The organism is Agromyces subbeticus DSM 16689 (assembly GCF_000421565.1).
GTDB classification, from domain to species: Bacteria; Actinomycetota; Actinomycetes; order Actinomycetales; family Microbacteriaceae; genus Agromyces; species Agromyces subbeticus.
Map to the genome: position 1 here is coordinate 170,471 of NZ_ATXG01000001.1, position 230,069 is coordinate 400,539.

Below are 230,069 nucleotides of genomic sequence, written 5' to 3' on the forward strand. Positions count from 1 at the left end.
GATTGGCGAGATCTGAGCCGGTGCGTTAGAGTTACGTGGTTGCCTGATTGCGAATGTCGCGCGGGCGACAGCCTATGCGCCCGTAGCTCAACGGATAGAGCATCTGACTACGGATCAGAAGGTTGGGGGTTCGAATCCCTCCGGGCGCACACTGGTTGAGACAGTAATCGAACGGCTCGCTTCGGCGGGCCGTTCGTGTTTTCGGCCGAGGCTGCCTCTTCGCGCGATCGCTCGCGCAGACGTTCCGGTGCTCGATCGCGCTATGAATCGGCTCGACGCGGGCCTATCATGAGCTGGGAAGCGGCTGAACGTCGCGGTCGGGATTCCATCAAGCGCGTGACGGCGGGGCCATGGGGCGGTTAGGCTCGCCTCACGTCTGATTTCCCGTCATCGAGAGTTCGGATAATGAGGGGTTCGTACGCCGGGTTCGATCTGGCATTGTTCTGCCGGGCGATCGTTCTGTCACAGCGCATGATTCGTTCCGGCTCGGCCGACCGTGGGGGGCACGTTCGGCCGTCGAGTGCGCGTTCGAGAGGGCCGGCCGCGCTCATGCGCCGGGTCTACGCGGTGCTCATCGCCGTGGCCGTGTCGATCGTGCTCTACCGGGCACTCGATCCCCGGGCAGCCTCTGCCGCTGAGCACCCGATCGATGCGATGTGGATGGTGCCGGCACTCCTCGGCGGAGCCGCTGTGGGTGTCTGCTTGATCGTGGCATCGGCATCGCGCGCGGGTCTCGCGGACATGGTGCGGCTCGGCCTGCCGACCTTGCGCGCGGAACCACGAGCGATCGCCAACGGCCTCGCCTGGGCGGCGGTCGCCGTGCTCGGAGTGCACTTCACCGCGGCCGCGTTCGACGGGCTGCCCGGCGGGCACCGACTGGCCGGAGTCGTGCTGGGGGCGGTGTTCGGCATCGGCACCTTCCGCCTGCACCGCCGCGCGATCGAGCACGAGGTGTACCGCACGTTCAACCTGGTGGCGATGCTGCTCGCCGCGGGGAGTATCGCGAGCATGAGCATCACCCCGACCGGGCAGTGGTGGACGCGCAACTTCAGCACCCTCGGCACCTCGAACGATCTCGCGGCAGCGTGCTTCAACGTCGCCATCATCGTGTCGGGCCTCGGCATCGCGGGGCTCTCGGGCTCGCTCACGCGCGCACTCGTCGGCGCGCGGTTCGGCCTGCGCCCCGGTGCGCGCGCGGTGATGCAGACGCTCATCGCGCTCGTCGGGGTGTGCCTCATGGGGGTTGGCGTCGTGCCGATCGACAGCGCCACCGACCTGCACAATGCCTTCGCCGTCGGAGCTGCCGCCGCCTTCGCGACGCTGTGCCTCGGTGTGCAGTTCTTCGCATCGCGCATGCCGCGGGCGTTCGTGTGCTTCTCCTACGGCTCGCTCGGGGTCGAAGTGGCCGCGATGGTCGCCTACGACGGCTTCGGCATCTTCAACCTGACGGTGTTCGAGATCGTGGCCTTCACGCTCGTCTTCGCGTGGCTCATCGCGCTGATCGTCGCGACCGCGACAGCGCATGGTCAGGATGAGCACGACGACGTCGCAGACCACGAACACAGCGCACGCCACGACCACGGCATGACGGATGTCGCGACGCGCACTCGAGGCATCCGTCGCCCCGGCTCGGAGCTCGGCTCGCGCCCACGCTCGGTGCGGCGCGTGTCGGCCTCGACGCGGGTGATCTGGAGTTCCGCTCGAAGATACCGACATCTCGAGCCCGAGGGAACGGCCCGTCGGCACTCGCCGCGACCGGCGATCGGCACGGTGCGTCGACGCCGCGGCAGTCGTCGATCACGGAGGGGCGTTCGGGCGGCGCGGGTAGAGTCACGCCATGGCCACCGACATCGTCGAAATCGTCCGCAACGATGACCGCAACCGCTACGAACTCTCGTTCGCCGGTGAACGCGCCGGATTCGCCCAGTACCGGCGGCACGACGGAGTGATCGTGTTCACCCACACCGTGGTGCTGCCCGAGTTCGAAGGACGCGGCCTCGGCAGCAAGCTCGCGAAGTTCGTGCTCGGCGACGCGGTCGCCCGAGGCGAGCGCATCGTGCCCGAGTGCCCCTTCATCGCCGCGTACCTGCGCCGGCATGAGGAGTACGAGGCATCCGTCGACTGGCCTTGAGGCCGAGGCGACTCGCCGGCGCACGCTCGCCCCCCGATCGGGGCAGTATCCGCATGTCAGACCGACGACTACGATGCGAGCAGACCCGTGTCGGACCCGACCGACCTTCTCGTGCTGCACCGGCGAGTCGCGTGATCGCGCCTGCGCGTGACCACCGGGAGAAGCTCGCCGAGTCCAGTTCGGGTCGCTCGGCGGGAGGGTCTCCACGGAGACCGCGGTGGGGCGGGAGGTAGGGTTCCCGTCCCGCCGTCAACCCATGCGCGGTGTCAGCTCGCGGACTCGTCTGATGGCGTGCGACTGACGTCGGGGCGCAGGCGATTGCAGAGGTCGGCGAGCGTCTGCAGCTCTGCTTCGGAGAGGGTGTCGCCGAACTGTCGGTTGATGGCGTCCATGTGCGAGATCGCCACCCGCCGGAAGAGTGCGAACCCCTCGTCGGTGATGGCGACGATCGTGCCGCGCCCGTCGCTCGGATCGTGGAGCTTCGTGATCAGGCCGCGTGCGGCGAGCCGATCGACGAGACGGCTCACGCTGGGCTGCGTGATGAGCACGTTGCGGTTCAGGTCTTTCAGTCGCAACCGGCGACCGGGTGCACGCGTGATGTTGAACAGCACGTCGTACTCGTTGAGCGAGATGACCTCGCTCGGAAACTCGGCCGCGAGTGCGCGCATGATCGTGACTTGGGCACGGAACAGCGACTCCCATGCGGCGACGGTGATCGCACGATCTGCCATGCCAGGCCCCTTCGTCGTGATTCGTTCCACAAGCAACTCGTGGACTCATCCAACAATAGGGAACTGCGGCGAGAAAGCGGGGGCCGAGAATCGGCTAACGGTCCGCTCGACCGACTGCCGGAATCGGTTGAGGGCCGGTCGTAGAGGCTGACGGCGCTGGGCGCTGCCCCTCGAGTGGCGGGACCGAGAATCGGTTGAGGGCCGGTCGTAGAGGCTGACGACCGGCCCTCTCCCTTGCACCAAGAGTGTCCTGCAATCACATTCCACGCCGCCTGCCACAGCAAACAGTCGGCGCACTTCCGAATATATAACGGATCGGTAACAGGCGCTAGTTATCGTTCTGTTATTTTTTGCTCAGGATGCCGCCGTGTCCGGTCTCACCTAGCTTTTCCAATTCTCACGAAACTTTTCCACTGTCTCATTTGGGCTTCCATGTCTCACGGAACTTTTCCAAAACGCGGCGCGGCGGGTGCGCCGCGGCGCTGTCCCTGGGACAGTGAACGTGTCAGGTTTACCGATACTCGGGGAGCGACAAGGAGGGCGAATGTACTCGTTCTTCACCTCGATCTGGAGTAGCGCTGACCATGACCGCCCAGCTTCGTAGAGCCCGTAGCGAGTCGCTCGGGTACTTCACCCAGATCATGTATCTCCACGATGGCGAGACGCACCGCATTGATGCGCGGGACGCTCAACACGTCGAGTTCGAGAACGCGGCACCGGTTCGATCGTTCCCGTCGTGGCGTGGCAAACGAAACTACTCGGGCTTTTACTGGACGGCGACGAATCGACGCCACGTCGGGTTCGAGTCGCTCACCGAGCGGACAGCGCTCATGCTCCTTGACCGGGACCCTCATATCATCGGCATTTCGAGCCAACCGATGTGGATCTGCTGGCCGAAGGATGGCGGGGCCGACTCACACGCACCCGACTTTTTCGTTCGCTATGACAATGGCGATGGTGCCGTGATCGATGTGCGTCCCGAGCACCTCATCGATGACCACAGTGCCGATGTCTTCGAACGCACCAATGACCTCTGCAAGCAGATGGGGTTCCAGTACCGACTGATCCCGGCGATGGATCCCATGCTCGTCAAGAACCTGCTCTTCCTCGCCAGATACAGAGCCGATGAGTACACAGCGACCACAGATCAACTCCGCGCGCTACGGCGCTTCAGTGCGCAGCCCATCAGCCTCCAAGAGATCGTGAGCCGACTCGGATCCAGCGACAGAGCGGCGGGCCTGGCGGCTGCGTACTCGCTGATTTGGCACGGAGCAATCGACATCGATTTGAGTAGGCCAGTTTCCCTTGCGACGCTCTGCCAGGTTGGCCATGCGGGGACGACGTCGTGAGGGTCCAGATTGGTGAGCATGTCGAGCTCGACGGCGAGAAACTCCGCGTCGTCTCAATCTCAGACCGGACCGTCCTTTTGCGTGATCCCAGCACCGGCCAAGCACAGGAAGTGCTCCTCGAGGAACTCAACCACCGCTCGATCATCAAACATCCAGCGCAACACGCAGACTCGGCCGTCGGCGATGATCTCGCCGGGCTGCAGCACCTCGATGCCGCCCGCCTCGCCGAGATCCAACTCTGGACAACCTGCCTCGACGAACTGGAGCTCCAACTCCGTATCGCTGACGCCGCCGGCACGTCACGCAGCGTCCCGTACCAACAGTGCATCAACACGATCGCTGCACACGGCCGGACCCTGACACGGCGCACGCTCTACAACAAACTCACAGCCTACCGCACTCTCGGCGCAGCAGGATTGGTCGACCGGCGACTGGTCAGCGGCGGGGCGGCGACTCGGAAGCGAACTGACCCACGAGTGATTGCGGCACTGGCTGAAGTGATTGATGCACAGAAGCACGAATCGACCGGTACAAAGACCCGCATCCTCGACCGTGCCCGGCGGCTGCTGGACGAGCGATTCGGTGACGGTGAGGTCCCGTTTCCCAGCCGTGCCACGTGCTTCCGAATCATCGACGAAATGGACCGCGGCCAATTCATAACAGGGTCGGCTCGGACACGCCACTCGCTCGCGAACCGCCCTGAACGCCCGTTCACACCCGTGGGTGCATCTCGACCCGGCGAGCAAGTCCAGATCGACAGCACGAAGCTCGATGTCCTTGTCCAACTGTCGGACGGATCACGCGTGCGACCGGAACTGACGATCATGCTCGACGTCGCGACCAGATCGATCGTCGCCGCCGTGGTGCGACCCATCGCCACGAAGAGCATCGATCTCGTGGTCGCTCTCGCGCGAACCCTCGTCCCATATGACCTTCGCCCCGGCGGACGTGTCGAGACTCGCGCCCTCGTCGCAGGCTCCCTCCCCGGTCACCCGCTACTCGGCGAAGAGGACCTAGACCACTACCGGCGCCAACTGCCATACATCTTCCCCGACACCATCACAACGGACCGCGGCCGGATCTTCGTCTCCGAGCACTTCCGCTACGCATGTCAGCGGCTTGGCATCTCACTGAACCTCTCCGCCCCGTACACCCCGACCGACAAGGCGAAGGTCGAGCGGGCATTCAAGTCGATCAACACCGGATTCACTCAGCACCTGACCGGCTACGTCGGAAGAGGCGTCGAATACCGCGGAACACAGGTCGACTCCGCCGGGGTGCTCTCCCTCCCGCAACTTCAAACCCTTCTCGACGAGTGGGTCATCGTCGAGTGGCAGAACCGTCCACACGACGGACTGCGCGACCCGCTCTTTCCGTCCGTGAAACTCTCACCCAACGAAATGGCCCGCGCCTATCGGCGCATCGCCCCAGAACTGCACATCCCCTTCGACACCGAGACTTACCTCAGCCTCATGCCCGTCGTCTGGCGCACAGTGCAGGCCTACGGCCTCACGATCGACCACCGAACCTACGACTCCGAGGCCCTCACCACGCTGCGCCGGATGAAGTCCCCCTACCCGGGCCAGGGCGGGAAGTGGCCGATCCACTACGACCCCTACAACGTCCAAACGGTGTGGCTCCCCGCGGACGACACCTGGCTGCCCCTCCAATGGGTCAACGCCAACGTCACCGGCCCCATGTCCAGCGACGTCTGGGCTGCGGCACGAACGCCAGGATTCCTGAACCGCGACAGCAACGAAGAAGCACGACGACTCGCGCACGTCAACGACATCCTCAGCCGTGGCGCCTCAGGCGATCGGCGCACGCGCCGCGCCGTCGCCAAAAGCAATGCGATCGCCAGCGACACCATGCGCCTGAACGAACACGGCAACCCGCCCCAACACGACACCGAACCACCGGCGGCCGAGCCACCCGGCCACGTTGCACCGGTCACCCCGATCACCCCCGCCCGATTCGGGCTCCTCGAGGACGACTAGACGGGCGACCGCATGAGCTCCCAGCCCAACCCACAACCCGCGTGGCCATTCTCCACAAAGGAGGGCTGGAAGAAATTCACCGACAGCCCCGCGCAGCGACCCAAGGTCCTCTCGCCCAAACAATTCGACGCACTCACCCAACATGAACGCGACACATACGAACGCACCCGGCTCACCTACATGCTCGAATCTGCAGTGATCCGCACACCGCAACTCGCGTCGATACTGAAAGCTGCCCGCGACCGGATCTACCTCAACGAGTTCAAACCCTACGCCCGCCACGGCCTGATCGTGACCGGAGAAGCGACCCTCGGAAAGACCACCACGGTGCTCCGCATCGGACGCGACCATGAACGACGCCGTCGCCGTCAACAGCACCCCGCAGGAATGCCTGGCATGATCCCGGTCGTGTACGTCACCGTTCCACCATCTTGCGGTTCGAAAGACATGCTCGTGCAGTTCGCCGACTTCTTCGGCCTGCCCCATGGGCACCGAATCTCAAAGACCGAGATCATGAGCACCGTCGCCGGCGTCATGACCCGGGTCAGAACAGAACTCGTGATCGTCGACGAAATCCACAACCTCGACCTCGGCCGGCAGCCCGCCGCCGAAGCCTCAGACGCGCTGAAACAGCTCTCCGAGAAATGCCCCGCCACGTTCATCTACTCCGGCATCAACCTCGACAAGAGCGGCCTGTTCTCCGGCATCCGCGGTCGGCAGATCGCCGACCGATTCCAAAGCCACCGAATGACCCCGTTCACACGCAACTCGCAACAGGGGCGCGCCGAATGGGACCAACTCCTCATCGACTTCGAAGACACGCTCAGCCTGATTCGGCAACGTCCGGGCGACATACTCACCTTCGCCGGCCCGCTGTTTGCCCGCAGCGGGGGCTCGATCGGAAAACTCGCCGATGCCCTTCATGGGTGCGCACTGACCGCCATCCGCACCGGCACCGAACGACTCACCCCCGCCGTACTCCGCGACCACGGCATCGTCCCGCCCTCCAAGCCCGCGCGAACACGGAAGAACACTGGGGCGGCATGAATGATGCAGACACTCCGTGAACTCCCCATCCGTATTCGCCCCCTGGAGGGCGAGACCGAAATCAGCTACCTCCACCGACTCGCCAATGCCAACGCTCTCAGCGAAGCCAACCTTTGGTCCCACCTCCGCGGGACAGACCCGTCCCTTCCCTTTAAGCCCACGGCAGGCAAGGCGCCGTACCTGCTTGAAGCCGTCGGCGGGCTCGAAGACGGATGGTTCCTCCGATCGCGGACCCGAAATCTCCTCCCGCGCCGCTGCCCACATGCGAACTGGAAGTTCAACACCTGTACCGTTTGTTGCCGCCCTCCCGCCGAACAACCTGCATGCCGACGGTGCGCCCACGGAGGCGACGCAGTCGTCCAACACCGGGCTGGACCGATCTGCACCAAACACCGGCAATGGCGATACAACGAACTCGACGTCAACATTGCCGCTGTCCCTGAGTATGTTCGAGCTGAACTCGCGCTCCGCAAGCACCTCACCACACGTGGCATCGGCCTCGAGACCGGGGAGCTGCAACTTGCCAGTCACCTGCTTCGTGACTGGGCAAAAGACGCGGGACTCCCGAGCCTCACCGAGCGGCGTACCGCCCTCACGGGCACGGGCACCCCGGAAGATCCAGCCGACTTCTTCTGGATCTTTCCAGAAGCAGTGCGAGTCACCGAGGTTCTCACCGACCCGCTGTTCCTGGCATACCTCCTCGATGATCGCTGGACCCGAGCCCACCAAGCCGAGTACCTCACCTCAGTCATCGCCATAGTCGTCGACAGCCAGTCGCCGGCTCACAGCCTGCCGGCAGCCGACACGATCATTCATCACGTCAACGAAGCAATCCGTGCCGCGCACGGGATGGTCGGCACCCGCCGCACCTCACGCGCCTGCACCATGCGACGCGCCCTCGTCGCCGCCGCGCGAACCCACCGAGCCTGCCTGCTCCGGCATCTCGACAGCAAGAACGTCCGACCGAATCCGCCGCCGCCCCGCTCCTCGCCCGCACCTCGCACCAGAGACTTCGCCGCGGCCGAACATCTCCCCGATCTCCCGCGCTAACCACGCCATTGACGCTGTCAGCCGTCTGCGAGGAACGCCTTCGCAGCTTGAATGACCGCAGCCTCAGCCTCCGCGGCGGGTCGATGCAGCAAGACCCAAGCCGGCGCGTGGTCGCCGAGCGAGGGGTTCATGCCCTGAAACCAGCTCGACGTCGTCGGACGGTCGAATCGTTCGCCGACCAATACGGCGGCCGCATGTGCCGATCTCAACCGGCGAACCACATCCGCCGACGCCGACTCGACAGCTTCGTCCTCTTCCGCCCAGCCGCGGACCGTCCGCGTCTCACGAACACCCCCGAGATAGGCAACGAGTCGCGCGCCGAGGATCGACCGGAGCTCTTCCACGACGCGAGAGAACGGCAGCGACGCCCCCGGCTCAGACGCAGAACCGCCTGAACGCCTCAACTCGGAGTCGTTCTCCACGGCACTATCGTGCGCGCTGCTCTCGCCCAACACAAGCAGCGACGGACCACCGCGACCGCCCACCCAGTTTCGAACGCCCTCGACGAGTGCATACCCACCGGTATATTTCGTGGTATATTTTTCGAATGATCCTAGATGCGTCAGCCGAGTCGATTGCCGAGTTTCTCGGCCAAGGCGTTCTGAGCGCGGTCGTCAACGCGCGCGATCTGAGTGCTGACGACTTCGAGCGGTGGCGACGCGAATCCGATGAGATCGCGACCGCATCGGCTCGAGGCATTGCCAACCGCATCAATGATCGATTCGTCCATCACATGATCACCGAACTTGACGGCAGAGATGACGTGGTGTTCAAGGAACGCGGAACAACCCGGCAATTCATCGTCAGGCAGCGGGTCGTGCTGCGCTGCAAACGCCACGACGTAAGCAACCGAATCGAGTCCTACCCGACCGCCGGTGCGATCGCACACTGGGGCGGATCGATCACGCTCGACGGGCTGTCCACCATCAACCTTGCCGCCGGATATAGATGGGACAAAGAGCTCAGGGAGATCGGCCCGGCCGTCCTCTCATATCGTCGAGGACTGCGCGCAAAAGCGCTCTGGACCGTCGAGCTCGGCCGGGACCAAACCGCGGCAGCCCCGATCAGCATCACACCGCCGGTCCGACCCGACATGCCAGCCATCGACCTGTTCGGATTCGGCACGGAACGCAAGGAGGAGGACGGACGATGAGCTGGAACGGCGACATGCTCCGTATGACTCGCCGGGCCTCGGGTATGACCCAGGAAGACGTGATCGCTGCCCTCGACGGCATGATCACCCAGGCAGCACTGTCTCGCTACGAGGCCTCACTGCGTGCACCTGAGTCCGACGCCATCGTCGACGCCCTGGCCCGCGCACTCGGTGTTACTGGCCGCTTCCTGCGCGCCGGAGAACGCACTTTCCCGATGGTCTCCTCAACCGCGCACATGCGCCGACAGAGCACCGTGAGCCCCCCGGTCTGGAAGGATCTCGAAGCCCGTCTCAACCTGCATCGACTGCACTGGTCAATGCTGGTCGACGACATCGACATCACTCCCCAGCTCCAGATCCCAACGTTCGACGACCCCAGCGAGATCGCACCGAACGCCGCAGCAATCTTCGTCCGCGAGAAATGGCGCATGCCCCTCGGTCCAGTCGAACACCTCGTTGGATGGCTCGAAGCAGCCGGCGCGATCGTGATCATCGAAGACTACGGAACCGAACGTGTCGACGGCATGTCGCAATGGATCGGCTCCTGGCCGGTGATCAGTCTCAATGAACGCGCACCAGCAGACCGGCGACGTCTCACGCTTGCCCATGAACTCGGACACCTCGTGCTGCACAACCAAACCCCATCCGTCGACGCAGAGGACGAAGCGAACGCGTTCGCCGCAGAATTCCTCATGCCCACAGTGGAAATCCGCCCCCTTCTCAAATCAGGAGGCTTCGCGCTCGGCCGACTCGCCGACCTCAAGCAGCAATGGGGTGTATCAATGCAAGCACTCTTCGAGCGCGCCTACCGGCTGGGACTCGCGACCGCCGAGGACCGGAAGCGTTTCTACCAAACCCTCAATGCCAGGCGATGGAAGAAGACCGAGCCCGGCTCCGAACTCATCCCGCTCGAAACCCCACGATTCCAAGCCCACCTCGTCGAATCACTCCTCGAACGCGGACTCACACGCACCGACGTCGCCCACATGGCCGGCTTCGCCGACTCGGAGTATGCGTCATCGATCCTGGCCGAGGCCAGTCCCGCACGCCGGCGCCTCACAATCGTCTGATCACTCCGGCGAGCCAGGACCCTGCGACCTCGAGACCAGCGCGCTATGAGCGGTTGCGGACGGTGCGGTAAGCGCGTCTCGGAGTCAGGGCCTTCGCACAGAATCTCATTCTCAAGGGTCGACTAGCTTTGTTCCTAGCCTGATTGAGGACGTGCCGACATCTGCATGCAGCAGGATCGGCCGCCGTAGTCTGAGTGACGAGAGAGGAAGCGATGACTCGTCCGGAACACCACGAGACTGCTTACTCTGCGGCCCAGCGGTATGCCAAGGGTGAGCTGACGCGAGATGAACTCGTCAACGAGCTCGTCTCGCGCCCATACGTTTCTGGATCTCGCACCGAAGGTGTCCACGACGATCTGCTCCCGAGCGTCACAGGATCGTTCGACGATGTGCTCGCAGCATACGACGACGGCCTGATCGATGACGAGATTTATGAGGCCGTCTATGAGATGCTCGAGGGCCGTTTGTGAGTGGGGCATGGTCTCCAAGTAGCTGTTTCTGTATGCGGAGTTCGCGATGCCTGCGTGGAGGCGCTGCCAAGGATCACGTCCTACATTCTTCACTGAACAAAGCAGATCGGAATTTCGCTCGTACAGGCGTCTAGCGGCAATCCGCCGACAACGTCACACAGCTTCGTCCGTCGAGTAGAACCGGCCTTCATTGCTGATGCGGACTCGAGCCTGCTTGAACGTCGACTCGCCGAGTTGGCGGAATTGCCAGTCGGCCACGTACGACGAGATCATCTCGCCAGCTGGATTCGCTCTGCTGATCGCGACGAGGCGCATCATCGTCATCATGATCAGCGAAATCAGATACTGCTCACGCTGCGAAGGCGGCTCGTCCTCCGGGTGTTTCGAAGAGGTGTATGCCCACCGAATCGCGGCAGCGACGCCGTTGGGTGAGTCCGCGATGGAAGACCAGTCGGCCCCCAGCTCCATCACGCAGCGATACGCGTAAGTGTTGAAAGTGCGTTGCGTGCCGCCGCGATAGCTCCAGGCTTCGTTGGGATGCACTGGGAGAAGCCGTCCGGCCATCTCAACTGCTATCCCGATGTTGACGAGGCGGTCGGAGATCGGGTGCTTGTCCCGACTCATCAGGTCAAGAAAACTCGCGAAAGCGCGGGTCCATGTCGGGTTGAGGGCATCGTTCCAGGCGGAGAAGTCCGCGGGTGTCAGCTGTCGTCCAAAGGCAATCAGTTTGGCCCAAGGATCGCTCCGGGAAAGCGGTGCAACATGCTCGGTGAGCGTGCGATGAGAGAGCAAAGTCACGAGAGGGGGGCTCTTGACGGTGATGTGCAGGGCTTGAATCCGCCCATCGTCGTCGGTCGCGGTTTCCATATCCGAGGCTCGAAGACCGGTGAGATCCGCAAGACCGTCGATCCGGCTCTGGAGCTCGGTCACCAAAAGCGGGTCGCTCACCGGAACATCTCGGTCTTGGAACACCACCTCCGCCGCAGTGAATGTACCCATCGTCACGTATGCACGCGGTTCAACCTTCACCAAGCTCGTGTTGTACAAACCGAGCCGAAGCTCCGTGCTGTAGAAGTTCAAGTTGGCGGGGATCGCGATGCGGTTGTGATCGAACCATGCTCGTTGTGCAGGGAAGTCGCCAAATGCCGACTGCGACATGAAGGCGACTTCGACCTGTGCGCCACGTCGCTCCGTAAAGATCAACGTCGCCGGAACGATTGAGCCCTTGACCTGGTCATGCAGAACACCGGTGTAGTGGCGGCCGAACTGAACCTCCTCGTGCGCCATCGCTCACCGCCTGATCTCGGCGACATGTTCAGCAATCGCCCCGAGCGCGTGCACCGCGTTCTTCAGCTGCGCATCTGTCGTGGAACCGATTGTTCGTGCACCCTTGGTCGGGGATGGTGTGAGCTTCGGATACTCACTCAAGTCGTAGCGAAGGCGGTCCTTGAACACACGAGACTCCCGGTCTCCGCCGGGCTCCCATCCATACTCAACGACCACTTCCGCGGCCTCCGGCGCACCCATGGCTCCCGAGGGTGAGGCATTCTCGTCTGCAGGCAGGCGCCAGAATACGCGTCGACGAGCCCCCGGCGCCAGATCGAAGCCGACGGCGAACAACCGCCCGAGCGCTGACCCAATTTCGTCGGATTCTGATTGTGGCCCGAATTCCTCATTGACGAGTCGCAGCCGCACATCGTACGCCGTGGCCTTTCCGAAGTTCTCGATCACCATGTCGAATGATGGCGCGCCACCAAGGCCCGGGAGGACATCCAAGCCAACATATGGACGCGTTTGATCCTCCGAGTCCTGCGCCTCCCGCTCCGAGGCCTGCCGCATCTGCTGTGCAGTCATGCGAACTTGCTTCAAAGTGAGAACAATCGCGATCAGTGCAACGATCACGCCGACGACCGTGGCAACCGCCTCAATCCAGATGGGCGCGATCTCCTCGAATTTGGCGTCAGCAGTCAACCACATGGGCTCACGCTATCGGGCTTCCCTCTTTCTACAGACCGAGGCGGTCATCAACACGCGACCTCCTGATCGCTTCGACACGGGAACCTCGAAGCCCTTCTCCACATGCGTGCCCCACAACGCGTCGAGGCATATACAGGAAGCCAAGGCGCCATTCACGAGGTCGCCGCAGGCGAAGACGCCTGCGAGATTCGTTCGGGTCGACGGATGCGCCACCAGCACGTAGCCGTCCATCGTCGAGTTCGACCTGGCCGGCGACGAGCTCGCTGCGCGGATCGTGGCCGATCGCGATGAAGAGCCCGGTCGCGTCGAGCGCGGCATCCTCACCGGTCGTCGTATCGCGCAGTCGAAGGCGCTCGAGGCCGTCGTCGCCTTCGATGGCGATCAAAGGCTCCCCCGGCGCACGCTTGTAAAGAGTCTATCGGGTTCATCCGGGACCCGAGTGAGTCAGGCGGTGTGCCTGCGTCTGTCGGCGCGCGGAAGGTGCCGAGGCCGTGATTGCGCCACGAGTGTGGGTGGGGCTCTGTCAGGATGAGGGCGTGGAGCACAGCACATCAGGGCCGGCTGGCCTGAAAGACATGCGGCGATCCAACGAGCTCGCAGTGCTTGAGGAGCTCTATCGGCAGTCACCCTCAACGAGAACGGCCCTTGCCGGAGCAATCGGCCTCACGAAACCGACCGTGTCGGCCGCACTGACCTCGCTGATTAGCGCTGGGCTCGTGGAGCAGGTGGCGTCGAGTGCGGCGGTCTCGAAGTATGGCGCCGAGCTGTTTCAGGCTGCCGGGCGGTCGTTGCCTGTGCTCGGTTTGGATGTCGGCACGCGGTACATCCGTGCCCAGCTCGCCGGCCTCGATGACCGACTCTTGGCGGAGGCGGCAGAGCCGGTCGGTGACCTCACGTTGAACGGGATCATCGTCACCATCCTTCGACTTCGCAAGGAAGTCTGCCGTGAAGCCGGGATCGACTTGCGGGACATCCAGGCGATCGGGATCGGCATCCCCGGTGTTGTTCACCCAGAAACGGGCCGCATCGAAATGGCTGGTGGGTTCGAGGGCTTGAACGGTTCTGCGCTCGGCGAGGAACTCAGTGAACTCCTTGGTGCGCGAGTGTTCGTCGAGAATGATGTGAACGCTGCTGCACTTGCCGAGCGGCGCTACGGTGCGTGCGTCGAGGAAGACGACTTCGCGATGATCTCGGTCGGGGCGGGCGTGGGAGCTGCCCTCGTTCTCAGTGGCCGCGTGCGTCGCGGCCGACGGGGTAGCGCCGGCGAACTCGACCTGCTGTTCAGTGAGAACTCACACGGACCCATCCTGGCCGACCCGAGCAGTGACGCAATGACCGCATACGCAGACTCGCTCTTACAGGCGGGCGGGCCGCTCGTGGCCGCCACGCGAGTCACCAGCCCGATTGAGCTTCCGGCCGTCTTCGCCGCTGCAGAGTCCGGCGACGCGTTCGCTCAGGCGATCGTAGACGAAACAGCACGCCGCATCGCAGTGTTGTGCTCCTGCCTGGTGGCAGTCGTCGATGTCGAAACGATCGTCCTCGTCGGAGGCATCGGCGCAGCGATAGAGCCGGGCCGCGCCGCTCTCGAGGGCCGTCTCGCCGAACTCGTGCCGTGGCCGACCGCGGTGATTCAGAGCACCCTTGGTCGCGCCGGAACAGTGCAGGGCGCCCGTTCCCTCGCCGTACACGGCGCGCGGCGCGAGATATTCGCAAGGAATCTCGGAAAGACTCTTTACACGTTTCCCTGAGTTGCCTACTCTCATCAGAGGGCACCGATGCGGCCGAGCGACTTGCTCAGCCGGAAGTTGCGTCGATGCCCCTGACGAGCACCGCGCAACCTTGGAGTTAGCACATGAAAATTGTCGTCGTCGGCGGCGGATCGACATACACCCCCGAACTCATCGACGGGTTCGCGCGCCTACGGGACAGACTGCCTCTCACTGAGATCGTCCTCGTGGATCCGAACCGCGAGCGGCGGCAACTCTTGGCCGCTGTATCGCAGCGGATGCTCTTGAGGCAGGGCCACGCAGCGGTCGTCACGGAGACCGACGATGTTGCTGGCGCATCCGAGGGGGCGGTTGCGGTACTGCTCCAGTTGCGGGTAGGTGGGCAGGAAACTCGCCAACGCGACGAGACCTGGCCGCTCGAGTGCGGCTGCCTCGGGCAGGAGACAACCGGAGCCGGCGGACTCGCGAAAGCACTCCGAACCGTGCCTGTCGTGCTCAACATTGCCGACCAGGTCCGTGCCGCAAACCCTGAGGCCTGGATCGTCGACTTCACGAACCCCGTCGGAATCGTCACCCGGGCACTCCTCAGCCACGGGCACAAGGCGATCGGCCTCTGCAATGTCGCCATCGGCTTGCAGCGGTACTTCGCCGGCCTGCTCGACGTTCAACCCGAGCGAATCGCCCTCGACCATGTTGGATTGAACCACCTCACCTGGGAACGCGGCGTTCGCCTCCTGGATGTCGATGAGGTCGTGGCCCCAACATCCGGAAGTGCGAAGCCTGGCAAGGATCTCTTGCCCTCGCTGCTCGAAACCCAAGGCGAGCTCATCGCGACTCGCATGCACCAGCCGGTTGAGCTGCTTCGACGCCTTGAAGCAATCCCGTCCTACTACCTGCGCTACTTCTACCAGCACGATGCTGTCGTCCAGGAGCAGCTGAACAGCCCAACTCGCGCGGAACAGGTCGCCGCGATGGAGGCCAAGCTGCTCGAGCTGTACGCAGATCCCGCAGTTGACACGAAACCCGAACTCCTCTCCAACCGTGGAGGCGAGTTCTATTCCGAAGCAGCAGTGCAGCTCGTGGCATCCCTCGTGTCCGACCGCGGCGACGTCCAGGTCGTAAACACGCTGAACCAAGGCACCCTGCCCTTCCTGCCCGACGACTTCGTCATCGAGACGCCCGCGATCATCGGTGCCGGCGGGGCACGCCCGCTCGCGCAAGCACCGATCGAGCCGCGCTTCGCCGGCTTGATCGGACACGTTGCGGCGTACGAGCAGCTCGCCCTCGAGGCAGCTTTGCACGGGGGCCGTCAACGCGTGGCTGACGCACTCCTGGCCCACCCGCTCGTCGGGCAGTGGGATCTGGCCAACGATCTCACCGACCGTCTTCTCGCCGAGAACGCCGCATTCCTGCCATGGACAGCATGACCACGCCAACCCACGACGCGGTGGTTGCGATCGATGGTGGCAATTCAAAGACCGACGTCGCCGTCGTCCGAATCGACGGCGAGGTGCTGAGCATCATCCGCTCGGGCGGCCACCGCCCGCACGCAAGCGGTGCGGACACCGCGGACGAAGAACTCCGCGCTGCCGTCAACGCTGCCGTCGCCGCAGCTGGACATCCGACGCTCCTCGGCATCGGTGCCTATGTGGCCAACGCGGACTTCCCCGTCGAAGAACGCCTCCTGCTGGAGCGAATCCTCGCCTGGAAGCTTGCCCCAGAGGTGCGGGTCGGCAACGACACACTGGCACTGCTCCGCTCCGGAGTGGCAGAACCCGTCGGTGTGGCCGTGGTCTGCGGCGCGGGAATCAACTGCGTCGGCCTCGGTCGGCGCGGCGAAGTGGCGAGGTTCCCGGCGATCGGGACCATCACTGGCGACTGGGGCGGAGGTTTCGACCTCGCGTTCGCCGCCATGTTCCACGCCACCCGGGCAGAAGACGGCCGCGGCTCGTGGACGCTGCTCAGCGAACTCATCGCACAGCACTTCGGGCACCCAACCGCACTCGGCGTCGCAGAAGCCGTACACCTCGGTGACATCGACCAAACACGCCTGCACGAGATCGTGCCGATCCTGTTCGATGCGGCAGCACTGGGCGACCGCATCGCCGGCGACATCGTCGAACGCCAAGCGCGAGAAGTCATCGCGATGGCGACGATCGCGTTGGACCGGGTCGGCCTGAACGACACCGACGCCGACGTGGTACTCGGCGGAGGGGTGCTCGCCGCCGACTACCCGATGCTCAGCGAAGCGGTCCGCAACGGCATCGCCGCAACCCATCCTCAAGCGAACGTCATCGTGCCCGAGCTGTCACCGCTGGCGGGTTCGATCCTGCTCTCCTTCGATGAACTCGCCTTGAACCCGGCGGACCGCTCGGCCGCCGAATCCCGAATCCGAACCTCATTGGCCCGCACGCAACGTCGCCACGAGCTCGGCATACCCACCGTTCCTTCATTCCAGCACTAAGAACCCAACGCAACACAACCCCACGAAAGGACCGAAGATGCTCCACAACAAAAGGCGTTTCCGCCTCATGGCCGCTGCAGGCCTCGCATCCGGGCTCGCCCTGCTCGCCTCCGGATGCACCCCGGCAAGCAGTGGCGCCGAAACCGAGAAGACGCTGACGGTCTTCGCCGGCGCGCAGACTCCGGTAGTCGCGAACTTCAACCCGTTCTCGCCCAACCCGCTCGCCGGTACCGTCGGTCTCGTCTACCAGCCCCTCTTCCACTTCAACCGGATGAGCTCGGAAGATCCGCACCCGCTGCTGGGCACGGACTATGCGTTCAGCGAGGACGGCCGGGAACTCACCGTCGAACTTCGCGACGACGTCACGTGGAGTGACGGGGAACCGCTGACGGTCGACGATGTCATCTTCTCCTTCACCTACGAACTCTCGAAGCCGCAGACGCTCACCGAGGCCGTCGCCGTTGACGAGAACACCGTCAAGCTGGTCTTCACCGACCCGCAGTTCGTGAATGTGGTCGGTCTGCTCGGCACAGCTCTGATCTACCCCAAACACATCTGGGAGAAGATCGAGGACCCCACCGCCGGCACCAACGAGGACCCGGTCGGCAGCGGCCCGTACCTGGTCGACGAACTCTCCGGCGGCGCGTACACCTTCGCAGCCAACGAAGACTACTGGGACGAGGACAAGCCGGCGCTCAAGGAGCTCCGCTTCCTCGCCATCGACGGAAACCAGGCCGCGGAAGACCTCATCGCAGCAGGTGAAATCGACTACACCTCGATCTTCACCCCGAACTACCAGTCGCTGGTCGACGGCGGAATGGGGTACATGGTGTTGCCCTCCGACCCGACCGTGCTCTACACCTGCGCCAACGCCGACCTCGGCTGCGTAGGCCCGCAGACGGACCCGGCGGTCCGCGAAGCGATCTACCTGGCGATCGACCGCACGACGATCACGGACAAGGCGTTCGTCGGCCTGACGACTCCCATGTCGCCGACGCTCGCGCTCCTCGGACGTGACGACATGTGGATCGGTGACGGGCAACCGCATGAAGCGCCTCAGGACCCCGACGCGGCCGCGGCCGGGAAAGTGCTCGAAGCTGCCGGCTACACCAAGAACGGTGACGGCATCTACGAGAAGGACGGAAAGCCCGTTGAACTGACGCTGAACTCCGTCGACGGGTGGACCGACTACAACAACACGGGCAAGTTGATCGAAGAGCAGGCGCTGGCTGCCGGAATCAAGATCACCGCCGGCACGTTCTCCTGGCAGGAGTTCTCCGACGGGCGTCAGACCGGGCAGTTCGAGTTGATCCTCGGCTACATGCAGACGACCCCGCTCGCCGACCCGTGGAAGATCTACAACGACTTCCTGACCACGGACTTCACCGGACCGGTCGGTGAACAGCTGGACCCGAGTCACTTCAACTTCACCCGCTACTCCAACCCGATCGTCGATGAGGCGGTCAGGGCCGCATCAGCGACCGACGATGCGAGCGTCAAGGCGGCAGCGTACGACCGGATCCAGACCGAGATCGTTCGAGACCTGCCCTACATCCCGGTCAACATCAACGCGGCACAGACGTTCTACAACGACACCGATTTCACCGGATGGCCGACCGAGGATGACCTCTACGCCTACCAGCAGGTCGGGTCGGTGCTGGACATGTCCTACATCCTGCAGAACCTCGCACCTGCTGGGAAGTAGCAGCCAGTGACGATTCGAGGAGGAGTTCAGATGGTGTTGGGGAGCAGTCGATGAAGTATTACGCCCGACGCATCGCGTTCTACGCGGTCACCCTGTGGGCGGCGTTGACCCTCAACTTCTTCATCCCCAGGATGATGCCCGGCGACCCGGCTGACATACTTCTTGCGAAGTTGGAGCGGGTCGGCCGGGACATCCCCCCAGGGGTGGAGCATTCCATCAGGCTCCTCCTCGGATCCGACACCGGAGAATCACTCTGGACCCAGTACGTCACGTACCTTCAACGCATCTTCAGCGGTGACCTCGGTGTCTCCGTCACCCAGTACCCGGTGAGCGTGTCCACACTGATCAGCGAATCCTTGCCATGGACTATCGGCCTGGTCGGGCTGGCCACGCTGATCTCCTTCATCATCGGCATCGCCGGTGGCATCTGGATCGGATGGAAACGCGGCACCTGGCTCGACGGTGTCATCCCCGCGTCGACGTTGCTCCAATCCGTGCCGTACTTCTGGCTCGCCCTGCTGCTCGTCTACTTCTTCTCAGTCCAGAACAGCTGGTTCCCCAGAATCCACGCCTACGGGCTTGAATTCACAGGCGGACCGGAGTGGTCGTGGGCGTTCGCGGGCTCCGTCATCTACTACGGCTTCCTGCCTGCGTTGACGATCGTGTTGTCATCGTTCGGCGGATGGCTGCTCGGCATGCGGAACATGATGGTCTCGACCCTGTCGGACGACTACGTCACGACCGCGGAAGCGAAAGGGTTGAAGAACTCACGGGTGCTGCTCACCTACGCAGCTCGGAACGCGATCCTCCCATCGATCGCCGGCTTCGGCATTTCCCTCGGCTTCGTGGTCGCCGGGTCGATCGTCATGGAGCAAGTCTTCTCCTACCCAGGGATCGGAAAGCTCCTCATCCAAGCCGTTCAGAACAACGACTACGCGCTGATGCAGGGAATCTTCCTCATCATCACGGTCACGGTTCTCGCGGCGAACTTCATCATGGACCTGGTGTACGGCTTCATCGACCCAAGGACGCGTCACAATGGATGAGAGTGTTCGCGAGCACGAGCTCGCCAAATCAACAGAATCGGCGTCTCCTCGAGATGACTTCGCCGTCGACGGCTTGCCGCTCGAGGAACAGCCCGCCACGGTCGCGTTCGCGAACACCGCGGCCGTCGCCGCCCGCGAAATCCCCGTGAAGCGGCGCATCCTCGCGAACCTGCCCCGTCGGTCGCCGAAGCTGATCGTCGGCCTGGTCCTCACCTTCGGCATCGTCCTGTTCGGGATCATCGGCCCGTTCTTCGTGCAAGACCCGAAGTTCTCGGGGAACCCGTCACTGCAGCCACCGAGCCCGGAACACCTGCTCGGGACGACACAGCTCGGGTACGACGTGCTCGCACAACTCGCGTACGGCGCCCGAGGCTCACTCATGGTCGGCTTGATTGCTGGCATCATCGCCGTCGTGCTCTCGCTCGCGTTCGGCATCGTCGCCGGCTACTTCGGAGGATGGACTGACGAGTTCCTCTCGCTCGTAACCAACATCATGCTGGTGATCCCCGGATTGCCGTTGATCATCGTGATCGCCAGTTATGTCCCATCCCGCACCCTGCTCCTCGTCGCCCTCGTGCTCGGTCTGACCGGGTGGGCAGGATCAGCCGTGGTCCTCCGCTCACAGGCGAAATCGCTGCGCAACCGTGACTACGTTGCTGCCGCCCGCGTCGCCGGCGAGAAGCCGGTGCGCATCATCCTCGTCGAGATCCTGCCCAACCTGCTGCCGTTGCTCGCCGCCCAGTTCCTGTTCGCGGTGATCCTCGGCATCCTCGGCGAAGCAGGGCTCTCCTACCTGGGACTCGGCCCGGTTGGATCCATCACCTGGGGCACGATGCTCAACGAAGCCCAGCTCGGAACAGCACTTTCAAGCGGCGCCTGGTGGTGGTTCATCCCACCCGGAGCGCTCATCGCCCTGCTCGGATGCGGGCTCTCGCTGATCAACTTCAGCATCGACGAGTACATCAACCCGAAACTGCGACTCGCACCCGCAGCCCAACGCAGCGTGCGAACGGCCCGGAAGGCCGGCCTTGAGGTCACGTCGAACCGCAACGTCAACGACGACGGCGTCATCATCGACGCCGAGAACGAGAACGAGAACGCGAAGAGGGTGGGCGAATGACCATGATCCCGAAGACCAGCCCCGGCCCGCTCACCAGCCCCGGACACGACCGCTACGTCGACGCACTCACCCCGGTCCTCACCGCCCGCAACGTTTCGATCGAGTACGAAGTCACCCCGCCGGTGCACGCCGTGAAGAACGTGTCGCTCACCCTGCACCGAGGCGAAATCCTCGGCCTGGCCGGAGAATCCGGTTGCGGCAAGACCACCTTCGCCTACGGACTGAACAAACTCCTGAAGCCGCCCGCACTCATGCGCGCCGGTGAAGTGATCTTCCACGACGAATCCGGGAAGGACATCGACGTCGTCTCCCTCGAAGGCGACAACCTGCGCGCATTCCGGTGGGACAAGATCTCCATGGTCTTCCAAGGTGCGATGAACTCACTGAACCCGGTGATCAGCGTCCGCTCGCAACTCTTCGACGTGCTGACAACTCACCGGCCGAACATGACGAAGAAGCAGAAGGTCGCCCGCAGCCGGGAACTGCTGACCCTCGTCGGTGTAGACCCGGACCGCGTGAACAGCTACGCCCACGAGCTCTCCGGCGGCATGCGCCAACGCGTGATGATCGCGATGGCACTCGCCTTGCAGCCGCAGGTCATGATCATGGATGAACCGACGACGGCCTTGGACGTCGTCGTCCAGCGCGGAATCCTCCGCGAAGTGATGCGACTCCGCGAGGAGTTCAACTTCGCCGTCATCTTCATCACCCATGACCTGCCGATGCTCCTGGAGATCAGTGACAGGATCGCGGTCATGCTGCGCGGCGAAATCGTGGAGCTCGATACCTCCGAGGCGATCTACACAAAGCCGCAACATCCCTACACGCAGAAGCTCCTGGCTTCCTTCCCGAGCCTGACCGGTGAACGGGGAGATTTCGTGCGTACCGGTGACCCAGCAGAAGGAAGGGGTTGAGCATGGGCTCACTCGAGGTTCGGAACCTGACCAAAGACTTCACGATCCGGAGCGGACTGAAACGCTCAAAGCTCCGTGCCGCGAACGACATCAACTTCGTCCTCGAACCTGGGAAGACCATCGCGATCGTCGGCGAGTCCGGCTCGGGCAAGTCCACGGTCGCCAGGATGATCGCGAAGCTCGAGCAGCCGACGTCTGGTGACATTCTGCTTGACGGCACCTCGAGCGCAACTCGGGGCCGCGCGCTCGTGGACTACCGCCATCAAGTGCAGATGGTGTTCCAGGACCCGTTCGCTTCGCTGAACCCGTTCCACACGGTCGAGCATCACTTGGAGCGGCCGCTGAAGCTTCACGGCGTCACCCGAGGGGCGCGTGAAACGAAGGAACAGACGTACGAGCTGCTCGAGCGCGTGAACCTCACCCCTGCGAACGTCTTCGCCGCCAAGAAGCCGCACGAGATGTCCGGCGGTCAACGCCAACGCGTCGCGATCGCACGCGCTCTCGCGCCTGGTGCACGGTTTCTGATCGCTGACGAACCCGTCTCGATGCTGGACGTGTCTATCCGGCTGTCGGTCCTGAATCTCCTCGCCCGACTGCAGCGCGAAGACAACCTCGGGGTGCTCTACATCACACACGACCTGGCCACCGCCCGGCACTTCAGCGACGAGATCATTGTGATGCTCCGCGGCAACATCGTCGAACGCGGGCCCTCCGACGAGGTCATCCTCAACCCGCGTCACGAATACACCGAGCTGCTTCTTGCCGCCGCACCGAACCCGAGCAACCACGGCAAGCTCCGCAGTGAAGTGCGCGCAGATCTCGCCTCGACAGGCCGTGGTTCACAGGACCCTCTCGCGCCGTCGGGGACATCTGTCCGCTGACGCGCTCCGCGCGCTGAACCTCTCAACATGCCGGTCACCGACACAGTGTCGCGCCGGGAAAGGACCAACCTGATGCTTCTTCCTCGCCCGTTTGCGAAAACGCTTCTCCCTCATGCCCTGGACGAGCGGGTGACCGGTTATCTCCTCGACAGCTCATCCGGGGTCGCAGCGCCGGACGAGTTGTCGCAGGTCGCGACCTGGTTGCAGTCCGCACTGCGTCCCGCCACCGGTCTGCTCCTGGACCGAGACGCCGGTGGCGCCATCGCCCTCCAAGTCGATGACCTGCTGGGCGACGACGCCTACCGTCTTCAGGTCAGTCCTGAGGGTGTCCGGATCGCCGGCGGTTCCGCGGCTGGTGTGTTCTACGGCTGCCAGAGCCTCCTCCAGCTGTTGCCGCCCGCCATCTTCCGCCGCTCCCGCGTCACGGGTGTCAGCTGGGAGCTCTCTGCCGTCGAGGTCGAGGATGCGCCACGATTCGGCTGGCGCGGAGCGATGCTCGACGTTGCACGGCACTTCATGCCCAAACACGACCTACTTCGATTCATCGACCTCATGGCGATGCACAAACTCAACATCCTGCATCTCCACCTCACCGACGACCAAGGCTGGCGCATCGAAATCAAACGGTACCCCTGGCTCACCGAGGTCGGCGCATGGAGGCTCGAATCGCAGGTCGGCGCCGACCCGAACGGACCCGGCGACGGCCGGCCACACGGGGGCTTCTACACCCAAGACGACATCCGCGAGATCGTTGCCTACGCCGCAGAACGATTCATCACCATCATCCCCGAGATCGAGTCACCCGGGCATGTACAGGCGGCACTCGCCGCATACCCCGAACTCGGCGTCACGGGCGCGGCACTCGACGTCTGGACCCGATGGGGCGTCAGCGAGAACGTCCTGAACGCAGAGGAATCCACCGTTGAGTTCTTCGCCAACGTCCTCGACGAAGTCATGGACCTCTTCCCGAGCCCCTTCATCGGAGTCGGCGGGGACGAATGCCCGAAGAACCAATGGCGCAACGACCGCCGAGTTCAGGCGCGGATCACCGAACTCGGGCTCACTGACGAGACTGCACTTCAAGCCTGGTTCATCGCCCGCCTCAACGAGCGACTCACGGCACGCGGACGCAGGCTCTTCGGTTGGGACGAGATCCTAGAAGGCGAACTCCCGGCCGATGCGGTCGTGGCGTCCTGGCGCGGCATGACCGGTGCAGCGGTCGCAGCCCGGCGCGGACACAACGTGGTCGCCTGCCCGGATAACACTGTCTACCTCGACTACCGCCAGTCACTCGCACCAGACGAACCGATCCCAGTCGCCATTCCCCTCACCGTCGAAGACGTCTACCAATTCCAACCCATCCCGGACGGGCTGACCGACGACGAAGCCGAACGAATCCTCGGCGGCCAGGCGAACGTCTGGACCGAACACATGGACTCACCGCGCACAATCGACTACTTCGTCTTCCCCCGGATCTGCGCGATCGCGGAAGTGCTCTGGTCGGGACCGAGTCACAATTTCGCCGACTTCGCGGAACGGCTGGACGAGCACCTCGCCCGTCTCGACGCCGTCGGTGTCGAGTATCGCCGCTCAACGGGCCCGCTCCCATGGCAACGTCGGCCCGGTATCACTGGGCGACCCCATACGCGCTAGGAACGCGAGGAACACGTCGCCGGACTCGTCAGAGACCTCAAATAGCGGGAACGGCCGCTCACGTTCGGCGTGCACAGAACGCCGGCCCACCAACCCCGTGGCGGAGCGGCATCCCGGTATGTGCAGCGCAGCCTTTTTTTCGACACTGCACACAACACAAGCAAGGAACCAGCATGGAAATCGTCATCGTCGATGATGCCGAGCAGGTCGCCCGTCATGCAGCCGACGCCGTTGTACGCGCGTTGCGTCGCAAACCCACGCTTGTGCTCGGACTCGCTACCGGCTCCTCCCCGGTCGCCGCATACGAGGAGCTCGCACGTCGCGTCCAAGCCGGAGAACTGGACTTCTCCGGCGTCCAAGGCTTCGCGCTCGACGAGTACGTCGGGCTCCGCGCGACTCACCCGGAAAGCTACGCAACAGTCATCGCTCGAGACGTCGTGGCGCCGCTCCACATGACGCCGTCACTGGTCCACGTGCCAGACGGCCGCGGGCAAGACCTGGACGCTGCCGCCCGCGACTTTGACGCCGCGATCGCCGCGAGCGGAGGCATCGACGTCCAGATCCTCGGCATCGGCGCCAACGGGCACATCGGGTTCAACGAGCCCGGCTCCTCACTACGTTCACGAACGCGGGTGAAGACCCTCGCGGCCCGCACGCGTGCCGACAACGCTCGATTCTTCGACAGCTTCGAAGACGTGCCCTTGCATTGCATCACTCAAGGGCTGGGCACCATCTCCGAGGCACGAGAACTGATCCTCGTCGCCCAAGGCGCGACGAAAGCCGCCGCGGTCGCCGCTGCGGCCGAGGGCCCTGTGACAGCGATGTGCCCCGCTTCCGTGCTGCAACTGCACCCGAGAGCGACGATGATCCTGGATGCGAAGGCAGCAGCAGATCTCGCACATCGTGACTACTATCTCCACGTGGCGGCCAACAAAGGGCGCGTGCAGGAGTACGCGGGACTGTCTGATTATCCACCGACCGGGTTGGAGTTGAGCGCGGCGCGTTAAGCCGAGAATGCCTGTCGAATCAGAGAAGATTGGGTTTGTCGCGAACTCAGTTCCACCGATTCGAGAAGCATCTCGTAGATGCAATTGAAGCACGCTCCGTCGGCCGTGTCAGCTTCATTCGATGACCCGAATCTCGTGTCGGCGGCGGGGCTGATCCCGATCGTGAGGCTGACCGAGGAAGCCGGGCTGCGGGACCTCGCGGATCGGTGGCTGAGCGTGTTCCGACCGACAAGGGCGCGAACGCCGGTCTGAAGGTCTCCTCGCTCGCGGGCGGGATGCGCAAGCTGTTCCACGCCTGCTGCGCGTCGTCGACGCCGGGTTCGTTCCTGCGGAAGTTCACGTTCGGGCATGTTCGTCAGCTCGACGCGATCGCGACCCGGTTCCTGTCCGGCCTTGCGGGGAACAGGCATGTCGTGTCGGGTATTGGTGAGCACGTGCTGGTCGATGTGGATGACACGATCATCGAGGTGCACGGGCACCAGAAGCAGGGCGCCGGATTCGGCTTCTCCGGAGTCCGCGGACTGAACGCCCTGCTGGCCACGGTGACTACGGCCACCAGCGCTCCGGTGATCGTGGCGCAACGGCTACGGAAAGGTGCTTGCGGGTCCTCGTGCGGCGCGGCCCGGCTGGTCGCCGACGCCCTCGCCACCGTCACCAGTCTGCACACCGCCGACGCGAAAGGTTCGGTGTTGCTCCGAGCTCTTTCGGAGTCGACTGCACCGCAGTCAGTCAGCGCCTATCCACTTGGGAGCGACGCATCCATCTGTTGCTTCGGGTTCAAAAGTCCTCAGCGTGAGGCGGGGCCGGTGGACCCACGAACGATGAGTTTCGACGGGATCGACAGTTGCACGGCCCCCGCGTTCTCTCCGCTTTCGAGGATCAGGTCGATCGCGCCGGAGCCCATCGCGGCAGCGGATAGTTCGACCGTCGTTAACTCGGGAGTCAGCATCCGCGAAAGTTCGATGTCACCGACCCCGATCACGGACAGCGAACTCGGGACTCGACCGACGCCCGCAGCCTTAACCATGGCCGCGGCGAGCAGGTCGTCGTCGCACATGACCGCCGAGAAGCCGGCGCCGAGGGCGAGCAGTCTCGCCCCAGCGCCGACCGCGTCGTCGAATTCCAGCGACGCACTGTGCTCGATCGCCACGACCTGTCCGCCGCGTGCCGCGACCTCCTGGCTGAACGCCTGCAGTCGCAGCCGGTAAGTCTCCCGCTCACTGCTCGCAGCGAGATAGGCGATCCGCGTGTGCCCCAAGTCAGCCAGGTGCCCGGCCGCCTGCTTCGCCCCCTCCGAGAAGTCGAACCGGATGCTCGTCGAGCCCTCGAGTTCGATGTCGGCGAGAACGACAGAGAATCCGGTGTCCGCGAGAATCCTGGCCTCCGGTTCGGTCGGCGCGTATGCGATCGCGCCCGCAAGCACCCCGCCGCGAAGCATCGACGACAGACTCGAGACCCACTTCTCGTCACTACCGCTATCGAGCAGGATCATCGAATATCCGAACGCGCGCGCCCGCCGCTCTGCGGCAACGAGAACAGACGAAAAGAAGGGCTGAGTCAACGTCGGCACCGCCAGAGCTAACGTGGGCGCCACTCCCGTGCGAAGCATCACGGCAGCATGATTCGGCGAGTACCCGAGCTCCGCAGCGGACTGCCTGATGCGCTCAGCGGTGGATGCCGAAACCCGGGTACCGGATTTGCCTGAGATCACCAGCGATACCGCCGATTGCGAGACACCAGCGTGGCGTGCAACGTCACCGCTCGTAACCGACCGTCGCCGAGAACTCACGTTTCCCCCTCATGTTGCTTCATCTCCGGCATTCAACGACTTTTGCGTTGGCCATTGACGAGTCTTACGTATGACTCTATCATCGACACAAGTCATTCGTATGACCTGATCCAATCCGTCTCCAACTCTCCACCCGAACGAGAAACGGTTCCAAGATGTCAAAGACGACAGCACGACGCGCGCTCCTCGCAGTTCTGGCCGGCGCAACGGCAGCCACGCTCGCCGCTTGCAGCTCCGGTGGCGGCGAAACCTCCTCCGGCCCAATCGTTTGGGTTGACGGTGGAGGCGCCTATCAGGAAGCCATGAAGCAGGGCATCCTCGATCCGTTCACGGAGGAGACCGGAACCGAGGTCACCATCGAGTCTGGCACCGACAATGCGAAGCTCCGTTCCATGGTCGACGCGAACCGCGTCGTCTGGGACGTCTACAACGGCGACAACACCTGGGGTACCAGCGCCGACGCCGATTATCTCGAGCCTCTCGACTACTCGGTGATCCCGCAGGGCGAGATCCTCGAGGGCTACTCCTCGGATTACCGCGTCGCGAACACGCTCTACAGCATCGTCCTCGCTTACAACACCGACGCGGTCACGACGTCGCCCACCGGCTGGGCGGACTTCTTCGACCTCGAGAAGTATCCCGGCAAGCGCGGAGTCATGGACTACTCGCTCGGCGGGATCTTCGAGATCGCGCTCCTCGCCGATGGCGTCGCGCCCGACGAGCTGTACCCGCTCGATATCCCTCGTGCCATCGCCAAGCTCGACACCATCAAGGACCAGCTGGTCTTCTGGCAGAGCGGTTCGGAGTCCGAGGAGATCGTCGGCAGCGGCGAAGTCTCCATGGTGATGACCTACAACGCCCGCGCCTACGACGCCAAGGTGAACCTGCAACTGCCCGTCGACTACACCTTTGATCAGCAGATCCTCGCCGCCTCCTACCTGTCGATTCCGAAGGGCACCAAGAACCTCGCGGCCGCACAGCAGTTGATCGCCTTCGCCGTGAGCGCCGAGCACAACGGCGCCCCGTCGGAGTTCATCCCGATCGCACCCTCGAACACGGAAGCCACCGTTGACCCGACGATGGAGCCCGACCTGCCCACGTCGCACCTCGACGGTTCGGCCAGCTTCGACGACGAATGGATCGCCCAGAACTCTGCCGACATCGACAGCGCCTACCAGGCCTGGCGCGCCCAGTAGTGACCGGGATTGGGGTCGGTCGCCACGGCCCACCCGAATCTCCCCGCTCCCTCTCCACCCCACCAGAAAGGCTCGAAAATGGTTACCGCGCGAGTTCGAGACGGACGGTCGGCTGCGAGCCCGCTTCTGGTGATGCCGCTGCTGACCCTCCTCGCGATCTTCTTCTTGATCCCGCTGGGTACTGTGGTCGTTCGCAGCTTCACCTATCCGGCTGACGCCGGTTTGGCCAATTACGTCCGTGTGCTCACCGATCCCGTCTCACTGCAGTATGCGGGGAACACTTTCCGTATGGCGCTGATCGTGACGGTGCTCGCGGTGATCATCGGCTACTTCTACGCGTATGCAATGTACAAGTCGCGACCCGGGTGGCGAATCTTCCTACTCTTCGCGGCCCTGCTCCCTTTCTGGACCAGCCTTCTTGTCCGCAGCTTCGCGTGGACGGTCATTCTCCGCGACACCGGTATCTTCAACCAGCTGCTAATCGGGCTTGGCCTCATCGACGAGCCGATCCCACTCCTTCGCACGTCTTTCGCGGTCACGGTCGGAATGACCCAGATCCTGCTGCCGTTCGTCATCCTCCCCTGCTGGGCCGCCATGGCGCGGGTCGATGCTGGCCTCCTGAGTGCGTCGCGCAGTCTCGGCGCTGGCCCCGTCGCCACCTTCTGGCGCGTCTTCGTGCCGCTCACCGCGCCGGGAGCGGCCGCGGGCGCCGTTCTCACCTTCATCCTCGCCGTGGGGTACTACATCACCCCGGTGCTCCTCGGCGGCCCCGCCGACCAGCCGATCGCTGTCCTGATCGAAAGCGCCGTTCAACAACGAGGCGACTGGGGAACCGCAGGTGCTCTAGCGACTCTCGTTCTGATCGCCGTGGTGCTCCTGCTCGCGGCAGGGTGGGGTCTGCTCGCGAGGGCGTTCCTGTCCCGAAAGGAGGCCTGATGACCAGGTCGATAGAGCAGACGGTGCAGCCCACGAAGTCGCTGTCCCACGGGGATCCTGAGCGATCGATGCCGAAAGGCCGGCGGGCCGGCTTCAGCCTCCGCTGGTGGTGGATCGTCCCGACCGTCCTCATCGTGGTTCTGCTGCTCCTTCCGTCCCTTGTGGTCATTCCCATGAGCTTCAGCCCGAGTGAGATCCTGACGTTCCCCCCGACGGGCTTCAGCATGAAGTGGTACGAGAACTTCATCGAGGACCCCCAATGGACCAAGGCCATCGGGAACAGCTTTGCGGTCGCGCTCGTCACGTCTGTCTTCGCTGCCCTGATCGGCACTCCAGCGGGAATCGCACTCGGATTCCGCAGGTGGCGCGGCCAGGGAATCGTGCTCGCACTCCTGGTCTCGCCGGTGATCGTCCCCCCGATGGTCATTGCCGTGGGAATGTACGTCACCTACGCACAGTTCGACCTCACCGGATTCTGGGGGCTCGTCGCCGCCCACACAATGCTCGTGACGCCGTTCGTCGTGGTCACCGTCATCGCATCGGTGTCCCAGATCAATCCTGCGGCGGCAGACGCCGCAAGGAGCCTGGGCGCTGCCCCGTTCACCGTCATCACCCGCATCCTGCTCCCCCTGGCACTGCCCGGCATCATCTCGGGCATGCTCTTCGCGTTCGTGACCTCGTGGGACGAAGTCGTCGTGGCCCTCTACCTCACCGACCCGGGGTTCAAGACACTCCCGGTCGTGATGTGGGACCAGCTGCGCGAGCGCGTCGACCCGACCGTCGCCGCCATCGCGACAATCCTGCTTCTTATAACCATCCTGATCATGATCGTCGTGCTGCTGCGCGGAAGGAGACGAAAAGTTGGCAATTGACGCCACATCGGTGACCCTGCGAAGCGTCACGAAATCATACGGACAGGCGATCGCCGTCGAAGGGATCGACCTGACGATCAACAGAGGCGAATTCGTCTCGATGCTCGGTCCCTCCGGGTCGGGCAAGACGACCACACTCAAGATGATCGCGGGCTTCGAAGCTCCGAACTCCGGTCAGATCACCTTCGACGGGGACGACGTCACCAACGTCGCACCCGAGAAGCGCAACATCGGGGTCGTGTTCCAGAACTACTCCCTGTTCCCCCACCTGACCGTGGGCCAGAACGTCGCATTCCCACTGAAGATGCGAAAGGTTCCGGCCGCGGAGCGGGCGAAGCGTGTCGCCGACGCGTTGGCGCTCGTCGAGCTAGCGGGGTACGAGCGTCGCAGGCCCGACTCGTTGTCGGGCGGTCAGCAACAGCGGGTCGCGATCGCACGCGCGCTCGTGTTCGAACCTTCATTGCTTGTCATGGATGAGCCGCTCGGAGCACTTGACCGCCGGCTGCGCGAGGTCATGCAGCTGGAGATCAAGGCACTGCACGAACGCCTCGGTGTGACCGTGATCTACGTCACGCACGACCAGGAAGAAGCACTGACCATGAGCGACCGCATCGTCGTGTTCAGCCAGGGTCGCGTCGAGCAGGTCGGCACCCCACGAGAGATCTACGACGAGCCGGCCACGGAGTTCGTCGCGGATTTCGTGGGAGAGTCGCTTGCGCTCACGGCCGCCTGGACGGGAACAGACGTCGTCGCCGAAAATGTCGGGGGGCTCAGCATCGCCGCCCCGGATCTTCCGACTGGCCCGGTGCGTGTCCTGTGGCGGCCGCACGCAATCAGTCTTGAACCGATCAGCGATGCGCACGAGATCCACGTGCGCGCCCGAGTGCTCACGAGCGGATATGCGGGCGGCGTGGTGCGGGCGCGCATCGCACTCCCCACGCACGACGAAGGCATCGTGTCGATCCCCGCCGTCGGCGGCGACTACACAACCGGCGCCTCGATCGACCTCTACCTCCGTGCCGACCGCGCGATCGTCGTCCCCACCGACGGGCGGGCAACCCCGTCGGACCTGGAGGCATCCCCTTCGGACATGGAGGCATCCCCGAACACACTCGAAGCCTTCGGAGCCGACCATGGATGAAACAACCATCGCCCGGCTCGTCGAGGCGGCGACGGCAACCCGTCAGAACGCCTACTCGCCCTACTCGCACCACTTGGTCGGGTCGGCCGTTCTCGATGCCGACGGTCACATCTTCAGCGGCTGCAACGTCGAGACGGTCACGCTGCAGCAGTCCATGCACGCCGAGCGGACGGCGGTCGCAGCCATGGTCGCTGGGGGAGGCCGACGAATCCTCGCGGTGACAGTGGTCGGACCCTACTCCGGCGTGCCTTGTGCCGAGTGCAGGCAAGTCATCTGGGAGTTCTGCGGGGGCGACCCCGAAGTCGTCGTCATCAGTGCCCCTCTCGATGAGCCCATCGAACTCTTGACCATCGGAAGCATCTACCCGCGGCCATACGGCCCCGAAACCAAAGGAATCAACCCCCGTGACTACTGAATCCAAGAACCTGACTCGCCTGGACTGGGTCATCCGCAACACCCGCCTTCTCGGGGCCATCGGCGACGAGTACGACGAGACGCAGCCCTTTGCCGGCATGCGCATCGCGACGGGTATCCACCTCGAACCGAAAACTGCCTCGCTGCTGCTGACCCTGCGTCGCGGCGGTGCGACAGTGACAGCGACCGGCAACCTGAACTCCACTCAGACCGAGACGACCGATTTCCTGTCGGCCAACGGCGTCACCATCGTGGGGCATCAGACGCAGGATGCGGACGTGCACCGTGGCTTCATTCGCGAACTAGTCGCCGGGCGACCCGATCTGATCCTCGACAATGGAGGCGAGCTCTTCAGCGCCTACCTGGAGACGCCGTACACAGGCCTTCTCGGCGGCACCGAAGAGACCACATCGGGCCGGATGCGTCTGATGCCGCTGCGTGATCAGCTCCAGCTCCCGATCTACGTCATCAACGACAGCCCGATCAAGCAGTTCGCCGAGAACCTCCATGCGGTGGGTCAGAGCGTCTTCGAGTCGTTCATGCGGATCACCAACCTCTCCACCAACGGCAAGCGCGTGACAGTCTTCGGGTACGGCGCCTGCGGACAGGGCGTGGCCGCGAACTTCCGTGCGGCCAACTCCCTCGTGACGGTGGTCGAGAGTGATCCCGTGCGTCGGCTCCAGGCTCTGTTGGACGGCTTCATCATCACCGACCGGGCAGAGGCAATCTCATCGGCCGATGCGATCGTGACGGTCACGGGTGCGCCTTCGATCGTCACCGCGGCTGATCTGCCGCTGTTCCGCGACGGAGTCATACTCTCGAACGCGGGCCACTTCCCGCGGGAGATCACCCCGGAGATCGAGACGTCGCCCGAGGTCGTCGGCGTCGAGACGTTCGACTCGGGAATGTCGGGGTTGCATCTCACCGACGGGCGCATCGTGAACCTCATCAACCACGGACACATGATGAACCTCTCGGGTCAGCGCCCCTTGGGCAACTCGATCGAGTCGATGGACATCGGTTTCGCGCTGCAGGCCCGCTCGCTGGAGTACATCGCGACCGGCTCGGGGCGCCCGACCGACAGTCTCGTGCCCGTGCCCCGTTCCATCGATGCGAGCGTGGCCAACGCGTTCGTGGCGCTTCGCACCGGCGCGGCGCCCGTCGAAGGAAAAGCCGAAGCCCTCACGATCGCCGGCTGACCCGGATGCCTGTGGTCATGCATCCGGGTGCGGGCGCACCGGTGGTCGTCGGGAGCGTTAACGTCGATCGAGTCACTCGAGTCGACAGATTTCCTTCGCCGGGAGAGACGATTATCGGCAGGGGCCCCACGGTCTTCGTCGGCGGGAAGGGTGCGAACCAGGCGGCCGCGATCGCTCAACTGATCGGTCGATGCACGTTTGTCGGTGCGATCGGAGACGACGCTGACGGCGCCCACGTGGTTCGGCAGCTCAAGTCAAAGGGTGTCGATACGGCGCACCTGAGAACCGACCGGCTGCTGCCTACGGGAAGTGCCAATATCACCGTGGACAGCAGCGGCGAGAACACGATCGTCATCCATCCTGGCGCCAACGCATCCGCGGTTCCATCCGGGCTCGCTGTGCCTGTGTCGTCGGTACTCGTGGTCTCCTTGGAGATCGGAGTCGAGGCGGCGCTGCGCGCAATTCGCGACGTGGCAGCGACGATCATCCTCAATGCTTCGCCCGCGCAACCCTTGCCCGCCGAGCTACTGGACCGGTCGGATGTGGTCATCGTGAACGAGACAGAACTCGCACTGATGCCCGAGGTGGCGCGGGCGGCCGCGCTCATCACCACCCTGGGTCCCCGTGGAGCCGACATCTCGCGGAACGGCACCGTTGTGGCCAACGTCGCCGCTCCGGTGCCGGCACGAATCGGCAATAGCGTCGGAGCGGGTGATGCATTCTGTGGTGCGGTTGCCGCGGCACTTACGGCGGGCATAGACCTCGTCTCTGCGGCGAGTCTCGCCTGCGCCGTCGGGTCCGCAGCGGTGGAGCAAGAAGACCCTCAGGCGATCCTCGAACCACTCTGGCACTATGCCGACGGCACGCTCGACCGCTCGGCCCCGGAAGAAACCCTGAACCTGAATCTGAACGCACGGAATGTGAACTGAATGGTCGCGGCGGCACCCAACACAACGCCGGTCTACTTCGACTGCGATACCGGGGTCGACGACAGTCTCGCTCTGGCCTACCTGCTCAGAACCGACGACGTGAGCATCGTCGGGATCGGAACTGTCAGCGGGAACGTGGCGGCGGCGGATGCTGCCACCAACACACTCCGGCTACTGGCTTTGGCCGGAGAGACTAATGTCCCGGTCGCGGTGGGCGCGCATCATCCGCTCACCGGCTCGTTCGGCGGTGGCGTTCCGCACGTGCATGGCGGGAACGGCATCGGGAACGTCGACCTGCCGCCCTCCGCGCGGGAGCCGATCTCGACCACCGCGGCCGGACTCCTAATCGAGCTGTCGAAGGAATTCGCGGGTTCGCTCGACATCATCGCTGTCGGGCCGCTCACCAATCTGGCGCTCGCGTTGCGAGAAGACCCGCTCCTGGTCGACAGAGTCCGGAGCGTCACGGTCATGGGAGGCGCCGCTCGTGTGCCGGGCAACATCTCTGCGGTCGCCGAGGCCAACATCGGTGCCGATCCCGAAGCTGCCGAACAAGTCATCAACGCCGGCTGGGACGTGACGCTGGTGCCGCTCGACGTGACGCTGGAAGACAAGTTTCTCGAGGGGGACCGCCAGTCGCTGCTCCACTCCGGAGACCCCTTCATCAGCGCGCTCGGCAGAATCCTGGACTTCTACTTCGACTTCCACGTGCCGATCTACGGTCACCGTGCGAGCGCGCTGCACGACGCGTTGGCAGCGGCGATCGCCACAGGCGGCATCGAAGCGACCAACTGCCCGGCGGTTCCAATAACTGTTGACACGAGCAACGGCCCAGGTCGCGGCCAGACGATCTGTGATCTTCGCGGCCAGCGATTCGGCCCGCTCGACGAGCCCGGCTCGCGCACTCGCGTCGTCTTGAGCACAAGTGGGCCATTCGCTCCGAGACTCTTGCGACGTCTTGGGGTGGGAACCTACACCTCTTGAGGACCGGCAGTGCAAATGACCCAAAGCCCAAAAGGCGTTGCGGACTCGCTCAGACATGCGCTGATCGAGCTGTGCGCACTGCTCCAGCACCCAGATGTCGGCGTGTGTGATCGTCGCATAGCCGCAGAAGGGCCGGGTTCTGCGACGCGACGGAAGTCGCGCAGCAGAACCCGACCCTAACCGAATGTCAGACTGAATCAGTCGGGCACGTTGTCACGGAACGCGACACCGGTCGAGCGCAGGGTGTTCACCTGCGACTGCACTTGAGACGGTGAAAGCGTCTCCCCTTCGGCGAAGTACACCCAGTCGACGAGCTGCTCGTAGCCGCGCGCCTGCGAGGTCGGCAGCACACCGTCGTTGATCAGCCAGTGGTTGAAGTCGATCGTCTGGTCGCTCTTCGGAAGGTTGGGTGCGTGGTGACGTCCGACCTCGACCCCGTCGATGTAGTAGACCGCCGAGGTGGCGTCGAGCGTAACCACGAGGTCATGCCAACCCGCGTAGCTGCGCGTCATCATGTCGTAGTCCTTCAACGCATCCCACGGCTCCGGACGGTAGGTCTCCCAGCTTGTGACGTAGAACGCCTGAGGTGCAGCCCACCCGCCGTTCGGCAGATACTCGAAGTCGAGCTCTCCGTACTCCGGGTCGTAGTCGTAACGCAGCGGGGTGATCGAGAAGAACGCCTGCACGACATGGTCACCGTCCGGTCCGTACATCGGCGCGTCGGAGAACTTCACCCGTGCGCCGTACGTTCCTTCCCGGAACTTCCGGTCGGCCGTCGTGATCTGAGCCTGCACGGTGTTCGCCGCCTGCCCCGAAGACGTGACATCCAGCTTGAGCACGCGCTGACCATCGCGATCTTGGAACGAGATGTTGTTCGGGCTCCAGCTCACGCCATCAAGGCCCGGCCCGCCGCCACCGGTTCGAAGCACCCAGCGATCATTGGTGAGCTGCGGATCATTCCTGCTCGAGTACGAGAAGTCGTCGAACATCACCGCGGACGGTTGAGGGTTCGGATTTCCGCCCCCGCCTCCGCACGCGCCGATGTCCTGCCAATGCGCCCCCGAGGTTCCAGGGACGACAGCTTCGCTGTACAGGGCGGCCTGGTAGTTGCGTTGCCCGTGGGTGACCTTCGTGTTCGCGTTGTACTGCACGTAGGCGGTCCACGGTGTGAAGCAGCCGGCGGGGATCACCGGAGCAGGGCTGCAGGCACCAAGGTTCTTCCACGGGAGTTGACCGGTTGGCGTAAGGCCTTGGCTCCACCATGCCGCCTCATAGTTCTTGCCGCCGTGCGAAACGTCCGCGCCGGCGGTGTACGCAAGAGAGCTCTCCCACGCTGGGCTGCATGGTGCTGCGGCCGCGCTTGCAGTCGCAGTCAATGGGATGGCTCCGAGCCCGAGGAGTAGAGCTGAAGCTATCGCCAGAAGCCGCGACTTCCAACGTTGAGTAGAACGGGGCGATGAAGTTGATTCTCGATGCACTTTCTTGCCTCTCCCTTGAAGTTGTTCCGAAGTGATCTCACTGACGGACAGAGCGCCCGCGAGGGCGAACTCATCAATGAGTCAGAGCACCGCCGATGACTCCAATACATCGAGGGGAATCTCTGGTACAGCGCCCTCGGGATGACACTAAGGGGATTTTGAGTAAACCGCAAAGACTCTTTCCGAGATTCTCGAGATCGGTTTGATGGCTTCGCCGGTGACGTCCGTCTAGGCTGCCGAAATTTGGACCCAGCTGACTTGTACGGCGCGTGAGATTGCTCATTCAGGGAGTGCCACCGTGGTGGTTTCAGCATCTCGAACCAGCTCGCTGCCGGCACGCATCCGCCCAATAATGCCCAAGTGCGCTCCGCTTCGATCGCCCCGCTGGGGTCTGACTTGCGCTGCCATATGCCACGATCCATCTCGATGTGTCGGCACTCGCCGTGCAGCTCAAACGCACGCTTCCACGCTGACACACCAAACATGTGCGCCCGAAGAAGCCGCCCAAATCTCCGCGAAAGAGTCTTTTCGATGCAGGTCGCCGGATTGTGCAATAGGTAGTTGCACCAATGCGTCATTGCGGCTTGCGTACTGGTGAAGCGATACGCCGGTACGAGCACGCAACCAACACGATCGCCGAAACCTGCACGGCGAGCAACATCGCTGAGAACAAGACGCCCGGAGCGAATACGCCAAGCGGCGAGAAATACAGCCCCGCCTGCGACAGTTGCGACCAAATCCCGAGCAACATCAGCGCCGGCATGCATCCCAGCCACCAGCGAACCCGGTACCCGGCGATCCAGCCTGCGGCGGTGAACCCCGAGATGATCCCAAGGAACCAAATGCTCGCCCCTGCCATTCCGTGCACCGCTGGGTCGTACCTGTCGTATTGGGACAACGCCGCAAGCGCCAAGCCGCCCCCGAATGCCAACACCGAGAGCAACAGAAGGATGACCGCAGCAGCACGGTGAGTGGCAGGGACTCGGTCCCAGCTGCGTGTTCTGGGCGTATCGGTTTGTTCTGCGCGCAGCGCACGTGTCACTCGGAGTGCTTCACGCCGACGCTGCGACCGATTCGAAAGCGCCACCGCGACGGACATCATCACCGCCAGAAACATGGCAAGTGACCAGGTAGCCATGAATGCCTCGCTCACCGAGACACCCAGGATCGTGAACGGCAACGCGATCGCAAGCAACGCATACACTCCCAGCCACATGCCTCGGAGCCGGTGCCGACGGTCACTGCCGGCCAGCAGCCGGTTGCCGCTTTCCTGTCCGATCGCCCGCCAGCGATCAGATGCAGATCGAAGACCGAGATGCTGCAGTACGAGCGCGGCCAGCTCGAGGCGTAGCACACTTCCACGCTTGAAGTACTGCGACGATCCGTGATCGAGCAACGCGTGCCCGCTGCCTGGCACTACTCGATACCGTGCGCGGTCGGGCAGCTCGGGGAACATCATGCGCCCGACCACGTCATGGCCGGTACTCCACTCCTGCCAGGTGAATCGCTTCCCGCCGATGTCGGCGATCGGCCTGATTTCCTCCTGGCCTCGAGTCCGGAACCACATCCCCCACCACGTGAGCGCGACACCTGCCGCGACGAGCAGAATGCCCGGCACTGAGGCGAGTAACGACGAGGCAACACCCGAGAATGTCGCGAGCTCGCCGAACTGCGCGCTCGTCCAGATTGTGGGCAGCGACCACGGAACAATCAATCCAGCGAATGCCGCCTGCATCCACGCGGTCAGAATCGGGACGCTCAGCACCAGCCCAGGCGAGCCCAACCACAAGAGTCCTGCCCAGATCAATGCTGCTGCCACCAACCCCGCGAAAACTGGCACAGCCAACCGCGGCGCCTGGAGACCCACGAGTGCGGTGATTGGCTTCAGTCCTGAGCCCACAGCGACGAGACGTTGAACCTTCGACGTCTTCTGCCCGCCGCCGCGGGCGAGCAGGTCATGGGCGAGATATCCGCCCTGCGAGTGGGCTACGATTGTCACCCCCGGCGCCAGCTGAGCTGCACGGTCAATCGACGCTGCAAGCACAGAGCGAATCGTCTCCCGCAGCACCGGGTCAGTGACGACCAAGCGCACATAGTTCGGAAGGTTGGAAGGGACCCATACAAGCCAAGCCGCCGCGGCGCCCACCAGCGCTACCAAGAGCGCAGCCGGCACCCACCAAGCGGTCCAATCGGCAAGCAGCCCCAACGCCCAACCGAGTCCCGTGATCGCGAGGATGATCACGCCGAGGCGCCACAACAATCCCGATGCCACGGCAGTTGTCGACCACAAATACCGGATCCACTCACGCCAAGACTTGGGATCGTACGAAATCAGCTCATGCGCACGCTGCTCTCTTTGCCCCGGGGCAAGCAGCAGCGGCAGCAGGAGCAGGAGCGTGCGAAACGCCCACCACAGCGGTGCGACCGACGGCGGCGACGACGCCCGGCTCACCTGCCCTGCCCACCACGACTCCAGCAGCAACACCCGCTTCGGTTCCTCGCCAGCAACCGAAAAGACGATCTCGGCTGCAGCGCCGGGCTCGTCGGGAAGCGATGCCCACTGCACCTGCTCCGGCCCGTAGACCTCACGAAGAGTCTCATATACAGGCCGACCCATGCCGTGCAATGTGGAAGCACGTTTGTGATTGCCGATTCCGTGCACAAACAGAAACGCGTGCTCATACCGCAGCGCGTGCGGCTCTTCGCGACTACGAGACACTCCCTGCTTGTGCTTCCGCGGGCGTCTACCCACCCTCGCCCACCCGCTTCGCGAGCAGCTTAGCCCCGGCCTGAACTCGACCAGCGCCGAACGGTTCCGCGATGAGGGTGCTCTTTGCGTGGCGCTCGGCACGCACAACGTGGTTCATCGTGACAGCCGCATGATGAGACCTTTGACAGGCAGGCGGCGCGTATCGAGCCACCACGCTGCATCGGTGACTTCACGCGCGGGAGTGAGCACCTCAAGTTCGAACTGACGCCCGTCGGATGGATAGCCCCCGCGAATCGCTCGAATACGCTGAAGACGGATCGTGGTTGCGGCCGCGATCTGCCGACTCGACCCGACGAGCAAGGGCAGGCGAAGAGACGCCGACTCATCGACGAGTTCAATGAGCGCATGCTCGAGAGTGGGATAGCCACCGTGAGTCACCTCATCGCCGGGAAGACTGTATCCCCATCGCTTGGAGCCTTCGTCATCGAGCACGCGCAGATCGCCGTGGCGACGATGATCGCCCATCACGTGCCAGCAGTCCTCGACCCGCCGATCTGGATGGACCACATAATTGCGCGCGCAACGCGAGAAATTGAACGGTTTGCGTTCGAGGTTCAAGGACATGCCTGCACGATAGATCGCGCCACGGACATCGATCATGCCGAAGGTCGCCCCAGCCTGACCACACATCGTGGCCACACTCGCCGAAGCTCTGGAAAGGATGTATGAGACAACCGAGCCAGGATCGGCGGGACTACCTTGGAAAAGTCCCTGACCAGAGCCGGATCATTGGCAATCTCATATGAGAACGGACACCGCCGGCTGCGTGACGGCCCCTTCGCGCCATCCGAATCGGGCGTGCCATCGCCGGAGCGGGCCGGGCGCCCACCAGTTCGCCGGGCCCGCCAACCGCATGAACGCGGGCAGGAGGATCCCCCTGATGATCGTGGCGTCGACGAGCACCGCCAGCGCCATTCCGATGCCCAGCTGTTGAAGGAACACCACCTCGCTGGTGGCGTAGACCGCGAACGACGCTGCCAGGATGAGGGCTGCTGCGCTCACGAGCGGTGCCGATTGTGCGATGCCGCGCGGCACCGAGCCGACGACATCGCCGGTGCGATCGAAGTCCTCCTTGATGCGGGAGAGGAGGAAGACCTCGTAGTCCATCGAGAGGCCGTACGCGATGCAGAACATGAGCAGCGGGATGCTCGGCTCGATCGTCCCGGTCGGAGTGAAGCCCAAGAGAGGCGCCAGCCCGCCATTCTGGAAGCCCCACACGAGCACGCCGAACATGACTGAGAGGGAGAGCAGGTTGAGGATGGACGCCTTGATGGGGGCGACCACGCTGCCCGTCATGAGGAAGAGCACGATGAACGTCACGAGCAGGATGAGTCCTCCGACGAGCGGCAGCCGCTCCACCACGCCCGCCCGGTAGTCCGCGAGCTCGGCGGGATACCCGCCGACCGAGGCATCCAGTGAACGGACCTCGGCGCGCACCTCCTCCACGAGTCCGACGGAGTCGGCAGCGAGCCGCTCCGTCGTCGGAAGCACTGCCAGCCAGGTGTCGTTCCCGTTACGGAAGCGGTCGGGGCCGAAGGGTCCAGCTTCTCCCACATGTTCACCGTTCTCGAACGCTCCGGCAACAGTCCACCCGCTGCACTCCGTCGATGCGGGAGAGCGTCATCGCTTGCTCCGCCACCTCGCGGTCGGTGATGCCGTCGGCCACCACGTAAAGCGCATCCGCATCCTCAGCGGCGAACTCGGCGCGCACCGTGTCGTACATCGAGCGAACGGGCTGGCTCGACGGCAGCAGGCGATCGTCGGGAGCGCCGAAGTTCGTTCCGAGCGCCGGCGCGCCGAGGAGGAGCAGCACGGCGAGGCCGGCCGCACCGGCGATCAGCGGTCGGCGCATCACGTGGGCGGCAACCCGGTACCAGCGGCTGCGCTCATCGACGGGGCGCTCGGGCGTGCGGCGGGCCGCGCCGGTGCCGAGGATCCGAAGGGCCGCCGGGAGCACGACGACCGATCCGAGGATCGCGGTGGCGACCACTGCGATGCCGGCGTAGGCGAACGAGGAGAGGAAGGGGAAGGGGAATACGAAGAGCACCGCGAGGGATGCCGCGACCGTGACGCCGCTGAATGCGATGGTTCGGCCGGCGGTGCGAACGGCGACCTGCACGGCCTCGGCGACGCCGCGTCCGGCAGTCAGTTCCTCCCGGAAGCGGTAGCTCATGAAGAGGCCGTAGTCGACTCCGAGCCCGATCCCCATGACGAGTGCGATGTTCGAGGCGAAGGTCGAGACATCCGTGAACGCGCTGACCGCCCGCAGGATCGCGAGGGTTCCGACCACCGAGAAGAGCCCGACCCCGAGCGTGAGGAGGGCCAGACGGAACCGTCGGTAGACCGCCCACAACAGCACGAGCACGAGCGGAAGGATGATGAGTTCCGCGCGCACGAAGTCGGTTCGCGCCTGCTCGGCGACGGCCCGGAAGACCTGGTCGCCGCCGCCGAGCTGCACGTGGACGGCCGGGGAGTCGATGGCCTCCACGATGTCGGACTCGATGCCGGGCAAGACGTCGCCGCGCACGTGATCGGCATCGCCCGGGACCCAGGCGAGCACGAGTGCGTGGCGCAGATCATCGCTCGCGAGCGAGTCGGGTGCGAGTTCGGACCAGTAGGACCACGCGTCTCCGACTCCCGGGTAGTTCGAGAGCTCGTCGGTCACCTGCTCGCCGATGCGGGTCGACTCGGCGTCGTTCACCGTTCCCTGTCGTGCGCTGATGAGAATGGCCACGTTAGGACTGCTCGTACCGAAGCGCGCACCCAGATCCTCTCTCGCCGCGACGGATTCCGATCCGGGCGCCTCGTAGCGATTGAGGGAGAGCGACTCCATCGCCCCCGCTGCGAGCGCGCCGAGCACGAGGAGGAGTACCGCCGATGCGGTGATGACGCGACGGGGAAAGCGGGTGACGAGACGAGCCAGCACGTGGGCACCTCACTAGAGTGTTTACGAGCAACTATTCGTGTTCCGTTGCATAATACGAGCGATTACTCGTGTTTGTCCACTCAGAACGAAGGGGCATGCCTGTGGCGGCCATCAATCCCGCACCGAAGCGGCAGGCGCGAGGAGAGGCGCGCATCGACCAGATCCTGCTGGCCGCTGCGAAGTCCTTCGGCGAGCAGGGGTACGAAGCGACGACGACGAACGGGATCGCCGCCAGGGCGGGGATCTCGCCGGGATCGTTGTACCAGTTCTTCACGAACAAGGACGACATCGCACACGCCCTCGCGACTCGGTACATGGAGCAGCTGAGCGACGTGCAGGCGGAGTCGTTCACCGTCCCCGAAGGCGTCGCTCTCGATCAGGTCGTCTCATCCGCCGTTGGGTCGATCGTCGACTTCAATCTGGCTCATCCGGGCTTCAAGGCGCTCTTCGCTCGGCCGGACATGCCCGAGTCGATGCGCGCGGCGGCGGCACCCGTCAACGAGCGCCTCCAGGAGCGGGTCCGGGACATGGTCGCCGCGCTCATTCCCGCTCTCGACGATCAGCGGCTGGATGTCACCGTCGTCGTCGTGCTCCATACCGTCAAGGGTCTGCTTCCGCCGATCGTGGCCGCGACCGAGTCAATGCGGTCGACCCTCGTCGGTGAATTGGAGCACTCCCTGACGGCCTACCTCCGATCGGTGGCGGCTACCGCGGGCTCGGCGTAGCAGGCGGTCGTCCACCCAGCCTCAGTACAGGTCGGGCGAGGGCGTCGACGCCTGGCGGATCGACACGTCGGCGTGACGGTCGAAGCGGTAGCCGACGCCGCGCACGGTGCGCACGATGTCCTGGTAGTGCGCGAGCTTGGAGCGCAGGCGACGCACGTGCACGTCGATCGTGCGCTCGCTCGGAGCCTCGTCGTCGGCATCCCACAGGTTGTCGATGAGCTCGTGGCGATCGATGGTGCGGCCCTCGCGCAGCACGAGGAACTGCAGCAGCTCGAACTCCTTGTAGGTGAGGCCCGCGGCCTCACCGTCGAGCAGCACTCGCTTGCGCGAGATGTCGATGATGACGCCGTTGGGGTGACGGTCGGCGTCGTCGCGGGTGCCGGCGCCCTCGCGCTGCTTGGCGAGCGCGGCCGGATCCTGCAGGGCGAGACGTACGACATCGACGTCGCGGCCGCCGGCGCCCTCGGGTGCCAGTGCCACGGCGGCGTAGGTCTCCGCCGAAGGAGCGACCTCGGCGGTGAGTGCGCGGAGTGCCTCGACGATGCGGTGCAGGGTCGTGCCGTCGGCGAGGGCCTTGGCCTCGTCGATGCCGACGTAGAGCACGAAGCCGCGCGCTTCGGTGCCCTCGGGCACCGCGCGAACCCGCGGAGCGCGGAGTTCGGCGTCGGCTGCCGTCTCAGTCGTCGGGGTGGCAGCGCGAGATGCGGCAGTGGGCACGGAGCGGAGCGGTGCGGCCGACGTCACGCGTGACGGAGCCGAAGGGGCGGCGGGCAGCGACGGTGCGGTGCGGGCCTGAACGGTGCGAACGGGAGCGGTTGCGAGTGCGAGAGACATGACGGGAATCCTTGTGTGGAGGGTGCAGCGACAGACCCCGGAAGCGGGGTTGGAGCGAATGGCCGATTCGGCCGGGAGAACCCCCGCGAGGCGGCGGGTTCAGAGGAGTCGGTGCCGATCGGGATGCGGATCGGCTGCGGGACTCGGCGGTCGGGTCGCGGTCAGCGGCACATTCGACAACACATGGGTGCACGTGCCGGCATCATCATGCCGGTCGTCCTGAGAGCGCCGGGGGCGGTCAGGTTGCGTGCGGTGTCAGTCATGAGCGCCAGTCAAACCGATACCCGAGCGTGTGTCAATTCATGACCATTGCGTGACGGGGTGTGACCTCGCATGAGGTGCTCGTTGCGATGCGGCATCCGGCAGGATCAGTCAGTGCGAGAGAGTGGATGCAAGATTCTGCGATGAAACGATGGATACAAGAATCTTCCGCGCTTGATTCGCGCTGCGGCGTGTCGGGGCTCGAAGATCCTTCGGTCGCGGATGTCGCGGCAGCGCTTATACCGTGCCGTAGAGGCGGTCGCCGGCGTCGCCGAGACCGGGCACGATGTAGCCGAGCTCGTTGAGTCGTTCGTCGACGGCGCCGAGCACGACGGTCACTTCTCCGCGACCCTGCATCGCCTGCTCGACCGCGGCGAGCCCCTCGGGCGCTGCGAGGATGCAGATCGCCGTGACATCCGTGGCCCCGCGCTTCAGCAGGAACTCGATCGCGGCGATGAGCGAGCCGCCCGTCGCGAGCATCGGGTCGAGCACGAAGCACTGCCGGTCGCTGAGGTCGTCGGGCAGGCGCTCGGCGTAGGTGGTCGGTTCGAGCGTCTCTTCATTGCGCGCCATACCGAGGAAGCCGACCTCGGCCGTGGGCACGAGCTTCGTCATGCCCTCGAGCATGCCGAGCCCGGCGCGGAGGATCGGCACGATGAGCGGCTTGGGGTCGGCGATGCGCACGCCCGTCGTCGGCGCCACCGGGGTGACGATGTCGACCGGCTCGACGCGCACGCCGCGGGTGCCCTCGTACGCGAGCAGGGTCATCAGCTCTTCGACCAGCGAGCGGAACACCGGTGACGGGGTCTTCTCGTCGCGGAGCACCGTCAGCTTGTGGGTGATGAGCGGGTGATCGGCAACGTGGACTCGCATGGGCTCGAGTCTACTGAGCGGCAGGGCCGGCGTCAGCGCCAGAAGACCGCCACGGCGACGTTCGCGATGGCGACGATGCCGGCGCCCCAGAGCACCGCGCGCAGCGGGGCGTCCGTGCGCTCGGCGCGCTTGATGGCGCGGCCGCGAACCATGCCGACGATCGCGAGGACGAGCACGACGAGTGCGAGCGCGAGTTTCACCACGGCCTTCGCGCGATCGATCTCGGTGCCGCCGATCTCGTTCACCGCGATCAGGGCGACGCCGGTGACGAGCTGCACGATCGACCCGACCAGCACGGGCGAGAAGTCGAAGCCCGAGCGCCGTGGCATCTGCAGGATGTAGGCGCCGATGATGGCGGCGAGCCCGACGAAGTGCACGACGAGCAGCACGAGGCGGGTGAGTTCGAGGGGGTCCATGTGCGATCTCCTGGGTGTTCGATGAGCCGGCGGCAAGCTGGCTCAAGGGGTTAGTAAGTGTTTACTCACCCCGATGCTACGATATCTGGAGACGGCTGTACAGGAGGCCCATGTCGACGCGAGACCGCATCCTCGATGCCGCCGCCCGAGTGATGACCGAGCGCGGCATCGCGGCCACCACGACGCGCGCGATCGCTGCCGCCGCCTCGTGCTCGGAGGCACTGCTGTACAAGCACTTCGCCGACAAGCAGCAGATCTTCCTCGCGGTGCTGCTCGAACGTATGCCGGGCGTCGGTGCAGCCGATGACCGTGCGACCGGGGTGCCGGTGGCAGGTGCGGCGGAGGTCACGACCGATGCCGAGCGACTCACCGAGCTGACCCGGCGCCTCTTCGACTTCTTCGTGCGCTCGTTCCCGATCTCGGTCTCGATCTTCGGCAGTCCTGAGCTGCTCGCCGAGCACCGCGACGCGATCCGCGCGCACGGCTACGGGCCCGAGGGCGCCATCGCGTTGGCGGCGGGTCAGCTTCGGCGCGACCAGCGATCAGGCGCATTCGCCGGGGGTGGTGACCTCGAGGCCGTCGCGTCGGTGCTCGTGGGCTTCGCGTTCCACCAGGCGTTCCTGGCGACCTTCGACGGACGCGACTCGCTGCCCGCCGAGGCCGTACAACGCGCCGTCGCCACCGTGCTGCCTGCGCTCGAGGCGGGTGACCGTGCCTGAGCTGTCACTGCACAGGGAATGGATGCGCCTCGCGCTCGCCGAAGCCGCGCAAGCGCCGGCGACCCGCGACGTGCCGGTCGGCGCCGTCGTCGTCGACGCGAACGGAACGGTCATCGCGTCGCGGCGCAACGAGCGCGAGCTCATCGGCGATCCCACGGCGCACGCCGAGCTGCTCGCGCTCCGTTCAGCGGCCGAGGTCACGGGCGACTGGCGCCTGACCGAGTGCACGCTCGTGGTCACGCTCGAGCCGTGCGTCATGTGCGCTGGGGCGATCCTCGCGGCGCGCGTTCCGACCGTCGTGTTCGGCGCGTGGGATGAGAAGGCCGGCGCCGCGGGTTCGCTCTACGACGTGCTGCGCGACCGCCGGCTCAACCACCGGGTCGAGGTGTTCGCGGGCGTCGAGGCGGATGCCGCGGCGCAGCTGCTGCTCGAGTTCTTCGACGACCCGCTGCGCCGCCCGTGAGGCTCGCACCCGGCTCAGAACCGGCTCGGGTCTGAGATCTCGCGCTGGAGTACCCGATGTGCGCCGGAGTACCTAGGCGCGCGTCACATCGGGTGCTCAGGCGCACATCGGGTACTCCAGCGGCGGCAGGAGAACAGGGGAGAGCGAGCGAGCGATCAGGCGATCGCGCGCTCGGCGCGAGCGGCGAGGCCGTCGAGGTACTCGCCGAGCAGGGCAGCGGATGCCGCTTGCGCACGCGGCCCGAACGACGCGCGCTCGGCGCGCAGCTGCTCGCGGCTGAGCCCGTAGTCGGGCAGCTCGTCACCCCACTCGCGCAGCCAGTCCTCATGGATCTCGTCGGTCACCTCGGGGTGGAACTGCACCGCGAGCAGCCAGTCGCCGCGCGCGAACGCCTGGTTCTCGTAGGCACCCGAGGACGCCAGTCGTTCGACGCCCGCCGGCAACTCGAAGGTGTCGCCGTGCCACTGCACGGTGGGCACCTCGGCGAAGTGCCGCACGGGCGAGCCGGCACCGACCTCGGTCGGCTCGACCGTCAGCCAGCCGACCTCTTTGCGCGGGCCGGCGAACACCTCGGCGCCGAGCGAGCTCGCGAGCAGTTGTGCGCCGAGGCAGACGCCGAAGACTGGGGCCTCGGCGGCGATGCGTTCGCGCAGCAGCTCGATCTCGTCGGCGAGGTACGGATAGCGGTCGGTCTCGTAGGCGCCCTCGTCGCCGCCGAGCACCACGACGAGGTCGGGAGCGAGGGCATCGAGCGCTGCGATATCCGTGGTCGGGGCGTCGACCGTGACGATCTCGTAGCCGTGCGCCTCGAGTGTCGGCCCGAGGTTGCCGAGGCCGATCGCCGAGTCGTGCCGCAGCACAAGCGCGGTGCGTGGGCGAGCGGTCACTCGAGGCCCTTGATGACGATCGCGTCGGTGGGCGGGGCCGCCTGGTTCGGCTCGAAGTAGACGTCGGGTTCGACGTAGATGACGCGTGCGGCCGGCACCGCCTCGCGGATGCGGTGCTCGATGGCGTTCGTCGCCGCCGACACCTCGAGCAGGCGCTGGTCGGCCGTGAAGCCGATCTTCGCCGCGACGAGCAGCTCGTCGGGGCCGAGGTAGAGGGTCTTCATGTGGATGATGCGCTCGGCCTCGGGGCCGGCGAGGATCGCCTGCTCGATGCGCGTCACGTCGTCGTCGTTGGCACCCTCGCCCACGAGCAGCGACTTCGTCTCGATGCCGAGCACGATCGCGACCACGATGAGCAGCGTGCCGATGAAGAGTGTGCCGATGGCGTCGAAGAGCGGGTTGCCGGTGATGATCGTGAGGCCCACGCCGATGAACGCGAAGACGAGGCCGAGCAGCGCCGCGATGTCTTCGAGCAGCACGACCGGCAGCTCGGGGGCCTTCGCCCGGCGCACGAACTGCACCCAGCTGAGCTTGCCGCGCACGTGGTTCGACTCCCTGACCGCGGTGCGCAGCGAGAAGGACTCGAGCACGATCGCGATCGACAGTACGAGGATCGGCAGCCACGGCACGTCGAGCTCGTGCGGGTGCTGCAGCTTGTCGATGCCCTCGTAGATCGAGAAGACGCCACCGACCGAGAACAGGATGATCGAGACGACGAAGGCGTAGACGTATCGCTCGCGGCCGTAGCCGAACGGGTGCTCCTTGTCGGCTGCTCGCTTCGCCTGGCGGCCGCCGAAGATGAGCAGCAGCTGGTTTCCGGCATCGGCGACCGAGTGCACGGCCTCGGCCAGCATCGACGAGGAGCCGGAGAAGGCCCACGCGATGAACTTGGTGATCGCGATGCCGGTGTTCGCGAGGAAGGCCGCGATGATTGCTTTGTTGCCGCCCGATGCGCTCATGCAGCAATCCTAAAGGGGCTTCAGCGCGCACGACACGTGCGTCGGGGCACAGCAATCGAGCCCGAACCTAGGATGGTCGCATGAGTGCCGACGCCCCCGTCCGACTGCCCGCGATCGCCTTTCTCGGGGCAGGTTCGATGGCCAGGGCGGTGCTCACCGGCCTGCTGCAGCCCGGCATCGCGATCGACGGCGGCATCCGCGCCACGAATCGCAGCGAAGCGAAGGCGGCCGAGCTCGCCGAACTGCCAGGGGTCACTTCCTACGCCACGGAGACGGATGCCGCGGCCAACCGCATCGCCGTCGCCGGCGCGAAGCTCGTGGTGGTTGCGGTCAAGCCCGCGATGGTGCCCGCCCTGCTCGAGGAGATCGCCGACGCCCTCGAACCCGGCGCGGTCGTCGTGAGCGTCGCGGCCGGCGTCACCGTGGCGACCTTCGAGTCACTGCTGCCGGAGTCGGTCGCGGTGATCCGCTCGATGCCCAATACCCCGGCGGTCGTCGGTCGAGCCGTCACCGGCGTCTCGGCGGGTACCCGATCGAGCGAGTCGGATCTCGCGCTCGCGGTGTCGCTCTTCGAGACGGTCGGCGAGGTGCTCGTCGTGCCCGAGGAGCAGATCGACGCGCTCTCGACGATCTCGGGATCGGGCCCGGCCTACGTCTTCTTCCTGATCGAGCAGCTCACCGCGGCCGCCGTCGACAAGGGCTTCACACCCGAGCAGGCCGCGGTCATGGTCGAGGGCACGTTCCGCGGCGCGAGCGAGCTGCTCGCGGCATCCGATGCCGGGCCTGCCGAGCTGCGCCGCCGGGTCACGAGCCCGAAGGGCACCACCGAGCGCGCGATCGTGGTGCTCGAACAGGCGTCGCTGAAGTCGGTCTTCGACCGCGCGACCGACGCGGCGCTCGCCCGTGCTCGCGAGCTCGCGGCCGGGGCATGAAGCCGGGCATGAGTCGCGACATGAACCCGGGCGCCGTCGAGCGCGCGCCGCTCGCCCTCGACGGCGAGCCCCGGTTCGCCTGGCGCGGCGTGATGCTCGATGTCGCGCGTCGCTTCCGGCCGATCCCCGAGCTCGAACGATTCGTCGACCTGCTCGCCGCCCACGGCGTCAACGTGCTGCAGCTGCACCTCACCGATGATCAGGGGTGGCGGTTCGAGGTGCGCGCCTACCCGCGGCTCACCGAGATCGGCAGGCACCGCAGCGCATCGCAACTCGGGCACGGGCAGGCGTCGACCCTCGACGGGGTGCCCCACGAGGGCTGGTACACGCAGCACGAGCTGCGCGGCCTCGTGCGATACGCGGCCGCCCGCGGCATCCGCATCGTTCCCGAGATCGACGTGCCCGGGCACGCGCGGGCGATTCTCGCCGCGTATCCCGAGTACGGCGTCGGGGGCGCAGCGGCGGTCGCCGAGCGGGTCACCGAGCCGTGGACGCGGTTCGGCATCGACGACGAGGTGCTGAACGTCGAGGAGTCGACCGTGGCGTTCGTCTGCGCGGTCTTCGACGAGTTGTGCGAGGTGTTCGACGGCGAGCTCGTCGGCATCGGCGGCGACGAGGCGCAGAAGACGCGATGGCGCGGCGACCCGCGAACGCAGCAGCTGCTCGTCGAGCGCGGGCTCGCCGACGAGGAGGAACTGCAGGCGTGGTTCCTCGGGCGCATCGCGGGGCATCTCGCCGCGCGAGGTCGCCGCGTGATCGGCTGGGACGAGATGCTCGAGGGGCGCGACCCGGCTCCAGACGCCGTCGTCGCGTCATGGCGCGGGCCGGTCGGCGCCGAACTCGGCGCCCGCCTCGGCCACGAGGTCGTGCTGTGCCCCGACCTCTGGACGTACTTCGACTACCGGCAGTCGGATGACCCGGCCGAGCCGATCCCGGTCGGCACGGTGCTCGCGCTCGAGGACGTCGCTGCGTTCGACCCGCTGCCGGCGTCGTCGTCGACCGCACTTCGCAAGCGCGTGATCGGCCTGCAGGCGAACGTCTGGACCGAGCACCTCGACACTCGCGACCGCCTCGACTACGCCGTGTTCCCGAGGCTCGGGGCGTTCGCCGAGATCGCCTGGAACGGCGGCCCGCTCGACTGGGCGTCGTTCGCCGAACGGCTTCCGGGCTATCTCGCGTGGCTCGATGAACAGGGCGTCGACTACCGGCCCCTCGACGGCCCGCGAGCCGAGCAGCAGCGCCCGGGCGTTCCGGGCGTGCCGCGCGACCGCGCCGCGCGCATCGCCGAGCTCGAGCGGTTGACGGCGTCGCTGCGGTCGGCGCCGGTCGTCGAGTAGCTCACACGGCTCAGGCCGGTCGTGCGCCCGTCAGGCGCGCTCGAGCAGCACCATCACCTCGAAGTGCGTCGTCTGCGGGAACATGTCGAACACCCGGCCGCGCACCGGTCGCAGCGACGGCATCGCCGCGAGGTCGCGAGCGAGCGAGGCGGCGTTGCAGCTCGAGTACAGCACGTGGCGAACCGCGGATGCCTCGAGCCATCCGCTGAGCTCACGACCGATGCCGCGCCGGGGCGGGTTCACGACCACGAGGTCAGGGGAGTCGTCGGCGCCGACCGCGAAGGCCGTGGCATCGCCTGCGGCGAACCGCACACGCGAGAGCGCGGCATCCGTTCGGCTCAGTTCGGCGCTCGCGACGGCCTCGACGCTCGTCTCGATGCCCGTGACGGATGCCGCGGCATCCGCGATGTGCAGGGCGAAGCCGCCGACGCCCGAGTAGAGGTCCCACGCCGAATCGGGTGCGAGCGCGCGCACCCAGTCGCGGGCCTCGACGTAGAGCGCCGCGGCGATCTCGGTGTTCGTCTGGAAGAAGCTCTGCGGGCGAAGGTGCATCGTGACGTCGTTCAGGCGCATCGGCAGGGTCGACGCCTCGGTGAAGACGATCTCGTGCTCGCCCTCGAGCACAGCCTTGTGCTCGGGCAGCACGTTCGCGGTGACGACGCGCGCGTTCGGCAGCTCGGCGAGGAGCCACGGCAGGTGCTTGCGGATGCGCCCGACCGGCTCGGTCGAGCGCACGACGAAGCGGATCATGAGCTCGCCGTCGGGGGACTCGGTGAGGATCAGGTGCTTCAGCTCGCCCGAGCGGCTCGGCACGTCGTAGGGCGTGAGGCCGGCGCGCGTGATGAACGCGGCGATCACGGGGAACGCCGCCCGGTGCCCGGGGGAGCAGATGCCGCACGCCTCGAGGTCGATGCCATGTCCGTCGGCGTCGAGGATGCCGATCGTCGGCGCCGCCGTCGTGCCGCCGATCACCATCTTCGCCTTGTTGCGGTAGCCGCCCTCGCGGCTCGCGACCGGCGACAGCCACTCGAGGCCGGCGTGCGCCTGCAGGAGGTCTTCGGCGTGCCGCTGCTTGTCGGCGAGCTGCCGCTCGTAGGGCTGCCCCATGAGCGAGCACGAGGAGCAGCGCCCGGCGTCGAAGTAGGAGCAGTACACGGGTTCCAGCGTAGGCGGGCGAGGGCGGGGCGCGGGCGGGGTGGCTACGGTGGTCGGGTGAGCGCGCGCGATGCACCACCCCATGAGTTCGGCACGCCCGTGCGGGTTCGTACGACGAAGTGGGACGGCAGCCCGCACTGGGAGTTCGACGGGCTGTGGCTCGGCGCCGACGAGCACGGCGACTGGGTCGGGTTTCCGCGAGGCACGTCGTTCGCGCGGCCAGGGCACGCCTTCACCGCGAGCTGGCGCTCGGTGTCGCTCTTTCCGCATGCCGGCTGGGCGGCCGGCTTCAATGCGCAGCATCCGCGCGGGCTCGGCGTCTACGTCGATCTCTCGACGGTTCCCGAATGGCGAACGGATGCCTCGGGCTGGATGGTCTCGTACGTCGACCTCGACCTCGATGTCGTGGAGCGCGCGGGGCAACCGGCCTTCATCGACGACGAAGACGAGTTCGCCGAGCACTCGGTGAGCCTCGGGTACCCGGCCGAGCTCGTGGCGCGCGTGCGAGCCGACGCCGAGGCAGTGCTCGAGGCGGTGCGGCGGCGTGAGGCGCCGTTCGACGGGGCGACGGCCGCGGGGTGGCTGGGGCGGCTGGGGTGAGTCGTCGATCGCTGATCGTCATGCCTGGCCTTCAGTCGCACGTCGTTCCGAGCGCTCGATCTCGATAGTTCTTTCGAACATACGTTCGATTTTGTGACTGATTTCCGCTAGACTGGAGACATGCCCGAAGCGAGCGCAGCCCTCTCAGATCTGAGAGTGGCGTGCGTGCTCGCCGACGAGATCTGGTCGGGCGCGCTGCTCAGGCCGTCGACCGATTCGGCTGGCGATGTCGCGGCGATGACCGGCGATGGGCTGGTTCGGGTGACCGAGTCGTTGGCCGAGTTGGCGCGTCGCGTGCAGGCCCTACAGGCGAAATGCGCTGCCGAGCTCGCGAGTCGCTCGCGCTCGGGCGGCGATGACGATGTCGCTCGCCGCCACGGATTCTCCTCGCCCGAGCGACTGATCGCATCGGTCACCGGCGGCCGGTTCAGCGAGGCCGCAAAACTCGTGGCGGTGGGCGAGGCGACCGCTCCGCGGGCTTCGTTCACGGGCGAGGCGCTGCCACCGCGGCATCCGCACCTGGCCGCTGGTCTCGAGTCCGGCTCGCTGTGCGTCGACGCGGCCGAGACGATCCGCCGATTCCTCGACGGGGTGGCGCTCCGTGCCGATCGGCAGCAATTGGGCGAGGCCGAGCTGCTGCTCGCCGAGCGTGCGCCGATGGTCGGGGTCGATGGGCTCACTCGGCTGATCAAGCAACTGCAGGCCCGACTCGATCCCGACGGTGTGAAGCCGCGAGAAGACGAGCTGCGGGCGAATCGCGGACTGCGCATCTGGGAGGACCGCGCCGGCATGATCCAGCTGCAGGGTGCGTTCGACCCGGCCAACGGCGCTCCGATCAAGCTCGCCGTCGAGGCACTCGTCAGCGCCGAGCTGCATCGGGCGCGCGACGCGAAGCGGGCGTTCGGCCCGGCGGCCAACGACGGGCGCGGCGCTTGGGCGAACGACGCCGAGGGGCTCTTCGGCGAGCAGCGCACGATCGCGCAGATGAACGCCGACGCCCTCGCAGACATCGCCCGCCTCTCACTCGGGGCGAAGCATGCGCCTGCCGCGCTTCGGCAGGCCACCGTGGTCGCACGCATCGATGCCGGGGCGCTGGCCGATGGTCGCGGGCATGGCACGATCGACGGCATCGACCAGCCGATCTCGGTCGCGACGGTGCGAGAGCTCGCAATGTCGGCCGGCATCAGTGCGCTGCTGCTCGACCACCGCACCGAACCGCTCGAGCTCGGCCGCGCGGCCCGACTCTTCACGTCCGCGCAGAAGCTGGCGCTCATCGAGCGCGACGGCGGCTGCGCCTGGCCGGCGTGCAATCGGCCCCCGTCGCACACGCAGGCGCACCACATCAGATGGTGGAAGCGGCATCGCGGGCGCACCGACCTCGACAACGGCATCATGCTGTGTTCCCACCATCACCATCGCGTCCACGACGACGGATGGGTCATCACCATCCGCGATTCGCAGTCGTGGTTCACACCACCTGCGCACCTCGATCCGCAGCAACGGCCGCGGCCGGGCAATCGGCGGCTGTTGCCGCCGAGGGCCGATGCCCCGGCGGTCGCTCAGGGCGCTGCGGCCTGAAGGGTTCGCTCGGTGGGACCCGCCGCCTGAAGGGTGCGCTCGGTGCGCGCTGCCTGAACGTGCAAGGTGCGCTGCCGACCGCGAGTATCGAACCGGGGTCGCGTTACGCTGCTTCGTCGCTACTCGACCGGCGCTACTCGACCGTCGCTACTCGACCGGCGCGATGGTCGTGCCCGGCTCGAAGCGGTAGCCCATGCCCGACTCGGTGAGGAAGAAGCGCGGCTCCGACGGGGTCGGCTCGAGCTTGCGGCGCAACTGGGCGACGTAGAGCCGCAGGTAGCCCGCGTCGTTGGCGTGGAACGGCCCCCACACCTCGCTCAGCAGCATCTGCCGGGTGAGCAGCTTGCCGGGATTCTTCAGAAACAACTCGAGCAGCCGCCACTCCGTCGGCGTGAGGCGAACGGAGGTCGCGCGCCCCGTGTCATCCGTCGCCCTGACGGTCTTCGCCGCCAGGTCGACGGTGAGCGCGCCGATCGCGAACGACGCGACACCCTCGTCGCCCGACGTCGACCGCGCGCGAGCGCGGATGCGGGCGAGCAGCTCGTCCATCGCGAAGGGCTTCGTCACGTAGTCATCGGCGCCGGCGTCGAGCGCGTCGACCTTCTCGGCCGAGTCGGTGCGGCCCGAGAGCACGAGAATGGGGATCTTCGACCACGCACGAACGGCGCGGATCACGTCGAGGCCATCGACGCGAGGCATGCCGAGATCGAGCAGGATCAGGTCGGGGTGCGCGTTCGCGGCGAGGTCGATCGCCTCGGCGCCGTCGCGTGCGGCGATCACGTCGTAGCCGCGCGCGGCGAGGGTGATGCGCAGCGCACGCTGCAACTGGTCGTCGTCGTCGGCGAGGAGGATCTTCATCGCGTCTCCTCACTGCTCAGGGCGGACGGCAGGGTGACCACCATCGTGAGGCCGCCACCGGGGGTGTCGTCGACCTCCAGTGTGCCGTTCATTCCCTCGACGAACCCCTTCGACAGGGCGAGTCCGAGACCGAGGCCCGTTTCGTTGTCGGTGTCGCCGAGCCGCTGGAACGGTGTGAACACCTCATCGCGGCGCTCGGCGGGGATGCCTGGACCGCGGTCGACGATCCGCAATTCGGTGCGCCTCTGGAACGTGCTCGCGGCGACGCGAACGCGCTCGCCGGGCGGGCTGTGCCGCACGGCGTTCGCGAGCAGATTCACGACGACCCGCTGCAGGAGCACACCGTCGGCGAGCACCGGTGCGAGCCCATCGGCCAGGTCGAGCTCGACCTCGCCGGGGCCGAGGGCGAGTTCGTCGAGCGCCGGGAAGACGACGTCGGCGACCTCGGTCGGGGCGAGGGTGACGGCGAGCGCGCCGGCCTGCACCCGGCTCACGTCGAGCAGGTTCGTGACGAGCTCGGCGAGCGCGTCGAGGCTCTCGGACGCGGTCGCGAGCAGTTCGTCGCGCTCGGCGGCCGGCAACTCGACCTCACGGGAGCGCAGTGCGCTCACCGCGGCGGATGCGGACGTGAGCGGCCGCCGCAAGTCGTGGCCGACCGCGGCGAGGAGCGCCGAGCGCACCTTGTCGGTCTCGGCGAGCTCGCCGGCCGCCGACGCCGCCGTGGCGAGGGCACCGTGCTCGATCGCCGCCTCGATCTGCGTGGCGATGACCTGCAGCAGACGGCGTTCGGATGCTGCGAGGTCCTGCCCGTGCAGCTCGAGCACGCCGCGCGAGCCGATCGGCACGTTCGTCACCCGGTCGTCACGCGCCGGCTCGCCGTCGGCGACGCGTGGTTCGCCGTCGATGAGAAGGCGCACGCCGGTGAGTCCGAACGCCTCGCGCGTGCGGGTGACCATCGCCTGCAGGGCGTCCTCGCCGCGCAACACGCTGCCGGCGAGGGTGGCGAGCAGTTGCGACTCGGCGGCGGCACGCCGGGCGACGCGGGTGCGCCGTGCCGCCTGGTCGACGACGTAGCTCACGAGCAGCGCGTTCGCGACGTAGAACACGAGCGCGAGGAACTGGCGGGGGTCGCTGATCGTGAGCGTGAACCTCGGCTCGACGAACAAGAAATTGAGGGTCAGGCCCGACAGCACCGCGGCGAAGAGGCCGGGCCAGATGCCGCCGATGAGGGCGACGACGATGACCAGCAGCTGATAGGCGAGCACGTCGCTGGTGATCGACGTCTCGGTGCGAAAGACCGTGAGCAGCCAGCTGAGCATCGGCCCCGCGGCGAGCGCGACGACGAATCCGGCGATGAGACGGGTGCGGCTGAGCGCCCCACCGAGCTTCGGCAGCGAGATGCCCGAACCGGCTGCCGCGTGGGTGACGATGTGCACATCGATGTCGCCCGACTCGCGGATGACGGTCGCACCGATGCCGGGGCTCGAGAACGCGGCGGCGAGCCGGGATCGGCGGCTGACGCCGATCACCAGCTGCGTGGCATCCGCTGATCTCGCGAACTCGACGAGCGCCTGGGGCACGTCTTCGCCGACGACCTGGTGGAAGGTGCCGCCGAGCTGTTCGACGAGGGTGCGCTGCGCATCGAGGGCGCCCGGATGCCTTGCCCGCATGCCGTCGGGATTCGTGACGTGTACCGCGATGAGCACTCCGCCAGACGAGCGGGAGGCGATGCGCGCGCCTCGGCGCAGCAGGGTCTCGCCCTCGGGGCCGCCGGTCAGGGCGACGACCACGCGCTCGCGAGCCTCCCACTTGCGGTCGATGCCGTGCTCGGCGCGATAGGCCTTCAGCGCGGAGTCGACCTCATCGGCGAGCCACAGCAGGGCGAGTTCGCGGAGGGCGGTGAGGTTGCCCAAGCGGAAGTAGTTGGAGAGTGCCGCATCGATGCGTTCGGCCGGATAGACGAGTCCGCCCGAGAGTCGATCGCGCAGCGCTTGCGGGGCGAGGTCCACGACCTCGATCTGGTCGGCCCCGCGCAGCACTCGGTCGGGGATCGTCTCGCGCTGCGGTACGCCGGTGATCTGCAGCACCACGTCGCCGAGCGATTCGATGTGCTGCGTGTTCACGGTCGAGATCACGTCGATGCCGGCGTCGAGCAGCTCGTCGACGTCTTGCCAGCGCTTGGCGTGGCGAGAGCCAGGGGCGTTCGTGTGCGCGAGTTCGTCGACGAGCGCGATCCGGGGCCTTCTCGCGAGCACCGCATCGAGGTCCAGCTCGGTGAGGGCCATGCCGCGGTGCGTCACGGTGTGGCGGGGAACGACCTCGAGGCCCTCGACCATCGAGGCCGTCGCGCGGCGCCCGTGGGTCTCCACGAACGCCACGACGACATCGTTGCCCTCAGCGGCGAGCCGCTTGCCCTCTTCGAGCATCGTGTAGGTCTTGCCGACGCCGGGGGCGGCGCCGAGCAGGACTCGAAGCCGCCCCTTCTTCATGCGTCTACTCCTTCAGATCGGCGAGTGGAGAGAACTCTCGCCGGCAGTGCTTCCGCTGCTTCATGCGTCTACTCCTCAGCCCAGCTCTGCGAGGGCGAGATTCAGCTGCAGCACGTTCACGGTCGGTTCGCCCAGGTACCCGAGATCCCGTGCCTGAATCCTAGACTCCACGAGTTCGGCGACCTCGGTTTCGGGCAGGCCGCGCTCGTCGGCGACGCGCGCCACCTGGAGGCGGGCGTACTCGGGGCTGATGTGCGGGTCGAGGCCCGAACCCGACGCCGTGACCGCATCGGCGGGCACGTCGTCAGCCGAGACGCCGTTGAATTCGGCGACCTGCGCCTTACGCTCCTCGATGGCAGCGATGAGGTCGGCATTCTCGGGGCCGTAGTTGCTGCCGCTCGAGGCGCCACCGTCGTAGCCGTCGCCGGCGGCGGACGGACGCGCCTGGAACCACTGGGGCAAGGGCTCGCCGTCGGCATCCGTGAACGACTGGCCGATCAGTGAGGAGCCCACGACCTCGTCGCCCGACTCGACGACCGAGCCGTTCGCCTGAGCCGGCAGCACGAGCTGCCCGATACCGGTGACGACGATCGTGTAGGCGATGCCGAGCACCGCGGTGAAGATGAGCATCGCGCGAACCGCCACCCAGTGGGTGCGGACCGCAGTGCGAGTGGAGCTCATGGTCGTGTTTCCTTTCCTGCCCGGGCCTAGAACCCGGGGATGAGGCTGACGACGAGGTCGATCAGCTTGATGCCGATGAACGGCGCGACGATGCCGCCGAGCCCGTAGACGAGCAGGTTGCGGCTGAGCACCGCCGATGCCCCGAGCGGCCGGTACTTCACACCGCGCAGTGCGAGCGGAATGAGCACCACGATCACGAGCGCGTTGAAGATGATCGCCGACAGCACCGCCGAGGCGGGCGAGTGCAGCTGCATGATGTTCAGCACGGCGAGCCCGGGGAAGACCCCCGCGAACATCGCCGGGATGATCGCGAAGTACTTCGCGATGTCGTTGGCGATCGAGAACGTCGTGAGGGCGCCGCGCGTGATGAGCAGTTGCTTGCCGATGCGCACGATGTCGATGAGCTTCGTCGGGTCGCTGTCGAGGTCGACCATGTTGCCGGCCTCCTTCGCGGCCGACGTGCCGGTGTTCATCGCGACGCCGACGTCGGCCTGCGCGAGCGCGGGGGCGTCGTTCGTGCCGTCGCCCGTCATCGCGACGAGGTTGCCGCCCGCCTGCTCGCGCTTGATGAGCTCGAGCTTGTCTTCGGGGGTGGCCTCGGCGAGGTAGTCGTCGACGCCGGCCTCGGCCGCGATCGCCTTCGCGGTGAGCGGGTTGTCGCCCGTGATCATGACCGTGCGGATGCCCATGGCCCGCAACTCGGCGAAGCGCTCGGCGAGGCCGTCCTTGACGATGTCCTTCAGGTGCACGACGCCGAGGATGCGCGCGGTGCCCGCGGTGCTGGTCGCCGTGCCGTCCTGCACCGCCACGACGAGCGGGGTGCCGCCGCTCATCGAGATCGCCTCGACTCGCTGGGCGAGGTCGTCGAGCACGCTCGATGCGATGCGTCCGGATGCCTCGGCCCACGCGATGACGGCCGAACCGGCGCCCTTGCGCACGACCGTGCCGTCGGCCAGGTCGATGCCCGACATTCGGGTCTGGGCGGTGAACGGCACGGCCTCGCCGACCGGCGCGCTCTCGAAGCGGATGCCGCGCTGCTCCGCCAGCTCGACGATCGACGAGCCCTCCGGCGTCGGGTCGGCGAGCGACGACAGCGCCGCCGCTCGCGCGAGCTCGGCCGCGTCGATGCCCGGCATCGGCACGAACTCGCTCGCCCGCCGGTTGCCGTAGGTGATGGTGCCCGTCTTGTCGAGCAGCAACGTCGTGACGTCGCCGGCAGCCTCGACCGCACGGCCGGACATCGCGAGCACGTTGCGCTGCACGAGCCGGTCCATGCCGGCGATGCCGATGGCCGAGAGCAGCGCGCCGATCGTCGTCGGAATGAGGCAGACGAGCAGTGCGACGAGCACCGGGATCGAGACCGTGGTCGCCGCATACGAGGCGATCGGGTTGAGCGTCAGCGCGACCACCACGAAGACGATCGAGAGGCTCGCGAGCAGGATGTTCAGCGCGATCTCGTTCGGCGTCTTCTGCCGCGCCGCGCCCTCGACGAGGGCGATCATGCGGTCGACGAAGGTCTCGCCGGGCTTGGAGGTGATGCGCACGACGATGCGGTCCGAGAGCACCCGGGTGCCGCCGGTGACGGCCGAGCGGTCGCCGCCAGACTCCCGCACCACAGGTGCCGATTCGCCGGTGATGGCCGACTCGTCGACCGAAGCGATGCCGTGCACGATGTCGCCGTCGCCCGGGATCAGCTCGCCCGCTGTCACCACGACGGTGTCGCCGAGGGTGAGGTCGGCCGAGGAGACGTCGCGGAGCGGGGTGCGTTCAGCTGCGGCATCCGTCGCCTCGTCGTAGCCGGCAGCGAGCCGCGCGGTCGTCGACGTGCGGGTCTGCCGCAGGCTGTCGGCCTGCGCCTTGCCGCGGCCCTCGGCGACCGACTCGGCGAGGTTCGCGAAGAGCACGGTGAGCCAGAGCCACACGGCGATGCCCCACGTGAAGCTCAGCGGAACCGCGGAGCCGCCAGACGAGTCGGGACCGCCGAGGAACGGCTCGGCGATCGCGAGCACCGTCGTGAGCGCGGCACCCACCTCGACGATGAACATGACCGGGTTGCGCCACATCTGGCGCGGGTCGAGCTTGCGGAACGCGCCGGGCACGGCAGCCAGCAGCTGCGCCGCGCCGAACGCGCCCTTCGGCGTCTGGTCGGCGGGTTCCGGACGCTGCGACGGCGACGCCGAGGCATCCGCTGCGCGCTGTTCGGTGGTGATGGTGGACATGTCAGTTCAGCCCTTCCGCCAGGGGACCCAGCGTGAGAACGGGGAAGTAGGTGAGAGCGGTCACGATGACCGTCACCCCGATGAGGAGGCCGACGAACTGCGGCCGATGGGTGGGCAGGGTGCCGGCGGTGGCGGGCACCCGGTCCTGCGCGGCGAGGCTGCCGGCGAGGGCGAGCACGAGCACGATCGGGATGAACCGGCCGAGCAGCATCGCGACGCCGAGCGCCGTGTTGAACCACGGCGTGTTCGCCGTGAGGCCCGCGAATGCCGAGCCGTTGTTGTTCGATGCGCTCGTGAAGGCGTAGAGCACCTCGCTCATGCCGTGGACGCCGGGGTTCCAGATCGAGGTCGCCTCGACATCCTCCCGGATGCCGGGGATCGCGAAGCTGAGCGCCGTGCCCGCGAGCACGAGCGTCGGCGTGACGAGGATGTAGAGGCTCGCGAGCTTGATCTCGCGCGGCCCGATCTTCTTGCCGAGGTACTCGGGCGTGCGGCCGACGAGCAGGCCCGCGATGAACACCGCGATGACCGCGAGCACGAGCATGCCGTAGAGACCCGAGCCGACGCCGCCGGGGGCGACCTCGCCGAGCATCATGTTGAGCATCGGCATCATGCCGCCCACCGCGGTGTAGGAGTCGTGCATCGAGTTCACGGCGCCCGTCGAGGTGAGCGTCGACGTCGTGCCGAAGAGCGTCGACCCGAAGATGCCGAAGCGCGCCTCCTTGCCCTCGAGTGCGCCGCCGGCGAGTTCGGGCGCGGTGCCGTTGCCGCCCGCTTCGAGCGCGCTGAGTGCGGTGAGCGAGAGCACGTAGAGCGTCGCCATGACGGCGAGGATCGCGTAGCCCTGCTTGTTCGAGCCGACCATCTTGCCGAACGTGCGCGGCAGTGCGAAGGGGATCGCGAGCATCAGCACGTTCTGGAAGAGGCTCGTCCACGCGGTCGGGTTCTCGAACGGGTGCGCCGAGTTCACGTTGAAGAAGCCGCCGCCGTTCGTGCCGAGGAGCTTGATCACCTCTTGCGAGGCGACCGGACCGCCCGGGAGGTTCTGCGGGTTGCCGGCGAGCGTCGTGATCTCGGTGAAGCCGTTGAAGTTCTGCACGACACCGCCGATGACGAGCACGATCGCGCCGATCACCGAGAGCGGCAGCAGCAGCCGGAACGAGCCGCGGAAGAGGTCGACCCAGAAGTTGCCGATCGTGCCCGAGCCGCGACGGGCGAAGCCGCGCACGAGGGCGATCGCCACGGCGATGCCGACGGCCGCCGAGACGAAGTTCTGCACGGCGAGGCCCGCGAGCTGCACGGTGTAGCCCATCGTGAGTTCGGGGGAGTACGACTGCCAGTTCGTGTTCGCCACGAACGAGGCGGCGGTGTTGAACGACAGGCCCTCGGGAACGGCGGGCAGGCCGAGCGAGTACGGCAGCACCGCCTGGGCGCGTTGGAGCACATACACGAACAACAGGCCGATGACCGAGAAAGCGAGCACGCCGCGGAGGTACGCGGGCCACGACTGCTCGGCGCGCGGGTCGACGCCGATGAGACGGTAGAGGCCGCGCTCGACCTTCCAGTCTCGGTCGCTCGAGTAGAGGCGCGCCATGTAGTCGCCGAGGGGGCGATAGAGCAGCGCGAGGATGAGGGCGAGGGTGGCCGCCTGAATGACGGCGAAGAGCACGTTCATCAGAACCGCTCAGGTTTGACGAGGGCGTACACGAGGTACACCACAGCGGCGACACCCAACGCGGCGGCGAGGAGTTCGAAGAAGATCACAGCTTCTCGACCCCCCTGGCGATGAGGCCGACGAGTACGAACACGGCGATGATGCCGAGAATGTAGACGACGTCGAGCACGAAGACTCCAGAATTCAAATGACGCGAGCCGCGAGCGCGGCGAGCGGGCAGCAGGGGCTGCATAGGAGATGCAACACCCGGGCGGATGCCGCGGCGCCGATCCTCACGGTTCCCTAACGGGCCACCCGTCGATCCGAATACGTCGCTCACAAGCCCCGTCGGCAGGGTGCCGGGAAACCGTCAAGGATCGCCTCCGAACCGTTCGGGATCCATTGGCGCGGGCGCCCTGGCGGCACGTGAGACGTAGACCTGAAGCATGACGACCATGCCGCCCATCGCTGCCCACCATCCGATCGCCGACGGGATCGACCTCGGTCGCTGGCCCCGGCACACCACCGTCACTGCCGACGATGTCGTGGTGTCGGGCGTCTCGTTGCTCCGCCTCGTCGAGGTCGATGGTCGCCTCGACGGGTGCGACGCGTGTTGGCGATCGAGGTCGGCGTCGACCCACGCGCCCAGGGATCCGTCGGGGAGCGGTTCGACCGCCTGTACGCGAGTGATGACGACTGATGAGAACTCAGACGCCGAGGGCATGCCGCCGGTACCGGGCACGACGGCGGCGGCGTCACGGATCCCGAATGGCTGTGACTCGCACATCAACGGGTTCCTCATGCCGCGCAAGAGCCGCGGCCCGCGGGGCGGTACCGTTGGCCCATGGGTGAGTGGGAGGTCGTCTCGGTGGTGGCCGAGGTGATCAGCTGGTTCGCGCTCGGAGCCGGGCTCGTCTGCCTCCTGCTGGCGCTCCTCATTCGCGTCGCCGACGGCCGGTGGCTCCGCACCGAGGCCGTCATCATCGACGGCGACGATGGTGGCAGCATCGTGCGATGGTTCGCCGAGGGCGGTTTCCATTCTCGAAGCCTCAGCCTCGAGGAACGGGCGCACGTGACGCACCCCGAAGAGGAGCTCGCGTATTACAAGCAGCGCGAACCCCACCGATTGCGGCTCCACGAACCGCCCGTAGGCCGACGAGTGATCCGCATCGTCGGCATGGTGCTGCTCGGAATCGCCGTGATCGCCATCATCCTCGGCTTCGTCCTGATGCTCGCGGGCTGACGGCTAGGAGAGGGCTCGAATAGCTCGGGCGTAGGTGCCGGGCGTGACGCCTGCGACCGCACGGAAGTCGCGATGGAGGTGCGCCTGATCGGTGTATCCGAGTTCAACCGCGAGCGTCGCGAGGTCGGGTGCGCCGGGGGAGGAGAGCACGCGAGCGACCTCCTGCAGGCGCACGAGGCGGGCCACGCGCTTCGGGCCGAGTCCGATGGTGCGCTGCAGGGCGCGCTGCACCGCGCGCTCGCTGACGCCGAGCCGCTCGGCGAGCGCCCCGCCTGCGCGCGTGCGGAGCCGCGCCGTCACGTCGTCGAGCACCCGGTTCGCCAGCCGCCCGTCATCGGCGAGCGCATGCTGCGCCAAGCGATCGGCGATCACCCGGTTCGCGGCGGCAGTTCGCCGATCGGCGCCGTCGACGGCGGCGATCTCCTCCAGCAGCGCGTGGAGTCGAGCGTCGAGTTCGAGCGTGACAGGCAGGGTCTGATCGATGAGCGAGACCGCACCCAGGTCGGTGAGGATTGCGAGCCCCGCGGGTCGCAACCGCATGGCGAAGACCTCACCGCGGCCGGCGATGCGACGTGACCAGACCGAGCTCTGCGCGCCCGTGATGACGAGGTCGGCCGGCACATCGCCGTGCTCGATCGACAGGGTGACGGCGGGCAATGTCACGATGCGCTGCTCGATCACCTCGTCGGTCGTAAGCTCCCACCTCACGTGCCAATAGCGGTCGACGACCTCGGCGATCGCCGGATCCGGATCGATCCAGCGAGCACCGTAGCGCTCGAGGTTCACGGGGTGCAGCACCCCGCTTCGCTCATCGGTGCGGATCGACCGGCCCGGCGTCGCGCGCTCATCGAGTGAGGTCACGCTTCCAGTCTGCTCGCCGGTCGGATTTGTACAAGATCCCCGAGCGGCGGAACGAGCACGATGTCGGCATGATCACTGCCTTGTCCACCATCAACTGGCTCGCGGTCGGGCTGGCGACGATCGCGTCGTTCGTGCTCGGCGCGCTCTGGTTCACCCCGCTGTTCGGTCGTCAATGGGACCGCTCGCTCGGGATCGAGCGCCGGAAGGGCGACCGGTACCCACTGCTGTACTACGTCGTGCCGCTCGTGAGCAGTCTCCTCATGGCGATCGCGACGGCCGTGCTGGTCGACGCGATCGGCATCGACGGCCTCGCGGATGCGGCCCTGCTCGGGCTCGTCGTCGGCGTCGGGTACTCGGCGGCGGTCACCGTGACCAACGCGGTGACACCGGTCACGCCGCATCCGCTCATGTTCGCCCTGATCACGGGCTCGTATCACGTCGTGGGTGCGGTCGCCTCGGCGATCATCATCGTCGCGATGCGCTGACGGGGCATCCGCTCGCGAGCTATTCGAGGGCCGCGAACCGCTCGATGTCTCCTTCGGTGCCCGAGACGATGATCAGGTCGTGGTTCGAGACCACGGTGTTCTCGGTCGCGTACGTGAACGGCTTGCCGGGGCTCTTCACGCCCACGACGGTGACCCGGTACTTCGAGCGCACACCCGACTCCGTGAGGTTCTTGCCGCGAATGGGCTTCGGCGGGTACATCTTCACGAGCGCGAAGTCATCGTCGAACTCGATGAAGTCGAGCATGCGGCCGCTCACGAGGTGCGCGGTGCGCTCGCCGGCCTCGCGCTCGGGGTAGATGACGTGGTTGGCGCCGATGCGCTGCAGGATCTTGCCGTGCGAGGCCGAGATCGCCTTCGCCCAGATCTGCGGGATCTTCAGGTCGACGAGGTTCGCCGTGATGAGTACGGATGCTTCGATCGACGACCCCACGGCGCACACCGCGATCGAGAAGTCCTGCGCGCCGATCTGGCGCAGGGCGTCGAGCGAGCGAGCGTCGGCGACGACGGCGTGCGTGACTCGCTCCGACCACTTCTGCACGAGCGCTTCGCTCTCGTCGACGGCGAGCACCTCGCGGCCGAGCCGGTCGAGCTGGCCCGCGGTCGCCGCACCGAATCGACCGAGGCCGATCACGAGCACCGGGGCGTCGTGCCTGATTCGATCAACCAACGATGGGCCTCTCTTCCGGGCGCTTGAACAACTGTCGGCGCTGGCTCGCCGCCAGGGCCGCGGCGAGTGTCACTGTACCAACCCGCCCCATGAACATCGTGGCCGCCATGATGTAGACGCCCTCTGGCGGCAACTCGGCGGTGAGCCCCGTGGAGAGGCCGCACGTGGCGAACGCCGAGATCACGTCGAAGAGCACGTAGTCGAACGGTTGCTTCGTGATCTGCAGCAGGGCGATCGAGGAGACCGCGACGATCGTGGCGCCCCAGAGCACGACGCTCACCGACAGGCGCAGCATGTCGCGCGGGATGCGCCGGCCGAACGCCTCCATCGAGGGCGCGCCGCGCGCCTCGGCGAACGCAGCGAGGAAGAGCACGGCGAGGGTCGTGACCTTGATGCCGCCCGCTGTGGAGGCGGAGCCGCCGCCGATGAACATGAGCATGTCGGAGACGAGCAGGCTCGAGCCGTTGAGGTCGTGCATGTCGATCGTGGCGAACCCGCCCGACCTCGTCATCATCGACATGAAGAACGACTGGAACACCGTGGGCCCGGCGTCGAGCTGGCCGTAGGTCTTGGGGTTGCCGTATTCGAGCAGCAGGAACATCGCGGCGCCCGCGACGAAGAGGATCGTCGTGGTCGTGAGCGTGAGCTTCACGTGCACGCTCCAGCGATGCGGATGCCGCCACGCCCGGGCCAGGGCGAAGATCACGGGGAAGCCGAGGCTGCCGAGGAACACGCCGAGCATGAGCAGCGACTGGAACCAGTAGTCGCCGACGAGCGGCTCGAGGCCGCCCGGGTTCGGGCTGAACCCCGTGTTCGTGAAGGCCATCGCCGAGTAGTAGAAGCTGTACCAGAACGAGTGCCAAGCGTCGTATCCGGCCGCGAGCATGCTCGGGATCATGCCGATCGCGATCGTCACTTCGATGACGAGTGCGCTGATCGCGACCGTCGCGAGCAGGCCGCCGACCTCGCCGAGGCGAACCGCCTGTCGCTCCGACACCGGACCGACATGGATGCGCGAGGGGTTCGAGTCGCTCGCGGCGATGAGCTTGGCCCGCAGGCCGAGCCGTCGCGAGATCACGAGGCCGAGGATGGAGGCGAGGGTCAGCACGCCGACGCCGCCGATGTTCACGCCGATGAAGACGAGGGTGTTGCCGAGCGGCGACCAGTGGGTCGCCATGTCGACGGTCGCGAGGCCGGTGACGCAGATGACCGAGACCGCGGTGAATACCGCGTCGTGGAGCGGCGTGATCTGCCGGTCGGCGCTCGCGATCGGCAGCGAGAAGAGCACCGTGAAGAGCACGATGAGCGCCGCGAAGATGAGGATGGCGAACCGTGACGGCGAGTGCTTCATGAGCGCGTCGACGGCGTCGCGCGCCTTGCCGAGCCACGACCGACGGTCGACTCGGCCGAGTCGCCGTATCGGCTGTGCGCGCATCGAGCCCCCTCTGTGCCTTCACCGGACGCGTGAGTCATGGTACTCCCCGCCGTGAATGACTAGCCTTGGGGCATGGCGGACATCTTCGATGTGGTGGCGGACTCGACTCGGCGCGACATCCTCGCCGTGCTCCTCGAGCGCGAGGGCGCGGTGCCCTCGTCGGGCGGCGAGATCAGCGTCTCCGAGATCGTGACCGCGCTCGGCGCGAGCCAGCCGACCGTCTCCAAGCACCTGAAGGTCTTGCGCGAGTCGGGTCTCGTAGCGGTGCGCGAAGAGGGGCAGCACCGGTACTACCGGCTCGACCGCACGCCGCTCGAGACGCTCGAAGACTGGCTGATTCCGTTCATGTCGACGGATGCCGCCGCCGACGCAGCCACGCTCGCGGGCGCCGCTGCGCACGACGAGGTGGCGCTGAACGAGGAGCAGTTCGCGTTCGCTTCAGCCATCGGCAAGGTCTTCGCCGACACGGCGCACCAGGTCACCGCAGTCGTCGTGCCGAAGAAGCGGCGCTGACCCTCACGCGAGCTCGGCTTCACAGCGGCGACGATCGCGTTCGATGTACCCGAAATTCACGAGGTGGTGTCGAATCGGGCCGGTCGAGTTCGTAGCAGGAGTGAAGCCGCCCACCGGGGGTGGCGCGAACCAGCGGGAGTATCACCATGAGCACCACCTTGACTGTCGACTTCTTCATGAGTCTCGATGGCTACGGCTCGGCCGAAGGCTGGCCCGGGTACTGGGGCAAGGAGGGCCCCGACATCCGAGCCGACCGGGTGCACACTTTCGAGCAGGACCAGGTCCTGGTCCTCGGCGCGACGACCTTCCGGCAGTTCCGCACGTTCGTCACGACGTTCGACGAGCCCTACTACGACCGCATGAACGAGATGCAGAAGATCGTGTTCTCCAGCACTCTCGAGGAGCCGCTCGGCTGGGAGAATTCGACGGTGATCGACGAGGATGCGGTGACCGCGATCGAGCGTCTGAAGCGCACCACAGACGTCCCGATGCGATCGCACGGCAGCGTCTCTCTGAACCGCGCACTGCTCGCCGCGGGCCTGGTGGATCGGCTCGAGGTCATCGTGTTCCCCGCGATCACGGGCAAGTCCGGCTATGCCTCGCTCTTCCACGACGGAGCGGAGTTCGACCTCGACCTCATCGAGTCGACCGTGCTCGACGGCCGCACGCTGAAGCTCGTCTACGAGCCGCACGTGCACGGTGAGATCCCCGAGGGCGTCGGCCCGCAGCTCCGGAAATAGCGAGAGGATCGGAGCATGCAGTACTTGATCAACGTCATCGACAGCCGAAGCAACTCGGGCACCGCCGAGGAGGCTGTGGCGATCGATGCATTCAACGAGAAGCTCCGCGCCGGCGGCCACTGGGTCTTCGCCGGGGGTCTGGCCGATCCCACCGTCTCGACCGTCATCGATGGCCGGGGTGAGGAGCCGATCTTCACGGATGGCCCGTTCGTCGAGGCCAAGGAGTGGGCTGCCGGCCTCTGGGTCATCGAGGCGCCGGATCTCGACGTGGCGCTGAAGCTGATGGCCGAGGGCTCGAAGGCGTGCAATCGCCGGCTCGAGGTCCGGCCGCTCCTGCCGGAGCGGTGAACGACGCACGGGATGCCCTGACCCGCGCCCACCGTGAGGAGTGGGCGCGGGTGGTGGCGACGCTCGCGAAGCGGTTCGGGAATCTCGACATCGCCGAGGAGGGGGCCGCGGAGGCCTTCGCGATCGCAGCAGAGCACTGGCCGGCCGACGGGGTCCCGCCGAATCCCGGCGCCTGGATCACCACGACGGCGACCCGCAAGGCGATCGACCGGATTCGGCGCGAGAGCACCCGCGACGCGCGACACAGGGAGGCGCAGCTCGTGTACGGCACCCAGCCCGAGCCGCTCGGTGCGATTGACGACGACCGGCTGCGGCTGATCTTCACCTGCTGCCATCCGGCACTCGCGATGGACGCGCGCGTCGCGCTGACGCTGCGGATGGTCGGCGGACTGAACGTGGCAGAGATCGCCAGCGCGTTCCTGGTGCAGGACACCACGATGGGCGCCCGCATCACCCGAGCCAAGGCGAAGATCGCGGCCGCCGGCATTCCGTACCGACTGCCCGCTGCGGAGGACCTGCCGCGCCGGGTGTCCGGCGTGCTGGCGGTGCTGTTCCTGATCTTCAACGAGGGATATCTCGCGTCCAGCCCCGACTCCGCGCCGGTGCGCGAGGAGCTGAGCGCTGAGGCCATTCGCCTCGCGAGGATGCTCCACCAGCTGCTGCCCGACGACGGTGAGACGACCGGGATGCTCGGGCTCATGCTGCTCACCGACGCGCGCCGGTCGGCCCGAGTGTCCTCGGACGGCGAGCTGGTGCCGCTGGCCGAGCAGGACAGGGGCCAGTGGGATGCGGTGCTCATCGCCGAGGGCCATGCGCTGGTGCGTGAGCGACTGGCCTCCGGGGTCACGCCAGGCCGCTACCAGCTGCTCGCGGCGATCAACGCCGTGCACACCGATGGCGATTCGCCCGATTGGACGCAGGTGGTCGCGCTGTACGACCAGCTGGTGAGGCTCGACGGTTCGCCGATCGTGCGCCTCAACCGCGCCATCGCGGTCGGTGAGCGCGATGGACCGGAGGCGGCGCTCGCGCTCACCGACGCGCTCGAGCCGGAGCTGCGCGGATACCACGCGTATCACGCCGCGCGCGCCGACCTGCTGCGACGGGTGGGCCGCACTGCGGCCGCTCGAGGGGCCTACGACGCCGCGATCATCCTCGCGGGCAACTCCGCCGAGATCGCGTACCTCACGCGGCGACGCGACGAGATGCGACGGGATTGAACCGGGAGTCGATCAACGCGCGAGTTCGAGCTTCACGGCACGGTCACGCGACGAGCGCGAGCACGAACGCGAGGCACGCCGCGGTCGAGGTGAGCGTGCGCACGTGGTTCCACGCGAGCCACCCCGGCCGAAAGGCCTGCCACGCGTCGGCGAGCGCCGCGGCATCCGTCTCGGGCACGGCGGCCAGGCGGTTGTTGCGCGGCACGTTCGCGCCGCCCGTGACGAAGACGACCCCCACCAGGTAGAGCGCTGCACCGGCGATCACCCACCACGTCGCACCGGCGGGCTGCCCCGTGAAGGCCATGACGAGCAGCACCACTGCGATGAGTGCCGTGCCGAAGATGGCGATCATGAACGGCGCCCGCACGGCGGTGACGTTGATGCCGCGCATGGCGCGTGCCGCCTCGGTGGCGCCGGCCCGATCGATGCCCTGCGTCACGAACGTGGAGAAGGCGAAGAACGCGCCGGCAACGATGCCGGTGCCGAGGATCGCGATGAAGAGCAGGATGTCGACGAGGGTCATTTGAGGAGTTTGCCGTACTCGGGTCGACGGGCTCAACTCCTCGGCACGCTCAGCGCAGCGGCTTGATCATCTCGAGTTCGAGCCCGCCGGGCGCGAGCTCGTACTCGCGGCTGCGACCGGTGTGCGTGAAGCCGAGCTTCTCGTAGAAGCGGATCGCACGGGGATTGTCTTCGTGCACCTCGAGGCGGAGCGTGTCGCCGAATCCGCGCGCCCAGTCTTCGACGGCGTCGAGCAGCATGCGCGAGACGCCGGCGGCCTCACCGCGGTGGTCAGCGGCGACGTAGACCCCCACGAGCAGTGGCCCCGACGTGGCATCCGGAATGTAGCCGCCCATCTGCCCGATCCAGCGGTCGCCGTCGATCGCCACGATCGAGGTCTGGCGCGGCGTCGTGCCGCGTGCACCGCGGAGTCGCCAGCCCTCCTCGTCGACGTCGAGCGCCGTGGCGAGGGTCTCGGCGTAGGCGAGCGGGTAGTCGCGCAGCATCTCGAGGCGGAGCGCCCGCACGGCCTGCCAGTCGGCCTCCGACGTGGTGCGGATGACGATGTCTCGATGCGGCATCCCTCGACGCTAACCCATTCGGCGAGTTCGGCTGCGCGGATCCGGTAGACTACCCCGAGGCTTTCTGGCCAACGGCCGCGGCACGCGCGACCGACTGATCTTTTCTGTGAGGTTCTGATGGGTTCCGTCATCAAGAAGCGCCGCAAGCGTATGGCGAAGAAGAAGCACCGCAAGCTGCTTCGCAAGACGCGCCACCAGCGTCGCAACAAGAAGTAGTCCTTCGGTACTACCGGCTGAGCGTCAGGCCCTTCGGCCTGGCGCTTTTCGCTGTGCTCGAGGGTCTCGATACGCGGCCTCCTCCGTCGGCCGCTACTCGACCAGCGGAATAGGCTGGAGGGGTGGCACGCGACATCCGACTCACCCTCATCGGCAAGCCCGGTTGCCATCTCTGCGACGACGCGAGGGCGGCCGTGCAGACCGTGCTGGCCGAGATCGAGGCGACGGATGCCGCGCCGCGCGTGATCTTCGACGAGCGCTCGATCCTCGACGACGACGAACTCCGCAACCGCTACGCCGAAGAGATCCCGGTCGTGCTCATCGACGACGTCGTGCACAACTACTGGCGCATCGACCCCGTGCGGTTGAAGAAGGCGCTGCTCGCCGGCTGAGCGACACCTCCTCGCCGCCTACCCGGAGCCCGCGCGGCGGTCAAGCCCGTTGCCGGCGCTCGTCGCCCGGTCTTGACTGATGGCATGAGCTCGTACTGGAAGGCCGGCGCGCCGAAGACCGGGGCGACCCTGCCCATCGATGACGCGATGCGGGCTCCGCTGCCCGCTGCACCCGTCGACGTGGCGGTCATCGGTGCCGGCATCACGGGGCTCTCGACCGCGCTCATGCTGCAGCGAGCCGGCCGCTCGGTGGTGATCGTCGAGGCGACCGAGGTCGCCGCCCTCGCCTCAGGCGCGAACACCGGCAAGGCGAGCGTGCTGCAGGGCGCTCGGCTGCAGCGCATCCGCCGCTCGCACTCGGCGAAGGTCACTCGCGCCTACGTCGAGGCGAATCTCGACGGCCAGGCGTGGATCGCCGAGTTCACCCGCGACCACGACGTGCCGGTCGCCATCGAACCGGCCTACAGCTACGCCCAGTCCGACGCCGGGCTCAAGACCGTGCTGGCCGAATTCGATGCCGCTCGCGAGGCCGGGCTTCCGGTCGAGATGGTCGAGCGGATGCCGGTGCAGTTCCCGTTCGCCGGAGCGGTCGCGCTCGAGGGCCAGCTCGCGCTCGACCCGTATCGGCTCATGCTCGCGCTCGCCCGCGAGTTCGTCGCCGACGGCGGCGTGCTCGTCACCGGCGTGCGGGTTCGCGACGTGCAGGCCTCCGACCCCGTTGTGCTCGAGACCGACCAGGGTCGCCTTCGCGCCCGCGACGTCGTGGTTGCGACGGCGACCCCAGTGCTCGATCGGGGGCTGTACTTCGCGAAGACGCGGCATTCGCGCTCGTACATCGCCTCCTTCCGCGTCGGCGACCCGCCGACGCCGGGCCTGTTCCTCTCGGTCGACCAGCCCACCCGCTCGCTGCGCACGGCGCCGCCGCATCCCGAGTCGGGCGCGGCGGGCCTGCAGCTCATTGTCAGCGGCAACGAGCATCCGGTCGGCCGGGTGTCGTCGGCGGCGGCCCGCGCCGACGACCTCGTTCGCTGGACACAGCGCCACTTTCCCGGCGCCGAGCTGACGCATCGCTGGTCGGCGCAGGACTATGAGTCGCTGAACCTCATTCCCTTCGCCGGGCGGATGCCGCGGGGCCGGCGCCGCATCTGGTTCGCCACGGGCTACGCGAAGTGGGGCCTCACGAACGGCGTCGCGGCGGCGATGCGCATCTCGGCCGAGATCCTCGGCGAGCCGTGGCGGGATCATCAGGCGTGGATGCAGGTGCTCGGCACTCGCATGACGGTGCCCGCCGACCTCGCGCGGGGCGTCTCGGAGAACGCCAAGGTCGCGGGCGATCTCGCAGCGGGCTGGGCGCGGGCCGAGGCGCATCCGACGCCCGTGCCGAAGCCGCCGGAAGGCACCGGCGTCGTGGGCTCGCGCCGGGGAGTGCCGGTCGGCGTCTCGACCGTCGACGGGGAGACGTGCGCGGTGCGCGCGATCTGCACGCACCTCGGCGGCGTCGTGCGGTGGAACGACGCCGAGCACACGTGGGACTGCCCCCTGCACGGCTCGCGCTTCGAGGCATCCGGCCGGCTGATCGAGGGGCCTGCGACGCGGGACCTGCCGTCGACCGCTCGACCCGACGGTCTGCGCTGAACGGTCGGCGCTGAACGCTGCCTGCGGCGTCGCGCGCCGCTCTTCCCCCGGCTTCGACTCCCGGGTTAGGTTGGGCACGGGGGCAACTGCGACGCCCCCGCACTGCGAACGAAGGGGAATCCCAAGTGGGAGAGTTCAAGGGCAAGATCGAACTGGACGTGCGCGACTCGGTGGGGGACTGGGACGCGTTCCTTCCTGACAAGGCTCCGCAGGGGGCGCCGAACGTGCTCGTCGTGCTCTACGACGACACCGGGCAGGCCGCGTGGTCGCCCTACGGCGGCCGCATCAACATGCCGACGATGGATCGGCTCGCTGCGGGCGGGCTGACCTACACCCAGTGGCACACCACGGCGCTCTGCTCGCCGACGCGCTCGACCTTTCTGACCGGCCGCAACCACCACCAGAACGGGTTCGCGACGATCTCGGAGTCGTCGACCGGGTTCCCGGGCTACAACTCCCACATCCCGCCGACGAACGCGACGATGGCGAACGTGCTGCGCGACGCCGGCTGGTCGACGTTCTGGGTCGGCAAGAACCACAACGTGCCGATCGACGAGTGGACGGCGGGAGCATCGAAGAAGAACTGGCCGCTCGCTCAGGGCTACGACCGCTTCTACGGCTTCATCGGCGGTGAGACGAACAACTGGTACCCCTCGCTCGCCGAAGACAACCACTACATCGACCAGCCGTACTTGCCCGAAGACGGCTACCACCTCTCGAAGGACCTCGCCGACCAGGCGCTGAAGATGATCCGCGACGTGAAGCAGACCGAGCCCGACAAGCCCTGGTACCTCTGGTTCTGCCCTGGGGCAAACCACGCGCCGCATCACGCGCCCGAGGAGTACATCGCCAAGTACAAGGGCAAGTTCGACGACGGCTACGAGGCGTACCGCGAGTGGGTGCTGCCGCGCATGATCGAGCGCGGCATCCTGCCCGAGGGCACCGACCTCACCGACGTGAACCCGATGCCCGACGGCACCTACACGCAGACCGACTACGTGCGCCCGTGGGCCGAGCTGAACGATGAGGAGAAGGCGATGTTCTGCCGGATGGCGGAGGTCTTCGCGGGGTTCTCGGAGTACACCGACGCCCAGGTCGGCCGCATCATCGACTACCTCGAGGAGTCGGGCCAGCTCGAGAACACCATCGTGCTGTACTGCGCCGACAACGGGGCATCCGGTGAGGGCAGCCCCAACGGTTCGGTCAACGAGGGCAAGATCTTCGGCGGCTACCCCGACTCGCTCGACGACAACCTGCGGCTCGTCGACAAGCTCGGCAGCCCTGACACGTACAACCACTACCCGACCGGCTGGGCGATGGCCTTCTCGACGCCGTATCGCATGTTCAAGCGCTACTCCTACCAGGGCGGCGTGTGCGATCCGCTCGTGATCCACTGGCCGGCGGGCTTCGCGGCCAAGGGCGAGGTGCGCAACCAGTACCACCACTCGACCGACATCGTGCCCACCATTCTCGAGGCGTGCGGCGTGGAGATGCCCGAGACCTATGCCGGCGTCGAACAGAACCCGCTCGCCGGGGTCTCGATGAAGTACTCCTTCGACGCTCCCGTCGACGGCCCGACGGAGAAAGAGACCCAGTACTACGAAATGCTCGGCAGCCGCGGCATCTGGCACAAGGGGTGGAAGGCCGTCACCGTGCACGGCCCGATGGCCGGCACGAGCGGCTTCGAGAACGACACCTGGCAGCTCTTCCACACCGATGTCGACCGGGCCGAGGCGCACGACCTCGCCGCGGAGCATCCCGAGAGGGTCGAGGCGTTGAAGGCGCTGTGGCTCGAGGAGGCGAAGGCGAACGACGTGCTGCCGCTGAACGACCTGCAGATCATCGGCAACCCGAAGGACTTCGAGACCTTCATCTCGATGGAGTTCCATCAGCCGGCTCCGCCGAGCGGGCAGTACATCTACTACCCGGGCACCTCCGAGGTTCCCGAGCGGTCGGCGGCGAACGTGCATGGCGTCTCGTACAAGATCCTGGCCGAGGTCGACTTCACCGGTGAGACGCAAGGCATCATCTTCGCGCACGGCTCACGGTTCGGCGGGCATGCGCTCTTCGTGAAAGACGGCGAGTTGAGCTACGCCTACAACTTCTTGGGCATCCCGCCCGAGAATCGCATCACGGCGCCGGCGCCGCTGAGCGGCCGGCACATCGTGGGCGTCGAGTTCACCAAGGAGCGCATGGGCGACTACCGCGAGGGCATCGGGCCGCTCAAGCTCTTCATCGACGAGCAGCAGGTCGGCGAGCAGGAGATCCGCACGGTGCTCGGGCACTTCTCGCTCTGCGGCGAGGGCCTCTGCATCGGCTACGACAGCGGCGATGCCGTCTCGAGTGCCTATGTCGGTTCGCGGTTCGAGTTCACGGGCGGTGAGATCAAGAAGGTCGTCTTCGACATAGCCGACGACGTGTACCTCGATCTCGAGGGTCACCTCGCGGCGGCGATGGCGCGCGACTGATGAGCGCGTCATCGATGCCCATGCCTTCGTGGGCCGATGGGCCCGCTCGTGACGCGATCATCGCGTTCGTCGAGCGGGTCACCAGCGGCCCCGAGGCCGTGCCCATCGAGGAGCGGATCGCCGTCTTCGACAACGACGGCACCCTCTGGACCGAGAAGCCGATGCCCACGCAGCTGCACTACATCGTCGAGCAGTGGCGTGCCCAGGCCGAGGCCGATCCGTCACTCGCCGACCGCCAGCCCTACCGGGCTGCCGTCACGGGCGACTACGCCTGGCTCGGCGGCGCCATCGACAAGCATTACGCGGGCGATGACAGCGATCTGCAGATCTTCATCGGCGCGCTCGTCGGCGTCACTGCCGGCATGAGCGTCGAAGACTATGCAGCGTCGGTTGGCGAGTTCTACGAGCGGGCGAAGCACCTGACGCTCGGCACCCCGTATGGCGATGCCGTGTACCGCCCGATGATCGAGCTGCTGCGGTACCTCGAGCAGCACGGGTTCACGGTGTACATCGTCTCCGGTGGCGAACGCGACTTCATGCGACCCATGACCCAGCAGTACTACGGGATCCCGCCCGAGCACGTGATCGGGTCTGCGCTCGGTCTCGCGTTCGACGCCGACTCGGGTGACGTGCGCTACACCGCCGGGCTCGATTTCCTCGACGACGGCCCCGAGAAGCCCGTGCGCATCTGGAGCCGCATCGGTCGGCGGCCGCTCCTCGCGGGCGGCAACTCGAACGGCGACCTGCCGATGCTCGAGTTCACCCGCGCCGGCGGCGGCCTCGCGCTGCTGATCCACCACGACGACGACACCGAGCGTGGCGACGTGCCCTACGACAAGGGCGCCGAGCACGCGCTCGCCGCGGCATCCGATCGGGGATTCACCGTCGTGAGCGTCAAGCGCGACTGGTCGACGGTCTTCCCCGAGAACTGACGCCGTGACGTCGACCGCCGCACCGCCCGCCCGCAGGTTCCGCCTCTTCCCGACCCTCGCGGGCTATCAGCGCGGATGGCTCGGGGCCGACGTGCTCGCGGGCCTCTCTGCCGGGGCTGTCGTGATCCCGCAGGCCATGGCGTACGCGACGATCGCGAACCTGCCGGTGGAGCTCGGGCTCTACACGTGCATGGTGCCGATGCTCGTGTACGCGATGCTCGGCGGCTCGCGGGCGATGAGCGTCTCGACGACGTCGACGATCGCGACGCTGACGGCGACCACTCTGGTCTCGGCGGGACTCGCGGCCGGCTCCGACGACCCCGTGCCCGACCTCATGGCGCTGACGCTGCTCGTCGGCGTGATCCTGCTCATCGCGCGGGTGGCGAAACTCGGCTCGCTCGTCGAGAACATCTCGCGGGCAACCATCGTCGGCGTGCAGATCGGGGTCGGTGCGACAGTCGCCGTCGGCCAGTTGCCGAAACTGCTCGGAGAGACGACGGATGTCTCGGCGCACGGGTTCATCCGATCGATCGCCGCGGCTGTCGAGGCGGTGCCGTCGGCGCACCTCGCGACGGTCGTGCTCTCGATCGGGTCGGTGGCGGGGCTGTTCCTCATGAAGCGATTCCTGCCGAAGGTGCCGGCGCCGCTCATCGTCGTCGCCGCCGGCATCCTGCTCGTCGCCTTCACCGGTCTCGACGAGGCCGGCCTCGAACTCATCGCACCGGTGCCGCAGGGGTTCCCGCCGATCGTGCTGCCGACGTTCGCCAATCTCGGCGCGATGCTGCCGGGTGCCGGAGCGATCGCCGTGATGGCGTTCCTCGAGTCCGCGGCGGTGGCGCGCGGCATCCGCAAGCCCGGCGAACCGCAGGTCGACAGCAATCAGGAACTGCTCGCGACCGGCGCAGCCAACGCCATCGGCTCGTTCTTCCAGGTGCTGCCCGCAGCCGGAGGGTTCTCGCAGAGCGCGGTGAACCAGGGCGCCGGAGCGCGCACCCAGCTCTCGTCGCTCGTCACCGTTGCCCTCGCGGTGCTCGTCGCGCTCTTCCTTGGACCGGTCATCAGCCTGCTGCCGCAGGCCACGCTCGCCTCGCTCGTGTTCGTCGCCGTCGTGGGACTGATCGACATCCCCTCGCTCGTGCGGTTCTGGCGCATCAGCCGCAACGACTTCTGGATCGCCGTCGCGACCGCCGTCGTCGGCCTCACCGCGGGCCTGCTGCTCGCGGTCGTGGTCGGCGTTGTCGTCACCCTCGTGGTCGTGCTGCGTGAACTGAACCGGCTGCGGGTCGAGGTCGGGGAGCCTGCTGGGGAGGCGGTCGGCCCGGTGCCTGGTGCGGCGGTCGGCTCAGCCGCCGGCGTGGTGCTGCCTGTGCGCCTGCTCGCCCCGCTCTACACGGCGAACGTGCTCGCGCACGAGAACGCGGTGCTCGACGCTGCGGCGGCGCATCCCGGCATCCGTGCCGTGGCGCTCGAGCTCAGTCGCCTCGACGTCGTGCCGATCACCGTGCTCGACACGCTCGCCGACCTCGATCGCGAGCTCGCCGCGCAGCACATCGAACTGCGGTGCGCCGCGGTGCCCGAGTCGGGAGCGGCGACGGCGCGGAAGGGCAGCTGGTTCACACGGCTCGAGCAGGAGGGACGGGTCTACCCGACCCTCGAGGCGGCTGTGCGGGCGCCGGTGAGGGCGGAGCCGGAGTAGCTCAGCAAGCGGTCTCGCCGCGTCAGCTCACGTCGCGCACGCAGCGGAAGCCGATGTGCGTCGTCGCCGTGTCGTCGGCCTGCGGCGACCGCGCCGATGGGCGGTACCGCAGGCAGTAGTCGGGCGAGCAGAGGTGCGATCCGCCCTTCAGCACGCGACGCGGAATGCGGGAGCCGGGCTCGGCGGATGCCGCGGCGAGCAGGTTCGGCCGCAGCTGCGCGTCGACCGCTTCGACGCCCGGCGGGTTGTGGCGAGACGTGTAGAAGTCGGTGGTCCACTCCCACACGTTGCCCGTGACGTCGAAGAGCTCGTAGCCGTTGGCCGCGAACGTCATGACGGGTGACGTGCCGACCCAGCCCTCGGCGCCGGTGTTGCGGTACGGGAACGAGCCCTGCCAGCGATTGACCATGAGCTCGCCGTCGGGGAACTCCTCGTCGCCCCACGCGAAGCGTGCGCCATCGAGCCCGCCGCGGGCGGCGAACTCGAACTCGGCCTCGGTGGGCAGGCGCTTGCCGGCCCATTCGGCGTACGCCGTGGCATCCGCGAAGCTCACCTGCACGACCGGGTGGTCGGCGCGCTCGGTGAGTGCATCGACGACAAGGCCATCGGGACGGGACGGCTCGGCGCCGAAGGGATGCCGCCAGCTCGCGCCTGCTCCCCAGCGCCACCACTGCCGCCACTCGCGCAGGTCGACCGGGCCGGCGGTCGGCGTGAACACGAGCCCGCCCGGGACGAGGTCGGCGGCGTCGACACCGGGGAAGTCGGCAGGGTCCAGTGGCCGCTCGGCTACGGTGACGTAGCCCGTGGCCTCGACGAACGCCGCGAACTGGGCGTTCGTGACGGGGTGCACGTCGATCTCGAACGGCCCGACCGTGCGTTCGTGCACGGGCGTCTCGTCGGCGTAGAACTCGGCCGACCCCATCTGGAACGTGCCGCCCGCGAGGCGGGCCATCGGCGTGGTCGCGATCTTCACCATCCGAGCCTACGGCCCGCATCGAGTTCTGCGTGAGGTGACGCAGATCTACCTTCCATGCCCATCCGAAGGTCGATTTGCGTCACTTCGGTCGGCGGCGACTCGTCCTCGGCAGGACGGACCAGCAGTCGGGCGTCCACAAACGGGCTCGCGCGGTTGGGGGCGAGCTTGCCGGCGAGCAAGGGTGGTCGGATGCCTCCCCGACAACAACTTCCCGATCACCTCGCAGCCCGGCCGTTCCGAGTACGCGATGCCGCCGCTTCGGGCATCGGTGAAGGACGACTCCGCGGCCCCGACCTGTCGAGACCGTTCCACGGCGTGCGGGCGAGTGCCGTCGAACCGCAGTCCCTGCTGTCGATGTGTGTTGCGTACTCTGCCCGAATGCGCGCGAGCGAGGTGTTCAGCCACGGAACGGCCGCGGAGTTGCACGGGCTCCCACTGCCGCGACGAATGCGTGGCCAACTGCACGTCGCAGCGTTCGTGCCGGAAGGGCTGCCGAGGGCCGCGGGAGTGCGCGGGCATCGTGCACAGCCCGGAGGCGTGCGGGTGGTTCGCCGGTTCGGGCTGTCGGTCGTCGACCCCGTCGATGCATGGTGCCAGCTCGCCGGTTCACTCACCGAGCGAGAACTCGTCGTCGCGGGTGATGCCCTGGTTCGGCGGCAGCAACCGCTCGCCACGCTCGAGGAGCTGGAGCGTGAAGTCAGGCGTCGTGCGGGTCGACGTGGCCAGCGACGGCTGGTCGGCGCGCTCGGGAGGATCCGGCCGCGCACCGACTCGCCGCAGGAGACGGAGCTGCGGCTCGACATCGTCGACTTCGGCCTGCCCGAGCCCGAGGTGAACGTGGAGATCTCCGATCACGACGGGCGGCGGATTGCGATCGCTGACCTCGCGTTCTCCGCCTATCGAGTCGCAGCTGAGTACGACGGTGAGCATCACCGCACCGATCGGCACCAATATGCCCGCGACGTTGATCGACTCGACGACGTCGTCCACGAGGGGTGGCGAATCGTGCGCTTCAACGCCTCCCACCGCGGCATCCTGCGCAGGCAACGTCTCGCGCGGCTGCGAGACGCCTTGATCGCATCTGGCTGGCGCCCGGATGTCTCGTGAGATGACGCGAATCGACCTTCCACACGTGCGGGAAGGTCGATTCGCGTCACTTCACCCGGGTGGGGGAAGAGGAGCTAGGGGAGCAGGCGCGTCGGGCCGCGGAAGAGGTAGGTCGTCTCGCGGATGGACTGCTCGCCGAGCATGAGCATCAGCACGCGGGCGAGGCCCATGCCGAAGCCGCCGTGCGGGGGCACGCCGTAACGGAAGAAGTCGAGGTAGAACTCGAGCTCTTCAGGCTCCATGCCCTTGTCGCGAGCCTGCTCGACGAGCACGTCGATGCGGTGCTCGCGCTGCGCGCCGGTCGAGATCTCGACGCCGTTGTAGATGAGGTCGTACGAGTTCGTGAGGCTCGAGTCGCCCTCGTGGCGCATGTGGTAGAACGGCCGGATGCTCGACGCGTAGTCGATGAGGAACACGAAGTCGTGCCCGAACGTCTCTTTGACGTAGGCCGAGATCTGGCGCTCGCCCTCGGGGTCCATGTCGTCGTCGGCGCGGGGGATCACGTAGCCGCGGTCGGCGACGATCTGCTTCGCCTCGGCGAGCGGGATGCGCGGGAACGGACGCGACGGCACCTGCAGTTCGATGCCGAACAGCTCGGCGATGTCGGCACCGTGCTTGGCGACGACGGCCTCGAAGCCGGCGACCATGAGCTCTTCGTGCAGCGCCATGACGTCTTCGTGCGAGTCGATCCAGCTGATCTCGGTGTCGACCGAGGTGAACTCGGTCGCGTGCCGCGAGGTGAACGAGGGGTCGGCGCGGAACGCGGGCCCGACCTCGAACACGCCGCCGAAGCCGGCCGCCTGCGCCATCTGCTTGAAGAACTGCGGGCTCTGCGCGAGGTACGCCTTGGTCTCGAAGTACTCGACCTCGAAGAGCTCTGCGCGAGACTCCGACGCCGAGGCCATGAGCTTCGGCGTGTGAATCTCGATGAGCCCCTTCTCGACCCACACGCCGCGAAGCGCGTGGAGGAAGGTGGTCTGGATGCGGAAGATGAGCGCCTGCTTCGGGTGACGCAGGTCGAGGAAGCGCCAGTCCATGCGCTTGTCGAGGCTCGAGTCGGCCGCGATCGGCGTCTCGGGGTTCGCGGCAGTGACGACGTCGAACTCGCGGATCTTCACCTCGAGGCCGCCGAGCTTGACGCGCTCGTCGTGCTTGAGCTCGCCGGTCACGGTGATGAACGAGCCGTGCGAGAGCGCCGAGATGGCCTCGGTCGTCGCGAGGCGAGCGGATGCCGCGACGTCCGTTGCATCTTCGACCTCGCGCGTCGCGGGGTTCACGAGCTGCACCGCGCCCGACTCATCGCGAAGGATGACGAACTGCACCTTCTTCTGATCACGCACCGTCTCGACCCATCCGGACACGGTGACGGGGCCGTCGGGGAGCGCGGCGAGGTTCTTGACGAGGGTGCGGGTGTTCACGATCGACCATCCTACCCGTGGGGGTTTCACCGGCCCGGCGCACGGCGGATTCAAAGGGAAGGCCTCTCTAGACTGGAAGCCGTGCCGGCCGAGCAGATCCATCTCGTGCGCCATGGCGAGGTGTTCAACCCCCAGGGCGTGCTCTACGGTCGGTTGCCCGGCTACGGGCTCTCCGATCTCGGTCGCCGCATGGCGCAGGCGGCCGCCGACGATCTCGTCGCCCGCGACCGTCCGGTGAGCGCCCTCATCTCTTCCCCGCTGCAGCGCACGCAGCAGTCGTCGGAGCCGGTCGCCGCGGCGTTCGCCCTCGAGCCGGCGCTCGAGGATCGGGTGATCGAGCCCGAGAACCGCTTCGAGGGCAGGCGCATGCGCGGCGTCGACGGTGCACTCCGCGACATCCGCAACTGGCCGCTGCTCATCAACCCGTGGGAGCCGAGCTGGGGCGAGCCGTTCCGTTCGATCGCCGATCGCATGCTCGCAGCCATCGACGATGCCTGGCAGGCCGCCGACGGCGGAGACGTCGTGATCGTCAGCCATCAGCTGCCGATCTGGATGGTGCACCGTCGACTCGCCGGCCTCTCGCTCTCGCACGACCCCCGCCGTCGCCGGTGCGCCCTCTCGAGCGTCACCACGCTCGAGCGCCGTGGTGCCCGGTTCGTCGAGGTCGGCTACGCGGATCCTGCGGCGGGGCTCGCCGCCGAAGCCACAGATGTAGGAGCAGTGTGATGCGCAAGCGGCGCTCGATGATGATGGCGGTGGCCGTGGCATCCGCCCTGCTGCTGGCGGGCTGCACGAGCGGCAACGACGACCTCGCCGACCAGTTCGCCGAGGGCAGCGGCAAGAACTACATCGCGGGCGACGGCACGATCACGGTCTACGACGCCTCCGACCGCGGCGAGCCGATCGAGTTCGCCGGCGAGACCGTCGAGGGCGAGTCCTTCGACTCGGCGGATGCCGCGGGCAAGGTGCAGGTCGTCAACTTCTGGTACGCGGGCTGCGCGCCGTGCCGGGTCGAGGCCCCCATCCTGCAGGAGGTCTACGACGGCATCGACGCCGACGACGTGAGCTTCACCGGCGTGAACGTGCGCGACCAGGCCGCCAACGCGGCCTCCTTCGAGAAGGACTACGGCATCAGCTTCCCGTCGGTGCTCGACGTCGCGAGCGGTGAAGCCCAGCTCGCGTTCGCCGGCCGGGTACCGCCCGCCGCGGTGCCGACGACGATCGTGCTCGACCAAGACGGCAAAGTGGCGGCTCGCGTGCTCGGCCAGCTGAAAGACGCGTCGATCCTCGAGACGATCATCGACGACCTCCTCGCCGAGCGGGCCTAGCGCATGGGCGCGGGCGAGATCGTGCTGAACGGGCAGCTGCTCGCGGCGATGCCGATCGCGCTCGCAGCGGGACTCGTCTCGTTCCTCTCTCCGTGCGTGCTGCCGCTCGTGCCGGGTTACCTCGGTTACCTCGGCGGGTTCACGGATGCCTCGGCCGACGCCGCCACCGAGCGCAAGAACCGGCGCCGCCTGCTGCTCGGGGTGCTGCTCTTCGTGGCCGGCTTCACCGTGGTGTTCGTGTCGTTCAACCTCGTCGCGGGCGTCGCCGGCGCGTGGCTGCTGCAGTACTCCGACCTCATCGTGCGCATCGCGGGCGTGCTGCTGATCGTCATGGGGCTCGTCTTCATCGGGCAGTTCACGTTCATGCAGCGCACGATCAAGCCGTCGTGGCGCCCGGCGACCGGACTCGCCGGGGCGCCCCTGCTCGGCATCGTCTTCGGCATCGGCTGGACGCCCTGCATCGGCCCGACCCTCGCCGTCGTGCTCGCCCTCAGCGCCGACTCCGCCTCTGCCGGCCGCGGCGTGCTGCTCGGCCTCGCCTACTGCGTCGGCCTCGGCATCCCGTTCCTGCTCGTCGCCGCCGGCTTCAGCTGGGTCACGGGCTCGCTCTCCTTCCTCCGCCGCCACATCCGTGCGATCAACATCGCGGGCGGCACGCTGCTGATCCTCATCGGCGTGCTCATGGTGTCGGGAATCTGGTCCATCTGGATGTACGAACTGCAGGCGGTGATCACGGGTTTTGTCCCCGCAATCTGACCCGGGTGCGCCCTCGCGGCCCGCCGACCACATCGACTCGGTCGAGCCGGATGCCGCCGAGGCATCCGTCACTGGGCCGAAGCTCGGCTTCGTCGGCTGGGTCCGCTTCGGCTGGCGTCAGCTCACGAGCATGCGCACCGCACTGCTGCTGTTGCTGCTGCTCGCGATCGCCGCGGTGCCCGGCTCGCTCGTGCCGCAGCGCTCGAGCGACCCCAACGGCGTCACCCAGTACTTCGACGACAACCCGAGGCTCGCGCCCATTCTCGACAGCGTGCAGATGTTCGACGTCTACACCTCGGCGTGGTTCTCGGCGATCTACCTGCTGCTGTTCGTCTCGCTCATCGGCTGCATCATCCCGCGCACGAAGCACCACTTCGAGGCGTTGCGGGCGCGGCCGCCGCGCACGCCCGTGCGGTTGTCGCGGCTCGCGGGGTTCACCGAACGCGAACTGCCGGTTTCGACAGGCTCGACCAGTGACGCAGCGGCCGAGGCATCGATCGACGCCGCCTCGAAGCAACTGCGGCAGGCGGGCTACCGCGTTGAGCGCTACGCCTTGCGCGGGGAGCCATCGGTCTCGGCCGAGCGCGGCTATCTGCGCGAGACCGGCAACCTCGTCTTCCACACGGCGCTGCTCGGCGTGCTCGTGGCCGTCGGCTTCGGCGGCGGCTTCGGCTTCTCGGGGCAGCGCGTGATCGTCGAGGGACAGACCTTCGTCAACACGCTCGCGGCATTCGACTCGTTCAATCCCGGCCGCTTCTTCAACGACACCCGACTGACGCCCTACCGGCTCTCGCTCGAGAACCTCGACGCCGTCTACGAGACCCGCAATCAAGACGCGATCGGCCAGCCCATCGACTTCACCGCGCACGTGACGGTGCAGGGGCAGCAGGGCGAGGCCGAGGAGCGCACCGTCAAGGTCAACGAGCCGCTCTACACGCACGGCACCGACGTCTACCTGCTCGGCAACGGCTACGCGCCGACGATCACGGTGAAGAACGCCGCGGGCGAGGTCGTGTTCACCGACGCGGTGCCGTTCCTGCCGCAAGACGCGAACCTCACCTCGATCGGCGTCGTGAAGGTGCCCGACGGCATGCCGGAGCAGCTCGGCATGGTCGGCTTCTTCTACCCGACGCAGAGCGAACTCACCACGGGCGCCTACACCTCGAGCTATCCCGACCTGATCCTGCCTGTGCTCACGCTCAACGTCTACGAGGGCGATCTCGGCATCGACGAGGGCACACCGACCTCGGTGTACACGCTCGATCCGTCGACCATGGAACAGCTCACGGGTGGCGACACGGGCGTCGACTCGATCGAGCTCAAGCCCGGCGAGACCGCCGAACTGCCGAACGGGCTCGGCACGGTCACGTTCGACGATGCGACCCCCGAGTCGTCGAGCACGGATGCCGCAGACGGCGACTACTCGCAGAGCGTGCCGCGCTTCGCGAGCTTCGACATCCACCACGACCCGACGCAGATCTGGGTGCTGATCTTCGCCGCGCTGATCCTCGGCGGCCTGCTCGTCTCGCTCTTCGTGCCGCGCCGTCGCATGTGGGTGAAGGCCGTGACGAAGCCCGACGGCCGGGTCGTGCTCGAGTACGCGGCACTCGCCCGCGGTGAGGACCCGGGCCTCGAAGAGGCAGTGACCTCGTTCGCCGACAAGCACGCCGGGCCGCGGCCATCGCCGGTCGAGTAGGCCCGCCAGGGCCGTATCGAGACCTCGCGACAGGTCTCGATACGCTCGCTGGCGCTCGCTACTCGACCGGCGGGAACACACACTTCGACGTAAGGTAGAACAGTGCAGTTGACGCTCGACGAGATCTCCATCCTCTGCGTGTACTCGGCCATGGTCGTCTACGCGATCGCCTTCATCGCGTTCTCGATCGACCTCGCCAAGCGCTCGGCGGCTGCCACAGCGGCAACGGATGCCGCTCTCGTCGAGGCGAAGCAGGCGGTCGCCGTCGGTGCCGCCTCCGATGCCACGGCAGGCACGGGCTCCACGGCCACCGCCGCGCCCGGGGCATCCGCTCGACCGTCGAAGACCGCCGCCGGTACCGGCACCGGTGCCGTCGCCTACGGCCGCTCGCCCTCGCTGCGTGTCGGCGTCGCGATGACGGTGCTCGCCTGGCTGCTGCACCTCACGGCCGACGTGACGCGCGGCTTCGCCGCGGGCCGGGTGCCGTGGGCCAACATGTACGAATTCGCGCTCACGGGCACGCTCATCATCACCACGGTCTTCCTCGTGGTGATCGTGATCTCGAAGCACGACCTGCGGTTCCTCGGCACCTTCGTCACGGGCCTCGTGCTCGTGCTGCTCGGCGTCGCGGCGCTGAACTTCTACGTGAGCCCGATTCCGCTGCCGCCGGCGCTGCAGTCGGTCTGGCTCGTGATCCACGTGTTCGTGGCGAGCGCCTCGGTCGGCCTCTTCGCGCTCGGCTTCGCGCTCTCGGTCGTGCAGCTCATGCAGTCGCGTCGCGAGGCGCTCCTCGACACCGCGAAGGCGGCGAAGGCCACGTTCCTCGCGACGCTGCCCGACTCGGTCACCCTCGAGAATCTCGCCTACCGGGTCAACATCATCGGCTTCATCATGTGGACCTTCACGCTCATGGCCGGGTCGATCTGGGCCGAGAAGGCCTGGGGCCGTTACTGGGGCTGGGACACCAAAGAGGTGTGGACCTTCATCATCTGGGTGGTCTACGCCGGCTACATCCACGCTCGCGCGACGCGCGGCTGGCGCGGCTCGCGTTCGGCCTGGCTCGCGATCATCGGCTTCTCGGCGGTGCTGTTCAACTTCACCGTGGTCAACCTCTTCTTCAAGGGACTGCACGCCTACTCGGGCCTCTGAAGCAGGGCTGCCGGAGCGTGAGGGTTCGAGCTGCGGCCCCGATGGCCATTTCGCCCCCGACGTCGGGCACCGATCGTTGGCTAGTGTGGACCGCGGATCCCTACATCCGTTTCGACACGTCATCGGCTTGACGCCGCATCGGCGGCGGGTTGGGGTGCGCGACGAAGGGTAGCCCTGTGAAGAAGCTCGTGGTCGGACTGGTCGCCGCGGTACTGCTCGTCTCGATGAGCGCGGTTCCCGCTTCTGCGGCCGACAACGGCGACGACCTCATCGACGAATCGACCCAGCACGCGGCGCAGGTTCTCGAGCAGGCGGAATCCGCAGCTGATCCGGCGCCGGGCGACAGAGCCGCCGATGGTGCGGCCGAGCGTCGCGCAGACCAGGACGAAGCGCTCGCCGGTGCGGCGTTCGCTGATGATGGAATCGAGGCCGCGCTGGCCGGCGGCGACTTCACGCCCGGTGATCTCATCGCCGACGTGAACTTCTACGACAAGGCCGCGATGTCGGAAAGCCAGATCCAGGGCTTTCTGCAACAGATGGTCGGGAGTTGTGCAACGTCGCTCTGTCTCGCGAACTACAAGGCCACGACCCCGAACCGCACGTGGAGCTACGGCACGTGCTCGCCGTACGCCGGAGCGGCGAACGAGTCGGCGGCCCGGATCATCTTCAAGGTGCAGGAGGCGTGCGGACTCAGCGCGAAGGTCATCCTCGTCACCCTGCAGAAGGAGCAGTCGCTTCTCACGAATCCGCAGCCCACGCAGGAGGTCCTGCGGAAGGCGATGGGCTACGGATGCCCAGACACCGCAGCGTGCGACTCGACGTACTACGGCTTCTTCAACCAGGTGTACGCCGCCGCTCGTCAACTGACGTGGTACGGCAACCCCGGCGGTTCGTTCACGTGGTTGAAAGTGGGGCAGCCGAATCACGTGCTCTTCCACCCCGACGACGATCGCTGCGGCGGCGCGAGCGTGACGATCGCGAACAGTGCGACGGCGGCGCTCTACTACTACACGCCGTACCAGCCGAACGCCGCAGCGCTCGTCGACCTCTACGGCACGGGTGACTCGTGCTCCAGCTATGGCAACCGGAACTTCTGGCGAATGTACAGCGACTGGTTCGGCGACCCCAGGAGCGGCGTGGTGCTGACGACGGAGCGCCTGGAGGGTGTCGATCGCTATGCGACGGCGGTTGCCATCTCCGAGGCGAGCTACCCCGGAGGGGCGCCGGTGGTGTACATCGCCTCGGGCACCGAGTTCGCCGACGCGCTGGCGGCGGCCCCTGCGGCTGCGCACAAGGGCGGCCCGATGCTGCTTACGGCGGCCGACGTCCTCCCCGAAGCCACGGCCGCCGAAATCCGACGGCTCGCACCGCAACAGATCGTCGTCGTCGGCGGCGACGGCGCTGTCGGTGCATCCGTGATGCGAACGCTCCTGCAGATCGCGCCAGCCAAGAGGATCGGCGGCACCGACCGCTACGACACGTCGCGCAACATCATCGCCGACGCATTCGGTCCGACTGCCATCGCCTATCTCGCGACCGGGCGTGATTTCCCCGATGGGTTGAGCGCAGGCGCCGCCGCCGGAGCGATCGGAGCGCCCGTCGTGCTCGTCGACGGCCTCGGGAGCAGCGTCGATGAGAAGACGCTCGCGCTCCTGCGAAGCAAGGGCATCGCCGAGGTGCGCATCGCAGGAGGCGACGGCGTCGTCTCACCCGGCATCGCGTCGAGCCTCGCCGCGGCGTCGATGACGGTCAAGCGGTACGCGGGTGCCGATCGCTATACGACGAGCGTCGCCATCAATACGGTCTTCGCGACGACCGCCAACGCGTACATCGCCACGGGCGCCTCATTCCCCGATGCCCTGACCGGTGCCGCTGCCGCAGGCGCAGCCGGTGATCCGCTGTACCTGGCAGCGCAGTCGTGCGTTCCCGGTGCTGTTCGCAGCGCAGCGCTCGGCCAGGGCGTCACGTCGTTGACGTTGCTCGGTGGTCGAGGCGTGCTGGCCGAGGCCGTGGGTCGGCTCCAGTCCTGCTGAGCGCAGCGGTTCGGCCGCAGAGGGTCGGCGCCGACTGAGACGGGCATGCCGGTGACCGACGGAATCTGCCTGACAGCGCTTCCAGTCGGCTAGGCCTCGTACGCGCCCTGATGATCGGGCTGCCGTCGAGCACTCACGCCCACTTCCTTTGCCGTACTGCTCCAGCCGTGTAAGCGCTTGCATTAACGAGCCTGCCGCTGCTACCGTCGCCTGCAGGTCGGAGGCACGCGGACGTGCCGGAAATCGGGAGTCAAGGATGACGCAACGCGCTCGCGCACGCAGCTGGTTCGCCCTCGTGGTGTCGGGAGCCCTCGCGGCATCCGCCCTCGCCGTCATTCCGGGCCTCGCGGCCTCGGCCGTCGAGGAGCCGCGCACCTTCGCCCTCGTCGGATCGCTGCAAGACGAGCTCGGGTGCTCTGCCGACTGGCAGCCCGAGTGCGCGGCGACCGAGCTGACTGCCACCGGCACGGCGGGCGTCTTCGCGGCCGAGTTCACGGTGCCGGCCGGCACTTGGGAGTACAAGGTCGCCGTGAACGACTCGTGGAGCGAGGCGTACGGCCTGAACGGCGGCGGCGACAACATCCCGCTGACGGTCGCGGGCGACACCACCGTGCGGGTCGTGTTCGACGACACGCTCAAGAAGGTCGGCCTCGAGCTGACCGGAGCGAGCCTGGGCGGCGCGTACGACGCGGCATCCGACGCGGCCCTCGTCGCCGAGCCGGCGCGGCAGGCCGGCAGCGACGAGACGTTCTATTTCGTGATGACCGACCGCTTCGCGAACGGCGACGCCGCGAACGACGAGGGCGGGCTGGGGGTCGATGGGCACAGTGGCGACCGCCTCACGACGGGCTACGACCCGACCGACAAGGGCTTCTACAACGGCGGCGACCTCGCGGGCCTGCGATCGCAGCTCGACTACATCGACGGGCTCGGCACGACCGCGATCTGGCTCACCCCGAGCTTCAAGAACCGCCCCGTGCAGGGCGAGGGCGCGAACGTGAGCGCCGGGTACCACGGCTACTGGATCACCGACTTCACGCAGATCGACCCGCACCTCGGCACGAACGCCGAGCTCGAGGCGCTCATCGCCGAGGCGCACGCGAAGGACATCAAGGTCTACTTCGACATCATCACGAACCACACGGCCGACGTGATCGACTACGAGGAGCAGCAGTACTCCTACATCGATCAGGCGACGAGTCCGTACACGGATGCAGCGGGCACGGCCTTCGACCCGGCCGACTTCGCAGACGCCGATACGGGCGCCGACTTCCCGGCCCTCGACCCGGCGACGAGCTTTCCGTACATCCCGAGCCTCACGCCCGAAAACGCCGAGCTCAAGGTGCCGGCCTGGCTCAACGACCCCACGCTGTACCACAACCGCGGCGACTCGACGTGGGAGGGCGAGTCGGTCACGTACGGCGACTTCTCGGGCCTCGACGACCTCATGACCGAGCACCCGACCGTCGTGAACGGCTTCGTCGACGTCTACCAGCAGTGGATCGATCTCGGCATCGACGGCTTCCGCATCGACACCGCCAAGCACGTCAACTTCGAGTTCTGGGAGCAGTGGTCGAGCCAAGTGCTCGACTACGCGCACGACGCCGGCAAGCCCGACTTCTTCATGTTCGGCGAGGTCTACGACGCCGATCCGGTGAAGCTCAGCCCGTACGTGCGGAACACCGACATGAACTCGGTGCTCGACTTCACCTTCCAGTCGCAGACCGTGAGCTTCGCGGCCGGCAACTCGGCGAAGAACCTGCAGTCGCTCTTCGCGGGCGACGACTACTACACGACGCCCGACTCGTCGGCGACGGCGCTGCCGACCTTCCTCGGCAACCACGACATGGGCCGTGTGGGCTACTTCCTGCAGTCGACGGATGCCCCGCTCGAACGTGACGAGCTCGCGCACGAGCTGCTCTTCCTCACGCGCGGCCAGCCCGTCGTCTACTACGGCGACGAGCAGGGCTTCGCCGGCACCGGTGGCGACAAGGACGCGCGGCAGACGCTCTTCGCCAGTCAGGTCGCCGAGTACCAGAACCAGTCGCTCGTCACGGGCGAGACCGCCGGCAGCGTCGACCGCTTCGGCACGGATGCCCCGCTCTACACGCACATCTCCGAGCTCGCCGCCCTGCGCGACGCGCACCCGGCACTCGACACCGGCGCCCAGATCGAGCGCTACGTCGACAACGGCGCCGGCGTCTACGCGTTCAGCCGGGTCGATGCAGCCGAGCGGGTCGAGTACCTCGTGGCGTCGAACAACTCGAACGTCGCGAAGACGGTCGAGGTCTCGACGCTGACGAAGGACGGAGCGTTCTCGCCGCTCTACGGCGGTGGCTCAGCGATGGTGGCGAATACAGATGGCGTGGCATCCGTCACCGTGCCGGCGCTCGGCACCGTCGTGTTCAAGGCCGACCGCACGGTCAGCGCTCCCGACGCGGCATCCGCCATCTCGGTGTCGACGCCGGCGGCCGGCGCCGGCGTCACGGGCGTCACGCCCGTCGTGGCCGACGTCGACGACGCCACCTGGCAGGAGACGAGCTTCGCCTGGCGCGTCGCCGGTGCCACGGGCGACGACGCCTGGCACGCGCTCGGCACCGCTGAAGACACGAGCCCCCGGGTATTCCACGACACGGCGGGGCTCGAGACGGGCACCCTGCTCGAGTACCGCGCGATCTCGACGGATGCCGCGGGCAACCGTGCTGCGTCGAGCACCTACGCGTCGGTCGGCAACGCCGTGAACCTCGTCAAGGAGGAGGAGCCCGAGCAGCCGATCGACCTCGTGACGGTGCCCGGGTCGCACAACTCCGAGATGGGCTGCGCGGGCGACTGGGCTCCCGGCTGCGAGGTCGCGAAGCTCACGCTCCGCGCCGACGGCATCTACACCGGCACGTTCGACGTGGCCGCGGGCGACTACGAGTACAAGGTTGCGATCAACGGCAGCTGGGACGTGAACTACGGCGCGAACGGCGAGCCGAACGGCGGCAACGTCACCTACTCGCACCCGGGCGGGCCGATCACGTTCTTCTGGAACCCGAACACGAAGGTCGTCTCCTCGACCGCCGAGGGCCCCGTCGTGACCCTTCCCGGCAGCTTCCAGTCCGAGGTCGGATGCCCCGGCGACTGGCAGCCCGAGTGCCTCGCGTCGCTCATGCAGGACGGCGACCGCGACGGTGTCTTCACGTACGCGACCGACGAGATTCCCGACGGCGCCTACGAGACGAAGGTCGCGCACGGCCAGGGCTGGGACGAGAACTACGGCGTCGGCGGCGCACCCGGCGGGGCGAACTACTCGTTCACCGCGACGGCGGGCAAGCTCGTCGAGTTCCGATACACCCTCGCCACGCACGTGCTCGAGATCGTCGTGACCGACCCGCCGCTCGCCGGCACTGGCGAGCTTCGCGCGCACTGGATCGACGAGAACACGCTCGCCTGGCCTGCCGAACTGCTCGGCGGCAACGAGGCGACGGATGCCGCGTGGACGCTCGAGCACTCGCCCGCGGCGTCGCTCGCGGTGGCCGACGGCGAGGTGACGGGCGGCGGCGACGCCATCGTGCTCGAGCGCGACCCGGCAGGCCTCTCCGACGAGCAGCTCGCGACCTTCCCGGCCCTCGTGGGGTACCTCGCGCTGCGGCCGGTCGGGCTCGACCGCGCCGAGGTGCAGCAGCTCCTGACCGAGCAGCTCGCCGTCGCGCAGACGACGGGTGAGACGCTGAGTGCGTTCACCGGCGTGCAACTGCCGGGTGTGCTCGACGGGCTCTACGGCGACGCCGTGGCATCCGTGCCGCTCGGCGTGAGCTGGGAGGACGATGTCGCGAGCGCGACGCTCTGGGCGCCGACCGCTCGCACGGTGTCGCTCGAACGATGGAATGCCGGGGCATCCGGTGACGCCGAGCTCATCGAGGCGAGCTTCGACGAGACCGACGGCACGTGGAGCGTCGACGATCTCGGCGCCGGCGACGAGTATCGGTGGTCGGTCGAGGTCTACGCTCCGACGACCGGGGCGATCGAGACCAATTCGGTCACCGATCCGTACTCCGTGGCCCTCACGACGAACTCGGTCCGCTCGGTCGTCGTCGATCTCGACGACGAGTCGTTGCGGCCCGAGCAGTGGGAGCAGACCCCGGCACCGATCGTCGAGCGCCCGGTCGACCGCGCGATCTACGAACTGCACGTGCGCGACTTCTCGATCGGCGACGAGACGGTGCCCGCTGAAGAGCGCGGCACCTACCGGGCCTTCACTCGCGATTCGGCGGGCACCGCCCAGCTGCAGCAGCTCGCCGAGGCGGGCATCAACACCGTGCACCTGCTGCCGACGTTCGACATCGCCACGATCGAGGAGAACCGCGCGGCGCAGGCGACTCCCGAGTGCGACCTCGCGTCGTTCGGGCCCGCTTCGCCCGAGCAGCAGGCGTGTCTCGAGTCGATCCGCGACCTCGACGGATTCAACTGGGGCTACGACCCGTTCCACTTCCAGGCGCCCGAGGGCTCCTACGCGGTGGACCCGAACGGTGGCGCCCGTGTCGCCGAGTTCCGCGAGATGGTCGGAGCACTGCACGCCACGGGGCTGCAGGTCGTGCTCGATGAGGTGTACAACCACACCGCGGCATCCGGACAGGGCGAGAAGTCGGTGCTCGACCGCATCGTGCCCGGCTACTACCAGCGCCTGAACGCTGCCGGCAGCGTCGAGACCTCGACGTGCTGCCAGAACGTCGCCACCGAGCATGACGTGGCGCAGAAGCTCATGGTCGATTCGGTCGTTCTGTGGGCGAAGGAGTACAAGGTCGACGGCTTCCGCTTCGACCTCATGGGCCACCACTCGAAGGCCAACATGCTCGCCGTGCGGGCGGCACTCGACGAGCTCACGCTCGCCGAAGACGGCGTCGACGGCTCGGCCGTGCATCTCTACGGCGAGGGCTGGAACTTCGGCGAGGTCGCGAACAACGCGCTCTTCGAGCAGGCCACGCAAGGTCAGCTCGGTGGCACGGGCATCGGTACGTTCAGCGATCGGCTGCGCGACGCGGTGCACGGCGGCAGCCCGGTCGCGGCGGACACGAAGTTCGATCAGGGCTTCGGAACGGGCCTCGGCACTGACCCCAACGCCTACGCCGACGGTACCCCCGAAGAACAACTTGCCGACCTCGCGCACCAGACCGATCTCGTGAAGCTCGGCCTCGCGGGCAACCTGCGGGCATACGAGCTCGAGGCCGCCGACGGAACCGTGAAGCGCGGCGACCAGCTCGATTACCGCGGTTCGCCGGCCGGTTACGCCGACCAGCCCGAGGAGATCATCACCTACGTCGACGCGCACGACAACGAGACGCTGTACGACCACGGGGTGCTGAAGCTGCCGGTCGAGACGACGATGGCCGACCGCATTCGCATGAACACGCTGTCGCTCGCGACCGCCACGTTCGCGCAGACGCCGTCGTTCTGGCACGCCGGCACCGAATTGCTGCGCTCGAAGTCGCTCGACCGCAACAGCTACAACTCGGGCGACTGGTTCAACCGCATCGACTGGACCGGCCAGGAGTCGACCTTCGGCTCGGGCCTGCCACCCGAGGCCGACAATGCCGACTTCTGGGATGAGATGGCGCCGCTGCTCGCCGACCCCGCGCTCAAGCCGGGCGCTGCGGACATCGCCGCGGCCGAGGCATCCGCCCTCGACCTGCTGCGCGTGCGCAACGAGGTCGACCTGCTGCAGCTCGGCTCGGCGGCGCTCATCGACGAGAAGGTGTCGTTCCCGGTCGGCGGGCCCGATGCCACGCCGGGCCTCATCGTGATGCAGATCGACGACCTCGTGGGCGATGACGTCGACCCCGAGCTCGATGGCGCGCTCGTCGTGTTCAACTCGACGCCCGAGGCGATCACCGAGCAGCTCGACGGGCTCGCCGGTCGCGAGTTCGCGCTGACCGAGGCGCAGGCCTCGGGTGCCGACGAGGTCGTGAAGGCGACGGCGTGGGATGCCGCGGCGGGCGCCGTGACCGTGCCTGCGCGAAGCGTCGCCGTGCTGGTCGACGAGCAGCCGCCGCCGGCCGTGGCGACGTTCACCGTCGCGACGCCGAACAAGCTCCTCGCCAAGGCCGGCTCGGCCGTGCGGATGCAGGGCCAGGTCTTCGCGCTCGACGGCGCCGCGCCGGTGGGCACCCTGCGGGTGTTCGACGGCGGGACGGCCATCGCCGAGACCGAGCTCGTGGCGGGCGACCGCGGACGCTTCGCCGTCAAGCTGCCGAAGCTGCCCCGCGGCCTGCACCTGCTGCGCGCCGAGTTCGACGGCGGCGACGGCTTCGCCGACTCGCAGTCGTTCACGGTGCCGTTGCTGCTCTGGTGAGGTGGAAGGGAGCCGGGCTCAGCGCCCGGCTCCCACCGGCGCGAAGGCGGAGCGCACGGTCGCGGCGATGACCGCTGCGACCGCGACCAGCACGAGGGCGAGCCACGGCAGCCAGTCGATGCCGAGCCCGTCGAGCGCGAGGCCGCCGAGGAAGGCGCCCGCCGCGATCGACCCGTTCCAGGTCGCGACGACCATCGACTGCGCGACATCCGCCGCTTCGCCTGCGATGCGCGCCGGCGCGGCCTGCAGCAGCGTCGGTGCGCTGCCGTAGGCGAGCCCCCAGACGCCGAGTGCGATGTACACGACGATCGGCTGGTCGGCCCACAGTCCGATCGCGATCATCGCGGCGCCGAGCAGCACCGCGGCGACGATGACCATCGACCGCATGCGACGGTCGACGAGCGCGCCCGCTCCGATCACGCCCACCACGGCGAGCACGCCGAACACGAGCAGCGCGAGGTCGAGGTGCGCGTCGATGCCCGATGCCACCGTCAGCGGGGCGATGTAGGTGTAGGCGATGTTGTGGGCGAGGATGAAGAACGCCGTGGTCGCGAGCACGGCGGCGAGTCCCGGCAGCCGCAGCACCGACGCCAGTGAAGGGCGCGCCCCGGCTCGTTCGCCGGGGAACGACGGCAGCGCGGCGACCACCCAGACGGCGAGGCCGACGCCGACGATCGCGATGAGGCCGAACGCGGCGCGCCAGCCGACGGCGCCACCGAGCATCGTCGCGATCGGCAGGCCGAAGGCGAACGCCAGGGGAGTGCCGACCATCGCGATCGAGAGCGCCCGGCCCGAGTGCTCGGGCTCGACGGTGCGCATCGCGTACCCAGCGGCCATCGCCCAGAGCAACCCGGCGAGCATGCCGCCGAGCACGCGGGCGGCGAGGATGAGCGCGTACGAGTCGGCGATCGCCGTGACGCCGTTCACGAGGGCGAAGCCGAGCACGAGCGCGACGAGGAGCGGCTTGCGCGGCACGCTGCGGGTGAGCGCGGTGAGGGGGATCGCGGTGATCGCGGTGGTGACCGCGTAGATCGCCACGAGCTGGCCGATCTGCGATTCGGATGCCCCGAGGTCGGCGCTCATCTGCGGCAGGAGCCCGGCCGGCAGGATCTCGGTGACGACCCCCACGAAGACGATGGAGGCGAGGGCGAGCAGCCCGTTGAGCGGGAGTCGGGTGCGGCCGGAGCGGCGCGCGTGACCCGTCGCCGTCGCGGGCTTCGGCAGGGTCAGTGAGTCGGTGATCGGTGATGCCATGTCGACAGTGTCGAACCTTGACACTAATGTGAAGGTCAAGTCGTGTTCGAGATGGAAGGGAGACGGCATGCGCATCGGCGAGCTCTCCAGCCGCACCAGCGTGGCCACGCGTCTGCTGCGCTACTACGAGGAGCAGGGACTCGTGCCCTCCACTCGGGAGCACAACGGGTACCGCGACTATGCGGAGTCCGCGGTCGAGCGAGTGAACCAGGTGCGCGGGCTGATCGAGGCCGGCATCCCCACCGCGGTCATCCGCGACATGCTGCCGTGCCTCGCGAGCACCTCGCACGCCTCGGCACCGGTCATCCAGCGCGAGCTGGCCGAGACCCTCGCCGAGCGCCGCGCGCAACTCGAGCAGCGCATCGGATGCCTCTCGAAGAACCGCGACGCCATCTCGACCTACCTCGAGCGGGCGACCGTCACCGGCTGAAGCTGCGTGCTCAGGCGCTGCTCACGCGCTCGGCGACACCTCGGCGTCGGCGAGCACCGCGTGACACCGCACGATGCGCTCGAACCACCACTCCGTGCGCTCGGGCGACGCCGCGTGGCGGTCGAGCAGTTCAGGATCGGGCAGCACCCGGCGCACCGGGATCGACCCCTGCTCGGGCAGCAACGGCGAGCGCGTGACATCCGCCGCCAGCAATGACGCGGTGCCGAGCCCGCAGTCGAATTCGAGCGAGGTGATGGATGCCGCGAGCTGCGCGCCCATCGCGATGCCGACGCTCGTGTCGAGGGCACTCGAGACCACGACGGGCAGTCCGGTGCCCGCGATGAGCTCGAGCGCGCGGTGGATGCCGCCGAGCGGCTGGGCCTTGATCACGAGCAGGTCGGCGGCGCCCGCCTCGGCGACCGCGAGCGGGTCGTCGGCCCGGCGCACGCTCTCGTCGGCCGCGATCGGCACGCCCATGTACTTCGTGCGCCGGCGGATCTCGGCGAGCTCCTCGACGGTCTCACAGGGCTGCTCGACGTACTCGAGGTCGAACGGCGCGAGCGCGTGGATCGCGTGCTCGGCCTCGTCGACGTTCCAGCCGCCGTTGGCGTCGATGCGGATGCGGCCCTCGGGTCCGAGCGCCTCGCGCACGGCGCGCACCCTCGCGACATCCTGAGCGAGCGTCTGGTCTGACGCCGCGACCTTGACCTTCGCCGTACGGCATCCGGGGAATCGGGCGAGCACCGCGGCGACGCTGTCGGGATCGACCGCGGGCACGGTCGCGTTGACGGGAATCCGGTCGCGCAGGGCGGGCGGCGGGGCGGTCCATCCGTAGTCGATCGCGGCGGCGAGCCACGCGGATGCCTCGTGGTCGTCGTATTCGACGAACGGCGAGAACTCGGTCCACCCCTCTGGCCCCTCGAAGAGCACGGCCTCGCGCACGTCGATGCCGCGGAAGCGCGTCACGAGGGGGAGGGCCACGACTCGGGCGGTGGCGAGCAGGTCATTCGGCTCGGGCAGCATGTGCCCAGTCTCGCACCCGTGCTCGCCGAAGGTGACGGTGTTATGGTGAACGCCCACAGGGATGGTGCATATGAACTCGCTGCAGCAACTCGGCATCGACGACGTCGAGGTGCCCGAAGACCCGGTGTCGCGCAACGTGCTCATCGGCGTGAGCGGCATCCTGATCGTGATCGCCGCGCTGATCCCGATCACCGCGGCTGCCGTCACCGTCGTGGTCGTCGTCACGACGTACGGCCGATTCCTACTGGGCCTCGGCGGCTGACTCCTTCGGGGGCCGGGCGCCGCCCGAATAGGCTGGGGTCATGAGCCCCGACGTGTCCGAACTGTTCGATGCGAGTGAGTGGACCGACGCGGCATCCGCGATCGGTGGGCCCTCGGGTCTCACCGACATCACCTATCACCACTCGGTCGACGGGCGCATCGCGCGCATCGCCTTCGACCGGCCCGAGGTGCGCAACGCCTTTCGGCCGCACAGTGTTGACGAGCTCTACCGCGCCCTCGAAGACGCCCGCACGAACCCGCACATCGGCGTCGTGCTGCTCACGGGCAACGGCCCGAGCGCGAAAGACGGCGGGTGGGCGTTCTGCTCGGGCGGCGACCAGCGCATCCGCGGTCGCGACGGCTACAGGTACGAGGAGCCCGCCGGTCGAGTAGCGAGCGCCAGCGAGCGCATCGAGACCACGGGCGCGGATCTCGATACGCCTCCTCCGTCGGCTACTCGATCGGCGGGGCTCGGGCGCCTGCACATCCTCGAGGTGCAGCGGCTCATCCGCTTCATGCCGAAGGTCGTCATCGCGGTCGTGCCCGGCTGGGCGGCCGGCGGCGGGCACTCGCTGCACGTCGTCTGCGATCTGACGATCGCGAGCCGCGAGCACGGCCGCTTCAAGCAGACCGATGCCGATGTCGGCAGCTTCGACGCCGGCTACGGCAGCGCCTACTTCGCGCGCCAGATCGGGCAGAAGTTCGCCCGCGAGGTGTTCTTCCTCGCCGAGGAGTACTCGGCCGATCGCGCGTACGAGATGGGCGCCGTGAACCGGGTCGTACCGCACGCAGAACTCGAGCGCGAGGCGATCGCGATGGCGCGCACGATCCTCACGAAGTCGCCGACCGCCGTGCGCATGCTGAAGTTCGCGTTCAACGCGGTCGACGACGGCATGGTCGGCCAGCAGGTGTTCGCGGGCGAAGCCACGCGGCTCGCCTACGGCACCGACGAGGCGGTCGAGGGCCGCGACGCCTTCCTCGAGAAGCGCGACCCCGACTGGGGCCCGTACCCGTGGCACTACTGATGCCGGTTACCGGTCACCGGTTCAGGCGGAGTCCGAGGTGCCGGTGAAACCACTCGTACGGGTGACGGCGACGGATGTCCCGGTGCTCACCGAAGCACTCCGCGTCGCGCTCGCCGGCGGCCCCGCCGTCTGGCCGGTGCCCGCTGCGCTGGGTTTCGAGACGGGCGGAGAGGGCCCTCCTCACCCCGCAGAAATCGCCGAGGGCATCGCGCTCGTCGTGGAGACGAGCGGGTCGACGGATGCCCCGAAGCGGGTGATGCTCTCGGCCGACGCGCTCATCGCGAGCGCCGACGCCACCGCCGACCGGCTCGACGGCCCGGGACGCTGGTTGCTCGCCCTGCCCGGCCACTACATCGCCGGCGCCCAGGTGCTCGTGCGGTCGATCATCGCGGGCACCACGCCGGTGCTCCTGGGCGACGGGCCGTTCACGGCAGAGGCGTTCGCCGCGGCATCCGCTCGCCTCGACGCCGCCGCACCGCGCTACACCTCGCTCGTGCCGGTGCAGCTCGCGCGGGTCGTCGAGCGGGCGCAGCGTGACGCCTTCGTCGCGGCCGCATTGACCGGTTACGACGCGGTGCTCGTCGGCGGGCAGGCGCTCGCCCCCGAACTCGCTGCGCGCGCCGAAGAGCTCGGTGCCCGCATCGTGCGCACCTACGGCTCGAGCGAGACCGCCGGCGGATGCGTCTACGACGGCCGCGCGCTCGACGGCGTCGGCGTGCGCACCGTCGACGGCCTCGTCGAGCTGTCGGGCCCGGTGCTCGCCGACGGCTACCTCGGCGATGCCGAGCGCACCGCGGCGGTGTTCACCTCCGACGCCCGCGGCACCCGCTGGTATCGCACGGGCGACCTCGGCGAGCTCACGGCCGACGGAGTGCTGCGCATCAGCGGGCGCGCCGACGACGTCATCATCTCGGGCGGAGTGAAGGTCGCGCTGGGCGAGGTCGAGCGCGCCGTGCGCACCCGCCCCGGATTCGGCGAAGCCGTGGTCGTCGCGGTCGCACACCCCGAGTGGGGTGAGCGGCCCGCGGTCGTCTCGCCGGCGACGGATGCCGCGACATCCGCGACGCTCGACGATCTCGCCTCGGCGACGGATGCCGCGGGCCTACCGCAGGCCGCACGGCCCGTGCGGCTCGTCATCGTCGACGGGCTGCCGTTGCTCGCCTCGGGCAAGCCCGACCGCCGCGCCATCGCTGCGGCGCTCGCCGCACCGGCGAACTAGCATGTTCGTGTGGCACGCCCGAAACCCCAGCGCATGAATCCCGCCGCCGATCTCGCGGGCAGGAGCCGCGCGCCCGGCCGCAGCGGCAACCCGGCCAAGGCCGCGACGACGGCGGCGCGCACCGCACCGACCGCGCCTCGCCGGCCGCCCCGCGCCACGGCGGCCGACTGGGTCTCGGGTGCGCGGCTGCGCACCCTGCCGCTCGCCATCGCCCCCGTCGCACTCGGCACCGGCGCCGGCATCGTCGCGATCCCCGACGGGCCGTGGCACGGTGCCCGCGCGCTGCTCGCGCTCGTGGTCGCCCTCGGCCTGCAGATCGGCGTCAACTACGCCAACGACTACTCCGACGGCGTGCGGGGAACCGACGAGCACCGGGTCGGGCCGGCCCGGCTCACGGGTTCGGGCGTCGCCAAGCCGCGGCAGGTGCTCGCCGTCGCCCTGAGCTTCTTCGCGCTCGCCGCGCTCGCCGGTCTCGCGCTCACGATCGTCACCGGGCAGTGGTGGATGCTCGCCGTCGGTGCGGTCGCCATCGTCGCCGCCTGGTTCTACACGGGCGGCAAGCATCCGTATGGCTACTACGGGCTCGGCGAGCTGTTCGTGTTCGTGTTCTTCGGCATCATCGCGACCGCCGGCTCTGCCTACGTGCAGGCGCTCACCGTCAACTTCGAGGCGTGGCTCGGCGGAGTGGGGGTGGGCCTGCTCGCCTGCGCGGTGCTCATGGCCAACAACCTGCGCGATGTCGCGCAAGACAAGATCGCCGGCAAGCGCACCCTCGCCGTGCTCGTCGGGCCGCTCGCGGGCCGCATCCTGTTCACGATCTTCATGCTCGCGCCGTTCGCGATCGTGGTGTTCTTCGCGCTGCTCTACTCGACGGCGTGGCTCGTGCTGTTCGCGTTGCTCGCTGCGCTGCCGGCGTGCCTCATCGTGCTCACCGCCAAGACGCCGCGCGAGCTCATCATCGCCCTGCAGCTCGCGAGCCTCACGGCGCTCGTCTACGGGGTCGGGCTCGGGCTGGCGTTCGCGTTCTGACGCAGGGAGTTACTGGTCGCGCTCGCGTGAGCCGCGCTCGACGGCGGCGTCTTCGGCCTCGTCGTCTTCGGGGATCAGCGGCTTCTCGCGGTGCCGAACGGCGTAGAGGTCGCTCGACATCGACTCGCGCGGTCGGCGCAGGAAGATGAGCGACGCGCTGAACCCGAAGAGCGCGGCGACGGCGGCGGAGATCAGCGGATCGATGCCGAACATGAGCAGCACGGCGAGCGGCACGGCGAAGAGCACCAGGCGCAGCGCGGTGTACCAGATCCAGACGGGCACGGATTTCACCTGCTCAGTGTAGATCGCGGCGCCTGAGCGCACTCACAGCCGCGGAGCCCCGCGGCGCGCCTAGACTGGGAGCATGGCCCGGCTGCTCTTCGGACTCGGCGTCGCCGCCGTGATCTTCACGATCTACGCCGTCGCCGACTGCGCGTTCTTCGACCGCACGCGCATCCGCGGGCTGCGTCGCGGCTGGTGGATCGTCGTCATCCTCTTCGTGCCGATCATCGGTGCGCTGCTCTGGTTCATCATCGGCCGCGGGCGTGCCGACCGGCTTCCCGGCGGGCGGGCGCGCACGATCGCTCCCGACGACGACGCCGACTTCCTGCGCCAACTCGGCAGCGAGGCTGAGCAAGACGACCGAATCCGCCGTCTCGAGCAAGAACTGGCCGAGCTCGACTCCGACAAGAAGAGCGGCACCGACGAGGCCGACGGCACGCGTGACACCGAGCGCAAGCGCCCCGACACTCCCGAGACGCCGGGTGAGTCCGGTCCGTCCGCCCAGCCGAATGGCTGAGCCGGCGCCCCACCGACCGGCAGACCGCAGCCCCGCGAGCGATACCGCGATGGCGCTGCTTGCGGCGTTCATCGGCGAAGGCGTCGTCGATGTCGTCGTCGCGCCCGGTTCCCGCTCGCAGGCCCTCGCGCTCGCCGCCGCCGAGCTCGAGCGCGCCGGTGCCGTGCGGTTGCACGTGCGCATCGACGAGCGCGGTGCGGCGTTCCTCGCGCTCGGCCTCGCCGTCGAGTCGGGGCGGCCGGTGCCGATCATCACGACGTCGGGCACAGCGGTCGCGAACCTGCATCCCGCGGTGCTCGAGGCGCATCACTCCGGGGTTCCGCTCATCGTGCTCTCGGCCGACCGGCCGGCGGAGCTCCGCGGCATCCGCTCGAACCAGACGACCATGCAGCCCGGCATCTTCGCGGGCGCGGTGCGCCTCGAGCGCGACGTCACCGCACCCGAGGGGGCAGCCGGCGAGACGGATGCCGCGGCTCGCCTCGCTCGCGACGCCGTTGCCGCAGCACTCGGCCGCGGGGCCGACGGGGTGCGAGCGCCGCAGCCCGGCCCGGGGCCGGTGCACCTGAACCTGCAGTTGCGCGAGCCGCTGTCTGCCGTGGTCGCTGCGGGCTCGTTCGCTGAGCTCGTCGAAGCGGCCAGGGCTGAGCGGGCGGGCGGCCCTTCGACAGGTTCAGGGAGCGAGCTGGCAGGCTCAGCTGGCCACGCCGCGCTCATCGCGCCCGGGCCGCGCACCGTCGTGATCGCCGGCGCCGGTGCCGGCTCTGCGGCCGAGAGCTTCGCCCGAGACGGCGGCTGGCCGCTGCTCGCCGAGGTCACGAGCGGTTCCCATTTCGGCCCGAACCTCGTCGTCGCCTACCGCGAGCTGCTGCGCGAGCCCGGCTTCGGCGACGAGATCGAACGGGTCGTCGTGTTCGGGCATCCGACGCTCTCGCGCGAGGTGCCGGCGCTCGTGCAACGCGAGGGCGTCGAGACGATCGCCGTGGCACCGTGGGGCATCGAATGGTTCAACCCCGGGCGCCGGGTCGGCAGGTTCGAGCGCGCCGTTCGCGCCGAACCGCACGCGCCGAGCGCCGAGGAGCGGGCATGGGTGGGCCGATGGGTGCACGCGAGCCGCACGCTCGTTGAGGCCGGGTTGCCCGTGGCAGTCGTGCAGCGCAGCGGCATCGACGAGACCGGCCACGTCTCCGACTTCGAAGCCCAGCGCGAGTACATGAAGGCGCAGCTCGCCGCGGTGCGCGCCCCGGTCACACGACGAATGCTGGTCGACGCCGTGTGGTCGGCGACGTGGCCGCACGATCGGCTGGTGTTCGGCGCCTCCCGACTCATCCGCGACGCCGACCGTGCCGTGCCCGGGCGACGCATCGCTGTGCACGCCAATCGCGGGCTCGCGGGCATCGACGGCACGGTCGCCACGGCGATCGGCATCGCGGTCGCGAGCCAGAGCCCGCTGCCCGGTGAGCAGGCCGAGGCGCCGGAGGCGACGCCCAGCGCGACGCCCGCTACGACACCTGCATCGCGCGCCGTCGCCGCACACGCGGGCGTCACCCGGGCCGTCATCGGCGATCTCACCCTGCTGCACGACGTCGGCTCCATGCTCATCGGCGACGGCGAATCCCGCCCCCGGGTGCAGCTCATCGTCGGCAACGACGGGGGCGGGTCGATCTTCGATTCGCTCGAGGTCGCGGCATCCGCGCCGCCCGAAGCGTTCGACCGCGTGCAGTTCACCCCGCAGCGGGTCGACCTCGCCGCGCTCGCCGCCGCCTACGGCTGGGCCTACTCCCGGGCGACGACCCGCGGTGAGCTCGATGAGGCGCTCGGCACGCAGATCGATGGCCCGTCACTGCTCGAAGTGCCGCTGCCGCGCTGAATCCGCACCGGAACGCGACCGGCACTTGCCGCGGCATCCGCTCGCTCGGCAGGATGGAGCCGATGCGACGCTCCGTCGCCGAAGGAGCGTGACATGAGCCGCGAGTCGTACTGGACCGCCGACCCCGCCGAGCTGCTGCGGGTCGGTGAGGGCTTCGAGCTGGCGAACACCGACTCGCACGCGCATCCGGGGTTCGACGGCGACAAGGCGGCGGGCCAGCAGGCGCTCGCCGAGGGAGCCGAGATCCTCGCCGAGCTGCAGGAGCAGCTCTTCGCGATGAGCCGCATGGGCGATGAGCGGCGGGTGCTGCTCGTGCTGCAGGCGATGGACACCGCCGGAAAAGGCGGCATCGTCAAGCACGTCATGGGTTCGGTCGATCCGCAGGGCGTGCACCTCGCCGCGTTCAAGAAGCCGACGCCCGAAGAGCTCGAGCACGACTTCCTCTGGCGGGTGCACAACGAACTGCCGGGCGCCGGCATGATCGGCGTGTTCGACCGATCGCACTACGAAGACGTGCTCATCGGGCGGGTGCGCGAGCTCGCGTCGCCCGAAGAGCTCGAGCGCCGCTACGACGCGATCAACGAATTCGAGGCGGAGCTCGCCGCGAACGGCACGACGATCATCAAGGTCATGCTGCACATCTCGCGCGCCGAGCAGAAGGCGCGGCTCACCGAGCGGCTCGCGCGGCCCGAGAAGCACTGGAAGTTCAACCCGGGCGATGTCGACGAGCGGTTGCTGTGGGATAAGTACGCCGAGGCGTATCAACTGGTCTTCGACCGCACTGCGGCAGCGGATGCCCCGTGGTTCGTCGTGCCGGCCGACCGCAAGTGGTACGCGCGGCTTGCGGTGCAGCACCTGCTGATCGACGCGCTCGAGTCGCTGCGGCTCGACTGGCCGAAGGCCGACTACGACGTCGAGGAGCAGCAGGCGAGGCTCGCCGCGAGCTAGATCTCCGCCACTCGACGGACGAGAGTTGCTCAGCCGCCGAAGGCCTCGACGATCGGGCGGAACTTCATGACGGTCTCGGCGAGCTCGTCGTGCGGCACCGAGTCGTGCACTATGCCGCAACCGGCATATGCGGTGACCGTGCCGTCGGCGTCGACCTGCGCACAGCGCAGCGCAATCGCCCACTCGCCGTCGCCGTCGCCGTCGATCCACCCCACCGGTCCGGCATACCGCCCGCGGTCGAAGCCCTCGAGCTCGGCGATCACGGGCAGGGCGATGCGGCGCGGGGTGCCCGCGACGGCGGCGGTCGGGTGCACGGCCTGCACGAGGTCGAGCGAGCTCGAGCCGTCGCCGAGGGTGCCTTTGAGGTCGGTCGCGAGGTGCCAGAGGTTCGGCAGCTGCAGGGTGAAGGGTTCTGGACTCGTGTCGAGCCGGGCCGTGTGCGGGACGAGTCGCTTCACGGCGCTCTGCACGGCGAGCGCGTGCTCGGCCAGGTCCTTCTCCGACCCTGCGAGGGCGATCGCACGCGCGCGATCGGAAGCCTCGCCCGCGCCGCGCGATGCGGTGCCGGCGAGCACACGGGCCGACACGGTGCCGTGATCGACGCGCACGAGGGTCTCGGGGCTCGCGCCGATGAGGCCGTCGACGGCGAAGACCCACGTGTCGGGGTAGTCCTCGGCGAGCCGGTTGATCGTCGCCCGCAGCCCGGCGTCTTCGTGCAGCTCGCCGACGAGCTGGCGGGCGAGCACGACCTTCTCGAGCTGGCCCGCGTCGATGCGTCGCACGGCCTCGGCCACCGCCGCCTCGTAGGCCTCGGGTGTCACCGAGCCGGGCGTGAACGCGACCCGCGGCACCTGCCGCTTGGGCGCGGGCTCCGGCAGGGCGACCTCGCCGGCACCTTCGGCATGGTCGGCCGCGGAGGCATCCGTCGCAGTGTCGCCCGTGTCGAGCGTGATGCGGGTCACCCAGGCACGACCGTCGCGCCGACCCATGACGAGCTCGGGCACGATGAGCACGCTCGTCGCGGCGGACTCGTCGGCGAACGCGAACGCGCCGAACGCGACGAGCCCGGTGCCCGGCAGCCCGACCCGGTCGTCGATCTCGGCGAGGCCGGCGAGGGCGGTCCAGGCTGCAGCGGCGTCTTCGACCCGGTTCGGGCCGGTCGTCTCGATGCGCACCGTCTCGCCGAGCCCGACGATGCCTTCGCCGCGACGCATCCAGACGAGCGGATGCCGCGGGTCGGCGCGCGGGATGAGCGGCTCCGTCTCATCGACGGCGACGGTGCGAACGACGAGCCGAGCACTCGCAGCCTGCGCCGCGTCATCCGTCTGACTCACCGCTTCAGCCTACGCCGCGCTGTCGGGGCGTTCGCCGGTGGCCCGCGAGGACGCACGGACGACCACCCGGCCGGCCGCCGTAGAATCGAGGGATGACGCGCGCAGACCTCGGCAAGCAGCCCGGCCAGGTGTCGGCCATGTTCGATCGCGTCGCCGCGAGTTACGACCGCACGAACAACGTGCTCTCGATGGGCAACGCCCCGCTCTGGCGCGTCTCGACGACGCGCGCAGTCGATCCGCAGCCCGGGCAGAAGATCCTCGACGTCGCAGCCGGCACCGGCACCTCGAGTGCGAGCCTCGCGAAGTCCGGGGCATCCGTCGTCGCCGCCGACTTCTCGCCGGGCATGATCGAGGTCGGCCGCAAGCGCCAGGCGGGCGTGCCCAACCTCGTGTTCGTCGAGGCCGACGCCACGAAGCTGCCGTTCGACGACGACGAGTTCGACGCGGTGACGATCTCGTTCGGCCTACGCAACGTCAACGAGCCCAAGCGGGCGCTCGCCGAGTTCTTCCGGGTCACGAAGCCGGGCGGCCGGCTCGTGATCTGCGAGTTCTCGACGCCACCCGCCGCCCTCGTGCGCACCGGCTACGGCGTGTACCAGCGATACGTGATGCCCCCGCTCGTGAAGCTCTCGAGCTCGAACGACACCGCCTACGAGTACCTCAACGAGTCGATCAACGCCTGGCCCGACCAGCCGACGCTCGCGGGCTGGGTTCGCGAGGCGGGCTACGCGGATGTCGCGTGGCGCAACCTCGCCCTCGGCGTCGTCGCCCTGCACCGCGGCACGAAGCCCCTCGCGTCCGTCGGACCGTGAACCTGCCGATACCCCACCCGTCGAGACATCCCGCGTCGAGCGCGGATCCACCCCGATAGGCTGATGACGTGAAACCGAGTCACCCGGTCGCCCGTCGAGGCTCATCGCTCGCCGCGAATCTCGGCCTCAGCGAACGCGTCTTCGCCTCCTCAGCCGACAAGGCGATGGCGAAGGCGATCGACGACGGGCTCGATCGGGTCGAAGCCGGGCTCCTCCAAGAGGTGCGGTTCGCCGACACCATCGCCGATGTCTCGACGCGCTACCTGCTGCAGGCGGGCGGCAAGCGCGTGCGCCCCATGCTCACGCTGCTCACGGCCCAGCTCGGCGCCGGCGTCACCGACGACGTCGTCACGGCCGCCGAAGCGATCGAGATCACGCACCTCGCGAGCCTCTACCACGACGACGTCATGGACGACGCCGACCGTCGCCGCGGCGTGCCGAGCGCGCAGGCCGTGTGGGGCAACTCGGTCGCGATCCTCACGGGCGACCTGCTCTTCGCCCGTGCCAGCCAGCTCATGGCCGGCCTCGGCGAGGGCGCCATCCGCATGCAGGCCACGACGTTCGAGCGGCTCGTGCTCGGCCAGTTGCACGAGACCGTCGGCCCGCAGCCGGGCGACGACCCGATCGCCCACTACATCCAGGTGCTCGCCGACAAGACGGGCTCGCTCATCGCGGCCGCCGCCCAGTCGGGCATCATCTTCTCGGGCGCCGACCCCGGCTTCGAGGCGCCCATCATCGAGTTCGGCGAGAAGATCGGCGTCGCGTTCCAGCTCGTCGACGACGTCATCGACCTCTCGCCGCAGCCGGCCGAGACGGGCAAGGTGCCGGGCACCGACCTGCGCGCCGGCGTCGTCACCCTGCCGATGCTGCGCCTCTCCGAGCACGCGAAGCACGACGCGGCATCCGCTGCCCTGCTCGAGCGCATCGAGCGCGACGTCGTGGTCGTCACCGACCCGGCCGCGCTCGGCGACCCGCTCGACACGAACACGCTGGCATCGCGTATCGTGCCGTCGAAAGCGACCGTCGACGCGATCGTCGCCGAGCTGCGGGAGCACGAGGCGACGCGCGCGACGCTCGCCGAGGCCCACCGGTGGGCGCGCGAGGCCGTCGCGGCCCTGGCGCCGCTGCCCGAGGGCAGCGTGAAGAAGGCGCTGACACGATTCGCCGAAACGGTCGTGGAGCGCGAGAGCTGATGCAGCAGCCGAGCCCTGAGGAGACTAGGCACGTGACGAGGAACAAGCTGAGACTGGCGATCGTCGGGGCAGGCCCCGCGGGCATCTACGCCGCAGACATCCTGCTCAAGTCGGAGCGCAACTTCGACGTCTCGATCGACCTCTTCGATCACCTGCCCGCGCCCTACGGGCTCGTCCGCTACGGCGTCGCCCCCGACCACCCGCGCATCAAGGGCATCATCTCGGCGCTCCGCGAGGTGCTCGACCGCGGCGACATCCGCATCTTCGGCAATGTGCGATTCGGCGAGGACATCACGCTCGAAGACCTGAAGAAGCACTACAACGCGGTGATCTTCGCGACTGGTGCGGTGAAGGACGCCTCGCTGCGCATCGCCGGCGCCGAGCTCGAGGGCTCGTACGGGGCCGCCGAGTTCGTGAGCTGGTTCGACGGACACCCCGACTTCCCGCGCACGTGGCCGCTCGACGCCCGCCAGGTCGCCGTCATCGGCAACGGCAACGTCGCGCTCGACGTGTCGCGCATTCTCGCCAAGCACGTCGACGACCTGATGCCGACCGAGATCCCGGCGAACGTCGCCGCGGGCCTCGCCGCTTCGCCCGTGACCGACGTGCACGTGTTCGGCCGGCGCGGCCCCACCTCGGTGAAGTTCACGCCGCTCGAACTGCGCGAGCTCGGCGAACTGCGTGACGTCGACATGATCCTCTACGACGAGGACTTCGACTACGACGATGCAGCCCGTGCGGCCGTCTCGGGCAACAAGCAGGTTTTCGTGATCGACAAGGTGCTGAACCAGTGGCGCCAGCGCGAGGTCGGGCAGGCCTCGCGTCGGCTGCACCTGCACTTCTTCGCGAAGCCGCTCGAACTCGTCGACGACGGCACCGGCCGGGTCGGCGCCATCCGCTGGGAGCGCACCGCGCCCGACGGCGAGGGCGGCGTCGTCGGCACCGGCGAAATCCGCGAACTGCCCGTGCAGGCCGTCTACCGGGCGGTCGGCTACTTCGGCTCGCAGCTGCCCGGCATCCCCTTCGACAAGAAGTTCGGCGTCATCCCGAACCACGAGGGCCAGGTGCTGACGAGCGACAAGTCGACCGGCGAAGCGCGCCAGATGTACGGCGTCTACGCGACCGGCTGGATCAAGCGCGGCCCAGTCGGCCTCATCGGGCACACCAAGTCCGACGCGATGGAGACGATCAAGCACGTCATCAACGACCTCGGCAACTGGTGGACCCCCGAGTCGCCGTCTGAGGAGTCGGTCATCGAGCTGCTCGAGTCCCGCGGCATCCGCTGGACCGACCTCGACGGCTGGCACCGCCTCGACGAGCACGAGCAGGCGCTCGGTTCGGCCGAGGGGCGCGTGCGCGTGAAGGTCGTGCCGCGTGACGACATGGTCGACATCTCGCGCGGCGAGGAGTAGGGCAACCGCCGGTCGAGTAGGCGCGCCAGCGCCGCCTGCTGCCGGTCGAGTAGGCGCGCCAGCGCCGTATCGAGACCCGCAACCCGCTACGCTCCACGGATGGCCCTGCTCGCACCCGCGCTGATCGCAGCGCTCGTCGGCGCAGCATTCGGCTGGTGGCCGCTCGCCGCGTGGGCGGCACACGCGATGCACGACGAGCGGATGTCGCGGCGCACCGTGCGCGTCACCGCGGCGATCGTCACGGCAGCCGCCTTCGGCGCGCTCACCTGGCGCTTCGGGCTCACGTGGTTGCTGCCGGCGCTGCTCGCCTTCGCCGCGTGCGCCACCGTGCTCTCGATCGTCGACCTCGCCGAGCACCGGCTGCCGAACGCGGTCGTGTTCCCCGCGCTCGGCGCCGTCGCCGTGCTGCTGGTGCCGGCGTCATGGGCGGGTTCAGCATGGCTGCCGATGCTGTGGGCGCTCGCGGGTGCGGCGGCGATGTTCGCCGTGTACCTGCTGCTGGCGCTCATCTCGCCGTCGTCGATGGGCATGGGTGACGTGAAGCTCGCGCTCGTGATCGGGCTGCTGGTCGGCTGGTTCGGCCTGTCGACGTGGCTGCTCGGACTGCTCGGCGCATTCGTCGTCGGCGGCGTGATCGCGATCATCGCGCTCGCGCTGCGACGCGTCACGCTGCGGGGTTCGATCCCGTTCGGGCCATCGATGCTCGCGGGGGCGCTGCTCGCGCTGCTCGTCGTCGGGCCGTGATCGGCGTCGGGGTACGTGGTGTACCCCGAAAATGGGGGACGCTGTACCCCATGCCGGGTGACATCTGATACCCCCAGAACAAGGCACACACGACGCGCATTCCGCGTGGAATCAGGCCAATTCGCACGGTTCGTTGCGCGAACCGTCGTTCTATCCCCCGAAGAGGGGCGTTCGGGGCCGTACACGCAGGACTACCGTCGGGTCACCGCACCTACCCGAGCGGTGTACTGCACTTACCCGAACCCGAAGGATCCCGAAATGCTCAAGGCATATTCGCGCATTCAGGCGCGCATCAACTCCCTCCGTGACCAAGAAGAAGGCGCGACTGCGGTCGAGTACGCCCTCATCGTCGGCCTCGTCTCGCTCGTCATCATCGCGGCGCTCGCCCTGATCGGACCGGCGGTCGTCACCTTCGTGAACAACGACATCATTCCGAAGCTCTAGCCAGGAGGTTCGCCCAACGAGCCGTCGGGCTGCGCCCGATCGGGCGCAGCCCGCGGCTCGTGAGCAGCATCGCGTGAGCAGAATGAGGTAGTGATGCGATCCCTACGATCGGTCCATGGTGCGGCGGCCGTCGAGTTCGCGCTCGTCGTGCCCCTGCTGCTCATCGTGCTGTTCGCGATCCTCGACCTCGGCTGGGTGTTCAACCAGCAGCTCACCGTGACGGCCGCAGCACGCGAGGGCGCACGACACTACGCAGTGCATGCGAACGAGGCGGGCGCGCAGGGCGAGGCCGAAGCGATCGTCGCCGGCATCGTGCCCGGCACCCCGACCATCACGTACCTCTCGACCTGCAGTCCCAACGTCGATGACGACGAACTCACGATGGTCGTGCATATTCCGCTCACCGATCTCACCGGTTGGCTCGACAGCATCACGGGTCAAGCGACGCTCGGCGGACAGGGGAGCATGCGATGCGGTGGCTGAGCGCGCGTGAGCGCAGGAACCGCGGTGAACGCGGGGCGGTGGCGATCTGGGTGGCGATGTCGATCATCCCGATCCTCGTCTTCATCGCGGTCGTCGCCGATGTCGGCCTGCTGTTCTGGGAGAAGGGCCAGCTGCAGAACGGTGCGGATGCCGCGGCGCTCGCTGTCGCCCAGGAGTGCGCCGCCGATTCGAGCTGCAGCGGTGGCGCCGGCGTGCTCGCCGATGAGATGGCGGTGCTCAACGCCAACGATGACAGTGCAGCGAGTGAGCTCCTCTCGCTCACGGTGAACACCAGCAGCGGCAAGGTCGAGGTGCGTGCGTCGACGTCGACGGGCAGCGGCACCACTATGCAGCATCCGTTCGCCTCGATCATCGTGCCGACGGAGACGACCCTCGACGCCGACGCGACAGCGGAGTGGGGCGCCCCGATCGCCGGCACCACGATTCCGCTGGCGATCGCGCAGTGCGAGTTCGACGACTTGCCGGCGCAGCCCGCCGACACGCAGAACCCGCAGCGCGCGCTCATCCTGATCAACAACAGCAACACCGGAGTGCCCTGCGCCAATGGGTACCCCGGCGGATTCGGCTGGCTCGACGGTACCGGCTGCCAGGCGGAGATCTCAGCCGGTGGAACGGTGGGCGGAGTGCCGGGAATCCAGCCGAACCAGAACAAGAACGGCTGCTCGAACACATATCTCAACACCTTGCTCTGCAAGACCGTGCTGATTCCGCTGTACAGCGCCACGACGGCGCAAGGGCAGAACGCGACCTACACGATCTCGAGGTTCGCCGCCTTCAAGATCACCGGGCTGAAGACCGGTGGGGCCGCCCAATCCGCCGTCTACTGCGGCGGCAGCCCGCTGAGCCCCGCCTTCCCGACCGGCCCGGCCGGCGGCAACGCCAAGGGCATCCAGGGGTTCTTCGTGAAGTACGTCGAACTCGGTGAAGACTTCGAGCTCGGCAATTCCCCGGGAGCCGGATTGATGATCGTGCGCCTCTCCGAATGACCGACTGACCCTGCTCAGCGGAGGACTGACCCTACTCAGCGAAGAAGGACCACATGAAGACCCGAATCATCGGGGCGATCCTCGCCCTCGTCCTCGCCGTACTCGGTGCGTTCGTGCTCGTCAACTACGTGCGGGGCGCCGATGCCCGCGCCGCCGACGGCGCTGAGCAGGCCGAGGTCTTCATCGTCGACACCGAGATTCCGAGTGGCACCCCCGGCGACCGCATCGCCGAGTTCGTGACAGTCGACACGATGCCGGCGCGCAACATCGCCGACGGTGCGGTCGCCGACCTCGCCACGCTGGAAGGAACCGTCGCCGACGTGGCGATCCTCCCCGGAGAGCAACTGCTCGAAGCCCGGTTCGTCGACCCCGCCGTTCGCGCGGCCCAGGGCACGGTGGATGTGCCGGAGGGCATGCAGGAGGTCAGCTTCGCGCTGCCCGTGCAGCGAATGGTCGGCGGCTCGGTCGTGCCGGGCAGCACGGTGGGGATCGTCGCGACCACGGCATCCGACATCAGCTCGCCGCCCGGCGTGGCTCCGATCACCACCCGTTTCGAGTTCGATCGCGTGCTCGTGACGGCGGTGCGCGTCGGCACGACCGTGACCGGCGGCTCAGCGGAGACCGAGGCTGCGGAGTCCGGTGACGTGCTCCTCTTCACCGTCGCACTGGGCACGCACGACGTCGAACGCCTCGTGTGGGCGCTCGAGGCGGCGGAGAAGTATCCACAACACCACGGAGTCTGGCTGACTCTGCAGAACGAGGCGACCGACACCTCCGGCTCCGCCCCCGTCGATGAGAGCAATGTCAGGCGGTGACGACGGTGACTCCATACCTCCTCGTCAGCAGATCCGCCGAGTACGAGCAGCGCTTGCGTACTCTGCTCGGCCGACGCCTGCACGTCGTCACCGGTGAGTTCCTCACCTTCGGAACCGACACGATCCTCGACATGGCGGGCGAACGGCCGCGCATCGCCCTGCTGGGCCCCGTGCTCAACTACGAGGAGACGCGCGATCTCGTCGAGGGCCTCGCGGAACGACACCCGGGCATCGGCATCATCGTCGTGCGCGAGCAGCGCAGCGACCTCGAAGACTGGGTCGACGAACTCGAACTGCACGCGGTGCTGAGCCCGCAGGCCGCCGACACGACCACGCTCGACCTGCTCGCCAGGCTCTCCGATTGGCTCGTCGCCAACGGGCGCGCCGAACGGGGCGACTTCGCCGTGCCGGAAGAGCCGGAGCCCGACGTGCCGGAGGTCGGCGGCACCATCGGCAGCGTCGAGGATCTGCTCTCGTTCGAGGAACTGGTCGCCGAGCCCGGAGCGCTCGATGAAGCAGGAGCCGACGAGGCGTCGCTCTCGATGGCGCCCGACCCCTCCGACGACGTGCAGGCGCCGGTCTGGGAGTTCCCGCCGATGCCGCCGGGCACGCGCAGCGAGGTGATCGCCGTGGTCGCGCCGAAAGGCGGGCAGGGAAAATCGACTCTGGCGATCAACATCGCCGCGAGCCTCGCTGAGGGAGCGCCGAACTCCGTCGTGCTGATCGATGCCGACCTGCAGTTCGGCGATGTCAGCACTTCGCTCGCGCTCGAGCCCACGGCGACGATCGTCGATGCGGTGGCGCCGGAGGCATCCGATGAGATCGTGCTGAAGACCACGCTCACGCATCACGCCGACGGATTCTTCGTCGTCGCGAGCGCCCCGTCGCCCGAACTCGGCGACGGCATCGCCCCGCGGGCCCTTGCACGGCTGGTCGAGCGGCTCCGCGGCACGTTCCGCTACGTCGTCGTCGACACCACCCCGGGACTCGGCGAGCACACGCTCACGATCATCGAGCACGCGACCGACGCCGTCTTCGTGACCAACATGGCCGTCGCGAGCCTGCGCGCGATGCGCACCGAGTTCGAACTGCTGAGAACGCTCGGTCTCACCCCTGCCAACCGGCATCTCGTCGTGAACTTCAGCGACCGGATGTCGGGACTGACCGTCAAGGACGTCGAGAACGTCATCGGCGCACCCGTCGACGTGGAGGTGCCCCGCTCACCGGCGGTGCTCCTCGCGGTCAACCGCGGGGTGGTGCTCGTCCGATCCGATGCGCGCGATCCGGCCGCCAAGGCGATTCGACGCCTCGCGGCGCGCATCGCGCCCGATGCGGTGACCGGCCGCACCCGAACCGACAAGAGGCGGCGATCACATGAGCCTGTATGACCGACTGAACGCGCTGCACAGCGACGGTGCGGTGGATGCCGCCGAGCCAGCCCCGCCTGTAGCTCCGGGTTCGCCCGATTCTGCCCTCACGATCACCGACACCGAAGCAGCCGCGGGACCCGGACCGAGCGCAGCTGTGCCCGCCGAGGCGCCGCCTATGCGCGAGTTCACGCCGTACGCTCCGGGCAACGCCGAGTCCGCCGCATCCGTCGACCCGCTCGCCGGGGTGAAGGAGAAGGCGGCCGACGAGCTCTTCGGGCGCATCGGAGCACGACTCAACGACGCGAGCCTCACCGAGGAACAGCTGCACGCCATCGCTCGCAGTGAGCTCGCCGAGATCGTGGCGGGCGAGCAGCTCGCACTGACGACGGCCGAGCGCAACCGGCTCATCGACGACATCGGCGCCGATGTGCTCGGCTACGGCCCACTCGAACCGCTCCTCGCCGACGATTCCATCAGCGAGATCATGGTCAACCGACACGACCAGATCTACGTCGAGCGGTTCGGCCGACTCTCGGAATCACCCCACCGCTTCACCGGCGAGCCGCAGTTGCGGCGCGTCATCGAGCGCATCGTCGCGCGAGTAGGCCGACGCATCGACGAGTCGTCGCCGCTCGTCGATGCACGGCTCGATGACGGCTCGCGCGTGAACGCGATCATTCCGCCGCTCGCGGTCGACGGCGCATCGCTGACCATCCGGAAGTTCGCGGGCACGCCGTACACGGTCGAGGACCTCATCGGCTTCGGATCGATGACGCGGGAGCTCGCCACGGTGCTCGATGCCGCCGTTCGGGCCAAGCTCAACATCCTGGTCTCGGGTGGCACCGGCACCGGCAAGACGACCCTGCTCAACGTGCTCTCCGCGTTCATCCCGCCGGAGGAGCGGATCATCACGATCGAAGACGCCGTGGAGTTGCAGTTGCAGCAGAACCACGTCGTGCGGCTCGAGTCGCGCCCGCAGAACATCGAGGGGCGCGGCGAGATCACGATTCGCGACCTGGTGCGCAACTCGCTCCGCATGCGACCCGATCGCATCGTCGTCGGCGAGGTGCGCGGGGCCGAGAGCCTCGACATGCTGCAGGCGATGAACACCGGCCACGAAGGCTCGCTCTCGACCATCCACGCGAACTCGCCTCGCGACGCCGTCTCGCGCATCGAGACCCTCGTGCTCATGGCCGGCATGGACCTGCCGTTGCGGGCCATCCGCGAACAGATCTCGTCGGCCGTCGACCTCATCGTGCAGATCAGCCGGCACAAAGACGGCATGCGTCGGGTGACGCACCTGACCGAGGTGCACGGCATGGAAGGCGAGGTCGTCACCCTGCAGGACGCGTTCACCTTCGACTACAGCGCCGGCTACGACGAAGAGGGTCGGCTTCGAGGCCGCATCGAGCCGACCGGTGTGCGACCGCGCTTCGCGGAGAAGGTCGCCGACCACGGCATTCCGTTGTCGATGGCCCTGTTCCAGCCGCAGCAGCGAGACCTGCTCGGGGAGATCCGATGACTGCCGCGCTGCTCGTGCTGGGCATCGTGCTCGGACTGCTCGCCGTGCTCACGCTGGTGTTCCTCGTCATCGCGCCGCCGGCGCCGCGAGTGGCGGCCTCCCGGCGTCGCGCTCCCGGCGTCGAACACGTGTCGCTGCTCAATCGGGCGTCGGCGCGAACCACCGCGGCGGTCGACGCAGCGACGAGCGGCCGCGCCCGCTTCTTCGGCCCTGAGCAGCTCGAGCTGGCCGGCATCGCCGCGACGCCCTCGCAGATCGTCATCTACGTGGCCTCGGCCGCGAGCGGCGCAGCCCTGGTCGGCGCCCTGCTCGGCCTCGCGAGCGGTACCGCGATCATTCTCGCCGTGTTCTTCGCCGTCGCCACACCCCTCGTGGCCAAACTGATCGTGATGCTGAAGACGGGTCGCCGCCGCACGAGGTTCGCCGACCAGATCGATGACACGGTGCAGCTGATGGCCGGCGGACTGCGCGCCGGCCACGGGTTGTCGCGAACGATCTCCGCCGTCGCGAGCGAGGCGCCCGCGCCCATGGGCGAAGAACTCGCCCGAGTGATGAACGAGACTCGCCTCGGGCGCGACCTTCCGGGCTCGCTCAGCACCACCGCCCAGCGCATGCGCAGCGACGACTTCGAATGGGTCGCCCAAGCGGTGAGCATCAACGCGGAGACCGGCGGCAACCTCGCGGAGGTGCTCGACCGGGTCGGCACCACCATCAGGGAGCGCAACCAGATCCGCCGTCAGGTGAAGGCGCTGAGCGCGGAGGGACGACTCTCGGGCATCATCCTGATCGCCCTGCCGATCGGCATGTTCATCCTGCTCTCGGTGATCCAGCCCAGCTTCCTTCCTTCCTTCTTCGGGACGTTCATCGGAATCGTCGCGTTCATCGTGGGGATCATCCTCCTGATCCTGGGCACGCTCTGGATCGCGGCCGTGGTGCGGGTGAAATTCTGATGGCCACGCTCATCGCCTATCTCGCGGCCGGTGTCACGGCGTCCGCGGTCGCGCTCTTCGTCTTCCTGCTCTTCCCGAAGCGAGCGGTGGCAACCGAGACCGACGAGGTCGTCGAAGTGCACCCCACCGTCGGCGTCGTGCAGCAGTCCACCCTCGGTCGGAACCTGGTGGCGGCCGCGCCGAGCGGCTACGTCGGTTGGCTCGATCGCCAGATCGTGTTCGCCGGCCGGCCTGCGGGATGGACGATCAACGGCATCGTCACGTGGAAGCTCGTGCTCGTCGTCGTCGGTGCGCTCATGGGCCTGCTGTTCGTCGTCGTCGGTGGGCCGCATCCGCTCAAGGTGCTCGTCGCGATCGCCGCGACCGTGCTGCTCTTCTTCCTCCCCGACGTGCTCATCAACAGCCGGGCGCACGAGCGTCAGCAAGCGATTCGCCGCGCGTTGCCCGACACCCTCGACCAGATGACGATCGCCGTCGAGGCGGGTCTCGGCTTCGACTCGGCGATGGCCAAGGCCGCGCGCGGTGGCACGGGGCCGCTCGCCGAAGAGCTCATCCGCGTACTGCAGGACATGAGCATCGGGCGCACGCGACGGGCGGCGTTCATGGAGCTCGAGCGACGCACCGACATCGAAGACCTCAACCGGTTCGCGCGCGCCGTCATCCAGGCGGACTCGTACGGCGTCGCGATGGGCGACATGCTCCGCGTGCAGTCGGGCGAGATGCGGCTCAAGCGTCGTCAGCGCGCCGAGGAACAGGCGATGAAGATGACCGTGAAGATCCTCTTCCCGCTCATCTTCTGCCTCCTCCCCGTCTTGTTCATCGTCATCATGACCCCCGCGGTGGTGCAGATCGTCGCAACGTTCACCGAACTCGGTTCCTGACCTCGCGCAAACCGCCACCCGGGTGCTGGTGTCGGGCAGCGGCGACGCAGCTGGCTAGTATGCGCGGAGGAGGTCTCGTGAATTCCACCAGCGCGTTCGACGGCGAGACCCCTGCCGCCGCCCCGGCTCCGCCGGAGCGCTGGCGCCCCGACGTGCTCGGCGAACTCTTCGAGCAGCTCACGCTTCCGCTCGGGCACGACGACGAGGGCGAACTCGTCGCCACCCTCGTGCGCCACCGGCCACCGTGGCGCCCGCGGTTCACGCGTGGCGCGGCATCCGGAGCCGACGTGCTCTACGTGCACGGCTGGAGCGACTACTTCTTCAATCCCGAGCTCGCTGCGTTCTGGTCGAATGCGGGCGCCCGCTTCTTCGCGCTCGACCTGCGCAAGTACGGCCGCAGCCTGCGCCCCGGTCAGACCCCCGGATTCGTCACCGACCTCAGCGACTACGACGCCGACCTCGAGGCCGCGCTCGAGGCGATGGGCCACGGGCGAGCGGATGCCGCGACATCCGCTCGCTCGCTGATTCTGCTGGGGCACTCGACGGGCGGCCTCACACTCAGTCTCTGGGCCGCTCGAAACCCGGGGCGAGTCGCGGCGCTCGTGCTGAACAGCCCGTGGCTGGAGTTCCAGGCGAGTCGTGTCGGGCGAGAGGCGCTCGCGCCCGTCATCGGCTGGGGTGCGAAGGTCAACCCGCTCGGCGCGCTGCCGAACGTCGACCTCGGGTTCTACACCCGCTCGGTCGCGAAGGATGCCGATGGCGAGTGGGAGTACGACCGCGCGTGGCGACCCGATCGCGGATTCGCGACGCACACCGCGTGGCTGACGGCGGTGCTCAACGGCCACGCCACGGTGGCCGCCGGCATCGACGTTGGCGCACCGGTGCTGACGCTCCTTTCGGCGCGATCGACGATCCTGCCGCGCTGGGATCCGGCGATGCTCTCGAGCGACATCGTGCTGGTGGTCGATGAGATCGCGCAGCGATCGCTGCGCCTCGCCCCGACGGTGGGCATCTCGCGCATCGACGGGGCGCTGCACGACGTCTTCCTCTCGCGCGAGCCCGCCCGGGCGGCCGCGTACACGGCGATCACCCGCTGGCTGCGCGGCTACGCCCCGCGCCCACGCCCCTGACCCCCGACCCGCGCGCCCTCGCCCTCTCCCTCCCTTTCCTTCCCGCTCCCACTCTTCTCGGCCCTACGCCAAGCCGAGGACCCGGTGTGCGCGTGATTGCGCCGAATCCGAATCCATCGGGGCCTCCAGCGCGCATCCGGTACTCGTGCAGATGGGCACTCCACCTCGACAGTTCCGCGGCGCACTCGGTCTCTCACAGTCGTCGTCGGACGCCTGACGATCTCGGCAATGGGCCCCATGCTGTCACGCATGCTCGAGCGATTTCCAGTGAACCCGAACGGCTTCGTGCTCACCCGAGATGTCCGCGCGGCCGGGCGCCTCGCCCAGCTCCGGAACGCCGAGGCCCGAGGCGAACTCGAGCGGGTACGCGCCGGGGTCTACCGTCGCCCAGCCGACTACGACGAGACTTGGAGCACCGCGAAGCGCGACGCCGCCGAGTATCGGGTGAAGGTGAGTGGCGTCGCTCAGACGCTCTCCGCGCCGATCTTCACAGGCCACTCCGCTGCTGCACTGCTCGGTTTGCCGACCCTCGGGCGCTGGCCCGATGACGTGTACGTGCTCTCACGCGATGCCACGGGCCACCGACGTGCGGGTGTGACCTCTGTGGCGAGAAGACACGAGGTCGACGTCGAGCAGCTCAACGGCATCGCCATGACGTCGATCGAGTTCAGCCTCGTTCAGTTATGCCGGCGCGCGACCCTGACTGCGGCACTCACCACGGTCGATGCGGCACTCCATGTGCCACGACTCGGTGCAGGCCATGCGATCGCTCCCCGTACCACGCTCGATCGACTCATCGCCGAGCACCAGCGTCTGCTCCCGTACCCGCGAAGCCGGCAAGTGGATGCCGTGCTCAGAAGAGCCACACACCTGGCCGAAACACCGCTCGAGACGCTCAGTCGCGTCGTGATCGAAGAGCTCGGGTTTCCTCAGCCCGAGCTGCAGCACGAACTCTGGCTGCCGGAGCTCGGCAGGCGTGCCTTCCTCGACTTCCACTGGCCCGAGTACGGAATCGGCGCTGAGGCCGACGGGCGTGGAAAGTACGAGGCAGCCGGTGACGTGCCGACGAGTATCGCCACGGTGATCGCCGAGAAGGAGCGCGAAGATGCAGTTCGGCGTCAGGTGCAGGCGTTCACTCGATGGAACTGGGCAGAGGCATGGGGTCGCTCAGTGCTGTTCACGAAACTCCGCGATGCGGGGCTTCCGGTGGTGCGCAAGGTGATGGCGCTCCGGTGAGCGCGCACGCAAGTCGCTGCATCGGTGTGCTCGCGTGAGTACCCGATGTGCGCTGGAGCACGAGAAGTGAACGGATGTTTCGGTGCTCCGCCGCACATCGGGTACTCGGGGCGGGCAGGCGCGCGGAGCGTGCGAGCGCGCGGGGCGCGGGGCGCGGGGCGCTAGCGGAAGTTCACGAACTGCAGGGCGACCTCGAGGTCTTTGCCCTTGAGCAGCGCCATGGTGGCCTGCAGGTCGTCGCGGCTCTTCGAGGAGACTCGCACCTCGTCGCCCTGCGTCTGGCTCTTCACGCTCTTGGGCGCCTCGTCGCGGATGATCTTGTTGATCTTCTTCGCGTTCTCGGAGTCGATGCCGGCCTTCATCGTGGTCTCGATGCGGAACTCCTTGCCCGAGGGGAACGGCTCCCCGGCGTCGAGCGAACGCAGCGAGATGCCGCGCTTGATGAGCTTGGCCTCGTAGACCTCGAGGATCGCCTTCGCGCGCTCCTCGCTGTTGGCCTTGATCAGCACCTTCTCGCCGGACTGCTCGATCGACGCGCCGACGTTCTTGAAGTCGTAGCGCTGTGCGACCTCTTTCTGCGCCTGGTGGAGGGCGTTGTCGGCCTCCATCTGGTCGACCTTGGAAACGATGTCGAACGTTGCATCTGCCATTCCGCCAGTGTAACGACGAGCGGATGCCGCGTGGCGGGTCTCGATACGGCCGCGGGCGGCCTACTCGACCGGCGTCAGGTCGGCGGGCGGGCCGTCGACGAGCGCACGCGCAACTCGTATGGCAGGGGAGTGGCGGCGGGCGTCGCGGCATCCGTGGTGCTCGGCTCGAGCTCGTCCATGAGAATCTCGACCGCCATCTCGCCCTGCACCCGCGGGAACTGCGCGACCGTCGTGAGGCCGAAGAAGTCGGAGAGGTCGTGGTCGTCGATGCCGGCGATCGAGACGTCGCGCGGCACGGTGAGCCCGAGGTCGCGGGCGGCGAGGATCGAGCCGATCGCCATCTCGTCGGATGCCGCGAAGATCGCCGTCGGGCGGCCGTGCGGTGCGCCGAGCAACTGCTTGGCGGCGTGGTAACCGCCCCGGATGGTGAAGTCGGCAGGCGCGAAGAGCCGCGGGTCGATCTTGATGCCCGCGTCGGCGAGCGCGCCCTCGTAGCCGATGCGGCGGTTGGTGGGCAGATGGAAGTCCATGTCGAACTCGAGGTCGCCGCCGATGTGGGCGATGCGGGTGTGGCCGAGGCCGATGAGGTGCTCGGTCGCGAGGCGCGCGACGGCGACGTCGTCGATCGTGAGGGTGCGAACGCCCGGAATCGGGCCGCCCACGCCGACGAGCGGCTTGCCGAGCTCGTGCAGTCGGGTGACCTCGGGCTCGGTGAGCTCGAGCGAGACGGCGATGACGGCGTCGACGCGTTGCCGCAGCAGGAAGTGCTCGAAGACGCTCGAGCGCTCCTGCCCGTCGCCCGAGAGGTTGTAGAGGGTGAGGTCGTAGCCGCTGCGGAGGAGTGACTGCTGCGCGCCCTCGAGCACCGAGGAGAAGAACCAGCGGTTCAGGAACGGGATGACGACGCCGATGTTGCGCGTACGGCCCGAGGCGAGGCTCGAGGCATTCGACGAGACGACGTAGCCGAGCCGGGCAGCCGCCTCTTCGACCTTGGCCTTCGAGCCGGGCGAGACGTGGCCCCGGCCGCTGAGCGCGCGCGACACCGTCGCGGTGGAAACGCCCGCGAGTCTCGCGACCTCTTCGATGCCGGCCATGGCTCCTCATTCCCGGCCTCGCCGAGTCGATTCCCGGCCTCGCCGAGTCAGGTGAATCCTATCGCCCGGCTCGGCGGCGGCCCGCGTGGCGCATTGTCTGCATTCGCACCGTGCGGTAGACATGCGTGTCGGGGCCGGCTCTGGGGGTGGCGGCTTGCCCCAGTCGCCGACGTGAAGGGAAAGCACCCGTGAAGTGGCTCAAGGGCATCGCCGTGGCGTTGGTCGTGATCTTCGCCCTGTTCTACATGATCAGCAGGCCCGAAGATGCGGCGAACGTCGTTCAGGGCGCCTTCGGCGCGGTCGTCTCGGCATCCGAGGCCGTGGGCAGGTTCTTCACCTCGCTCGCCACATGACGCCATGAGCGTGTTCGGCTTCGATCCACGCGTCGAGCGGCATCTGATCGCCGACGAGGGCGAGGTGATCGTCGACGAGGTGCGCAAGCACTGGGCCGCGATCGTCGGCGCGGTGCTCGAGATGCTCGCGGCGGTGCCGGCGCTGATGCTTCTGGCCTGGGTGCCGCAGCAGGTCTACTGGCTGCCGTTGTTCCTCGCGCTGTTCCTCTTCGTGCACGGGCTGTGGCGCATCCTCCAGGCGCGCATGGACCGCTTCGTGATCACCAACATGCGGGTGTTCCGGGTGCACGGCATCCTCTCGCAGCGCATCGCGACCATGCCGATCTCGCGCATCCTCGACATCTCGGTGCACACGCCGATCATCGGCAGGGTCATCGGCTACGGCCACTTCGTCTTCGAGTCGGCGGCGCAAGACCAGGGCCTGCGCGAGATCCGCTTCGTCGGCTCGCCCGACCAGCGCGGCGCCACGATCCAGCGGGTCATCCAGCGGTCGGGCCTTCGCGGGCCCGCGCGCCAGATGCACCGTGACGAGCAGCGCGAATCGGCCTCTCCGACGCGACGCTACGACCCGGCACCGCGGCCCGATCTGTACGACACCACGCCGCAACGCGACCCGAACGACACCGCCGAGATGCCCTGGTGGCGGTCGTAGGCCGTCGATTTCTCGCACCGGGCCTCGCCGGGTATCCTTGACAGGCCCCCGGTTGTGTGCAGAACGTGGTCGGGTGCGATGGCGAGTTACCCAAGCGGCCAAAGGGATCTGACTGTAAATCAGACTGCTCAGCATTCGGGGGTTCGAATCCCTCACTCGCCACCCCCAGTAGTTGCAAGGGTTTCGGATGAAAGTCCGGGGCCCTTGTTCTCGTTCGAGGCCATTGTGTGTGCACTGTGTGTGCGAGACCTCGGTGGAAGGATCGATTCCGCGGCATCTGCGGCCGCTCGGTTCGCGTCGGTGAGCAGGTGCGAGTAGAGGTCACTCGTCACCGCAATGGTGGAGTGACCAAGCCGCTTGCTCACAACAGCGATGTCCACGCCGCCGCTGAGGAGCAGCGAAGCATGCTCGTGACGAAGGTCATGGAAGCTCATGCGAGGGAGCCCCGACCGCTCGACGATCGTGTCGAACGTTCGAGAGATGTGATTGGGCCGAAGCGGTCGGCCATCCTCGTACGTGAACACGTAGCCGTCGCCACGGTAGACATCGCCCCACGCCTCGCGCTCAGCGTCCTGTCCTAGCTTCCACGCCACCAGCGCGCCGACTGCCTCACCGCCGATAGAGACGCGGCGATCCTGACCAGAGTCGGTCTTCACGGCCCCCTCGATGACCTCACGGCCGACCTGCACGCGCTGCTGCCTCACAGTGAGTTCTCGGCGGGTGAAGTCGACGTCGACCCATCGGAGGCCGGCGAGCTCACCACGGCGGAGGCCGGTGAACACCGCCAGTTCGAAAACCGGGGCGAGGCGCCAGGTCGACGCGAAGTCGAGGAACTCCCGAACGGTCTCAGGCTCCCAGATGCGGGTCTTCTTCTTGCCCGTCGACGGCAGGGCGATCTTCGAGGCGACGTTCGTGTCGACGAGGCTGAGTCGTTCCGCCGCCGTGAGTGCGCTCGACAGTGATGCGTGGATGCGGCGCACGGTCGTCGCGCCCCGGCCGGCACCGGTGAGATCCTGAATGAATCGGTCGACGTGGAACCGGCGCAGCTCGGCGAGTTTGATCCGGCCGATGGATGGAACTATGTCCTGCTCGATGTAGCGGCGGTACATGCGTTCGGTGGACGGTCGAAGACCATCGCGGACGCGGCGCTCGAGCCACGACGGCAGGTACTCGCCGATGGTGATCTTGCGATCGCCTCGGAAACCGCCGCTCGCGACTTGGTCGACTGTGCGAGCCCGCTCTAGCTGCGCCTCGCGCTTTGTGGCGAAGCCCATGCGACGCACCTGGATGCGCTTCCCGCTGCCGGCGTGAGTGCCACCCGATACCGCGAACCCCCAGGTTCCGTGCTTCGGGTCGCGCTGCAGGATCGGGCATGCGGTCGCTTTCTGCGCTGCCGTCGCACGGTCCGGCAAGGGTCCGTAGAGGCGCCCATCGTCGCGCCGGCAGCCGCATCGGCGGTAGATGTCAGACATGCGCGCCTCCTGGGTTCTTGACGATGCTCACGGCCACTCCTCGATAGCTGGCGATCGCTCGGCTCGGTACGCGGCTTCCATCAGCGCCACGGCGAGCGAGCGGGCCTGATCTGGACTCAGGTCGGCGTGGACGTTCACGTTGGACAGGACTACTGCTCGCGAATCGCCGCGCTCGACGACGTCGACTTCGACGGGCTCGAGCGCGAAGCGAGGCATCAGCGTGAAGGCCATGCGTCTACCTCCGTAGCGGTCGCACCGAGATCACGGCCGAGCCATGCCTTCCGGTTGAGGATCTCGACGAGCGTCGCGTACTGGAGGATCTGCGCGGCGCCGTGGACGGCTTCCTGGTAGGTCACCCCTTCGTTCACGAGGCCGAAGTCGGCGTAGATGTCGAGCTTCCACTTCCCGGTCTCGATCTGGAGGAAGACCTCGAGCTGCAGGTCGCCGTGCTCGGCTTTCGCGGCGACGTGGATCGGTTCGGGCGCCACGTCGTCGATGTCGTGCTCGGCGTGTATGCAGTCTTCAACGGGGCACGGGATCGTACGGGGGTTGTCGTTGTCGGCAGGGGGTGCGACGATGTTCAAGGATCTAGTTTCCTTCCAGGGGATTGGTCTTCGCCCTCGGGTCGGCGGCTACCGACTTCGAGGGCATTTCTGTTTCGGTCACGCGAGCGTCCACAGCTGACAGGTCGAACCGGTGCGCGTGCGTCCTCGTTGTGACGCAGCGCGGACCTTGCCCTCGGCGACGAGCTCGCTGCGTCGCGTTCGCACGTTCTGCGGCGTTGCTGGCGGCACGCTGGGGTGCATGAAGCAGTGAGCCTCGTAGAGGTCGACGAGCCGTTCGTCGGACAGGGGTCCGTGGTTGTTGATGAGCGTGACGATTGCGGCTTGGACGAGTTGCCGGCGCGAGGTGGTTTGCGCTTCCGCCGCGTTCCAGGAGGTCTCGGGGTCGTGCGGGCGTGCGATCGGCGCGGGCATCAGGACTCCTTCGGATTTATGCCGTCATGGGCACTTGCTTCGATCCATTCCGTGACGTCGTCGACGGCATAGAGAACCTTTCGCGGGGTGGGCTTGAACCATTTCGGGCCCTTGCCTTCATGACGAAGGACGCCGAGGTGGGAGCGGGTGATGCCGTAGCGTTCCTCCACCTGTTTCGGGGATAGGTACTGGGTGTCCATTGCTCTGTCCGCTCCTCAATCCTAATCGAGAATGATTAGTAAGGCCAGAATAGGATAGACCGGATAAGGATGCAAGGGGTGTCTGGAATCGGATAGGCTGCGGCCCGTGGTCGAGGAGCGCGGGGCGGGGTCAGTCGATGTCGCGTTCGCGAACGCGATGCGCGACGCGCGTCTCGCGGCGGGTATATCTCAGGGTGACCTCGGTGCGCGGATGGCTCAGCGCGGGTTCGATTTTCACCAGACGACGATCGCGAAGATCGAGCGGGGCGCGCGGCGCGTGACGGTCGGCGAGGCGGCCGAACTCGCCGATATCGCGGGCGTTCCTCTGGCAGCCATCCTCGAGCGAGATTCCGCATCCGTACCAGCGCGTCGAGCCCAGTTGGAAGCCAAGACGCGCGCGGTGCTCGTCGACCTGATCGCCCTCGACGATCGCGCTCGGGATGCACGCGAGCGCCTCGACGGTCTGCTGCAGCTCGCGGTCGAGTTCGATGCGATGGTCGGTGAGGATCTCGTTGAGTGGCGTGGGGAACGTATGACTGCCGGGGCGTTCCTCGGTGACCTGCTGGATGTGCTCGACGTCGATGCGCTTTCGGAATGGGAGCAGTTCACCCGGTCGTCAGGCGGCGCCGCCATGCTCCGTCACTTCGGGCTGACCTAGAACGGCTCCTGCCGGGCCGGCATCGGTTTCGCTGTCGGGGCGGCTCCGGGAGGCGGCAGCAGGCCAACCGCGCGGCACCGCTCAGCGCGGCGATTCGCTGTCGCACGGCTAACGTTGAGCAGCTTCGCCGTCGCAGTCATGGCGCGATGGGCGTTGCGGACTCGCTGCTCCGTGTACACCCTTGCGAACTCGACCAGCTCGTCGGGGGCGGCGCTTCGAGACGCCGCTCGACTCGCCGTTGGCAGCCGCGGCGACCGCCTCACGGTGAGTTCGTGCACGATTCCCCATTCGGCCTGTTCGGCGAGATCTTCGTAGTCTGGTGCGTCTTCGATGCTCCATCCGTCGAACACTGCGCCCAGGATGGTGCCGATCTTGATCTGGCGAAGTGAGTTCGCGGTGACTTCGCCACGGGGCCACGAACCGCCGATCATGATGCCCGTAATCACGCCGCGGCCGTCCATGGTCTGCGCGATGCGAACGTAGATCGGCGCGTCAAGCGTTCCGCCTTCGACTCGAGTCCAGGTCTCCTCGCCGAGGTCTTCCCAGTTGGGCTCGATGCCGACGGCGATGCTGATCGGCTTCTCTTCCATGCGGCCGAGCGTACCGGGATTGTAGCCGTGAGTGCAACAGTCGTGCGGAAGTGTCTCACCAGTGCGCGCCGACATGAAACAGCCTGATGTAGCCACAAATCCGCCCAGTCATGTTCCCTAGGAGTATCCGACGCAATCAGTTCGAGGAGGGAAACGCTATGACACTCGTGGAAGAGGTGCGAGCGCAGAAGGCCGCGCTGCCGAGCCCAGTCACTGCGCGCCTGATCCGGCTCGCCGCCGACGTCACCCAAGCGCGAATGGCTCAAGAGCTCGGCGTCTCGCGAGTGACGATCGCGCGCTGGGAGGCCGGCACTCGTCGGCCCCGCGGGAAGATGATGCTCGACTACCGCCGAGTTCTCGACGAGCTGCGCGAGGCGGTGTAGCCGGTGCAGATCGAAATCCCAGACGAGCTCAAGGGCAAGCTCACGACCGATGTCGCGACCGCTGCGCGAGTCCTTGGCATCGGCCGCAGGCAGGCCTACGCCGCGGCGCAAGCAGGAACGATCACCACCCTCAAGATCGGTTCTCGCGTCCTGGTTCCCGTCGCGCCTCTCCTCGAGGCGCTCGGTATTCACGCAGGCAAGGCGGCCTGATCGGATGGGCTTCCAGTCGACGACGCTCGCATTCGCGGTCCAGGGACTCTCTGGCCCGCAGAAGGCTGTGCTCGTCGCGCTGGCGCACTGCAGAAACGACAAGAGCGGCAGGTGCAATCCCGGCCACGCGACACTCGCGCGCATGACGTCTCTCGGCGAGAAGACCGTGCGCCGCGCGCTCGCCGATCTCGAGGACAATGCGCTCGGGCTGATCTCGCGCGCCGCGGTGGTCGTCGGCAACGAGAGGAAGGGGACGGACTACACCCTTCATCTCGCTCAGGCCGAACCCCCGGTCAGCGTGACCCCCGGTCAGAGTGACCACGGGTCAGAGCGACCAGAGGGGGTGGTCGGAGTGACCGCAGGTGTGGTCACAGAGTCCGCGACCCCCGGTCAGAGTGACCACCTAACAGGAAGAGAACAGGAAGGAACAGGAAGAGAACAGGAAGAACTCTTCGTGCATCACGAGGATGCACCAGCAGAGGTGAAGCCTGACTACTCATCCGAGTTCGAAGACGAGTTCTGGCCGGTCTTCCCGAGAAAGCAGGCGAAGGCACCCGCCGCCAAGGCATTCGCGAAGGCGCGGACGAACCACAGTCTCGAAACGATCATGGCAGGTGTCCGTGCGTATGCCCTCGTGAACGCGGGCGGCGACAAGACGAAGATCAAGCTCCCCGCAGGGTGGCTCAACGATGAGCGCTTCGCAGATGAGGAGCAGATTCCCAACGTGCCCGAGCCGGCTCAACGTCGCGCTCCCGAGCAGCGCGCTCGGCAGACGTTGAGCCTCGCCGCGCTGCCTGTGGCGCCCCGTCTCGACGATCACGTGCATGAGTTCGTTCACGGCTGCTGCATTCGCTGTGGGCATATCGCCGAAGAACGGCGGTGGAGCGCATGAACGCGTACCGAGCGCTGCATGACGCCCTCGCTGATCGTCAGCCGTTGTGCGCCGGCGATGACCGGTTCATCGCGGATGCCCCGTCGACGGAAGACATCGCCGAGATGGCGGGCATGTGCGAGCTGTGCTCGGTCAGAGCACGGTGCCTCGACTACGCGCTCGCGGCGAAGCCCGCGGCCGGGTTCTGGGCCGGCATCCGGCCACCACGCACCTACGCGCCGAGGGCCGCCCGCAGCGCTGAAGACCGGAGGATCGCGTGACCGACCACACTCACTTCATCGGCCCCGACGGGGTGCTCTCGTTCGACATCGACGCGATGGTCGCACAGGCGAAGACCGCGGCGGCACGGATCGCGCTCGAGGCGGGCAACCGTGACGAGCTCGCGCGGGTCGTCGCACAGGAACTCGCCCGCATGGACATGCACCCCGCCCAGCGGGCCGCGTGGGTCGCGCTCGTCGTCGACTCGCTCGCCGGCGACATCTTCGCTCCGCTGCTCAGCTACGTGCAGGTGCGCGAGCGTGACTACGACTTCCTCGCCGAGCTGCGCCAGCGCGCCGGCGTGGGTACTGAGACGGGCAACCTGCCCGACTCCAAGACGGCCGAGCAGGGCGGCCCAGACGATGGTCACACGACCATGGACGGGCGGTAGCGCATGTTCGACGCCGGAGCGCTGATCTTCACCATCAAGGCCGCGGGAGCACAACTCTTCCAGCAGGACCTTCGTCAAGCTGACCAGGCGATCGAGAAGACTGGGCGCTCGGCGTCGGCCGCGAAGGCACCGGTCGAGCAGCTCGGCAATGCCACGGACACCGCGGGCAAGAAGTCGCGGGCCGCGACGCAGCCCCTCGACGAGCAGGCGCGCTCCACCGAGCGCGTCGGCGACGAGTCCGCGAAGGCGAAGGCGAAGCAGGAGGCGCAGGCCGCCGCGTCGGAGAAGCAAGCGCAGACCGCGCGCCAGCTCTCCGTCGCGCTCCTCGCCGCCGGCGTCGCCGTCACCGCCCTCGTCGGTCTGTCGGTCGCGAAGTTCGCGTCGTTCGATCACGCGATGTCGCAGACCGCGGCCGCGACGATGGCGACGACCGCCGAGCAGGAGAAGCTCGGCGACGCCGCGCTCGAAGCCGGCGCCGACACCGCCTACTCGGCGAACCAAGCAGCAGCGGCTGAGGAGGAGCTCGCGAAGGCGGGCCTGAACGTCTCCCAGATCATCGGCGGCGGCCTTCAGTCGTCCCTCGCGCTCGCCGCGGCCGGTCAGCTCGAGGTCGCACGCTCGGCGACGATCATGGCCACGACGCTGAAGCAGTTCAAGCTGCCCGCGTCGGATGCCGCGCACGTCGCCGACCTCCTCGCGGCCGGCGCTGGCAAGGCGCAGGGCTCCGTCGACGACCTCGCGCAGGCATTGCAGTACGTCGGCCCCGTCGCGGCCGGCATGGGGCTCTCCGTCGAGGAAGTCACCGGCACGCTGGCCCTGTTCGCCGAGAACGGACAGCTCGGCGAGCGTGCCGGCACGGGCCTGCGCGGCGTGATCCAGTCGCTCGTGTCCCCGTCTGCGATCGCGGCTCAGACCATGAAGGCCTACGGCGTCGAGATCTTCGATGGCCAGGGCAAGATGAAGTCCCTCGCGCTCGTTTCCGAAGAGCTTCGGGGTGCGTTCTCCACACTCACGGAGGAGGAGCGCTCGGCTGCGCTCGGCCGGATCTTCGGCAACGAGCAGATCACCGCCGCGCGTGTCCTCTACGAGGGCGGCGCAGCCGCCGTCGACAAGTGGACCGACGCCGTCGACGACTCCGGGTTCGCTGCCGACCAGGCGGCGCGCCGGCAGGACAACCTCGCGGGCGACGTCGAGAAGCTCGGCGGCGCGTTCGACACCGCCCTGATCAAGACCGGCTCGGGCGCGAACGACGTCCTCCGCGACATGGTGCAGTCCGTGACGGCGCTCGTCGACTGGTACGGCGAGCTCGACCCGGCCGTGCAGGGAACAGCGCTGACGCTCGGCATCGCGACCGGTGCAATGCTGCTCTTCTCGGGCGGCGCGCTCGGCGCGATTTCAAAGTTCGCCGAGCTGAAGGTCACCCTCGACAAAGCGAACATCAGCATGGGCAAGACCGCCCTCATTGCCGGCGGTGTCGGTCTGGCCCTCACCGGCGTGCTCGTCGTCATTTCACAACTGGCGCAGCAGCAGGCCGAGGCCCGCGCGAAAGCAGAGGCCTACGCCGACACCCTCGAGGAGGGCACGCACCGAGTCACCGCGGAGACGCGGGAGATGGTCGCGACGAACCTGCAGGCGAAGCAGTCGCTCAACCTGCTCGGCATCGAGATCGACGCCATCCAGTTCGACTCCGCCGCCGACGGCGCCGCGAAGCTCGGCATCGGCATGAGCGACCTGACCGATGCGTCGATGGGCAACGTGCCCGCGCTCGAGCGCATCGCGGAACTGACGCGCCTCCGGAATCGTACGGATGCCGAGGCTGTGCAAGTCCGCAAGGAGCTGAACCTCACGGAGGGTGAGTTCGCATCCGCGATCGACGCAGTGATCTACAGCATCGCGGGCGAGAACAGCACCATCGAAGACTCCATCCGGCTCGCGAAGCAGAATGACGAGCTCACGAAGGACGGTGCCGAGGGCACTCGCGACGCTGCATCGGCGTACCTCGAGGCCGCGGACGAAGCGGGCGGCTACAACGACAAGCTTGCCGAGCTCATCGCGACCATCGACGAGGGCAACGGGAAGCACCTCGACGCTCGCGAGGCGAATCGGAAACTGATCGAGTCGCTCTCCGAGTTCGATGCGGCACTCGCCGAGAACGGCGCCACCCTCGACCTGAACACCGAAGCGGGCCGCGAGAACGAGGCGAACCTCGACGCGATCGCGACCGCCGCGATGGATGCCGCGACGAGCACGATCGAAGCCGGCGGCAGTTACGAGGACTACCGGGCGTCGCTCGAATCGTCACGCCAGGCGCTGCTCGACCGAATCAACGATCTCGGCATCACCGGGCAAGCAGCCGAGGACCTCGCCGACGACATCCTCCGCATCCCGTCGGAGACGGAATGGCAGCTCATCGCCGAGACGGCCAATGCACGGAACGAACTCGACCGGTTCTTGGACGCCTACCAGGGTCGCACGATCGAGATGACCGTGCGCGCGACGAACGGCAACTATGCGACGCCGTCCGAGATCTTCGAGAAGGCCGATGGCGGCAACGTGAAGTTCTTCGGGAACGGCGGCGAGCACCACGTCGCGCAGTTCGCCCGCGCCGGCGACTGGCGGGTCTGGGCCGAGCCCGAGACGGGCGGGGAATGGTACTTCCCGGACTCTCCGTCGAAGAGGTCGCAGTCCGTCGCGTACGCCGAGCAGATGCTCGACGGCTGGGGTTACGACATGACGCCGCGCGGTGGCAACGGATCGCGCAGCTCCACGACGCTCGGGGCGGCGAAGTTCGAAGTGCACGTTCACGCGGCGCCCGGCATGAACACCGACCAGCTCGTTTCCAAGGCCGCCCGTGCGGCCAAGAAGCTCATCGAACAGCAGCTCTGAGAGGCCCAACGTGGCAAGTCGAACCCCACCATCTGAGAACTTCGGCCGGCAGAAGACCGAGGCGGAGAAGCGCGACCGCGGCATCCTCGACGCGCTCCGTATCGACGGCTCACAGTTCATTCGGCTCTACGAGAAGATGCAGGCCCTCATCGCGGATCTCGGCACGACGGTGACCGCCCTCGTCACCGCGTTGACGTACACAAGGGCTGAGATCGACTCGAAGGTCGCCAACCCCGGCAACATTGCCCCTGGCAGCGTGACGGCGTCCGGCAACGTGACCGCCGCAGGGCAGGTCTTCTCGCAGGCACCGATTCGGTCGCCCGGGTCGCACGACTACATCGTCACAACGGGCTACGTGGCTGGCTGGATCAACAGCGACGGCACGCTCGGAACATCACCCTCATCCCGCACGGTGAAGAAGAACCTCACGGCGATGGAGACGAGGTCGCCCGCCGACGTGGACGCTGCCGAAGCGCTGATGTCGCTGGTCCCGTACTGGGGCCACTACTCGTGGGATGACGACGGCTCGCCGCTGAAGGTGTTCCTCATCGCCGAGGACGTGCAGGCGGCCGGCTTCGGCCCCGACGTCGCCCCGGTGAACGACGAGGGCGATGCGTTCACCGTCAACTACTCGCAGCTCGTCGTGCCGCTCCTCGCGGCGCTGCGGGACGAGCGGCGCGAGCGCCTCACCCTCGCAGCACGCGTTACCGCGCTCGAGCTGAGTTCGAACCCCACCCAAGAAGGAGAAGCACCATGACCGCATACAAGATCGCATCACCCGACCCGCAGGCGATCAGCACGATCGGCGACGCGAACGACCACGACCGCAGCGTGCGCATCGTGCTCGGCGTCGGCTACACCACGAACGACGTCATCGCCGAGTGGGCCGGCCGCCACGGTTACGGCGTCGAGACCGTCGACGAGATCCCGCAAGACCACCTCGACAAGGTCGCCCGACTCGACGCCTTCCCGGTGCAGTTCCTCGGCTCGCTGTCCGATGGCGAAGACCCCGAGCAGCGGTTCATGGTCACCGCGGGCGACGGGCACACCGCCATCGACCTGCGCGACATCATCAACGGCACCCTGATCCTCGATCTCGACGGCCGCCTCACCACCCCGAACTGAAGGAGAACGACATGACGATCTACATCACATCCGTGCGGAACGCGGCTACCCGGCTCGCCGAGGCTCGCGCACGCTCTGTGACGCTCGCGCGGGCAACGGCCGACGCGATCGCCAGGGCCCGGACCTACACCGATGCGGACCTGAGCCCCCAGGGCCTCGCCTCGAAGCGCGCCGAGTTCGAGAGCCAGTTCCGGGCGGCAGCCAGCACGGACCTCGCCGCCATCCAGGCTGAGATGACGCAGGCACGCCAGTACCTCGCCGACGCCACCCGCGAGCACACTCAGATCCCGAACGACGCCGCCGCACTGATCCGCGCAGAGCAGAAGTGGCGCCAGATCGAACGCATCCTCGACGCCGGCGGCGACCTCCGCAAGCAGATCCGGACCGCTGATGCTGACACCGCGCTCGCGATCGCGGAGCACGCGCCCTCCTGGCTCGAAGCCGCCAGCACTACGCGAGGTACCGGCCTATACGATGCCGTCGCCAACGCGTTCGGAGCCACCGACGAGACGCCGGTCAACGGCGTCAGGCGAGCCGCGTACGCCCGGCTCGCCGATGTCTCGAGCGACCCGGCACTCTCGGAGCTCCTGCGGGCGGAGATCGCCGCAGACTCCCTGCAGGCGACCGCCGAGCCGTGGCTCTACGCCGCCGGCCGCCTCGTCGAAGAGGGCGCAGCGGACATGCTCGGCGCAGCAGTCGCATCGGAGGCGGCGTCCCAAGCAGACCCCGCCCAGACGCTCGAGCACGCTGGTGACCCCGCATGACCGCCGATCAGTCATCGACCGAAGCGGCAGCCAGGGCCGAAGCGCTCGAGGCCGCGCTGTACGACCTCGCGCGCGACGTCGAGGCCGATCTCGGCACCCTCGGCCGGTTTCGCGGCATCTCGAATCCGTCGAGCGAGGGGTACGAATTCCGTGACCCCGGCCCCAACCGTGAGGCGTTCGAACTGCAGAAGATCGAGCACCCCGGCCGCGTCGAGCACACGCTCAACCAGTACCGATCCGCGCTCGCTCACGCGCGCGACGCGATCGGCCAGCTCAGCGCTGGCGACGACCGGGCCGCACTCATCGACCTTCACAACAGGATCGCCGAGATCCGCACCCATGACGATGCTGCAGGGCTCGTCGCAACCTTCGAGGAGAACTAACCATGCCTATCGACCCGTATCTCGTCAATCGCGCCGCGAACGAGTTCCCCCATGTCTCACGCCCGGTGCTCACAGATCGGCAGTCGCCGCATCCCGTGTTCCCTGGTCGAATGAGCGGTACGCGACCTGGGCTCCGGGCACGCTCGGCCGCCCACGCCGCGCTGAAGGCAGCTGAGCAGCACCTGACGAACATCACCAACGCCGGCAAGTACCAGAACGCGGAGATCGCTCCCGACGTTCTCCCTGAGCTACGCCGCGAGGTGGCCGGTCGTCTGACGGAACGCACTCGCGGGCAGTTCGACAACCCGCTGACCGGCTTCGTCCGGATCGCAGAGCAGGCGCACGCGGACGCTGAGGCAGTCGCTGAGAAATACCGCCCGCGTCTCGACCCCGAGTCCGCAACGCAGCTGGTGCGCACCGACCAGGCGTGGAACAACCACGTCAGGCCGATGCTCGAGAGCGGCAAGGGGTGGGACGAGATCATCCCCACGCTCGACACGGATGGCATCCTCGCCGCTCAACGGTTCGCGGGTGGCTACGAGTCCGGCAAGCGCGACAGGTTCAGTCAGAACGAGGTTCCGTCGGTGCTCGACGGCATCCAGACGATGTCTGCCCGACGCATCGTCGACATCGCCCCTCCTGAGGGCCGCGCGGCCCTCAGGGAGGCGCAGGACGCGGCCAGGGCGCTCGACTACACACGCAACGTTGCGCGGATCGTGAGCGAAACGGATACGCGCAATGCCGCCACGCTCAGCATCGGCCTCACCCGCGGCGCATATCAGGCGGGTGTGCAGCGCCCCGTCGACACGTCGGACGAGGCGCTCGAGGCGTACGCAGCGGAGCTGGCCGGCTGATGGGCAAGCGGAGCGAGCCGAAGCCGTCGACGCGACGGGAGACACTCGCGGAGGAGCTCGAGCGCATGGCCCGCAGCCTCGTCAGCCGGGGCCTCGCGAGCACGCTGATTCTCGAGTCGCCGTGGCGGCTCTCTCGCCGACACCGCGGCGCCTAACCCGAGGAGGCGGGTCGGCATCTGTGCCGGCCCGCCCTCCGCCTGAGAAGGAGCACCAGATGGCAACCGACAACCTCACCCGTCGAGCGAAGCGCGCTCGTCATGAAGCCGAGGGGCGCGCCGCCAACGAGATCGTCGACTGGTACAAGGCCGAAATGGCGAGGCTCGAGGCCGATGATTCGCTTACGATCTCCGAGCGGATCTATGCGGAGCGTGACGTTCTGATGGAGTTCGGTCGGCGCTCGAAACGTGCGCTCGCGAAGGCCAAGCGCGACAACACCGCCCCGAAGATCCTCGAGCGCGAAGCTCGCGAGCAGATCGACCGTGAGCGTGGCCGCCGGTCCTGACCTCGGGCGTCTGCTCGACGACGCCGAGCGCAGCCGGTGGCCGGCCGGCGACGACAAGGCGGCGTGGGCGGCGCTCGCGAACTGGGCCTACCAGACCGAGTCCCTGATGTTCGACGAGGCCGAGAACCTCGCCTGGGAGCAGCAGATGCGGCACCTGAACCACCGCGAGCTGCTCTACCTCGAGTTCACGGCCGAGCGCATGGCCGCGCTCAGGTACCGCCTCCGAGCCCGGAAGCTCGCACAGGCGAATCTCCGATACAAGTACGGGTTCCGGCGCGCCCGGGCCGGGTACCTACTCCGAGGCGCTGTGCGGGACTTCCACGCCCGATGGCTGACGAGCTGAGAGGCCATGGTCGTTCACCTCGTTCGGGCCTCTTGCCCTGAGTGGTGTCGATCCCCGGTTGTAAAGTTGGGGGATGTCAAAGCTGCTGGTTGATCATCATGCGGACGAGCCCGCATTGTTCGCGGGCGACGTCATCATCTCGTACAGGTTCGTCTGTGACCGTTGTGGCCAGCCTGTTGATTCCGTGGATGACCACGTCGTGTTCGAGTCGACTCCGGAGGGGACGCCAGCGTCTTTCGACTTCCGGCACAAGCACTGTGATCAGGAGACATCACCGTTGAGGTTCGTGACCGTGGGCTCGTTCCTTGCGAGCTTGAGGCAGTACGGGTTCTACACGCCTGCCGGCTAAGGCCGCAGCCCGCGCCGAATCAGGAACGACGAAACCCCCGCGCCTGTGGCCGGGGGTTTCGTGCTCGGCCATGTCGAACGTTCGACATGGTGTTCGTGACGCCCCCGACACAGTGCGCCTGTGCCTCACACGCGTACACAGACACGCACGCGCGCATAGGCGTGACCGGTGCATTCGACGATTACCAGAAGGGCGTCCATCCGGTGGACACCCTTGGCAGCATGCCGTGGACCTGAAGACTCAGCGGAAGGTCCCGTTGTGGTGACGCCTGACGTTGTAGAGCGCGTAGGAGAGGCGTCGCTCTGAGCGGGTGGGTTCTCCGCTGCGGTTCGTCGTCCGGGTGAGCGCGAAGTACTGGCTCAAGAGCTTGTCTTCGGCCTCGATGCGGGCTGCCCATTGATCGATCTGCTGTGCGCGTGTGGCTTCTGCGGTGTGGGCCGAGCGCTCGAACCAGAGCTCGTAATCGCGGGCGATGTTCGTCACTGAGCCGGTGGAGATGCCGTGTGCTCGTGCGATGGCGTTACGGCCCATGCCGGCGCGGATGTCGTCGGCGACTCGGTCGCGGAGTTCGCGAGGGAGCGGGGGCGGCTTCGGCATGCTTCGACGGTACGCCAGGCTGGTGATCAGTCCGGATAGCGGGGGTCGGTGTTGCGGAGCTGCCAGAGGTAGACACGCGCGTCGTCCTCATCGAAACCGAGCTCAAGATAGCCGGCGATGATCTCGTCGTCGGTGGCCGTTGCGAGGTCGACGCCAGGGACGATCATCAGTACCGCTCGCGTCGTGCGCGGCCGCGAGCGTGCTTGATCCACCCTGCCTGTGCTTCGGGTGCCGTGCGGCTGCCGCTGCCCCGCCGGCCGCAGCTGCAAATCCAGATGGCGGCGGGGCGGCCGTAGCGATCTGCGCCACCCTCGAGGCCCATGAACTCGTGCATACGGGCAACGTACCTCAGCCCACCGACAGCGGGAATGCGAATGATGCAACTCGCCGAGGGGTGCGAACTGTGCACACCCTCACGGAACCCTCGCTCGAGGGGTACGCGATCACTTTCGGTTGGACCGGGCAACCTGGGCCGCGCGCATCCGGCGCACGGTGTCCATCTGGCGGACACCATCGGAACCGAGCTCGCGGGGTCATGGGTCGCTGACGTCGCGCGCAGCCTCCGCCCAGGCATCGAGCAGTTCGTCGCGGCCGGCGAGCACCGCCGCAGCGGCGGCGTCGATCGCTTCCTCGTAGGTGGGCATGCCGGGCAGGCTACGCCGGTCCGCCGACATCGCCGCGGTGAATCGCTGCGGTGGCTCGCGGTGGGAGCGGGATTCGCCGTCGCCACACTCAGCCAACGATCGAGCGCCCCGAGCCCCCGCTCACCTAGCGCGAGAGGTCGCTTCCGTCGTGTCCGGGCGCGGCGTCGCATGCGGGTACCCGGCGAATGGCGGCACACTGCCCCGCGGCACGACATCGAACCGCACGAGCTCGTTCGCGGCCGCGAGCGATGGCGCGGACGACATCAGGCGCTGCTCGGCCGGGTCGAGCGCCCACCGGATCACAAAGTAGACCTCGCCGCCCTTGGCGTCACGGTAGCGGCGGATGAGCGCCTTCGGCCGTTCCGGGTCGTTGCGGATGCACATCCATGTGTCGCCGTCGACGCGGATCGGTTTCGGCAGATGACTGGCGGCGGCCATGGGTGCTCCTCTCGAAGGGGAGCGCGCCGGCCCGCGCGGGTGATGATTCGATTCTACGAGTCGCCCGCCGACACGGCGGCCGCGACGATTACGCCGGCTCGCTCTAGCTCGCGCCGAACTGTGATGCGCGCGGTCAGCCAGGCGGCTAGAACGACGACTGAAAGGAACACGAGCACGCCGAGAACGAACGGGACGAAGAACAGCAAGCGGGCCATGCCCGGAGTCTAGACGGGACCCTCGATGACAGCGATCTTGCAGGTGCGGCACGTGTAGTGCCCGTGGATGAGCACGCAGCGGGTGCCGCAGTTCGGGCAATCCGGCTCGGTGGCCACAAGGTCGCTATCCACGCCGCGATTCTACGGCTCTCGCCCTGCCGAAGATCCGGTTGGCTACTGTCATCGGATGGTCACGACATCCGGGCTCGACTTCATGCTTGAATTCCCACCTGCGCCCGAACGAACCCTCGAAGAGCCAACGGTAGGAGTTGCCGAGATGGCCATCTACCTGGGAGCGAGCGAGCACTCGGTGAGGCTGTATGCCAGCAGGGGTGACATCCCAGCATTCAAGGTCGGCGGGCGGTGGCGGTTCTACCTTTCCGACGTTCGCGCGCATCTCACGCGCGTGACTCCGGCCTGGCACCAGTCCAACCAATCACGCGGGCGCAGCCGCCTCAGCTAAAACGACTTCGACGGGTGTGAGGTATTTCACCGGACTACGGCTTGAACGCCGTGACGCACTGCGGGTAGCTCGGGTCCGGCAGCGTCACGTGAAAGCACTCCTCGGGGAAGCACGATGTGTGGTTCTCGCCGTCGCCCGAGTTGGGGAGGCTGCCGGCCGGGCACTTCGTCGCGCCGCTCGGAGCGTCCGGCTCGTCGATCTCCGCCTCGAGTTGCTGCTCGGCGGCGATCCGCTCGGCTTCGACGGCTGCGGCCTGTTCCGCGGCAACCCGCGCGACCTCGGCGGCGGCTGCGGCTTCCGCTGCGACGCGAGCCTGCTGAGCGGCGACGGCCGCGGCAGCATCCGTTTCCTGCTCGCCGGCGAGCCCGTTCGTGTAAGGAAGCGACGCGAAGTCGATCGTCTCGACCACCGCGGCGGGCGTCGGAGTCGGAACCGCTGAGCCTGCGCCGACCGCCGACGTGACGGCCACGATCGCGATGCCTGCAGTGGCAACGAGCGCGAGCGCAGCACCCGCGATCCGGCCGAACCCTGATTTGTCCATGCGCGCAGTTAACCGCCGTTCATCGGGAATTGGAATAGCGACGGGCGTTGAGCCTGGCCATTGTGTGTGCGATTGTGTGTGCGTAATGCCGGATCGCAACGGCTACGGGGGGACACCGAGGGAGGCTGATTCTTCCGGAGACCCGCGAGAACGTGGGCCGGGCGGAAGGCGCGGACACGGAGGGTCATGGCGGGCGGTTCACTGTAAATCAGACTGCTCAGCATTCGGGGGTTCGAATCCCTCACTCGCCACCAGAGAAGCCCCGGTCCTCCGGGGCTTTCGTGGTTTCCGGGGTGGACGGCGACGGATGCCGCGTGGCGGGCGCGACCGGCGGGGTGCGAGCCCGGCTACCGTGAAGTCATGAGCGAACTCGAGACATCACCCGATGGCCACGACGAGACGAGCCCGGCCGAGCAGCGTGGCGGCGCGACATCCGTTGCCCTGCTCGAACTCGCGCGGAGCATCGCCGTGCAGGCGGCGGAGTTCGCCCGCGAGGCGCGACTCGGCGGGGTGAGCGTGGCCACCACGAAGTCCTCTCCCGTCGACATCGTGACCGCGGTCGACCGCGACACCGAGGCGCTCATTCGCCGGCTGATCCTCGACGCGCGGCCCGACGACGGCATCCTCGGCGAGGAGGACGCGACGCTCGTCGGCACGAGCGGCATCGACTGGGTCGTCGACCCGATCGACGGCACGGTGAACTTCTTGTACGACATGCCGGCGTGGGCGATCAGCATCGCGGTCGTCGATGGGCCGCCCGACCCGGAATCGTGGACCGCACGTGCCGGGGTCGTCGTCAACCCGAGCACGGGCGAGGTCTTCGAGGCGAGTGCCGGCGGCGGCGCGCGACTCAACGGGGCGCCGCTGCAGGTGAACACCGGCGTGCCGCTCAGTCACGCGCTCGTGGGCACCGGCTTCTCGTATTCGGCCGAGGCGCGACGTGCGCAGGCCGAGGTGCTGCTCACGCTGCTGCCGCGGGCGCGGGACATCCGCCGTGTCGGTTCGGCCGCGCTGGATCTCTGCGCCGTGGCCGCCGGCCGGCTCGACGCGTACTACGAGCGCGGACTGAACCCGTGGGACCAAGCCGCGGGCGCACTCATCGCCCACGAGGCCGGTGCGCGCGTGGCCGGCCCTGCCGGCGGGGCGGCGACGTTCGAACTCACGGTCGCTGCTGCGCCCTCCCTGTACGAAGAGCTCGCGGCGACGCTGCGTGAGGCGGGCCTGAACGCCTGAGATGGCGGGAGCGGGGACGGCTCGGCGGCCCGGACCCACACTCCACGTGGCGAGCATCGCCGAGAACGGGTACTGTTTACCAATCTGTTATCTCGGCGGAATGCCGGGATGTTCACCTCCCAAACGTCCTGTCCGCTTCACAACGTCGAGAGTTTCCCCTACACGTGCTCGAGTCCCCCCTCGTGCCCGACGGTTCATCGCCGGGCACCCAGGCCCCCTTGCGGCCCGAGCGACCCCTGACCCGCCGTGAGTTGCGTGAGCGCGAGGCGGCAGAGTCGCTTCGAGCCGCCGGCGAGTCGGTCCATGTGCAGCCCGCTCATGCGGGCTTCGACGCGGTGTTCCGGGCTCCCGCCGCGATCGCTCCGGCTGCGGCACCAGTCGGGCCGGCGGCACCGGCGGCATCCGCGGCACCGGTGTGGCGACCCGAGTCGGCATGGCAGCCCGAGCCGGTTACCGCGAGTGCTCCCGCCCCCGCTGCTGGGGCGCTCCGGCCTCGACGTGCCCCTTCACCCGCACTCGCCACACCTCCCGCACTTCTCACACCTCCTGCACATCCCGCTCAGATCTTCCAGGCCGAGCCGGTCGACGCTCCCGTCGACAGGAACTCGGCCTTCGCTGTTGCACGACCCGCCGCGCCGGCCGCGCCCGTCGCAGGGCCGCCCGCCGCACCTGTGGCGCCCACGAAGGCCGTAGAGCCAGTCGCATCCACTGCACCCGCTACACCCGCCCCGCGGGCCGAGATCGCGCCAGACGGCGACGTCGGGTTCGACTCGATCTTCGCCGGCCTCGGCGAGCCCGAACCGGCGAACTCAGACGCGAGCTCGAACTCGTCGCGTCGCGATCAGCCGTCGAAGCGCTCGACCCGTCCGACTCGTGCCGAGCGCAAGGCCGCGAAGGCCGCGAAGGCCGAAGCTGCGGCGCTGAAGGCCGCCGAGACCGATGCGGTCACGGCAGGAGCACCGAAGGCCGCCACCTCCGCGGCACCCGGACCCCGCCGCACCGCGTCCGTGAGCGCGCCGGTCGTCGTCTCGACTGCCGCTCCCGTGGCGACGGCCACTCCGGCCCCCGCCGCCGTGCCGGTCGCGCCTGCCGCGGTGGCGACCACCCCCGACGTCGCGGCCACGATCGCCGCATCGCGTGACGTGCCCGCCTCGTTCTTCGACGTCGTGCCGGTGGCACCGGCCGATGACGATCACAGCGATGTGTACGTGCAGACGACGCCGTGGCAGCCGTCGACGAGCGTCGCACACGAGAGCGACCGAGCCTCGCGGCGATCCGCAGCCGCCGCCGACCTGGCCGCTCACGGCGGCCGCGCCCGCAGGGCCAACGCCAACGGCACCGCCAGCACGACCGGCACCGGGCCCGCCCGCTCGACCGCGGGCTCGAGCTCGACCGCCGTCGCCCCGGGTCGCCCGCCGGCCAAGGCCCGCGCGAAGCGCCGCAGCCGCGTGACTCGCGTCGCCAGTGGCTTCGCGGCGATGGGATTCGCCGCGCTGCTCGCCGTCGCGACCTCCGTGCCCTCGCTCTCGCTGCTCTCGCCGGCCGACGTGCAGGCCATGGCCCTCGAGAGCGCCACCCTCGACAGCGAGCCCGGCCAGCGCGTCGAGATCACGGGCGGCACGCTCGCCCAGACCGTCGAGCGCGAGGGCTACGAGACGCAGACGATCGACGAGTACGCACGGGCCGCCGGCATTCGCGCCGAGGCCACGTTCACGAACAACCCGGCGGGCTCGATCCAGTGGCCCTTCGCCGTCGGCGTGCACATCGGCGACCGGTTCGGCTACCGCGACTGCGCCGGTTGCTCGAGCGACCACGGCGGTCAGGACTTCAACCCCGGCTACGGCGCCGAGATCCAGGCGATCGCCGACGGTGTCGTGGTGAACTCCACCGACGAGGGCGGATCCCTCGGCGTCGTCATGATGATCGACCACGTCATCGACGGCGAGACCGTCACGAGCGTCTACGCCCACATGATCGACGGCTCGCGCCGCTTCCAGGTCGGCGACACCGTGGCCGTCGGCGACCCCATCGGCCAGACGGGCAACACCGGCATGTCGACCGGCCCGCACCTGCACTTCGAGATCCGCCTCGGCGGCATGAGCGGCACCAAGGTCGACCCGCTCGTCTGGCTCTACGACAACACGAACTGACGCCCGCAGAGAAGGTCGCCATGCGCGAGTCGAGGGATGCCGCGGCGCGCGTGAACTCAGATGTTCGGCCGAGCGTCCGTCCGCACGTGCACGGCCGCACGGTCGACGATCAGACCCGTTGCGTGCACTACGCGACGCCGGTCGACGTCATCGCCATTCGGTTCGCGTGCTGCGACCGCTACTACCCTTGCCACGCCTGCCACGAAGAAGCGGAGTCGCACCCGGTGGTGCGGCGGCCGCGCACTGAATGGGAAGCCCCGGGCATTCTGTGCGGGGTCTGCGGCACCGAGCTCTCGGTCACCGCCTACCGCGATGCCGACTCATGCCCGGTGTGCGCCGCCGACTTCAACCCGCGCTGCCGCCTGCACTGGGGCCTCTACTTCGACGAGTAGCGGGCTACGCCGCGAGCCAGGCCGTCGTGTCGGCGGGCAGCATGCCTCCCTCGAGCGGCTCGCTCGAGAGCAGCACCTCGCCGGCGGGCAGCTCGACCGCCGCGTCGCCGGTGTTGGCGACCACGACGACGTCGCCGTTGCGGAACGCCACGATCGACTCGGCGAACCCGGGCAGCCACTCGAGGGCGCCGGCGCCGAGGTCGCGGGAGCGCCGCAGCGCGAGCGCGCCACGGTAGAGCGAGAGCGTCGAGGTGGGGTCGTCGCGCTGCCGGTCGCGGGCCAGCGAGGCCCACTGCTCGGGCTGCGGCAGCCACGAGGCATCCGCCGGCCCGAAGCCGTAGGAGGGCGCCGAGCCCTCCCAGGGCAGCGGCACGCGGCATCCGTCACGGCCGTAGCGCTCGCCGCCGGTGCGGAACCATGTGGGGTCTTGTCGGGCGTCGTCGGGCAGGTGGATGACCTCGGGCAGGCCGAGCTCCTCGCCCTGGTAGAGGTAGGCCGAGCCCGGCAGAGCGAGCATGAGCGCGGTCGCCGCGCGGGCGCGGCGCAGGCCGGGCGCGTACTCGGGCAGCCCTTTCGAGCGCGGCCCGAGACCGTGACCCTGCGGGTTCGCCTCGGTGACCGAGAGCCGGGTCGCGTGGCGCACGACGTCGTGGTTCGAGAGCACCCACGTCGACGGGGCGCCGACCGAGCCGAAGGCGTCGAGCGAGGCGTCGATGACGTGGCGCAGCGCCTCGGCATTCCACGGCGTCTCGAGATAGGCGAAGTTGAAGGCCTGGTGCATCTCGTCGGGACGCACCCACTTGGCGACGCGGGGGAGCGGGTCGACCCACGCCTCGGCGGCGAGGATGCGTTCGCCGGGGTACTCGTCGAGCAGCGCGCGCCAATCACGGTAGATGTCGTGCACGCCCTCTTGACCCCAATAGGGCGCGCTGTCGCCGGGCTCGGCCGAGATCTCGGGCTCGAGGGGCACGCCGGATGCGGCGGCGGTGACGCCCGCAGCTCCGCCCATGCTGCCGCCCTCGGCCGGCGGGGTGTAGTCGGGCAGGCCTTCGGCCTTGATCATGCCGTGGGCGACGTCGACCCTGAAGCCGTCGACGCCGCGATCGAGCCAGAAGCGGAGGATGTCGCGGAACTCTTCGCGCACCTCGTCGTTGGTCCAGTCGAAGTCGGGCTGCGAGCTGTCGAAGAGGTGCAGGTACCACTGACCGGGCGTGCCGTCGGACTCGAGCACCCGGGTCCAGGCGGGGCCGCCGAAGACCGACTCCCAGTTGTTCGGCGCCTCGGCGCCGTCGGGGCCGCGGCCGTCGCGGAACAGGTAGCGGGCGCGCTCGGGGCTGCCGGGCGCGGCGGCGAGGGCGGCCTGGAACCACTCGTGCGCGTCGGACGAGTGGTTGGGCACGAGGTCGACGATGACCCGGATGCCGCGGGCGTGCGCCTCGGCGATCATCGCGTCGAAGTCGTCGAGCGTGCCGAAGAGCGGGTCGACGTCGCAATAGTCGGCGACGTCGTACCCGGCGTCGCGCTGCGGCGACGTGTAGAACGGCGAGAGCCAGATGGCGTTGATTCCGAGCTCCTGCAGGGCCACGAGTCGCGACGTGATGCCGGCGAGGTCGCCCATGCCGTCGCCGTTCGCGTCGGCGAAGGACCGCGGGTAGATCTGGTAGATCGCGGCGGTGCGCCACCATTCGGAAGTCATGACCGAAACTGTACGACATCTCGTCACTTGATGGAAACGCTTGCAGTGTGGGAGCTTCACCTGTTGGTTACAAACCGGTATCGATGCTGGCCCAGCAGTTTGGTAAAGGGCCTCGCGCAAGGTATACCTGTAATCGCTTGCATCATGCGGGCAATCCCACGCACACTGAGAAGGGCACACCAATGAGGGTGAACACGAAGAGCCTCCTCGCTGCCGGGGCCGTCGCAGTCATCGCGACGCTCGGTCTCGCGAGCTGCTCCGCCGGCGACAGCGGCTCCGAAGGCGAGGCCTCGTCGAGCGGCACGCTGACGGTCTGGGTCGACGCCGAGCGGGTCGACGCGCTGCAGGCCGCAGCCGACGCGTACTCCGAGGAGAAGGGCGTGAAGGTCGAGCTCGTCGGCAAGGACAACGCCGACATCAAGGACGACTTCATCCAGCAGGTGCCGACGGGCAAGGGCCCCGACATCACGATGGGTGCGCACGACTGGCTGGGCGAGCTCTCGACGAACGGCGTCGTCGCCCCGATCGAGCTCGGCGACTCCGCCACCGACTACCTCCCGGTCGCGATCGACGCGTCGACCTACGAGGGCACCGTCTACATGCTTCCCTACGCGGTCGAGAACATCGCCGTGCTGCGCAACGCCGACCTCGTTCCCGAGGCCGCCGCGAGCTTCGACGACATGATCGCGAAGGGCCAGGCCGCCGGCCTCGCCCAGCCGTTCGTCGTCGAGCAGGGTGCAGAGGGCAACCCCTACCACCTCTACCCGTTCCAGACCGCGTTCGGTGCTCCCGTCTTCGGCAGCAACGACCAGGGCTACGACCCGACCGACCTGCAGCTCGGCAACGCGGGCGGCGAGCAGTTCGCGACGTGGCTCGGCAGCCAGGGCAAGAACGGCACCGGCGTCTTCAACACCGACGTCGACGGAGACATCGCCAAGCAGTCCTTCCTCGACGGCACGGCCGCCTTCTGGCTGACCGGCCCGTGGAACGTCGGCGCAGCGACCGACGCCGGCATCAACGTCGCGATCGACACCGTGCCGAGCCCGACCGCTGAAGCGGCATCGCCGTTCGCCGGCGTCAAGGGCTTCTTCATCTCCTCCGAGTCGAAGAACAAGGTCGCCGCGAATGACTTCCTCGTCAACTACCTCGGCACCGAAGACGTGCAGCTCGAGCTCTTCGAGGCCGGCAACGTGCTGCCCGCGCTGAGCGCGGCAGCCGAGACCGCATCGGAAGACCCGATCGTCGCCGGCTTCGCCGCCGTCGGTGCAGAGGCCGTGCCGATGCCCGCGATTCCCGCCATGGGCGCCGTCTGGCAGTACTGGGGCATCGCCGAGGCCGACATCATCAACGGTGCCGACCCCGTCGCCACCTGGCAGAAGCTGACCGCCGACGTGCAGGCTGCGATCAGCAAGTAACGGAAGAGCAGCTCCGGGTCGGATGTCGCCGCGACATCCGGCCCGGAGCACTCACGTGCGACGAGAAGAGCGAGCAGCATGAGCACCACGATCGACGACGAGGTCACGCCCGAGACCCGGCCGAAACCGACGAAGCGCCAGCGCCGTGCGGCCAACATCGCCGACGCGGCATCCGGCGGGGTGAAGATGCTGCTGCTGAAGCTGCTGCTGCTCGGCATCGTCGACGCGATCGCGGTCTACGGGGTCGTCATCCTCGCGAGCGCCGGCCAGTGGCTCGTCGCGGCGATCGTCGCGGTCGTGACCGTGATCGTCAACTGGATCTACTTCTCGCGCCGCAAGCTTCCGGCGAAGTACCTCGCGCCGGGCGTCATCTTCCTCGTCATCTTCCAGGTGTTCGTGCTCGTCTACACGGGCTACATCGCCTTCACCAACTACGGCACCGGCCACAACGGCTCGAAGGAGCAGGCGGTCAGCTCGCTCATGGCCTCGTCGCTGGAGCGCGTCGAGGACTCGCCCACCTACCCCGTCACGGTCGTCGACCAGGGCGGCACGCTCGGCCTGCTCGTGACCGACCCCGACGGCGAGGCGAGCGTCGGCACGAACGAGCAGCCGCTCGACGAGGTCGACGCCGAGATGGAGGGCGGCAAGGCCGTCGCCATCGACGGCTGGAACACCCTGAGCTTCGCCGACGTCATCGCCCGCACCGACGAGATCACCGAGCTCGCAGTGCCGTTCTCCGACGACCCGAACGACGGGGCGCTGCGCACCCCCGACGGGTCGAGCGCCTACCTCTACCTCTCGAACCTCGAGTACGACGAGGCCGCCGGCACGATGACGAACCTCGACACCGGCACCGTCTACTCCGACCTCGGCACGGGGGCGTTCACCTCCGACCAGGGCGAAGAGCTGCTGCCGGGCTGGCAGATCGTGGTCGGCTTCGACAACTTCGTGCGTGCCGTCACCGACGAGCGCCTCGCGGGCCCGCTCATCTACGTCACGCTCTGGACCTTCGCGTTCGCGCTGATCTCGGTCGCGTCGACGTTCTTCCTCGGCCTGTTCCTCGCGATCGTCTTCAACGACATGCGCATGCGGGGTCGCAAGTACTACCGCGTGCTGATGATCCTGCCGTACGCGATCCCCTCGTTCCTCTCGGCACTCGTCTGGGCCGGCATGATGAACGAGAGTTTCGGATTCATCAACCAGGTGCTGCTCGGCGGGGCATCCGTGCCGTGGCTCACCGACCCTGTGCTCGCCAAGGTCTCGGTGCTCATCGTGAACCTCTGGCTCGGATTCCCGTACATGTTCCTCGTGTGCACGGGGGCGCTGCAGTCGATCCCCGATGAGCTGCAAGAGGCCGCGACCGTCGACGGCGCGAAGCCGTGGGCCGTGTTCCGGCTCATCAAGCTGCCGCTGTTGCTCGTCTCGGTCGCGCCGTTGCTCATCGCGTCGTTCGCGTTCAACTTCAACAACTTCAACGTGATCTACATGCTCACCGACGGTGGGCCGCGCGACTCGAACGCGCCGATCCCCGTCGGGTTCACCGACATCCTGATCTCGATGGTCTACAAGGTGGCGTTCACCGGGCAGACGCGTGACTACGGTCTCGCGAGCGCGTACTCGATCATCATCTTCATCATCGTGGCCGTGATCTCGGTCATCGCCTTCCGTCGCACCAAGTCGCTCGAGGAGCTCAACTGATGTCCGCGCAGCAGCCAGTTCCCGGAACGCCGACCGGCCTCGTGGTCGGCGAGATCGATGAGTTCGCGGATGCCTCGACGCGCGCGAGCACCTCAGTGGGGGGCTCCGCCCCGCGCACGCCGATGCCGCGCAAGCCGTTCCAGTTCGGCCGCTGGTTCCGGGCGACCGGCTGGCGCCACATCGTCGGCGTCGTGATGGTGCTCTTCTCGCTGTTCCCGATCGTGTTCGTGATCTCGTCGGCGCTGAATCCGCAGGGCACGCTCACGGGGTCGAACGCGCTCTTCTCGAAGATCGGCATCGACAGCTTCGTGCGCATCCTCACCGACCCGAAGGTGCCGTTCCTGACCTGGTTCGGGAACACCCTCATGATCGCGGGCATCACCGCGGTCGCGACGGTGTTCCTCGGGGCGCTCGCGGCGTACTCCTTCTCGCGCATGCGGTTCACCGGGCGTCGCTTCGGGCTCATCTCGATCGTCGTCGTGCAGATGTTCCCGCAGCTGCTCGCGGTGGTCGCGATCTTCCTGCTGATGAGCGCGATCGGCGACTGGTTCCCTGCGATCGGGTTGAACACGCACGTCGGCCTCATCATGGTCTACCTCGGCGGTGCGCTCGGCGTGAACACGTACCTCATGTACGGCTTCTTCAACACGGTGCCCGCCTCGATCGACGAGGCGGCGAAGCTCGACGGCGCAGGGCACGCGCGCATCTTCTTCACGATCATCCTTCGGCTCGTGGCGCCCATTCTCTCGGTCGTGGCGCTGCTCTCGTTCATCGCGTCGGTCAACGAGTTCGTCGTGGCATCCGTGCTGCTCATCGATACCGAGCAGCAGACGCTCGCCGTGGGTCTCACCAAGCTCGTCTCGAACCCGCGCTACGCCGACTGGAGTGCCTTCTCGGCCGGCGCCGTGATCGCGGCTCTGCCCGTGGTGGCGCTCTTCCTCTTCCTGCAGAAGTACATCGTCGGCGGGCTCACCGCCGGCGCCGTCAAGTAAGCGAGCGGATGCCGCGGAGTCGCGGCGCGTTCTCCTGCGTGTCGCACGCGGGTGGAAAGGTGGACCCATGCCCGAGGCCCTGACACCGCACCATGATGGATCGCCGCTGCATGTCTCGACCCAGGCGCCCTCGCTCGGCGAGGTGGTGCAGGTGCGACTGCGGGTGCCCGAGTCGTTCGGGCCGCTCGCGTGGGTCGGCACCCGGTCGAACCCGAACCGCGAGCCGCGGTTCGACGAGGCGTCCCTCGTCGAGACGATCGACGGATGGCAGTGGTGGCAGGCCGCGGTCGAGGTCGAAAACCCCGTGCACGGCTACCGCTGGCTGCTCGTCGGCGCTGACGGGCGTCAGCACTGGCTGAACCAGCTCGGCCTGTCGGCGGTCGAGGCGCGCGATCACGACGACTTCAAGCTCGTGGCGCACGCGCCGGCGCCCGACTGGGCGGCGTCGAGCGTCATGTACCAGGTGTTCCCCGACCGGTTCGCGAAGTCGGAGAATGGGCCGTTCGACGAGCTTCGGGCACGCGATGCGCTGCCCGAGTGGGCGATGCCGGCCGACTGGAGCGACCCCGTCGACCCGGTCTACCCCGGCCGTTCGAAGCAGCTCTTCGGCGGCGACCTCGACGGGGTGCGCGAGAAGCTCGACCACCTCGAGTCGCTCGGTGTCGACCTGCTCTACCTGACGCCGGTGTTCCCGGCCCGCTCGAACCACCGCTACGACGCCTCGACCTTCGACCTCGTCGACCCTCTGCTCGGCGGCGACGAGGCGCTCGTGCGGCTCGTCGAGGCGGCGCACGCCCGTGGTATCCGCGTGATCGGCGACCTGACCTCGAACCACTCGGGTGATGCGCACGAGTGGTTCCGCGCGGCGCAGGCTGACCCGGCGGCGCCCGAGCGCGAGTTCTACGTCTTCCGCGATGAGGCCCAGGGCGGCGGCTACGAGTCGTGGCTCGGCGTGCCGAGCCTTCCGAAGTTCGACTGGAACTCCACCGAGCTGCGGCGACGCTTCATCGAGGGCCGCGACTCGGTCGTCGCGCGATTCCTCGCCCCGCCGTTCAATCTCGACGGCTGGCGCATCGACGTCGCGAACATGACCGGCAGGCTCGGCGCGACAGACCTGAACGCCGAGGTGCGCCAAACCATCCGCCGCACGATGCTCGAGGTCAACCCCGACACGATCCTGCTCGGCGAGTCGACGAACGACGCGGCGAGCGACTTCCAGGGCGACGCCTGGCACGGCGCGATGACCTACACGCCGTTCACCCGGCCGCTGTGGAGCTGGCTGCTCGAACCCGGCAGCCCGGGCGGCGGCGGCATCGGCTTCGCCCTGCAGCGCGTGCCGGCGTTCACGGGCACCGACTTCCACGCCACGCACCTGCGGTTCGCCGCCGGGTTCCCGTGGCGCACGCGTCTGGCCACCATGAACGCCCTCGACACGCACGACACCCCGCGGTTCGCCACGCATGCTCGGCCCGGCACGGTTCCGGCCGCCGTCGGCCTCGCCGTCACCCTGCCCGGCATCCCCGTGGTCTGGGCGGGCGACGAGTTCGGGTTGACCGGTGAAGACGGTGAGGCGTCGCGCACGCCGATTCCGTGGGGGAGCGAGGCCTCGGCCGCGGTCGCCCCCGTGCTCGAGCTGTATCGAGACCTGCTGCGGCTGCGTCGCGATCACCCCGTGCTCGCGAGCGGCGGCATCCGCTGGCTCGCCGTCGACGACGACGCCGTCGCCTTCGTGCGCGAGTCGGCCGACGAGACGGTGCTCGTGGTCGCGTCGAGGGCGGCAGCGGCGCTCGAGTTCGACGCCGAGGGGCTGGTCGGGTCGGCTGCCGCGACGAGCCTGTTCGGCGACGTGCGGCTCGAGACATCCGCCGGTCGCATCACGCTGCAGATCGACGGTGCGGGCTTCGCTGCGGTCGCCCTGCCGGGTGTCGCGACCCCGTCGTGGCAGGGCGTACGCGCATGATCGCACGACGCTGCGGCGAGGCCCGTGCACACTCGTCGTCACGGTTCGGCGGCACCTCGCAGAAGTGATATCCTCGTACGGTTGCCGATTGTGGCAGCGCGCCCCGATAGCTCAGTGGTAGAGCACTTCCATGGTAAGGAAGGGGTCGTCAGTTCAATCCTGACTCGGGGCTCTGGTTCTCTTCGTTCGACCGTTCGGTCGGGCGGGAAGCCTACCCGGCGGGGTAGCTCAGGTGGTTAGAGCACACGGCTCATAATCGTGGTGTCGCGGGTTCGAGTCCCGCCCTCGCTACAACAGTAGGACTCCGCGCATCGCGGGTTCGTTTCTCTCGTCGTTCGGCCGTTCCCGAGTCTCTGATCGGGTCTAACGGATGTCGGGTCGAGTGGATGCCGTCAGCGGGCAGTCAGGAGCGATCGCCTGGGCCGACGAGCAGCTCGCTCGGTCATCGCTCCTTCGTGACTCGGGTGAGCAGATCGGCGAGCTGTGCGAGGTCATCATGCGCGAGCGCGTCGAACAGCGGAAGGAGTCGTTCGACGGTGTCGCGCTCGAACCGGACGACCTCCTCGGCGGCTTCCTCGGTGAGGCGGATGATGCGGGAGCGCCCGTCGTCGGGATTGACGACTGTTTCGATGACCTGCTTCTCGCGGAGCCCATCGAGGAGCTGGGTGACCGCGCCCGGAGTGATCCCGAGATCGGCGGCTATCACGCCGGGCGTGATCGCGCGGCCACCGTGGGCGAGGATGAACAACGCCTGCATCTGGGTTCGAGTGATGTCTCGACCGTGGAAGGGAACGCGGCGGTTCGTCGTGATGGCGCGGCTCAGCTTCGCGACCGACTCGAGAACTTCGGCGACGCTGGCAGGCCGGTCGCTCTCGTGCGGCATCAGTTGCTGACGAATGGCAGCTCGCGGATGAACGTTCGGTCGTCGACCTGCGAGAGGATGAACTCCGCGAGGTCGTCGCGGCCGATCTGCGTGCTGGAGTTCACGCCTACCCAGCCGACCCGGTATGACCCGGTCCCGGGTGTTTCCATCAGGCGCGGGCCCCGAACGACCGTCCACTCGGTGCTGCTCTCCTGCAGTACCCGCAAGTGCTCCTCTGCATCGGCGAGCACGTGGCCTGAGATCGCCTTCAGCAGGAAACGGATGATCTTGTCGGCTGCTGTCGGCTGATCCTTGCCCTCGGCACGTAGACCACCGCCGGAGAGAGTGACGATACGGCGCACCCCGTGCTTCTGCATCGCCGCAACGATGTTGCGAGTGCCATCGGCTTGCAGGGTCTTCGGCGACCCCTTCACCTGGCCGAACAGGCTCAGCACTGCGTTCGACCCAGCGATGGTCTGCGCGACCGCTGATGGGTCGCGGACATCTCCCTGAATCACAGTGAGTGAGGCGGGGAGGGTGCCGCCGAGCTTCTCGGGGTCGCGCACGAGTGCTCGAACGTCGTACCCCTGCTCGAGTGCGCGGGCGAGCACCCGGCGGCCGGTTTTGCCGGTACCTCCGAAGAGGGCGATCGTCGTCATCCTGTTACTTTAGCGACGAAACAATTTCGGAGAGGCGCTCGTCGCCGAGATCGGCCGGTGGTGCCAGTTCACAGTCAAGAAGAGAGCGACTCCGTCCTTGCTGTACGGCCGGCTTCTGGCAGAAGAGGGGTGCCCGGCCAGTCGGCCGGGCACCCCGCTTCGATCAATCAGTGCTCGGGATCAGCCGCGGCGCTCCAGCGCCGTGTCGATCCATCGACCGAACATGTCGAGGTCGCGAAGCGTTCGAGCGGCGAACGCCTGTGCACCATCGCCTGATGGCGAACCCACTGAGGACGCCGCCTGCTCGAGCTCGCGCGCGGCCTTGTCGAGCTGGTCGTCGTCCATTGCTGCGAGGGCTTTGTCGAGGCGGTGCTCGACGCGGTCGCCGGTCTTGTCATCGATGCAACCCGTCGTGGCATCCGCGATCTGGTCACGGAGCGACTGGATGCCCACGACCGCCGCACCGAGGGGGTCGGCGTGCGGGGCGACGGCGTCGACGCGGTGCGCGCCCTCGGCCAAGGCCTCGGCTTGTCCCGCGGAGAGCTGGTTCCAGGCGAACAGCCCGACACCGTCGGAGCCCGCGTCGGAGACGGCACGGATCTGCTCGAGCACCGTGGCGGGGGTCGAGCCGCGGAACGGCCCGTATGTCGCCGTGTAGAGGTATTGGTTGTCGCCCACTCGCTCGCGCATCACCTCGGTGTCGCGAGCGACCGATGCGCCCGATGTGCCGAACGACATTCCGGTGAGAAGGTCCACGTAGCCTCGATCCACCCAGTCGGCCCAGTTCTGGAACTTCTTGTCGAGACCGTCGACGGGGTCGGCGAAGACCGCCGCCGACAGTGCGACATCGGATGCCTCGGTCTGCTGCAGCTCGCGCACCTCACCGACGAACGACGTGACGTTCTCGATGCGCCAGTCGGTCCACGTCTGCCACGCGGCGTCCGTGGGCGTGAGCGTGTACGGGTCGACGCCGTGCTCGGCGGCGAACGTCTGGCGGCTGTAATCGCTGTACGAGTACCCGGCGGTCTCCCATGGCTGCGAGACGGGGTATCGGATGTAGTCGAGGTGCACGCCATCAACGTCGTAGGTCGTGAGCAGTTCGCGGAGCAGGGACTGGACGTACGCACGCGCATCGGGATGCGCCGCATCGAGGAAGTAGTACCCGGGCTCGGCCACCGACGGGCCGAGCGCCTTGCCGACGTCCTTCCGCTGGAGGGCGGCCCAATTGGGGTGCGCACTCAGCACGGGCCCGATGCCGCCTGTCTGGTCGGATCCCACGAAGAACGTGTGGATCCACGGGTGCAGTTCGATGCCGCGCGCGTGGGCGCCGTCGATCCAGACCTGCAACGGGTCGAAGCCCACCATGTTCGGACGCTGCGGCGCGACACCGGCCGCGGCCGCGGCCTCCGACGGGTAGATCGTGTAGCCCTGATAGATCGACTCGAGGAACACGACATTGAAGCCGGCCGCATCGATCCGGTCGAGGGTCGCCTCGATGGCAGCGGGGTTCGTCTCCTCGGGGCGGACCCAGGTTGCTCGTCCCTCCGCAGGCCGTGACTCGGCGGTCCGGTGCGCGGCGAGTTCTGCGGTCGCCTTCGCCGCGTTCGCGAGGTCGACCGCGCCGGTCTTGTCGCCGGCCTCGGCTGCTGCATGCGCGTCGGCGAGGGCCGCGGCCGCATCCGTCGATGCCTCGGTTGCGCGATCTTCCGGGAACGCGAGGCAGGAGCCGACCGCGTCCTCGATGCGCGCGTCGGCGTCGGCGAGCGCCTGCTCAGCCCCGAAGATCGCCGTTCGCTCGTCGATCGTCGCCGTGAGGGCGGTGCCGTCGATGGTGATCGAGGCACCCACGACGGCGTTCGTCTGCAGCCAGGTTCCCCGAGCGCCGTGACCTGACAGCACGAATCCGTCGACGGGGATCTGACGGTCGTTGCCGCCCGCCCCCGTGACCACGCCGTCCTGCACGGTGACCTCGAATCCGAAGTCGTTGGTGCCGGTGGTCGCCCTGGCCGACGCGGGCGAGTACTGGATCAGCTGCTCTGCGCCGCGGCAACCGGGGAAGCACGTGCCGTTGCCGTCGACTCCGGCCGGATTGGTCGCGGCGGTGGGGTCGGTGGCATCGAGCGTCGTCGAGGCCGAGCGGGAGACCACGGGAGCGATGTGTATCGTGTCGCCGGGCCTCACATGATCGCGGAGCCACGCCCGGACGTCGGGGCTGCCGCCGGGCGATACCGAGAGCACGACACCGTTGACGGGGATCGCGTTGTCGCCCGGCCTCCACGAGCCGTCGGCGCACGAGGCGAGCACAGTGCACACCCGTTCGACGGAGTAGCCCGTCGCCGAGCCGTCCGACACGAGGACGGCCTCGCCTCCGAAGGCGTTGGTCTTCGTCGTCGCGCCGAACGCGGGCGTGTAGACGGCGACCATTCCGGCCAGCCGGCTCGGCGGGTTGATCGCGGCGATCGGCAGCGTCGCGCCGTCGGCCGCGGTGATCTCGTTGCCGGCTGCAGGTGGAATCGGGGCAGCCATTGCCGGCCCCACCGCGGTGAGCGCGGTCAAGGCGACGGCGATCGCCGCAACGGTCGACCACAGTGCCCTGGCGCGGCGTCGGGGTTGTCTTCTGTCGTTCACCTTCACATCCTTCGTTCAATCGACGCCGGTGCAGGATTCCTCAAGATCGGCGCTGAGCATGAATTGGTTCGAACCAATAATGGTCAACGTATCGATGGGTTCGGCTCGCCGCAAGGCGTCTCGTCAAATTCACCCCCGACTGCGCCGGGTTGAGAAGCAATGACCGCCAGCCGCGGCGCGTCAAGTGGTTCGAGAAGAATTGCATTGGTTCGAACCAGTTGCTACGGTGTGGAATCGGACGCACCGTCCAGTCCTGTCCTGCGAAAGGTCCACAATGAAGTTGAAACCACGGAAGCACGGAATCCTGGGCGCGATCGCCCTGGCGTCCGGCGTTGCCATCGCGCTCGCCGGCTGCAGCCTCGAGGGGGTCGACACCGGCGCCGCGGCATCCGACGACGAGCTCTCGAAGGTCGACGGCGAGATCAGCTTCGCCACCCTCGAGCTCAGCTCCAACCCCGACCTCGCCGCCTACATCGAAGACACGATCTCGGCGTTCGAGAAGGAGTACCCCGGCACGGAGGTCGAGTGGATCGACGTGCCGTTCGCCGGTGCACAGGAGAAGTTCGCAGCGGATGCCGCCGCGGGCAACCTCCCCGACGTCGTCAACCTCAATCCGAACATCGCCCAGCCGCTCGAGCGGGAGGGCGTCTTCCTCGACATCGACGCGGCGGACCCCGAGCTCGCGGCCGAGTACGTCGCCGGAGCGTGGGAGGGCTTCCAGGTCCCCGGCCAGGAGGGCACGTTCGGAGTGCCGTGGTACCTCACGAGCGAAGTGACCATGTACAACGCCGCGCTCTACGAGCAAGCGGGACTCGACCCCGAGGCCGCTCCTGAGACTTTCGACGAGCTGTACGAGCAGGCCGCCGCGGTCTCGACCGCGGGCGCTGGCGCGTTCTACGGGATCCACCCGGCTCTCGAGAACCGGTTCATGACCGACCTCGCGAAGATCGGCGTGCCGCTGATCGATGAGGACCTCGTCTGGACCTTCAACACCCCGGAGGCGGTCGAGCACGTCGAACGCCTCGCCGAGATGTACCAGACGGGCGTGTTCCCCGCTGATTCGCTCACCCAGAACCTCAACGACGCGAAGGAGGGCTACCAGGCCGGCAGCATCGCGGTCTTCCCCTCGGGCCCGAACTTCCTCAACGGCATTCAGCAGAACGCGCCCCAGGTCTTCGAGAACACCCGCGTCGCCCCGCAGATCGCGGCCGAGGGCGAGCCGATCAACATGTCGGTGATGGGCCTGCTGATCCCGAAGACGAGTGAGAACCAGGGCACGGCGCTGGCCTTCACGAAGTTCATCACCAACGCCGAGAACCAGCTCGCATTCGCCAAGGTCGCCCCAGTGCTGCCGTCGGTGACCGAAGCGCTCGAAGATCCGTTCTTCCAGGATGACTCAGACGGTACTGAGCTCTCCAAGGCGCGCAAGCTCTCGGCGAACGGCCTCGAGCGCGCCGAGAACCTCACTCCCGTGCAGTACGACGATCAGGTGAAGAACGCAGTGCTCGCCAAGATCCAGCTCGCGCTCGCCGGCGACCTCTCGGCGCAGGACGCACTGGATCAGGCCGTCGAGGACGCCAACGCGATCACCGGCGGAGAATAGCGCGATGCGGCCCCGAAGACTCCTCACCCCGTGGGTGCTTCTCGCGCCGGCGCTCGCCGTCGCGCTGATCTTCCACATCGTGCCGTTCTTTCGCACCGTCCAGTTGTCGTTCACCGACTTCCGGCTGGCATCGGGCGGAGAGTACATCGGTCTGGAGAACTTCGGGGCCCTCGCTTCCTCGGACGTGTTCTGGCTGTCCGCCGGCAACACGCTCCTCTACGTGATCGTGGTGGTGCCGCTCCTGGTCATGCTGCCGCTCTTCCTCGCCATGCTCGTGCAGCCCAAGATTCCGGGCATCGCGTTCTTCCGGGCATCGTTCTACACGCCGGTCATCGCCTCGATGGTCGTCGTCGGCCTGATCTGGGTGTTCCTGCTGCGAGAGCAGGGGCCGGTGAACTGGCTCCTGCAGACGCTCAAGGTGGTTCAGGGGCCGCTGCCGTTCCTGACGGACGCCACGCTGCTGCTGCTCAGCTGCATGCTCGTGACCGTCTGGAAGGGTCTCGGTTTCTACATGGTCATCTACCTCACGGCACTCGCGAACGTACCGGGTGAACTGCACGAAGCGGCACAGGTCGACGGCGCGGGCGGTGTCCGGCGATTCTGGTCGGTGACGCTTCCGTCAGTGCGGCCCACGATGTTGCTCGTGGGTGTGCTGTCGGCGATCGCTGCCATGAAGGTGTACGCCGAGATCTTCGTCATCGCCGGAGAGACGGCGGGACCGGGTGGCCAAGTGCGTTCCCTCGTCTTCACGATCCGAGAGGTCGGGTCGGGTTTCGACGGTCAGGTGGGGTACGCCGCCGCCATGAGCCTCGTGCTCTTCGTCTTCACGATCGGGCTCACCGTCGCCCTGCAGAAGTTGAGCCGGGAGAACGAGGAAGCATGAGCATCATCGATACGAACACCGTGCCCGCAGAGGCAACCGCTGCCGAGGTGCCGACCCGGGAGCCTCGACGGCTCCGCAAGCGGAAGCTGACGCCGGCAGGCCTGGCGAAGCGCTCGCTGCACTACCTGGTGCTCGCGGGCGTGCTCGTGCTCCTCGTGGGGCCGTTCGTGTTCACGCTCGGCACGTCGCTCAAGGGCCCCGCCGACAGCGTGTTCTCCTACCCGCCGTACTTCATTCCACGCGACCCGACGCTCGACAACTTCTCGAAGGTCGCCGACGTGATCCCCGTCGGGCAGTTCATCTGGAATTCCCTCATCGTCGCGACCGTGTCGACAGTCACGAACATCCTCTTCGGGTCCATGGCCGGGTTCGCCCTGGCGCGCTTGCGGTTCCGAGGCAACATGACGGCGTACCTGCTCTTCCTCGCGACACTGGTCATCCCGTTCGAGGTCATCTTCATCTCCGTCTTCCTCACGTCGAAGCAGATGGGCCTCGTCGACACGCTCGCGGGCGTCATCCTGCCGACGGCGGTGACGGGCTTCTCGATCCTGCTGTTCCGTTCGGCGTTCCTCTCGCTGCCCAGGGCGATCGACGAGGCCGCCGTGCTGGATGGCGCGACCGAGTTCCAGCGCTACTGGCGCGTGTCGATGCCGTCGGTCACTGGAACGATGGCCGTGGTCGGTATCTTCAGCTTCATGTTCGCGTGGGACGACTTCCTCTGGCCGCAGATCGTGTTGACCAGCCAGCAGAACTACACCCTCACGGTCGGACTGCAATTCCTCGCCGGTGCGTTCGCCGACGACCAGAAGGTCGTCGCCGCAGGCACGATGATCGCGGTCATCCCGCTCATCATCGTGTTCTTCCTGGCACAGAAATGGTTCTTCCGTGGGGCCGGAGAAGGAGCGGTAAAGGGATGAGTACCGAATTCGAATGGGATGCGCCGACGGATGCGTCCGCGCTCGACGCTGTGATCGAGCCGAACGCCGTCTCTGCCGTGGTCGAGTCGACCCCGGTCGCCGACGCGGCCGCCTCGAAGGTGGATCTCACTCGCGCGCGATTGCGCGACGAGGTGATCGCGAATCTCGCGCCGCACGACCCGATTCCGGCCGAGCGGGAACTCGTGCACCGGTTCGGCGTGAGCAGAGCGACGATCCGTCAAGCCCTGTCACGCCTCGCCGACCACGGCTGGGTCTATCGGGTCCAGGGCTCGGGAACCTTCGTCGCAGACAAGGATCTCGTCACGAAGTCGCCCTATCTCACGTCATTCTCCGAAGACATCTCGGAGCGCGGAATGACCCCCGGCTCGCGGGTGCTTCGCCTCGAACATGGTCGAGCCGACGACAGGGTGGCCCGTGAGCTGCTCATCCCGGTCGGTGCGCGAGCCGTGCACATCGAGCGGCTTCGTACTGCCGATGGCGCGCCGCTGTGCATCGAGAGTCTGTGGCTGCCCGAATGGTTGACGGGCGAGAACCTCGGCCCCGAGCTGCTCGGCTCCCTCTATTCGTACTTCGAGCACGCCGGCGCCTCTCCCGCGCGGGCGCATCAGACCATCCGGGCGGTGAGTCTCGACGCCGCTCAGGCCGAGTTGCTGCAGACCGAGGCGGGAGCACCGGCGCTGATGGTGTCCCGCATCGTCTTCGACGCCCACGGGCGTCGCATCGAAGCGTCAACGGGCGTCTACCTCGGCGACCGATACGACTTCCAGATCAACGTGAAGCGACGCGCGTGAGCACGTCGTCGCAACAGGGAATCCTCCGATGAAGATCCTCCTCGTCCCACTCGATGAGCGCCCCGTTTCGATCGAGCTGCCCGGGCTCATCGCCGCGATCGCCGGCGCACAGGTCGTCGCGCCGCCGGCAGCGTGCCGGCCAGTCATCCGCGCGGCCGGCGACGTCGACGCGATTCCGGCCTGGTTGCAGTCAGCATCCGCCGACGCCGACGGCGTGGTGGCGTCGCTCGAGGGTCTCGGCTTCGGCGGGCTGATTCCCTCGCGGATCGGCGCAGAGCCCGTGGAGCAGGTGCTCGACCGGTGGGCGGTGCTGCGAACCATCGACCTGCCGGTGCACGCGTCCGTCGTGGTGCCGCGCACTCCTGATTCCGACGACGCATTCGAGGAGCCCGAATACTGGGCGGATTGGGGTTCGCGGCTGCACGTGCTGTCCAGCGACCTCGGCTCGACGGACACCGTCGTGATCGCCACGACGGACGTGCCCGAGCCGGTGCGCGCCGACTGGCTCTCACGTCGGCTCCGCCAGCACACGCTCGGCCTCGCGGCGCTCGGCCTGGTCGGCGACGGCGTCATCGCACGGCTCATCGCAGGTGTCGATGACGCGGTGGCCGGGTCGCTCTCCGCAGCGGCGCAACGCGACCTGGCTGCCTGGTCGTCGAGGCTCGGGCTCGACGACCGGGTCGTCGTCGGGCCGGGCGCGGATGAGACGGCCGCCGTACTCACGGCCCGGCTCATCGTCGACCGTGCCGGCGTGACGCCCCGAGTGGTCATCCGGTGCGCCGACGACGACGGCCTCGCCCGGGTCGCGCCGTACGAGACGGGATCGGTGCTCGACACGGCGCGGGGGCAGCTGCGCGCCGCCGGGGCGACGACCGTCGACGACGGCGAGGCCGAAGCGACGCTCGTGGTGCACGCACCTCAGGGCGACGGCGACTGGGCGGTCGCCCCGCCGGCGTCCACCGACGCCGACGCGGCCGCGCGCACAGTCGCCCTCGTTCGACGGGAACTCGAAGCCGGGCGGGCCGTCGCCGTCGCCGACGTCGCGCAACCGAACGGCGCAGACCCGGAGCTCGTGCGGGCACTGCTCGAGACAGGGCTCTTCGGCCGGCTCGATGGCTTCGCCGCATGGAACACCGCGGGCAACACGATCGGCACCGTCGCCGCCCACCTCGCGGTCGCCCTCGCAGCTCGCGCCACGGGCACATACGACCAGCGCGCCGCGGCGCGCCACTTGCGCCTCCGGCTCATCGAGGATGCAGCGTACATGAGCGGGGCACGTGCTCGCTTCCGTCGTGAACGCGGATCCCGTCCAGACCGGCACGACCGCATCGACGACGTGTCCGCGGCATCCGCTCGACTCGCTGAACTGCTGAACGAAGCGCTCGATGATCTCGGCGCATCCCAGGTGGCGGCGATCACCCCAGACCAGATCGGGTTTCCCTGGGCCCGGTCGTTCGAGATCCGGGTCCACCCGGGGGCCGGCGAGCGATGAGCGAGCGGATGCTGCGCACAGACGTGGTCGTCGCGGGTCTCGGATTGGGCGCGATCGCGGCGGCACTGGCCATCGCCGATCACGGGTTGAAGGTCGTGATGGCCGGTCCTGAGTCGCGGATCGGCGGGCAGGTCACGACCCAGCTCACCAGTCCGCTCGATGAGCATCCGCTCATCGAGACCACCGGATGCACGACCCGCTACCGTGCCTTCCGCGATGCGTTGCGCGCAGAGTACGGGGACATCGGGAACCCCGGCGGCGGCTGGGTCAGCCGACTGTGCTTCGAACCGCTCGTCGGCGAGCGGGTGTTGCGCGCGATGCTCACGACGCACGAGAGCGCAGGCACCATCACGGTCATCACGGGCGCAATCCCGAACGGGGTCGACCGTGTCGGCGATCGGCTCTCGGCGGTTCGATTCACGACGGCCGCCGATGAACTGGTGGTCAGTGGAGACGTGATCATCGACGCCACCGAGACCGGCGAACTGTTGCCCCTCGCCGGTGCGGAGTGGGCCATCGGCTCCGAGGGTCGCGACGCGTTCGGCGAACCGCATGCACTCCCCGGTGGCCCCGATCCTCGTGCCGAGCAGTCGTGCACGATCGTCGCCGCACTGATTCGAGATGCCGTCGCGGGTGACGTGGGCCCCGCGCCTGCCCGATACGAGGAGCTCAGAGACGCGCAGCCCTTCAGCCTCACGCTGTCGAACGACGAAGGCTCGACGCACGACTACGCGATGTTCGACGACGCCGTGCCGCCGGGCTCGTTCTGGTCGTATCGCCGTGTGCGCGATCCGCGCCTGATCGGCGGCGCCGACACTGCGATCATCAACTGGCACGGCAACGACTACTACGGCTCGGGCCTGACCGCCGAACCGGTGGAGACGGATGCAGCGGCGCGGGAACTCACGAACGCGTTCGTGCACTGGCTCCGCACCGAGGCGCCGCGCGACGACGGCGGAACCGGTCACCCCGAGCTTCGGCTCGCCCCCGAGGTGTCCGGCACGCCCGACGGCCTGGCCGAATCGCCGTACGTCCGCGAGTCGCGACGATTGCGCTCGAGCGCACCGGTCTCGGAGCACGACCTGCTTCCACACCAGGGGGATGCGAGGGCACGGCCGTTCGCCGACACCATCGGCGTTGCCTGGTATCACGCCGACCTGCACCCTCGGGTCGGCGGGCATCACAGCGTGTACGCCCCCACTGCACCGTTCCAGATTCCGCTGCGGTCGCTCGTCGCCGAAGCCGGTGCTGGCCCGGTGAACCTCATCGCCGGGGCGAAGAACCTCGCTGCCACCCAGATCGCCGCAGCCGCGTATCGCGTGCACCCGGGGGAGTGGGCGATCGGCGAGGCCGCCGGGGAGCTCGCGGCCCACGCGCTCCGGCATGCCCTCTCACCGGTGGCCGCGGTCGACGATGCGCGCCATCGCACGATGGTCCAGGTCGCTGCGCTCTGCGCCGGCGCCCCGATCGTCTGGACGACCGACCTTCCTGCCGAACACCGCGGCTTCGTCGCAGGGTCGCTCCTGGTGGCATACGGCGCCCTCGACGACGACCGACGGGCATCGCTCGAACTCCTGCCGGACGAGCTACTCGACGAGGCGGCCGAAGCGCCGCTCTGCGCCGCCGCCGCCGCCCTGGCCGACGCCGTCGGGGTGATCGCACCGCAGGTGCCTGCCGCGCCCGGGTCGACGTGGGCTGATCGCGCGGTCGCCCTCGCCGCACCCATCCTCGCGGCGCTCGACGCCGAGAGCTCCCGAAGTCGCCCCCGTCACCGGGCCGACGAGGCCTTCATCGCCGCTCCCGCCATCATCACCAGCCCCACTGCCGTCGACATCGAATGAGGACCATGCCCCACATCTCCACCCTGCTCAACGGATTGCGCGGGCGACTCGTCGTGTCGTGCCAGGCGCAACCGGGTGAGCCGCTGCACGGTCCAGAGCACATGACCGCCATGGCACTCTCGGCGCTCGCCGGCGGCGCAGCAGGCATCCGGTCCGAGTCGCCCGCTGACATCCGCGCGATTCGCGCCGCCACCGATGTTCCGCTCATCGGATTGTGGAAGCAGGGCCGCGACGGCGTGTACATCACCCCGACGCTCGACGCGGCACTCGAGGTCGCCGCTGCCGGCGCAGACCTCGTGGCGCTCGACGCCACGGCACGGCCCAGGCCCGACGGCCGGTCCCTCGTCGAGACGATCGAGGCGCTCTCGGAGCGCGGCATCCCGGTGATGGCCGATGTCGCGACGCTCTCCGAGGGGGTCGCGGCGGCGTCCGCCGGTGCAACCGTCGTGAGCACCACGCTCGCCGGTTACACCGCTGAGACGCGCGGCGCGCACGCCCCCGATCTCGCGCTCATCGCGGACCTCGCCCGCGAGATCGCGGTACCGGTCTTCGCCGAGGGACGCATCTCGACGCCGTCGCAGCTTGCCGCCGCGTTCGACGCCGGCGCCTGGAGCGTTGTCGTGGGTGGCGCGATCACCCGGCCGGCGATCATCACGGCGTCGTTCGTCGCCGCTCTTCCGGCGAACGACGATTCGCGCATCGCGAGCTCAGCTGCGGCGGTGACCCGTGGCTGAGCGCGCGATCTGTCACATCGTCACGCACGTGCACTGGGATCGTGAGTGGTACCGCCCGTTCGAGGCCTACCGCACCCGGCTGGTCGAGCTCGTCGAGCAGGTCTGCCGCCAGCTCGACGCCGGCGCCATCACGACGTTCCACCTCGATGGACAGACGATCACGCTTCGCGACGTCGGCGAGCTGCGGCCCGACCTGGTCGACGAAGTACGACGGCACGTGCGGGCCGGTCGCCTCACGATCGGTCCGTGGCACGTGCTGGCCGACAACCAGCTCGTGTCAGGTGAGAATCTCGTTCGCAACCTGCTCGCCGCGCGACGGCACAGTGGGGCGGTCGGTGCCATGACGAGCATCGGATACTCGCCCGACGCGTTCGGGCATCCCGCCGATCTGCCGCGAATCCTCACCGGGTTCGGCCTCGAAACCGCGCTCGTCTGGCGTGGGGCCCCCGCCGGCGTGGCGGAATTCCGTTGGCGTTCGCCCGACGGCAGCGAGGTGTACGCAGTCAATCAGGCGTACTACGAAGTCGACGTGCTCTGGAGTGATGAGGGCCGGGCCGAGCGGCTCGACGCCTTCCTCGAGCGGGAGCACGGCCGCCGGGAGGGCGGACCTTGGTTGCTCATGAACGGTGCCGACCATGTGGCACCCCGCGATACGACTCGCCTAGTCGACGGGTTGGCTGTCGATCGAGCCGAGCTCGAACAGTCCACGCTCGACGCATTCTTCCGCGATCTCAGGGCCGCGCATCCCGAGCCCGAGGCGATCGGCGGCGAGTTGCGCCACCTCGGCGGCCCAGGCACCTTTCTCCTTTCCGGCACTCTGTCGACGCGGGTGTACCTGAAACAGCAGAATGCTGCAGCCGAAGCGATGCTCGAGCGAGTCGTCGAGCCCCTGCTCGCCGGCGAGTTGCTCTCGCTCCCATCGGGCGGATCGCCGGACTCGATCGATGTACGCACCGACGCGACTCCGATCGACGGCTCGACAGTCGGTCATCTGCAACACGCGTGGGAGCTCGTGCTCGAGAACGCTCCGCACGACTCGATCTGCGGATGCAGCGTCGACGAGGTGCACCGCGAGAACGAGGTGCGATCGGAGCGGGTCATGGAGCTCGGCGACCAACTCGTTCGCCGCGCCCTTTTGCGTCGAGGCTTCGACCCGCGTGTCCACGGCGCTCCGGCCACGGAGTCCACGCGAGTCGTCGTGCACGTGCCGCTCGCCGACTCGGGCCGGCGTTCGCAGGTGACGGTGGACGTCACGATCGCACCCGACCGGGTCGTCACCGGACTGAGTGCGCCTGGCGGCGCGGACGTGCCCGTCGAGGTCGAGGACCTGGGCACGGGAATGTCGTTCGAAGCCGATCTCGACCTGCTGCCCGACTCGGTGCTCGCGCGACGGCAGCGGCTGCGCTTCGCCGCCGTCGATGTCGAGCCGGGTGGATTCGGCGTCTTCACCGTGCGACTCGGAGAAGCGGAACCGTCGGCTCGGCAGACGCAGCGGATGCCGCGAGAGATGGACATCGAACTGTCGGAGCGATTCCGCCTGCGGGTCGCCCCGGATGCGAGCTTCTCGATCTTCGACCGCACGAGCGGCGTGAAGCACGACGGGCTCGCGCGCCTCGTCGACGGCGGCGATCGAGGTGACACCTACACGTACGACCCGCCCTCGGCAGATGCCCTGGTGCACGCGTCGGCCGACGCCGAGGTCGAGGTCGAGCGCACACCGGTTCGCACGATCGTGCGCTGGCGCGCGACCCTCGATCTGCCCGTCGCGCTCGATGAGACGCGTGATGCGCGTGCTCCCGAGACGACTTCGACGACCGTCGCGGTCGAGGTCGTGCATCGCACGGGCGACGACGAGTTGAACTGGACCGCGTCGTTCGTCAACACCGCGCGCGACCACCGCGTGCGGGCGCACTTCCCGATCGCGACGTCGTCCGAGTTGTGGCGCAGTGGACAGCACTACTCGAGCCTCGACCGTCGCTTCGGCCCCGAGCTCGGGAAGCTCCCGACCGCACCGAACCGCGAGGCCGAGATCGGCACCCATCCGGCTCACGGCTACGCGATGGCGGGCGCGGGCGAGCACACGCTCGCGCTGCTGCTCGACCACGTCTCAGAGGTGCAGGGGATCGTGGCGACATCCGCTCGGCCGAACGAACTCGCCGTGACCTTGCTGCGCAGCACAGGATGGCTCTCGCGCTTCGATCTCCGCACCCGCACGACCGGGGCCGGGCCGATGCTCGAGACGCCCGAAGCGCAAGTGCTTCGGCCGGTACGGGCCCGCATCGGGCTGAAGTTCGGCCCCGCAGCATCCGACGCATTCGCACTCGCGGATGCCGCCGATGCGCGACGTTCCGGAATCGTTGCGATGCAGTTGCGGGAGGGCACGACCGTGCCGCTGTCGTCGCTCGGGTCCGCCGTCTCGGTAACCGGCGCCGTCGTCAGCGCACTCAAGCCGGCCGACGATGGCCGCGGTGCTGTGCTCCGTCTCTCGAACCCATCGCCGAATGCACGATCGGCGACGGTCCGTGTCGCGGGCGGCGTCGAGGTGTCAGTCGTGCGGCTCGATGAGACGCCTGCCGTCGATACCCTCGCCGGCCGAACGTTCGACGGGGATCGGACGATCTTCGAAGTGCCGCTCGCCGCCCAATCGACGGCGAGTCTGCGACTCGTGGCGTCGGCGTGACAGCCGGCCCGTCGGGCGGAGCGGTTCGGGTTTCGATCGATGCCGGACAGTCGTCGATCCGCGTCCGCGTCGACGGTGCCGACGGTGGCGAACCGAGCGAACTCTCGTTCAGCGGCATCCGCGCCGAGCGTTCGGCCGTCGCACAGATCACCGAATTGCTCACCGCACATGACGCGTGGGGAGCGTACTCGGTCGCGGTGGGGCTGAGCGGGTACGACGACGACCCGGCAGCAGTCGGGGCACTGCTCGACGCAGCTCCGTCGATTCGGCATGCGGCCATCGCCCACGATTCGATCACGGGGTACCTCGGGGCGAACGGCGACGCTCACGGGGTCGTCGCCGCGGTCGGCACCGGCGTGGTGGTTCTCGGTGCGGGACCACGCGGCGCAGCGCGGGTCGACGGCTGGGGGGCGATATTCGGCGACGCCGGCAGCGCTCACTGGATCGGACGGGCCGCGATCGATGCAGTGCTCCGGGCCCGCGATGGACGTGGCCGATCCACGGCGCTCACCGCCCTCGCCGAGAAGGCGTTCGGCGACCTCGGCACGCTGTACCTCACCGTGCAATCGGATCCGGACCGAGTTTCGCGTGTCGCCGCATTCGCCCGCGCGGTGACCGCCTGCGCAGAGACCGACGAGATCGCGAACGACATCATCGACCGTGCAGCGGCAGAACTCGCGAACTCGATCGTCGCCGCCTGCCGCCGCGCCGGCGTGCACGCCGCGCATGCCCGCCTGAGCGGTACCGGTCAGGTGCTCACCGCGCCAGTCGTGGTCACCCGGCTCGCGGAGCACTTGCGAGAACGGATGCCCCAGGCGCGGCTCGAGCCACCGCTCGGCCAACCGATCGATGGCGTCGAGCGACTGCATGGCCTGGCCGCTGAACACGTACTGCGAGCTTCGGTCTTCTCCGCTTCGCGCTGACGCGGTGCGGTCGCCCTGGTCGTGCACGATCACAAGGACGTGTTCGCTCAGACGACTCGCCGCTCAGGCGCCAGCCTGCGCGCGCAGCCGAGCCACGATCTCGTCGAGTGTGCGGCTGACGATGCGGGGCATGTCGACGGCATCGGGGTTCAGCAGCCATTGCACCTGCAGGCCGTCCATGACGGCGATGAGCGCCGACGCCGAATCGAGCAGCTCCTGCTCGTCGGTGTTGCCGCTGACCTCGCCGAGCACACCCGCGATCTTCACTCGAAGCACGTCGAGGCGAGTCTGGAAGTACTCGTGCGCCGGATGCCCGTCGGTCACCGACTCGCCGGAGAGCACCGAGTACGCCTGCACGACACCGCGGCGGCGCGTGTTCTCGTCGACCGTGTCGACGAGGTGCGCGAGGAACGCCGGCCCTTCGGCCTGTGCGCGCGCCGGCACGCCCGCGACCTCTTCGCCGTCGCGGTACTTCAGCATCGCGACGAGCAGCCCCTCTTTGCTGCCGAAGTGGTGCAGCACGCCCGCGTGAGTCATGCCCGCTTGCTCGGCGACTTCGACGAGTGCCCCCTTGTTGTAGCCGCGTGCTCCGAAGACGTTCATCGCGGCCTTCAGCACGGCCTCGCGACGCTCAGTGGTCTTGGCGTGCGGGCGCTGCACACGCTCGGCCGCCGGCCTGCGCTCGTCCATTGGCTTGGCGCGTGCGGCGTCTCGGATCGTGGCCACGTGGTTCCTTCCGATGCGGGTGAGCGCCACGCAAATGCGGGGCATCCGCTCGATTGCAGCATTCCACGTCGAGACCGCTGACGCCCACCCATCTGGTGTTATCGAAACGTTACCACATCGACTTACTTACAAGTCAGTAAGTATGCCACGATTGCCGAACCCACTCGAAGATGAGACATGAATGGAGCAACGGCGTGACCCTGAACCACACCGCGACCGAGACCACCGAGACGGTCGACCCTGTGGCCATCGCCCGCACCCTCCCGCTCGACGAGAAGGTGCGCCTCCTCACCGGGGCCGGCACCTGGACCCTGCACTCGCTGCCCGAGCTCGGCCTGCGCTCGATCACGGTCTCCGACGGGCCGATCGGCGTGCGTGGCGGCGACGACACCTCGAACCTCCCGTCGGCGCAGCTGCCGGCACCCAGCGCGACGGCGGCGACTTGGGACCCCGCGATCCAGCGCCGCATCGGCGCACTCATGGCGGCAGAAGCGCGCCGACAGGGCGTCGATGTCGTGCTCGCGCCGGTCGTGAACCTGCAGCGCACCCCGGTCGGCGGCCGTCATTTCGAGTGCCTCTCCGAAGACCCCACCCTCGCCGCGAACCTCGCCGTCGCCTTCGTCGAGTCGATTCAGGCGGCCGGCGTGGCCGCGTGCATCAAGCACTTCGTCGCCAACGAGCAGGAGACCGAGCGCACCGAATACCTCGCCCGCATCGACGAGCGCACGCTGCGCGAGGTCTACCTGGCTCCGTTCGAGGCAGTCGTCGAGGCCGGCGTGTGGACACTCATGGCGGCGTACAACGGCCTCGCCATCGACGGGGTGGAGGCGACAGCCACCGAGCACGAGGTGCTGCTCACCGACATCCTCCGCACCGAGTGGGGCTTCGACGGCGTCGTGGTCAGCGACTGGCTCGCCACGAAGTCGACGGATGCCCCGGCCAACGCCGGCCTCGACCTCGTGATGCCGGGCCCGCTCGGTCCGTGGGGCGAGGCCCTCGTCGACGCGGTGCGCGAAGGCCGGGTGAGCGAGGCCGCGATCGACGATCACGTCGCTCGGATCCTCGCGCTCGCAGCCCGTGTCGGCGCACTCAGCGGCGTCCCCGGGGTTGTCGAACCGGCCGCGGTCGCCGATGCTCCCGAGCCCGATTCCCCCGAGGTCCGCAGCCTGCTCACCGAGCTCGCCGCGCGATCGACGGTCGTGCTCCGCAACGAGGGCGGGCTGCTGCCGCTCGAGGTGCCCGCCGGGGCATCCGTCGCCCTCATCGGTCCGAACGCCGTCGTGCCGTTCACTCAGGGCGGGGGCAGCGCCTTCGTCACCCCGCCGCTCATCGCCGATCCGCTCGGCGCGCTCCGAGCGGCCCTGTCCGGCGCGACCGTGACCCTGCACCGAGGCGGCGCGACCGAGGCGACCGCGCCGATCGTGCCGCTCGAACTCCTCACCACGCCCACAGGGGAGGCCGGGCTGCTCGTCGAGCTGCTCGACGTCGCCGGGCACGTGCTCGAGCGGTTCGCAATCGCCGACCCCGCGCGCATCTGGTTCACGATCGACCGAGCGGATGCCGCGAGCGTGCGCCTCACCACGCGGCTCGAGTTGGCCGGGGTCGGCCGGCACGAGATCGAGATCGCACCCGTCGGCGCCCACCGGGTGAGCGTCGAGGACGCACTGGTCGGAAAGTCATCCCGCACCGTCGGCGCCGAGGTGGTGCTCGATTCGTCGTATGCGAACCCGCCGGCCCACTCCGTCGTGATCGACACCGAGACCGACGCCGCCCGCACCGTGACGATCACGGGCGAACTGCAGATCGTCGACGCCGAGTCGTACGGCCGCTTCGTGCGACTGCACCTGCGCTACCGCGCTCCCGGCAAGTCCGTTGCTGAAGAGATCGACGACGCCGTCGCCGCGGCTGCCGCCGCCGACCTCGCGATCGTCGTCATCGGCACGAATGCAGAGACCGAATCCGAGGGCTGGGATCGCCCGAACTTGGAGCTGCCCGGCAGCCAGAACGAACTCGTGCGTCGAGTGGCGGCCGCGAACGCCCGCACGGTCGTCGTCGTGAACGCCGGCGCCCCCGTCATCCTGCCCTGGCTCGACGAGGTGCCCGCCGTGCTCTGGTGGTGGCTGCCCGGCCAGGAGGCCGGCACGTCGCTCGCGGCAGTGCTCACCGGCGAGATCGAGCCCTCGGGCCGTCTGCCGTGGACCCTGCCGGCGAACGAAGCGGACGTACCGGTGCCGAACGGCCTGCCCTCCGGCGGGTACGTCGACTACACGGAGGGCCTGCACGTCGGGCACCGCGGCTGGGACAAGCTCGGTCGAACCCCCGCCCGCGAGTTCGGCTACGGCCTGGGATACACGGCGTGGCAGTACGACGCACTCACGGTGTCGGGCAGCGCGAGCGAGGCGTTCGCCGAGGCATCCGTCACCGTCACCAACGCCGGCGAGCGCGACGGCCGCGAGGTCGTGCAGCTCTACGTCGAGGGCCCCGACGACGGCATCGAACGCCCGGTTCGCTGGCTCGCCGGCTCGGCTGTGGTCGACGTCGCCCCCGGCGCATCCGCGACCGTCGTCATCGCCCTGCCTCGACGCACGTTCGAGGTCTGGGACGTCGACCATTCAGACTGGACCCTGCCGAGCGGCGCCTACCGGCTGCGCGTCGGGCGGTCCAGCAGAGATCTCCGTTTGGAGGCCGTGCTGCAGGTTCCCGCCTGAGGCGCGCACGAACACCCCGCACCACCACACAACACGAATGCAAGGAGGCATTGAAAATGCGTAGAAGCATCCTCGCCGCAGGGGCCGTACTGGTCGCCGCCGGCTTAGCGCTCACCGGGTGCAGCGGTGACACCGGAGGCGGTGACGGCGGCGGTACCAAGGTGCTGACGGTCGGCATGCCGAACGGACCGCAGCAGGAGAATCAGAACCCGCTCGCCACCGGCTCGGCCTCGCTCTCGCTCGGCTACGCGTTCGCCGTGTACGAGTCGCTCATGCAGGTCAACGAGCTCGACCCGACCGCGCCGCCGACGCCGTGGCTGGCTGAGTCGGTTGAGTGGAATCCCGAGTACACGCAGGCGACCATCACGCCGCGCGAGGGCGTGAAGTGGTCGGACGGCGAGGACTTCACCGCTGAAGACATCGCCTTCTCGATCCAGCTCCGCAAGGACACCCCCGAGCTGAACATCGACTTCCCCGACCAGTACGGCGACATCACCGTCGAAGACGGCAAGGTCGTCGTGAACTTCACCACGGGGCAGTACGTCAACACGCTGAAGCTCTACAAGCTCCTCATCGTGCCCGAGCACATCTGGGCGAGCGAAGACGCGGTGACCTTCGCGAACAAGGAAATGATCGGCACCGGCCCGTTCACGCTCAAGACCTTCACTCCGCAGGCCGTGACGCTCGAGCCGAACGACGGCTACTGGGGCGAGAAGCCCAAGGTCGCCGAGCTCCGCTACGACGCCTTCAACGACAACGCGGGACTCACCACCGCGCTGACCACCGGCGAGGCGCAGTGGGGCTGGACGTTCATCCCCGACTTCGAGGAGACCTTCGTCGCGAAGGACCCCGAGCACAACCACCAGGTCGCGGGCGGCGGCTTCGGCGCCGACGTGCTCTACCTGAACAACGAGACGAAGCCGTTCAACGACCCGGCGTTCCGCAAGGCGCTCAGTATGGTCATCGACTACGCCGACATCACGGAGACCGCGGGCTACGGGGTGTGGCCCGAGATCACGAGCGTCACCGGAATGCCGGAGCCGTCGGGAACCTCGTTCATCTCCGAGGCGTACGCGGGCCAGGAGCGGGAAGTCGACATCGACGGGGCCAAGCAGGTCCTGACGGATGCCGGCTACACGTGGGACGGCGAAGCGCTCGTCGACCCCGACGGCGCGAAGGTCACGTTCAACCTGACGAACCCGAGCGGCTGGACCGACTACCTCGACGCGCTCGCGATCATCTCCGAGGGAGCCGCTGAGCTCGGCGCCGAGGCCACGGTCGACGCGATCGTGCAGGACACGTGGTTCAACGACACCATTCCGTTCGGCAACTTCCAGGCCACGCTGCACTGGACCGACGACGGCTCGACCCCGTGGAACCTGTACTCCAACATCATGGACGGCGCCTCATACGTGCCGCTCGGCGAGACCGCGAACTGGAACTACGGCCGTTACAACAACGACGAGGTGACCCAGTCGCTCGCGACCTTCAAGGCTGCGACGACCGATGAGGAGCGCCAGGCCGCGCTCGACATCGTGCAGCAGCGCTACGTCGAAGACGTTCCCGGCATCGTGATCTGGTCGCGGCCCGCCGTCGCCCAGTACTCGACCGTGAACTACACGGGCTTCCCGACGGCTGAGGACCCGTACGCCAACCCGCAGCCCACGGGCCCGCAGGCGGCGCTCATCCTCTCCAAGCTCGTTCCGACCGAGTAACCTCTCCCCACCCGGTGCGGCGGGCGTTCCCCCAGGCGTTCGCCGCACCACCCTCGGCTCCGGCACTCCCGGCTCCGCGGGCACGACCCACCCGATCATCCGAGCAGCGAGACGGACGATGACCTCCCTACGCAACTCCCGGGCGCACCTGCCCGGCCCTCCGCCCGACGCGGCCCCCGGCGACGGCGTGCTCCAAGCCGTCGACCTGCGCAAGCATTTCAAGCTCAAGGGCATCGGCTCGCGCGACGTCGTGCATGCGGTCGACGACGTGAACTTCGAACTCCGCCGCGGTCGCGTGCTCGCCCTGGTCGGCGAGTCGGGTTCGGGCAAGTCGACCATCGCCCGGCTGCTCGCGCAGCTCATGCCGCTCACGGGCGGCAGCATCCGGTTGCACGGCGAGGATGCCGCGGTCAAGAACCGCCGCTCGTTCCGCCGGTACGTCGGCCGCGTGCAGATGATCTTCCAGGACCCGTTCGGGTCGCTGAACCCCGTGCACCCCGTGCGCCACATCCTCACCCGCAGCCTCCGCATCCACCGCGGGCGCCTGCGCGGCGCCGAACTCGAGTCAGCGCTCGTCGAGCTCCTCGAGCGGGTGCAGCTGCAGCCGGCCGAGCGCTACATCGAGAAGTACCCGCACGAACTCTCGGGCGGGCAGCGCCAGCGCGTCGCCATCGCCCGTGCCCTGGCCGCCGACCCCGAGGTGCTGCTTGCCGATGAGCCGATCTCGATGCTCGACGTGTCGATCCGTCTCGGCATCCTGAACCTGCTCCAGGATCTGCGCGATCGCCTGCACATCGCGATCCTCTACATCACGCACGACATCGCGTCGGCGCGGTACTTCGCCGACCGCACCATGGTCATGTACGCCGGGCGCATCGTCGAGTCAGGCGACTCCGAGTCGGTCACGCAGGATCCGAAGCATCCCTACACCCAGCTGCTCGTGCGCTCGGCACCCGACCCCGACGATCTCGAGGCGCGCGCACGCGGTGCGCGCGGCGAGGCGCCGAGCCTCGTGAAGCCTCCGAGCGGATGCCGCTTCAACCCTCGCTGCCCGTTCGCCACCGACCTGTGCCGCACCGAGGTGCCGCCGCTCATCAGCGTCGGCGACGAGCGCGAGGCTGCGTGCTGGGGCTACTCGGACCGACCCGATCGGCCGGTGCTGGAGTCCGCTGGTCTCGATACGCCTCCTTCGTCGGCTACTCGACCGACGGGGGGTGTCGCATGAGGTTCTTCCTCCGTCGCGGCCTGTTCTACGTGATCACCTTCTGGGCCGCGGTCACCATCAACTTCTTCATCCCTCGGGTCATGCCCGGCGACCCCGTGCGCGCCCTCATCGCGCGCAACCAGGGCCGGATCCCCAGCGAGGCCGAGGCGTCGCTCCGCATCCTGTTCGGCCTCGACAAAGACGCGACGCTCTGGCAGCAGTACCTCGACTACTGGGCCCTGCTGTTCCGTGGCGACCTCGGCATCTCGTTCACCTACTTCCCGACGCCGGTCTCCGACGTCATCGCGCAGGCGCTGCCGTGGACGATCGGACTCGTGGGCATCGCGACCATCCTCAGCTTCACGATCGGCACACTGCTCGGCACCGGCATCGGGTGGCGCCGCGGCACCTGGGCCGACTCGCTGCTGCCCATCTCCACGTTCTTCTCGGCGGTGCCATACTTCTGGCTCGCCCTCATCGCGATCTCGATCTTCTCCGTGACCCTCGGGTGGTTCCCGGCCAGCGGCAGCTACGACCGCTCGCTCATCCCGATGTGGTCGTGGGAGTTCGTCGGCTCCGTGATCTACTACGGCACGCTGCCGGCGCTGACCGTCGTGATCTCGTCGATCTCGGGCTGGATCCTCGGCATGCGCAACATGATGGTGACCGTCTCGAGCGAGGACTACGTGACGGTCGCCCAGGCCAAGGGCCTCTCGGAGCGCCGGGTGATGCTCGGCTACGCGGCGCGCAACGCGATCCTGCCGCAGGTGTCGAGCTTCGCCCTCTCGCTCGGGTTCATCGTCGGCGGCACCCTCGTCATGGAGATCGTGTTCTCGTACCAGGGCATCGGATACCTCCTGTTCACCGCGGTCGCCGCGAAGGACTACCCGCTGATGCAAGGCATCTTCCTCGTCATCACGGTCGCGGTGCTGATCGCGAACATCGTCGCCGACATCGCCTACGGCATCCTCGATCCGCGCACCCGACAGGAGGGCTGACCATGACGATCGACACCAGCATCGTCGAGGAGAGTGAAGAGCTCGCGAAGCCGTCGCAGACGCCGATGACGGGCGCGGTCGCGGCCAGCGGCCGCGGCGGGTTCGGGCGCCGGCGCGCGGGAGGCAAGCCCCCGAAGTTCCTCTTCATGCGCAACTCGAAGGCCGTCGCCGGCCTCGTGATCCTCGCCTTCTTCCTGCTCATCGCGATCATCGGCCCGTGGATCGCGCCGTACGATCCGAGCGCACGTTCCGCCGACGTCTTGCAGCCGCCGTCGTGGCAGCATCTCTTCGGCACGACCCACCTCGGCCAAGACGTGTTCTCGCAGATCGTCGTCGGCACGCGCGGCGTCATCGTCGTCGGGTTCGTCGCAGGCCTCCTCGCGACCGCGATCGGCGTGATCCTCGGCGTGACGGCGGGCTACATCGGCGGCCTCGGCGATGAGACCCTCTCAGTGCTCGCGAACGTGTTCCTCGTGATCCCGCAGCTGCCGCTCATCATCATCATCGCCGGACAACTGCCCTCGGTCGGTGGCGTGACGGTCGCGGTCGTCATCGCGATCACCGGGTGGGCGTGGGGCGCGCGCGTGCTGCGGGCGCAGACGCTGTCGTTGCGGAAGCGGGACTTCGTCGAGGCGGCGCGCGCCAACGGCGAGAGCACGTGGCGCATCATCACGGCCGAGATCCTGCCGAACCTCACCGCGATCATCGCGTCGGGCTTCGTCGGCACGGTGGCGTTCGCCGTGCTCTCGCTCATCACGCTCTCGTTCATCGGCATCGGCAACACGGGCGAATGGAACTGGGGCACCGTGCTCTACCAGGCGCAGGCGCAGCTCGCGCTGCAGCGCGGCGCGTGGTGGTGGTTCGTGCCGGCGGGCCTCTGCATCGCCCTCCTCGGCATGTCGCTGACGCTCATCAACTTCGGCATCGACGAGTTCGTCAACCCGCGCCTGCGTTCGACCGGGCTGAATGCGAGATCGCTGCGGAAACGCGGCATCCGGCCCCGCATCGGGTTCACGCCCGTGGTGCACGAAGCGAAGGAGGACCGCGCATGACCACCCCCACCCAGTTCGATGCCGCGTCGGATGCCGCGGAGCGCTCGCGTCTCGTGTCGGCATCCGACCCCGTGCTCGAGATCAAGAACCTCTCGGTCGACTACGGCTACGACGACGACCCGGTGCACGTGCTGCGTCAGGTGTCACTCACACTCGGGCGAGGCGAGGTACTCGGCCTCGCGGGCGAGTCGGGGTGCGGCAAGTCGACACTCGCGTACGCCGCGACCCGGTTGCTGCCACCGCCCGGGCTCATCACGGGCGGCGAGGTGCTCTTCACCGACCGTGACGGCACGAAGACCGACATCCTGAAGCTCGACGACCGTGCGCTGCGTGCCTCGCGATGGCAGGACATGGCGATCGTCTTCCAGGGCGCCATGAACTCGCTGAACCCGGTGTTCCGCATCGGCCGCCAGATCGCCGACGGCATTCAGGCGCACCGCCCCGGCATCTCGAGGAAGGAGGCCCTCGAGCGCTCGGCAGAGTTGCTCGAGCTCGTGGGCATCGCGCCCGACCGGCTGCGTTCGTACCCGCATCAGCTCTCGGGCGGCATGCGGCAGCGCGTCATGATCGCGATGGCGCTCGCGCTCGACCCGCAGGTGCTCATCATGGATGAGCCCACGACGGCCCTCGACGTCGTCATGCAACGCCAGATCGTGGAGCAGATCGCCGAGCTGCGCACGCGCCTCGGCTTCTCGGTGATCTTCATCACGCACGACGTGTCGCTGCTCATCGAGATCGCCGACCGCATCGCGATCATGTACGCCGGAGAGATCATCGAGGATGCCGCAGCGCTCGACGTCTACCAGCGGCCACGGCATCCGTACTCGTCGGCGCTGCTGCACTCGTTCCCGCCGCTGCGCGGACCGCGGCGCGAGCTCACCGGCATCCCGGGCTCGCCGCCCGACCTGGCGAAGCTCGGCGGCGGATGTCCCTTCCGCGACCGGTGCGCGTTCGCGTTCGATGCGTGCTCGACGGTGACTCCGGAGCTCGTGCGGCCGGTTGTCGCAGGCGATGACCCTCGGCGCGCTGTCGCATGCCTGCACCACGACCCAGCGGTCGTGCGCGCAATGGGGCAGGAGCCGCCGGCTATTCCTGTGGAGATTTCACGCTCGGCACACGACGCCGAGCGGAACGCGGCGGTGGTGTGATTCCGGTGTTCACTTCTCTTCGGTCGACTCGCGGCGGATGAGGCTGAACGACACGGGGAGTTCCGAGCCGTTGCTCGCCGAGTCGTCGTCGATCGCCGCTTCGAGCCGGGTCACGGCGAGCTCCGCGATCTGACGTTTATCGGGGGAGATCGTCGTCAGGGTGGGAACCGAATAGCGTCCCTCTTCGATGTCGTCGAATCCAACGACGGCGAGATCGGACGGAACCTCGAGCCCGATGTCCCGCGCAGCACGCATCGCGCCCATCGCGAGCAGGTCTGTCGCGCAGAACACCGCATCGGGTGCGAGCCCCGAGTCGAACAGGCGATGCATCGCGTCCGCGCCGTCGGCCCGGTGGTATCCGACGGTGTGAGCGATGAGTCCGGGCTCGAACGGGTGTCCGGCGGATTCGATCGCGTTCCGGTACCCGGCGAGGCGCATCTGCGCCATACGCGAGCTCGGGTCGGGCTGCGCGCCGATGAATGCGATGCGCTGTCGGCCGAGGTCGATGAGGTGTCGTGTGGCGAGCTCCGCCGCGGCCACGTTGTCGATGCCGATGTGCGTCAGCGAGCCGCCTCCGGCGAGCTCGCCGACGAGCACGATCGGCGAATCCGCTCTGCGTTGAGAAATGGTCGACAGATCGGATGACACGGGGCTCAGGATGGACCCGTCGGCGTACTCGGCGAGCTCGCCCTCGATCGCGCGCCGTTCTCGCTCGGGGTCGCCGAGCGTCTGCGTGATGATGACCGCGAGCTGGCGCTCTTCGGCCGCAGTGACGACCCAGCGGGCGAGCTCGGCGAAGTACGAGACATCCAGCTCGGGGATGATCAGTTGAATCGTGCGGGTGCGGCCGGTTCGCAGGCTTCTCGCCGCTCGGCTGGGTGTGTATCCGAGTTCGGCGATCGCGGCGTTCACTCGGGTGATGACGTCAGGCGAAATGTGCGGGTAGCCGTTGATGACATTCGAGACCGTCTTGCGTGACACTCCCGCGATGGAGGCCACGTCGAACTGTGTCACCGGCACGGCGCCCCCTTCGATTCGCTCTGACCACAGGATAGCCGCATCTGCCACGTGGAAGGCACGCGTTCGACAATGTTTGCCACGTGGCCTGCCACGTGGTAAACCTGTGGTTGCACCATCCTGAAACACATCGGATCAAGGGAGATTCACATGAGACGGAACAGACTGGCGGTCGCGGTTTCCGCGTTCGCGGTCGGGTCTGCACTGCTCCTCGCGGGTTGCTCCGCGGGCGGCGAGACCTCGGACGATACGCTGCGCGTCGCGATCTGGGGCGTCAACAGCGACATCGACTCGATCAAGGAAGCCGCGAAGGGCTTCGAGGAGGCCAACCCCGACGTCAAGATCAAGTTCGAGGTCGGCGACTGCGGGCCCGACTACGCCGCCTGCAAGAAGCTCATCGCGGGCAAGAACATGCCCGACGTGCTCGTCGCGGGCAGCTGGAACTACTTCGCCATGGTGCGCGACGGTGTGCTGGCCGACCTGACGCCGACGCTCGACGAAGCGGGAGTGACGACTGCGGACTTCACCCCGACCGTGATCGAGGCGCTCGAGACGAGCGACGGCGATCTCTACGGCCTGCCGATGGGATACAACACCCAGTCGCTCTTCTACAACACCGACATGTTCGCGGCGGCCGGGCTCGCTGAGCCGCCGGCTGACGGGTCGTACACCTACGACGACCTGCGTGACTGGTCGAAGAAGCTCACGCTCGATGCGAACGGCAACAACGCCGAGAGCGCGGAGTTCGACCCCGAGAACATCACGCAATGGGGCTACTACAACCGAGTCGCCCTCTCGAGCGAACCCGGCTACGGCCCCGTGCTCTCCGCGTTCGGCGGTGGTGTGCTCACGGGCGAGGAGCGCAACGAGTGCTCGATCGACTCGCCCGAGAGCATCGAGGCGTTCCAGTACCTGCAGGACCTGATGTGGACCGATCATTCGACGATCACTCCGCAGCTCGAGCAGGAGGAGCCCGGGTACCTGCGGTGGGTGAAGGGTCAAGTGGCCATGCAGCAGGGCTCGCACGAGCAGGTGAACATCGTCGCCGAGCAGAACCCCGAGTTGAACTACAACATGGCGGCGCTGCCGGCAGGCCCGGCCGGCAACGCGACGCTCCTCCAGATTCACATCTGGGGCGTCTACGCGGGATCCGACAAGCAGGATGTCGCGTCGCAGTTCGCGACCTACATGGCGACCGAGGGTTCCGGCAAGCAGATGGGCCTGATCCCGGCCTACCAGGACCGCGCGCTCGGCGAGGACTTCGCCCTCGCTCCGGGTGAGCCGTCGAACGTGGTCGCGGCGCAGATCGATCCGGCATCCTGGCCGCTCACGACCGTCAACGTCGACCCGTCGAACCTCTGGGCCTCGGTCTCGGGGCAAGACGGCTTCGCCCCTGCCATGGAAGACCTGATCAGCGACCGCAAGTCGGCCGAAGAGGCGTTCGGTGGAATCTGCGAGAGCAAGATCGACCCGATCATCGAGGCGTCGCAGCAATGACCGCGGGGAGTAGCCGAGTGGGGCGCACGAGCGTGAACGGACGACGGCCCCGCTGGAGTCCGCTGCGGCGACGCGAAGCGCTCACCGCCTTCGTGTTCGTGGCGCCGGTCGTCATCGGGCTCGTGCTCTTCATGGCTGTGCCGCTCGTCGCCTCGCTCGGCTACTCCTTCACGCACTGGAACCTCATCGCCCCCGCTCCGACCTTCGTCGGGCTCGACAACTGGTTCGCGCTCTTCGAGGATCCGCGCATCGGCGTCGTGATCTGGAACACGGTGAAGTTCATCCTGTTCGGCACGACGAGCTTCCTGTTCTTCTCGCTCATCGCAGCGCTGCTCACCTTCACCCCGCGACGCTTCGTCGGCCTCTACCGTGCGGCGCTGTTCCTGCCCTACGTGCTCTCGCAGATCGCGGTCGGCATCGTATGGCGATGGATGTTCAACTCGCAGACCGGCCCGGTCACCCTCGGCGTCGAGCTGTTCGGCATCCCGAGCCCCGACTGGCTGCTCGATCCTGCGACCGCCATGATCTCGATCGCACTCGTCACGACGTGGCAGGGCATCGGCTACGGCATGACGCTCTACATCGCTGCGTTGAACGGCGTGCCCGAGACGCTGATGGAGGCAGCGCGCATCGACGGCGCTGGGCCGATCCGGCGGTTCTGGAGCATCATCCTGCCGCTGATCTCACCCACGGTCTTCTTCCTCGTCGTGACCTCGATCATCGGCGCCCTGCAACTCTTCGACCCGGTCGTCGCGATGACGTCCGCGAGTTCTGCCGTCGGGGCAGCCGGTGGACCCGACAACTCGACCCGCACGATCGTGCTCTACATGTACAACCAGATGTTCAACCTCAACGAACAGATCTCGGGCATCGGGTACGCCGCGGCGATCGCCTGGATGCTGGCACTCCTCACCTTCGCGATCACCGCGATCCAGTTCCTGCTCGGCCGGCGATTCGTGTACTACGAAGGACTCGCACCGAGCGCACGAACGCGTCGTCGTGATCGAACGAGCACGAAACGGAAGGCAGGCGCATGACCGCCGTCGAAGCCGCACCCAGAACCGCAGAACCTGTTCTCGCCAGAGGGGAACGAGGAGGATCGACCTCGAAGCGCGCCCGCGGTGCCCTGTATCACGCCGTGATGATCGTGATCGTGCTGAGCTACATCTTCCCGGTGGTCTGGGCCGCCTCGATGTCGTTGCGCACGAACGAGCACATGTTCGACGCGGACCAGTTGATCCCCAACCCGATCACGTTCGAGCACTACACGAACCTCTTCACGATCCTCCCGGACTTCTGGCGCTATTTCGGCAACACCGCCGTCATCGTGATCGCGGGTACGGCCGGCACGCTCGTCTCGAGCGCGCTCGCCGGCTATGCGCTCGCCCGGTTCCGGTTTCCGGGCCGGGGGATCCTGCTCTCGGTGCTGCTGCTGACGCTCATGGTGCCCGGTCAGGTCACCTTGATTCCGCAGTACGTGGTCTTCCGAGAGCTCGGCTGGATCGACACTCCACTGCCGATCATCGTTCCGCTGCTGTTCGGCACCGCGATCGCCACGTTCTTCTTCCGCCAGTTCTACCTCACGCTCCCGCGCGAGCTCGAGGACGCGGCATCCGTCGACGGCGCCGGCGCGTTCCGCACCTATTTCCGCGTCATCGTGCCGCTGTCGGGCCCGGCGTTCCTGGCCGTCGGACTGCTCACCTTCGTGCAGCTCTGGAACAGCTTCTACGTGAACTCGATCTACCTCTCGTCGCAGGACAGCTGGGTCGTCACGCAAGCGCTCCAGTCGCTCGTCGGCCGCTACAACAGCCAGTACGGCGAGATCATGGCCGGCGTCACGCTCGTCTCTCTGCCGGTGATCGTGCTCTACCTCATCTTCCAGCGCTGGATCATCCGCGGCATCGCCACCAGCGGTCTCGCCAACTGACGTTCCCCTTCCGACCGAAAGGCCACAGCATGAAGCCCGTTCCCACGACCGCGACGGTCAGCATCGATTTCGATCGACTCGCCGACCACCCGGTCTCGCACGATCGGATCGCACTGTTCAACTCGGGTCTCGTGACGGCGGCCACGTACGACCGCGACCGCGAGTTCTTCAGCCGCACGAAGCCCGAGCATCTCCGCATCGATCTCGGCTGGGGCGCCGAGTGGATGCCCTGGACCCGCGAGGTCGTCACCGTCGACGCTGACGGATCGCGCAGGTTCGACTTCACCGAGACGGACGAGATCGCGCGGTTCCTCAACGAGGAGGGCGTCCGCCCTTACTGGGCGTACTCGTACGTGCCGGAGGCCGCTCGGCCGGCCGGCGCCGACTGGCGCACCATGGCGCCCGACGACGCCGTCTGGGTCGACACGATCCGCGAATACGTCGCCGGGGCCCGCGAGCGCGGGGTCGAGATCGGCTACCACGAGGTGTACAACGAACCCGACCTCCGTGACGAACGCACCGGGGAGCCCGTCTTCTACGCGGGCACGCTCGACGACTACCTGCAGCTCTACCGGGTCACCTCGAAGGCGATCCGCGAGGCGGACCCGACCGCCCGAATCGGCGGGCCCGCGCTCGCGTCGGTGAATGCGAATGCCGACTGGCTCCGGGCGTTTCTCACGGTGGTCGCCGACGAGTCGTTGCCGCTCGACTTCCTCTCGTTCCACCACTACGGCACCTATGGCATCCGCCCGGTGATCGAGACCGTCGTCGGCATCCTCGCCGAGTGCCCGCAATTCGCCGAGGTGGAACTGCACCTGAACGAGTACAACTCCTTCGTCATCGACTATCCGCGAGGCGGGCTCCAAGACGGTCACCTGCTCGCGGGCGCGTTCGCCGCCGATGTCGAGCTGTTCCTCGCGACACCCTCGCTGACTCGGGTGAGCTGGGCGCAGTTCCTCGACAGCGGCAACGACAACTACTCGGGAATGGTCGACATCGAGGGCCGAGCGAAGCCGCTCTTCCTGGCGTACGAGTTCTTCCAGCGGATGCCAGTGGAGCGCAACCTCGTGACGGTCGACGGGCCCGACGGGGTGGGTGCGATCGCATCGAGCGACGGCGACCGGCGATCGGTGCTGCTCTGGAATCGTTCGAGCGGCGACCTCGACGTCACCCTCGCTACGAGCAGCGCGGATGCCGCGCCTCGCGCCGTCATCCTCGACGGCCGCGACGACACCGGAGAGCATGCGCTCGCCGCGGCTCGGGTCGGCAACGATGGCATTTCTTGGTCGGTCCCGCTCGCGCGGGGTGCGACGGCCATGATCCGGTGGGGTGCCGACGCGCCCGCGAACGACGGCCGGCGACGGGTGCTGCGCTCACGCGCAGCGATCTCCGATCGATCGAGCGACGCGTGGGTCGATGTCGATGAGCGCTCGGCGACCATCCGGTTCGGCACCGCTTCCGAGCCCGCGGCGGTGCTCCGGGCCGGCATCGATCTCGTCGGGGCGGCGTCACCCGTCGTGTCGAGCGAGGTGCGCCTGGCCGATGGAACGCCCGCCGCGGGCGACGTGACCGTCGAGCTCAGCCGGAGCGGCGAGGTGCAGACCCTGTGGGCGACCCTGAGCGGGGCACCCGCCAACGCCTTCGCCACGGTTCGCATCTCGCTCGAGGCGTGAACGTGCACGAGACCGACCTCCGGATGCGCCGGGCTCCGATCCTCTCCGACCATCGAACAGGGAATTCCATGCACCACGACTCCACCATCGACACGACATCGCTTCATCCCAGGCCGCAGTTCGCGCGCGACCGGTGGATCGACCTCAACGGGCGATGGGATGTCGCTTTCGGCGAGGAGCCGGGTGCGCGATTCATCATGGGGCTGACGGCAGTCGCGCCGTCGGACCGCACGATCGAAGTGCCCTTCCCGCCGGAATCGGAACGCTCGGGAATCGGCGAAGACGGCCACACGGTCATCTGGTACCGCCGCGAATGGGATGCCGCGCGCCCGGCCCCGGGCAAACGGGTGCTGCTGCACTTCGAGGGCGTCGACCACGAAGCGGATGTCTGGATCAACGGCGTGCACGTCACGTCCCACGTCGGCGGACAGACCGGGTTCCACGTCGATATCACGGACGCGCTCGCCGACGCCGGGCGCCAGGTGATCGCCGTGCGGGCGATCGACAGCACCTCGCTCGAGCAGCCGCGGGGCAAGCAGGACTGGGAGCCGGAGCCGCACGTCATCTGGTACCGGCGCACGAGCGGCATCTGGCGGCCGGTCTGGGCGGAGGTCGTCGACGCCGTGCACGTCGAATCAATCGCGTGGATACCCGGCGAGTTGCCCGGAGCGCTCTCGTTCGACGCCCGGATCGTGGGAGCCGATCGAGCAGCGGCGGCCGAACTCGAGCTGGCCTTCGACGTTCCGGGCGGTGAACGGTTCCGCGTCGCGTGCTCGGTCGTCGATGGCCGAGCCGCCGGCGCCATCACTCTCAGCGACCCACGGCTCGACGCCGAACCCGACCGACTGCGCTGGTCGCCGGAACGGCCCACCCTCATCGACGTCGACGTGGTGCTTCGCACAGACGGGGTCGTCACCGACGAGGTTCGGTCGTACGTGGGACTGCGAACGGTCGCCACCGACGACCACGCGTTCCTGTTGAACGGGCGGCCCTACTTTCTGCGCCTCGTGCTCGAGCAGGCCTATTGGCCCGAGTCGCATCTGGCTGCGCCATCCGACGACGCGATCCGACGAGAGGTCGAGCTCATCAAGGCCCTCGGCTTCAACGGCCTTCGGATGCATCAGGTGACCCCCGACCCCCGATTCCTGTACTGGTGCGACCGGCTCGGCCTGCTCGTCTGGGAGGACGCCGCCGCAGCGTACCGATACTCGGAGCGCGCCCTGAGTCGAACGACGACGGAGTGGATGGAGATCGTGCATCGCGACCGCAGTCACCCCAGTGTCGTCGCGTGGGTCGCTTTCAACGAGAGCTGGGGCGTGCCCGACCTCGACTCGAGCCAGACCCAGCGCCATGCGGTCACCGCGCTCTACCACCTCATCAAGGCGCTCGATCCTTCACGTCCGGTCATCGGCAACGACGGCTGGGAGTTCGTGGCGGGCGACCTCCTCGGCATCCACGACTACACGCAGGACCCGGCGGTGCTCGCCGAGCGCTACGGCAGCCGAGCCGCGACGAACGACACCATCGCCGTCGGCCGGCCGGGTGGCCGACGGCTCGCCGTGGCTGGTTCGGCGGCTCAGCACCTGCCGGTCGTGCTCTCCGAGTTCGGCGGCGCCACGCTGAGCGCCGAGCAGAGCTGGGAAGGCTACGGCTCGGTCGGTGACAGTGAGGCCCTGCTCGAACGGATCGCCGGACTGATCGGCGCGCTCAACGCCGACGGCCTTGCGGGGTACTGCTACACCCAGCTGACCGACACGGTGCAGGAGGCGAACGGCATCCTCACCGAGGATCGCACGCCGAAGGTGGATGTCGAGGCGTTCAGCAACATCCTGCGGGGAACCGCGTAACCCCGGCGAACCCGTGCCCGCGACATCCGCTCGACCGACTGCAGACTCGACCGACTGGAGAACTCACGATGAAGATCGCACGCATGGAGACCTTCCAGGTTCCGCCGCGGTGGCTGCTGCTCCGCATCGAGACCGATGATGGCGTCGTAGGGTGGGGCGAACCCGTCGTGGAAGGTCGCGCCGGGGCGGTCGAAGCCGCCATCGGGGAGCTCGCCGACTACCTGATCGGTCGCGACCCGCTGCGCATCGAAGACCACTGGCAGGTGCTCACCAAGGGCGGCTTCTATCGCGGCGGACCGGTGCTCTCGAGTGCCGTCGCGGGCATCGACCAAGCGCTGTGGGACATCGCGGGCAAGGCTCGCTCGCTGCCGGTGTACGACCTGCTCGGCGGACCGGTGCGCGAGCGAGTGCGGATCTACGGCTGGATCGGCGGTGACCGGCCCGACGAGCTCGCCGACCACGCCCGCCGGCAGATCGACGGCGGGCTGACCGCCGTCAAGATGAACGGCTCAGGTGAACTCACCGCCATCGACACCCCCGCCCGCACCCGCGACATCGTGCAACGGGTCGAAGCGGTGCGCGTGGCGGTCGGCGACGATCACGACATCGCGCTCGACTTCCACGGACGGTTCACGCCGGCGATGTCCCGACGGGTGCTGCCCCTGCTCGAGCCGTACCTGCCGCTGTTCGTCGAGGAGCCGGTCGTTCCCGAACTCACGCGCGACATCGGCCGCATCGCGGCGTCGACGAGCATCCCGATCGCGCTCGGCGAGCGGCTGTTCTCCCGGTGGGACTTCCGCGACGCGCTGCAGGCCGGTATCGCGGTCGCACAGCCCGACCTGTCGCACGCCGGCGGCATCTCCGAGGTGCGCCGCATCGCCGCAGCCGCCGAGACCTACGGGGTCAGCGTGGCGCCGCACTGCCCGTTGGGGCCGATCTCGCTGGCGGCGAGCCTGCAGATCGACGTCGCCATTCCGAACTTCCTGATCCAGGAGCAGTCGCTCGGCATTCACTACAACGAGAGTTCGGATCTGCTCGACTATCTCGTCGACACGAGCGTGCTCGAACTCCGAGACGGGCACATCGACCGGCCGACGGGGCCGGGGCTCGGCATCGAGGTCGATGAGGCGCTCGTACGCCGTGTGGCGAAGGAGCATCGTTGGAGGTCGCCGATCTGGCGGCATCCCGACGGTTCGTTGGCCGAGTGGTGACCGTGGCGACCGTGACCGGCCCGGATCGCGACCCCGGCGCCGGACGGCTGGCCGGGCGGGTGCTCGCGGTCACCGGGGGAGCCCAGGGCATCGGCCGTGCGATCGCCGAGATTGCACTTCGGGAGGGTGCCAGGGTCGCCATCCTCGATCGAGACCGGATCCGTGGCGAGGCGGCCGCCGCGGAACTGCGCGACCACCCAGCCGTCGCACCGCCGGCCTTCATCGGGGTCGACGTCACCGACGAGGTGGCCGTTGAGCGCGCGTTCGGTGACGTCGCGCGCACATTCGGACCGGTGGACGCGCTCGTCAACAATGCCGGGAAGAACGCCGACTTCGACCCGGTGACCATGACCAGCGACGAGTGGGACGACGTGTTCTCGCTCGACCTCAAGGCGGCGTGGCTCTGCTCGAAGTACGCGCTGCCGGCAATGATCGAGCGCGGGCACGGCTCGATCGTCAACATCGCCTCACTGCACGCGACGCTCACGATCGAGGGCATGTTTCCGTACGCCGCGGCGAAATCGGGTCTCGTCGGACTCACGCGGAGCCTCGCCCTCGAGGTGGGACCGAAGGGCATCAGGGTGAATGCCGTGAGTCCCGGCTACACACGCACGCCGCCGGTTCGCGAGGCGTTCTCGCGGCCGGGGATGTCGGCGAAGTACAACCGCATCTCCGACGCGCACGCGCTCCGACGCATCGCCGAGCCGGCCGAGGTCGCCGAGGTCGTGGTCTTCCTCGCGTCGGACGCGGCATCGTTCGTCACCGGTGCCAACTGGGCGGTCGACGGCGGTCTTGGGGCCCGTTTCGCGTGAACTCCGCTCGGTCGCGCGGTGCATTCCGAGCGAAGCTCGTTGTTCCTCGGTTCACGGTCCCGGCTACGAGGAGTGCTCCTGCCTAGTGTTCGGGCCGTGCTCGCGTGCGGGGTTCGAAGCGGTCGATGATCGCCTGCACGGTCGCTTCGACGTATCCGCGTTCCAGCGGGGCCACGCCAGGAACGAAGAGCAGGGCGGCGACTCGCCGCTGCATCGGGGGCGCCCGGTGACGTGTCGCGGACGAGCGCTATGGTCGTCGATATGGCCGACGTGACTCCGCACCTGGTAGCGGGCGAGGACCTGCCGTTCCCGCTCGCCGCCCAGCAGCGATGGGACGGGCCGGAAGCAGTCTCGCCTGTGGAGCTCGCGGATGGCGCCCGTCAGTGGGCCGATCTCGCCTACGCCCGGCTCGGCGGATTCCGTCCGCTTCGGCTCGACCTCACGGTGCCGCCGGGCGCCGATCCGACGTCGCCGGTTCCCGTCGTGGTCTACGTCCATGGCGGCGGATTCGTACACGGGAGCCACCATGGCCCGATGTTCGGCATCGCAGAGGCGCTCGTCGCGCAGGGTATCGCCGTGGCATCCGTGCAGTACCGGCTGATCGGCGAATCGCAGTTCCCGGGGCCGTTGCATGACGTCGTTTCGGCAGTTCGCTGGGTTCGCGGTGTCGGCCGGGAATTCGGGCTCGACCCAGACCGTGTCGGCATCATGGGCGAATCGGCCGGCGGTCACCTCGCCACCTTCGCCGGGCTGCACACCGGCGACCTGCAGCTGGAGGGCGTCGTTGGCGTCGTGGGACCCGAGCCCGTCGTACGGGCTGCGGTCGGGTGGTACCCCGTCACCGACTTCGGCCGCTTCGATGGTGAGCCGTTTCCCGTAGCATCGCCTTCGGCCGGCACCGAATCGCCGACGGCCGAGGAACTGGCGCGCTGGGCGAGCCCCGTCACGCATGTGACCGCACGCGCGGCGCCCATGCTGCTCATCCACGGCGACACGGACCTCGAGGTCGATCACGGCCACAGTGAGGCGCTCGCCGCCTTGCTCACCGATTCGGGGGTGAGCGTCGAGCTCGTGATCGTTCCGGGCGCCGGTCACGTCTTCGCCGGTGCGGATCCTGCCCCGATCGTGGCTCGCACGGTCGAGTGGTTGGCCGACAAGCTCTCGGCCTGATACCGGGACGCTACCGCGTCCAGTCGTTGCTGTGGTCGAGGGCGAACTGTCTCGCTGAGGATGGCCGCGACCTTCTTGTAGCCCCTTCAAGTACTGCCTATCGCGGCCAGTCAGTCCGGCAAGTCCGTGCGAACTTCAACCCACCGAGAGCATCCAAATCAGGGCTGCGGCATTCGCGATCGCCGTCGCCGCCGGCCCGACGGTCTTGAGGTGATCTCGGATGGTGACGCCGACTGCGGCATCGGCAGCCTGGACAAGCATCATGGTCACCGCCATCGCAGCGGTGAATGGAACGGATGCCGTGAATACCGAGGCCAGTGCGCCGACGGCGAGCGCCGCGCTACGCGCGAGCGCGTAGCGCGAGGCTGTCAGTTCGCCGCCCTTCGTCCCGCGGACCCCTGCGACGGAGTAGCCGAGACTTACCAGGGCGCTCACGGCGGTGATGGCGGCACAGACCCAGAATGCGATCGACATGCGGCCATACTACGACCGCTCCTCCTAGACACCAAGTCACTTGTTGTATATTCTGGTGCGCACCGGAGTCGAAGGAGAATCTGTGTCTGTCATCACCACGAGCCACGGCCGCATTCGCGGCAGTGAGGAAGCGGGCGGCGTGCTCCGCTTCGCCGGGATCCCGTTCGCCGCGCCCCCCGTCGGCGAACTGCGGTGGAGGCCGCCGCAGCCACCGGAGCCGTGGGAGGGCGTGCGCGACGCATCGCGGTTCGGCAACACCGCGATTCAGACGATCGACACGAAGATGATCGACTTCCGTAGCGAGGTCAGCGAGGACTGCCTCTACCTGAACGTGTGGACGACCACGACGGATGCCTCTGCGAAGCAGCCGGTCATGTTCTGGATCCACGGGGGCGGCTTCCTGAACGGCACGTCCTCGGCCGACGCCTACGACGGTGCCGCGCTCGCCGAGGCCGGCGTAACCGTGGTCTCCGTGAACTACCGGCTCGGGGCATTCGGGTTCTTCAATCACGACGAGTCGGGCACGAACTTTGGGTTGCTCGACTGGATCGCCGGTCTCGAGTGGGTCAGGGCCAATGCCGCGAACTTCGGCGGCGACCCCGACAATGTGCTCATCTTCGGCCAGTCGGCGGGTGCTGCGGCCGTTCGCGCGCTGATGCACGCGCCGGCAGCGCGCGGCCTGTTCCACCGAGCGATCATCATGAGCGCCGGCTACGACGAGTACGCCCACGTGAGCACCCCGTCGTTCGAGCGCACCCGCATTGCGACCGACGGGCTGCTCGCGCGCCTCGGTGCGGCATCCGTCGACGAGGCGCGGCTCGCTGACGCTGAGCAAGTACGAGTGGCCTCCCTCGCCGAGTCGGGCATCTTCCCGCCCGAGGGCCAGTTGCACACGCCGGCGAACCTGGTCTGGTACCCCGCCGTCGATGGGGCCACCATGGTCGACGGTTTCGGCGGTTGGCCCCACGACGTCCCGGTCATGATCGGGGTCACCGATCACGAGGCGAGACTCTTCGTGCAGCCGAACGGCGTCTATGCGCACCCCGAGATCGACCCGGCCGTCGCCTACACGCCCGACGTGCTCGACGCGATGGCCGTTCGGCTCGCCGGCGATAGAGCCGAAGCTGTTGTCGACGCCTACAGCGAAAACGGCGCGACCCCGTACGAGGCGATCGCCGACCTCATCTCCGAGGCGGTCTGGTTCGAGCCGCTGCTCGCCACGCTCGACCATTTCGCCCGCGACGGGCGCACCGCGTACGCCTACCGGTTCACGCGGGTCTCACCTGGCAATCGAGAGTCGGGCATGCTGTCGTACCACAGTTCCGAGGTTCCCTATGTGCTCGGCAATCTCGTCGAGGGCGACAAGTACGAGCGAGCGGATGTCGCGGTCAGCCGCAGCGCGCAAGGCGCATGGGTGTCCTTCGCCCGCGGGGGTACCCCGCTCCGGCCGGATGGCACGCCCTGGAGTGCCTACCGCGTCGAGGAGCCGGTCGGCGAGGTGATCGACGTCCAGAGCGCCGCGCGGCCACTCGTCAAGAGCCGAGTCGGCTCCCTCATCGCCGAGCTCCGTACCGGCGTGCTCGTCACGACTGATCACCGCACGATGAAGGGCGCCCACCGAGGTGGGCGCCCTTCATCATGCGGACTGTGCCGTCAGCCGTCGCGCAGCTGCGCCAGGAGGCCGAACAGGTCGGCGTTGGCCCAGTGCTCGACGTAGCGGCCATCGCGAAGGATGATGATGTCGATGACACCGAACTGCACGCGTCGACCGGTGGCGGGCACGCCGAGGAACGCACCGCGATGGGTGCCGGTGTACGACTTGCGGGTGACCACCTGGTCGCCTTCGGCGAGCTGGTCGTGCACGGTGACCTCGAGATCGGGGAACGCCGAACGAAGTACCGTCGTGAACCACGCGTACGCGCCGTCTCGGTCCGGGGCAGCGCCGGGGTTCGCCGAATGGTTCACGAACCCATCGGCGATCGTCGCCTCGAACACCGCGTCGTCGTGACCCTGGATGAACTCCTCGTTGAAGCGCCGAACGATCGCCTTGTTGCGCTCCTCGATCGCGCCCATCAGTGCCCGACCTTCGGCACGGCGTCGACCATGACGCCCGAAAGCAACGCGGGCTTGTCGCTGCGATTGCTCCACGCGTGGTTGGTGCCGCGAATCACGACGGTGTCGCCCGGGGTCATGAGCACCTCGTCGACGTCGGTGACGAGGTAGATCTCGCCCATGACGCACGTGATGACGTCGAGCGTGTTCGTGCGGTGCATGCTCGGATGCCGCTTGAGGTCCGCCTCGCTCGGCATCACGGTCTGCTTGATCTCGGTGCTGAGCTTGGTGAGCTGAGCGACGTGCTCGGCCGTGTCCGCCGGGTCGGGCGGGATCTCGAGGCTGCGAAACAGCATGCCGCCGGGAAGCGGCTCCCGCGTCGTGATCATGAGCGAGCGGTCGCCCTCGATCGAGTTGTCGGCCGGGGTCTCCTCGGTGCCCCAGACGGTGCACCGCCAGAAGTAGCCGGGATTCTCCTGCACGTTCGTCTGCTCGGTGTCGAGCACGGCCGAGCGGCCTTCTGCATCGGGTCCGACGACGTATCGCTTCCAACGTGACATGCACATGCTCCTTCGCTGATGTGAGTGGTGAGGTGCTGATGCCGGGGGAGCGGGCTCAGTGCCCGGGGAACCCGGACATCGGTGGTTCCGCGCGTGAGAATTCGGTGCCCTGAACGGCTTCGTGCACGAGATTCACGGTCTGTTCGGCGACCCGGCGGAATGCCATGATGTCGAGGCCCAGGCAGAAGACGTCGACGCCCGCATCGATCGCCGCACGGCAGGCATCGACCGATGGTTCGAGGACAGGACCACCGATGACGAGCACGCCGTGTCGCTTGGCCGCCTCGACGACGCGGCGCTGCGCGGCTTGCACCTTGGGGCTCTTCATCATGAGCGTGCCCTCGCCGATCGCGTAGGCGTAGTCGCCCTGGCCGAATGTCACCATGTGCACATCGGGCATCGCGCAGATCTCGTCGATGTTCTCGACGGCGTCGGGATGCTCGATCAGCGGGATCACGATGTTCGTCGCGTTGTTGCGCTCGGCCGTCTCGACGAAATCGCGGAAGGAGTACCGAGCCTGACGCGTCGCAGGGCAGATGCCGCGCTGGCCGAGCGGTGGGAAGTACGCCGCGTCGAGAGCGACCTGTACGTCCGCGGCGTTTCTGACCATGGGGACGAACACTCCGGCTGCACCGGCTTCGAGGGCCCGGTGGATCGACACTTCGTCGTCGAAAGTCGGCACCCGCACGAAGGACGTGAGTCCGACGCCGTCGGCCGCGCGGATGAGCGGCTCGACACCGCGGGGATCGATGCCGCAGTGCTCGGAGTCGAGCATCACGAAGTCGAAACCGGTGAGGCCGAGCACCTCGACGAGGGCGGGATCGCCGGTGAAGCACTGCATGCCAAGTGGAATCTGCCCACTCGCCGCCTGGCGCACGATCGGATTGGCTGAAGTCGTCATCGAGCTTCCTTTCTGAGAAGGCCACTCTAGACGTCATTCACCAAGTCAACAAGAGACTTGTTGAATTGAGGGAACTTCAGTGTGCGTCCGATCCGGGATCCGCCGCCAAGTCGATCGCCTCGATCCCGGCGATCGCGCACGCCTCGTCTTCATCGGGCTGGTGCCCGCTGACGCCGACCGCGCCGACGATCATGCCGGCATCGTCGCGCACGAGGACCCCGCCCGGCACCGGAACGAGCTCGCCGGCCGCGAGGGCCACGAGCGAGTTGACGAACTGCGGATGCGTCGTGGCGCGTGCAGCGAGCGCTCGGGACCCGACTCCCATGTTCAGCGCTCCGCGCGCCTTGCCGCGCGCGATCTTCTCCCGGAGCAGGCTCGATCCGTCCTCCTTGCGGAAGGCGACCAGCTCGCCGTCGGCGCCGAGCACCGCCACGGTCATCGGCGGAAGCGCGTGGTCCCTCGCGTACCCGAGTGACGCCTCTACGATGGTGCGAGCCTGGCTGGATGTGATCATGGTCGTTCCCTTCGCTGGATGCGTGCGACGTAGACTACAAGTCACCAAGTGTTTCTGTCATCTGAGCACGACGAACGAGAATCGGGGGCCGCTTCATGACGTCGGACTTCACCGCGGGCGGATTTCGCAGGGAACGCACGAGCGCGGCCGATCAGGTGCTCGCTGATCTGAGAACGAAGATCCTCTCCGGCGAGCTCGCCAAGGGCTCCCGTCTGCCGTCGGAGCGCGAGCTGTCGGCGTACTACGACGTGAGTGGCCCCACGGTTCGCGAGGCGATCCGCGCACTCAGCGCCATGAGCCTCGTCGATGTGCGTCACGGGTCGGGCAGCTACGTCGTCGCAGAGTCGTCCGCGCTCATGCACTCCGCGATGACCGCGGTCGTCGAACTCGAGAGCATCGATCTCGTGTCGATCCTCGACCTCTCGGAGACGCTCTATCAGCAAGTCGTCTCGCTCGCGGTCGAGGTCGCGAGCGATGATGAGCTTGCCGCCTTCCGAGAGTCGATGGAGGCGGTGCAGCGCAACAGCGACGGACCGACCCTGCCCGAGCCGCTCCGCGACTTCCTGCTCGCGCTCGTCGCGCTCTCGCACAATCGACTGCTGACTGCCATGTCGAGCTATCTCATCGAGACGCAGATTGCCATCGTTCGCACTTCGACGTCGAGCGAGCCTGATCTGGCTCGGCGTGTCGCCGGCAACCTGCAGGCGCAGCGTGCGGCGATCGTCGACGCGCTCGAGGCGCGGGATCGCGACGCGGCGAGCGCCGCCATCGAGGAGTACATGGCGCGCGGCCGTGAGCTCGTGCGCAAGAACAAGCTGGCACGAAAGGATCTGGTGCTCCAGCGCGAACGAGCCTGACGGTCGGTGCCAAAGTCACCAAGACACCTTGACACTTGGACAACTACCTCCTTAGAGTGAGGACCTCAGCGTCCCAGTACAAGGAGGTACTCATGGCACTACGCACGAAGCGGGCCGTCGTCACCGCCCTCGCCGTCCTCGCCATCGTCGCGATGCTCGCCGCCTGCAGTGGTGGGGCCGGAGGCGTGGACTCTGCGCCGACCGCCTCCGCGGGGGAGATCGAGACGATCAAGGTGGGTCTTCCCACGAACGCCAACGGCCTCGCCGGAATGCTCGCCCGCGACGAGTTCGCCGCCGGCGAAGGCCTCGAGATCGAGATGGTCGAGGTGAACTCCGGTGCCGAGGCGATTCCGATGCTGCTCAACGGCGGCCTCGACATCACGCTCGGCGACGGCATCGGCACGCTCACAGCCTCGAGCAACGGCGTGCCCCTCTCGGTCTTCGGCATCAACTCCGAGGCACCCGAAGACCCCGACCTCGACTCCACGGCTGTCGTCGCATCCGATGACAGTTTCACCATGACGAACCTCGACGGCACGACGTTCGCCGTCAGCCAGCTGGGCGGCGCAGCCGAACTCGCCTCGAAGGCGGCGATCGATGAGGCCGGCGGTGACTCCTCGAAGGTCTCGTTCGTCGAACTCGACCCAGCGCAGGCGGTTCCAGCGCTGAAGTCCGGTCAGATCCAGGCGGCGCTGCTGACGGAGCCCTTCACCACGGTGGCCGAGCAGGCGGGTCTGCCGGTACTCGACCGACCCGCGGCATCTGGAACCCCCGGCATGCCCGCGACGCTCTGGGTGACGAGCCTTCCGTACGCATCGGAGCACGCCGACATCCTGACCAGGTTCGTCGCCGCCGTGCAGCAGGCGAACGACGAGATCAACTCCGACCCCGACGCGGCCCGGGCATATGCCAAGACCGTGCTCGAGGGCGACCCCGCCGCGCTCGACGTGATCCGCTTCCCGTATTTCGCGGCGGATGTCGCGGACACGAGCGGGCTCGCCGACTACCTCGACCTCGCAAACAGCTACGACACCTTCGCCAAGCAGCCCGACCTCGACAAGCTGCTCTCGGTGCAGGTCGACGACTAGCCGGAGCCTCATCGTGACCGAAGCACTCCATGGGGCGGGGGTCTCGCACCCCCGCTCCCTCGCGTGGCGTCGCGCCGGCTGGCGTCTCGCCGCACTCCTCGTCGTCCTCGCAGGCTGGCTGCTCGCGAGCGCGACCATCGGCGCGCAGTCGTTGCCCGGGCCATGGGCCGTGCTGCAGGCGCTCCTCGCGCAGCTCGTCGCACCGCAGTTCTGGGTGGCGACCGGCCAGACCGTGCTGAGCACGATCCTCGGCCTCGCGGTGGCGAGCATCATCGCGATCCCGACAGGGCTGGCCATCGGAGCGAGCCGCTTCGCGTCAGCGTCGACGCGCATCATGCTCGACTTCCTCGCCTCGATTCCGCCGGTCAGCTTCCTGCCCCTCGCGCTACTGCTGTTCGGCCCGAGCCTGCCGATGAAGCTCGTGCTCATCGGTTACGGATGCTGCTGGCCGCTGCTGATCCGCACGATCGACGCACTCCGCGACATCGACGGCGTGCAGCACGACGTGTGCACGGCGTTCGGGCTGCGCGCCTCGACCAGATGGCGCCGCGTGTACATCCCGGCTGCGATGCCGGGCATCCTCGTGGGCCTTCGCACCGCCTCGACCATCTCCTTGCTACTGTCGATCGTCGCGGAGTACATCGGTGGCGCTGACGGGCTCGGCGCCACGCTGACGAAGGCGCAGCAAGACGGCAACGCGGACATCGTGCTCGCAATCGCTGTCGTCACCGCTGTTCTCGGCGTGCTGCTGAACCTCGGCATGCAGGCCGTCGAGCGGGCGGCGATCCCGTGGCATCCATCGGTGAGAGGAACGGGCCGATGACGATCATCCGTCGCGCGGTCATCGCGCTCTGGCTTCCCATTCTGCTCGTATTGCTGTGGTGGTTCGCCTCGGCCTCGTCGACCTCGCTCTTCTTCCCGCCGCTCGCCGACATCGTCTCGGCGACGAACGCACTGTGGATCTGGGATCACACGATCGTCGATCTCCTCCCGAGCCTGCGCAACATGTTGCTGGGGCTCGGCATCGCCACCGCGCTCGGCGTCGCCCTCGGGCTGGTGCTCGGCAGCTTCCCGAGGCTGCTCGCGACGTTCGACCCGGGCATCGAGTTGTTCCGTGCCCTCCCGGCCGTCGCCATCCTGCCCGTCGCGATCCTCGTGCTGGGTCTCGGCGATTCCATGCGGGTTTTCGTCATCGTGCTCGGCGCCGTCTGGCCGGTGCTCATCAACACGACAGCCGCGGTACGCGGTATCGACCCGACCACGCGCGACGTCGAGGCGGCGTTCCGGCTCTCCGCCGCGAGCCGCTTCCTGCGAGTCCGGCTCCCGGCCGCGCTGCCGCAGATCCTCGCAGGCGTGCGTGTCGCGCTCTACATCTCGGTCGCGCTGATCGTCGTGAGCGAGATGCAGGGCGCTGGAGTCGGCATCGGCCACTTCCTGCTCGCATCCCAGCGCAACTGGGCCATCACCGACATGTGGACGGGCATGGTCGTGCTCGGTTTCGTCGGGTACGGCCTGAGCATCCTCTTCCGCTTCGCCGAACGCGCGCTCCTGCGGGCCTATCCGCCGCAGCGCCTCGGAAAGGACTGATCATGACCATCGCAGACCACCGCACCACTGGAGAGACCGTGCCCGTCGCATCCGACCCCGCCGCTCCGCTCGTCGAGGTGCGCGGAGTGAGCCACAGCTACACCACGAAAGCCGGCAGCCGAGAGGTGCTCCGCAACATCTCATTCTCGGTGAAGCCCCGCGAGTTCGTCTGCATCGTCGGGCCCTCCGGTGTCGGCAAGACCACGATTCTCCGCGACATCGCGGGCCTGCAGGCTGCCACCTCGGGCGAGGTCCGGGTGGCCGGAACCGCGCTCGCCGGGCCCAGCAACGACATCGGACTCGTGTTCCAGGACTACAGCCGCTCGCTGATGCCGTGGATGAGCGTCACCGATAATGTCGCGCTGCCGCTTCGAGGCCGGATGTCGCGGACCGAGCGAGATGGCCGCGTGGCATCCGCCCTGCTCGAGGTCGGCCTCGTCGGCCACGAGGAGAGCCGGCCGTGGCAGCTCTCGGGCGGCATGCAGCAGCGCGTGGCGATCGCACGCGCCCTCGCTTTCGGCGCGCCAGTGCTGCTGATGGACGAGCCGTTCGCCTCCGTCGACGCGCAGACACGTGCCGACCTCGAGGATCTCGCCCTGCGAGTTCGGAACGATACAGGCCAGGCGGTCATCCTCATCACTCACGACATCGACGAAGCCATCTACCTCGCGGACCGCATCGTCGTGCTCGGCGGCAGGCCAGCATCGGTCGTCGAGGAGATCGAAGTGCCGTTCGGGCCCGAACGGCAACAGCTCGTGACCAAGGCGCTGCCGGAGTTCGGTCGCTTGCGAGCGCGAGTTCACCGCCTCATCGAGGACGCCTCCCGTGCGATGACCGGGAGCATGCCGGCTGTCGAGGAGTCCTGATGGCGCCTGCTGCGACCGCGCCGCCGATCAGCGGGCTGCATCATGTCGCGACCCTCGTGCCCGACCTGGCCGCCAGCCTCGCCTGGTACCGGCGCGTGCTCGGTGCCGTGCGGCTGGATCATCTCGATCACCATGACGCTTCGGGTGAGCTGACCGCCGTGATCGTCGAGATCCCGAATCTCGGCGGGGTGCTGCAGCTGCGACGATCGGCGGAGCCGCTGCCCGCTCACTACGACCCGCTCACCCTCGAAGTTCGGGACCTCGCCGCCCTGGGGGAATGGGCGGCTCACCTCCACGCGATCGGCGTGCACCACAGCGGCGTCATCGTGAAGCGCACGGGCCATGGGCTCGAGGCGGAGACTCCGGAAGGAACGATCCTGCGCTTCTACACCGCTCCGAGCGGTGGGTTCCGCGCGGTCGAGTTTCAGGAATGATCGAACCGCGCCGGAACAGGATGGATCGAAGGGGCTCTCGTTGGCGAAGATGACCGAGCAGCGACGCCGGGCCCGGCGAGCGCACTACATCACCGCCGCATGGCGCTGATGACTGCGCGACGGCGTCGCCGCGACCACGATGCAGAACGTGCTCAGAGAGGCGAAAGGTTCGACCGGCGCCCTCTACGGGTACTTCCCCACCAAGGCGGAGCTCATTCGCGCCGCGATGGCGGAGGGGATGTCGCAGCTGCGCGACGTGGTCGCGGTGTGGCCGATCGCCGCCGACACGACGCTCGAAGAGTGGCTCGACGCTGTGGCGGGTGGGGTCGACGACCCGGGCCGGGAGGCAGAGGAGCCGCTGTTCCCGCTCACGCTGCAGGCTTGGGCGCACGCGATGGGCGATGCTGAGACGGCGGCATTCGCGACGAGCTCGCATGATGCTCTCGTGCGACTCTGGGTCATGCAATTGGAGAGTGCCGGAGTCGCGACCGACCTGGCACATCCGCGAGCCGAAGCGATGGGCCGCATGCTGCGTGGATACATCGTCGAGCGCGCGCTCGCCGACGCTCGTGGACGGAACGACCACGGCACGACTGTCAGCTCGAGTTGAACGGACCGGCGATCTCGCCCGAGCCGCGTGCGATGAGTCGCGTCTCGAGTTGGATGTGCTGCGTGGGGCGGTCGTCTCCCGATACCCGGCGCAGGAGCAGTTCGGCGGCGAGCTGGCCCATGGCGGCCGGATCCTGCGCGATCACGGTGATGCCCGGATCGAGCACGTCGCTGAGCTCGAAGTCGTCGAAGCCGAGGAAGGCCGGAAGCGGGCGCGGGCCGTGTTCCTTGAGATACCGCAGCAACACGACGCTCCAGCGGTTGTTGCCCGCGAAGATCGCGGTGGGCGGATCATCGAGCTTCTGAACGGTGTCGATGAGCGCCGCTGTGGCGTCGGCATGCGGCGGTGCCATCACGACCAGTCGGTCGTCATGCTCGATGCCCGCGGTCGTCAGGGCATCGCGGTAGCCGGCGAGACGCTCCGTCGCGGTGTAGACGGAAGCCGAATCGCCGAAGAACGCGATGCGGCGATGACCGCGGGCGATGAGGTGCTGGGTGCCCGCGGCGGCGCCGCCGCGGTTGTCGGCGAGCACGGTGTCGGCACGGATGCCCGGCACCGGCCGGTCGACGAAGACCATCGAGCAGCCGGCATCGAGTTCAGCCCGGAGAAATGCCGAATCGGTGTCGGTGGCCGGGGCGATGATCAGTCCCGCAGCGCCTCGAGAAGAGAACGACTCGATGATGCGCCGCGAGCGTGTGGGATCTTCGGCGGAGGAGGCGGAGAGCAGGAGGTAGTCCTGTGCCAGCGCGACGTCTTCGACGGCGCGGCTGAGTACCGAGTAGAACGGGTCGGCCACGTCTTCGAGTACCAGCCCGATCGTGGCGGTCGTGCCCTGGCGCAGCTGGCGCGCGAACTCGTTGCGGCGGAACCCGAGCTGGTCGATGGCAGTGCGCACCGCCTCGAGGGTCTCGGCACTCACGTAGCCGACGCCGTTCACGACCCGCGACACCGTCTTCGGACTCACGCCCGATGCAGCGGCGACGTCGCTCATGGTCGCGCGGGCGCGCTGCGGGGACGTCATATCGACAGGATAGCGGTCGGAGGGGTCCGTGAGACATCGATGTCAGGTAATTCCGGCGATATCGAGGCCCGCTACGGCGAGAACTGAATCAAAGCCCACGAAGTTCGGGGATCCACTGGCGACGGATGTAGGACAACGTTGACACACCGGGTGAACTCTCGCTAGGTTTGCGCAGGGATGCCTCCCGTGCATCCCTATCCCAGCCGTTTCAGTGTCGAGAGGCCCCGCATGCCGGAGCGCAATACCCGCAGCATCACCGCCGCGATCAGTACCACCGTCACCACCAGCCGTCGCCCGATTCCGGCATTCCTCCGCCGCATCAGCGCGCCGCTGCTCGCCGGGGCGCTCGTCGCCGCGGCCATCCCGCTGTCGATCGGGTCGCCTGCGGTCGCGGCGACCAGCACCGCCCTCGCGGGCGAGCACGATTGGTCGACCTCATTCGAGCCCGGCGAGGCGGTCGCGCCGTTTGCGAACCGCGTCGAACTCGATGTGGCGGACAACGGGGAAGATGGCGACCCGCTGCAGCAGAACGTCCACGGCGTCAGTGGTGGCAGCCTGTTGTCCAGCGTGGCGCAGGTCACGGCGAGCGGCGAGAACGCACCCGGCGAGGCGGCGGTGTGGGCCGCCGACAGCAATCCCAACACCAAGTGGCTGGTGTTCTCGGCCACCGGGTGGCTCCAGTACCGGCTCTCCTCCGCAGCGAGCGCCGTCACGTACACGCTGACCTCGGCAGACGACGCTCCCGAACGCGACCCGAAGAACTGGGTGCTCAAGGGCTCGAACGACGGAACGACCTGGACGAGCCTCGATACCCAGACGAACCAGACGTGGTCGGCCGCCGAGCGCAAGGTCAAGAAGACCTACACGGTCGCGACCCCCGCGGCCTACAGCTACTACCGGCTCGACGGCATCGCGAACCACTCGGGCGGCCTCATCCAGCTCGCCGACTGGGACCTCATCGCGAGCGTCGACCCGAACGCGCCCGAGGCGCCCATCACGACCACGATCGGCACCGGTCCGACCTCTGGCTACAACATGAAGGCACGCGTGGGCTGGACCGGCATGCACTCGCTCCGGTTCGGCGGCGAGCACAGCGGCGACGGCGCGGCATCCGTCACCAATCGCCTCTTCGACGTCGAGATCCCTGTCGGTCAGCGCACTCGCCTGTCGTACATGATCTTCCCCGATCTCACAGCGAACGACCTGCAGTACCCCTCGACCTACTCAGCCGTGAATCTGCGCTTCAGCGACGGCACCGAGCTGAGTGACCTCGCCCCGACCGACGTCTACGGCATCGACGCGACGGCGCACGGCCAGGGCAGCGGCAAGGTGCTCTACCCGAACCAGTGGAACCAGGTGGAGATCGACCTCGGCACCGTCGCCGCCGGCAAGACGATCACCGCCGTGCAGTTCTCTTACGACAACCCGGGCGGAGCGGATGCCACCGCCTTCGGCGGCTACGTCGACGACATCGCGATCGAGGCGGAGCCCGCCACGGTCGACGACTCGAGCCTGACGCACTTCGTCGACACGCGACGCGGCACCAATTCCTCGAGCGCCTTCTCGCGCGGCTCGAACGAGGCGATCACGTCTCTGCCGAACGGATTCAACTTCCTCGTTCCCGTCACGAACGCCAGCGCCACGTCGCGCGAGTACTCATGGCAGCAGGACAACACCGAGGCCAACCGCACGCGCTTCGAGGGCCTCGGCATCTCGCACGAGCCGAGCCCGTGGATGAGCGACCGCAACCTGTTCTCGGTCATGCCCGTCGCCGGCGCCGCCGCTCCGAGCGGCAACTGGCACACGCGAGCGGCGACGTTCGGCCACGACAACGAGACGGCGCAACCCGACTACTACGGGGTCGACCTCGACAACGGCGTCACTGCCGAGATGACGCCGACCGACCACGCCGCCCTCATGAAGTTCACCTTCACGGGCTCCGCCAACAGCGTCGTGCTCGACGCGCCGAACAACGACGGCAGCTTCACCATCGCCGCCGACGGCACCGTCACCGGCTGGGTCGAGAACGGCGCGGCGGGGAACACCGGCCGCACACGCATGTTCGTGTCCGGGAGCTTCGATGCGACGCCCACGGCCACTGGCACCGCCTCCGGCGGTCGCGCGCTCACGAAGTTCGCGACCTTCGACACCTCCGGAGACACGACGGTGGAGCTCCGGTTCGCGACCTCGCTCTTGAGCCTCGACCAGGCCGCGAAGAATCTCGCGCTCGAGGTGGGCGGCGACAGCTTCGACGAGATCCGCGAGTCGGCACGCACCGCCTGGAACGACCGCCTCGGCGTCATCGAGGTCGAAGGGGCATCCGAGACCGAGCTGCGCACCCTCTACAGCAACCTGTACCGCCTGAACCTCTACCCCAACTCGCAGTTCGAGAACACGGGCACCGCAGAGGCCCCGGTCTACAAGTACGCGAGCCCCGTCTCGGCGCAAGTCGGCGCGAGCACCGCGACCACGACCGGCGCGAAGATCGTCGACGGCAAGATGTACGTCAACAACGGCTTCTGGGACACGTACCGCACGACCTGGCCCGCCTACGCGATGCTCTACCCCGAGCTCGCCGGCGAACTGGTCGACGGCTTCACGGAGCAGTACCGTGACGGCGGCTGGATCGCCCGCTGGTCTTCGCCCGGCTACGCGAACATCATGACGGGCACGAGCTCGGATGTCGCCTTCGCCGACGCCTACCTGCGCGGCGTCGAGCTGCCCGATGCCCTCGCCACCTACGACGCCGCGATCAAGAACGCCAACACGCCGTCGGCGAACGAGAACGTCGGCCGCAAGAGCCTCGCGACCTCGACCTTCCTCGGCTACACGCCGGCCTCGCAGGGCGAGAGCGTCTCATGGGCCACGGAGGGCTACATCAACGACTACGGCATCGGGAACATGGCCGCGGCCCTCGCGGATGACCCGAACACGCCGGCCGATCGCGTCGCGCAGTTGCGTGAGGAGAGCGAGTACTACCTCGACCGCGCCACGGCGTACGTGAACCTGTTCGACCCGGCGATCGAGTTCTTCCAGGCACGCAACGCCGATGGCACCTTCGCCACCCCGGCTGCGCAGTACAACCCCAAGGCCTGGTGGGGCCCGTACACCGAGACGAACGGCTGGAACTTCGCGTTCCACGCCCCGCAGGACCCGCAGGGTCTCGCCAACCTCTACGGCGGCGACCAGGGCATGGAAGACAAGCTCGACGAGTTCTTCGCGACCCCCGAGACCTCACTCGGCTCGATCCACGAGGAGGTCGAGGCTCGCGACGGCCGATTCGGGCAGTGGGGCGTGAGCAACCAGGTCAGCCACCACATCCCGTTCATGTACAACGAAGTGGGAGCACCGGCCAAGGCGCAGGCCATCGTGCGCGAGGCGCTGCAGCGCTCGTACGCGGGCGGCAACATCGGCCAGGGCTACGCTGGCGACGAAGACAACGGCGAGATGAGCGCGTGGTACATCTTCAACGCGCTCGGCTTCTACCCGATGCAGGTGGGCTCCACGGAGCTCGTGCTGGGCTCGCCCCTGTTCACCAAGGCGACCGTGAAGCTGGCCGACGGAAAGTCGCTCGTCATCAACGCCCCTGAGAACAGCACCGAGAACGTCTACGTGCAGTCGCTGCGCGTGAACGGCGAGGAGCACACGTCCACGTCGATCGATTCGCGCGTCCTCACCGACGGCGCGACCCTCGACTTCACGATGGGATCCGAGCCGAGCGCCTGGGGCACGGGTGAGGGCGACGGGCTGCCGTCGCTCACCACCGGCGCCGAGGTGGCCAACCCGTTGGTCGACGCCACCGATCCGTCGCTCGCCACGGTCACGAGCGCGGGCGGGGAGAGCGTCTCGGCACTCGTCGACAACACCTCGCGCACGCAGGTGACCTTCGCCGACGCTACGCCTGCCGTGACCGTCGCCTACAAAGGTGCCAAGCAGAAGCCCACCTTCTACACGATCACGTCGGGGGCGACGGCGGATGCCGACCCGTCGGCGTGGACGCTCGAGGGGAGCAACGACGGCATGACGTGGACCGAGGTCGACTCGCGCACGGATCGCGAGTTCGCGAACCGCTCCGAGACCGTGCCGTTCAAAATCGCGAACCCTGCCGCCTTCCAGCAGTTCCGACTGACGGTGACGGCCGGCGACGGCTCGATCTCGCTCTCGGAGATCGAACTGCTCACCGACGGCAGCGGCGCCGAGGCGAACACGCTCACGTTCAGCCCCAGCGCCGGTCTCGGGGCCACCTCGGGTGTCGCGAGTGAGTTCGATCTCGGCATCCTGTCGGGCGGCGTGGCCGAGGGCTACGCGGCGACCGTCGACTGGGGTGACGGCACCGCCGTCGACGCGGCGACCATCGAGGCGGCGAAGCTCGGCAACCACCCGGTCTCCGCCGGTCACACGTACGCCGAGCCCGGTGTCTACCGGGCCACGGTCACGGCGACCGACGGCGTCTCGAGCTTCGCGGCATCCGTTCCGATCACCGTGGACTACCTCGAACCGGGCTCGCTGCGCGCGGCCTTCGACAGTGTCTGCATCGGCGACGACGGCGTGGGTGCCGATTGCGATGCGAAGGGCTTCTCGTTCCCGCGCAAGGGTCTCGCCGACGGCGGTCTCACCGCCGGCGTCGAGCACGACGTGCCGGGAACCGACCTGACCTTCACGATGCCGGTCGTTCCGGCCGGCGCTCCCGACAACGCGACGGGCGCAGGCCAGACCATCGCGGTCGACCTCGGCGAGGGTGCCACGAAGCTCTCCTTCATCGGAGCGGCGACGGAGCGCAACCAGGACACGACGGCCACGGTGAACTTCACCGAGGGCGACCCGGTCACCATCCCGCTGCAGTTCTCCGACTGGACGAAGGGCGGCAACGCGAACGCGACGGCACCCTACGGCAACCTCGAGGTCGTGAAGTCGGCGTACCGACTGGCCGGCGGATCGGTGCAGAACACCGCGTCGTACTTCTTCTCCACGGTTCCCTACGAGATCCCCACGGGTCGCACGGTCGCGAGCATCACGATGCCCGTGCAGCCGGGCGCGCCCGGGGTCGAGGGGCGGGTGCACGTGTTCGCGATCGCGTCGAACGGCACGCAGCCCGACCTCGGCTTCGAGGCGACCGCCGGCGAGGACATCACCGGCACCGCGGGCGAGCCCCTGGAGGCCACGCTCGCGGCAATCACCCAGGCGGATGCCGCCGCTGACGCGCCCATCGTGCGCGTGCAGTGGGGCGACGGCACCGTGACGGAGAACGCCGACGTAGCGGCATCCGACGATGGCCTCACTGCCACCGGGGGCCACACCTACGCGGCGGCGGGCAATTACACGGTCTCGGTGACCGTCGCGACGGGCGCACGCACGACGCACCTGACGCTCACCGCGGAGATCGAGGCGGCTCCGGTCTACGAGACCACGCTGACGGCCGACCCGGCCGACGACGTGCTCGCGGGTACTGAGATCGCCGTGACGGGTGACGGCTTCAAGGCCGGCGAATCCGTGACGGTCGTGCTGCAGACGCCGACGCCGGTGGAGTCGACGGTCGACGCCGATTCCGACGGTCACGTCGCCACCACGGTGACGGTGCCGGCGGATGCCGCTCCGGGCCTCTACGCGATCGTCGCCACCGGCGCCGAGTCGGCGATGCCGGCGACGGCGACGGTGAACGTGGTTCCGGATGAAACGGACCCGGTCTACACGCCGCAGTTGCACTCCGACTCCACCTCGGGTCGCCCCGGCGACCTGGTGACGGTCACCGGTGAGGGCTTCGCGCCGGGCGAGAAGATCACCGTCGAGGTGCACTCCGACCCCGTGGTGGTCGGCACGGCCACGGCCACGGCCAGGGGCGCATTCAGCCTCACGTTCACCCTGCCGGACGTTCCCGTCGGCGCACACCGAGTGGTCGTGACGGGGGAGACCTCAGCGGTTCCCGTGTCGTTTGCCTTCGAGGTGCTCCCCGCACAGGTGCCGGGTGACGGCAGCAGCGGAACGGGTGGCCCGACCGATCCCTCGGTCGCGGCCCTGAGCAACACCGGTGTGGACGGAACGTTGCTGGCCATCGTCGGTGGTGCCGCGGCACTCCTCGTGCTCATCGGTGCGGCGCTCGTGTTCCTGCGTCGCCGCGCCGTGAAGGGCGCCGCAACCGGGGCGTAGGCGGGCTGCGGGGCGCGGTGTTCACGCCCGCGCCCCGCGTGCCGGAGCCGGCGTCGACCCCACGGGTCGGCGCCGGCTCATCGTCATGCGCTCAGCGCTGCTCGAAGGGCGCCGTCACGTGGCTCGCAAGGAGGTCGGGGTCGACCGTCGCGGTCGACGGTGAGCTGCACGAGATAACCCTGCACAGTGGTCGGGATGGTATCGGCGAGGGCATGCCGGTCACCGAGGGAGTCCTGGCTGGATCAAGGGCGCGCGCGCGAGACGAGCGACGCGAGCACACTTGCATCCGTGACCTGGGCGAGGGTCTCGGCACCGTCGAGCGGGTCTGCATCGGCGATCTGGATGTCGGCGTCGGGGAGGAGAGCGTGGAGTGCGGACGTGAAGTCGGCCACGATGTGCGCGCTTCGGAACACCCCACCCGCCGCCCTGATCTTGGGGTGCGGGGCGACGTGCTCGCCGACGCGGCGAAGTCCGGTGAACGCCGCGAGTGCCAGTTCACCCGCGCCGCGAGCGAGGATCGTTCGGGCGACCACATCGTGATCGGCCAACCCCGAGACCTGCCGCGCATATGCGGCGATGCGTTCCACGCGGCTCGGGTCGGCCTGCAATTCGATGTACGCGGCTTCGGGGTCAAGGAAGTCGGACTTGAGGACCTCGAGGAGGTCGGTCTGCGGGCCGCGACCGTCGTGGGCGCGCATCGCGGCATCCAATGCCTCCCGTCCGATCCAGTACCCGCTGCCGGCATCGCCCATCAGGTTGCCCCATCCGTCGATGCGTGCGACCTCGGTTGCGCCGACCGCGAAGGCGACCGACCCGGTGCCTGACGCGATGACGACGCCGCGGTCGTCACCCAACGCCCCGAGGAACGCGGTGACGGAGTCATGTGCGAGCGTGATCGACTTCACGCCGAGCTCCAGTGCGCCGGACTGGAGGAGCGGGTTCGCATCCGATTCGTGCCGGGTCAAGCCCGATACCCCGACACCGACCATCGTCGGTCGGCAGCCGCGCTCGAACGCATCGCGGATCACGTCGGCGAGCTGCGGCCGCAGCGGGAGATCAGTACGGATGCCGGGACGTGCCCACTCGTGCAGATCAGCGTCGCGGTACCGGACCTTGATCCCCGACTGGCCGGCATCAACCGCCAGGACCGCGTTTCCCCCACTGCCGCCGTCTCTGGGCGCCACCACCTCGGACCCCATGACCATTCCTCCCGCTCGTGCATCCGAGCGCGCACCCGCGACCGCCGACATCCGATCTCCCCGACAGGGAGTCCGGGTCATGCTAAGCGCCCGCCGATGTCCCAGTCAATTCGCATGTCAACGATGGACTTCGTTTCTGCTGGTGGGTTCCGATCGTGCGCGGTTCTGTGAAAAGCTGTGGAGAGCACGCGATGCCACGAGTGCCGCCGGCGTCGTCGCCGGCTGATCGTTGACATGGAGATTCCGATCCAACCCAGGGCGACCCTTCACGACGTGGCGAGACTTGCGGGAGTCAGTGCCAAGACAGTTTCGCGCGTCTACAGCGGCTCCTCGAGGGTGCTCCCCGAGACCCGCGAGCGCATTCTCGACGCGGCGAAACGACTGCGCTTCCGACCGAACACCCTGGCGCGCAATCTCCGGCAGGGTGGGAAGACCGCGACGGTCGCGTTCGTGATGGGCGACATTCGCAATCCGTTCTACTTCCAGGTCGCCGCCGGCATCGAGCAGGAGCTCTCGAAGAGCGGATTCACGATGTTGCTCGCGAGCACGGGCGACGCGCCCGAGAGCGAGCCGGTCGTGGTGGATGCGCTCCTGAACCAACTGGTGCGCGCTCTCGTGCTGATCCCGATCGCCGCTGACCAGTCCTACCTCGAGGGTGAGCGCCACCTGGGCACTCCGATCATCACGGTCGACCGCCCGGCCAACGACCTCATTGCAGACACTGTCGTACTCGCGAATCGAAGCGGCATGGCGGAGGCCGTGCGCTCTCTGACCGCGCTCGGTCATCGCAAGATCGGTTTCGTCAGCAACCCATCCGAGATGTACACGCTCTCCGAGCGACTGGCCGGCTATCGACAGGCGCTCATGGAGGCGGGCGTCTCCGACTCGACGCCATGGGAGCGACTGGGCAATGACCCGTCCATCTCGCCGGAGTCGCAGGTGCGTTCGTTGCTGGACTCGATCGATCCGCCCACCGCGATCGTCACGGGCAACAACCGTGCGACGACGGGGGCGATGCGCGAGCTGCGAACGAGAAGCGAGCCGGTCGCCCTCATCGGATTCGACGACTTCGAGCTCGCCGAGATGTTGGGGATCTCGGTCGTGGCGCACGACCCCGTCGAACTCGGCCGCGCGGCCGGCCGTCTCGCGCTCGAACGCATCGAGAACCACGACGGACCCACCAAGCTCGTCGAGATTCCGACCTGGCTGGTGAAGCGCGGATCCGGTGAGATCGCCGCGCCGGTCGGCTCCGTGGACTGAGGCGGCTCGAGCACGCCGCCGGTCGTCTTGGCGATCGGTTCATGACCCACGTTGACATTTCCCGTCAGCCTGTGCGAACCTGCCATGACAACGCTGACATGCACCTTCCCGAAAGTAGACGATGAAGTTGAACACCGAGCAGCACGCGCTCCTCGAGATGCGTTCCATCACGAAGGAGTTCCCCGGCGTCAAGGCGCTGTCGGATGTGTCGATCACGGTGCATCCCGCAGAGATCCATGCGATCTGCGGTGAGAACGGCGCCGGCAAGTCGACGCTCATGAAGGTGCTCTCGGGCGTTTACCCGGCGGGCACGTTCACGGGTGAGATCCGGTTCCGCGGCGAGCTCGTCGAGTTCAGAGACATCCGCGCCTCGGAGCACGCCGGAATCGCCATCATCCACCAGGAATTGGCGCTCATCCCCGAGCTGTCGGTCACCGAGAACATCTTCCTCGGCAACGAGATCAACCACGGCGGCCGCATCGACTGGGTCGCCCAGAAGGCTCGCGCGCTCGACCTGTTGGCGCGAGTCGGCCTCGACGAAGACCCCGACACGCAGATCAAGCACCTCGGCGTCGGCAAGCAGCAGCTCGTCGAGATCGCGAAGGCACTGGCCAAAGACGTGAAGCTGCTGATCCTCGACGAGCCGACCGCCGCGCTCAACGAAGACGACTCGCAGCACCTGCTCGACCTGATTCGAGGTCTCAAGGGCAAGGGCATCGCGTCGATCATGATCTCCCACAAGCTCAACGAGATCGAGGCCGTCGCCGACCGGATCACGATCATCCGCGACGGACATGCGATCGAGACGCTCGACGTGCACGCGGGCGGCGTCGATGAGGACCGCATCATCCGCGGCATGGTCGGCCGCTCGCTCGAGAGCCGGTTCCCTCCGCGCACGCCGAGCATCGGCGATGTGTTCTTCGAGGTGAAGGACTGGACGATCCAGCACCCGCAGGTGCCTGAGCGACTCGTGGCCAAAGGCTCCAGTCTCAACGTGCGTCGTGGCGAGATCGTGGGTATCGCCGGTCTCATGGGCGCCGGCAGAACCGAGTTGGCGATGAGCATCTTCGGCCGCTCCTACGGCAACTACCTGTCCGGCACCATCATGAAGGACGGGAAGGAGATCGTCCTGAAGGACGTCGAGTCCGCCATCGAACACGGGCTCGCCTACGTGAGCGAGGACCGCAAGCAACTCGGCCTCAACCTGCTCGACACGATCAAGCGCTCCGTCGTCGCGGCGAAGCTCACGAAGATCGCGAAGGCGGGGGTCATCGACGACTCGCAGGAATTCGGCATCGCCGAGGACTACCGCAAGCTGCTGCGGATCAAGACGCCGAGCGTCGAAGCCGGCGTCTCGAAGCTCTCTGGCGGAAACCAGCAGAAAGTCGTGCTGGCGAAGTGGATGTTCACCGACCCCGACCTGCTCATCCTCGACGAGCCGACGCGCGGCATCGACGTGGGTGCGAAGTACGAGATCTACACGATCATCCGGGCACTTGCAGCACAGGGCAAGGGCGTCATCCTCATCTCGAGCGAACTGCCCGAGCTGCTCGGCATGGCCGACCGCATCTACACGGTGTTCGAGGGCCAGATCACCGACAACATCCCGGCAACCGAAGCGAACCCCGAGGCGCTCATGCGCAGCATGACCTCGGCGAAGAAGAAGGCGAACGCATGAGCACGACGGCGAACGATCCGGCCGCACCGAAGAAGGGCGGTCTCTCCGACCTCCGCAAGGTCTTCGGAGGCGGGCAGTCCAGCCTGCGCCAATTCGGCATCCTCGGCAGCCTGATCGTCATCATCCTGATCTTCCAGATCTGGACCGGCGGACTGACCCTGTCGCCGACGAACCTCATCAACGTCGTCAACCAGTACTCCTACATCCTGATCCTCGCGATCGGCATGGTGATGGTCATCATCATGGGCCACATCGACCTCTCGGTCGGATCGGTGGCGGCGTTCACCGGCATCATCGTCGCGAAGTCGATGGCCGAATGGAACCTGCCCTGGCCGTGGGCGATCGTGCTCGGCATCGCCGTGGGTGCCGCGATCGGCGCCTGGCAGGGGTTCTGGGTCGCGTACATCGGGGTTCCGGCGTTCATCGTGACCTTGGCCGGCATGCTCATCTTCCGCGGCGGCAACCAGTTCATCGGCCAGTCGACGACCACGCCGGTGCCGCAGGAGTTCGGCATCATCGGTGCCGGCTACCTGCCCGAACTCGCGGTGCCGCTGAACTTCAACGTGCTGACGATGATCCTCGGTGTCGTCGGGGCCGGATGGATCGTCTGGAACGAGGTCCGCGCACGCCGGGTGCAGCAGAAGATGGGTTCCGAGCGGGCACCGATGTGGGTGAGCGTCGTGAAGGTCGTCGTGCTCGCCGGCGTCATCCTCTGGGCGGCCTGGCTGTTCGCGACCGGCCGCCCGGGCACGAGCTTCCCGATCTCGGGCATCATCCTCGTCGCCCTCGTCATCCTCTACTCGTTCATCACGAACAACACGATCTTCGGTCGCCACATCTACGCCGTCGGCGGCAACCGCATCGCCGCCACGCTCTCGGGCGTCAAGGATCGCCGAGTCGACTTCTTCGTCATGATGAACATGTCGGTGCTCGCTGCCATCGCCGGCATGATCTACGTCGCCCGGGCGACGGCATCGGGGCCACAAGACGGCAACGGTTGGGAGCTCGACGCGATCGCGGCGGTCTTCATCGGCGGCGCCGCGGTCTCCGGCGGTATCGGCACGGTGATCGGTTCCGTCATCGGCGGTCTCGTGATGGCGTTCCTCAACAACGGCCTGCAGCTCATCGGCGCCGACGCCGACGTCGTGCAGATCATCAAGGGCCTCGTGCTGCTCTTCGCGGTCGGAGTCGACGTCTGGAGCAAGAGCCAGGGACGCCCGTCGATCCTGGGCATCTGGGGCAACCGCCGCAAGGCGCGACTCCAGACCGAGGCGCCCGACGAGGCGCCGACGACGGTGCCCGGCACGCAGTCCAATCTGTCATCGCAACCTGAAGACGCGCGACGCCCCTGATCAGTCGCACAAGGTGTTCCACGGTCGTCCGACAACGGATCCCTCGCGTTCCATCCAAGAGAAGACAGTCAATTCCAATCAGAAAGTGAACGATCAATGAAGAAAATCACTCTTGCGGCCACCGCACTCGCTGCGGTCGCCGCACTCGCCCTCGCGGGCTGCTCTGGAGGCGACCGCGGCGGTGACGCGGGCGGCGCGAGCGACGCAGCCGGCTTCGCGGCCGACGCCACGATCGGCGTCGCACTGCCCGACAAGACGTCGGAGAACTGGGTGCTCGCCGGCGGCCTGTTCGAAGCGGGCCTCGAGGAGGCCGGCTTCAAGGGCGATGTGCAGTACGCACCCGCCTCGAACACCGTCGCCGAGCAGCAGAACCAGATCTCGGCCATGGTCACGAACGGCGCCAAGGTCATCGTCATCGGTGCGAAGGACGGCAAGCAGCTCGGCACGCAGTTGCAGCAGGCCGCCGACGCCGGCGTCAAGATCATCGCGTACGACCGCCTGATCGAGAACACCGAGAACGTCGACTACTACGTGGCCTTCGACAACTTCGAGGTCGGCAAGCTCCAGGGCCAGGCGCTGCTCGACGGTCTCGCCGAGCGCTCGGGCCACGAAGCGCCGTGGAACATCGAGCTGTTCTCGGGCTCGCCCGATGACGCCAACGCTGCCGTGTTCTTCAACGGTGCCATGGAGGTTCTTCAGCCGAAGATCGACGACGGCACGCTCGTCGTCGCCTCGGGCCAGACCGACATCGCCCAGACCGCGACCCAGGGCTGGGAAGCAGAGAACGCCCAGAGCCGCATGGACTCGATCCTGACCTCGACCTACTCGAGCGCCAACATCGACGGTGTGCTCTCGCCGAACGACACGCTCGCTCGCGCGATCATCACGTCGGCCAAGCAGGCCGGCAAGGACATCGCGGCGATCACGGTCACCGGTCAGGACTCCGAGGTGGAGTCGGTCAAGTCGATCATGGCGGGCGAGCAGTACTCGACCATCAACAAGGACACGACCCTGCTCGTGGAGCAGACGATCAAGATGATCCAGCAGCTCCAGAAGGGCGAAGAAGCTGAGGTCAACGACACGGAGCAGTACGACAACGGCGTGAAGGTCGTTCCCGCGTACCTGCTCGCGCCGGTCATCGTGACCAAGGAGAACGCGGCCGAGGCATACGCCAACAACCCGAACCTCCTCGAGATCGTCACCGCCGCGAAGTGAGATCTCTCGCACGCATGAGACGGGCGATCCGCTGAGCTGACGCTGAGTCGATCCCCTCGGGTATGCGCGCTCATCACGAGCGACAGAAGGGCGCCGTCCGCATCCGCGGACGGCGCCCTTCTCGTGTCTCAGGACGAACCGGGTTGACGGCTCAGCTGGTCGCGAGCTTCGAGACCACGCTCGCGCGCGAGGCATCCTCACTGGCGAGCGTGCCGCCATTGGCGACGTGATCGGCGGTGATCTCCTCGAACAGGATGCGCACATCCTGCTGACGCGCGCCGAGCGCTTCGACGGCCGATCGCGTCACCTGTTCCGCGAACTGCCGACGCTGCTCGACGCTGCGTCCGGCCAGAAGTTCGACACGGATGTTGGGCATGGGTCCTCCTTGTTTCAGATGGCAGTACGCCGGCGACCGAACTGCCGACTCAGCTCTTCGCGAGCCGAGTGGAGCAATTCGATGACGGCACGTTCTTTCGCGTCGTCGAGACGAGCGATCGGAATCGAGCAGCTGATGGCGTCTTTCGACGGCGACTGAAACGGCAGGCAGACGGCGAAGCAGCGCATGCCGACCCCGGCTTCTTCGTCATCGACCGCGTAGCCCACGCGACGCACCTCGGCGAGGTGCTCGATGAGCGCCTCGCGAGAAGTGATGGTGTGCGAGGTCGAGCCGGGGAGCGTCGGCGGGAGCAGGGTCCGCACCGCGTCGTCGGAGAGCTCGGCGAGGGCCGCTTTGCCGAGCGCGGTGGCGTGCGCGGGCAGTCGCCGGCCGATCGCGGAGAACATCCGCAGTGGGTGCACTGATTCCCGCTTCGCGAGGTACACGACGTCGGGAAGCTCGAGCCTGGCGAGGTGGATGGTCTCGCCGGTGTCGACGGCGAGGCGGTCCATGATGTCGGACGTGCGGATCACCGTCGGATCTTGATCGACGTAGGACGAGCCGATCAGCAGTGCGCTCATGCCAAGGCTGTGGATCGAACGGGAGGCGTCGGTTTCAACCCAGCCGCGACGCTCGAGGGTGCGCAGGATGCTGTGCAGGCTGCTCTTCGGTATCCCGAGGCGAGTCGAGAGCTCGGCGAGGGTCGCTCCGCCTCCCGACAGGGACTCGAGCACATCGAGGGTGCGGTCTGCGGATTTCACCGGGGTGAAGTCCTGCTCATCGGCACGCATCAGTTCGGTCGTCTGCTTCGACATGTTGGGGGCCCTCCTTCGTCCAGCATATCGGATGACATTCTCATACTTGACTCATCGGCGAGCGTAGCCTACGGTCGGCGTACAAGCTACAGAACATCGTTCAAGGATGAGGATGAACCCGTGATCACAGATCGACCCGCTGTCGACGCCATTCGCGCCCGTGCCGCGAGCACGCAAGATCTGCGCGACGGATTCCTGATCGACGAACTGTTCGTCGAGGGTGAGGCCCGTGCGGTGCACACCGCGGAGGATCGGATGCTGGTCGCCGGCGTCGTGCCCGGTTCCGGCGAATTGACGTTGCCCGACATCGAGGCGCTCGGCGAGGGCGGTCTCGCCCGGCGGGAGTTCGGCGTCATCAACATCGGCGAGGCCGGCGAGGTCGTCGTCGATGGCCGGCGTTACGCGCTCGAGCACCGCGACGGGCTCTACATCGGCCGCGGGAGTGTATTCGCCTTCGCCGGCGAGGGCGCGCGGTTCTACGTCGTCTCGGCGCTCGCGCATGCAGACTTCCCGACCGTGCACACTCCCTTCGCGCAGAGCGAGCCGCTCATGCTCGGCGACACGGATGGCGCGGGTCGTCGTGGTCTCCACCGCTACGTGTGGGGCGGCGGCGACATCGACTCCTGCCAGCTGCAATTCGGCGTGACGGTGCTCGAGCCGGGCGCGGTGTGGAACACGTTCCCGCCGCACCTTCACGCACGCCGCACCGAGATCTACCTCTATTTCGAGCTCGGCGACGCCGCGGTCGTGCACCTCATGGGCGAGCCCGAGCACACGCGCCACCTCATCGTCCGCGACGAACAGGCCGTCATCGCCCCGAGGTGGTCGATCCACTCCGGCGCGGGCACCGGCCGATACGCCTTCGTCTGGGCGATGGCGGGCGACAACCGCGACTACGGCGACCTCGCGCCCGTGCCCCCGGCTGAGCTGCGATGAGCCTCGGCACTCTCTTCTCCCTCGAGGGGCGCTCCGCGCTCGTCACTGGCGGCGGCACGGGCATCGGCCGGGGCATCGCGCACGGGCTCGCTCGCGCCGGAGCATCCGTCATCGTCGTCGGCCGCTCCGCTGCGGTCGATCAGACCAGAGACGAGATCGAGACGGCCGGTGGTTCCGCCGTCGCGATCCGGGCCGATCTGAGCGACCGCGCCGCGCTCGCCGGTCTGACCCGCGATCGTGAGATCGACGTGCTCGTCAACTGCGCAGGCATGATCCGGCGGGGGCCGTTCCTCGACGTCTCCGACGACGACTGGCACGAAGTGATCGCGGTGAACCTCGACGCGCCCCGCCGTCTGAGCCGCCTCGTCGGCGCGGGGATGCTTGCGCGACGGCGCGGCAAGATCATCAACATCGCGAGCCTGCTGTCGTTCCAGGGCGGTCGCGAGGTCGCCGGATACACCGTCAGCAAGCATGCACTCGTGGGCCTCACCCGCGCGCTCGCCAATGAATGGGCCGGTGGCGGAGTGCAGGTGAACGCCATCGCCCCCGGCTACATCGCCACCGACAACACGGCGCCGCTCCGAGCCGACGCCGACCGCGACGCCGAAATCCTCTCCCGCATCCCGAGCGGCAGGTGGGGCACGCCAGACGACCTCGTCGGCGCCGCCGTCTTCCTCGCCTCACCGGCCTCCGACTACGTCACCGGGCACACCCTCGTCGTCGACGGCGGGTGGATGTCGCGCTGACCACAGCCCCCTCTCCACCAAACAACGAACAGGAGCACCGCACCATGAACAACACAGCTGTCCGCGGCACGCGAGCGATGACGCTCGCGCTCGCCGCAACGACCGCGTTCATCCTCGCCGGATGCGCGAGCACCGCCGGAGGCGGGGAAGCCGCACCGGAAGCGGGCTGCGCGCCCGAGGACATCCAACTCATCGGGCAGGTCCGCAACGAGACGAACCCGTACGAGAAGGCCTGGCTCGACGGCGGCGACGCGTTCGCCGAATCGGTCGATCTCGAGCAGACCCGCCTCACATACGACGGCGAATCGCCGAAGCAGCAGGAACAATTGCGCCAGGCGCTCAGCACCGGCAACCCCGAGTGCATGGTGCTGAACGTGCTGCCGAACGGCGACTCCGACACGACCCCCATCGTGAAGGAAGCGGATGCCGCCGGCGCCTACCTCGTGACGCAGTGGAACAAGCCCGCGGACCTGAACCCGTGGGACGGCTACGACACCTGGATCTCGCACATCACGTTCGACGGCGTGGACTCGGGTCGCCAGATCGCCGAGGCCATGTTCGAGCAGATGGGCGGCTCGGGCGGCATCATCGCGCTGCAGGGCATCCTCGACACGGCTGCCGCGAAGGATCGGTTCGCCGGCCTCCAGGAGGCCCTCGCCGAGAACCCAGACATCGAGCTGCTCGACGAGCAGACCGCCGACTTCGACCGCACGACCGGATTCGAGGTCACCAAGACCCTCATCACGAAGCACGGCGACGCGATCCGCGGCGTGTGGGCGGCCAACGACGACATGCCCCTCGGTGCGCTGCAGGCGCTCGAGGCCGCGGGTATGACAGATGTCGCCGTGGTCGGCATCGACGCGGTCCCCGAGGCGGTCCAGGCGGTCGCCGACGGCACCATGACCGCGACGGTCTCCGTCGATGGTCCCTGGCAGGGCGGTGTCGGCCTTGCAATGGGCTACTGCGCACTGACGGGCGAGCTCGACGTCGCCGGCCTCAGTGACGAGCAGCGTGCGTTCTTCGCGGAACAGACGCTGATCAACGCTGAGAACGCAGAGGAGAACCTGACTCCGAAGGCCAACGTCGAGGACTTCGAGTGCGGCAACCTGTTCGACCGCGTCACCGGGCCGGTGAGCTGACGTGGCGCCCGCCCGGCTCGGGCTGGCCCCGCCCGAGACCGGGCGGGCCGCCGGCTCGCCCCGTCCGTCGCGGCGTCCGGATCGCGCCACGATCCTGGCCGACTTCGGCCCGCTCGGCGCCCTCGTGCTGCTGTGCATCCTGTTCGCGTTCCTCAGCCCGCAGTTCGCGACGTGGGGGAACGTGCGCAACGTGCTCGACTCGGCGTCCGTACTCGCGGTCATCGCCGTCGGACTCACGTTCGTGCTCCTGCTCGGAGCGATCGACCTGTCGATCGAGGGCGTCATGGCCACGGCCGCACTGAGCGTCGCGCTCCTCGTGGCCAACAGTCGCAACGATCTCGACTTCGGCTTCATGGGCGTCCTCGCGGCGGTGGCGATCGGCGCCGGCTTCGGACTCGCGAGCGGACTGCTCTCGACCGGGCTGAAGATCCCGTCGTTCATGACGACCCTCGGCATGTCGGCCATCGGCATCGGCATCGCGACGGTGCTGTTCGGCGGCGTCCAGCCCGCGCTGCGGTCGCCCGAACTCGCCGAGTGGGCGTCCGGACAGTGGTTCGGGCTCACGCGCCTCACGTACGTCGCGGTCGCGGTCGTGCTCATCGGGCTCCTCGTCCAGCGGTACACGCGGCTCGGCCGGTACGCGCGGGCCATCGGCGGCGCCGAGGAACTGGCGCTGCTCTCGGGCATCCCCGTGCGCCGCTACAAGACCCTGGCGTTCACGTTCGCGGGCGCCACGTACGGGCTCGCCGGCGTCATGGTCACCACCCAGCTCGGGTCCGGCATCGTGCAGGCCGGCGTCGGTCAGAACTTCGCGGCCATCACGGCGGCCGTCGTCGGCGGCACGCTCCTGTCGGGCGGCCGCGGCGGCGTGCTCCACTCGATCGTGGGCGTGCTCATCGTGACGGTCCTGGTCAACGGGCTCGTGCTCATCGGCGTGAGCCCGTACGTGCAGGGTGCCGTGCAGGGCGTCATCGTCGTCGCGGCCGTCGTCATCACGGCGTGGCCGCTGCGGAAGAGATTGAGAGTGGTCAAGTGAACCCCGACATCGACACGACCGTCGATACCGCACAGCCTCAGGGCGCTCCGCCGGTGCTGGCGGTGCGCGACCTGCGCAAGCGGTTCGCCGAGACCACAGCCCTCGACGGGGTGACGTTCGAGGTGCGCCCCCACGAGGTGGTCGGGCTCATCGGCGAGAACGGCGCGGGCAAGTCGACACTGCTGAAGATGCTCGTCGGGCTCGCGCAGCCCGACTCCGGCACGATCGAGTTGCGCGGTGAACGCATCAAGATGCGCGGCATCGCGCAGGCCGGCGCCGCGGGCATCGGCATGGTCTTCCAGGAGCAGTCGCTCATCCCCAACCTGACCGTCGCCGAGAACATCCTCCTCGGTGCAGAGGGCCCGGCTGTCGTCGGCGGCCTCTACCGCTGGCGTGAACTGCGCCGACGTGCGCAGGTGCAGCTCGACAAGATCGGCTCGGAGATCTCGGTCGACGCCGTCACCGAGAGCCTGAGCTTCGCCGACCGGCAGCTCGTCGAGGTCGCGAAGGTACTGGCGACCGAGGAGCGCACGAATGCCGAGCCGGTCGTGCTCCTCGACGAGCCGACCTCGGTGCTCGACCGGGACGAGACCGAAGTGCTCTTCGCGCAGATCGAGCGGTTGCGCACGCGCGCGTCCGTCGTCTTCGTCTCACACCGTCTCGACGAGGTCCTGCGCGTCTCGGACCGCGTCTACGTGCTGCGGAACGGGCGGACCGTCGCCGAATGCGTGCCCGGCGACGTCGACGAGGCGACGCTGCGCAAGCTCATGATCGGCCGCGACCTCGCGGGCAGCCATTACGACGAGGAGCGACAGCTGCCGGCTCGCGAGGCCGTCAGGCTCGCGGTGCGCGGCCTCACCGTCAAGGGCGTGTGCGACAGTATCGACTTCGACCTCCACGAGGGCGAGGTGGTCGGCATCGCGGGCGTGCAGGGATCAGGCCGAGAGGAGCTCTGCCGGAGTCTCTTCGGCGCGCTCTCGAGTCGAAGCGAGTCGGTCACGATGCACGGGCGGCCGCTCAAGGTCCGCTCGCCCCGGGCCGCGATCGCCTCGGACATCGGCTACGTCCCCGCGGAGCGCCGCCGGGAGGGCATGGTCGGCTCGATGTCGGTCGCCGAGAACATCACGCTCCCGCACATCTCCGAGGTGTGCGCCGGCCCGCTGCTGCAACGCCGCAAGGAGCGAGCGCTCGCCGACGAGTGGATCGAGCGGTTGCGCATCCGCACGCCGTCGGCCTCGGCGCCGCTCGGCTCGCTCTCGGGAGGCAACCAGCAGAAGGCGGTGCTCGCCCGGTGGCTCGTCTCCGACTCGCTGCGCCTGCTGATCCTCGACCACCCGACGCGCGGCCTCGACGTCGGCGCCAAGACGGAGGTCTACCAACTCATCCGCGATCTCACGGCTGACGGCGTGTCGGTGCTCCTCATGGCCGACAGCCTCGAGGAACTCATCGCCATGAGCCATCGCGTGCTCGTCATGAAGGACGGACGTGTGACCGAGATCATCGATGCACCTGCGGGTGCGAAGCCCACGCCCCTCCGCGTGCTGGAAGGGATGGTCTGATGAGCGTCACTGACAAGACCGGCGCGTTCTCGCGCCTCGGCGACGCGCCCCGGCTCACGCAATCGGCACGGCGCCAGCTCCTGCTGACGGTCATGCCCATGGTCGTGCTCGCGGCGCTCGTCGCTGCGATCGCGATCGCGAACCCGAACTTCCTCCGCGCCTCGAGCGTCTGGACGGTGCTCGATTCGGCGGTGCCGCTGATGATCCTCGCGTCGGGGGCGATGCTCGTCATCCTGGTCGGCGGCATCGACCTCTCGGTCGCGTCGCTCGCATCGATGGCCTCGGTGCTCGTCGCCCTCTGGATTCCCGCGCTCGGGGGGTGGGCCGTCCCCGTGGTGATCATCGTCTGCGCGCTCGCCGGGCTGCTCCAGGGCGCCATCCACGTCGTCGCGCAGGTTCCGTCGTTCCTCGTGACGCTCGGCGGCCTCGCGGTCTGGTCGGGCGTCGCGCTCCTGGCCTCCGGCGCGTCGACGATCCCGGTCTCGGGTACCACGCTCGACTGGACGTTCACGCGGATCGGTGCCTGGAACGTCCCGAGCGCGGTACTCATCGCGGCGGCGCTCGTCACGGTGTTCGCCCTCGTGCTCGCCTTCACGCCGGTGCGACGCTGGCTCATCTCGATCGGCAGCAGCGAGCCGGCCGCCCTCATGGCCGGCGCGCCCGTCACGCAGACGAAGATCGCGGCCTTCGTCGTCTCGGCCGCCTGTGCGGGTTTCGCGGGCATCATGCTCGTCGGCCGCACCTACAGCGGGGCTCCGACCCTCGCGGATTCCCTCCTTCTGCCGGTGGTCGCCGCAATCGTCGTGGGTGGAACGGCGATCACCGGTGGGTTCGGGGGCATCGGACGCACCGTCGTCGGCGTGCTCATCATCACGGTGCTCAGGGTCGGCCTGTCGGTGGCCGGCGTCGACTCCTCGTACGAGCAGATCTTCTACGGTGTACTCGTGATCGCCGCCGTCGCCATGACCATCGACCGCTCGAAGCTCCCCTTCGTCAAGTGACGACAATCGAAAGGACCATCATGACCAACGCAGCCCTGCTCCCGAGCGTCGCCGCGTTCATCGGATCGCCGAGGCAGCTCCTCATCGACGGTGAACTGCAGGATGCCGCCGACGGCCGCACCTTCGCGACGATCGACCCCGCGACGGAGGATGCGATCACCCAGGTGGCGCAGGCCGGGGCCGAAGACGTGAACCGCGCCGTCGCCGCGGCGCGCCGAGCGTTCGAGCACGGTTCGGCATGGAGCCGGTTCACGCCCCGCCAGCGCGGACGCCTGCTGTGGAGGATCGCCGACCTCCTGGAGGAGAACGCCGACGAGTTCGCGCAGCTCGAGGCGCTCGACGGCGGCAAGCCGTTCGTCGGGGCGCGCGACGGCGACGTGGCCACGGCCGCCGAGCTATTCCGCTACTTCGCCGGCTGGGCGAACAAGATCGAGGGCACGACGATCCCGCTCTCGAGCGAGACCTCGCAGTTCCTCGCGTACACGGTGCGCGAGCCGATCGGCGTCGTCGCCGGCATCGTCCCGTGGAACTTCCCGCTGACGATGGCCGCCTTCAAGATCGTCCCCGCGATCACGGTCGGCAACACCGTCGTGCTGAAGCCAGCTGAGCAGACGCCGCTCAGCGCGCTGCGGCTCGGCGAACTGCTCCTCGAGGCGGGACTGCCCGCGGGCGTCGTCAACGTCCTCTCCGGCTTCGGCGACACCGGCGCGGCTCTCGTGGCGCACCGCGATGTCGACAAGGTCGCGTTCACCGGCTCCACCGAGGTGGGCAAGAAGATCGCCGCCGCGGCGAGCCAGAACCTGAAGAAGGTCTCCCTCGAACTCGGTGGCAAGGCGCCCAACATCGTCTTCGACGACGCCGACCTCGCCAAGGCGATCCCCGGCTCGGCGCACGCCGCGTTCTTCAACCAGGGCCAGTGCTGCGTGAACGGCTCGCGCCTCTACGTGCAGCGCGGCGTGTTCGACGAGGTCGTGGCCGGCATCGCGGAGATCGCCCGCGGCATCCGGGTCGGCAGCGCCTTCGACGAGCGCACCGACATGGGTCCGCTCATCTCCGACGAGCAGTTCGCGAAGGTCACCGGCTACCTCGAGGCGGGCGTCGCCGAGGGCGCGACGGTGGCCGAGGGCGGCGTCCGCGTCGGCGATCGCGGCTACTTCGTACGGCCGACGGTGTTCACCGGGGTCTCCGAGCGGATGTCGATCCAGCAGGACGAGATCTTCGGCCCGGTCGTCACCGCGGTGCCGTTCGACACCGCAGAGGAAGCCATCGATCTGGCGAACAACACCCGCTACGGCCTGGCCGCCGGGGTCTGGTCGCGCGACATCGGCACCGCGCACCGCGTCGGCGGCCGGCTGCGCGCCGGCACGGTGTGGCTCAACACCTGGCACGCCGACGATGTCACCCTGCCCCGCGGCGGCTACAAGGAGTCGGGCTGGGGACGCGAGCTGGGTTCGTTCGGCATCGAGGACTACACCGAGCTCAAGACGGTCATCGCCGAACTCTGATCTCCAGTCGAATGCAGTGGCCGCCCCGACGGGGCGGCCACTTCGTGTTTGGCAAAGCAATTGCGCAATAGCCTCTCACCTGACGCCGGCAATGGCCTCGGGCGTGGGTTACGTTGGCGCGAAATCCGCTATTGACACCTCATTGTGAAACCTGTTTACTAAACTCACTCGTGAACCAGGTTCAACCGGTTCTCGCGCTCGGAGTCTCGAGCTCGAGCCCGACGTGTCCATGAGCCGCACCCGCACCATCGTCCTGCACCTCACTCGCGGCACCGACGCCGCGCATCACAAGGAGAGACCATGCGCACCACACGATTCGCGACGGCCGGTGCCCTGAGCATCGCCGCCGTCTTCGCGCTCGCCTCATGCTCGGGTTCCGGCGCAGCCGCCGGTCCCGACGGCGGGCCCCTCGTCGTTCCCACCACGAAGGCCGAGGGCGAGAGCCTGACGGTCTGGGTGATGGAGGGCGACTACCAAGACGCGACGCTCGAGGCGATCAACGACGCCTTCACCGAGCAGACCGGCGCCGAGGTCGACCTGCAGATCCAGCAGTGGGACGGCATCACCACGAAGATCAGCACGGCGCTGTCGACCTCGACACCGCCCGACGTCATCGACATCGGCAACACCCAGGTGTCGGGGTACGCCGCGAACGGCGGGCTGCTCGACCTCACGGCGTACGAAGACGACCTGATGCAGGGCGCGACGTGGCTCACCGGCCTTGAGGAGCCGGCCCGCATCGACGGCTTGCTCTATGCGGTTCCCGGGTTCGCAGGTACACGCGCAGTCATCTACAACACGGCGATGTGGGCCGAGGCCGGCGTCACCGAGATTCCGACGACGTACGAGGAGCTCACCGCGGCGCTCGATGCCGTCGCTGCCCAGCACACCGAGGCGGACTTCTCGCCGTTCTACTTCCCGGGCCAGTACTGGCAGTCGAGCATGCAGTTCGTCTGGGATGCCGGCGGCGAGATCGCCGTCGACTCCGACGGCACCTGGACCGGCGGGTTCTCGACGCCGGAGGCGCAGCAGGGTCTCGAGGAGTTCGTCGAGTTCCAGAACACCTACTCGACGGGGGCGTCGGCGACGCTCGACAACATCACCCCCGACCAGAACCAGCTCTTCGCCGATGGCAAGACCTCGGCCCTGCTGAACACGGGAGGCGGCATCGCCGGCATCAAGAAAGCGAACCCGGCGATCACCGACGACATGCTCGGCACGTTCCCCTTCCCCGGTCGTTCGGGTGAGCAGCAGCCCGCCATGCTCGGCGGATCCGTGTGGGGCATCGCCGCGAAGTCGCAGCACAGCGACCTCGCGCTGCAGTGGGCGAAGATCGCCGGGAGCCCCAAGATGCAGGAAGAGTACGTCTTCGGCGTCGACGGGTGGATCCCGAACAGCGTCGAGGCCGTCGAGGCGGCACAGGAGAGCGGGCTCACCGAGCAGCAGGCCGGCTTCTTCGCGGCAGCGCTCGTCTCGAAGGCGACGCCGGCCGCTGCCGACTGGCCGACCATCGAAGGCGACAAGAGCATCGCAGAGTTCTTCGGCTCGATCGCCTCGGGAGCCAAGTCGCCGGCGGATGCGGCGAAGGCCTTCGACGCGCACCTCGAAGACGTGCTGAACGGCTGAGCGGCGAACAGATGAGCACGAGCAGATTCCCGCGAGCGACGGTATGACCGTCATGGCCGATCCGGTCGTTCGCGAAGAGCACGCCGCCGCGGTGGGGGATTCACCGCGGCGGCGGCCGCCGCGGCGCGGTCGACGTCAATGGGCACCGCTGTGGCTGCTCACCCCCGCCGGCCTCGTGATGGGCGTGGTGACGGTCGTGCCGATCGTGCTGCTGGTGCTCATCTCGGTCACCGACTACGACCAGCGTTCGCTCTTCACCGGCGCGTTCGCGTTCGTCGGCTTCGAGCAGTACGCCGCCATCTTCACCGACTCCGACTTCTGGTGGTCGCTCGTGCGCACCATCGTGTTCACCGTCGCCATGGTGGTCGGCAGCGTCGCTGTCGGCATGGGCGTCGCCCAGCTGATGACCCGCCTCGGCACCGTGATGCGGTACGTCGTCACCGTCGTCTTGATCTGCGCATGGGCGATGCCGAACGTCGCCTCCTCGCTCGTGTGGAACTGGCTGTTCCAACCGGGCTACGGCGTCGTCAACTGGCTGCTGACCCAGCTGCGGGTCTTCGGCGACATGACGGATGTCGCGTGGTCGCAGCATCCGCTGCTCTCGGCCACGAGCATCTGGGCGCTCATCGTCTGGCAGGCGGTGCCGTTCATCGCCCTCACCCTCTACGCCGCGCAAGTGCAGGTGCCGCAGGAGTACTACGAGGCGGCGCGCCTCGACGGAGCGAGCGAGTGGACGGTCTATCGATCGATCACGCTCGTGTTCCTGCGCCCGACCCTGCTGCTCATCACCATCCTCTCGATCATCTGGGACTACAACGTGTTCAACCAGATCTGGCTCATCTCGCAGGGCGGCCCCGATGCCACGACGACGACGCTCGGAATCTTCACCTACAAGACGGCGTTCGTCGGGTTCGATCTCGGCGGCGGTGCGGCGATCTCGGTCGTGACCACGCTGATCCTGCTCGTGCTGACCGCGGTCTACATCCGCAACCTCGTGCGATCGGGGGAAGACCTGTGAGCACCGCATCACTTCCCTCGAGCGCCGCAGCGGCGGTCGACGAAACGATCGGGCTCGACGAGCGGATGCCCCGTCGTGCCACGCTTCCCCCAGGCCGCCGCCGACGCAAGCGCCGGTGGGTGAGCAACCTCATCGCGGTCGTGTTCAGCGTCGTGTGGATCTTCCCCGTGTACTGGATGGTCAACACCGCGTTCAAGCCGCGGGCCGAGATCATGACGCCGACGCCGATCTTCCTGCCGCAGCATCCGTCGATCGACAACTTCATCGTCGCGGTGACGCAGTCGAACTTCCTGACCGACCTGCGCAACAGCCTCATCGTCGTCGTCGCGACGGTCGTGCTCTCGATCGTGCTCGGCTTCTTCGCAGCGGCAGCGCTGTCGCGGTTCCGCTTCCGCGGGCGTCGCACGATCATGGTGTTCATCCTCGTCGTGCAGATGCTGCCGGGCACGGCGCTGCTCATCCCGACGTTCCTGATGTTCAACAGCCTCAACCTGCTCGGCACCTTCTTCGGCCTGGCCCTCGCCTACGTCGCGGCGGTGCTGCCGTTCTCGATCTGGGTGATGCGGGGCTTCTTCATCGCCATCCCGATGGAGATCGAGGAGGCGGCCAAGATGGACGGCGCGAACACCTGGGTGATCCTCACCCGTGTGCTCTTCCCGCTCGTCGGACCCGGCGTCATCGCGACGAGCATCTTCGCCTTCATCGCGGCGTGGAACGACTACCTCATCGCGTACACCTTCATGAAGGACCAGGCGATGTACACGCTGCCCGTGTGGCTCGCCTCGTTCACGACGCCCGCGGCCGGCACCGACTTCGGCGGCCAGATGGCCGGCTCGGTGCTGTTCTCGCTGCCGGTGATCATCTTCTTCCTCATCATCCAACGCAATCTCGTCGCCGGCATGTCCGCCGGCGCCGTGAAGGGTTGAACCGAATGCTCCTTCCCCGTGCTCGCCACCGCTTCACCGCGACGGGCGACTCGCCCCGGCACGATTACGAGTTGACGGTCTCGGCGGGCATCGCCGCAGACGCGGAGCTCATCCCGGTCGGCGAGTTGCTGCAGGCAGCGCTGCGCCCGGCGACCGGGTTGGCGCTGCCGGTTGGCCCAGCCGGCGACATCCGTCTCGCGATCGACGGGTCACTGTCCGCCGAGGCGTATCGGCTGCGGGTGACCCGCGACGGGGTCGAGATCGCGGGCGGATCGCCCGCCGGCGTCTTCTACGGATGCCAGAGCCTCGTGCAGCTGCTGCCGCCCGAGATCCACCGGCGTGCGCGAGTGGATGGGGTGCGCTGGACCGTGCCGGTTGCCGAGGTCGACGATGAGCCGCGGTTCGCGTGGCGTGGCACGATGCTCGACGTTGTGCGCCACTTCATGCCGAAGCACGACGTGATGCGCTTCATCGACCTGATGGCGATGCACAAGCTCAACGTCCTGCACTTCCACCTCACCGACGATCAGGGCTGGCGCGTCGAGATCCGCAAGTACCCGCGGCTCACCGAGGTGGGCGGCTGGCGGCATGAGAGCGCGATCGGTGCCGAACCGGATGCCCCGGGCGACGGCCGGCCGCACGGCGGCTTCTACACTCAGGCCGACCTGCGCGAGATCGTCGACTACGCCGCGGCTCGCTTCGTGACGGTCGTGCCCGAGATCGAGTCGCCGGGGCACGTGCAGGCCGCGCTCGCAGCGTATCCCGAGCTCGGAGTGGTCGACGGCCCCTTCGAGGTCTGGCCGAAGTGGGGCATCAACCCCAATGTGCTGAACGCCGAGGAATCCACGGTGCAGTTCTTCCTCGACGTCTTCGACGAGGTGATGGACATCTTTCCGAGCCCGTTCATCGGGGTCGGCGGCGACGAGTGCCCGCGGGAGCAATGGGCGGCGAGTCCACGGGTGCAGCAGCGCATCCGTGAGCTCGGGCTCGCGGATGATTCATCCGTGCAGAACTGGTTCATCGGCCGTCTCGGCGAGCGATTGCGCGAACGAGGCCGCCGCATCTTCGCGTGGGATGAAGTGCTCGAGGGCGAACTCGCCGACGACGCGCTCGTCTTGTCGTGGCGAGGCATGGCCGGTGCGGCGGTCGCAGCACGCCGCGGGTACGACGTGATCTCCTGCCCCGACGACGTCGTCTACCTCGACTACCGGCAATCGGATGGGCCTGACGAGCCGATCCCCGTGTCGATTCCGGTGACCGTGCGCGACGCGTATCGTTTCAACCCCGTGCCTGTTGAACTCGACGAAACCGAGGCGCGACATGTGCTCGGCGGCCAGGCGAACATCTGGACGGAGTACATGGATTCGCCGCGAACCGTCGACTTCTTCGCCTTCCCGCGCCTCTGCGCGATCGCGGAGGTGCTGTGGTCGGGTGCCGGCGGCGACGAGCACGACTTCATGATGCGACTCGACGAGCACTTGCGACGGCTCGATGCGATCGGCGTGGAGTACCGCCACGACGCCGGGCCGCGACCCTGGCAACGGCGACCTGGCATCCAGGGGCGGCCCGAGACACGGGCGCAGCGAGAGGCGCACATCGCGAGGCTGCTCGCCGGCCTGCCGGGCGCGTGAGCCTCGAACACGCCAAGATGGGAAGATCGGCGATCGCCGGGAGAGGGAGCAGGCGCGTGAGCGGCAACATCGGCAGCGGCGGGGCGAGCCTGCGCAGCATGAACTCCCGCGAGATTCTGGGGGCCTTGCATGCGGCCGATCACGCGCAGACGGTCGCGGAGCTCGCCGAAGCCGTCGGCCTGACTCGGCCCACCGTCGACGCCGTACTCGCCGAACTGCTCACGATGGGATGGGTCGAGGACTTCGCGCCCGAGCCGAGTCCGAACCGCGTGGGGCGTCGGGCACGCCGGTTCCGCTTCAACGCCGCCGCCGGACTGCTCATGGGCATCGACGTCGGCCCGCACACGGTGACCTGTCTCATCGCCGACCTCTCGGGTGCCGTCGTGCACTCCGAAGAGGAGAAGTACGACGACCACGGTGACGCCGAGACGGCGTGGAACACCATTCGCGCCGTCGTCGACCGCGCGCTCGAAGCGGTGCGCACCGAGCGACTCCTCGCGACCACGGTCGGGGTTCCCGCCGTCGTCGGGCCCGATGGCGTCATCGCCTACTCCGTCGTCGTGCCGGGCTGGTTGCGCTCCGGCATCCCGTCGCTCATCACCACCTCCTTCCCCTCAGACATCACCTACTTCGACAACGACGTGAAGCTCGCGACGCTCGCCGAGGCCGAATGGGGCCGACTCGCGGGCGTCGAGCACGCGATCTTCCTGCTCGCGGGCCGCCAGATCGGCGCCGGCATCGTCGTGAACGGGCAGCTCACGAGGGGAGCCAACGGCGCGGCGGGCGAGATCGGTGGATTGCAACACGTGGGCTGGGGGGCCGCGCCGATCGCGCTGCTCGACGCCTTCGAGCCGGCGCTCGACATCGAGCAGATCTTCACGCTCGCCGCTGAGGGCGACCCCGTGGCCTCCGGCGCGGTGGCCGTCTTCGCCCGTGACATCGCCGAAGGCGTCGCGGCGCTCGCGCTCACCATCGACCCCGAGGTCGTCGTCGTGGCGGGTGAAGCGGCACTCGCCGGCGACGCGTTCCTCGTGCCGCTCCGACGGGCGCTCTCGGTGCTGTGTCTCTCGACGCCGCGAATCGAAGTGACGTCGCTCGGCACCCGCGCGGTCGCGCTCGGTGCCGTGGCCCGGTCACTCAACCACGTTCGCGTCGCCGTTCTGGAACTGCCTCCTCCAGCGTAGGTACCGTCGCGGCGTCGGTTCGCGCTTCGATCGCCGCGATCACCGCCGACATGTCTTCGCGCCGGTAATCGAGGTCGAGGCACTCCGCGAAGAGTGCGCTCGCGAGGTCGAGCATCGGGGTGGCGATGTTGCGTTCGCGCGCGGATGCCGCGATCAGCCGGGTGCTCGCGAAACCGTCGGTGACGGCCGCCTGCATGGTCAGTCGTCCTTGCTCGCGGCTGCGTGTGCGGAGCGTCGCAGACTCGTCGCGATGCATACGCCCAAGCTGCTGCCCCTCATGCTCACCTACGAGTCGCAGGCAGTCACCGCGCTCGCAGTCCATTCAGTGCGAGATCGACGCAGCTCTCCAGGAACGTTTCGTCGAGGTCGTGCGGTGTGAGGAGCAGCCGGATGTATATCTGACCGTAAAGCAGTTCGGTGGCCCGATATGGGTCGACGCCGGGATCGATCTCTCCTCCGTCCTGTGCGCGTACGATTCGCGCGATCGCCCGTTCGCTGGATGGAACGATCAACCGTTCCCAGAGGCGGGCCGCGAGGTCGGTGTCGTGTTGCGCTTCTCCTATCAGCGCGGCGATGAGGGGCGCTGAATCACCCACGGCGTGGATCCACGTGTCCCGCACCATCGTGACCAGGTCTTCACGGATGTCCGCAGTCACTGTGGGCTCGTTGCGCATGAGGGGGCTGCTCTCGAGAAGTTGAGCGTATGCATCCAGCACGACTGCTCCCTTCGAGGGCCACCACCGATAGATCGTCCGTTTGCCTACTCCGGCGCGCGCAGCGATGCCCTCGATGGTGACCCTGGGCCAACCTTCGCTGTGTGCCAGTTCGAGTGCTGCGCGCAGGATCGCGTCGGTGGACTTCTGGCTTCGACGCGTCGAATTCGGGACCTGGCTCATCCGAACACTCTACGCGGGAGACGATACGGATCGTATTGACAGTTGAGCAGGGTGCGTCTATCTTGCTTGAAGGGAGCCGAACCGTATCGTCTCATTTCCGTGCAGGAGAGGAACTCAATTGCTGATTGTTCGTGTGATCGTCGTGGTCGCCGCATTTTCCATGCTGGTCACGGGGTCGTGGGCGCGCCTCTCACCCGATACTTTCGCCGAATGGGCGAAATGGCCTGATCACGTGCACTTCCTGCACGACGCAGGCGTATTTCAGATCGGAATCGGCGTGATGATGCTGCTAGCGCTCTGGTGCCGTGACGCCATCGTTGTCGTGCTCACCGGGTTCATCGTCACCAACACCTTTCATGCGCTCAATCACGCGCTCGACGCACATCTAGGGGGTCATACCTCAGACAGCTGGGTGCTCCTGGCGCTCTCCGCGATCGCGTCGCTCGGGCTCGTCTTGCGGGTGCGGGCGGTGCGCCAGAGCGTTCGTGAGCGGGACGTCACTGAACGGTTGGGAGCATGAAGGTGCTGGTGGCAGGAGCCACCGGAACGATCGGCGGAACGCTTGTCGCTCAGCTGCTGGCCTCGGGGCATGCCGTGTACGGGCTAACCCGGTCCAAACGCGGCGCACAGCGGCTCAATGCCGCGGGCGCGGATGCGGTTGTGGTGGATCTGTTGGATGCGGACAGGCTGCTCACTTCGCTGGACGGTCGTGCATTCGATGCGATCATTCATCAGGCGACGGCGATCACAGGCATGCCGACTTCGCACCGCAGCCTCTACGCCACTGATGCGCTGCGCGAGCAGGGAACCATCAACCTCATGCGCATTGCCGAGTCCACAGGGGCGACGCGCTTCATCACACAATCGTTCTTTCACGGTTACGGCTATCGGGACCACGGTAGCGAGCCGGTGGCAGAGGACGGCTCCTTCGGAGAACTGACCGGGCATCGAGGGATCGACCGGCACATGCGCGCGCTGCGCCTGAACGAGCAACTGGTTCTGCAGACACCGGGTATCGACGGGATCGCCCTTCGATACGGGATGTTCTACGGCCCGGAACCGATGACGATGCAGCTGGCGAGCTGGACCCGGCGCAGGCTGCTCCCCGTGTTCCGGCCATCGGGGGTCACGTCGCCGATCCATATCTCCGATGCCGCGTCGGCCGCGGTCGCCGCGCTCACGCGTGGACGCCCTGGCCAGGCGTACAACATCGCCGATGAGTGCCCCGTAGGTTTCGACGACTACGTTCGAGCGCTCGCTCACGTTTCAGGAGCTCCACAGCCGCTCACACTGCCCGCTTGGTCGTTGCGTGCCGTGCCGTATGTGCACACGCTCATGGTCGGGACCAGCATCCGGCTGTCCACCGTCAAGGCCCGGGATGAACTGAATTGGACGCCGATCTATCCATCGATTCACGAGGGGCTGGCATCGCTGTGAGCCAGCCTGCTGCCCTGCCGACTCGATGACTCGGCTGTCGGGTTGGTGGAATTCTGGAACGGCGCGGGGCCGCAGATGTCGTGTGACCGCTCGGTCTTTAGCTCAGAGATCGGGTGCTCTGTTTCACACAGATGTGCCCAGTGTTGCCGTTGACGGTGACCACGGACGGTGGCGTGAGGACTTCGGTCGCGCGTGGGACTGCGAGCACAGCGGGTATCCCGACTTCTCTGGCGACGATCGCGGCGTGGGAGAGCACTCCACCTGTTTCGGTCACCACTGCCGACGCGATCGTGAACAGCGGTGTCCATGCAGGGTCTGTGTGTCGGCATACCAATACGTCCCCGCGTTTGACCTTGGGGAAGTCGGCCGGTCCGCGGACCAGGCGGACAGGACCGGAGGCTACCCCTGGGCTGGCTGGTTCTCCACTGATGGTGACACTGCCGGCAGTCGTCGGGCCCGGTGCGGAGGAGCCAGGGACGAGCGCGGTGACGGGGCGGGCTTGAAGGACCCAAATCGTGCCGTCGTCGATGGCCCATTCGACGTCTCGGGGGCCGCCCAATGTGGTGGAGACCTCCTCGCCGAGGGCGCGCAAGCGGAGGATGTCGTGGTCCGTGAGGCAGAGTTCCGTCTGCTCTGCCGACGTTGTGTGTCGGGTGATGAGTTGCCCGTCGTGGCGGTCGGTACGCTCGGACTTGGATCCTGGTCGGCGCTCGATGCCGGAGTCTGTGATGCGCCAGGAATCCGGGGTGATGTGGCCGGCGACGAGTCGCTCTCCGATGCCCCACGTGGCTTCAACCACGGTGGTGGCGCCAGTGAACATGACCCCGGAAACGCTGGCATCCACGAACCGTTGAACGATCACGGCCATGCCGACAGCAGCCTGCGAGGCTTGACGAGCTTTGTATGCGACGGCGCGCTCCGTCCATAGCGAGGCCCAGCATTGGAGGATCGCCTGGCACACCTGCTCGGTTCCGCGCACGGCAAGGACACTGTCATGCTGTCCCGCGGCAGAGGCGTAGGCGCTGTCCTCCGCTATCGAGGATGAACGCACTGCCACGTAGTCAGTCGATGCCGCCTCCGTGACGGCCTTCAGCGCCCGAGAGACGTCATCGACCACGCCGTCCGGGAGGCGAGAGCGCAGGATTCGTGACCGAGCTTCTTCGGCGCGATCGATGGAAAGCTCGGCAAGGCCAAGGGCCGTGGCTGCGGCTTGGTAGGTGGTCGCTGGCACCACGAATCCGGTGGGAACATTGAAGCCAGCCCGCGCCAGCTCGGCCAAGGGGGAGGCTTTGCCGCCGACGGTCGCGTGTTCGGCGTCGACGAGATCCACGATGCTCACAGCGGTCTCCCGCCGGCGAAGCCTGTCCACCGCAGTTCGTCTGGTAGATGAGACATGTCGTTGACCATCACCACGCCCGGGGGTTCCCCGTCGGTGTGCTCGATCACTGTCAGCCCCGTGTTCGCGACACCGGCTAGCGACATCCATCGGGCGGGTGGGGCGCTGAGTGCTTCGCGAATCATCCAAGCAATGGGATACGCGTGGGTCACGACTACCTCGTGGGTTGGGCGCT

218 protein-coding genes, 4 tRNA genes and 2 pseudogenes (1 of these 224 cut by a window edge) are annotated in these 230,069 nt (G+C 67.8%); 156 read left to right on the plus strand and 68 right to left on the minus strand.

Going from position 1 to position 230,069, the window contains the following annotated elements; all coding sequences use genetic code 11:
• Window positions 1-76: 76 nt before the first annotated feature.
• The 3 genes from H521_RS0100720 (at window position 77) to H521_RS0100730 (ending at window position 2,131) form a co-directional block, all read left to right on the plus strand.
• Window positions 77-149 (plus strand) — tRNA-Arg (locus H521_RS0100720).
• A gap of 400 nt (window positions 150-549) precedes the next feature.
• On the plus strand, window positions 550-1,875 hold the full coding sequence (locus H521_RS24770) for a hypothetical protein (RefSeq protein ID WP_022891115.1): 1,326 nt from the start codon (window positions 550-552) through the stop codon (window positions 1,873-1,875).
• Entirely contained in the window at window positions 1,838-2,131 is a 294-nt protein-coding gene (locus H521_RS0100730; protein ID WP_026481741.1) for a GNAT family N-acetyltransferase, read from the plus strand. Before H521_RS24770 ends, H521_RS0100730 begins: the two co-directional genes overlap by 38 nt.
• Before the next feature lie 266 nt (window positions 2,132-2,397).
• On the opposite strand, the gene H521_RS0100735 is transcribed toward H521_RS0100730, so the two are convergent.
• A complete protein-coding gene (locus tag H521_RS0100735) occupies window positions 2,398-2,862 on the minus strand; it encodes a MarR family winged helix-turn-helix transcriptional regulator (protein ID WP_022891116.1) in 465 nt (154 codons plus the stop codon).
• Between the two features lie 584 nt (window positions 2,863-3,446).
• Between H521_RS0100735 and H521_RS20650 the strand changes: the two genes are divergently transcribed.
• The 4 genes from H521_RS20650 to H521_RS25655 are packed head-to-tail and all read left to right on the plus strand — an operon-like array spanning window position 3,447 to window position 8,305.
• The gene (locus H521_RS20650) at window positions 3,447-4,211 is read left to right on the plus strand and encodes a TnsA-like heteromeric transposase endonuclease subunit (RefSeq protein WP_022891117.1); all 765 of its coding nucleotides are present in this window, start codon (window positions 3,447-3,449) and stop codon (window positions 4,209-4,211) included.
• Complete coding sequence (locus H521_RS20655) at window positions 4,208-6,208, plus strand: Mu transposase C-terminal domain-containing protein (protein WP_156891226.1); 2,001 nt, start codon at window positions 4,208-4,210, stop codon at window positions 6,206-6,208. The genes H521_RS20650 and H521_RS20655 overlap by 4 nt, the downstream gene beginning before the upstream one ends.
• A gap of 12 nt (window positions 6,209-6,220) precedes the next feature.
• Complete coding sequence (locus tag H521_RS20660; RefSeq protein ID WP_022891119.1) at window positions 6,221-7,255, plus strand: TniB family NTP-binding protein; 1,035 nt, start codon at window positions 6,221-6,223, stop codon at window positions 7,253-7,255.
• Window positions 7,256-8,305, plus strand: coding sequence for a TniQ family protein (locus tag H521_RS25655; RefSeq protein WP_156891227.1), 1,050 nt, complete (start codon window positions 7,256-7,258; stop codon window positions 8,303-8,305).
• Window positions 8,306-8,322: 17 nt separating this feature from the next.
• On the opposite strand, the gene H521_RS20665 is transcribed toward H521_RS25655, so the two are convergent.
• A complete protein-coding gene (locus H521_RS20665) occupies window positions 8,323-8,727 on the minus strand; it encodes a hypothetical protein (protein WP_022891121.1) in 405 nt (134 codons plus the stop codon).
• Between the two features lie 125 nt (window positions 8,728-8,852).
• Between H521_RS20665 and H521_RS20670 the strand changes: the two genes are divergently transcribed.
• From H521_RS20670 to H521_RS0100775, 3 genes are all read left to right on the plus strand, one after another.
• Window positions 8,853-9,458 (plus strand): hypothetical protein, encoded by a 606-nt coding sequence (locus H521_RS20670; RefSeq protein ID WP_022891122.1) that lies wholly within the window; start codon window positions 8,853-8,855, stop codon window positions 9,456-9,458.
• Complete coding sequence (locus H521_RS0100770; protein WP_022891123.1) at window positions 9,455-10,528, plus strand: helix-turn-helix domain-containing protein; 1,074 nt, start codon at window positions 9,455-9,457, stop codon at window positions 10,526-10,528. Before H521_RS20670 ends, H521_RS0100770 begins: the two co-directional genes overlap by 4 nt.
• A 212-nt stretch (window positions 10,529-10,740) precedes the next feature.
• On the plus strand, window positions 10,741-10,998 hold the full coding sequence (locus tag H521_RS0100775) for a hypothetical protein (protein ID WP_026481742.1): 258 nt from the start codon (window positions 10,741-10,743) through the stop codon (window positions 10,996-10,998).
• A gap of 153 nt (window positions 10,999-11,151) precedes the next feature.
• Here H521_RS0100775 and H521_RS0100780 read toward each other — a convergent pair whose 3' ends face one another.
• The 3 genes and pseudogenes from H521_RS0100780 to H521_RS25320 all read right to left on the minus strand — a co-directional run.
• The gene (locus H521_RS0100780; protein WP_022891124.1) at window positions 11,152-12,285 is read right to left on the minus strand and encodes a hypothetical protein; all 1,134 of its coding nucleotides are present in this window, start codon (window positions 12,283-12,285) and stop codon (window positions 11,152-11,154) included.
• Window positions 12,286-12,288: 3 nt separating this feature from the next.
• Window positions 12,289-12,975, minus strand: a complete 687-nt coding sequence (locus H521_RS0100785) for a hypothetical protein (protein ID WP_022891125.1) — start codon at window positions 12,973-12,975, stop codon at window positions 12,289-12,291.
• A gap of 150 nt (window positions 12,976-13,125) precedes the next feature.
• Window positions 13,126-13,351 (minus strand): annotated as a pseudogene (locus H521_RS25320) (NAD(P)/FAD-dependent oxidoreductase); the annotation flags it as partial.
• A 160-nt stretch (window positions 13,352-13,511) separates the two neighbouring features.
• Between H521_RS25320 and H521_RS0100795 the strand changes: the two are divergent.
• The 11 genes and pseudogenes from H521_RS0100795 to H521_RS26355 form a co-directional block, all read left to right on the plus strand.
• Window positions 13,512-14,723, plus strand: a complete 1,212-nt coding sequence (locus H521_RS0100795; RefSeq protein ID WP_156891228.1) for an ROK family transcriptional regulator — start codon at window positions 13,512-13,514, stop codon at window positions 14,721-14,723.
• A 104-nt stretch (window positions 14,724-14,827) separates the two neighbouring features.
• Window positions 14,828-16,129: a 6-phospho-beta-glucosidase gene (locus tag H521_RS0100800; RefSeq protein ID WP_022891128.1), complete on the plus strand. Its 1,302-nt coding sequence runs from the start codon at window positions 14,828-14,830 to the stop codon at window positions 16,127-16,129.
• Window positions 16,126-17,166: an N-acetylglucosamine kinase gene (locus H521_RS20675; protein ID WP_084511874.1), complete on the plus strand. Its 1,041-nt coding sequence runs from the start codon at window positions 16,126-16,128 to the stop codon at window positions 17,164-17,166. Before H521_RS0100800 ends, H521_RS20675 begins: the two co-directional genes overlap by 4 nt.
• A 67-nt stretch (window positions 17,167-17,233) precedes the next feature.
• Window positions 17,234-18,871, plus strand: coding sequence for an ABC transporter substrate-binding protein (locus H521_RS0100810; protein ID WP_022891130.1), 1,638 nt, complete (start codon window positions 17,234-17,236; stop codon window positions 18,869-18,871).
• Between the two features lie 50 nt (window positions 18,872-18,921).
• A complete protein-coding gene (locus H521_RS0100815; RefSeq protein ID WP_022891131.1) occupies window positions 18,922-19,917 on the plus strand; it encodes an ABC transporter permease in 996 nt (331 codons plus the stop codon).
• On the plus strand, window positions 19,910-21,037 hold the full coding sequence (locus H521_RS20680) for an ABC transporter permease (protein WP_084511751.1): 1,128 nt from the start codon (window positions 19,910-19,912) through the stop codon (window positions 21,035-21,037). Before H521_RS0100815 ends, H521_RS20680 begins: the two co-directional genes overlap by 8 nt.
• Window positions 21,034-21,951, plus strand: a complete 918-nt coding sequence (locus tag H521_RS0100825; protein ID WP_084511752.1) for an ABC transporter ATP-binding protein — start codon at window positions 21,034-21,036, stop codon at window positions 21,949-21,951. Before H521_RS20680 ends, H521_RS0100825 begins: the two co-directional genes overlap by 4 nt.
• A 2-nt stretch (window positions 21,952-21,953) precedes the next feature.
• Entirely contained in the window at window positions 21,954-22,832 is an 879-nt protein-coding gene (locus H521_RS20685) for an ABC transporter ATP-binding protein (protein WP_022891132.1), read from the plus strand.
• A gap of 27 nt (window positions 22,833-22,859) precedes the next feature.
• Window positions 22,860-24,485, plus strand: a complete 1,626-nt coding sequence (locus H521_RS0100835; RefSeq protein WP_051159112.1) for a beta-N-acetylhexosaminidase — start codon at window positions 22,860-22,862, stop codon at window positions 24,483-24,485.
• A gap of 173 nt (window positions 24,486-24,658) precedes the next feature.
• A complete protein-coding gene (nagB, locus tag H521_RS20690; RefSeq protein WP_022891134.1) occupies window positions 24,659-25,492 on the plus strand; it encodes a glucosamine-6-phosphate deaminase in 834 nt (277 codons plus the stop codon).
• A 78-nt stretch (window positions 25,493-25,570) separates the two neighbouring features.
• A pseudogene (locus H521_RS26355) lies at window positions 25,571-26,256 on the plus strand (transposase family protein); the annotation flags it as partial.
• Window positions 26,257-26,279: 23 nt separating this feature from the next.
• Here H521_RS26355 and H521_RS0100850 read toward each other — a convergent pair.
• The gene (locus H521_RS0100850) at window positions 26,280-27,281 is read right to left on the minus strand and encodes a LacI family DNA-binding transcriptional regulator (RefSeq protein ID WP_022891136.1); all 1,002 of its coding nucleotides are present in this window, start codon (window positions 27,279-27,281) and stop codon (window positions 26,280-26,282) included.
• Window positions 27,282-27,436: 155 nt separating this feature from the next.
• On the opposite strand from H521_RS0100850, the gene H521_RS20695 reads away from it, so the two are divergent.
• The 8 genes from H521_RS20695 to H521_RS0100890 all read left to right on the plus strand — a co-directional run bounded on the left by H521_RS20695 (window position 27,437) and on the right by H521_RS0100890 (window position 34,949).
• The gene (locus H521_RS20695) at window positions 27,437-28,477 is read left to right on the plus strand and encodes an ABC transporter substrate-binding protein (protein ID WP_022891137.1); all 1,041 of its coding nucleotides are present in this window, start codon (window positions 27,437-27,439) and stop codon (window positions 28,475-28,477) included.
• A gap of 132 nt (window positions 28,478-28,609) precedes the next feature.
• Entirely contained in the window at window positions 28,610-29,413 is an 804-nt protein-coding gene (locus tag H521_RS20700; RefSeq protein WP_051159115.1) for an ABC transporter permease, read from the plus strand.
• Complete coding sequence (locus tag H521_RS0100865; RefSeq protein ID WP_022891139.1) at window positions 29,413-30,285, plus strand: ABC transporter permease; 873 nt, start codon at window positions 29,413-29,415, stop codon at window positions 30,283-30,285. The genes H521_RS20700 and H521_RS0100865 overlap by 1 nt, the downstream gene beginning before the upstream one ends.
• Window positions 30,275-31,426, plus strand: a complete 1,152-nt coding sequence (locus tag H521_RS20705) for an ABC transporter ATP-binding protein (RefSeq protein ID WP_084511753.1) — start codon at window positions 30,275-30,277, stop codon at window positions 31,424-31,426. Before H521_RS0100865 ends, H521_RS20705 begins: the two co-directional genes overlap by 11 nt.
• Window positions 31,419-31,841, plus strand: a complete 423-nt coding sequence (locus H521_RS26035) for a cytidine deaminase (protein WP_022891141.1) — start codon at window positions 31,419-31,421, stop codon at window positions 31,839-31,841. The genes H521_RS20705 and H521_RS26035 overlap by 8 nt, the downstream gene beginning before the upstream one ends.
• Complete coding sequence (locus H521_RS20710) at window positions 31,831-33,039, plus strand: adenosylhomocysteinase (RefSeq protein WP_022891142.1); 1,209 nt, start codon at window positions 31,831-31,833, stop codon at window positions 33,037-33,039. Before H521_RS26035 ends, H521_RS20710 begins: the two co-directional genes overlap by 11 nt.
• A gap of 5 nt (window positions 33,040-33,044) precedes the next feature.
• The gene (locus tag H521_RS20715; protein WP_084511754.1) at window positions 33,045-33,968 is read left to right on the plus strand and encodes a ribokinase; all 924 of its coding nucleotides are present in this window, start codon (window positions 33,045-33,047) and stop codon (window positions 33,966-33,968) included.
• Window positions 33,969-34,949, plus strand: a complete 981-nt coding sequence (locus H521_RS0100890; protein WP_022891144.1) for a nucleoside hydrolase — start codon at window positions 33,969-33,971, stop codon at window positions 34,947-34,949.
• Window positions 34,950-35,146: 197 nt separating this feature from the next.
• Here H521_RS0100890 and H521_RS20720 read toward each other — a convergent pair whose 3' ends face one another.
• From H521_RS20720 to H521_RS26045, 5 genes are all read right to left on the minus strand, one after another.
• Window positions 35,147-36,427 (minus strand): carbohydrate-binding protein, encoded by a 1,281-nt coding sequence (locus H521_RS20720; RefSeq protein ID WP_156891230.1) that lies wholly within the window; start codon window positions 36,425-36,427, stop codon window positions 35,147-35,149.
• Between the two features lie 574 nt (window positions 36,428-37,001).
• Window positions 37,002-39,146, minus strand: coding sequence for a hypothetical protein (locus tag H521_RS0100900; RefSeq protein WP_156891231.1), 2,145 nt, complete (start codon window positions 39,144-39,146; stop codon window positions 37,002-37,004).
• Window positions 39,147-39,290: 144 nt separating this feature from the next.
• On the minus strand, window positions 39,291-39,761 hold the full coding sequence (locus tag H521_RS0100905; protein ID WP_156891232.1) for a hypothetical protein: 471 nt from the start codon (window positions 39,759-39,761) through the stop codon (window positions 39,291-39,293).
• Window positions 39,762-39,935: 174 nt separating this feature from the next.
• A complete protein-coding gene (locus H521_RS26040; RefSeq protein WP_169513954.1) occupies window positions 39,936-40,751 on the minus strand; it encodes an MMPL family transporter in 816 nt (271 codons plus the stop codon).
• 4 nt (window positions 40,752-40,755) lie between these two features.
• Window positions 40,756-42,123 carry an MMPL family transporter gene (locus H521_RS26045; protein WP_169513955.1) on the minus strand — a complete coding sequence of 456 codons (1,368 nt, stop codon included), beginning with the start codon at window positions 42,121-42,123 and terminating at the stop codon, window positions 40,756-40,758.
• Window positions 42,124-42,218: 95 nt separating this feature from the next.
• Between H521_RS26045 and H521_RS0100915 the strand changes: the two genes are divergently transcribed.
• Window positions 42,219-42,848, plus strand: coding sequence for a TetR/AcrR family transcriptional regulator (locus H521_RS0100915; protein WP_026481747.1), 630 nt, complete (start codon window positions 42,219-42,221; stop codon window positions 42,846-42,848).
• A 21-nt stretch (window positions 42,849-42,869) separates the two neighbouring features.
• Here the strand turns inward: H521_RS0100915 and H521_RS0100920 are convergent, their stop codons facing one another.
• The 3 genes from H521_RS0100920 to H521_RS0100930 form a co-directional block, all read right to left on the minus strand.
• Window positions 42,870-43,682: a winged helix-turn-helix domain-containing protein gene (locus H521_RS0100920; RefSeq protein ID WP_022891150.1), complete on the minus strand. Its 813-nt coding sequence runs from the start codon at window positions 43,680-43,682 to the stop codon at window positions 42,870-42,872.
• A gap of 498 nt (window positions 43,683-44,180) precedes the next feature.
• Window positions 44,181-44,816, minus strand: coding sequence for a uracil phosphoribosyltransferase (gene upp, locus H521_RS0100925; protein WP_022891151.1), 636 nt, complete (start codon window positions 44,814-44,816; stop codon window positions 44,181-44,183).
• A gap of 32 nt (window positions 44,817-44,848) precedes the next feature.
• Window positions 44,849-45,232: a hypothetical protein gene (locus H521_RS0100930; protein WP_022891152.1), complete on the minus strand. Its 384-nt coding sequence runs from the start codon at window positions 45,230-45,232 to the stop codon at window positions 44,849-44,851.
• A 110-nt stretch (window positions 45,233-45,342) separates the two neighbouring features.
• On the opposite strand from H521_RS0100930, the gene H521_RS0100935 reads away from it, so the two are divergent.
• Window positions 45,343-45,951 (plus strand): TetR/AcrR family transcriptional regulator, encoded by a 609-nt coding sequence (locus tag H521_RS0100935; protein ID WP_022891153.1) that lies wholly within the window; start codon window positions 45,343-45,345, stop codon window positions 45,949-45,951.
• The gene (gene tadA, locus H521_RS0100940; RefSeq protein ID WP_022891154.1) at window positions 45,938-46,414 is read left to right on the plus strand and encodes a tRNA adenosine(34) deaminase TadA; all 477 of its coding nucleotides are present in this window, start codon (window positions 45,938-45,940) and stop codon (window positions 46,412-46,414) included. Before H521_RS0100935 ends, tadA begins: the two co-directional genes overlap by 14 nt.
• Window positions 46,415-46,569: 155 nt before the next feature.
• Here the strand turns inward: tadA and H521_RS0100945 are convergent, their stop codons facing one another.
• Together H521_RS0100945 and H521_RS0100950 are read right to left on the minus strand one after the other, a co-directional pair.
• A complete protein-coding gene (locus H521_RS0100945) occupies window positions 46,570-47,301 on the minus strand; it encodes a glutamine amidotransferase-related protein (RefSeq protein WP_022891155.1) in 732 nt (243 codons plus the stop codon).
• Entirely contained in the window at window positions 47,298-48,260 is a 963-nt protein-coding gene (locus H521_RS0100950; protein WP_022891156.1) for a cation diffusion facilitator family transporter, read from the minus strand. The genes H521_RS0100945 and H521_RS0100950 overlap by 4 nt, the downstream gene beginning before the upstream one ends.
• An 80-nt stretch (window positions 48,261-48,340) precedes the next feature.
• On the opposite strand from H521_RS0100950, the gene proC reads away from it, so the two are divergent.
• Both proC and H521_RS20730 read left to right on the plus strand, forming a co-directional pair.
• Window positions 48,341-49,192 (plus strand): pyrroline-5-carboxylate reductase, encoded by an 852-nt coding sequence (proC, locus tag H521_RS0100955; RefSeq protein WP_022891157.1) that lies wholly within the window; start codon window positions 48,341-48,343, stop codon window positions 49,190-49,192.
• Between the two features lie 8 nt (window positions 49,193-49,200).
• The gene (locus tag H521_RS20730; protein WP_022891158.1) at window positions 49,201-50,529 is read left to right on the plus strand and encodes a beta-N-acetylhexosaminidase; all 1,329 of its coding nucleotides are present in this window, start codon (window positions 49,201-49,203) and stop codon (window positions 50,527-50,529) included.
• Between the two features lie 30 nt (window positions 50,530-50,559).
• Here H521_RS20730 and rlmC read toward each other — a convergent pair whose 3' ends face one another.
• Window positions 50,560-51,684, minus strand: a complete 1,125-nt coding sequence (rlmC, locus tag H521_RS0100965; RefSeq protein ID WP_022891159.1) for a 23S rRNA (uracil(747)-C(5))-methyltransferase RlmC — start codon at window positions 51,682-51,684, stop codon at window positions 50,560-50,562.
• Window positions 51,685-51,741: 57 nt separating this feature from the next.
• Here rlmC and H521_RS0100970 point away from each other — a divergent pair, with 57 nt between their 5' ends.
• Together H521_RS0100970 and H521_RS20735 are read left to right on the plus strand one after the other, a co-directional pair.
• Window positions 51,742-52,284: a DUF402 domain-containing protein gene (locus H521_RS0100970; protein ID WP_022891160.1), complete on the plus strand. Its 543-nt coding sequence runs from the start codon at window positions 51,742-51,744 to the stop codon at window positions 52,282-52,284.
• 120 nt (window positions 52,285-52,404) lie between these two features.
• Complete coding sequence (locus H521_RS20735; RefSeq protein ID WP_022891161.1) at window positions 52,405-53,862, plus strand: HNH endonuclease signature motif containing protein; 1,458 nt, start codon at window positions 52,405-52,407, stop codon at window positions 53,860-53,862.
• Between the two features lie 147 nt (window positions 53,863-54,009).
• Here H521_RS20735 and H521_RS0100980 read toward each other — a convergent pair whose 3' ends face one another.
• From H521_RS0100980 to H521_RS25670, 7 genes are all read right to left on the minus strand, one after another.
• Complete coding sequence (locus H521_RS0100980) at window positions 54,010-54,720, minus strand: response regulator (RefSeq protein WP_022891162.1); 711 nt, start codon at window positions 54,718-54,720, stop codon at window positions 54,010-54,012.
• On the minus strand, window positions 54,717-57,209 hold the full coding sequence (locus tag H521_RS0100985; protein WP_022891163.1) for an ATP-binding protein: 2,493 nt from the start codon (window positions 57,207-57,209) through the stop codon (window positions 54,717-54,719). Before H521_RS0100985 ends, H521_RS0100980 begins: the two co-directional genes overlap by 4 nt.
• 75 nt (window positions 57,210-57,284) lie before the next feature.
• Window positions 57,285-57,890 carry a potassium-transporting ATPase subunit KdpC gene (gene kdpC / locus H521_RS0100990; RefSeq protein ID WP_022891164.1) on the minus strand — a complete coding sequence of 202 codons (606 nt, stop codon included), beginning with the start codon at window positions 57,888-57,890 and terminating at the stop codon, window positions 57,285-57,287.
• Between the two features lie 26 nt (window positions 57,891-57,916).
• Window positions 57,917-60,109, minus strand: coding sequence for a potassium-transporting ATPase subunit KdpB (gene kdpB, locus H521_RS0100995; RefSeq protein WP_022891165.1), 2,193 nt, complete (start codon window positions 60,107-60,109; stop codon window positions 57,917-57,919).
• Window position 60,110: 1 nt separating this feature from the next.
• Window positions 60,111-61,784, minus strand: coding sequence for a potassium-transporting ATPase subunit KdpA (gene kdpA / locus H521_RS0101000; RefSeq protein WP_022891166.1), 1,674 nt, complete (start codon window positions 61,782-61,784; stop codon window positions 60,111-60,113).
• Entirely contained in the window at window positions 61,784-61,873 is a 90-nt protein-coding gene (locus H521_RS26635) for a potassium-transporting ATPase subunit F (RefSeq protein WP_022891167.1), read from the minus strand. Before H521_RS26635 ends, kdpA begins: the two co-directional genes overlap by 1 nt.
• On the minus strand, window positions 61,870-62,016 hold the full coding sequence (locus H521_RS25670) for a hypothetical protein (protein ID WP_156891233.1): 147 nt from the start codon (window positions 62,014-62,016) through the stop codon (window positions 61,870-61,872). Before H521_RS25670 ends, H521_RS26635 begins: the two co-directional genes overlap by 4 nt.
• A 591-nt stretch (window positions 62,017-62,607) precedes the next feature.
• Here H521_RS25670 and H521_RS0101020 point away from each other — a divergent pair.
• On the plus strand, window positions 62,608-63,006 hold the full coding sequence (locus H521_RS0101020) for a hypothetical protein (RefSeq protein WP_022891169.1): 399 nt from the start codon (window positions 62,608-62,610) through the stop codon (window positions 63,004-63,006).
• Between the two features lie 3 nt (window positions 63,007-63,009).
• Here H521_RS0101020 and H521_RS0101025 read toward each other — a convergent pair whose 3' ends face one another.
• Window positions 63,010-63,867, minus strand: a complete 858-nt coding sequence (locus tag H521_RS0101025) for an AraC family transcriptional regulator (RefSeq protein ID WP_022891170.1) — start codon at window positions 63,865-63,867, stop codon at window positions 63,010-63,012.
• A gap of 68 nt (window positions 63,868-63,935) precedes the next feature.
• On the opposite strand from H521_RS0101025, the gene H521_RS0101030 reads away from it, so the two are divergent.
• The gene (locus H521_RS0101030; protein ID WP_026481751.1) at window positions 63,936-64,352 is read left to right on the plus strand and encodes a DUF1761 domain-containing protein; all 417 of its coding nucleotides are present in this window, start codon (window positions 63,936-63,938) and stop codon (window positions 64,350-64,352) included.
• Window positions 64,353-64,371: 19 nt separating this feature from the next.
• Here H521_RS0101030 and H521_RS0101035 read toward each other — a convergent pair whose 3' ends face one another.
• A complete protein-coding gene (locus H521_RS0101035; protein WP_026481752.1) occupies window positions 64,372-65,040 on the minus strand; it encodes a potassium channel family protein in 669 nt (222 codons plus the stop codon).
• Window positions 65,033-66,475, minus strand: coding sequence for a TrkH family potassium uptake protein (locus H521_RS0101040; protein WP_022891173.1), 1,443 nt, complete (start codon window positions 66,473-66,475; stop codon window positions 65,033-65,035). The genes H521_RS0101035 and H521_RS0101040 overlap by 8 nt, the downstream gene beginning before the upstream one ends.
• 72 nt (window positions 66,476-66,547) lie before the next feature.
• Here H521_RS0101040 and H521_RS0101045 point away from each other — a divergent pair, with 72 nt between their 5' ends.
• From H521_RS0101045 to H521_RS0101060, 4 genes are all read left to right on the plus strand, one after another.
• Window positions 66,548-66,988, plus strand: coding sequence for an ArsR/SmtB family transcription factor (locus H521_RS0101045; RefSeq protein WP_026481754.1), 441 nt, complete (start codon window positions 66,548-66,550; stop codon window positions 66,986-66,988).
• A gap of 146 nt (window positions 66,989-67,134) precedes the next feature.
• Window positions 67,135-67,728, plus strand: coding sequence for a dihydrofolate reductase family protein (locus H521_RS0101050; protein WP_022891174.1), 594 nt, complete (start codon window positions 67,135-67,137; stop codon window positions 67,726-67,728).
• Between the two features lie 15 nt (window positions 67,729-67,743).
• On the plus strand, window positions 67,744-68,076 hold the full coding sequence (locus H521_RS0101055) for a YciI family protein (protein ID WP_022891175.1): 333 nt from the start codon (window positions 67,744-67,746) through the stop codon (window positions 68,074-68,076).
• Window positions 68,077-68,129: 53 nt separating this feature from the next.
• A complete protein-coding gene (locus H521_RS0101060; protein WP_245560909.1) occupies window positions 68,130-69,293 on the plus strand; it encodes an RNA polymerase sigma factor in 1,164 nt (387 codons plus the stop codon).
• Between the two features lie 43 nt (window positions 69,294-69,336).
• On the opposite strand, the gene H521_RS0101065 is transcribed toward H521_RS0101060, so the two are convergent.
• Complete coding sequence (locus tag H521_RS0101065) at window positions 69,337-69,816, minus strand: anthrone oxygenase family protein (RefSeq protein ID WP_022891177.1); 480 nt, start codon at window positions 69,814-69,816, stop codon at window positions 69,337-69,339.
• Between the two features lie 49 nt (window positions 69,817-69,865).
• Window positions 69,866-70,375, minus strand: a complete 510-nt coding sequence (locus tag H521_RS0101070) for a GNAT family N-acetyltransferase (protein WP_051159116.1) — start codon at window positions 70,373-70,375, stop codon at window positions 69,866-69,868.
• A 117-nt stretch (window positions 70,376-70,492) separates the two neighbouring features.
• On the opposite strand from H521_RS0101070, the gene H521_RS25330 reads away from it, so the two are divergent.
• From H521_RS25330 to H521_RS0101100, 6 genes are all read left to right on the plus strand, one after another.
• Window positions 70,493-70,591, plus strand: a complete 99-nt coding sequence (locus H521_RS25330; protein WP_003792170.1) for a 30S ribosomal protein bS22 — start codon at window positions 70,493-70,495, stop codon at window positions 70,589-70,591.
• 122 nt (window positions 70,592-70,713) lie between these two features.
• A complete protein-coding gene (locus tag H521_RS0101080) occupies window positions 70,714-70,983 on the plus strand; it encodes a glutaredoxin family protein (protein ID WP_022891178.1) in 270 nt (89 codons plus the stop codon).
• Between the two features lie 84 nt (window positions 70,984-71,067).
• Window positions 71,068-72,618: an FAD-dependent oxidoreductase gene (locus H521_RS0101085; protein WP_022891179.1), complete on the plus strand. Its 1,551-nt coding sequence runs from the start codon at window positions 71,068-71,070 to the stop codon at window positions 72,616-72,618.
• Between the two features lie 125 nt (window positions 72,619-72,743).
• A complete protein-coding gene (locus H521_RS0101090; protein WP_022891180.1) occupies window positions 72,744-75,086 on the plus strand; it encodes an arylsulfatase in 2,343 nt (780 codons plus the stop codon).
• A 20-nt stretch (window positions 75,087-75,106) separates the two neighbouring features.
• Window positions 75,107-76,018 carry an HAD family hydrolase gene (locus H521_RS0101095; RefSeq protein ID WP_245560910.1) on the plus strand — a complete coding sequence of 304 codons (912 nt, stop codon included), beginning with the start codon at window positions 75,107-75,109 and terminating at the stop codon, window positions 76,016-76,018.
• Window positions 76,019-76,022: 4 nt separating this feature from the next.
• The gene (locus H521_RS0101100) at window positions 76,023-77,714 is read left to right on the plus strand and encodes a SulP family inorganic anion transporter (RefSeq protein WP_022891182.1); all 1,692 of its coding nucleotides are present in this window, start codon (window positions 76,023-76,025) and stop codon (window positions 77,712-77,714) included.
• A 22-nt stretch (window positions 77,715-77,736) separates the two neighbouring features.
• Here H521_RS0101100 and H521_RS0101105 read toward each other — a convergent pair whose 3' ends face one another.
• Window positions 77,737-78,666 carry a formylglycine-generating enzyme family protein gene (locus H521_RS0101105; protein WP_026481756.1) on the minus strand — a complete coding sequence of 310 codons (930 nt, stop codon included), beginning with the start codon at window positions 78,664-78,666 and terminating at the stop codon, window positions 77,737-77,739.
• A 78-nt stretch (window positions 78,667-78,744) separates the two neighbouring features.
• On the opposite strand from H521_RS0101105, the gene H521_RS26050 reads away from it, so the two are divergent.
• A complete protein-coding gene (locus tag H521_RS26050) occupies window positions 78,745-79,797 on the plus strand; it encodes a hypothetical protein (protein WP_245560911.1) in 1,053 nt (350 codons plus the stop codon).
• 74 nt (window positions 79,798-79,871) lie between these two features.
• Here the strand turns inward: H521_RS26050 and aspS are convergent, their stop codons facing one another.
• Entirely contained in the window at window positions 79,872-81,215 is a 1,344-nt protein-coding gene (gene aspS, locus H521_RS0101115) for an aspartate--tRNA(Asn) ligase (RefSeq protein ID WP_022891185.1), read from the minus strand.
• Window positions 81,216-81,296: 81 nt separating this feature from the next.
• On the opposite strand from aspS, the gene H521_RS0101120 reads away from it, so the two are divergent.
• The 7 genes from H521_RS0101120 (at window position 81,297) to pulA (ending at window position 94,508) form a co-directional block, all read left to right on the plus strand.
• Window positions 81,297-81,941: a histidine phosphatase family protein gene (locus tag H521_RS0101120; RefSeq protein WP_022891186.1), complete on the plus strand. Its 645-nt coding sequence runs from the start codon at window positions 81,297-81,299 to the stop codon at window positions 81,939-81,941.
• A complete protein-coding gene (locus H521_RS0101125) occupies window positions 81,941-82,543 on the plus strand; it encodes a TlpA family protein disulfide reductase (RefSeq protein ID WP_022891187.1) in 603 nt (200 codons plus the stop codon). The genes H521_RS0101120 and H521_RS0101125 overlap by 1 nt, the downstream gene beginning before the upstream one ends.
• 3 nt (window positions 82,544-82,546) lie before the next feature.
• Complete coding sequence (locus H521_RS0101130) at window positions 82,547-83,299, plus strand: cytochrome c biogenesis CcdA family protein (protein ID WP_022891188.1); 753 nt, start codon at window positions 82,547-82,549, stop codon at window positions 83,297-83,299.
• Window positions 83,283-84,995 (plus strand): cytochrome c biogenesis protein ResB, encoded by a 1,713-nt coding sequence (gene resB / locus H521_RS0101135; RefSeq protein ID WP_022891189.1) that lies wholly within the window; start codon window positions 83,283-83,285, stop codon window positions 84,993-84,995. The genes H521_RS0101130 and resB overlap by 17 nt, the downstream gene beginning before the upstream one ends.
• A gap of 150 nt (window positions 84,996-85,145) precedes the next feature.
• Window positions 85,146-86,144, plus strand: coding sequence for a c-type cytochrome biogenesis protein CcsB (ccsB, locus tag H521_RS0101140; protein ID WP_051159147.1), 999 nt, complete (start codon window positions 85,146-85,148; stop codon window positions 86,142-86,144).
• A gap of 176 nt (window positions 86,145-86,320) precedes the next feature.
• Window positions 86,321-88,177 carry a cell wall-binding repeat-containing protein gene (locus tag H521_RS24780; RefSeq protein ID WP_022891191.1) on the plus strand — a complete coding sequence of 619 codons (1,857 nt, stop codon included), beginning with the start codon at window positions 86,321-86,323 and terminating at the stop codon, window positions 88,175-88,177.
• A 256-nt stretch (window positions 88,178-88,433) separates the two neighbouring features.
• Window positions 88,434-94,508 carry a pullulanase-type alpha-1,6-glucosidase gene (gene pulA, locus H521_RS20745; RefSeq protein WP_022891192.1) on the plus strand — a complete coding sequence of 2,025 codons (6,075 nt, stop codon included), beginning with the start codon at window positions 88,434-88,436 and terminating at the stop codon, window positions 94,506-94,508.
• Window positions 94,509-94,526: 18 nt separating this feature from the next.
• Here pulA and H521_RS20750 read toward each other — a convergent pair whose 3' ends face one another.
• Complete coding sequence (locus H521_RS20750) at window positions 94,527-95,762, minus strand: MFS transporter (protein ID WP_022891193.1); 1,236 nt, start codon at window positions 95,760-95,762, stop codon at window positions 94,527-94,529.
• Between the two features lie 67 nt (window positions 95,763-95,829).
• On the opposite strand from H521_RS20750, the gene H521_RS0101160 reads away from it, so the two are divergent.
• Window positions 95,830-96,192, plus strand: coding sequence for a MerR family transcriptional regulator (locus tag H521_RS0101160; protein ID WP_022891194.1), 363 nt, complete (start codon window positions 95,830-95,832; stop codon window positions 96,190-96,192).
• 21 nt (window positions 96,193-96,213) lie between these two features.
• Here the strand turns inward: H521_RS0101160 and H521_RS0101165 are convergent, their stop codons facing one another.
• Entirely contained in the window at window positions 96,214-97,215 is a 1,002-nt protein-coding gene (locus tag H521_RS0101165) for an o-succinylbenzoate synthase (protein ID WP_022891195.1), read from the minus strand.
• 70 nt (window positions 97,216-97,285) lie between these two features.
• On the opposite strand from H521_RS0101165, the gene H521_RS0101170 reads away from it, so the two are divergent.
• From H521_RS0101170 to H521_RS0101185, 4 genes are read left to right on the plus strand one after another with little or no spacing between them, the layout of a single operon-like run.
• Window positions 97,286-97,477 (plus strand): hypothetical protein, encoded by a 192-nt coding sequence (locus H521_RS0101170; protein ID WP_156891236.1) that lies wholly within the window; start codon window positions 97,286-97,288, stop codon window positions 97,475-97,477.
• A gap of 40 nt (window positions 97,478-97,517) precedes the next feature.
• Entirely contained in the window at window positions 97,518-98,501 is a 984-nt protein-coding gene (locus H521_RS0101175) for a 1,4-dihydroxy-2-naphthoyl-CoA synthase (protein ID WP_022891197.1), read from the plus strand.
• A 43-nt stretch (window positions 98,502-98,544) separates the two neighbouring features.
• Entirely contained in the window at window positions 98,545-99,720 is a 1,176-nt protein-coding gene (locus H521_RS0101180) for an AMP-binding protein (protein WP_245560929.1), read from the plus strand.
• Between the two features lie 33 nt (window positions 99,721-99,753).
• Window positions 99,754-100,749 carry a 1,4-dihydroxy-2-naphthoate polyprenyltransferase gene (locus H521_RS0101185; RefSeq protein WP_022891199.1) on the plus strand — a complete coding sequence of 332 codons (996 nt, stop codon included), beginning with the start codon at window positions 99,754-99,756 and terminating at the stop codon, window positions 100,747-100,749.
• A gap of 9 nt (window positions 100,750-100,758) precedes the next feature.
• Here H521_RS0101185 and H521_RS0101190 read toward each other — a convergent pair whose 3' ends face one another.
• Complete coding sequence (locus tag H521_RS0101190; protein WP_051159149.1) at window positions 100,759-101,040, minus strand: DUF4229 domain-containing protein; 282 nt, start codon at window positions 101,038-101,040, stop codon at window positions 100,759-100,761.
• 73 nt (window positions 101,041-101,113) lie between these two features.
• On the opposite strand from H521_RS0101190, the gene H521_RS0101195 reads away from it, so the two are divergent.
• From H521_RS0101195 to H521_RS0101205, 3 genes are all read left to right on the plus strand, one after another.
• A complete protein-coding gene (locus H521_RS0101195) occupies window positions 101,114-101,548 on the plus strand; it encodes a PLDc N-terminal domain-containing protein (protein WP_022891201.1) in 435 nt (144 codons plus the stop codon).
• Complete coding sequence (gene menD / locus H521_RS0101200; protein ID WP_022891202.1) at window positions 101,541-103,415, plus strand: 2-succinyl-5-enolpyruvyl-6-hydroxy-3-cyclohexene-1-carboxylic-acid synthase; 1,875 nt, start codon at window positions 101,541-101,543, stop codon at window positions 103,413-103,415. The genes H521_RS0101195 and menD overlap by 8 nt, the downstream gene beginning before the upstream one ends.
• Before the next feature lie 93 nt (window positions 103,416-103,508).
• Window positions 103,509-104,363, plus strand: coding sequence for a PPK2 family polyphosphate kinase (locus H521_RS0101205; RefSeq protein WP_022891203.1), 855 nt, complete (start codon window positions 103,509-103,511; stop codon window positions 104,361-104,363).
• Window positions 104,364-104,392: 29 nt separating this feature from the next.
• Here H521_RS0101205 and H521_RS0101210 read toward each other — a convergent pair whose 3' ends face one another.
• Window positions 104,393-105,697, minus strand: coding sequence for an isochorismate synthase (locus tag H521_RS0101210; protein ID WP_022891204.1), 1,305 nt, complete (start codon window positions 105,695-105,697; stop codon window positions 104,393-104,395).
• Between the two features lie 92 nt (window positions 105,698-105,789).
• Here H521_RS0101210 and H521_RS0101215 point away from each other — a divergent pair, with 92 nt between their 5' ends.
• The 14 genes from H521_RS0101215 to H521_RS0101280 all read left to right on the plus strand — a co-directional run bounded on the left by H521_RS0101215 (window position 105,790) and on the right by H521_RS0101280 (window position 119,696).
• Window positions 105,790-106,509, plus strand: a complete 720-nt coding sequence (locus H521_RS0101215) for a class I SAM-dependent methyltransferase (protein ID WP_022891205.1) — start codon at window positions 105,790-105,792, stop codon at window positions 106,507-106,509.
• 68 nt (window positions 106,510-106,577) lie between these two features.
• Window positions 106,578-107,702 (plus strand): polyprenyl synthetase family protein, encoded by a 1,125-nt coding sequence (locus tag H521_RS0101220; RefSeq protein WP_022891206.1) that lies wholly within the window; start codon window positions 106,578-106,580, stop codon window positions 107,700-107,702.
• Window positions 107,703-107,734: 32 nt separating this feature from the next.
• A complete protein-coding gene (locus H521_RS0101225; protein WP_022891207.1) occupies window positions 107,735-109,114 on the plus strand; it encodes an FAD-dependent oxidoreductase in 1,380 nt (459 codons plus the stop codon).
• Between the two features lie 99 nt (window positions 109,115-109,213).
• Window positions 109,214-109,858, plus strand: coding sequence for a prepilin peptidase (locus tag H521_RS0101230; RefSeq protein ID WP_022891208.1), 645 nt, complete (start codon window positions 109,214-109,216; stop codon window positions 109,856-109,858).
• A 258-nt stretch (window positions 109,859-110,116) separates the two neighbouring features.
• Entirely contained in the window at window positions 110,117-110,302 is a 186-nt protein-coding gene (locus H521_RS0101235; RefSeq protein ID WP_022891209.1) for a Flp family type IVb pilin, read from the plus strand.
• Window positions 110,303-110,395: 93 nt separating this feature from the next.
• Window positions 110,396-110,785, plus strand: coding sequence for a TadE/TadG family type IV pilus assembly protein (locus tag H521_RS0101240; protein ID WP_022891210.1), 390 nt, complete (start codon window positions 110,396-110,398; stop codon window positions 110,783-110,785).
• Window positions 110,773-111,792 (plus strand): pilus assembly protein TadG-related protein, encoded by a 1,020-nt coding sequence (locus H521_RS20755; protein ID WP_084511765.1) that lies wholly within the window; start codon window positions 110,773-110,775, stop codon window positions 111,790-111,792. The genes H521_RS0101240 and H521_RS20755 overlap by 13 nt, the downstream gene beginning before the upstream one ends.
• 53 nt (window positions 111,793-111,845) lie before the next feature.
• The gene (cpaB, locus tag H521_RS24785) at window positions 111,846-112,607 is read left to right on the plus strand and encodes a Flp pilus assembly protein CpaB (RefSeq protein ID WP_022891212.1); all 762 of its coding nucleotides are present in this window, start codon (window positions 111,846-111,848) and stop codon (window positions 112,605-112,607) included.
• A gap of 5 nt (window positions 112,608-112,612) precedes the next feature.
• The gene (locus H521_RS20765) at window positions 112,613-113,995 is read left to right on the plus strand and encodes a CpaE/TadZ family protein (protein WP_156891237.1); all 1,383 of its coding nucleotides are present in this window, start codon (window positions 112,613-112,615) and stop codon (window positions 113,993-113,995) included.
• Window positions 113,982-115,499, plus strand: a complete 1,518-nt coding sequence (locus H521_RS20770; RefSeq protein WP_084511767.1) for a TadA family conjugal transfer-associated ATPase — start codon at window positions 113,982-113,984, stop codon at window positions 115,497-115,499. Before H521_RS20765 ends, H521_RS20770 begins: the two co-directional genes overlap by 14 nt.
• The gene (locus H521_RS0101265; protein WP_022891215.1) at window positions 115,496-116,449 is read left to right on the plus strand and encodes a type II secretion system F family protein; all 954 of its coding nucleotides are present in this window, start codon (window positions 115,496-115,498) and stop codon (window positions 116,447-116,449) included. Before H521_RS20770 ends, H521_RS0101265 begins: the two co-directional genes overlap by 4 nt.
• The gene (locus tag H521_RS0101270) at window positions 116,449-117,330 is read left to right on the plus strand and encodes a type II secretion system F family protein (RefSeq protein ID WP_022891216.1); all 882 of its coding nucleotides are present in this window, start codon (window positions 116,449-116,451) and stop codon (window positions 117,328-117,330) included. Before H521_RS0101265 ends, H521_RS0101270 begins: the two co-directional genes overlap by 1 nt.
• 77 nt (window positions 117,331-117,407) lie before the next feature.
• Window positions 117,408-118,460 (plus strand): alpha/beta hydrolase, encoded by a 1,053-nt coding sequence (locus H521_RS0101275; protein WP_022891217.1) that lies wholly within the window; start codon window positions 117,408-117,410, stop codon window positions 118,458-118,460.
• 249 nt (window positions 118,461-118,709) lie between these two features.
• Entirely contained in the window at window positions 118,710-119,696 is a 987-nt protein-coding gene (locus H521_RS0101280) for a type IV toxin-antitoxin system AbiEi family antitoxin domain-containing protein (protein ID WP_169513956.1), read from the plus strand.
• 161 nt (window positions 119,697-119,857) lie between these two features.
• On the opposite strand, the gene H521_RS0101285 is transcribed toward H521_RS0101280, so the two are convergent.
• Both H521_RS0101285 and H521_RS0101290 read right to left on the minus strand, forming a co-directional pair.
• Complete coding sequence (locus H521_RS0101285) at window positions 119,858-120,346, minus strand: YajQ family cyclic di-GMP-binding protein (protein ID WP_022891219.1); 489 nt, start codon at window positions 120,344-120,346, stop codon at window positions 119,858-119,860.
• Window positions 120,347-120,420: 74 nt separating this feature from the next.
• Window positions 120,421-121,440, minus strand: a complete 1,020-nt coding sequence (locus H521_RS0101290) for a LacI family DNA-binding transcriptional regulator (protein ID WP_022891220.1) — start codon at window positions 121,438-121,440, stop codon at window positions 120,421-120,423.
• Window positions 121,441-121,628: 188 nt separating this feature from the next.
• Here H521_RS0101290 and H521_RS26055 point away from each other — a divergent pair, with 188 nt between their 5' ends.
• From H521_RS26055 to H521_RS0101305, 3 genes are all read left to right on the plus strand, one after another.
• On the plus strand, window positions 121,629-121,793 hold the full coding sequence (locus tag H521_RS26055; RefSeq protein ID WP_022891221.1) for a hypothetical protein: 165 nt from the start codon (window positions 121,629-121,631) through the stop codon (window positions 121,791-121,793).
• A 4-nt stretch (window positions 121,794-121,797) separates the two neighbouring features.
• Window positions 121,798-122,445, plus strand: a complete 648-nt coding sequence (locus tag H521_RS20775) for a PH domain-containing protein (protein WP_022891222.1) — start codon at window positions 121,798-121,800, stop codon at window positions 122,443-122,445.
• A gap of 80 nt (window positions 122,446-122,525) precedes the next feature.
• Window positions 122,526-122,607: transfer RNA gene (locus H521_RS0101305), tRNA-Tyr, on the plus strand.
• Here H521_RS0101305 and H521_RS25335 read toward each other — a convergent pair.
• The 5 genes from H521_RS25335 to H521_RS0101330 form a co-directional block, all read right to left on the minus strand.
• Window positions 122,598-123,917, minus strand: a complete 1,320-nt coding sequence (locus H521_RS25335) for a tyrosine-type recombinase/integrase (RefSeq protein ID WP_084511773.1) — start codon at window positions 123,915-123,917, stop codon at window positions 122,598-122,600. The genes H521_RS0101305 and H521_RS25335 overlap by 10 nt on opposite strands.
• 27 nt (window positions 123,918-123,944) lie before the next feature.
• On the minus strand, window positions 123,945-124,148 hold the full coding sequence (locus H521_RS0101315) for a hypothetical protein (RefSeq protein WP_022891223.1): 204 nt from the start codon (window positions 124,146-124,148) through the stop codon (window positions 123,945-123,947).
• Window positions 124,133-124,501, minus strand: coding sequence for a hypothetical protein (locus H521_RS0101320; protein WP_022891224.1), 369 nt, complete (start codon window positions 124,499-124,501; stop codon window positions 124,133-124,135). The genes H521_RS0101315 and H521_RS0101320 overlap by 16 nt, the downstream gene beginning before the upstream one ends.
• Window positions 124,502-124,579: 78 nt before the next feature.
• Window positions 124,580-124,894, minus strand: coding sequence for a hypothetical protein (locus H521_RS0101325; RefSeq protein WP_022891225.1), 315 nt, complete (start codon window positions 124,892-124,894; stop codon window positions 124,580-124,582).
• Entirely contained in the window at window positions 124,894-125,094 is a 201-nt protein-coding gene (locus tag H521_RS0101330) for a helix-turn-helix transcriptional regulator (RefSeq protein WP_022891226.1), read from the minus strand. Before H521_RS0101330 ends, H521_RS0101325 begins: the two co-directional genes overlap by 1 nt.
• 106 nt (window positions 125,095-125,200) lie before the next feature.
• Between H521_RS0101330 and H521_RS20785 the strand changes: the two genes are divergently transcribed.
• Window positions 125,201-125,752: a helix-turn-helix domain-containing protein gene (locus H521_RS20785; protein ID WP_022891227.1), complete on the plus strand. Its 552-nt coding sequence runs from the start codon at window positions 125,201-125,203 to the stop codon at window positions 125,750-125,752.
• Here the strand turns inward: H521_RS20785 and H521_RS0101340 are convergent.
• Window positions 125,749-126,342: a hypothetical protein gene (locus tag H521_RS0101340; RefSeq protein WP_022891228.1), complete on the minus strand. Its 594-nt coding sequence runs from the start codon at window positions 126,340-126,342 to the stop codon at window positions 125,749-125,751. The genes H521_RS20785 and H521_RS0101340 overlap by 4 nt on opposite strands.
• Window positions 126,343-126,500: 158 nt before the next feature.
• Here H521_RS0101340 and H521_RS0101345 point away from each other — a divergent pair, with 158 nt between their 5' ends.
• The 14 genes from H521_RS0101345 to H521_RS0101415 all read left to right on the plus strand — a co-directional run bounded on the left by H521_RS0101345 (window position 126,501) and on the right by H521_RS0101415 (window position 135,682).
• Window positions 126,501-126,725, plus strand: a complete 225-nt coding sequence (locus H521_RS0101345) for a helix-turn-helix transcriptional regulator (RefSeq protein ID WP_022891229.1) — start codon at window positions 126,501-126,503, stop codon at window positions 126,723-126,725.
• A 3-nt stretch (window positions 126,726-126,728) separates the two neighbouring features.
• Window positions 126,729-126,935: a hypothetical protein gene (locus tag H521_RS0101350; RefSeq protein ID WP_022891230.1), complete on the plus strand. Its 207-nt coding sequence runs from the start codon at window positions 126,729-126,731 to the stop codon at window positions 126,933-126,935.
• A 4-nt stretch (window positions 126,936-126,939) separates the two neighbouring features.
• The gene (locus tag H521_RS0101355; RefSeq protein ID WP_022891231.1) at window positions 126,940-127,827 is read left to right on the plus strand and encodes a helix-turn-helix domain-containing protein; all 888 of its coding nucleotides are present in this window, start codon (window positions 126,940-126,942) and stop codon (window positions 127,825-127,827) included.
• The gene (locus H521_RS20790) at window positions 127,824-128,087 is read left to right on the plus strand and encodes a WhiB family transcriptional regulator (protein ID WP_156891238.1); all 264 of its coding nucleotides are present in this window, start codon (window positions 127,824-127,826) and stop codon (window positions 128,085-128,087) included. Before H521_RS0101355 ends, H521_RS20790 begins: the two co-directional genes overlap by 4 nt.
• A complete protein-coding gene (locus H521_RS20795) occupies window positions 128,084-128,476 on the plus strand; it encodes a hypothetical protein (protein ID WP_022891233.1) in 393 nt (130 codons plus the stop codon). The genes H521_RS20790 and H521_RS20795 overlap by 4 nt, the downstream gene beginning before the upstream one ends.
• 3 nt (window positions 128,477-128,479) lie before the next feature.
• Window positions 128,480-131,362: a phage tail tape measure protein gene (locus H521_RS0101370; protein ID WP_022891234.1), complete on the plus strand. Its 2,883-nt coding sequence runs from the start codon at window positions 128,480-128,482 to the stop codon at window positions 131,360-131,362.
• Between the two features lie 10 nt (window positions 131,363-131,372).
• Window positions 131,373-132,119: a hypothetical protein gene (locus H521_RS0101375; RefSeq protein ID WP_022891235.1), complete on the plus strand. Its 747-nt coding sequence runs from the start codon at window positions 131,373-131,375 to the stop codon at window positions 132,117-132,119.
• Complete coding sequence (locus tag H521_RS0101380; protein ID WP_022891236.1) at window positions 132,116-132,487, plus strand: hypothetical protein; 372 nt, start codon at window positions 132,116-132,118, stop codon at window positions 132,485-132,487. Before H521_RS0101375 ends, H521_RS0101380 begins: the two co-directional genes overlap by 4 nt.
• Window positions 132,488-132,498: 11 nt before the next feature.
• A complete protein-coding gene (locus H521_RS0101385; RefSeq protein ID WP_022891237.1) occupies window positions 132,499-133,251 on the plus strand; it encodes a hypothetical protein in 753 nt (250 codons plus the stop codon).
• Window positions 133,248-133,634, plus strand: a complete 387-nt coding sequence (locus tag H521_RS0101390) for a hypothetical protein (RefSeq protein WP_022891238.1) — start codon at window positions 133,248-133,250, stop codon at window positions 133,632-133,634. The genes H521_RS0101385 and H521_RS0101390 overlap by 4 nt, the downstream gene beginning before the upstream one ends.
• A 2-nt stretch (window positions 133,635-133,636) precedes the next feature.
• Window positions 133,637-134,488 carry a hypothetical protein gene (locus tag H521_RS0101395; RefSeq protein ID WP_022891239.1) on the plus strand — a complete coding sequence of 284 codons (852 nt, stop codon included), beginning with the start codon at window positions 133,637-133,639 and terminating at the stop codon, window positions 134,486-134,488.
• A gap of 214 nt (window positions 134,489-134,702) precedes the next feature.
• A complete protein-coding gene (locus H521_RS0101405; RefSeq protein WP_022891241.1) occupies window positions 134,703-134,990 on the plus strand; it encodes a hypothetical protein in 288 nt (95 codons plus the stop codon).
• Window positions 134,968-135,333, plus strand: a complete 366-nt coding sequence (locus H521_RS0101410; protein WP_156891239.1) for a hypothetical protein — start codon at window positions 134,968-134,970, stop codon at window positions 135,331-135,333. The genes H521_RS0101405 and H521_RS0101410 overlap by 23 nt, the downstream gene beginning before the upstream one ends.
• Before the next feature lie 73 nt (window positions 135,334-135,406).
• Window positions 135,407-135,682, plus strand: coding sequence for a hypothetical protein (locus tag H521_RS0101415; RefSeq protein ID WP_022891243.1), 276 nt, complete (start codon window positions 135,407-135,409; stop codon window positions 135,680-135,682).
• Window positions 135,683-135,922: 240 nt separating this feature from the next.
• Here H521_RS0101415 and H521_RS0101425 read toward each other — a convergent pair whose 3' ends face one another.
• The 5 genes from H521_RS0101425 to H521_RS26555 all read right to left on the minus strand — a co-directional run bounded on the left by H521_RS0101425 (window position 135,923) and on the right by H521_RS26555 (window position 137,708).
• Window positions 135,923-136,279, minus strand: a complete 357-nt coding sequence (locus tag H521_RS0101425; RefSeq protein WP_022891245.1) for a hypothetical protein — start codon at window positions 136,277-136,279, stop codon at window positions 135,923-135,925.
• Between the two features lie 26 nt (window positions 136,280-136,305).
• On the minus strand, window positions 136,306-136,446 hold the full coding sequence (locus H521_RS20800; protein WP_022891246.1) for a hypothetical protein: 141 nt from the start codon (window positions 136,444-136,446) through the stop codon (window positions 136,306-136,308).
• 597 nt (window positions 136,447-137,043) lie between these two features.
• On the minus strand, window positions 137,044-137,361 hold the full coding sequence (locus H521_RS0101440; RefSeq protein ID WP_022891248.1) for a hypothetical protein: 318 nt from the start codon (window positions 137,359-137,361) through the stop codon (window positions 137,044-137,046).
• A 53-nt stretch (window positions 137,362-137,414) separates the two neighbouring features.
• Entirely contained in the window at window positions 137,415-137,576 is a 162-nt protein-coding gene (locus H521_RS25680; protein WP_022891249.1) for a hypothetical protein, read from the minus strand.
• 9 nt (window positions 137,577-137,585) lie between these two features.
• Window positions 137,586-137,708 carry a hypothetical protein gene (locus H521_RS26555; RefSeq protein ID WP_281167440.1) on the minus strand — a complete coding sequence of 41 codons (123 nt, stop codon included), beginning with the start codon at window positions 137,706-137,708 and terminating at the stop codon, window positions 137,586-137,588.
• Window positions 137,709-137,853: 145 nt separating this feature from the next.
• Between H521_RS26555 and H521_RS26640 the strand changes: the two genes are divergently transcribed.
• Window positions 137,854-138,039 carry a helix-turn-helix domain-containing protein gene (locus H521_RS26640; RefSeq protein WP_040423467.1) on the plus strand — a complete coding sequence of 62 codons (186 nt, stop codon included), beginning with the start codon at window positions 137,854-137,856 and terminating at the stop codon, window positions 138,037-138,039.
• 34 nt (window positions 138,040-138,073) lie between these two features.
• Here the strand turns inward: H521_RS26640 and H521_RS0101455 are convergent, their stop codons facing one another.
• Window positions 138,074-138,580 carry a hypothetical protein gene (locus tag H521_RS0101455; RefSeq protein WP_022891251.1) on the minus strand — a complete coding sequence of 169 codons (507 nt, stop codon included), beginning with the start codon at window positions 138,578-138,580 and terminating at the stop codon, window positions 138,074-138,076.
• A 360-nt stretch (window positions 138,581-138,940) separates the two neighbouring features.
• On the opposite strand from H521_RS0101455, the gene H521_RS0101460 reads away from it, so the two are divergent.
• From H521_RS0101460 to H521_RS0101475, 3 genes are all read left to right on the plus strand, one after another.
• Window positions 138,941-139,813, plus strand: a complete 873-nt coding sequence (locus tag H521_RS0101460; protein ID WP_022891252.1) for an inositol monophosphatase family protein — start codon at window positions 138,941-138,943, stop codon at window positions 139,811-139,813.
• A gap of 164 nt (window positions 139,814-139,977) precedes the next feature.
• Window positions 139,978-141,963, plus strand: a complete 1,986-nt coding sequence (locus H521_RS24790) for a M23 family metallopeptidase (protein WP_156891240.1) — start codon at window positions 139,978-139,980, stop codon at window positions 141,961-141,963.
• A 20-nt stretch (window positions 141,964-141,983) separates the two neighbouring features.
• Window positions 141,984-142,355 carry a CHY zinc finger protein gene (locus H521_RS0101475; protein ID WP_022891256.1) on the plus strand — a complete coding sequence of 124 codons (372 nt, stop codon included), beginning with the start codon at window positions 141,984-141,986 and terminating at the stop codon, window positions 142,353-142,355.
• 4 nt (window positions 142,356-142,359) lie between these two features.
• Here H521_RS0101475 and H521_RS0101480 read toward each other — a convergent pair whose 3' ends face one another.
• The gene (locus H521_RS0101480; protein WP_022891257.1) at window positions 142,360-144,051 is read right to left on the minus strand and encodes a glycoside hydrolase family 13 protein; all 1,692 of its coding nucleotides are present in this window, start codon (window positions 144,049-144,051) and stop codon (window positions 142,360-142,362) included.
• Between the two features lie 182 nt (window positions 144,052-144,233).
• Between H521_RS0101480 and H521_RS0101485 the strand changes: the two genes are divergently transcribed.
• From H521_RS0101485 to H521_RS0101510, 6 genes are all read left to right on the plus strand, one after another.
• Window positions 144,234-145,466 carry a sugar ABC transporter substrate-binding protein gene (locus H521_RS0101485; protein ID WP_022891258.1) on the plus strand — a complete coding sequence of 411 codons (1,233 nt, stop codon included), beginning with the start codon at window positions 144,234-144,236 and terminating at the stop codon, window positions 145,464-145,466.
• A 78-nt stretch (window positions 145,467-145,544) separates the two neighbouring features.
• Window positions 145,545-147,164: an ABC transporter permease subunit gene (locus H521_RS0101490; protein ID WP_022891259.1), complete on the plus strand. Its 1,620-nt coding sequence runs from the start codon at window positions 145,545-145,547 to the stop codon at window positions 147,162-147,164.
• A 122-nt stretch (window positions 147,165-147,286) separates the two neighbouring features.
• Window positions 147,287-148,156 (plus strand): sugar ABC transporter permease, encoded by an 870-nt coding sequence (locus H521_RS0101495; protein WP_245560930.1) that lies wholly within the window; start codon window positions 147,287-147,289, stop codon window positions 148,154-148,156.
• Window positions 148,157-148,223: 67 nt separating this feature from the next.
• Window positions 148,224-150,116 (plus strand): glycoside hydrolase family 13 protein, encoded by a 1,893-nt coding sequence (locus H521_RS20815; RefSeq protein ID WP_022891261.1) that lies wholly within the window; start codon window positions 148,224-148,226, stop codon window positions 150,114-150,116.
• A gap of 100 nt (window positions 150,117-150,216) precedes the next feature.
• Window positions 150,217-150,288: transfer RNA gene (locus H521_RS0101505), tRNA-Thr, on the plus strand.
• Between the two features lie 45 nt (window positions 150,289-150,333).
• Window positions 150,334-150,407 (plus strand) — tRNA-Met (locus tag H521_RS0101510).
• A 151-nt stretch (window positions 150,408-150,558) separates the two neighbouring features.
• Here H521_RS0101510 and H521_RS24795 read toward each other — a convergent pair.
• The 3 genes from H521_RS24795 to H521_RS24800 all read right to left on the minus strand — a co-directional run bounded on the left by H521_RS24795 (window position 150,559) and on the right by H521_RS24800 (window position 154,265).
• Window positions 150,559-150,999 carry a MarR family winged helix-turn-helix transcriptional regulator gene (locus tag H521_RS24795; RefSeq protein ID WP_022891262.1) on the minus strand — a complete coding sequence of 147 codons (441 nt, stop codon included), beginning with the start codon at window positions 150,997-150,999 and terminating at the stop codon, window positions 150,559-150,561.
• On the minus strand, window positions 150,999-151,637 hold the full coding sequence (locus tag H521_RS0101520; RefSeq protein ID WP_022891263.1) for an NAD(P)-dependent oxidoreductase: 639 nt from the start codon (window positions 151,635-151,637) through the stop codon (window positions 150,999-151,001). The genes H521_RS24795 and H521_RS0101520 overlap by 1 nt, the downstream gene beginning before the upstream one ends.
• A gap of 180 nt (window positions 151,638-151,817) precedes the next feature.
• Window positions 151,818-154,265, minus strand: a complete 2,448-nt coding sequence (locus tag H521_RS24800; RefSeq protein WP_156891241.1) for a glycoside hydrolase family 10-like protein — start codon at window positions 154,263-154,265, stop codon at window positions 151,818-151,820.
• A gap of 274 nt (window positions 154,266-154,539) precedes the next feature.
• On the opposite strand from H521_RS24800, the gene H521_RS0101530 reads away from it, so the two are divergent.
• From H521_RS0101530 to H521_RS0101570, 9 genes are read left to right on the plus strand one after another with little or no spacing between them, the layout of a single operon-like run.
• Window positions 154,540-155,868, plus strand: coding sequence for an ABC transporter substrate-binding protein (locus tag H521_RS0101530; RefSeq protein WP_022891265.1), 1,329 nt, complete (start codon window positions 154,540-154,542; stop codon window positions 155,866-155,868).
• A gap of 4 nt (window positions 155,869-155,872) precedes the next feature.
• A complete protein-coding gene (locus tag H521_RS0101535) occupies window positions 155,873-156,751 on the plus strand; it encodes a carbohydrate ABC transporter permease (protein ID WP_022891266.1) in 879 nt (292 codons plus the stop codon).
• Window positions 156,748-157,668, plus strand: coding sequence for a carbohydrate ABC transporter permease (locus H521_RS0101540; protein ID WP_022891267.1), 921 nt, complete (start codon window positions 156,748-156,750; stop codon window positions 157,666-157,668). The genes H521_RS0101535 and H521_RS0101540 overlap by 4 nt, the downstream gene beginning before the upstream one ends.
• Complete coding sequence (locus H521_RS0101545) at window positions 157,665-158,480, plus strand: GntR family transcriptional regulator (protein WP_022891268.1); 816 nt, start codon at window positions 157,665-157,667, stop codon at window positions 158,478-158,480. The genes H521_RS0101540 and H521_RS0101545 overlap by 4 nt, the downstream gene beginning before the upstream one ends.
• Window positions 158,481-158,508: 28 nt before the next feature.
• Window positions 158,509-159,972 (plus strand): DUF4127 family protein, encoded by a 1,464-nt coding sequence (locus tag H521_RS24805; RefSeq protein WP_022891269.1) that lies wholly within the window; start codon window positions 158,509-158,511, stop codon window positions 159,970-159,972.
• An 8-nt stretch (window positions 159,973-159,980) separates the two neighbouring features.
• Window positions 159,981-161,813, plus strand: coding sequence for an FAD-dependent oxidoreductase (locus tag H521_RS20835; RefSeq protein ID WP_169513957.1), 1,833 nt, complete (start codon window positions 159,981-159,983; stop codon window positions 161,811-161,813).
• Between the two features lie 5 nt (window positions 161,814-161,818).
• Window positions 161,819-162,547, plus strand: a complete 729-nt coding sequence (locus H521_RS20840) for an N-acetylmannosamine-6-phosphate 2-epimerase (RefSeq protein ID WP_022891271.1) — start codon at window positions 161,819-161,821, stop codon at window positions 162,545-162,547.
• Window positions 162,540-165,227, plus strand: coding sequence for a glycoside hydrolase family 38 N-terminal domain-containing protein (locus H521_RS0101565; RefSeq protein ID WP_022891272.1), 2,688 nt, complete (start codon window positions 162,540-162,542; stop codon window positions 165,225-165,227). Before H521_RS20840 ends, H521_RS0101565 begins: the two co-directional genes overlap by 8 nt.
• Window positions 165,224-166,150, plus strand: coding sequence for a BadF/BadG/BcrA/BcrD ATPase family protein (locus H521_RS0101570; RefSeq protein WP_022891273.1), 927 nt, complete (start codon window positions 165,224-165,226; stop codon window positions 166,148-166,150). Before H521_RS0101565 ends, H521_RS0101570 begins: the two co-directional genes overlap by 4 nt.
• 63 nt (window positions 166,151-166,213) lie before the next feature.
• On the opposite strand, the gene H521_RS0101575 is transcribed toward H521_RS0101570, so the two are convergent.
• Entirely contained in the window at window positions 166,214-166,876 is a 663-nt protein-coding gene (locus H521_RS0101575) for a TetR/AcrR family transcriptional regulator (RefSeq protein WP_169513958.1), read from the minus strand.
• A gap of 194 nt (window positions 166,877-167,070) precedes the next feature.
• On the opposite strand from H521_RS0101575, the gene H521_RS0101580 reads away from it, so the two are divergent.
• The 6 genes from H521_RS0101580 to H521_RS20850 all read left to right on the plus strand — a co-directional run bounded on the left by H521_RS0101580 (window position 167,071) and on the right by H521_RS20850 (window position 175,701).
• Window positions 167,071-169,584 carry a beta-glucosidase family protein gene (locus tag H521_RS0101580; protein WP_022891275.1) on the plus strand — a complete coding sequence of 838 codons (2,514 nt, stop codon included), beginning with the start codon at window positions 167,071-167,073 and terminating at the stop codon, window positions 169,582-169,584.
• A 56-nt stretch (window positions 169,585-169,640) separates the two neighbouring features.
• Window positions 169,641-171,299 carry an ABC transporter substrate-binding protein gene (locus H521_RS0101585; protein WP_022891276.1) on the plus strand — a complete coding sequence of 553 codons (1,659 nt, stop codon included), beginning with the start codon at window positions 169,641-169,643 and terminating at the stop codon, window positions 171,297-171,299.
• Between the two features lie 118 nt (window positions 171,300-171,417).
• On the plus strand, window positions 171,418-172,524 hold the full coding sequence (locus H521_RS20845; protein WP_022891277.1) for an ABC transporter ATP-binding protein: 1,107 nt from the start codon (window positions 171,418-171,420) through the stop codon (window positions 172,522-172,524).
• On the plus strand, window positions 172,521-173,501 hold the full coding sequence (locus tag H521_RS0101595) for an ABC transporter permease (RefSeq protein WP_022891278.1): 981 nt from the start codon (window positions 172,521-172,523) through the stop codon (window positions 173,499-173,501). Before H521_RS20845 ends, H521_RS0101595 begins: the two co-directional genes overlap by 4 nt.
• 2 nt (window positions 173,502-173,503) lie before the next feature.
• Window positions 173,504-174,553 carry an ABC transporter permease gene (locus tag H521_RS0101600; protein WP_022891279.1) on the plus strand — a complete coding sequence of 350 codons (1,050 nt, stop codon included), beginning with the start codon at window positions 173,504-173,506 and terminating at the stop codon, window positions 174,551-174,553.
• Window positions 174,550-175,701, plus strand: coding sequence for an ABC transporter ATP-binding protein (locus tag H521_RS20850; RefSeq protein ID WP_022891280.1), 1,152 nt, complete (start codon window positions 174,550-174,552; stop codon window positions 175,699-175,701). The genes H521_RS0101600 and H521_RS20850 overlap by 4 nt, the downstream gene beginning before the upstream one ends.
• 9 nt (window positions 175,702-175,710) lie before the next feature.
• On the opposite strand, the gene H521_RS0101610 is transcribed toward H521_RS20850, so the two are convergent.
• Window positions 175,711-176,721 carry a LacI family DNA-binding transcriptional regulator gene (locus H521_RS0101610; protein ID WP_022891281.1) on the minus strand — a complete coding sequence of 337 codons (1,011 nt, stop codon included), beginning with the start codon at window positions 176,719-176,721 and terminating at the stop codon, window positions 175,711-175,713.
• 147 nt (window positions 176,722-176,868) lie between these two features.
• Here H521_RS0101610 and H521_RS0101615 point away from each other — a divergent pair, with 147 nt between their 5' ends.
• From H521_RS0101615 to H521_RS20870, 8 genes are all read left to right on the plus strand, one after another.
• Window positions 176,869-178,215 (plus strand): ABC transporter substrate-binding protein, encoded by a 1,347-nt coding sequence (locus H521_RS0101615; protein WP_022891282.1) that lies wholly within the window; start codon window positions 176,869-176,871, stop codon window positions 178,213-178,215.
• Window positions 178,212-179,252, plus strand: coding sequence for a carbohydrate ABC transporter permease (locus H521_RS20855; protein WP_084511788.1), 1,041 nt, complete (start codon window positions 178,212-178,214; stop codon window positions 179,250-179,252). Before H521_RS0101615 ends, H521_RS20855 begins: the two co-directional genes overlap by 4 nt.
• Window positions 179,249-180,142 (plus strand): carbohydrate ABC transporter permease, encoded by an 894-nt coding sequence (locus tag H521_RS20860; RefSeq protein ID WP_084511791.1) that lies wholly within the window; start codon window positions 179,249-179,251, stop codon window positions 180,140-180,142. Before H521_RS20855 ends, H521_RS20860 begins: the two co-directional genes overlap by 4 nt.
• A gap of 29 nt (window positions 180,143-180,171) precedes the next feature.
• On the plus strand, window positions 180,172-181,815 hold the full coding sequence (locus H521_RS0101630; RefSeq protein WP_022891285.1) for a GH39 family glycosyl hydrolase: 1,644 nt from the start codon (window positions 180,172-180,174) through the stop codon (window positions 181,813-181,815).
• A gap of 68 nt (window positions 181,816-181,883) precedes the next feature.
• On the plus strand, window positions 181,884-183,662 hold the full coding sequence (locus H521_RS20865) for a glycoside hydrolase family 2 protein (RefSeq protein WP_051159152.1): 1,779 nt from the start codon (window positions 181,884-181,886) through the stop codon (window positions 183,660-183,662).
• Between the two features lie 68 nt (window positions 183,663-183,730).
• Complete coding sequence (gene dgoD, locus H521_RS0101640; RefSeq protein WP_022891287.1) at window positions 183,731-184,873, plus strand: galactonate dehydratase; 1,143 nt, start codon at window positions 183,731-183,733, stop codon at window positions 184,871-184,873.
• 11 nt (window positions 184,874-184,884) lie between these two features.
• Window positions 184,885-185,685 carry an SDR family NAD(P)-dependent oxidoreductase gene (locus H521_RS0101645; RefSeq protein ID WP_026481771.1) on the plus strand — a complete coding sequence of 267 codons (801 nt, stop codon included), beginning with the start codon at window positions 184,885-184,887 and terminating at the stop codon, window positions 185,683-185,685.
• Between the two features lie 261 nt (window positions 185,686-185,946).
• On the plus strand, window positions 185,947-186,855 hold the full coding sequence (locus tag H521_RS20870; protein ID WP_169513959.1) for an alpha/beta hydrolase: 909 nt from the start codon (window positions 185,947-185,949) through the stop codon (window positions 186,853-186,855).
• A gap of 135 nt (window positions 186,856-186,990) precedes the next feature.
• Here the strand turns inward: H521_RS20870 and H521_RS0101660 are convergent, their stop codons facing one another.
• A complete protein-coding gene (locus tag H521_RS0101660) occupies window positions 186,991-187,329 on the minus strand; it encodes a hypothetical protein (RefSeq protein ID WP_022891291.1) in 339 nt (112 codons plus the stop codon).
• Between the two features lie 82 nt (window positions 187,330-187,411).
• On the opposite strand from H521_RS0101660, the gene H521_RS20875 reads away from it, so the two are divergent.
• Complete coding sequence (locus tag H521_RS20875) at window positions 187,412-189,046, plus strand: carboxylesterase/lipase family protein (protein ID WP_022891292.1); 1,635 nt, start codon at window positions 187,412-187,414, stop codon at window positions 189,044-189,046.
• Here H521_RS20875 and H521_RS0101670 read toward each other — a convergent pair.
• The 4 genes from H521_RS0101670 to H521_RS0101685 all read right to left on the minus strand — a co-directional run bounded on the left by H521_RS0101670 (window position 188,983) and on the right by H521_RS0101685 (window position 191,356).
• Entirely contained in the window at window positions 188,983-189,402 is a 420-nt protein-coding gene (locus tag H521_RS0101670; RefSeq protein WP_022891293.1) for an ester cyclase, read from the minus strand. The genes H521_RS20875 and H521_RS0101670 overlap by 64 nt on opposite strands.
• Complete coding sequence (locus H521_RS24810) at window positions 189,402-189,941, minus strand: cupin domain-containing protein (RefSeq protein WP_022891294.1); 540 nt, start codon at window positions 189,939-189,941, stop codon at window positions 189,402-189,404. The genes H521_RS0101670 and H521_RS24810 overlap by 1 nt, the downstream gene beginning before the upstream one ends.
• Window positions 189,942-189,996: 55 nt before the next feature.
• On the minus strand, window positions 189,997-190,842 hold the full coding sequence (locus H521_RS0101680; RefSeq protein WP_022891295.1) for an HpcH/HpaI aldolase family protein: 846 nt from the start codon (window positions 190,840-190,842) through the stop codon (window positions 189,997-189,999).
• 76 nt (window positions 190,843-190,918) lie between these two features.
• The gene (locus H521_RS0101685) at window positions 190,919-191,356 is read right to left on the minus strand and encodes a GlcG/HbpS family heme-binding protein (RefSeq protein WP_022891296.1); all 438 of its coding nucleotides are present in this window, start codon (window positions 191,354-191,356) and stop codon (window positions 190,919-190,921) included.
• Window positions 191,357-191,451: 95 nt separating this feature from the next.
• Here H521_RS0101685 and H521_RS24815 point away from each other — a divergent pair, with 95 nt between their 5' ends.
• The 7 genes from H521_RS24815 to H521_RS0101720 all read left to right on the plus strand — a co-directional run bounded on the left by H521_RS24815 (window position 191,452) and on the right by H521_RS0101720 (window position 196,798).
• The gene (locus H521_RS24815) at window positions 191,452-192,213 is read left to right on the plus strand and encodes a FadR/GntR family transcriptional regulator (protein ID WP_022891297.1); all 762 of its coding nucleotides are present in this window, start codon (window positions 191,452-191,454) and stop codon (window positions 192,211-192,213) included.
• A 92-nt stretch (window positions 192,214-192,305) separates the two neighbouring features.
• On the plus strand, window positions 192,306-193,301 hold the full coding sequence (locus H521_RS0101695) for an ABC transporter substrate-binding protein (RefSeq protein WP_022891298.1): 996 nt from the start codon (window positions 192,306-192,308) through the stop codon (window positions 193,299-193,301).
• Window positions 193,302-193,314: 13 nt separating this feature from the next.
• Complete coding sequence (locus tag H521_RS20890; protein WP_022891299.1) at window positions 193,315-194,124, plus strand: ABC transporter permease; 810 nt, start codon at window positions 193,315-193,317, stop codon at window positions 194,122-194,124.
• A complete protein-coding gene (locus H521_RS20895; RefSeq protein WP_022891300.1) occupies window positions 194,121-194,888 on the plus strand; it encodes an ABC transporter permease in 768 nt (255 codons plus the stop codon). Before H521_RS20890 ends, H521_RS20895 begins: the two co-directional genes overlap by 4 nt.
• Window positions 194,889-194,890: 2 nt before the next feature.
• Complete coding sequence (locus H521_RS20900) at window positions 194,891-195,754, plus strand: ABC transporter ATP-binding protein (RefSeq protein ID WP_022891301.1); 864 nt, start codon at window positions 194,891-194,893, stop codon at window positions 195,752-195,754.
• Entirely contained in the window at window positions 195,754-196,188 is a 435-nt protein-coding gene (locus H521_RS20905; protein ID WP_022891302.1) for a VOC family protein, read from the plus strand. Before H521_RS20900 ends, H521_RS20905 begins: the two co-directional genes overlap by 1 nt.
• Before the next feature lie 112 nt (window positions 196,189-196,300).
• The gene (locus H521_RS0101720; protein WP_281167445.1) at window positions 196,301-196,798 is read left to right on the plus strand and encodes a TetR/AcrR family transcriptional regulator; all 498 of its coding nucleotides are present in this window, start codon (window positions 196,301-196,303) and stop codon (window positions 196,796-196,798) included.
• Here H521_RS0101720 and H521_RS0101725 read toward each other — a convergent pair.
• On the minus strand, window positions 196,785-197,819 hold the full coding sequence (locus tag H521_RS0101725) for a LacI family DNA-binding transcriptional regulator (protein WP_022891304.1): 1,035 nt from the start codon (window positions 197,817-197,819) through the stop codon (window positions 196,785-196,787). The genes H521_RS0101720 and H521_RS0101725 overlap by 14 nt on opposite strands.
• A gap of 228 nt (window positions 197,820-198,047) precedes the next feature.
• On the opposite strand from H521_RS0101725, the gene H521_RS20910 reads away from it, so the two are divergent.
• Window positions 198,048-203,963 (plus strand): GH92 family glycosyl hydrolase, encoded by a 5,916-nt coding sequence (locus tag H521_RS20910; protein WP_022891305.1) that lies wholly within the window; start codon window positions 198,048-198,050, stop codon window positions 203,961-203,963.
• A gap of 242 nt (window positions 203,964-204,205) precedes the next feature.
• Here the strand turns inward: H521_RS20910 and H521_RS0101735 are convergent, their stop codons facing one another.
• Window positions 204,206-205,162, minus strand: coding sequence for an N-acetylglucosamine kinase (locus tag H521_RS0101735; RefSeq protein ID WP_051159153.1), 957 nt, complete (start codon window positions 205,160-205,162; stop codon window positions 204,206-204,208).
• 273 nt (window positions 205,163-205,435) lie between these two features.
• On the opposite strand from H521_RS0101735, the gene H521_RS0101740 reads away from it, so the two are divergent.
• From H521_RS0101740 to H521_RS0101755, 4 genes are all read left to right on the plus strand, one after another.
• Window positions 205,436-206,422, plus strand: coding sequence for a LacI family DNA-binding transcriptional regulator (locus tag H521_RS0101740; RefSeq protein ID WP_245560914.1), 987 nt, complete (start codon window positions 205,436-205,438; stop codon window positions 206,420-206,422).
• A gap of 121 nt (window positions 206,423-206,543) precedes the next feature.
• Window positions 206,544-208,100, plus strand: a complete 1,557-nt coding sequence (mmsA, locus tag H521_RS0101745; protein WP_022891308.1) for a multiple monosaccharide ABC transporter ATP-binding protein — start codon at window positions 206,544-206,546, stop codon at window positions 208,098-208,100.
• Complete coding sequence (gene mmsB / locus H521_RS0101750) at window positions 208,097-209,452, plus strand: multiple monosaccharide ABC transporter permease (protein WP_022891309.1); 1,356 nt, start codon at window positions 208,097-208,099, stop codon at window positions 209,450-209,452. The genes mmsA and mmsB overlap by 4 nt, the downstream gene beginning before the upstream one ends.
• Window positions 209,453-209,548: 96 nt before the next feature.
• The gene (locus H521_RS0101755) at window positions 209,549-210,667 is read left to right on the plus strand and encodes a substrate-binding domain-containing protein (protein ID WP_022891310.1); all 1,119 of its coding nucleotides are present in this window, start codon (window positions 209,549-209,551) and stop codon (window positions 210,665-210,667) included.
• A gap of 151 nt (window positions 210,668-210,818) precedes the next feature.
• Here the strand turns inward: H521_RS0101755 and H521_RS0101760 are convergent, their stop codons facing one another.
• Both H521_RS0101760 and H521_RS0101765 read right to left on the minus strand, forming a co-directional pair.
• Window positions 210,819-211,043 (minus strand): tautomerase family protein, encoded by a 225-nt coding sequence (locus tag H521_RS0101760; protein ID WP_022891311.1) that lies wholly within the window; start codon window positions 211,041-211,043, stop codon window positions 210,819-210,821.
• Between the two features lie 14 nt (window positions 211,044-211,057).
• A complete protein-coding gene (locus H521_RS0101765; RefSeq protein ID WP_022891312.1) occupies window positions 211,058-211,858 on the minus strand; it encodes an IclR family transcriptional regulator in 801 nt (266 codons plus the stop codon).
• A gap of 120 nt (window positions 211,859-211,978) precedes the next feature.
• On the opposite strand from H521_RS0101765, the gene kduI reads away from it, so the two are divergent.
• The 12 genes from kduI to H521_RS20920 all read left to right on the plus strand — a co-directional run bounded on the left by kduI (window position 211,979) and on the right by H521_RS20920 (window position 226,165).
• Window positions 211,979-212,794 (plus strand): 5-dehydro-4-deoxy-D-glucuronate isomerase, encoded by an 816-nt coding sequence (gene kduI, locus H521_RS0101770; RefSeq protein WP_022891313.1) that lies wholly within the window; start codon window positions 211,979-211,981, stop codon window positions 212,792-212,794.
• Complete coding sequence (locus tag H521_RS0101775) at window positions 212,791-213,540, plus strand: SDR family oxidoreductase (RefSeq protein ID WP_022891314.1); 750 nt, start codon at window positions 212,791-212,793, stop codon at window positions 213,538-213,540. The genes kduI and H521_RS0101775 overlap by 4 nt, the downstream gene beginning before the upstream one ends.
• 44 nt (window positions 213,541-213,584) lie before the next feature.
• The gene (locus tag H521_RS0101780; RefSeq protein ID WP_022891315.1) at window positions 213,585-214,679 is read left to right on the plus strand and encodes a sugar ABC transporter substrate-binding protein; all 1,095 of its coding nucleotides are present in this window, start codon (window positions 213,585-213,587) and stop codon (window positions 214,677-214,679) included.
• 1 nt (window position 214,680) lies between these two features.
• Entirely contained in the window at window positions 214,681-215,715 is a 1,035-nt protein-coding gene (locus tag H521_RS0101785; RefSeq protein WP_022891316.1) for an ABC transporter permease, read from the plus strand.
• Window positions 215,712-217,274: a sugar ABC transporter ATP-binding protein gene (locus tag H521_RS0101790; protein WP_022891317.1), complete on the plus strand. Its 1,563-nt coding sequence runs from the start codon at window positions 215,712-215,714 to the stop codon at window positions 217,272-217,274. Before H521_RS0101785 ends, H521_RS0101790 begins: the two co-directional genes overlap by 4 nt.
• Complete coding sequence (locus H521_RS0101795; RefSeq protein WP_022891318.1) at window positions 217,274-218,275, plus strand: ABC transporter permease; 1,002 nt, start codon at window positions 217,274-217,276, stop codon at window positions 218,273-218,275. The genes H521_RS0101790 and H521_RS0101795 overlap by 1 nt, the downstream gene beginning before the upstream one ends.
• 20 nt (window positions 218,276-218,295) lie before the next feature.
• Window positions 218,296-219,780 carry an aldehyde dehydrogenase family protein gene (locus H521_RS0101800; RefSeq protein ID WP_022891319.1) on the plus strand — a complete coding sequence of 495 codons (1,485 nt, stop codon included), beginning with the start codon at window positions 218,296-218,298 and terminating at the stop codon, window positions 219,778-219,780.
• 300 nt (window positions 219,781-220,080) lie between these two features.
• A complete protein-coding gene (locus H521_RS0101810; protein ID WP_022891321.1) occupies window positions 220,081-221,406 on the plus strand; it encodes an extracellular solute-binding protein in 1,326 nt (441 codons plus the stop codon).
• A 52-nt stretch (window positions 221,407-221,458) separates the two neighbouring features.
• Complete coding sequence (locus H521_RS0101815; protein WP_211215456.1) at window positions 221,459-222,424, plus strand: carbohydrate ABC transporter permease; 966 nt, start codon at window positions 221,459-221,461, stop codon at window positions 222,422-222,424.
• Window positions 222,421-223,350 carry a carbohydrate ABC transporter permease gene (locus H521_RS0101820; RefSeq protein WP_022891323.1) on the plus strand — a complete coding sequence of 310 codons (930 nt, stop codon included), beginning with the start codon at window positions 222,421-222,423 and terminating at the stop codon, window positions 223,348-223,350. Before H521_RS0101815 ends, H521_RS0101820 begins: the two co-directional genes overlap by 4 nt.
• 5 nt (window positions 223,351-223,355) lie before the next feature.
• Window positions 223,356-224,981 (plus strand): beta-N-acetylhexosaminidase, encoded by a 1,626-nt coding sequence (locus tag H521_RS20915; RefSeq protein WP_022891324.1) that lies wholly within the window; start codon window positions 223,356-223,358, stop codon window positions 224,979-224,981.
• A 56-nt stretch (window positions 224,982-225,037) separates the two neighbouring features.
• Window positions 225,038-226,165 (plus strand): ROK family transcriptional regulator, encoded by a 1,128-nt coding sequence (locus tag H521_RS20920; RefSeq protein ID WP_022891325.1) that lies wholly within the window; start codon window positions 225,038-225,040, stop codon window positions 226,163-226,165.
• On the opposite strand, the gene H521_RS0101835 is transcribed toward H521_RS20920, so the two are convergent.
• Together H521_RS0101835 and H521_RS0101840 are read right to left on the minus strand one after the other, a co-directional pair.
• A complete protein-coding gene (locus tag H521_RS0101835; RefSeq protein ID WP_022891326.1) occupies window positions 226,119-226,421 on the minus strand; it encodes a hypothetical protein in 303 nt (100 codons plus the stop codon). The genes H521_RS20920 and H521_RS0101835 overlap by 47 nt on opposite strands.
• Window positions 226,422-226,467: 46 nt before the next feature.
• Entirely contained in the window at window positions 226,468-227,061 is a 594-nt protein-coding gene (locus H521_RS0101840; protein ID WP_022891327.1) for a TetR/AcrR family transcriptional regulator, read from the minus strand.
• A gap of 118 nt (window positions 227,062-227,179) precedes the next feature.
• Between H521_RS0101840 and H521_RS20925 the strand changes: the two genes are divergently transcribed.
• Both H521_RS20925 and H521_RS0101850 read left to right on the plus strand, forming a co-directional pair.
• Entirely contained in the window at window positions 227,180-227,581 is a 402-nt protein-coding gene (locus H521_RS20925) for a hypothetical protein (protein ID WP_022891328.1), read from the plus strand.
• The gene (locus H521_RS0101850) at window positions 227,578-228,498 is read left to right on the plus strand and encodes an NAD-dependent epimerase/dehydratase family protein (protein ID WP_022891329.1); all 921 of its coding nucleotides are present in this window, start codon (window positions 227,578-227,580) and stop codon (window positions 228,496-228,498) included. The genes H521_RS20925 and H521_RS0101850 overlap by 4 nt, the downstream gene beginning before the upstream one ends.
• Window positions 228,499-228,595: 97 nt before the next feature.
• Here the strand turns inward: H521_RS0101850 and H521_RS0101855 are convergent, their stop codons facing one another.
• Together H521_RS0101855 and H521_RS0101860 are read right to left on the minus strand one after the other, a co-directional pair.
• Window positions 228,596-229,837, minus strand: coding sequence for a PEP/pyruvate-binding domain-containing protein (locus tag H521_RS0101855; RefSeq protein ID WP_026481782.1), 1,242 nt, complete (start codon window positions 229,835-229,837; stop codon window positions 228,596-228,598).
• Window positions 229,834-230,069, minus strand: partial view of a histidine phosphatase family protein gene (locus H521_RS0101860; RefSeq protein WP_022891331.1) — the end only. The gene runs 370 nt beyond the window's last position; only the last 236 of its 606 coding nucleotides appear in the window; its start codon lies beyond the right edge, outside the window — the gene reads right to left on this strand; it ends in the stop codon at window positions 229,834-229,836. Before H521_RS0101860 ends, H521_RS0101855 begins: the two co-directional genes overlap by 4 nt.

Coding starts and splice junctions, on each gene's coding strand:
- H521_RS0101280 (WP_169513956.1), top strand. CDS start 118,710: ATGCTCGAGCGATTTCCAGTGAACCCGAACGGCTTCGTGCTCACCCGA.
- H521_RS0101215 (WP_022891205.1), top strand. CDS start 105,790: ATGACGCGCGCAGACCTCGGCAAGCAGCCCGGCCAGGTGTCGGCCATG.
- H521_RS0101850 (WP_022891329.1), top strand. CDS start 227,578: ATGAAGGTGCTGGTGGCAGGAGCCACCGGAACGATCGGCGGAACGCTT.
- H521_RS0101370 (WP_022891234.1), top strand. CDS start 128,480: ATGTTCGACGCCGGAGCGCTGATCTTCACCATCAAGGCCGCGGGAGCA.
- H521_RS0101800 (WP_022891319.1), top strand. CDS start 218,296: ATGACCAACGCAGCCCTGCTCCCGAGCGTCGCCGCGTTCATCGGATCG.
- H521_RS0101840 (WP_022891327.1), bottom strand. CDS start 227,061: ATGAGCCAGGTCCCGAATTCGACGCGTCGAAGCCAGAAGTCCACCGAC.
- menD (WP_022891202.1), top strand. CDS start 101,541: ATGGCTGAGCCGGCGCCCCACCGACCGGCAGACCGCAGCCCCGCGAGC.
- H521_RS0101670 (WP_022891293.1), bottom strand. CDS start 189,402: ATGGGCGCGATCGAGGAGCGCAACAAGGCGATCGTTCGGCGCTTCAAC.
- H521_RS0101795 (WP_022891318.1), top strand. CDS start 217,274: ATGAGCGTCACTGACAAGACCGGCGCGTTCTCGCGCCTCGGCGACGCG.
- H521_RS0101630 (WP_022891285.1), top strand. CDS start 180,172: ATGAAGCCCGTTCCCACGACCGCGACGGTCAGCATCGATTTCGATCGA.
- H521_RS20815 (WP_022891261.1), top strand. CDS start 148,224: ATGCCCGAGGCCCTGACACCGCACCATGATGGATCGCCGCTGCATGTC.
- H521_RS20685 (WP_022891132.1), top strand. CDS start 21,954: ATGGGCTCACTCGAGGTTCGGAACCTGACCAAAGACTTCACGATCCGG.
- H521_RS20755 (WP_084511765.1), top strand. CDS start 110,773: ATGCGGTGGCTGAGCGCGCGTGAGCGCAGGAACCGCGGTGAACGCGGG.
- H521_RS0100770 (WP_022891123.1), top strand. CDS start 9,455: ATGAGCTGGAACGGCGACATGCTCCGTATGACTCGCCGGGCCTCGGGT.
- H521_RS0101520 (WP_022891263.1), bottom strand. CDS start 151,637: ATGACGACGATCGCCCTCTTCGGAGGTACCGGCAAAACCGGCCGCCGG.
- H521_RS0101595 (WP_022891278.1), top strand. CDS start 172,521: ATGAGGTTCTTCCTCCGTCGCGGCCTGTTCTACGTGATCACCTTCTGG.
- H521_RS0100735 (WP_022891116.1), bottom strand. CDS start 2,862: ATGGCAGATCGTGCGATCACCGTCGCCGCATGGGAGTCGCTGTTCCGT.
- H521_RS0101240 (WP_022891210.1), top strand. CDS start 110,396: ATGCGATCCCTACGATCGGTCCATGGTGCGGCGGCCGTCGAGTTCGCG.
- H521_RS0100865 (WP_022891139.1), top strand. CDS start 29,413: ATGACCAGGTCGATAGAGCAGACGGTGCAGCCCACGAAGTCGCTGTCC.
- H521_RS0101775 (WP_022891314.1), top strand. CDS start 212,791: ATGAGCCTCGGCACTCTCTTCTCCCTCGAGGGGCGCTCCGCGCTCGTC.
- H521_RS0101290 (WP_022891220.1), bottom strand. CDS start 121,440: ATGGCCGGCATCGAAGAGGTCGCGAGACTCGCGGGCGTTTCCACCGCG.
- H521_RS0101030 (WP_026481751.1), top strand. CDS start 63,936: ATGATCACTGCCTTGTCCACCATCAACTGGCTCGCGGTCGGGCTGGCG.
- H521_RS24805 (WP_022891269.1), top strand. CDS start 158,509: ATGAAGATCCTCCTCGTCCCACTCGATGAGCGCCCCGTTTCGATCGAG.
- H521_RS0101815 (WP_211215456.1), top strand. CDS start 221,459: ATGGCCGATCCGGTCGTTCGCGAAGAGCACGCCGCCGCGGTGGGGGAT.
- H521_RS0100815 (WP_022891131.1), top strand. CDS start 18,922: ATGAAGTATTACGCCCGACGCATCGCGTTCTACGCGGTCACCCTGTGG.
- H521_RS0101235 (WP_022891209.1), top strand. CDS start 110,117: ATGCTCAAGGCATATTCGCGCATTCAGGCGCGCATCAACTCCCTCCGT.
- H521_RS0101130 (WP_022891188.1), top strand. CDS start 82,547: ATGGGCGCGGGCGAGATCGTGCTGAACGGGCAGCTGCTCGCGGCGATG.
- H521_RS0101270 (WP_022891216.1), top strand. CDS start 116,449: ATGGCCACGCTCATCGCCTATCTCGCGGCCGGTGTCACGGCGTCCGCG.
- kdpC (WP_022891164.1), bottom strand. CDS start 57,890: ATGAGCTCCACTCGCACTGCGGTCCGCACCCACTGGGTGGCGGTTCGC.
- H521_RS0101045 (WP_026481754.1), top strand. CDS start 66,548: ATGGCGGACATCTTCGATGTGGTGGCGGACTCGACTCGGCGCGACATC.
- H521_RS0101405 (WP_022891241.1), top strand. CDS start 134,703: ATGGCAACCGACAACCTCACCCGTCGAGCGAAGCGCGCTCGTCATGAA.
- H521_RS0101205 (WP_022891203.1), top strand. CDS start 103,509: ATGAGCCGCGAGTCGTACTGGACCGCCGACCCCGCCGAGCTGCTGCGG.
- H521_RS0101760 (WP_022891311.1), bottom strand. CDS start 211,043: ATGCCCAACATCCGTGTCGAACTTCTGGCCGGACGCAGCGTCGAGCAG.
- proC (WP_022891157.1), top strand. CDS start 48,341: ATGAGTGCCGACGCCCCCGTCCGACTGCCCGCGATCGCCTTTCTCGGG.
- H521_RS20910 (WP_022891305.1), top strand. CDS start 198,048: ATGCCGGAGCGCAATACCCGCAGCATCACCGCCGCGATCAGTACCACC.
- H521_RS0101545 (WP_022891268.1), top strand. CDS start 157,665: ATGAGTACCGAATTCGAATGGGATGCGCCGACGGATGCGTCCGCGCTC.
- H521_RS0101070 (WP_051159116.1), bottom strand. CDS start 70,375: ATGCCGCATCGAGACATCGTCATCCGCACCACGTCGGAGGCCGACTGG.
- dgoD (WP_022891287.1), top strand. CDS start 183,731: ATGAAGATCGCACGCATGGAGACCTTCCAGGTTCCGCCGCGGTGGCTG.
- H521_RS0100905 (WP_156891232.1), bottom strand. CDS start 39,761: ATGTCCTTGAACCTCGAACGCAAACCGTTCAATTTCTCGCGTTGCGCG.
- H521_RS25680 (WP_022891249.1), bottom strand. CDS start 137,576: ATGGCCCGCTTGCTGTTCTTCGTCCCGTTCGTTCTCGGCGTGCTCGTG.
- H521_RS0101175 (WP_022891197.1), top strand. CDS start 97,518: ATGAGCCCCGACGTGTCCGAACTGTTCGATGCGAGTGAGTGGACCGAC.
- upp (WP_022891151.1), bottom strand. CDS start 44,816: ATGCGAGTCCACGTTGCCGATCACCCGCTCATCACCCACAAGCTGACG.
- H521_RS20660 (WP_022891119.1), top strand. CDS start 6,221: ATGAGCTCCCAGCCCAACCCACAACCCGCGTGGCCATTCTCCACAAAG.
- H521_RS0101185 (WP_022891199.1), top strand. CDS start 99,754: ATGAATCCCGCCGCCGATCTCGCGGGCAGGAGCCGCGCGCCCGGCCGC.
- H521_RS0101355 (WP_022891231.1), top strand. CDS start 126,940: ATGGGCTTCCAGTCGACGACGCTCGCATTCGCGGTCCAGGGACTCTCT.
- H521_RS20905 (WP_022891302.1), top strand. CDS start 195,754: ATGGCGCCTGCTGCGACCGCGCCGCCGATCAGCGGGCTGCATCATGTC.
- H521_RS0101170 (WP_156891236.1), top strand. CDS start 97,286: ATGAACTCGCTGCAGCAACTCGGCATCGACGACGTCGAGGTGCCCGAA.
- H521_RS0101390 (WP_022891238.1), top strand. CDS start 133,248: ATGACCGCCGATCAGTCATCGACCGAAGCGGCAGCCAGGGCCGAAGCG.
- H521_RS25335 (WP_084511773.1), bottom strand. CDS start 123,917: ATGTCTGACATCTACCGCCGATGCGGCTGCCGGCGCGACGATGGGCGC.
- H521_RS0101050 (WP_022891174.1), top strand. CDS start 67,135: ATGAGCACCACCTTGACTGTCGACTTCTTCATGAGTCTCGATGGCTAC.
- H521_RS0100980 (WP_022891162.1), bottom strand. CDS start 54,720: ATGAAGATCCTCCTCGCCGACGACGACGACCAGTTGCAGCGTGCGCTG.
- H521_RS0101040 (WP_022891173.1), bottom strand. CDS start 66,475: ATGCGCGCACAGCCGATACGGCGACTCGGCCGAGTCGACCGTCGGTCG.
- H521_RS20695 (WP_022891137.1), top strand. CDS start 27,437: ATGTCAAAGACGACAGCACGACGCGCGCTCCTCGCAGTTCTGGCCGGC.
- H521_RS0100950 (WP_022891156.1), bottom strand. CDS start 48,260: ATGAGCGCATCGGGCGGCAACAAAGCAATCATCGCGGCCTTCCTCGCG.
- H521_RS0101755 (WP_022891310.1), top strand. CDS start 209,549: ATGAAGAAAATCACTCTTGCGGCCACCGCACTCGCTGCGGTCGCCGCA.
- H521_RS0100775 (WP_026481742.1), top strand. CDS start 10,741: ATGACTCGTCCGGAACACCACGAGACTGCTTACTCTGCGGCCCAGCGG.
- H521_RS0101685 (WP_022891296.1), bottom strand. CDS start 191,356: ATGATCACATCCAGCCAGGCTCGCACCATCGTAGAGGCGTCACTCGGG.
- H521_RS0101385 (WP_022891237.1), top strand. CDS start 132,499: ATGACGATCTACATCACATCCGTGCGGAACGCGGCTACCCGGCTCGCC.
- H521_RS0101125 (WP_022891187.1), top strand. CDS start 81,941: ATGCGCAAGCGGCGCTCGATGATGATGGCGGTGGCCGTGGCATCCGCC.
- H521_RS0101230 (WP_022891208.1), top strand. CDS start 109,214: ATGGCCCTGCTCGCACCCGCGCTGATCGCAGCGCTCGTCGGCGCAGCA.
- H521_RS24815 (WP_022891297.1), top strand. CDS start 191,452: ATGACGTCGGACTTCACCGCGGGCGGATTTCGCAGGGAACGCACGAGC.
- H521_RS0101485 (WP_022891258.1), top strand. CDS start 144,234: ATGAGGGTGAACACGAAGAGCCTCCTCGCTGCCGGGGCCGTCGCAGTC.
- H521_RS24810 (WP_022891294.1), bottom strand. CDS start 189,941: ATGTCACGTTGGAAGCGATACGTCGTCGGACCCGATGCAGAAGGCCGC.
- H521_RS20860 (WP_084511791.1), top strand. CDS start 179,249: ATGACCGCCGTCGAAGCCGCACCCAGAACCGCAGAACCTGTTCTCGCC.
- H521_RS20650 (WP_022891117.1), top strand. CDS start 3,447: ATGACCGCCCAGCTTCGTAGAGCCCGTAGCGAGTCGCTCGGGTACTTC.
- H521_RS0101395 (WP_022891239.1), top strand. CDS start 133,637: ATGCCTATCGACCCGTATCTCGTCAATCGCGCCGCGAACGAGTTCCCC.
- H521_RS26035 (WP_022891141.1), top strand. CDS start 31,419: ATGGATGAAACAACCATCGCCCGGCTCGTCGAGGCGGCGACGGCAACC.
- H521_RS20790 (WP_156891238.1), top strand. CDS start 127,824: ATGAACGCGTACCGAGCGCTGCATGACGCCCTCGCTGATCGTCAGCCG.
- H521_RS0100810 (WP_022891130.1), top strand. CDS start 17,234: ATGGCCGCTGCAGGCCTCGCATCCGGGCTCGCCCTGCTCGCCTCCGGA.
- H521_RS0100890 (WP_022891144.1), top strand. CDS start 33,969: ATGGTCGCGGCGGCACCCAACACAACGCCGGTCTACTTCGACTGCGAT.
- H521_RS0100835 (WP_051159112.1), top strand. CDS start 22,860: ATGCCGGTCACCGACACAGTGTCGCGCCGGGAAAGGACCAACCTGATG.
- H521_RS0101020 (WP_022891169.1), top strand. CDS start 62,608: ATGGGTGAGTGGGAGGTCGTCTCGGTGGTGGCCGAGGTGATCAGCTGG.
- H521_RS0101480 (WP_022891257.1), bottom strand. CDS start 144,051: ATGACTTCCGAATGGTGGCGCACCGCCGCGATCTACCAGATCTACCCG.
- H521_RS0101835 (WP_022891326.1), bottom strand. CDS start 226,421: ATGCATCGCGACGAGTCTGCGACGCTCCGCACACGCAGCCGCGAGCAA.
- H521_RS20675 (WP_084511874.1), top strand. CDS start 16,126: ATGACCACGCCAACCCACGACGCGGTGGTTGCGATCGATGGTGGCAAT.
- H521_RS0101455 (WP_022891251.1), bottom strand. CDS start 138,580: ATGGACAAATCAGGGTTCGGCCGGATCGCGGGTGCTGCGCTCGCGCTC.
- H521_RS0101735 (WP_051159153.1), bottom strand. CDS start 205,162: ATGGGGTCCGAGGTGGTGGCGCCCAGAGACGGCGGCAGTGGGGGAAAC.
- H521_RS24795 (WP_022891262.1), bottom strand. CDS start 150,999: ATGCCGCACGAGAGCGACCGGCCTGCCAGCGTCGCCGAAGTTCTCGAG.
- H521_RS0101530 (WP_022891265.1), top strand. CDS start 154,540: ATGAAGTTGAAACCACGGAAGCACGGAATCCTGGGCGCGATCGCCCTG.
- H521_RS0101160 (WP_022891194.1), top strand. CDS start 95,830: ATGCGCATCGGCGAGCTCTCCAGCCGCACCAGCGTGGCCACGCGTCTG.
- mmsA (WP_022891308.1), top strand. CDS start 206,544: ATGAAGTTGAACACCGAGCAGCACGCGCTCCTCGAGATGCGTTCCATC.
- H521_RS0101460 (WP_022891252.1), top strand. CDS start 138,941: ATGAGCGAACTCGAGACATCACCCGATGGCCACGACGAGACGAGCCCG.
- H521_RS0100985 (WP_022891163.1), bottom strand. CDS start 57,209: ATGAAGAAGGGGCGGCTTCGAGTCCTGCTCGGCGCCGCCCCCGGCGTC.
- H521_RS0100920 (WP_022891150.1), bottom strand. CDS start 43,682: ATGTCTCTCGCACTCGCAACCGCTCCCGTTCGCACCGTTCAGGCCCGC.
- H521_RS0100825 (WP_084511752.1), top strand. CDS start 21,034: ATGACCATGATCCCGAAGACCAGCCCCGGCCCGCTCACCAGCCCCGGA.
- H521_RS0101345 (WP_022891229.1), top strand. CDS start 126,501: ATGACACTCGTGGAAGAGGTGCGAGCGCAGAAGGCCGCGCTGCCGAGC.
- H521_RS0101810 (WP_022891321.1), top strand. CDS start 220,081: ATGCGCACCACACGATTCGCGACGGCCGGTGCCCTGAGCATCGCCGCC.
- H521_RS0101165 (WP_022891195.1), bottom strand. CDS start 97,215: ATGCTGCCCGAGCCGAATGACCTGCTCGCCACCGCCCGAGTCGTGGCC.
- H521_RS20835 (WP_169513957.1), top strand. CDS start 159,981: ATGCTGCGCACAGACGTGGTCGTCGCGGGTCTCGGATTGGGCGCGATC.
- H521_RS0101085 (WP_022891179.1), top strand. CDS start 71,068: ATGAGCTCGTACTGGAAGGCCGGCGCGCCGAAGACCGGGGCGACCCTG.
- H521_RS20750 (WP_022891193.1), bottom strand. CDS start 95,762: ATGGCATCACCGATCACCGACTCACTGACCCTGCCGAAGCCCGCGACG.
- H521_RS0100730 (WP_026481741.1), top strand. CDS start 1,838: ATGGCCACCGACATCGTCGAAATCGTCCGCAACGATGACCGCAACCGC.
- H521_RS26640 (WP_040423467.1), top strand. CDS start 137,854: ATGGCCATCTACCTGGGAGCGAGCGAGCACTCGGTGAGGCTGTATGCC.
- H521_RS0101600 (WP_022891279.1), top strand. CDS start 173,504: ATGACGATCGACACCAGCATCGTCGAGGAGAGTGAAGAGCTCGCGAAG.
- H521_RS0100935 (WP_022891153.1), top strand. CDS start 45,343: ATGTCGACGCGAGACCGCATCCTCGATGCCGCCGCCCGAGTGATGACC.
- H521_RS0101615 (WP_022891282.1), top strand. CDS start 176,869: ATGAGACGGAACAGACTGGCGGTCGCGGTTTCCGCGTTCGCGGTCGGG.
- H521_RS25670 (WP_156891233.1), bottom strand. CDS start 62,016: ATGCAGCCCCTGCTGCCCGCTCGCCGCGCTCGCGGCTCGCGTCATTTG.
- ccsB (WP_051159147.1), top strand. CDS start 85,146: ATGGTCGTCTACGCGATCGCCTTCATCGCGTTCTCGATCGACCTCGCC.
- H521_RS0101095 (WP_245560910.1), top strand. CDS start 75,107: ATGCCTTCGTGGGCCGATGGGCCCGCTCGTGACGCGATCATCGCGTTC.
- H521_RS0101660 (WP_022891291.1), bottom strand. CDS start 187,329: ATGTCGATCGCATTCTGGGTCTGTGCCGCCATCACCGCCGTGAGCGCC.
- H521_RS0101540 (WP_022891267.1), top strand. CDS start 156,748: ATGAGCATCATCGATACGAACACCGTGCCCGCAGAGGCAACCGCTGCC.
- H521_RS20775 (WP_022891222.1), top strand. CDS start 121,798: ATGAGCGTGTTCGGCTTCGATCCACGCGTCGAGCGGCATCTGATCGCC.
- H521_RS0101490 (WP_022891259.1), top strand. CDS start 145,545: ATGAGCACCACGATCGACGACGAGGTCACGCCCGAGACCCGGCCGAAA.
- H521_RS0101065 (WP_022891177.1), bottom strand. CDS start 69,816: ATGACCCTCGTCGACATCCTGCTCTTCATCGCGATCCTCGGCACCGGC.
- H521_RS25330 (WP_003792170.1), top strand. CDS start 70,493: ATGGGTTCCGTCATCAAGAAGCGCCGCAAGCGTATGGCGAAGAAGAAG.
- H521_RS20730 (WP_022891158.1), top strand. CDS start 49,201: ATGAGTCGCGACATGAACCCGGGCGCCGTCGAGCGCGCGCCGCTCGCC.
- H521_RS20670 (WP_022891122.1), top strand. CDS start 8,853: ATGATCCTAGATGCGTCAGCCGAGTCGATTGCCGAGTTTCTCGGCCAA.
- mmsB (WP_022891309.1), top strand. CDS start 208,097: ATGAGCACGACGGCGAACGATCCGGCCGCACCGAAGAAGGGCGGTCTC.
- H521_RS20680 (WP_084511751.1), top strand. CDS start 19,910: ATGGATGAGAGTGTTCGCGAGCACGAGCTCGCCAAATCAACAGAATCG.
- H521_RS20850 (WP_022891280.1), top strand. CDS start 174,550: ATGACCACCCCCACCCAGTTCGATGCCGCGTCGGATGCCGCGGAGCGC.
- H521_RS0101195 (WP_022891201.1), top strand. CDS start 101,114: ATGGCCCGGCTGCTCTTCGGACTCGGCGTCGCCGCCGTGATCTTCACG.
- H521_RS0101535 (WP_022891266.1), top strand. CDS start 155,873: ATGCGGCCCCGAAGACTCCTCACCCCGTGGGTGCTTCTCGCGCCGGCG.
- H521_RS0101285 (WP_022891219.1), bottom strand. CDS start 120,346: ATGGCAGATGCAACGTTCGACATCGTTTCCAAGGTCGACCAGATGGAG.
- pulA (WP_022891192.1), top strand. CDS start 88,434: ATGACGCAACGCGCTCGCGCACGCAGCTGGTTCGCCCTCGTGGTGTCG.
- H521_RS24770 (WP_022891115.1), top strand. CDS start 550: ATGCGCCGGGTCTACGCGGTGCTCATCGCCGTGGCCGTGTCGATCGTG.
- H521_RS0101380 (WP_022891236.1), top strand. CDS start 132,116: ATGACCGCATACAAGATCGCATCACCCGACCCGCAGGCGATCAGCACG.
- H521_RS20715 (WP_084511754.1), top strand. CDS start 33,045: ATGCCTGTGGTCATGCATCCGGGTGCGGGCGCACCGGTGGTCGTCGGG.
- H521_RS0101765 (WP_022891312.1), bottom strand. CDS start 211,858: ATGTCGAAGCAGACGACCGAACTGATGCGTGCCGATGAGCAGGACTTC.
- H521_RS0101440 (WP_022891248.1), bottom strand. CDS start 137,361: ATGGCCGCCGCCAGTCATCTGCCGAAACCGATCCGCGTCGACGGCGAC.
- H521_RS20855 (WP_084511788.1), top strand. CDS start 178,212: ATGACCGCGGGGAGTAGCCGAGTGGGGCGCACGAGCGTGAACGGACGA.
- H521_RS0100930 (WP_022891152.1), bottom strand. CDS start 45,232: ATGGACCCCCTCGAACTCACCCGCCTCGTGCTGCTCGTCGTGCACTTC.
- H521_RS20735 (WP_022891161.1), top strand. CDS start 52,405: ATGCCCGAAGCGAGCGCAGCCCTCTCAGATCTGAGAGTGGCGTGCGTG.
- H521_RS0101340 (WP_022891228.1), bottom strand. CDS start 126,342: ATGGAAGAGAAGCCGATCAGCATCGCCGTCGGCATCGAGCCCAACTGG.
- H521_RS0100780 (WP_022891124.1), bottom strand. CDS start 12,285: ATGGCGCACGAGGAGGTTCAGTTCGGCCGCCACTACACCGGTGTTCTG.
- H521_RS0101680 (WP_022891295.1), bottom strand. CDS start 190,842: ATGACGACTTCAGCCAATCCGATCGTGCGCCAGGCGGCGAGTGGGCAG.
- H521_RS20895 (WP_022891300.1), top strand. CDS start 194,121: ATGACGATCATCCGTCGCGCGGTCATCGCGCTCTGGCTTCCCATTCTG.
- H521_RS0101495 (WP_245560930.1), top strand. CDS start 147,287: ATGCCGCGCAAGCCGTTCCAGTTCGGCCGCTGGTTCCGGGCGACCGGC.
- H521_RS20865 (WP_051159152.1), top strand. CDS start 181,884: ATGCACCACGACTCCACCATCGACACGACATCGCTTCATCCCAGGCCG.
- kdpB (WP_022891165.1), bottom strand. CDS start 60,109: ATGTCCACCATCACCACCGAACAGCGCGCAGCGGATGCCTCGGCGTCG.
- H521_RS0101475 (WP_022891256.1), top strand. CDS start 141,984: ATGCGCGAGTCGAGGGATGCCGCGGCGCGCGTGAACTCAGATGTTCGG.
- H521_RS20770 (WP_084511767.1), top strand. CDS start 113,982: ATGAGCCTGTATGACCGACTGAACGCGCTGCACAGCGACGGTGCGGTG.
- H521_RS0101695 (WP_022891298.1), top strand. CDS start 192,306: ATGGCACTACGCACGAAGCGGGCCGTCGTCACCGCCCTCGCCGTCCTC.
- H521_RS0101725 (WP_022891304.1), bottom strand. CDS start 197,819: ATGACGTCCCCGCAGCGCGCCCGCGCGACCATGAGCGACGTCGCCGCT.
- H521_RS20900 (WP_022891301.1), top strand. CDS start 194,891: ATGACCATCGCAGACCACCGCACCACTGGAGAGACCGTGCCCGTCGCA.
- H521_RS20845 (WP_022891277.1), top strand. CDS start 171,418: ATGACCTCCCTACGCAACTCCCGGGCGCACCTGCCCGGCCCTCCGCCC.
- H521_RS0101415 (WP_022891243.1), top strand. CDS start 135,407: ATGTCAAAGCTGCTGGTTGATCATCATGCGGACGAGCCCGCATTGTTC.
- cpaB (WP_022891212.1), top strand. CDS start 111,846: ATGAAGACCCGAATCATCGGGGCGATCCTCGCCCTCGTCCTCGCCGTA.
- H521_RS20915 (WP_022891324.1), top strand. CDS start 223,356: ATGCTCCTTCCCCGTGCTCGCCACCGCTTCACCGCGACGGGCGACTCG.
- H521_RS20840 (WP_022891271.1), top strand. CDS start 161,819: ATGCCCCACATCTCCACCCTGCTCAACGGATTGCGCGGGCGACTCGTC.
- H521_RS0101315 (WP_022891223.1), bottom strand. CDS start 124,148: ATGGCCTTCACGCTGATGCCTCGCTTCGCGCTCGAGCCCGTCGAAGTC.
- H521_RS0101325 (WP_022891225.1), bottom strand. CDS start 124,894: ATGCCCGCGCCGATCGCACGCCCGCACGACCCCGAGACCTCCTGGAAC.
- H521_RS26050 (WP_245560911.1), top strand. CDS start 78,745: ATGCCCATCCGAAGGTCGATTTGCGTCACTTCGGTCGGCGGCGACTCG.
- H521_RS0100785 (WP_022891125.1), bottom strand. CDS start 12,975: ATGTGGTTGACTGCTGACGCCAAATTCGAGGAGATCGCGCCCATCTGG.
- kdpA (WP_022891166.1), bottom strand. CDS start 61,784: ATGAACGTGCTCTTCGCCGTCATTCAGGCGGCCACCCTCGCCCTCATC.
- H521_RS20870 (WP_169513959.1), top strand. CDS start 185,947: ATGGCCGACGTGACTCCGCACCTGGTAGCGGGCGAGGACCTGCCGTTC.
- H521_RS0101425 (WP_022891245.1), bottom strand. CDS start 136,279: ATGCCGAAGCCGCCCCCGCTCCCTCGCGAACTCCGCGACCGAGTCGCC.
- nagB (WP_022891134.1), top strand. CDS start 24,659: ATGGAAATCGTCATCGTCGATGATGCCGAGCAGGTCGCCCGTCATGCA.
- H521_RS0100800 (WP_022891128.1), top strand. CDS start 14,828: ATGAAAATTGTCGTCGTCGGCGGCGGATCGACATACACCCCCGAACTC.
- H521_RS20700 (WP_051159115.1), top strand. CDS start 28,610: ATGCCGCTGCTGACCCTCCTCGCGATCTTCTTCTTGATCCCGCTGGGT.
- H521_RS0101780 (WP_022891315.1), top strand. CDS start 213,585: ATGAACAACACAGCTGTCCGCGGCACGCGAGCGATGACGCTCGCGCTC.
- H521_RS20800 (WP_022891246.1), bottom strand. CDS start 136,446: ATGATCGTCCCTGGCGTCGACCTCGCAACGGCCACCGACGACGAGATC.
- H521_RS0101105 (WP_026481756.1), bottom strand. CDS start 78,666: ATGGCCCGCCTCGCGGGCGGCACGTTCCAGATGGGGTCGGCCGAGTTC.
- H521_RS0101585 (WP_022891276.1), top strand. CDS start 169,641: ATGCGTAGAAGCATCCTCGCCGCAGGGGCCGTACTGGTCGCCGCCGGC.
- H521_RS0101330 (WP_022891226.1), bottom strand. CDS start 125,094: ATGGACACCCAGTACCTATCCCCGAAACAGGTGGAGGAACGCTACGGC.
- H521_RS0101265 (WP_022891215.1), top strand. CDS start 115,496: ATGACTGCCGCGCTGCTCGTGCTGGGCATCGTGCTCGGACTGCTCGCC.
- H521_RS0101055 (WP_022891175.1), top strand. CDS start 67,744: ATGCAGTACTTGATCAACGTCATCGACAGCCGAAGCAACTCGGGCACC.
- H521_RS25655 (WP_156891227.1), top strand. CDS start 7,256: ATGATGCAGACACTCCGTGAACTCCCCATCCGTATTCGCCCCCTGGAG.
- H521_RS0100915 (WP_026481747.1), top strand. CDS start 42,219: ATGCCTGTGGCGGCCATCAATCCCGCACCGAAGCGGCAGGCGCGAGGA.